Origin of the sequence: Tsukamurella sp. NPDC003166, assembly GCF_040611135.1 — a bacterium.
Taxonomy (GTDB): Bacteria; Actinomycetota; Actinomycetes; order Mycobacteriales; family Mycobacteriaceae; genus Tsukamurella.
Window position 1 is genome coordinate 1 of record NZ_JBEXNL010000004.1, and the last position, 228,306, is coordinate 228,306.

218 protein-coding genes, 2 tRNA genes, 1 other RNA gene and 1 pseudogene (1 of these 222 only partly in view) are annotated in these 228,306 nt (G+C 70.6%); 125 read left to right on the top strand and 97 right to left on the bottom strand.

What is annotated here, in order from left to right; genetic code table 11:
- A pseudogene (eno, locus tag ABZX10_RS05945) lies at positions 1–153 on the top strand (phosphopyruvate hydratase); the annotation flags it as partial.
- Positions 154–277: 124 nt separating this feature from the next.
- On the opposite strand, the gene ABZX10_RS05950 reads toward eno, so the two are convergent.
- Together ABZX10_RS05950 and glpK are read right to left on the bottom strand one after the other, a co-directional pair.
- Positions 278–1,435 carry a PLP-dependent aminotransferase family protein gene (locus ABZX10_RS05950; RefSeq protein WP_355535735.1) on the bottom strand — a complete coding sequence of 386 codons (1,158 nt, stop codon included), beginning with the start codon at positions 1,433–1,435 and terminating at the stop codon, positions 278–280.
- 66 nt (positions 1,436–1,501) lie between these two features.
- On the bottom strand, positions 1,502–3,070 hold the full coding sequence (gene glpK, locus ABZX10_RS05955) for a glycerol kinase GlpK (protein WP_355535738.1): 1,569 nt from the start codon (positions 3,068–3,070) through the stop codon (positions 1,502–1,504).
- A gap of 27 nt (positions 3,071–3,097) precedes the next feature.
- Here glpK and ABZX10_RS05960 point away from each other — a divergent pair, with 27 nt between their 5' ends.
- Positions 3,098–4,900, top strand: a complete 1,803-nt coding sequence (locus tag ABZX10_RS05960; protein WP_355535741.1) for a glycerol-3-phosphate dehydrogenase/oxidase — start codon at positions 3,098–3,100, stop codon at positions 4,898–4,900.
- A gap of 53 nt (positions 4,901–4,953) precedes the next feature.
- Here ABZX10_RS05960 and ABZX10_RS05965 read toward each other — a convergent pair whose 3' ends face one another.
- Both ABZX10_RS05965 and ABZX10_RS05970 read right to left on the bottom strand, forming a co-directional pair.
- A complete protein-coding gene (locus ABZX10_RS05965) occupies positions 4,954–5,484 on the bottom strand; it encodes an META domain-containing protein (RefSeq protein ID WP_355535744.1) in 531 nt (176 codons plus the stop codon).
- Between the two features lie 50 nt (positions 5,485–5,534).
- On the bottom strand, positions 5,535–7,160 hold the full coding sequence (locus ABZX10_RS05970) for an MDR family MFS transporter (RefSeq protein ID WP_355535747.1): 1,626 nt from the start codon (positions 7,158–7,160) through the stop codon (positions 5,535–5,537).
- Positions 7,161–7,288: 128 nt separating this feature from the next.
- Between ABZX10_RS05970 and ABZX10_RS05975 the strand changes: the two genes are divergently transcribed.
- Positions 7,289–7,732, top strand: coding sequence for an SRPBCC domain-containing protein (locus ABZX10_RS05975; protein WP_355535750.1), 444 nt, complete (start codon positions 7,289–7,291; stop codon positions 7,730–7,732).
- A gap of 18 nt (positions 7,733–7,750) precedes the next feature.
- On the opposite strand, the gene ABZX10_RS05980 is transcribed toward ABZX10_RS05975, so the two are convergent.
- The 5 genes from ABZX10_RS05980 to ABZX10_RS06000 are packed head-to-tail and all read right to left on the bottom strand — an operon-like array spanning position 7,751 to position 13,600.
- Positions 7,751–7,960 carry a dodecin gene (locus tag ABZX10_RS05980; RefSeq protein WP_355535753.1) on the bottom strand — a complete coding sequence of 70 codons (210 nt, stop codon included), beginning with the start codon at positions 7,958–7,960 and terminating at the stop codon, positions 7,751–7,753.
- A gap of 53 nt (positions 7,961–8,013) precedes the next feature.
- Positions 8,014–8,400, bottom strand: coding sequence for a hotdog fold thioesterase (locus ABZX10_RS05985; protein WP_355535756.1), 387 nt, complete (start codon positions 8,398–8,400; stop codon positions 8,014–8,016).
- The gene (locus ABZX10_RS05990) at positions 8,397–8,642 is read right to left on the bottom strand and encodes a hypothetical protein (protein WP_355535759.1); all 246 of its coding nucleotides are present in this window, start codon (positions 8,640–8,642) and stop codon (positions 8,397–8,399) included. Before ABZX10_RS05990 ends, ABZX10_RS05985 begins: the two co-directional genes overlap by 4 nt.
- On the bottom strand, positions 8,639–9,106 hold the full coding sequence (locus tag ABZX10_RS05995) for a hypothetical protein (protein WP_355535762.1): 468 nt from the start codon (positions 9,104–9,106) through the stop codon (positions 8,639–8,641). The genes ABZX10_RS05990 and ABZX10_RS05995 overlap by 4 nt, the downstream gene beginning before the upstream one ends.
- Positions 9,107–13,600 (bottom strand): ATP-dependent helicase, encoded by a 4,494-nt coding sequence (locus tag ABZX10_RS06000; protein ID WP_355535765.1) that lies wholly within the window; start codon positions 13,598–13,600, stop codon positions 9,107–9,109.
- 103 nt (positions 13,601–13,703) lie between these two features.
- Between ABZX10_RS06000 and ABZX10_RS06005 the strand changes: the two genes are divergently transcribed.
- A complete protein-coding gene (locus tag ABZX10_RS06005) occupies positions 13,704–14,324 on the top strand; it encodes a lysozyme (protein ID WP_355535768.1) in 621 nt (206 codons plus the stop codon).
- Positions 14,325–14,399: 75 nt separating this feature from the next.
- Here ABZX10_RS06005 and ABZX10_RS06010 read toward each other — a convergent pair whose 3' ends face one another.
- The gene (locus ABZX10_RS06010) at positions 14,400–14,963 is read right to left on the bottom strand and encodes an NAD(P)H-dependent oxidoreductase (protein ID WP_355535771.1); all 564 of its coding nucleotides are present in this window, start codon (positions 14,961–14,963) and stop codon (positions 14,400–14,402) included.
- A gap of 211 nt (positions 14,964–15,174) precedes the next feature.
- On the opposite strand from ABZX10_RS06010, the gene ABZX10_RS06015 reads away from it, so the two are divergent.
- Entirely contained in the window at positions 15,175–15,441 is a 267-nt protein-coding gene (locus ABZX10_RS06015; protein ID WP_355535774.1) for a type II toxin-antitoxin system Phd/YefM family antitoxin, read from the top strand.
- Entirely contained in the window at positions 15,438–15,848 is a 411-nt protein-coding gene (locus ABZX10_RS06020; RefSeq protein WP_355535777.1) for a type II toxin-antitoxin system VapC family toxin, read from the top strand. The genes ABZX10_RS06015 and ABZX10_RS06020 overlap by 4 nt, the downstream gene beginning before the upstream one ends.
- 113 nt (positions 15,849–15,961) lie before the next feature.
- Here ABZX10_RS06020 and ABZX10_RS06025 read toward each other — a convergent pair whose 3' ends face one another.
- The 18 genes from ABZX10_RS06025 to ABZX10_RS06110 all read right to left on the bottom strand — a co-directional run bounded on the left by ABZX10_RS06025 (position 15,962) and on the right by ABZX10_RS06110 (position 34,205).
- Positions 15,962–16,378 carry a hypothetical protein gene (locus ABZX10_RS06025; protein ID WP_355535780.1) on the bottom strand — a complete coding sequence of 139 codons (417 nt, stop codon included), beginning with the start codon at positions 16,376–16,378 and terminating at the stop codon, positions 15,962–15,964.
- Positions 16,379–16,421: 43 nt separating this feature from the next.
- The gene (locus ABZX10_RS06030; RefSeq protein ID WP_355535783.1) at positions 16,422–16,649 is read right to left on the bottom strand and encodes a hypothetical protein; all 228 of its coding nucleotides are present in this window, start codon (positions 16,647–16,649) and stop codon (positions 16,422–16,424) included.
- Positions 16,650–16,653: 4 nt separating this feature from the next.
- Positions 16,654–18,465, bottom strand: a complete 1,812-nt coding sequence (locus ABZX10_RS06035; protein WP_355535786.1) for an acetyl/propionyl/methylcrotonyl-CoA carboxylase subunit alpha — start codon at positions 18,463–18,465, stop codon at positions 16,654–16,656.
- A gap of 126 nt (positions 18,466–18,591) precedes the next feature.
- Positions 18,592–20,079: a condensation domain-containing protein gene (locus ABZX10_RS06040; protein ID WP_355535789.1), complete on the bottom strand. Its 1,488-nt coding sequence runs from the start codon at positions 20,077–20,079 to the stop codon at positions 18,592–18,594.
- Positions 20,080–20,097: 18 nt separating this feature from the next.
- Positions 20,098–20,514, bottom strand: coding sequence for a SufE family protein (locus ABZX10_RS06045; protein WP_355535792.1), 417 nt, complete (start codon positions 20,512–20,514; stop codon positions 20,098–20,100).
- Positions 20,511–21,410 carry a sulfurtransferase gene (locus ABZX10_RS06050; RefSeq protein ID WP_355535795.1) on the bottom strand — a complete coding sequence of 300 codons (900 nt, stop codon included), beginning with the start codon at positions 21,408–21,410 and terminating at the stop codon, positions 20,511–20,513. Before ABZX10_RS06050 ends, ABZX10_RS06045 begins: the two co-directional genes overlap by 4 nt.
- Positions 21,411–21,420: 10 nt before the next feature.
- On the bottom strand, positions 21,421–22,689 hold the full coding sequence (locus tag ABZX10_RS06055) for a hypothetical protein (protein WP_355535798.1): 1,269 nt from the start codon (positions 22,687–22,689) through the stop codon (positions 21,421–21,423).
- Positions 22,686–23,933, bottom strand: coding sequence for an acyltransferase (locus tag ABZX10_RS06060; protein ID WP_355535801.1), 1,248 nt, complete (start codon positions 23,931–23,933; stop codon positions 22,686–22,688). Before ABZX10_RS06060 ends, ABZX10_RS06055 begins: the two co-directional genes overlap by 4 nt.
- A 1-nt stretch (position 23,934) precedes the next feature.
- On the bottom strand, positions 23,935–25,317 hold the full coding sequence (locus tag ABZX10_RS06065) for a glycosyltransferase (RefSeq protein WP_355535804.1): 1,383 nt from the start codon (positions 25,315–25,317) through the stop codon (positions 23,935–23,937).
- Positions 25,314–26,021, bottom strand: coding sequence for a VC0807 family protein (locus tag ABZX10_RS06070; RefSeq protein WP_355535807.1), 708 nt, complete (start codon positions 26,019–26,021; stop codon positions 25,314–25,316). Before ABZX10_RS06070 ends, ABZX10_RS06065 begins: the two co-directional genes overlap by 4 nt.
- The gene (locus ABZX10_RS06075) at positions 26,018–27,304 is read right to left on the bottom strand and encodes an acyltransferase (RefSeq protein ID WP_355535810.1); all 1,287 of its coding nucleotides are present in this window, start codon (positions 27,302–27,304) and stop codon (positions 26,018–26,020) included. The genes ABZX10_RS06070 and ABZX10_RS06075 overlap by 4 nt, the downstream gene beginning before the upstream one ends.
- Before the next feature lie 45 nt (positions 27,305–27,349).
- Positions 27,350–28,588, bottom strand: coding sequence for a hypothetical protein (locus ABZX10_RS06080; RefSeq protein ID WP_355535813.1), 1,239 nt, complete (start codon positions 28,586–28,588; stop codon positions 27,350–27,352).
- A gap of 318 nt (positions 28,589–28,906) precedes the next feature.
- Positions 28,907–31,000 carry a serine/threonine-protein kinase gene (locus ABZX10_RS06085; protein WP_355535816.1) on the bottom strand — a complete coding sequence of 698 codons (2,094 nt, stop codon included), beginning with the start codon at positions 30,998–31,000 and terminating at the stop codon, positions 28,907–28,909.
- A 60-nt stretch (positions 31,001–31,060) separates the two neighbouring features.
- Positions 31,061–31,300, bottom strand: a complete 240-nt coding sequence (locus tag ABZX10_RS06090) for a hypothetical protein (protein WP_355535819.1) — start codon at positions 31,298–31,300, stop codon at positions 31,061–31,063.
- Positions 31,301–31,314: 14 nt separating this feature from the next.
- Positions 31,315–31,599, bottom strand: a complete 285-nt coding sequence (locus ABZX10_RS06095; protein ID WP_355535822.1) for a DUF6247 family protein — start codon at positions 31,597–31,599, stop codon at positions 31,315–31,317.
- A gap of 55 nt (positions 31,600–31,654) precedes the next feature.
- The gene (locus tag ABZX10_RS06100) at positions 31,655–32,293 is read right to left on the bottom strand and encodes a Maf family protein (protein ID WP_355535825.1); all 639 of its coding nucleotides are present in this window, start codon (positions 32,291–32,293) and stop codon (positions 31,655–31,657) included.
- Positions 32,290–32,562: an acyl-CoA carboxylase epsilon subunit gene (locus tag ABZX10_RS06105; RefSeq protein ID WP_355535828.1), complete on the bottom strand. Its 273-nt coding sequence runs from the start codon at positions 32,560–32,562 to the stop codon at positions 32,290–32,292. The genes ABZX10_RS06100 and ABZX10_RS06105 overlap by 4 nt, the downstream gene beginning before the upstream one ends.
- Positions 32,559–34,205, bottom strand: coding sequence for an acyl-CoA carboxylase subunit beta (locus ABZX10_RS06110; RefSeq protein ID WP_355535831.1), 1,647 nt, complete (start codon positions 34,203–34,205; stop codon positions 32,559–32,561). The genes ABZX10_RS06105 and ABZX10_RS06110 overlap by 4 nt, the downstream gene beginning before the upstream one ends.
- 73 nt (positions 34,206–34,278) lie before the next feature.
- On the opposite strand from ABZX10_RS06110, the gene ABZX10_RS06115 reads away from it, so the two are divergent.
- From ABZX10_RS06115 to ABZX10_RS06140, 6 genes are all read left to right on the top strand, one after another.
- Positions 34,279–35,097: a biotin--[acetyl-CoA-carboxylase] ligase gene (locus ABZX10_RS06115; RefSeq protein WP_355535834.1), complete on the top strand. Its 819-nt coding sequence runs from the start codon at positions 34,279–34,281 to the stop codon at positions 35,095–35,097.
- 2 nt (positions 35,098–35,099) lie between these two features.
- Positions 35,100–35,645 (top strand): PH domain-containing protein, encoded by a 546-nt coding sequence (locus ABZX10_RS06120; protein WP_355535837.1) that lies wholly within the window; start codon positions 35,100–35,102, stop codon positions 35,643–35,645.
- Positions 35,642–36,328, top strand: a complete 687-nt coding sequence (locus tag ABZX10_RS06125; protein WP_355535840.1) for a response regulator transcription factor — start codon at positions 35,642–35,644, stop codon at positions 36,326–36,328. The genes ABZX10_RS06120 and ABZX10_RS06125 overlap by 4 nt, the downstream gene beginning before the upstream one ends.
- A 425-nt stretch (positions 36,329–36,753) precedes the next feature.
- Positions 36,754–37,752 (top strand): AfsA-related hotdog domain-containing protein, encoded by a 999-nt coding sequence (locus ABZX10_RS06130; RefSeq protein WP_355535843.1) that lies wholly within the window; start codon positions 36,754–36,756, stop codon positions 37,750–37,752.
- The gene (locus tag ABZX10_RS06135) at positions 37,749–39,734 is read left to right on the top strand and encodes an HAD-IA family hydrolase (RefSeq protein ID WP_355535846.1); all 1,986 of its coding nucleotides are present in this window, start codon (positions 37,749–37,751) and stop codon (positions 39,732–39,734) included. The genes ABZX10_RS06130 and ABZX10_RS06135 overlap by 4 nt, the downstream gene beginning before the upstream one ends.
- A gap of 76 nt (positions 39,735–39,810) precedes the next feature.
- Complete coding sequence (locus ABZX10_RS06140) at positions 39,811–40,146, top strand: helix-turn-helix transcriptional regulator (protein WP_355535849.1); 336 nt, start codon at positions 39,811–39,813, stop codon at positions 40,144–40,146.
- Positions 40,147–40,155: 9 nt separating this feature from the next.
- On the opposite strand, the gene ABZX10_RS06145 is transcribed toward ABZX10_RS06140, so the two are convergent.
- Entirely contained in the window at positions 40,156–41,463 is a 1,308-nt protein-coding gene (locus ABZX10_RS06145; protein ID WP_355535852.1) for a HAMP domain-containing sensor histidine kinase, read from the bottom strand.
- A gap of 10 nt (positions 41,464–41,473) precedes the next feature.
- A complete protein-coding gene (locus ABZX10_RS06150) occupies positions 41,474–42,019 on the bottom strand; it encodes a GtrA family protein (RefSeq protein ID WP_355535855.1) in 546 nt (181 codons plus the stop codon).
- 96 nt (positions 42,020–42,115) lie between these two features.
- On the opposite strand from ABZX10_RS06150, the gene ABZX10_RS06155 reads away from it, so the two are divergent.
- The 6 genes from ABZX10_RS06155 (at position 42,116) to ABZX10_RS06180 (ending at position 48,590) form a co-directional block, all read left to right on the top strand.
- Complete coding sequence (locus tag ABZX10_RS06155) at positions 42,116–43,438, top strand: AAA family ATPase (protein ID WP_355535858.1); 1,323 nt, start codon at positions 42,116–42,118, stop codon at positions 43,436–43,438.
- A 470-nt stretch (positions 43,439–43,908) separates the two neighbouring features.
- Positions 43,909–44,133, top strand: a complete 225-nt coding sequence (locus tag ABZX10_RS06160) for a hypothetical protein (protein WP_355535861.1) — start codon at positions 43,909–43,911, stop codon at positions 44,131–44,133.
- Between the two features lie 19 nt (positions 44,134–44,152).
- The gene (locus ABZX10_RS06165) at positions 44,153–45,379 is read left to right on the top strand and encodes a 5-(carboxyamino)imidazole ribonucleotide synthase (RefSeq protein ID WP_355535864.1); all 1,227 of its coding nucleotides are present in this window, start codon (positions 44,153–44,155) and stop codon (positions 45,377–45,379) included.
- A complete protein-coding gene (gene purE / locus ABZX10_RS06170) occupies positions 45,372–45,884 on the top strand; it encodes a 5-(carboxyamino)imidazole ribonucleotide mutase (protein ID WP_355535867.1) in 513 nt (170 codons plus the stop codon). The genes ABZX10_RS06165 and purE overlap by 8 nt, the downstream gene beginning before the upstream one ends.
- A 261-nt stretch (positions 45,885–46,145) precedes the next feature.
- The gene (locus tag ABZX10_RS06175) at positions 46,146–47,066 is read left to right on the top strand and encodes a hypothetical protein (protein WP_355535870.1); all 921 of its coding nucleotides are present in this window, start codon (positions 46,146–46,148) and stop codon (positions 47,064–47,066) included.
- A gap of 363 nt (positions 47,067–47,429) precedes the next feature.
- A complete protein-coding gene (locus ABZX10_RS06180; protein WP_355535873.1) occupies positions 47,430–48,590 on the top strand; it encodes an acyl-CoA dehydrogenase in 1,161 nt (386 codons plus the stop codon).
- A 37-nt stretch (positions 48,591–48,627) separates the two neighbouring features.
- Here ABZX10_RS06180 and ABZX10_RS06185 read toward each other — a convergent pair whose 3' ends face one another.
- Positions 48,628–49,329 (bottom strand): TIGR03089 family protein, encoded by a 702-nt coding sequence (locus tag ABZX10_RS06185; RefSeq protein WP_355535876.1) that lies wholly within the window; start codon positions 49,327–49,329, stop codon positions 48,628–48,630.
- On the bottom strand, positions 49,317–50,999 hold the full coding sequence (locus ABZX10_RS06190; RefSeq protein WP_355535879.1) for an LCP family protein: 1,683 nt from the start codon (positions 50,997–50,999) through the stop codon (positions 49,317–49,319). Before ABZX10_RS06190 ends, ABZX10_RS06185 begins: the two co-directional genes overlap by 13 nt.
- A 130-nt stretch (positions 51,000–51,129) precedes the next feature.
- Between ABZX10_RS06190 and rfbD the strand changes: the two genes are divergently transcribed.
- The 7 genes from rfbD to ABZX10_RS06225 all read left to right on the top strand — a co-directional run bounded on the left by rfbD (position 51,130) and on the right by ABZX10_RS06225 (position 58,692).
- Positions 51,130–52,041, top strand: coding sequence for a dTDP-4-dehydrorhamnose reductase (rfbD, locus tag ABZX10_RS06195; RefSeq protein ID WP_355536659.1), 912 nt, complete (start codon positions 51,130–51,132; stop codon positions 52,039–52,041).
- Positions 52,042–52,050: 9 nt separating this feature from the next.
- Entirely contained in the window at positions 52,051–52,977 is a 927-nt protein-coding gene (locus ABZX10_RS06200) for a glycosyltransferase family 2 protein (protein ID WP_355535882.1), read from the top strand.
- Positions 52,977–54,080 (top strand): NDP-sugar synthase, encoded by a 1,104-nt coding sequence (locus tag ABZX10_RS06205; RefSeq protein WP_355535885.1) that lies wholly within the window; start codon positions 52,977–52,979, stop codon positions 54,078–54,080. The genes ABZX10_RS06200 and ABZX10_RS06205 overlap by 1 nt, the downstream gene beginning before the upstream one ends.
- 4 nt (positions 54,081–54,084) lie before the next feature.
- Positions 54,085–54,867 (top strand): SGNH/GDSL hydrolase family protein, encoded by a 783-nt coding sequence (locus tag ABZX10_RS06210; protein ID WP_355535888.1) that lies wholly within the window; start codon positions 54,085–54,087, stop codon positions 54,865–54,867.
- A 954-nt stretch (positions 54,868–55,821) separates the two neighbouring features.
- The gene (locus ABZX10_RS06215; RefSeq protein WP_355535892.1) at positions 55,822–56,229 is read left to right on the top strand and encodes a hypothetical protein; all 408 of its coding nucleotides are present in this window, start codon (positions 55,822–55,824) and stop codon (positions 56,227–56,229) included.
- 178 nt (positions 56,230–56,407) lie between these two features.
- The gene (locus tag ABZX10_RS06220; protein WP_355535895.1) at positions 56,408–57,319 is read left to right on the top strand and encodes an aminoglycoside phosphotransferase family protein; all 912 of its coding nucleotides are present in this window, start codon (positions 56,408–56,410) and stop codon (positions 57,317–57,319) included.
- Positions 57,320–57,492: 173 nt separating this feature from the next.
- Positions 57,493–58,692, top strand: coding sequence for an ATP-binding protein (locus ABZX10_RS06225; RefSeq protein ID WP_355535899.1), 1,200 nt, complete (start codon positions 57,493–57,495; stop codon positions 58,690–58,692).
- 121 nt (positions 58,693–58,813) lie between these two features.
- Here the strand turns inward: ABZX10_RS06225 and ABZX10_RS06230 are convergent, their stop codons facing one another.
- Positions 58,814–59,476 (bottom strand): O-methyltransferase, encoded by a 663-nt coding sequence (locus ABZX10_RS06230; RefSeq protein ID WP_355535902.1) that lies wholly within the window; start codon positions 59,474–59,476, stop codon positions 58,814–58,816.
- Positions 59,477–59,626: 150 nt separating this feature from the next.
- Between ABZX10_RS06230 and sigE the strand changes: the two genes are divergently transcribed.
- The 5 genes from sigE (at position 59,627) to ABZX10_RS06255 (ending at position 63,980) form a co-directional block, all read left to right on the top strand.
- Positions 59,627–60,367: an RNA polymerase sigma factor SigE gene (gene sigE / locus ABZX10_RS06235; RefSeq protein WP_355535906.1), complete on the top strand. Its 741-nt coding sequence runs from the start codon at positions 59,627–59,629 to the stop codon at positions 60,365–60,367.
- Between the two features lie 111 nt (positions 60,368–60,478).
- Positions 60,479–60,853, top strand: coding sequence for a hypothetical protein (locus ABZX10_RS06240; RefSeq protein ID WP_068743762.1), 375 nt, complete (start codon positions 60,479–60,481; stop codon positions 60,851–60,853).
- 9 nt (positions 60,854–60,862) lie between these two features.
- Positions 60,863–62,332 carry a trypsin-like peptidase domain-containing protein gene (locus tag ABZX10_RS06245; RefSeq protein ID WP_355535911.1) on the top strand — a complete coding sequence of 490 codons (1,470 nt, stop codon included), beginning with the start codon at positions 60,863–60,865 and terminating at the stop codon, positions 62,330–62,332.
- 48 nt (positions 62,333–62,380) lie between these two features.
- Entirely contained in the window at positions 62,381–62,851 is a 471-nt protein-coding gene (gene tatB, locus ABZX10_RS06250; RefSeq protein ID WP_355535913.1) for a Sec-independent protein translocase protein TatB, read from the top strand.
- A 208-nt stretch (positions 62,852–63,059) separates the two neighbouring features.
- On the top strand, positions 63,060–63,980 hold the full coding sequence (locus tag ABZX10_RS06255; protein ID WP_355535916.1) for a type IV toxin-antitoxin system AbiEi family antitoxin domain-containing protein: 921 nt from the start codon (positions 63,060–63,062) through the stop codon (positions 63,978–63,980).
- 116 nt (positions 63,981–64,096) lie between these two features.
- Here ABZX10_RS06255 and ABZX10_RS06260 read toward each other — a convergent pair whose 3' ends face one another.
- The 3 genes from ABZX10_RS06260 to ABZX10_RS06270 form a co-directional block, all read right to left on the bottom strand.
- On the bottom strand, positions 64,097–65,233 hold the full coding sequence (locus ABZX10_RS06260; RefSeq protein WP_355535919.1) for an Mrp/NBP35 family ATP-binding protein: 1,137 nt from the start codon (positions 65,231–65,233) through the stop codon (positions 64,097–64,099).
- A gap of 45 nt (positions 65,234–65,278) precedes the next feature.
- Positions 65,279–66,529: a hypothetical protein gene (locus ABZX10_RS06265; RefSeq protein ID WP_355535922.1), complete on the bottom strand. Its 1,251-nt coding sequence runs from the start codon at positions 66,527–66,529 to the stop codon at positions 65,279–65,281.
- Positions 66,530–66,629: 100 nt separating this feature from the next.
- Positions 66,630–67,268, bottom strand: coding sequence for a dTMP kinase (locus ABZX10_RS06270; RefSeq protein ID WP_355535925.1), 639 nt, complete (start codon positions 67,266–67,268; stop codon positions 66,630–66,632).
- Between the two features lie 73 nt (positions 67,269–67,341).
- On the opposite strand from ABZX10_RS06270, the gene mtrA reads away from it, so the two are divergent.
- The 6 genes from mtrA (at position 67,342) to secA (ending at position 76,387) form a co-directional block, all read left to right on the top strand.
- Positions 67,342–68,019 (top strand): MtrAB system response regulator MtrA, encoded by a 678-nt coding sequence (gene mtrA / locus ABZX10_RS06275; RefSeq protein ID WP_355535929.1) that lies wholly within the window; start codon positions 67,342–67,344, stop codon positions 68,017–68,019.
- 97 nt (positions 68,020–68,116) lie between these two features.
- Positions 68,117–69,730, top strand: a complete 1,614-nt coding sequence (gene mtrB, locus ABZX10_RS06280) for an MtrAB system histidine kinase MtrB (RefSeq protein ID WP_355536662.1) — start codon at positions 68,117–68,119, stop codon at positions 69,728–69,730.
- On the top strand, positions 69,720–71,504 hold the full coding sequence (gene lpqB, locus ABZX10_RS06285) for an MtrAB system accessory lipoprotein LpqB (protein ID WP_355535932.1): 1,785 nt from the start codon (positions 69,720–69,722) through the stop codon (positions 71,502–71,504). The genes mtrB and lpqB overlap by 11 nt, the downstream gene beginning before the upstream one ends.
- Positions 71,505–71,526: 22 nt before the next feature.
- Positions 71,527–72,207: a phosphoribosyltransferase family protein gene (locus tag ABZX10_RS06290; RefSeq protein ID WP_355535935.1), complete on the top strand. Its 681-nt coding sequence runs from the start codon at positions 71,527–71,529 to the stop codon at positions 72,205–72,207.
- Positions 72,208–72,818: 611 nt separating this feature from the next.
- Entirely contained in the window at positions 72,819–73,541 is a 723-nt protein-coding gene (raiA, locus tag ABZX10_RS06295) for a ribosome-associated translation inhibitor RaiA (protein ID WP_355535938.1), read from the top strand.
- Positions 73,542–73,636: 95 nt separating this feature from the next.
- Positions 73,637–76,387: a preprotein translocase subunit SecA gene (secA, locus tag ABZX10_RS06300; protein ID WP_355535941.1), complete on the top strand. Its 2,751-nt coding sequence runs from the start codon at positions 73,637–73,639 to the stop codon at positions 76,385–76,387.
- 68 nt (positions 76,388–76,455) lie between these two features.
- Here the strand turns inward: secA and ABZX10_RS06305 are convergent, their stop codons facing one another.
- Both ABZX10_RS06305 and ABZX10_RS06310 read right to left on the bottom strand, forming a co-directional pair.
- Entirely contained in the window at positions 76,456–77,136 is a 681-nt protein-coding gene (locus ABZX10_RS06305; protein ID WP_355535944.1) for a lysophospholipid acyltransferase family protein, read from the bottom strand.
- A 65-nt stretch (positions 77,137–77,201) separates the two neighbouring features.
- Positions 77,202–77,765, bottom strand: a complete 564-nt coding sequence (locus ABZX10_RS06310) for an Rv3235 family protein (RefSeq protein WP_355535947.1) — start codon at positions 77,763–77,765, stop codon at positions 77,202–77,204.
- A 105-nt stretch (positions 77,766–77,870) separates the two neighbouring features.
- Here ABZX10_RS06310 and ABZX10_RS06315 point away from each other — a divergent pair, with 105 nt between their 5' ends.
- The 8 genes from ABZX10_RS06315 to ABZX10_RS06350 all read left to right on the top strand — a co-directional run bounded on the left by ABZX10_RS06315 (position 77,871) and on the right by ABZX10_RS06350 (position 86,837).
- Positions 77,871–79,274: a wax ester/triacylglycerol synthase family O-acyltransferase gene (locus ABZX10_RS06315; RefSeq protein ID WP_355535950.1), complete on the top strand. Its 1,404-nt coding sequence runs from the start codon at positions 77,871–77,873 to the stop codon at positions 79,272–79,274.
- Positions 79,275–79,796, top strand: coding sequence for a hypothetical protein (locus tag ABZX10_RS06320; RefSeq protein WP_355535953.1), 522 nt, complete (start codon positions 79,275–79,277; stop codon positions 79,794–79,796).
- A 23-nt stretch (positions 79,797–79,819) separates the two neighbouring features.
- The gene (locus ABZX10_RS06325; protein WP_355535956.1) at positions 79,820–80,428 is read left to right on the top strand and encodes a Uma2 family endonuclease; all 609 of its coding nucleotides are present in this window, start codon (positions 79,820–79,822) and stop codon (positions 80,426–80,428) included.
- 22 nt (positions 80,429–80,450) lie between these two features.
- Positions 80,451–80,885 carry an META domain-containing protein gene (locus ABZX10_RS06330; RefSeq protein WP_355535959.1) on the top strand — a complete coding sequence of 145 codons (435 nt, stop codon included), beginning with the start codon at positions 80,451–80,453 and terminating at the stop codon, positions 80,883–80,885.
- 70 nt (positions 80,886–80,955) lie between these two features.
- A complete protein-coding gene (locus ABZX10_RS06335; protein WP_355535962.1) occupies positions 80,956–82,101 on the top strand; it encodes a ferredoxin reductase in 1,146 nt (381 codons plus the stop codon).
- Positions 82,102–82,220: 119 nt separating this feature from the next.
- The gene (locus tag ABZX10_RS06340) at positions 82,221–83,480 is read left to right on the top strand and encodes a fatty acid desaturase (protein WP_355535965.1); all 1,260 of its coding nucleotides are present in this window, start codon (positions 82,221–82,223) and stop codon (positions 83,478–83,480) included.
- 615 nt (positions 83,481–84,095) lie between these two features.
- Positions 84,096–85,382 (top strand): fatty acid desaturase, encoded by a 1,287-nt coding sequence (locus ABZX10_RS06345; protein WP_355535968.1) that lies wholly within the window; start codon positions 84,096–84,098, stop codon positions 85,380–85,382.
- Positions 85,383–85,415: 33 nt separating this feature from the next.
- On the top strand, positions 85,416–86,837 hold the full coding sequence (locus ABZX10_RS06350) for an acyl-CoA desaturase (protein WP_355535971.1): 1,422 nt from the start codon (positions 85,416–85,418) through the stop codon (positions 86,835–86,837).
- 19 nt (positions 86,838–86,856) lie between these two features.
- On the opposite strand, the gene ABZX10_RS06355 is transcribed toward ABZX10_RS06350, so the two are convergent.
- Both ABZX10_RS06355 and ABZX10_RS06360 read right to left on the bottom strand, forming a co-directional pair.
- Entirely contained in the window at positions 86,857–87,744 is an 888-nt protein-coding gene (locus ABZX10_RS06355; protein WP_355535974.1) for a universal stress protein, read from the bottom strand.
- Positions 87,741–89,567 (bottom strand): amino acid permease, encoded by a 1,827-nt coding sequence (locus ABZX10_RS06360; protein ID WP_355535977.1) that lies wholly within the window; start codon positions 89,565–89,567, stop codon positions 87,741–87,743. Before ABZX10_RS06360 ends, ABZX10_RS06355 begins: the two co-directional genes overlap by 4 nt.
- Positions 89,568–89,778: 211 nt before the next feature.
- Between ABZX10_RS06360 and ABZX10_RS06365 the strand changes: the two genes are divergently transcribed.
- Positions 89,779–90,528, top strand: a complete 750-nt coding sequence (locus tag ABZX10_RS06365; protein WP_355535980.1) for a gamma-glutamyl-gamma-aminobutyrate hydrolase family protein — start codon at positions 89,779–89,781, stop codon at positions 90,526–90,528.
- A gap of 132 nt (positions 90,529–90,660) precedes the next feature.
- Here the strand turns inward: ABZX10_RS06365 and ABZX10_RS06370 are convergent, their stop codons facing one another.
- Positions 90,661–92,043: an aspartate aminotransferase family protein gene (locus ABZX10_RS06370; protein WP_355535983.1), complete on the bottom strand. Its 1,383-nt coding sequence runs from the start codon at positions 92,041–92,043 to the stop codon at positions 90,661–90,663.
- Between the two features lie 37 nt (positions 92,044–92,080).
- Entirely contained in the window at positions 92,081–93,610 is a 1,530-nt protein-coding gene (locus tag ABZX10_RS06375; RefSeq protein WP_355535986.1) for a CoA-acylating methylmalonate-semialdehyde dehydrogenase, read from the bottom strand.
- Between the two features lie 81 nt (positions 93,611–93,691).
- Between ABZX10_RS06375 and ABZX10_RS06380 the strand changes: the two genes are divergently transcribed.
- Both ABZX10_RS06380 and ABZX10_RS06385 read left to right on the top strand, forming a co-directional pair.
- Positions 93,692–95,254 (top strand): PucR family transcriptional regulator, encoded by a 1,563-nt coding sequence (locus ABZX10_RS06380; RefSeq protein ID WP_355535989.1) that lies wholly within the window; start codon positions 93,692–93,694, stop codon positions 95,252–95,254.
- A 75-nt stretch (positions 95,255–95,329) separates the two neighbouring features.
- Positions 95,330–96,697: an FAD-dependent oxidoreductase gene (locus tag ABZX10_RS06385; RefSeq protein ID WP_355535991.1), complete on the top strand. Its 1,368-nt coding sequence runs from the start codon at positions 95,330–95,332 to the stop codon at positions 96,695–96,697.
- A gap of 8 nt (positions 96,698–96,705) precedes the next feature.
- Here ABZX10_RS06385 and ABZX10_RS06390 read toward each other — a convergent pair whose 3' ends face one another.
- Positions 96,706–98,199, bottom strand: a complete 1,494-nt coding sequence (locus tag ABZX10_RS06390) for a carboxylesterase family protein (protein WP_355535995.1) — start codon at positions 98,197–98,199, stop codon at positions 96,706–96,708.
- A gap of 113 nt (positions 98,200–98,312) precedes the next feature.
- Between ABZX10_RS06390 and ABZX10_RS06395 the strand changes: the two genes are divergently transcribed.
- Both ABZX10_RS06395 and msrA read left to right on the top strand, forming a co-directional pair.
- Positions 98,313–98,789 carry a GNAT family N-acetyltransferase gene (locus ABZX10_RS06395; RefSeq protein WP_355535998.1) on the top strand — a complete coding sequence of 159 codons (477 nt, stop codon included), beginning with the start codon at positions 98,313–98,315 and terminating at the stop codon, positions 98,787–98,789.
- A gap of 345 nt (positions 98,790–99,134) precedes the next feature.
- On the top strand, positions 99,135–99,671 hold the full coding sequence (gene msrA, locus ABZX10_RS06400; RefSeq protein ID WP_355536001.1) for a peptide-methionine (S)-S-oxide reductase MsrA: 537 nt from the start codon (positions 99,135–99,137) through the stop codon (positions 99,669–99,671).
- A 13-nt stretch (positions 99,672–99,684) separates the two neighbouring features.
- On the opposite strand, the gene ABZX10_RS06405 is transcribed toward msrA, so the two are convergent.
- From ABZX10_RS06405 to aroA, 3 genes are read right to left on the bottom strand one after another with little or no spacing between them, the layout of a single operon-like run.
- Positions 99,685–100,872: a glycosyltransferase gene (locus ABZX10_RS06405; protein WP_355536004.1), complete on the bottom strand. Its 1,188-nt coding sequence runs from the start codon at positions 100,870–100,872 to the stop codon at positions 99,685–99,687.
- Between the two features lie 34 nt (positions 100,873–100,906).
- The gene (gene rsgA / locus ABZX10_RS06410; protein ID WP_355536007.1) at positions 100,907–101,899 is read right to left on the bottom strand and encodes a ribosome small subunit-dependent GTPase A; all 993 of its coding nucleotides are present in this window, start codon (positions 101,897–101,899) and stop codon (positions 100,907–100,909) included.
- 9 nt (positions 101,900–101,908) lie between these two features.
- Positions 101,909–103,198, bottom strand: a complete 1,290-nt coding sequence (aroA, locus tag ABZX10_RS06415; RefSeq protein WP_355536010.1) for a 3-phosphoshikimate 1-carboxyvinyltransferase — start codon at positions 103,196–103,198, stop codon at positions 101,909–101,911.
- Positions 103,199–103,268: 70 nt separating this feature from the next.
- On the opposite strand from aroA, the gene ABZX10_RS06420 reads away from it, so the two are divergent.
- The 6 genes from ABZX10_RS06420 (at position 103,269) to ABZX10_RS06445 (ending at position 106,717) form a co-directional block, all read left to right on the top strand.
- On the top strand, positions 103,269–104,108 hold the full coding sequence (locus ABZX10_RS06420) for a hypothetical protein (protein WP_355536013.1): 840 nt from the start codon (positions 103,269–103,271) through the stop codon (positions 104,106–104,108).
- A gap of 33 nt (positions 104,109–104,141) precedes the next feature.
- Positions 104,142–104,594 (top strand): redox-sensitive transcriptional activator SoxR, encoded by a 453-nt coding sequence (soxR, locus tag ABZX10_RS06425; protein WP_355536016.1) that lies wholly within the window; start codon positions 104,142–104,144, stop codon positions 104,592–104,594.
- 148 nt (positions 104,595–104,742) lie between these two features.
- Entirely contained in the window at positions 104,743–105,333 is a 591-nt protein-coding gene (locus ABZX10_RS06430) for a hypothetical protein (RefSeq protein ID WP_355536019.1), read from the top strand.
- Between the two features lie 50 nt (positions 105,334–105,383).
- Positions 105,384–106,142 (top strand): SOS response-associated peptidase, encoded by a 759-nt coding sequence (locus ABZX10_RS06435; protein ID WP_355536022.1) that lies wholly within the window; start codon positions 105,384–105,386, stop codon positions 106,140–106,142.
- Positions 106,143–106,208: 66 nt separating this feature from the next.
- Entirely contained in the window at positions 106,209–106,532 is a 324-nt protein-coding gene (locus tag ABZX10_RS06440) for a hypothetical protein (protein ID WP_355536025.1), read from the top strand.
- A gap of 8 nt (positions 106,533–106,540) precedes the next feature.
- Complete coding sequence (locus ABZX10_RS06445) at positions 106,541–106,717, top strand: hypothetical protein (protein WP_355536028.1); 177 nt, start codon at positions 106,541–106,543, stop codon at positions 106,715–106,717.
- 26 nt (positions 106,718–106,743) lie between these two features.
- Here ABZX10_RS06445 and ABZX10_RS06450 read toward each other — a convergent pair whose 3' ends face one another.
- Positions 106,744–108,096, bottom strand: coding sequence for an NAD-dependent succinate-semialdehyde dehydrogenase (locus ABZX10_RS06450; protein ID WP_355536031.1), 1,353 nt, complete (start codon positions 108,094–108,096; stop codon positions 106,744–106,746).
- A gap of 82 nt (positions 108,097–108,178) precedes the next feature.
- On the bottom strand, positions 108,179–108,571 hold the full coding sequence (locus ABZX10_RS06455; protein WP_355536034.1) for a VOC family protein: 393 nt from the start codon (positions 108,569–108,571) through the stop codon (positions 108,179–108,181).
- Between the two features lie 60 nt (positions 108,572–108,631).
- On the opposite strand from ABZX10_RS06455, the gene ABZX10_RS06460 reads away from it, so the two are divergent.
- Positions 108,632–109,309: a helix-turn-helix transcriptional regulator gene (locus tag ABZX10_RS06460; RefSeq protein WP_355536037.1), complete on the top strand. Its 678-nt coding sequence runs from the start codon at positions 108,632–108,634 to the stop codon at positions 109,307–109,309.
- On the opposite strand, the gene ABZX10_RS06465 is transcribed toward ABZX10_RS06460, so the two are convergent.
- Together ABZX10_RS06465 and ybaK are read right to left on the bottom strand one after the other, a co-directional pair.
- Positions 109,299–111,407 carry an SDR family oxidoreductase gene (locus ABZX10_RS06465; protein WP_355536040.1) on the bottom strand — a complete coding sequence of 703 codons (2,109 nt, stop codon included), beginning with the start codon at positions 111,405–111,407 and terminating at the stop codon, positions 109,299–109,301. The genes ABZX10_RS06460 and ABZX10_RS06465 overlap by 11 nt on opposite strands.
- A gap of 80 nt (positions 111,408–111,487) precedes the next feature.
- Positions 111,488–111,976 carry a Cys-tRNA(Pro) deacylase gene (ybaK, locus tag ABZX10_RS06470; protein WP_355536043.1) on the bottom strand — a complete coding sequence of 163 codons (489 nt, stop codon included), beginning with the start codon at positions 111,974–111,976 and terminating at the stop codon, positions 111,488–111,490.
- 203 nt (positions 111,977–112,179) lie between these two features.
- Between ybaK and ABZX10_RS06475 the strand changes: the two genes are divergently transcribed.
- The 4 genes from ABZX10_RS06475 to ABZX10_RS06490 all read left to right on the top strand — a co-directional run bounded on the left by ABZX10_RS06475 (position 112,180) and on the right by ABZX10_RS06490 (position 115,435).
- Positions 112,180–112,650 (top strand): nitroreductase family deazaflavin-dependent oxidoreductase, encoded by a 471-nt coding sequence (locus ABZX10_RS06475; RefSeq protein WP_355536046.1) that lies wholly within the window; start codon positions 112,180–112,182, stop codon positions 112,648–112,650.
- Between the two features lie 102 nt (positions 112,651–112,752).
- Entirely contained in the window at positions 112,753–113,424 is a 672-nt protein-coding gene (locus ABZX10_RS06480) for a sigma-70 family RNA polymerase sigma factor (protein WP_355536049.1), read from the top strand.
- Entirely contained in the window at positions 113,421–113,702 is a 282-nt protein-coding gene (rsrA, locus tag ABZX10_RS06485) for a mycothiol system anti-sigma-R factor (RefSeq protein WP_082778044.1), read from the top strand. The genes ABZX10_RS06480 and rsrA overlap by 4 nt, the downstream gene beginning before the upstream one ends.
- 239 nt (positions 113,703–113,941) lie before the next feature.
- A complete protein-coding gene (locus ABZX10_RS06490) occupies positions 113,942–115,435 on the top strand; it encodes a histidine kinase N-terminal domain-containing protein (protein ID WP_355536053.1) in 1,494 nt (497 codons plus the stop codon).
- A gap of 56 nt (positions 115,436–115,491) precedes the next feature.
- Here the strand turns inward: ABZX10_RS06490 and ABZX10_RS06495 are convergent, their stop codons facing one another.
- Together ABZX10_RS06495 and ABZX10_RS06500 are read right to left on the bottom strand one after the other, a co-directional pair.
- Positions 115,492–115,746 carry a WhiB family transcriptional regulator gene (locus tag ABZX10_RS06495; RefSeq protein WP_013125780.1) on the bottom strand — a complete coding sequence of 85 codons (255 nt, stop codon included), beginning with the start codon at positions 115,744–115,746 and terminating at the stop codon, positions 115,492–115,494.
- Between the two features lie 385 nt (positions 115,747–116,131).
- On the bottom strand, positions 116,132–117,127 hold the full coding sequence (locus ABZX10_RS06500) for a diacylglycerol kinase family protein (protein WP_355536060.1): 996 nt from the start codon (positions 117,125–117,127) through the stop codon (positions 116,132–116,134).
- Between the two features lie 40 nt (positions 117,128–117,167).
- Between ABZX10_RS06500 and ABZX10_RS06505 the strand changes: the two genes are divergently transcribed.
- A complete protein-coding gene (locus tag ABZX10_RS06505) occupies positions 117,168–117,626 on the top strand; it encodes a hypothetical protein (protein WP_355536063.1) in 459 nt (152 codons plus the stop codon).
- A 6-nt stretch (positions 117,627–117,632) separates the two neighbouring features.
- Here the strand turns inward: ABZX10_RS06505 and ABZX10_RS06510 are convergent, their stop codons facing one another.
- Complete coding sequence (locus tag ABZX10_RS06510; protein WP_355536066.1) at positions 117,633–118,247, bottom strand: histidine phosphatase family protein; 615 nt, start codon at positions 118,245–118,247, stop codon at positions 117,633–117,635.
- A gap of 37 nt (positions 118,248–118,284) precedes the next feature.
- Here ABZX10_RS06510 and ABZX10_RS06515 point away from each other — a divergent pair, with 37 nt between their 5' ends.
- Complete coding sequence (locus tag ABZX10_RS06515) at positions 118,285–119,103, top strand: AAA family ATPase (protein WP_355536069.1); 819 nt, start codon at positions 118,285–118,287, stop codon at positions 119,101–119,103.
- Positions 119,104–119,108: 5 nt separating this feature from the next.
- Here ABZX10_RS06515 and ABZX10_RS06520 read toward each other — a convergent pair whose 3' ends face one another.
- The 3 genes from ABZX10_RS06520 to ABZX10_RS06530 form a co-directional block, all read right to left on the bottom strand.
- Complete coding sequence (locus ABZX10_RS06520) at positions 119,109–120,359, bottom strand: hypothetical protein (RefSeq protein ID WP_355536072.1); 1,251 nt, start codon at positions 120,357–120,359, stop codon at positions 119,109–119,111.
- Between the two features lie 36 nt (positions 120,360–120,395).
- Positions 120,396–120,623 carry a DUF3107 domain-containing protein gene (locus ABZX10_RS06525; RefSeq protein ID WP_068571814.1) on the bottom strand — a complete coding sequence of 76 codons (228 nt, stop codon included), beginning with the start codon at positions 120,621–120,623 and terminating at the stop codon, positions 120,396–120,398.
- Positions 120,624–120,698: 75 nt separating this feature from the next.
- The gene (locus ABZX10_RS06530; RefSeq protein WP_355536076.1) at positions 120,699–121,370 is read right to left on the bottom strand and encodes a ferritin-like fold-containing protein; all 672 of its coding nucleotides are present in this window, start codon (positions 121,368–121,370) and stop codon (positions 120,699–120,701) included.
- Between the two features lie 263 nt (positions 121,371–121,633).
- On the opposite strand from ABZX10_RS06530, the gene ABZX10_RS06535 reads away from it, so the two are divergent.
- From ABZX10_RS06535 to ABZX10_RS06550, 4 genes are all read left to right on the top strand, one after another.
- Positions 121,634–123,199 (top strand): DEAD/DEAH box helicase, encoded by a 1,566-nt coding sequence (locus tag ABZX10_RS06535; protein ID WP_355536079.1) that lies wholly within the window; start codon positions 121,634–121,636, stop codon positions 123,197–123,199.
- A gap of 148 nt (positions 123,200–123,347) precedes the next feature.
- Entirely contained in the window at positions 123,348–123,581 is a 234-nt protein-coding gene (locus ABZX10_RS06540; protein WP_355536082.1) for a type II toxin-antitoxin system Phd/YefM family antitoxin, read from the top strand.
- A complete protein-coding gene (locus ABZX10_RS06545) occupies positions 123,578–123,973 on the top strand; it encodes a type II toxin-antitoxin system VapC family toxin (RefSeq protein ID WP_355536085.1) in 396 nt (131 codons plus the stop codon). The genes ABZX10_RS06540 and ABZX10_RS06545 overlap by 4 nt, the downstream gene beginning before the upstream one ends.
- 91 nt (positions 123,974–124,064) lie before the next feature.
- Entirely contained in the window at positions 124,065–125,249 is a 1,185-nt protein-coding gene (locus tag ABZX10_RS06550; RefSeq protein ID WP_355536088.1) for a DUF418 domain-containing protein, read from the top strand.
- A 70-nt stretch (positions 125,250–125,319) separates the two neighbouring features.
- On the opposite strand, the gene ABZX10_RS06555 is transcribed toward ABZX10_RS06550, so the two are convergent.
- The 4 genes from ABZX10_RS06555 to ABZX10_RS06570 form a co-directional block, all read right to left on the bottom strand.
- Complete coding sequence (locus ABZX10_RS06555; protein WP_355536091.1) at positions 125,320–127,182, bottom strand: alkaline phosphatase family protein; 1,863 nt, start codon at positions 127,180–127,182, stop codon at positions 125,320–125,322.
- On the bottom strand, positions 127,179–128,321 hold the full coding sequence (locus ABZX10_RS06560; RefSeq protein WP_355536094.1) for a Dyp-type peroxidase: 1,143 nt from the start codon (positions 128,319–128,321) through the stop codon (positions 127,179–127,181). The genes ABZX10_RS06555 and ABZX10_RS06560 overlap by 4 nt, the downstream gene beginning before the upstream one ends.
- A complete protein-coding gene (locus ABZX10_RS06565) occupies positions 128,318–129,472 on the bottom strand; it encodes an EfeM/EfeO family lipoprotein (RefSeq protein WP_355536097.1) in 1,155 nt (384 codons plus the stop codon). The genes ABZX10_RS06560 and ABZX10_RS06565 overlap by 4 nt, the downstream gene beginning before the upstream one ends.
- Before the next feature lie 132 nt (positions 129,473–129,604).
- Entirely contained in the window at positions 129,605–130,276 is a 672-nt protein-coding gene (locus ABZX10_RS06570) for a TetR/AcrR family transcriptional regulator (protein ID WP_355536100.1), read from the bottom strand.
- Between the two features lie 129 nt (positions 130,277–130,405).
- On the opposite strand from ABZX10_RS06570, the gene ABZX10_RS06575 reads away from it, so the two are divergent.
- From ABZX10_RS06575 to ABZX10_RS06590, 4 genes are all read left to right on the top strand, one after another.
- Positions 130,406–131,374, top strand: coding sequence for an alpha/beta fold hydrolase (locus ABZX10_RS06575; RefSeq protein WP_355536103.1), 969 nt, complete (start codon positions 130,406–130,408; stop codon positions 131,372–131,374).
- A 51-nt stretch (positions 131,375–131,425) separates the two neighbouring features.
- Positions 131,426–132,427, top strand: a complete 1,002-nt coding sequence (locus tag ABZX10_RS06580) for a DUF3152 domain-containing protein (RefSeq protein WP_355536106.1) — start codon at positions 131,426–131,428, stop codon at positions 132,425–132,427.
- A gap of 97 nt (positions 132,428–132,524) precedes the next feature.
- On the top strand, positions 132,525–133,706 hold the full coding sequence (gene moeZ / locus ABZX10_RS06585; protein WP_355536665.1) for an adenylyltransferase/sulfurtransferase MoeZ: 1,182 nt from the start codon (positions 132,525–132,527) through the stop codon (positions 133,704–133,706).
- Positions 133,707–133,843: 137 nt separating this feature from the next.
- Positions 133,844–134,521: a response regulator transcription factor gene (locus ABZX10_RS06590; protein WP_355536109.1), complete on the top strand. Its 678-nt coding sequence runs from the start codon at positions 133,844–133,846 to the stop codon at positions 134,519–134,521.
- On the opposite strand, the gene ABZX10_RS06595 is transcribed toward ABZX10_RS06590, so the two are convergent.
- A complete protein-coding gene (locus tag ABZX10_RS06595; RefSeq protein WP_355536112.1) occupies positions 134,502–135,845 on the bottom strand; it encodes an ATP-binding protein in 1,344 nt (447 codons plus the stop codon). The two genes, ABZX10_RS06590 and ABZX10_RS06595, sit on opposite strands and share 20 nt — an antisense overlap.
- 62 nt (positions 135,846–135,907) lie before the next feature.
- Here ABZX10_RS06595 and ABZX10_RS06600 point away from each other — a divergent pair, with 62 nt between their 5' ends.
- Together ABZX10_RS06600 and ABZX10_RS06605 are read left to right on the top strand one after the other, a co-directional pair.
- A complete protein-coding gene (locus tag ABZX10_RS06600) occupies positions 135,908–136,651 on the top strand; it encodes a phosphatase PAP2 family protein (RefSeq protein ID WP_355536115.1) in 744 nt (247 codons plus the stop codon).
- Positions 136,652–136,713: 62 nt separating this feature from the next.
- Positions 136,714–137,328 carry a DedA family protein gene (locus ABZX10_RS06605; RefSeq protein WP_355536118.1) on the top strand — a complete coding sequence of 205 codons (615 nt, stop codon included), beginning with the start codon at positions 136,714–136,716 and terminating at the stop codon, positions 137,326–137,328.
- Between the two features lie 66 nt (positions 137,329–137,394).
- Here ABZX10_RS06605 and ABZX10_RS06610 read toward each other — a convergent pair whose 3' ends face one another.
- From ABZX10_RS06610 to ABZX10_RS06620, 3 genes are read right to left on the bottom strand one after another with little or no spacing between them, the layout of a single operon-like run.
- Complete coding sequence (locus ABZX10_RS06610; RefSeq protein ID WP_355536121.1) at positions 137,395–137,928, bottom strand: MFS transporter; 534 nt, start codon at positions 137,926–137,928, stop codon at positions 137,395–137,397.
- On the bottom strand, positions 137,898–138,668 hold the full coding sequence (locus ABZX10_RS06615) for an MFS transporter (RefSeq protein ID WP_355536124.1): 771 nt from the start codon (positions 138,666–138,668) through the stop codon (positions 137,898–137,900). Before ABZX10_RS06615 ends, ABZX10_RS06610 begins: the two co-directional genes overlap by 31 nt.
- 60 nt (positions 138,669–138,728) lie before the next feature.
- Positions 138,729–140,258: an acyl-CoA synthetase gene (locus ABZX10_RS06620; RefSeq protein WP_355536127.1), complete on the bottom strand. Its 1,530-nt coding sequence runs from the start codon at positions 140,256–140,258 to the stop codon at positions 138,729–138,731.
- 97 nt (positions 140,259–140,355) lie between these two features.
- Here ABZX10_RS06620 and ABZX10_RS06625 point away from each other — a divergent pair, with 97 nt between their 5' ends.
- Positions 140,356–141,087, top strand: coding sequence for an alpha/beta hydrolase (locus ABZX10_RS06625; protein WP_355536130.1), 732 nt, complete (start codon positions 140,356–140,358; stop codon positions 141,085–141,087).
- Here ABZX10_RS06625 and ABZX10_RS06630 read toward each other — a convergent pair.
- Entirely contained in the window at positions 141,051–141,617 is a 567-nt protein-coding gene (locus tag ABZX10_RS06630; RefSeq protein ID WP_355536133.1) for a hypothetical protein, read from the bottom strand. The genes ABZX10_RS06625 and ABZX10_RS06630 overlap by 37 nt on opposite strands.
- A 59-nt stretch (positions 141,618–141,676) precedes the next feature.
- Here ABZX10_RS06630 and ABZX10_RS06635 point away from each other — a divergent pair, with 59 nt between their 5' ends.
- Genes ABZX10_RS06635 through ABZX10_RS06645 form a run of 3 tightly spaced genes read left to right on the top strand, consistent with a single transcriptional unit; the run spans position 141,677 to position 143,703 of the window.
- Positions 141,677–142,117, top strand: coding sequence for a nitroreductase/quinone reductase family protein (locus tag ABZX10_RS06635; RefSeq protein WP_355536136.1), 441 nt, complete (start codon positions 141,677–141,679; stop codon positions 142,115–142,117).
- A gap of 36 nt (positions 142,118–142,153) precedes the next feature.
- Positions 142,154–143,008: a TIGR02569 family protein gene (locus tag ABZX10_RS06640; RefSeq protein ID WP_355536139.1), complete on the top strand. Its 855-nt coding sequence runs from the start codon at positions 142,154–142,156 to the stop codon at positions 143,006–143,008.
- Positions 142,996–143,703 carry a CbiX/SirB N-terminal domain-containing protein gene (locus tag ABZX10_RS06645; RefSeq protein ID WP_355536142.1) on the top strand — a complete coding sequence of 236 codons (708 nt, stop codon included), beginning with the start codon at positions 142,996–142,998 and terminating at the stop codon, positions 143,701–143,703. Before ABZX10_RS06640 ends, ABZX10_RS06645 begins: the two co-directional genes overlap by 13 nt.
- Here the strand turns inward: ABZX10_RS06645 and ABZX10_RS06650 are convergent.
- Positions 143,691–143,981: an MGMT family protein gene (locus ABZX10_RS06650; RefSeq protein WP_355536145.1), complete on the bottom strand. Its 291-nt coding sequence runs from the start codon at positions 143,979–143,981 to the stop codon at positions 143,691–143,693. The genes ABZX10_RS06645 and ABZX10_RS06650 overlap by 13 nt on opposite strands.
- A 4-nt stretch (positions 143,982–143,985) precedes the next feature.
- The gene (locus ABZX10_RS06655; protein ID WP_355536148.1) at positions 143,986–144,753 is read right to left on the bottom strand and encodes an alpha/beta hydrolase; all 768 of its coding nucleotides are present in this window, start codon (positions 144,751–144,753) and stop codon (positions 143,986–143,988) included.
- A 77-nt stretch (positions 144,754–144,830) separates the two neighbouring features.
- Between ABZX10_RS06655 and ABZX10_RS06660 the strand changes: the two genes are divergently transcribed.
- Together ABZX10_RS06660 and ABZX10_RS06665 are read left to right on the top strand one after the other, a co-directional pair.
- A complete protein-coding gene (locus tag ABZX10_RS06660; RefSeq protein ID WP_355536151.1) occupies positions 144,831–148,157 on the top strand; it encodes an ATP-dependent DNA helicase in 3,327 nt (1,108 codons plus the stop codon).
- The gene (locus tag ABZX10_RS06665; RefSeq protein WP_355536154.1) at positions 148,150–151,476 is read left to right on the top strand and encodes a UvrD-helicase domain-containing protein; all 3,327 of its coding nucleotides are present in this window, start codon (positions 148,150–148,152) and stop codon (positions 151,474–151,476) included. Before ABZX10_RS06660 ends, ABZX10_RS06665 begins: the two co-directional genes overlap by 8 nt.
- Positions 151,477–151,479: 3 nt before the next feature.
- On the opposite strand, the gene ABZX10_RS06670 is transcribed toward ABZX10_RS06665, so the two are convergent.
- On the bottom strand, positions 151,480–151,887 hold the full coding sequence (locus ABZX10_RS06670) for a hypothetical protein (protein WP_355536157.1): 408 nt from the start codon (positions 151,885–151,887) through the stop codon (positions 151,480–151,482).
- A gap of 95 nt (positions 151,888–151,982) precedes the next feature.
- On the opposite strand from ABZX10_RS06670, the gene ABZX10_RS06675 reads away from it, so the two are divergent.
- The gene (locus ABZX10_RS06675) at positions 151,983–153,083 is read left to right on the top strand and encodes a potassium channel family protein (RefSeq protein ID WP_355536160.1); all 1,101 of its coding nucleotides are present in this window, start codon (positions 151,983–151,985) and stop codon (positions 153,081–153,083) included.
- Between the two features lies 1 nt (position 153,084).
- On the opposite strand, the gene ABZX10_RS06680 is transcribed toward ABZX10_RS06675, so the two are convergent.
- Positions 153,085–153,879, bottom strand: a complete 795-nt coding sequence (locus ABZX10_RS06680; RefSeq protein WP_355536163.1) for a sulfurtransferase — start codon at positions 153,877–153,879, stop codon at positions 153,085–153,087.
- A gap of 14 nt (positions 153,880–153,893) precedes the next feature.
- Between ABZX10_RS06680 and nudC the strand changes: the two genes are divergently transcribed.
- The 4 genes from nudC (at position 153,894) to ABZX10_RS06700 (ending at position 156,274) form a co-directional block, all read left to right on the top strand.
- Positions 153,894–154,796 carry an NAD(+) diphosphatase gene (nudC, locus tag ABZX10_RS06685; RefSeq protein ID WP_355536166.1) on the top strand — a complete coding sequence of 301 codons (903 nt, stop codon included), beginning with the start codon at positions 153,894–153,896 and terminating at the stop codon, positions 154,794–154,796.
- A gap of 78 nt (positions 154,797–154,874) precedes the next feature.
- The gene (locus ABZX10_RS06690; protein ID WP_355536169.1) at positions 154,875–155,432 is read left to right on the top strand and encodes a hypothetical protein; all 558 of its coding nucleotides are present in this window, start codon (positions 154,875–154,877) and stop codon (positions 155,430–155,432) included.
- Between the two features lie 66 nt (positions 155,433–155,498).
- Positions 155,499–155,771, top strand: coding sequence for a DUF1778 domain-containing protein (locus ABZX10_RS06695; protein WP_355536172.1), 273 nt, complete (start codon positions 155,499–155,501; stop codon positions 155,769–155,771).
- Complete coding sequence (locus ABZX10_RS06700) at positions 155,771–156,274, top strand: GNAT family N-acetyltransferase (protein ID WP_355536175.1); 504 nt, start codon at positions 155,771–155,773, stop codon at positions 156,272–156,274. Before ABZX10_RS06695 ends, ABZX10_RS06700 begins: the two co-directional genes overlap by 1 nt.
- 77 nt (positions 156,275–156,351) lie before the next feature.
- Here the strand turns inward: ABZX10_RS06700 and ABZX10_RS06705 are convergent, their stop codons facing one another.
- Positions 156,352–156,591 (bottom strand): mycoredoxin, encoded by a 240-nt coding sequence (locus ABZX10_RS06705; protein ID WP_355536178.1) that lies wholly within the window; start codon positions 156,589–156,591, stop codon positions 156,352–156,354.
- A gap of 76 nt (positions 156,592–156,667) precedes the next feature.
- The gene (locus ABZX10_RS06710; protein ID WP_355536181.1) at positions 156,668–157,693 is read right to left on the bottom strand and encodes an MspA family porin; all 1,026 of its coding nucleotides are present in this window, start codon (positions 157,691–157,693) and stop codon (positions 156,668–156,670) included.
- A gap of 388 nt (positions 157,694–158,081) precedes the next feature.
- On the opposite strand from ABZX10_RS06710, the gene ABZX10_RS06715 reads away from it, so the two are divergent.
- The 4 genes from ABZX10_RS06715 (at position 158,082) to ABZX10_RS06730 (ending at position 165,329) form a co-directional block, all read left to right on the top strand.
- Complete coding sequence (locus ABZX10_RS06715; protein ID WP_355536184.1) at positions 158,082–159,176, top strand: hypothetical protein; 1,095 nt, start codon at positions 158,082–158,084, stop codon at positions 159,174–159,176.
- 1,381 nt (positions 159,177–160,557) lie between these two features.
- A complete protein-coding gene (locus ABZX10_RS06720; RefSeq protein WP_355536187.1) occupies positions 160,558–162,651 on the top strand; it encodes an ATP-dependent DNA helicase UvrD2 in 2,094 nt (697 codons plus the stop codon).
- Between the two features lie 956 nt (positions 162,652–163,607).
- On the top strand, positions 163,608–163,886 hold the full coding sequence (locus tag ABZX10_RS06725) for a WhiB family transcriptional regulator (RefSeq protein ID WP_068571886.1): 279 nt from the start codon (positions 163,608–163,610) through the stop codon (positions 163,884–163,886).
- 234 nt (positions 163,887–164,120) lie between these two features.
- Positions 164,121–165,329 carry an acyl-CoA dehydrogenase family protein gene (locus ABZX10_RS06730; RefSeq protein ID WP_355536190.1) on the top strand — a complete coding sequence of 403 codons (1,209 nt, stop codon included), beginning with the start codon at positions 164,121–164,123 and terminating at the stop codon, positions 165,327–165,329.
- Positions 165,330–165,338: 9 nt separating this feature from the next.
- Here the strand turns inward: ABZX10_RS06730 and ABZX10_RS06735 are convergent, their stop codons facing one another.
- From ABZX10_RS06735 to ABZX10_RS06750, 4 genes are all read right to left on the bottom strand, one after another.
- Positions 165,339–165,695: a VOC family protein gene (locus tag ABZX10_RS06735; protein ID WP_355536193.1), complete on the bottom strand. Its 357-nt coding sequence runs from the start codon at positions 165,693–165,695 to the stop codon at positions 165,339–165,341.
- 46 nt (positions 165,696–165,741) lie between these two features.
- The gene (locus ABZX10_RS06740; RefSeq protein ID WP_355536196.1) at positions 165,742–167,058 is read right to left on the bottom strand and encodes an AarF/UbiB family protein; all 1,317 of its coding nucleotides are present in this window, start codon (positions 167,056–167,058) and stop codon (positions 165,742–165,744) included.
- Between the two features lie 14 nt (positions 167,059–167,072).
- Positions 167,073–167,921, bottom strand: coding sequence for a hypothetical protein (locus ABZX10_RS06745; RefSeq protein WP_355536199.1), 849 nt, complete (start codon positions 167,919–167,921; stop codon positions 167,073–167,075).
- Positions 167,922–168,023: 102 nt separating this feature from the next.
- Positions 168,024–169,376 carry a zinc-dependent metalloprotease gene (locus tag ABZX10_RS06750; protein ID WP_355536202.1) on the bottom strand — a complete coding sequence of 451 codons (1,353 nt, stop codon included), beginning with the start codon at positions 169,374–169,376 and terminating at the stop codon, positions 168,024–168,026.
- A 95-nt stretch (positions 169,377–169,471) separates the two neighbouring features.
- Here ABZX10_RS06750 and ABZX10_RS06755 point away from each other — a divergent pair, with 95 nt between their 5' ends.
- The gene (locus tag ABZX10_RS06755) at positions 169,472–170,515 is read left to right on the top strand and encodes a S16 family serine protease (protein WP_355536205.1); all 1,044 of its coding nucleotides are present in this window, start codon (positions 169,472–169,474) and stop codon (positions 170,513–170,515) included.
- 36 nt (positions 170,516–170,551) lie between these two features.
- Here ABZX10_RS06755 and ABZX10_RS06760 read toward each other — a convergent pair whose 3' ends face one another.
- Positions 170,552–171,151 carry a PPA1309 family protein gene (locus tag ABZX10_RS06760; RefSeq protein WP_355536208.1) on the bottom strand — a complete coding sequence of 200 codons (600 nt, stop codon included), beginning with the start codon at positions 171,149–171,151 and terminating at the stop codon, positions 170,552–170,554.
- Between the two features lie 172 nt (positions 171,152–171,323).
- Between ABZX10_RS06760 and ABZX10_RS06765 the strand changes: the two genes are divergently transcribed.
- The 3 genes from ABZX10_RS06765 (at position 171,324) to ABZX10_RS06775 (ending at position 175,835) form a co-directional block, all read left to right on the top strand.
- Positions 171,324–174,287, top strand: coding sequence for a UPF0182 family protein (locus ABZX10_RS06765; protein ID WP_355536211.1), 2,964 nt, complete (start codon positions 171,324–171,326; stop codon positions 174,285–174,287).
- A gap of 111 nt (positions 174,288–174,398) precedes the next feature.
- Positions 174,399–174,472, top strand: a tRNA-Met gene (locus tag ABZX10_RS06770).
- 130 nt (positions 174,473–174,602) lie between these two features.
- Positions 174,603–175,835, top strand: a complete 1,233-nt coding sequence (locus tag ABZX10_RS06775) for an adenylate/guanylate cyclase domain-containing protein (protein ID WP_355536214.1) — start codon at positions 174,603–174,605, stop codon at positions 175,833–175,835.
- Positions 175,836–175,853: 18 nt separating this feature from the next.
- Here the strand turns inward: ABZX10_RS06775 and ABZX10_RS06780 are convergent, their stop codons facing one another.
- A complete protein-coding gene (locus tag ABZX10_RS06780; RefSeq protein ID WP_355536217.1) occupies positions 175,854–176,240 on the bottom strand; it encodes a DUF3060 domain-containing protein in 387 nt (128 codons plus the stop codon).
- Positions 176,241–176,450: 210 nt separating this feature from the next.
- Between ABZX10_RS06780 and ABZX10_RS06785 the strand changes: the two genes are divergently transcribed.
- Together ABZX10_RS06785 and ABZX10_RS06790 are read left to right on the top strand one after the other, a co-directional pair.
- Entirely contained in the window at positions 176,451–177,404 is a 954-nt protein-coding gene (locus tag ABZX10_RS06785) for a sulfite exporter TauE/SafE family protein (protein WP_355536220.1), read from the top strand.
- A gap of 86 nt (positions 177,405–177,490) precedes the next feature.
- A complete protein-coding gene (locus tag ABZX10_RS06790; protein ID WP_355536223.1) occupies positions 177,491–177,652 on the top strand; it encodes a hypothetical protein in 162 nt (53 codons plus the stop codon).
- A 130-nt stretch (positions 177,653–177,782) separates the two neighbouring features.
- Here the strand turns inward: ABZX10_RS06790 and ABZX10_RS06795 are convergent, their stop codons facing one another.
- The 5 genes from ABZX10_RS06795 to hisN form a co-directional block, all read right to left on the bottom strand.
- Positions 177,783–179,021, bottom strand: a complete 1,239-nt coding sequence (locus ABZX10_RS06795; RefSeq protein ID WP_355536226.1) for an MFS transporter — start codon at positions 179,019–179,021, stop codon at positions 177,783–177,785.
- Between the two features lie 122 nt (positions 179,022–179,143).
- Positions 179,144–179,467, bottom strand: coding sequence for a transglycosylase family protein (locus tag ABZX10_RS06800; protein ID WP_355536229.1), 324 nt, complete (start codon positions 179,465–179,467; stop codon positions 179,144–179,146).
- Between the two features lie 797 nt (positions 179,468–180,264).
- The gene (locus ABZX10_RS06805) at positions 180,265–181,500 is read right to left on the bottom strand and encodes an acyl-CoA dehydrogenase family protein (RefSeq protein ID WP_355536232.1); all 1,236 of its coding nucleotides are present in this window, start codon (positions 181,498–181,500) and stop codon (positions 180,265–180,267) included.
- Between the two features lie 31 nt (positions 181,501–181,531).
- Positions 181,532–182,899 carry an acyl-CoA dehydrogenase family protein gene (locus tag ABZX10_RS06810; protein WP_355536235.1) on the bottom strand — a complete coding sequence of 456 codons (1,368 nt, stop codon included), beginning with the start codon at positions 182,897–182,899 and terminating at the stop codon, positions 181,532–181,534.
- A gap of 143 nt (positions 182,900–183,042) precedes the next feature.
- Positions 183,043–183,843, bottom strand: a complete 801-nt coding sequence (gene hisN / locus ABZX10_RS06815; protein ID WP_355536238.1) for a histidinol-phosphatase — start codon at positions 183,841–183,843, stop codon at positions 183,043–183,045.
- 63 nt (positions 183,844–183,906) lie between these two features.
- Here hisN and ABZX10_RS06820 point away from each other — a divergent pair, with 63 nt between their 5' ends.
- From ABZX10_RS06820 to ssrA, 8 genes are all read left to right on the top strand, one after another.
- Positions 183,907–184,299 carry a hypothetical protein gene (locus tag ABZX10_RS06820; RefSeq protein WP_355536241.1) on the top strand — a complete coding sequence of 131 codons (393 nt, stop codon included), beginning with the start codon at positions 183,907–183,909 and terminating at the stop codon, positions 184,297–184,299.
- A 2-nt stretch (positions 184,300–184,301) separates the two neighbouring features.
- Positions 184,302–185,417, top strand: coding sequence for a peptide chain release factor 2 (gene prfB / locus ABZX10_RS06825; RefSeq protein ID WP_355536243.1), 1,116 nt, complete (start codon positions 184,302–184,304; stop codon positions 185,415–185,417).
- The gene (locus ABZX10_RS06830) at positions 185,407–186,312 is read left to right on the top strand and encodes a mechanosensitive ion channel family protein (RefSeq protein WP_355536246.1); all 906 of its coding nucleotides are present in this window, start codon (positions 185,407–185,409) and stop codon (positions 186,310–186,312) included. The genes prfB and ABZX10_RS06830 overlap by 11 nt, the downstream gene beginning before the upstream one ends.
- Positions 186,309–186,878 (top strand): hypothetical protein, encoded by a 570-nt coding sequence (locus ABZX10_RS06835; RefSeq protein WP_355536249.1) that lies wholly within the window; start codon positions 186,309–186,311, stop codon positions 186,876–186,878. Before ABZX10_RS06830 ends, ABZX10_RS06835 begins: the two co-directional genes overlap by 4 nt.
- Positions 186,879–186,905: 27 nt before the next feature.
- On the top strand, positions 186,906–187,595 hold the full coding sequence (gene ftsE / locus ABZX10_RS06840) for a cell division ATP-binding protein FtsE (protein WP_355536252.1): 690 nt from the start codon (positions 186,906–186,908) through the stop codon (positions 187,593–187,595).
- Positions 187,596–187,648: 53 nt separating this feature from the next.
- The gene (ftsX, locus tag ABZX10_RS06845) at positions 187,649–188,554 is read left to right on the top strand and encodes a permease-like cell division protein FtsX (RefSeq protein ID WP_355536256.1); all 906 of its coding nucleotides are present in this window, start codon (positions 187,649–187,651) and stop codon (positions 188,552–188,554) included.
- 108 nt (positions 188,555–188,662) lie between these two features.
- The gene (gene smpB / locus ABZX10_RS06850) at positions 188,663–189,142 is read left to right on the top strand and encodes an SsrA-binding protein SmpB (protein ID WP_068571721.1); all 480 of its coding nucleotides are present in this window, start codon (positions 188,663–188,665) and stop codon (positions 189,140–189,142) included.
- A 318-nt stretch (positions 189,143–189,460) separates the two neighbouring features.
- Positions 189,461–189,831, top strand: a transfer-messenger RNA (tmRNA) gene (ssrA, locus tag ABZX10_RS06855).
- Positions 189,832–189,878: 47 nt separating this feature from the next.
- Here ssrA and ABZX10_RS06860 read toward each other — a convergent pair.
- A complete protein-coding gene (locus ABZX10_RS06860) occupies positions 189,879–190,091 on the bottom strand; it encodes an excalibur calcium-binding domain-containing protein (RefSeq protein WP_355536261.1) in 213 nt (70 codons plus the stop codon).
- A gap of 215 nt (positions 190,092–190,306) precedes the next feature.
- Here ABZX10_RS06860 and ABZX10_RS06865 point away from each other — a divergent pair, with 215 nt between their 5' ends.
- Positions 190,307–191,254: an alpha/beta fold hydrolase gene (locus ABZX10_RS06865; protein WP_355536264.1), complete on the top strand. Its 948-nt coding sequence runs from the start codon at positions 190,307–190,309 to the stop codon at positions 191,252–191,254.
- Here the strand turns inward: ABZX10_RS06865 and ABZX10_RS06870 are convergent.
- The 4 genes from ABZX10_RS06870 to ABZX10_RS06885 form a co-directional block, all read right to left on the bottom strand.
- The gene (locus ABZX10_RS06870; RefSeq protein WP_355536267.1) at positions 191,224–192,255 is read right to left on the bottom strand and encodes a cation diffusion facilitator family transporter; all 1,032 of its coding nucleotides are present in this window, start codon (positions 192,253–192,255) and stop codon (positions 191,224–191,226) included. The two genes, ABZX10_RS06865 and ABZX10_RS06870, sit on opposite strands and share 31 nt — an antisense overlap.
- An 80-nt stretch (positions 192,256–192,335) precedes the next feature.
- Entirely contained in the window at positions 192,336–192,740 is a 405-nt protein-coding gene (locus ABZX10_RS06875) for a Rid family hydrolase (RefSeq protein ID WP_355536270.1), read from the bottom strand.
- Positions 192,741–192,806: 66 nt separating this feature from the next.
- On the bottom strand, positions 192,807–193,553 hold the full coding sequence (locus tag ABZX10_RS06880; RefSeq protein WP_355536273.1) for an IclR family transcriptional regulator: 747 nt from the start codon (positions 193,551–193,553) through the stop codon (positions 192,807–192,809).
- Entirely contained in the window at positions 193,550–194,581 is a 1,032-nt protein-coding gene (locus ABZX10_RS06885) for a sugar kinase (protein ID WP_355536276.1), read from the bottom strand. The genes ABZX10_RS06880 and ABZX10_RS06885 overlap by 4 nt, the downstream gene beginning before the upstream one ends.
- Positions 194,582–194,701: 120 nt before the next feature.
- Between ABZX10_RS06885 and ABZX10_RS06890 the strand changes: the two genes are divergently transcribed.
- The 12 genes from ABZX10_RS06890 to ABZX10_RS06945 all read left to right on the top strand — a co-directional run bounded on the left by ABZX10_RS06890 (position 194,702) and on the right by ABZX10_RS06945 (position 209,996).
- Positions 194,702–195,955: an amino acid deaminase gene (locus ABZX10_RS06890; RefSeq protein WP_355536279.1), complete on the top strand. Its 1,254-nt coding sequence runs from the start codon at positions 194,702–194,704 to the stop codon at positions 195,953–195,955.
- An 11-nt stretch (positions 195,956–195,966) separates the two neighbouring features.
- Positions 195,967–197,568: a D-aminoacylase gene (locus ABZX10_RS06895; RefSeq protein WP_355536282.1), complete on the top strand. Its 1,602-nt coding sequence runs from the start codon at positions 195,967–195,969 to the stop codon at positions 197,566–197,568.
- Positions 197,569–197,570: 2 nt separating this feature from the next.
- Positions 197,571–198,209: a bifunctional 4-hydroxy-2-oxoglutarate aldolase/2-dehydro-3-deoxy-phosphogluconate aldolase gene (locus tag ABZX10_RS06900; RefSeq protein ID WP_355536285.1), complete on the top strand. Its 639-nt coding sequence runs from the start codon at positions 197,571–197,573 to the stop codon at positions 198,207–198,209.
- A gap of 25 nt (positions 198,210–198,234) precedes the next feature.
- Positions 198,235–199,629 (top strand): gluconate:H+ symporter, encoded by a 1,395-nt coding sequence (locus ABZX10_RS06905; protein WP_355536288.1) that lies wholly within the window; start codon positions 198,235–198,237, stop codon positions 199,627–199,629.
- A gap of 132 nt (positions 199,630–199,761) precedes the next feature.
- Positions 199,762–201,402, top strand: a complete 1,641-nt coding sequence (gene pgm / locus ABZX10_RS06910) for a phosphoglucomutase (alpha-D-glucose-1,6-bisphosphate-dependent) (protein WP_355536291.1) — start codon at positions 199,762–199,764, stop codon at positions 201,400–201,402.
- Between the two features lie 44 nt (positions 201,403–201,446).
- Positions 201,447–202,205 carry a thioredoxin domain-containing protein gene (locus ABZX10_RS06915; protein ID WP_355536294.1) on the top strand — a complete coding sequence of 253 codons (759 nt, stop codon included), beginning with the start codon at positions 201,447–201,449 and terminating at the stop codon, positions 202,203–202,205.
- 88 nt (positions 202,206–202,293) lie between these two features.
- Positions 202,294–202,366: transfer RNA gene (locus ABZX10_RS06920), tRNA-Ala, on the top strand.
- Between the two features lie 218 nt (positions 202,367–202,584).
- On the top strand, positions 202,585–203,118 hold the full coding sequence (locus ABZX10_RS06925; RefSeq protein WP_355536297.1) for a VOC family protein: 534 nt from the start codon (positions 202,585–202,587) through the stop codon (positions 203,116–203,118).
- A gap of 1,526 nt (positions 203,119–204,644) precedes the next feature.
- Positions 204,645–205,877 (top strand): GGDEF domain-containing protein, encoded by a 1,233-nt coding sequence (locus ABZX10_RS06930; protein WP_355536300.1) that lies wholly within the window; start codon positions 204,645–204,647, stop codon positions 205,875–205,877.
- A gap of 308 nt (positions 205,878–206,185) precedes the next feature.
- Entirely contained in the window at positions 206,186–206,749 is a 564-nt protein-coding gene (ahpC, locus tag ABZX10_RS06935; protein ID WP_355536303.1) for an alkyl hydroperoxide reductase subunit C, read from the top strand.
- Between the two features lie 104 nt (positions 206,750–206,853).
- Positions 206,854–208,434: an alkyl hydroperoxide reductase subunit F gene (gene ahpF / locus ABZX10_RS06940; RefSeq protein WP_355536306.1), complete on the top strand. Its 1,581-nt coding sequence runs from the start codon at positions 206,854–206,856 to the stop codon at positions 208,432–208,434.
- Between the two features lie 197 nt (positions 208,435–208,631).
- Entirely contained in the window at positions 208,632–209,996 is a 1,365-nt protein-coding gene (locus ABZX10_RS06945) for a hypothetical protein (protein ID WP_355536309.1), read from the top strand.
- 72 nt (positions 209,997–210,068) lie between these two features.
- Here the strand turns inward: ABZX10_RS06945 and ABZX10_RS06950 are convergent, their stop codons facing one another.
- Positions 210,069–211,046 carry an Abi-alpha family protein gene (locus tag ABZX10_RS06950; RefSeq protein ID WP_355536312.1) on the bottom strand — a complete coding sequence of 326 codons (978 nt, stop codon included), beginning with the start codon at positions 211,044–211,046 and terminating at the stop codon, positions 210,069–210,071.
- Between the two features lie 231 nt (positions 211,047–211,277).
- Here ABZX10_RS06950 and ABZX10_RS06955 point away from each other — a divergent pair, with 231 nt between their 5' ends.
- The 4 genes from ABZX10_RS06955 (at position 211,278) to ABZX10_RS06970 (ending at position 213,981) form a co-directional block, all read left to right on the top strand.
- Entirely contained in the window at positions 211,278–212,675 is a 1,398-nt protein-coding gene (locus ABZX10_RS06955; RefSeq protein WP_355536315.1) for a DUF445 family protein, read from the top strand.
- Positions 212,676–212,776: 101 nt separating this feature from the next.
- The gene (locus tag ABZX10_RS06960) at positions 212,777–213,022 is read left to right on the top strand and encodes a hypothetical protein (protein WP_355536318.1); all 246 of its coding nucleotides are present in this window, start codon (positions 212,777–212,779) and stop codon (positions 213,020–213,022) included.
- A 128-nt stretch (positions 213,023–213,150) separates the two neighbouring features.
- Complete coding sequence (locus ABZX10_RS06965) at positions 213,151–213,708, top strand: polyhydroxyalkanoate synthesis regulator DNA-binding domain-containing protein (RefSeq protein ID WP_355536321.1); 558 nt, start codon at positions 213,151–213,153, stop codon at positions 213,706–213,708.
- Positions 213,709–213,735: 27 nt separating this feature from the next.
- The gene (locus tag ABZX10_RS06970; RefSeq protein ID WP_355536324.1) at positions 213,736–213,981 is read left to right on the top strand and encodes a DUF2630 family protein; all 246 of its coding nucleotides are present in this window, start codon (positions 213,736–213,738) and stop codon (positions 213,979–213,981) included.
- Positions 213,982–214,017: 36 nt separating this feature from the next.
- Here ABZX10_RS06970 and ABZX10_RS06975 read toward each other — a convergent pair whose 3' ends face one another.
- Together ABZX10_RS06975 and ABZX10_RS06980 are read right to left on the bottom strand one after the other, a co-directional pair.
- Positions 214,018–214,434, bottom strand: a complete 417-nt coding sequence (locus ABZX10_RS06975) for a hypothetical protein (RefSeq protein ID WP_355536327.1) — start codon at positions 214,432–214,434, stop codon at positions 214,018–214,020.
- 52 nt (positions 214,435–214,486) lie between these two features.
- The gene (locus ABZX10_RS06980) at positions 214,487–214,999 is read right to left on the bottom strand and encodes a helix-turn-helix domain-containing protein (RefSeq protein ID WP_355536330.1); all 513 of its coding nucleotides are present in this window, start codon (positions 214,997–214,999) and stop codon (positions 214,487–214,489) included.
- A gap of 61 nt (positions 215,000–215,060) precedes the next feature.
- Between ABZX10_RS06980 and ABZX10_RS06985 the strand changes: the two genes are divergently transcribed.
- On the top strand, positions 215,061–216,476 hold the full coding sequence (locus ABZX10_RS06985) for an MFS transporter (protein ID WP_355536333.1): 1,416 nt from the start codon (positions 215,061–215,063) through the stop codon (positions 216,474–216,476).
- Here ABZX10_RS06985 and ABZX10_RS06990 read toward each other — a convergent pair.
- On the bottom strand, positions 216,391–216,855 hold the full coding sequence (locus tag ABZX10_RS06990) for an NUDIX domain-containing protein (RefSeq protein WP_355536337.1): 465 nt from the start codon (positions 216,853–216,855) through the stop codon (positions 216,391–216,393). The two genes, ABZX10_RS06985 and ABZX10_RS06990, sit on opposite strands and share 86 nt — an antisense overlap.
- A gap of 72 nt (positions 216,856–216,927) precedes the next feature.
- Here ABZX10_RS06990 and ABZX10_RS06995 point away from each other — a divergent pair, with 72 nt between their 5' ends.
- Both ABZX10_RS06995 and ABZX10_RS07000 read left to right on the top strand, forming a co-directional pair.
- The gene (locus ABZX10_RS06995) at positions 216,928–217,629 is read left to right on the top strand and encodes a GntR family transcriptional regulator (protein WP_355536340.1); all 702 of its coding nucleotides are present in this window, start codon (positions 216,928–216,930) and stop codon (positions 217,627–217,629) included.
- A gap of 18 nt (positions 217,630–217,647) precedes the next feature.
- Positions 217,648–218,496 carry a sterol desaturase family protein gene (locus tag ABZX10_RS07000; RefSeq protein WP_355536343.1) on the top strand — a complete coding sequence of 283 codons (849 nt, stop codon included), beginning with the start codon at positions 217,648–217,650 and terminating at the stop codon, positions 218,494–218,496.
- Here ABZX10_RS07000 and ABZX10_RS07005 read toward each other — a convergent pair.
- Complete coding sequence (locus tag ABZX10_RS07005; protein WP_355536346.1) at positions 218,436–219,677, bottom strand: MFS transporter; 1,242 nt, start codon at positions 219,675–219,677, stop codon at positions 218,436–218,438. The genes ABZX10_RS07000 and ABZX10_RS07005 overlap by 61 nt on opposite strands.
- 310 nt (positions 219,678–219,987) lie before the next feature.
- Between ABZX10_RS07005 and ABZX10_RS07010 the strand changes: the two genes are divergently transcribed.
- Complete coding sequence (locus ABZX10_RS07010; RefSeq protein WP_355536349.1) at positions 219,988–221,115, top strand: CopD family protein; 1,128 nt, start codon at positions 219,988–219,990, stop codon at positions 221,113–221,115.
- Between the two features lie 33 nt (positions 221,116–221,148).
- Here ABZX10_RS07010 and ABZX10_RS07015 read toward each other — a convergent pair whose 3' ends face one another.
- The 4 genes from ABZX10_RS07015 to ABZX10_RS07030 form a co-directional block, all read right to left on the bottom strand.
- Positions 221,149–221,946, bottom strand: a complete 798-nt coding sequence (locus ABZX10_RS07015; protein ID WP_355536670.1) for a polysaccharide deacetylase family protein — start codon at positions 221,944–221,946, stop codon at positions 221,149–221,151.
- An 11-nt stretch (positions 221,947–221,957) separates the two neighbouring features.
- Positions 221,958–222,644, bottom strand: coding sequence for a GNAT family N-acetyltransferase (locus ABZX10_RS07020; protein WP_355536352.1), 687 nt, complete (start codon positions 222,642–222,644; stop codon positions 221,958–221,960).
- A gap of 111 nt (positions 222,645–222,755) precedes the next feature.
- Positions 222,756–223,199, bottom strand: coding sequence for a VOC family protein (locus ABZX10_RS07025; RefSeq protein ID WP_355536673.1), 444 nt, complete (start codon positions 223,197–223,199; stop codon positions 222,756–222,758).
- A gap of 13 nt (positions 223,200–223,212) precedes the next feature.
- Positions 223,213–223,659, bottom strand: a complete 447-nt coding sequence (locus ABZX10_RS07030; protein WP_355536355.1) for an AraC family transcriptional regulator — start codon at positions 223,657–223,659, stop codon at positions 223,213–223,215.
- A gap of 77 nt (positions 223,660–223,736) precedes the next feature.
- Here ABZX10_RS07030 and ABZX10_RS07035 point away from each other — a divergent pair, with 77 nt between their 5' ends.
- The 3 genes from ABZX10_RS07035 (at position 223,737) to ABZX10_RS07045 (ending at position 227,514) form a co-directional block, all read left to right on the top strand.
- Positions 223,737–224,723 carry a hypothetical protein gene (locus tag ABZX10_RS07035; RefSeq protein WP_355536358.1) on the top strand — a complete coding sequence of 329 codons (987 nt, stop codon included), beginning with the start codon at positions 223,737–223,739 and terminating at the stop codon, positions 224,721–224,723.
- 153 nt (positions 224,724–224,876) lie between these two features.
- Positions 224,877–226,181 (top strand): UDP-glucose/GDP-mannose dehydrogenase family protein, encoded by a 1,305-nt coding sequence (locus ABZX10_RS07040; RefSeq protein ID WP_355536361.1) that lies wholly within the window; start codon positions 224,877–224,879, stop codon positions 226,179–226,181.
- Positions 226,182–226,227: 46 nt separating this feature from the next.
- On the top strand, positions 226,228–227,514 hold the full coding sequence (locus tag ABZX10_RS07045; protein WP_355536364.1) for an alpha/beta hydrolase: 1,287 nt from the start codon (positions 226,228–226,230) through the stop codon (positions 227,512–227,514).
- Here ABZX10_RS07045 and ABZX10_RS07050 read toward each other — a convergent pair.
- Positions 227,478–228,306: the 3' portion of a TauD/TfdA family dioxygenase gene (locus tag ABZX10_RS07050; protein ID WP_355536367.1), read on the bottom strand. Its footprint extends 89 nt past the window's final position; only the last 829 of its 918 coding nucleotides appear in the window; its start codon lies beyond the right edge, outside the window; the stop codon is at positions 227,478–227,480. The genes ABZX10_RS07045 and ABZX10_RS07050 overlap by 37 nt on opposite strands.

The window sequence follows — 228,306 nt, forward strand, 5'->3', positions numbered from 1 at the left end:
GCGGTGGGCTCGGGTCAGATCAAGACGGGTGCTCCGGCTCGTAGTGAGCGGGTCGCGAAGTACAACCAGCTGTTGCGGATCGAGGAGGAGCTGGGTGACGCGGCGCGGTACGCCGGCGATACCGCGTTCCCGCGCTTCGAATTCAACAGCTGATCCCTACGGACACGGGATGATCTCCACGACCACAGGATGATTCGGTGGCCGCCGGGGTCACGGTGACGGGAGGGCCGACGGTAGGTCTCGATTCGACGAGGCCCTCCGGGCGGCCCTCCTTCGGTCACAGCACCGTCGACAACCTTCGGACCGCCTCGCGGAGCTCGTCCGGTGGGGACGTGGTGAAGCACAGGCGGAGGGCGTGGTCGAGGTTGCGCTGCACGGCGAAGGCGGAGCCGGGGACGTAGGCGACGCCGGCGTCCACGGCGTCACCGAGTGTTGCGGACGTCGCTGTGCCGTCGGTGAACTCGCCCCACAGGAACATGCCGCCCTCGGGTGCGGTGAGGCGCAGCCGGTCGCCGAAGGCGTCGGTGAGCGCCGCGTGGAGGGCGTGGGCGCGCTCGCCGTACACGGATCGGATCGCCTCGACGTGGCCGTCGAGCCATGCGGTGTCCGCGAGCAGCTCCGCGGTCACCGCCTGGGTGAGGCTCGAACCGCAGAGGTCGGCGCCCTGTTTGAGGCGCTCCACGAGAGCGAGAACGCCTGCGTCGCCGTGCATCCAGCCCACTCGCAGCCCGGGGGCGACGATCTTGGACGCGCTGGACAGGCGGATGACCCGATCGGAGAACGCGGCGACGGGCGGCACCGTCGGACCGGCGAACCGCAGCTCTCCGTACGGATCGTCCTCGACGATCCAGAAGCCGAATTCGTCGGCGAGCCGGGCCAGTTCGCGCCGCCGCTCCTCGGTCAGGGTGGCGCCGCCGGGGTTGTGGAAGTTCGAGACCGTGTGCACGATCCGGACCTGCTCGCGCCGCAGGATCGGCCGCAACTCGTCGACGCGCATACCGCCGGCATCCAGTCTCACCCCGGCGACCCGGGCGCGGGCGGTGTCGAACGCCTGCAGCGCGCCGATGTACCCCGGATCCTCGACGACCACCGTGTCGCCGGGATCGAGCAGCGCCTGCGCGAGCAGCGAGAGCGCCTGCTGCGAACCGTGCGTGATCACGACGGTGCCGGCGTCGCGGCCCAGCTTCGCGGACTCGCGGGCGTGCACCACCTCTCGTAGTGACGGCGCGCCCGCGGTCACGCCGTACTGCAGGGCGGCGGGCGAGGCGAGCGCTGCTTGCGCGGCGCGGGCCGTGCGTTCCGTCGGCAGGAGCTCCGGGGCGGGCAGCCCGCCGGCGAGCGAGAGGACGCCGGGCTGTTCGACGACGGAGAGCAGGTCGCGGATCGCCGAACCGCGGACAGCACGGACGGACAGGGAGCCTCGTTCCTCGGACATGGAGGAACCATCCCAGAGCTGATCCCAGCTGTCGAAACAATAATCCCAATTACTGGGATCGAACACTCAGGCCCAGTTCAGCGTGCGGTCCACCGCACGGTTCCACTCGCCGAAGAGGTGCTCGCGCTGCTCGGCGGGCATCGTCGGCAGCCACCGCCGATCCTCGGCCCAGTTGGTGCGGATCTCGTCGAGCGTCCAGACGCCGGTCGCGTAGCCGGCGGCGTACGCGGCGCCGAGAGCGGTGGTCTCGATGATGCGGGGCCGGATGACCGGCACGTTCAGCACATCCGCCTGGAACTGCATGAGCGTGTCGTTGACCACCATGCCGCCGTCCACCCGCAGCTCCGTGAGCGGGATGCCGCTGTCGGCGTTCATGGCGTCGATGACCTCGCGGGACTGATAGGCCGTGGCCTCCAACGCCGCCCGCGCGATGTGCCGCTTGTCGGAGAACCGCGTCAGGCCCACGATCACGCCGCGGGCGTCGGGCCGCCAGCGCGGCGCGAACAGCCCCGAGAACGCCGGCACCACGTAGACGCCGCCGTTGTCGGGGACGGCGGTCGCGAGTTCCTCCACCTCCGGCGCCGCCGAGATGATGCCGAGGTTGTCGCGCAGCCACTGCACGAGCGAGCCGCTCACCGCGACCGAGCCCTCCAGCGCGTACACCGGCGCACCGTCGCCCAGTCGATAACAGACGGTGGTCAACAGTCCGTGCTCGCTGAAGACGGGCCGCTCGCCCGTGTTGACCAGCAGGAAGTTTCCCGTGCCGTACGTGTTCTTGGCCGTGCCCGGATCGAGAGCGGCCTGGCCGAACATGGCGGCCTGCTGATCACCGAGGATGCCCGCGATCGGCACGCCGCCGAAGACGCCGCGCTCGCGGACGAGGCCGTAGACCTCCGCGCTCGAGCGGATCTCGGGGAGCATCGCCATCGGGATCCCCATGGCCGCGCAGGTCGCGGGGTCCCACTGCCCGGTCTCGAGGCTCATCAGCATCGTCCGGGAGGCGTTGGTGATGTCGGTGATGTGCAGCGGCCGGGCCGACGATGAAGCGGGGCCACCGGCGGCCGATCTGAAATCGTCGTCGGTGGTCAGGTGCCACACCAGCCACGAGTCGATCGTTCCCGCGCACAGTTCGCCGCGCTCGGCGCGTTCGCGGGCACCGTCGACGTTGTCGAGGATCCAGGCGATCTTCGGCCCGGAGAAGTACGTGGACAGCGGCAGGCCGCACGAGCGCTTGAACCGGTCCCGGTCCGGCTCGTCGAGGCCCACGGACGCGAGTTCCTCGCACAGCGCCTCGGTGCGCGTGTCCTGCCAGACGATGGCGTTGTGGATCGGCTCGCCGGTGGCGCGATCCCACACCACGACCGTCTCGCGTTGGTTGGTGATCCCGACGGCTGCGATGTCGGCGGCGGTGAGGTCGGCGGTCGCCAGCGCCTGCGAGCACACCAGGCGCGTGTTCACCCATATCTGCGTGGCGTCGTGCTCCACCCAGCCGCCGCGTGGGAAGATCTGGTCGTGTTCCCGTTGCTCGGAGGCCACGATGGTCCCGCGCCGGTCGAAGATGATGCACCGCGTCGAACTGGTGCCCTGGTCGATCGCGGCGACGAACTGCGGGTCGCGAGAAGATGAAACTGCCACGCCCGAATACTGACATGGTGATCGCTGATGAACGCTGCCAACCCTGAAACCGCCACTGCGGCGCCCACGCCCGCGGGGGTCTCGACCACCGCGCCGCTGCTGTCGCCGGAGTACCGGGCGCGGGCCTGGGACCGACTCGGGTCGGAGGAGTTCGACGTCGTCGTGATCGGCGGCGGCATCGTCGGGGTCGGGTCGGCGCTGGACGCGGCCACCCGCGGGCTCAAGGTGGCGCTCGTGGAGGCCCGCGACTTCGCGTCGGGCACCAGTTCGCGCAGCTCGAAGATGTTCCACGGTGGCCTGCGGTACCTCGAGCAGCTGGAGTTCGGGCTGGTCCGCGAGGCCCTGCACGAGCGTGAGCTGTCGCTCTCCACGCTCGCGCCGCACCTGGTCAAGCCGTTGCCCTTCCTCGCGCCGCTCACCAAGCGCGTGATCGAGCGGCCCTACATGGCCGCCGGCATGTTCCTCTACGACACCATGGGCGGCGCCAAGTCCGTGCCCGCGCAGAAGCACCTGACCCGGGCGGGCGCGCTCCGGCTGGCCCCCGGGCTCAAACGCGATGCGCTGATCGGCGGCATCCGCTATTTCGACACCGTCGTCGACGACGCCCGGCACACCATGACCGTCGCCCGGACGGCCGCGCACTACGGCGCCGTGGTGCGCACGTCGACACAGGTCGTGGACTTCCTCCGGGAGGCCGACCGGGTCTCCGGCGTGGTGGTCCGCGACAGCGAGACCGGAGCCGTCACCGAGGTCCGTTCCACCGTGGTCATCAACGCGACCGGCGTGTGGACCGACGAGCTGCAGGCCCTCTCGCATCAGAAGGGGCGCTTCCGCGTCCGGGCCAGCAAGGGCGTCCACATCCTCGTGCCGCGCGACCGGATCGTCAGCGACGTCGCGCTGATCCTGCGCACCGAGAAGAGCGTCCTGTTCGTCATCCCGTGGGGCATCCACTGGATCATCGGCACCACCGACACGGACTGGAACCTCGACCTCGCGCACCCCGCCGCTACCGCGACGGACATCGACTACATCCTCGATCACGTCAACAAGGTGCTCATCACCGAACTGACCCGCGAGGACATCACCGGCGTCTACGCGGGCCTGCGTCCGCTGCTGGCGGGGGAGTCGGACGAGACCAGCAAGCTCTCCCGCGAGCACGCCGTCGCCGCGATCGCGCCCGGCCTCGTGACCATCGCGGGCGGCAAATACACCACCTACCGGGTGATGGCTTCGGACGCCGTCGACGCCGCGGAGGCCTACCTGCCGCACAAGGTGCCCGCGTCCTGTACGGAGAAGGTGCCGCTCGTCGGCGCGGACGGCTACTACGCCCTCACCAACCAGACGACGTCGATCGCGCGCGAGCACGACGTGCACCCGCACCGGGTCACGCACCTGCTGGACCGGTACGGCTCGCTCATCGGCGACGTCCTGGCACTCGCCGACGCCGACCGCGGCCTGCTCGAGCCGCTGGCCGGCGCGCCGCAGTACCTGCGCGTCGAGGCCGTGTACGCGGCGAAGGCGGAGGGTGCGCTGCACCTCGAGGACGTCCTCGCCCGCCGCACCCGCATCTCCATCGAGTACCCCGACCGCGGGCTCGAGGCGGCCGCCGAGGTCGCCGAGCTCGTCGCACCGGTACTCGGCTGGTCCGCGGCAGACGTCGCGCGGGAGCTCGAGAACTACGGCGCGCGCGTTGCCGCGGAGATCGAGTCGCAGAACATGCCCGACGACGAGACCGCCGACGCCCTGCGCGCCGCGGCGCCCGAGGCGCGGGCCGAGATCCTCGAGCCGGTCCCCGTGCCCGGTGTCACGCCCAAGGTCGTGCGGCGCTGACGGTGTCCGACGGGCCTCGGCGCGAACCGTGGCCCGTGGGCGAGTCGATCGCCCTACCGGGCCGCGGCTGCAGCGGGGACGGAGGCCGTCGAGGAGGAGGTCGGCGCCGCTGATGCCGACGGTGAGCCCGCGGGGGTGAGGACGAAGGTCCACGAGCGGTTGTTGTCCGGATCGGTCAGCACGAGCTCGGCGCCGTTGCGCGACCAGATCCGCACGCCCTTGAGGGCCTCGCTGATCGCGGTCTGGGTGCCCTTCGGGTCGGGGCAGTACATCATGGTGGAGGCGACACCGTTACCGAAGTCCACGCGGTCCGCACTGGCCAGCGAGGCCGCACTGCCGTTGAGCGAGTTGCACGAGTCGTTGCCCGAGATGTTGGAGCCCTGGACCCGGAACCAGGCCTCGGGGTCGGACTTCAGGCGCCACTGCGAGCCCACGATCGAGGGCTTCGACGGCGCGGCGGCGGTCGGCTGCACGGAGCCGGACGGGTTCGCGGGATCGGCACCCGCGGATGCGGCGCACCCGGCCGTGAGGACGGCGGCACCCGCGAGCAGAGGAGGGACGAGGGAGGCGGACTTACGCATCATGTGTGCGATTATGCCGCCTCCCTCGTCACAGGGGAAACTTCAGTAACACCCTAGTTGTGCTTCGCGGCCGCCATCGGCGCACGATCCTCAGTCTGCGCCGAGGTCGGCGAACCCACGGTCGCGGGCTCGGCGGTCTGCCCGGCGGCCTGGTCGGAGGCGCCGGTCGTGGCCTCGGGGGCCATGTCGATCGTGGTGCGCAGCGGCTTGTTCGGCAAGAACGCGACGGCGATCAGCGTGACGATCGCGCAGGCGGTCGAGACCAGGAAGATCCGGCCGGTGGCGTCACCGAACGCCGCGTTGGTGATCTCCCGGATGAGCGGGCTGTGCGGGTCGCGGACACCGTTCGCCACGACGCCCTGCTTGACCAGGTCGGTGACGCGGGCGGTGAGCACCGCGCCGAGGGCCGAGACGCCGATCGCGCCGCCGAAGGTCCGGAAGAAGGCGACGGAGCTCGATGCCGCGCCGATGTTCTGCACGCTGACCGTGTTCTGGACCGCGAGCACCAGGTTCTGCATCAGTGCGCCGACGCCGAGGCCCATGACCGCGATGTAGAGCTGGACCTGCCAGATCGGGGTCAGGTGGTCGATCGTGCTGAGCAGGGCGAAGCCGACCACGAGCACGATCGCGCCGCCGACGACGAAGCGCTTCCAGTTTCCGGTGCGGGTGATCAACTGTCCCGACACGACGGACGAGAGCAGCATGCCGACCACCATCGGGATGGTGAGAACGCCGGCCATCGTCGGGCTGTAGCCGCGCGAGTTCTGGAAGTACAGGCCCAGGAAGGACATCGCGCCGAACATGCCGACGCCGACCGCGATGGACGCGATGATCGCCAGGCCCGTGGTGCGCTCGGCGATGATCTTCAGCGGGATGATCGGATCCTTGGCGCGCAGCTCCACGAGGACCGTCGCCACGAGCAGGACGATGCCGCTGGCCAGGTAGACGGCCGACGAGGTCGACACCCAGCCGTAGTTCTTGCCGGCGAACGAGACCCAGATGAGCAGCACGGACACGCCGGCGGTGAGCAGGGTGGCGCCGAGCCAGTCGATCGAGACCTCGTCCTTGCGGGTCGAGGAGAGGTGCAGCGTGCGCTGGATGAGGATCAATGCGCCGACCGCCAACGGGACGCTGACGTAGAAGCACCAGCGCCAGCCGATGTGGTCGGTGATGACGCCGCCGAGGATCGGGCCGCCGGCCATGGAGACGCCCATCACCGCACCCATGTAGCCCGAGTACCGACCGCGCTCGCGCGGCGGGACGATGCTGCCGATGATCGCGACCACGAGCGCCGTCAGGCCGCCCATGCCGATGCCCTGGATGACGCGGGCGACCAGCAGGACCTCGACATTCGGGGTGGCACCGGCCAGCACCGAGCCGATCACGAAGATGATGATGGCCGCCTGGACCAGCACCTTCTTGTTGAACAGGTCGGCCAGCTTGCCCCAGATGGGGGTGGACGCCGCGTTGGCCAGCAGGGCGGTGGTGATGACCCAGGAGAACGCGGTCGTCGAGGCGCCGAGATCGGCGATGATCTTCGGAAGGGCGGTCGACACGACCGTGGTGCTGAGCAGCGCCGTGAACAGCGCGGCGAGCAGGCCCGCCATGACCTCGAGGATCTCCCGGTGGGTCATGGGGGCTGTGGACTGGGGTGGCGTTTCCGCCGTGGTCTCGGACATCGGACCTTCCTTCAAAACTCTAAGCAATAACGTGCAGGGTGCAACTGTAACGCCGGTGAAGATATTCCGCTATGTCCTGAGTGTGTGATCCGGCTCGCACTCGGTGGAACATGTTCTAGATTGAGGGGATGGCCTTCGTCATCGACCACACCCGCGAGATCGCGGCACCGCCGGCACTCGTCTGGCAGGCGCTCACCGACTTCGACGCGTACCCGCAGTGGAACCCCTTCGCGGTCGCCGCCACCTGCGACCTGCGGCCCGGCGGCGCGATCGTCATGCGGGTGGCGCTGCGCCCGCCGAAGCTGATGACCCAGAAGGAGTTCATCGTCTCGGTCGACGAGGGCCGCGGCTTCTCGTACGCCATGAAGCCCGCGCCGGGCGGATTGCTGCGGAGTATTCGCGAGCAGGGCATCGTCGACCTCGGGGACGGGAGGTCGCGGTACACGTCGCACTTCCAGCTCGACGGTCCGCTGTCGCCCGTTGTGGGCGCCGTCCTGGGCGGGAATCTGCGACGGGGCTTCACGGGCAATGTCGACGGGCTGGTGCGGCGCGCGGAGGAACTCGCGCGCTGAGGGCCGACGGGCCCGGAGTCAGTCGTCCATCCGGAAGCCGATCTTGAGCGTCACCTGGGTGTGCGCCACGGCGCCGTTCTCGATGTGGCCGCGGGCGGAGACCACCTCGAACCACTCGAGGTTCCGCATCGTCTGCGCGGCACGACCGACCGCGTTGGCGACGGCCGCGTCGTACCCCTCGGTGGAGGTGCCGACGACTTCGATCACTCGGTACACGTTGTTCGTCATACCCGTCCATGCTCCGCCTCTCCGGCGGGCGCGGTGGCGGAACGGCGAAGTCGCTACCGTGCGCGGGCGCGGCGGGTGAACCGCGCGGAGGCGCGCGCGACCACCCGATCGCCGGCATCGGTGACCCGGATGACGAACAAGTCCTCCTTCGGCAGGCGCTCGCCGACGGTCGCCTCGGCCCGCAGGGCGTCGCCGAGCCGGGTGGGGCGGAGGTAGTCGATGTGGATCGCGCTGGCCACGCCGGTGTGCTCGTCGTCGTTGGCGGCCGCCGCGACCGCCGTGCCGACCAGCGCGAAGACGAACGCGCCGTGCGTCGTGTCGTGCGGATTGAGGTGGTCCTCGGTGACGGTCACCGTCGACACCGCCCGGCCGCCGCCGTGCCCGGTCACCTCGATCCCGAGGAACCGCGCGTAGCGATCGACGGGCTGGCTCGTGCTCATCGGTCCATCTTCGCCGACGCGCGTGCGTCAGCCGCGGCGAGGGTCGAGCGCAGTGCGGCGCGCTCGGCCTCCGGCCACAGTCCCGACGCGGCGAGTGGGATCTCGGTCATGAAGCGCCGCTCCGGTTCCGGAATGCGCGTCATGAACTCGTCCGGTCGCTCGGCGGCCGTGCGGTACAGGTTCGGGCCGTCGACGAAGAACGGGTCGATGAGTACCGGAGGGTTGTTCTCGCGGCGCATCACGTTCGACGGGTTGGTGTCCAGCGAGCCGCACCAGGGCAGCTCGTGCGCGGTGTCCGCGTGGATGCGGGCGAGGGCGGCTGCCGCTCGGGGCCGACTGCGACGTGCGCCTGCGGGGCGTCGAACAGCTGCTCCATCAGCTGCTCCATCAGCTGCAGGTCGCCGCCCACGAGCCGCCGCCGCAGGTACAGCGTTGGCGCCTGCCTGGTTTCTGCCGCTTCGCGGTACGGCCGCGCGGTGCACGGGCCGACGGGGTCGAATGGGCTGATCCGGGCGACCACGGCACCGTCGGGCGCGGCCAGGGCTATCGCCCAGTCCCTGGCGTCGCAGCGCGTCCGGCCCGCCGCGGGGAGCGCGGCCTCGACGGTGCGGTGCTCGGCGGCGGGCGGAAGATCGAGGGGGAGCCGATTGATAGTAGTGATACCTCTGGAAAGTTGAGTGGCTGATCCGCTAGCGAATTGATCCACTCAACTTCGCACGCGCAGGCCCTTCGGGGTGCGGGTGAAGCCCGCGGTGGCCAACGCCCCGGCGAGGGGCGAGGTGAGGGCGGGGGCACCGTCGACCTTCTCGACGGTGAGGCCCCCGAGCCCCGGCGCGGCCACGGCGAGCGCCGTGAAGGCGGCCTCGGGCGCATCGGTGAAGGTGAGCAGCGTGCGGCCGCCGCGCTCGACGAACAGGGCCAGGGCGCCGTCGACGAGGACCACGACGGCTCCGGCTTTGCGGCCCGGGCGCGCGCCCTCGTCGCCGCGCTCGGGCCAGGGGAGCGCCGCGCCGTAGGGGTTGGCGGGGTCGGTGGCGGCGAGCACCAGCGCGGAGCTCTCGCCGCGCTGCTGGGCCCGCTCGAGTGCGGACGCCGCATCGCGCAGGGCGTCGACGGTGCCGCCCCGCGCGAACTGCGCCGCGCCGAGCCGCTCGATGAAGTAGCCGCGCCGCGCCTTGCCCGACTCCTCGAACGCAGCGAGGGTGCGGTAGACGCGGGCGAAGCCGCCCTCGACGTGCTCGGCCATGACCGCTCCGCGGGTGACGACCCCGTACCGCTCCAGGAGCTGCTCGGCGATGGCCGCCGACTGCTCGGTGGCGCTCGCCTCCGCCGGTGCGGGCGGCAGCGACCACCGCCCGGCGACCATGGGCGGCGCCTGGTCGACCGCCACGCGGAACCGGGCGCGCGGCGCGCGGCGCGGGGTGCGGTGCGCGGTGGAGCGGCGACCGCCCGCGAGCCGGGCGCGGATCGGCGCGAAGGTGTCGCCCGTGAGGCGGCCCGCCCAGACCAGGTCCCACAGCGCCTCGGGTGTGGCGCCGGAGAACTGGCGGTAGAAGTAGGCGCCGCCGCCGCGCACCGCGTCCTCGATCGCCTCGTGCGCCGCGGTGGTCTCAAGGGCGTCGGGCGGGGGCAGCGTGAGGGGTGCCAGGTCGGCGGGGTGGAGGGCCACCCAGCCGTCCTGCGCGCCGATCGCGCCGTGCCCCGTCCACACCACCTCGCCGGTGGCGGTGAGCTCGTCGAGCATCGCGGGGGAGTAGTCGGTGACCCGCTGCGGCAGGACGAGCGACTCCCACGCGGAGGCGGGGATCGGCACGCCCGCGAGCTGGTCGATCACGGTGGCGACGCCGTCGATGCCGCGCAGTGGGGTCTTCAGGTGGTGCCAGCCCGCGAGGAACTCCGCGTACGCCCGCTCCGGCACCGGCTCCACGTCCTGCCGCAGCCGGGCCAGGCTGCGCTGGCGGATGCGGCGCAGCACCTCGGCGTCGCAGAACTGGGGGACGCCGTCGGAGTCGGCGACGCCATCGGCACCGTCGGACTCGGGGACGAACCGGCCCTCGATGATCCGGCGCGCGCCGACCAGCTCCGTGAGTGCGCGTTGCACGACCGCGACGCCCAGCCCGTAGCGCCGAGCGACCTCGCGCGCCGTGAAGGGACCGTGCCGCCGGGCGTACCGCGACACGAGATCGCCGATCGGGTCCGGCACCTCGGCGGTGAACGCCGACGCGATGCCCGGCTGCAGCGGCACGCCGAGCCCGTCGCGGAGCCGGGCCGCGTCCTCGACGGCGGCGATCCAGCCCTCGCCGTACGCGAAGACGCGTCCCGCGGATAGCAACTCGTCGACCGCGCCCGGCGCACCGTCGGACCGCTCGGCGATCTCCGCGCGCGTCAGCGGACCCAGCTCACGGATGAGATCGGCGATCTGCTCGACGGTGCGCGCGCGATAGCCGGGCGCGGTGCGTTGCAGCTGCGCGGCGATCTCCTGCAGGACGTCGGCGTCGAGGAGCTCGGTCAGCTCGACCCGGCCGAGCAGTTGGGAGAGCACGGCCGGGTCCAGGCTGAGCACGGCGGCGCGGCGCTCGGCCAGCGGCGCATCGCCCTCGTACATGAAGGCGCCGACGTAACTGAACAACAGCGAAGCCGCGAAGGGCGACGGTGCGACGGTCTCGACCTCCGCCAGCCGGACGGTGCGCGACGCGAGCGCCCGGTGCACGGCGATGAGTTCCGGCACGTCGTAGACGTCCTGCAGGCACTCGCGGACGGCTTCGAGGACGATCGGGAACTGCGGGAACCCGCGCGCGACCTCGAGCAGCTGGCTGGCCCGCTGCCGCTGCTGCCAGAGCGGCGCCCGTTTACCGGGGTCGCGGCGGGGCAGCAGTAGCGCCCGCGCGGCGCACTCGCGGAACCGCGACGCGAACAGCGCGCTCGAGCCCACGGCCTCGGTGACCAGGTCGTCGATCTCGTCCGGCTCGAAGCGGAACAGCTCGGCGCCGGGCGGGGCGTCGTCGGTGTCGGGCAGCCGGACGATGATGCCGTCGTCGGTCGCGGTGACGGCGCCGGAGAGGCCCAGCGAGGCGTTCAGGCGCGCGCCGATCGCGAGCGCCCACGGCGCGTGCACCTTCATCCCGAGCGGGGAGTGCAGCGCCACCCGCCAGTCGCCCAGCTCGTCGCGGAATCGTTCGACCACCAGTGTGCGGTCGGTGGGGAGGACGCCGGTGGCCCGCTGCTGTTCGTCGAGCAGGGCGATGAGGTTGTCGACGGCCCACTCGCCCAGGCCCACGTCCCGGGCCCGGGAGCGCTGCTCGTCGGGGCCGAGCGCGGTGAACTCGCGGGTGAACCGGCCGATCGCGCGGCCCAGCTCCGCGGGGCGGCCCACGGTGTCGCCGATCCAGAAGGGCAGCCGGCCGGGCTGGCCGAAGGCGGGCGAGACGAGGACCCGGTCGTGGGTGATCTCCTCGATCTTCCAGCTGGTGGCGCCGAGCGCGAAGACATCGCCCACGCGGGACTCGTAGACCATCTCCTCGTCGAGTTCGCCCACCCGCGATGCCTTCTCGCCCACCATGAACACGCCGAACAGGCCGCGGTCGGGGATGGCGCCGCCGGAGGTGACGGCGAGGCGGCCCGCGCCGGGGCGGCCGGTGAGCGTGCCCGCGTCCCGGTCCCACACCACGCGCGGGCGCAGCTCGCCGAAGTCCTCCGCGGGGTAGCGGCCCGAGATCAGGTCGAGCACCGCCTCGTACGCCGAGTCCGGCAGCGCCGTATAGGGATGCGCGCGCCGGACCAGTGCCAGCCAGTCGTGCACGTCGAGGACGTCCATGGCCGCGGCGGCGATGGTCTGCTGGGCCAGCACGTCGAGCGGGTTGCGCGGCACGACGAGCTTCTCGATGGCGCCCTCGCGCATGCGCTGCACGGTGACGGTGCTGTGCAGCAGGTCAGTCCGGTGTTTGGGGAAGAACACGCCGCGGCTGGGCTCGCCCACCTGGTGCCCGGCGCGGCCCACGCGCTGCAGCCCCGCGGCCACGGACGGTGGCGCCTCGACCTGGATCACCAGATCGACGGCGCCCATGTCGATCCCGAGCTCGAGGCTCGAGGTGGCGACCACGCAGCGCAGCCGGCCGGACTTCAGATCGTCCTCGATGATCGCGCGCTGCTCCTTGCTGACGGAGCCGTGGTGCGCCCGCGCGAGAACGGGTTCCGCCCCGTGGCTCTGCCCGCTGGCGAGCAGCTGGGCGGGGGCGCCGCCGGCGACGTGCGGGTTCGGCGGGCCCGCACGGACGTTCATGGCCAGCTCGTTGATCCGGGCGGTGAGCCGTTCCGCGAGGCGCCGGGAGTTGGCGAAGACGATGGTGGAGCGGTGCCGCTCGATCAGCTCCACGATGGACGATTCGACGTGCGGCCACAGCGACCCTTGCTGCGGCGCGTCGTCCTCGTCGGAGACCACGTCCAGCTCCGTCATGTCCGGCACGGGCACGGTGACGGTGAGGTCGAACTCCTTCTGCGACGGCGGGCGCACGACCGTCGCGGGGCGCGGCCCGCCGAGGAAGGCCGCCACCTCCTGCGCCGGCTCGACGGTGGCGGACAATCCGATCCGCTGCGCGGGGCGGTCGAGCAACGCGTCGAGCCGCTCCAGCGAGAGCGCCAGGTGGGTGCCGCGCTTGGTACCGGCGACGGCGTGCACCTCGTCGATGATCACCGTGTGCACGTGCGTCAGCGTCTCGCGGGCCTGCGAGGTGAGCATCAGGAACAGCGACTCGGGCGTGGTGATCAGGATGTCCGGGGGAGTCCGGACGAGCTGTCGCCGCTGCTGGGCGGGCGTGTCACCCGAGCGGACCCCGACGGTGACCGCCGGAGCCGGTTCGCCACGCCGCTCGCGCACCCGGGCGATGCCGGCCAGCGGGGCACGCAGGTTGCGCTCCACGTCGACGGCGAGGGCCTTCAGCGGGGAGATGTAGAGCACGGACGTGCCGGGCCGGGCGGCCGCGGCACCGTCGGGCTGCTCCGACGGTGCCCGGGCGGCGAGACGATCCAGGGCCCAGAGGAACGCGGACAGGGTTTTGCCGGAGCCGGTGGGCGCGACGACGAGCGTATTGCGGCCCTCCGCGATGGACCGCCACGCGCCGGCCTGCGCCGCGGTGGGGGCGGCGAAGGACTCGGTGAACCACTCGGCGGTGGCGGGCGCGAACGCCCGGAGGGCGTCCGGCATGCCTTCATCATGACGCAGCACACCGACACGCCCTGTTGCAGTCGTTGTCTGTGTTACTGATGTGGTTCATGATGAACGGGAGGTAAGAGCCGAAGGAGCAGGTATGGCTACGCACATCTTCTCGAACGATCACCGTCGCGCCTGGTTCCGGGGCGTCGTCGCCGCGGCGGCCATCGCGGTCGGCATCAGCGGCGGCGTGGCCGCCGTCGCGCGGGCCGATCAGCAGGTGGGGCGGTACCTCGTGAAGGGGCAGATCGAGGTCTCCTACTTCGCCACCGGTGGCACCCCGACCTGGGGTGTCCCGCTGATCCCCGAGACCAACGCCGGCCGCGGCGGCAAGTTCCAGACCTTCAAGAACCAGGCTTCGTTCTACTGGCACCCCGCGGCGGACGGCGGCAATGCGCACGAGATCGGCGGCGCGATCCGCGCCAAGTGGGGTGAGAATCGCTGGGAGAACGGCCCGCTCGGATACCCGATCACCGACGAGCTGCAGGCGCGCGGCCCGTTCAACGCCGTGACCGGCGCGATGAACGCCTTCCAGGGCGGCGTTATCTACTGGTCGCCGGCGAGCGGCGCCTGGCCGGTGTGGGGCGAGATCCTGGTGAAGTGGAGCTCCGCCAAGCGCGAGTCCGGCACGTACGGCTACCCGACGGGGCCGGAGATCCGCTCCGCGACCGGCACCTACTCGCAGACCTTCCAGCGCGGCGTCATCAGCTGGCCCTGAGACCGCGCGCGCTGAGCCCTGCGCGCACTGATCCCCCGGATCCGCCATCGCGGGCCGGGGGATCGGCGTCTCCGGTCAGCGCGCAGCGGCGGCCAGGTGACGCTCGGTGGCGGCGGTGAGCTCGTCCAGCAGGGCGGCGAGCTCGGCCGGGCGGCGGTCGATCGGCGCGAAGTTCCCCTCGCCGTCGAAGTCGGTGAACAGGCCAAGGCTGACCTGTGCGCGGGCGTCGACCATCGAGAAGTTCGCCGTGATCTGGCGCCAGTGCTCGACCGCGCGCACGCCGCCGTCGGCGCCGTAGGCCACGAAGCCCACGGTCTTGCCGGCCCACTCCGGGCCGATCGAATCGAAGGCGTTCTTGAAGGCGCCGGGGACGGAGTGGTTGTACTCCGGGGTGACGAAGACGAAGCCGTCCTGCGCGTCGATCGCCTCGCCCCAGGCCGTCACCGCGGCGCTGTCGTACTGACGGTTGGCGGCACCGGGCACGGTGGCCGAGGTCAGGAGCGGGACGTCGAACTCCTTGAGGTCGAGCACGGTGACCTCGACGCCCTCGCGTGCCCCCGCCGCGGCGGCGACCCACTGGCCGACCTGCTCCGCCTTGCGGCCGTCGCGGATGGAACCTTCGATGATGCCGATCTTCATGTGCGTCCTTTCGACGAGTGTCCGCCCCGTCCGGGCGTCGCTTTCCACGTTAGCGTAGCGGACCACGGTCCGCTATCTGAGGGTGTTCGCCACCGCCGGTCGTGTGAGGTTTCCGCGGGGAGTCGTCACGTAATCGGGGGTTGCAACCCGCGGTGGCGCCTGGTCGGGATTCAGTCTGGACTGTCTGGATAGAAATCGGTATTCTGCGCGCATGCGGGAGTGGCAGGTGCAGGAGGCCAAGCAGCGGCTCAGTGAGTTGCTGCGCGCGGTCGGGGAGGGGGAGCCGCAGGTGATCACCCGGCACGGGAATCCGATCGCGGTCGTCGTGGACATCGAGGAGTTCCGGGCTACGCACGGACGAGACCGGAAGCCGTCGTTCCGGGAGTTCCTGCTCGCTGCTCCCCGAGAGTTCGACGATCTTGAGATTCCGGAGCGAGTGGTGGAAGCGGATCGCACCGAGGGACTGTTCGACGAGTGACGCGATTCCTACTGGACACCAACGTGATCTCCGAACTGGTCAGGGCCAGGCCGAACGCCGCCCTGCTCGAGTGGATGGGTGGTTCCGCTGAGGCCGACTACATCAGCGTGCTGACGATCGGTGAAGTGCGGAAAGGTGAGCGGAAGCTGGCGATGCGCGACCCGGCGCGGGCGGATCGCTTCGCCGCGTGGATCGGCGAGGTCGAGATGCAGTACGGTGCCCGCATCCTCGACGTAGACGCCGCCGTCGCTCATCGGTGGGGAGAGCTCTCCGCGGCGGGGCGCACGCTGCCGATCGTGGACGCGCTCATCGCAGCGACGGCACTCGCCCACGACCTCACACTGGTCACCCGCAATGTCGCGGATTTCGACGGCACGGGCGTGAAGACCGTGAACCCGTTCGGGTAGCGGCACAGTGGCGGGCATGAGTGACGACGATCCGGTGCTCGCCCACGTCGGCCCCCGCCTGCGGGCCGTCCGCTCTCGCGGCTCGAGGGCGGCCTGCGCACCGTCAGCGGCCGCTATTCGCCGCCGAGCCCGGTGACCTTCTTGAGCTGATTGACGCCGGGCAACTTGCCGACGCCCCGCTCCACCCCGCGTTGCACGTCGCTGAGCTTGCCGGTGACCTCGACGAGCGGGGGGAGCACGGCGTCGAGGGTGTTGAGCGCGGGATCCGCGACGGCCGTGAGCCGCTCGACGCGGTCGATCACGTTGTTCGCCCGCTCGATCATGTCGGCCATCGCGAGCATCACCTTCGGCAGCTCGGCGATGAGCTCGATGGTGTCGGGTGGGATGGTGCTGAGCTTGCCGACGCTGGTGACGGTGCGGCCGGTGTTGTCCATCGCGCGACCGGCGGCGGACCGCACGGAGTCGACGAGGTCGTTGACCGATTCGCTGATGCTGGGTGGGGCCTTCGGGGGCTCCGGCTTTCTCGCCATGCGATGATCATCGCCCGTCGCGCCGCCGCGCACGGGGATTTGGCTACAGCGACGCGCCGAACCGCTCGACCGCGGCGCGCGCCGTCCGCAGGCCCTCGCTGTCCGGCCCGTCGACGGTGATCGCACCGGACGGGTGCAGGACGACCTCGCCGATCGAGTCGCCGGTGGTGTTGACGCGGACGGCCCAGGTGTAGGCCTCGTCGGCCAGCCAGGCGTCGGGGCGCAGTTCCGTGAGGTACCACGCCCCGACGTTCAGGCCGACGGGATCCACGCGATCAGGCCTCGTCGGACTTGATCTCGAGTAGGACGGTGCCCTGCGTGACCGCGGTGCCCGGCTCCACGGCCAGGCCGGTGACGACGCCGTCCTTGTGCGCGGCGACGGGGTTCTCCATCTTCATGGCCTCGAGGACCACGACCAGATCGCCCGCGCTGACCTGCTGACCGTCCTCGACGGCGACCTTGACGACGGTGCCCTGCATGGGCGCCGTGACCGAGTCGCCCGTCGCGGCCACGCCCGCGCCGCGGTCCCGCGTGCGGGGCTTGGGCTTGCGGCGGATGACGCCGGCGCCACCCGCGGCACCGCCGCCACCGCCGAGCGACAGCTCGCCCGGCAGGGAGACCTCGACGCGGCGACCGTCGACGACGACCACGACGTTCTGGCGCGGAAGGGCGTCGTCCTCCTCGATGGGCTGGCCACCGGTGTAGGGCTCGATCGGGTTCTCCCAATCGGTCTCGATCCACTTCGTGTAGACCTCGAAGCCGTTCTCATCCCCGATGAAGGCGGGGTTGGACACGATGTGGCGGTGGAACGGGAGGACCGTGGCGAGCCCCTCGACCTCGAACTCGGCCAGCGCCCGCCGCGAGCGCTCCAGCGCCTCCTCGCGGGTCGCGCCGGTCACGATGAGCTTGGCGAGCATCGAGTCGAACTGGCCGCCGATGACGTCGCCCTGGTCCACGCCGGAGTCGACGCGCACACCGGGGCCGGTGGGCTCGCGGTAGACGCTGATCGGGCCGGGGGCGGGGAGGAAGCCGCGGCCGGCGTCCTCGCCGTTGATGCGGAACTCGAAGCTGTGACCGCGGGGAGTGGGATCCTCCGTGATCGTCAGCTCCTTGCCCTCGGCGATGCGGAACTGCTGGCGCACGAGGTCGATGCCCGCGGTCTCCTCGGTGACCGGGTGCTCGACCTGGAGGCGGGTGTTGACCTCGAGGAAGCTGACCAGGCCGTCGGCGGCGACGAGGAACTCGACGGTGCCGGCGCCGTAGTAGCCCGCCTCGCGGCAGATGCGCTTGGCCGACTCGTGGATGGCGGTGCGCTGCTCGGTGGTGAGGAAGGGCGCGGGCGCCTCCTCGACCAGCTTCTGGAAGCGGCGCTGCAGCGAGCAGTCGCGCGTACCGGCGACCACGACGTTGCCGTGCTGGTCGGCGATGACCTGGGCCTCGACGTGCCGGGCCTTGTCGAGGTAGCGCTCGACGAAGCACTCGCCGCGGCCGAAGGCGGCGACGGCCTCGCGGGTGGCCGACTCGAACAGCTCGGGGATCTCCTCGATGGTGTACGCGACCTTCATGCCGCGGCCGCCGCCGCCGAACGCCGCCTTGATGGCGACGGGCACGCCGTACTCCTTCGCGAACGCGACGACCTCGTCGGCACCGGAGACCGGGTCCTTGGTGCCGGGCGCCATCGGCGCGTTCGCGCGCTCGGCGATGTGCCGGGCGGTCACCTTGTCGCCCAGGTCGCGGATGGAGGCCGGCGACGGGCCGATCCAGGTCAGCCCCGCGTCGATGACGGCCTGCGCGAAGTCGGCGTTCTCCGAGAGGAAGCCGTAGCCGGGGTGGATCGCGTCGGCGCCCGACTTCTTCGCGGCGTCGAGGATCTTGTCGAAGACCAGGTAGGACTCGGCCGAGGTCTGCCCGCCCAGAGCGAAGGCCTCGTCGGCCAGGCGCACGAACTTCGCCTGGGCGTCGGGCTCCGCGTACACGGCGACGCTGGTCAGGCCGGCGTCCCGGGCGGCGCGGATGACACGGACGGCGATCTCACCGCGGTTGGCGATGAGCACCTTCTCGATCTTCTTGTCAGCGTGGGCTGCCACTCAAGTCTCCTCGTTCCCTGGGCGAGCGCGGGCGCGTCGCCGTCGTTGTCCCGTCGGGGCTCAAACTCCTGACGAGTGTATGCCTACTCACTTGTTGCGAAGCCGACAGTCCCCGGTCGGTTTCGGTTACCCACGAGTAACGCCGGCGTCGCCGATCTCGGTCAGCATCGAACGTAGCGCCCCGAGGTACAGCGTCACACTCCGGCGCGCTGTTTCGAAGCCCGGGAACCGCGCAGCCACGTGCAGACCCGACGGCGTGCGCAGCATCCACAGGTAGACGTCCTCGATGGAGTAGTCGCGCGACCGCAGGGCCGCGGCGCCGCCGGCGTCGTTGAGCGCGGAGCCGGGGGCGGATCGGGTGTCCATGAAGGAGACGACGAACCGCGGCGGCGGTGCCGCCGGTCGTTGCTGTGGCGGAACCCGCGAGCCATCGGGCAGGTCGGCGAGGATCTCGGCGATGCGCAGATAGGGCAGGGTGCTGCCCGCCTTCGACAGCTTCCATTCGCTCTGCGCGCGTTGCGCCAGCTCGCCGAAGGTGCGTGCGCCGGTGGTGTCCAGCCGGAACGGGGCGATGCCGACGAACCAGCCGAGCGCGGCGATCCACTGCTCGGCATCGCGGGTGTGCCGGGTGACGGCGCAGCGGAACACCGGGCCGAAGCCGAGGTCGGTGTTGATCTTGGCCATGCCCGCGAGCACACCGGTGACCAGCGATGCGCCGGACTCGGAGCATACGCGGGCGAAGTTGTTGGCCCGCTCGTCGTCGAGCAGGTGGAAGTTCAGAGCGGCCTGCGGCAGCCGCGGCACGCCGTCGGGATCGCGACTGAGGGCTGCGCGGGTCTCGTCGGCCAGGACCTTCGCGCTGATCGGCAGCAGGGGCATGGGGAAGGGGTCCGGCCGGAACCCCGTCTCGCTGAGGTACTGGTTCCACATCCGCGCGGCGGGATGCCCGGCGTCCGCACGGTCGGCGACCTGCCGGTCCGTGTCCGAGTAGTTCACGTAGCTGCCGGTGGGGAGGAGTCGCGCGGGGTCCGCGCCGACCGCCTCCTGGTAGAGCTCGCGCAGCTCGTGGGGGGTCAGGATGAGCGAGTAGCCGTCCAGCAGCGAGTGGTCCGCGGCGAAGAACAGCGTGAACGAGTCGTCCCGCGACACCGTCGAGAACATGTACGCGGGCCAGGTCAGCGGGGCCGTGGAGCGGTCGAACTCGCCCAGCAGCTGTTCGACGAGCGGCCCGGTGGACCGGTACGTGCCCACCGTCCGTACGCGCAGGTCGACGGTGGCCGGCTGCGCGCTCCGGCGGAACGGCGCACCGTCGTCATCGAGGAAGACGTGGGTGCGCAGCACCTCGTGCCGGTCGATCCACGCCCGCAGCGCGGTGCGCAGCCCCGGGATGGACAGCGGCTCGTCGAACTCGATGCCGATGCCCAGCCAGGACTCGCGGCCCCCGTCGATGTGCCGGCGCCGCAGGATCGCCTGCGCGCCGCGCAGGTGCGCCTCGTGGACGTGCGAGGTGCCGCGCGGGTCGTCGCGCCAGCGCGCCGCGGGTCCCGTCGTCGGGGTCCAGTTACGGAGTTCCCCCGGGCGCAGCGGGTACGCGTCCAGCTCGGTGAATTGCATGGGGGACTTCCGGCAGGGCTAGGCGGCGAGGCGTCGTTTGATGCGCGCCAGCATCGCCGACATCCCGCGCAGGCGCAAGGGGCTGACCACGGAATCGAGGCCGAGAGCGTGGTAGAAGTCGTCGGGGACGGCGGCGATCGCCGCGGCGGACTGGCCGTCGAGTCCCTGCGCGAGGATCGACGCGAACCCGCGCGTGGTCGGCGCCTCGGGCGGCGCGCTGAAGTACAGCCGGACCGCCTCGCGGTCGGTGAGGTCGACGTCGAGGAACAGCGGCGACTGGCACTCCGGCACCGGCTCCATCGCCGCCGCCGTCAGGTGCGCCGGGAGCTCCGGCAGCTCGCGCGAGAACTCCAGAAGCAGCTCGAGCCGGTCCTGCTCGCCGACGCCGGCGAAGTCGTCGACGATGTCCGCGAGGGGCTGCGGGAGCCCGCTCATGAGCCTGCGGTCGGGGCCGTGCCCGGCTCCTCGCCGCGGACGATGGGCGCCCGCACCGTGTTGCCCCACTCGGTCCAGGAACCGTCGTAGTTGCGGACATCGGAGAACCCGAGGAGGTGCGTGAGGACGAACCAGGTGTGGCTCGAACGCTCGCCGATCCGGCAGTACGCCGTCACGGGTGCGTGCGGGTCCAGTCCGCCGTAGACCTCGAGGAGGTCGGCGTGCGGCAGGAACCGGCCGTCCTGCCGGGCCGCCTTCGCCCACGGGATCGACACCGCGGAGGGGATGTGCCCGCCGCGCAGGGCGCCCTCCTCCGGGTAGTCGGGCATGTGGGTGCGCTCACCGGTGTACTCCTGCGGAGAGCGCACGTCGACGAGGGCGCGGCGGCCGAGGTCGGCGCGGACCTCGTCCGCGAAGGCGCGGATCACCGAGTCGTCGCGCTCCACGACGGGGTAGTCGCTGCGCGGGTACTCCGGCTGCTCCAGCGAGACATCGCGCGCATCGCTGATCCACAGGTCCCGGCCGCCGTCGAGCAGGCGGACGTCCGGATGGCCGAACAGCGTGAACACCCACAGCGCGTAGGCGGCCCACCAGTTCGACTTGTCGCCGTAGATGACCACCGTGTCGTCGCGGCTGATGCCCTTGCTGCGCATCAGTTCCGCGAACTGCTCACCGGTGATGTAGTCGCGCGTCACGGGGTCGTTGAGGTGCAGATGCCAGTCGACTTTCTGCGCCGTCGGGATGTGCCCGATGTCGTAGAGGAGCACGTCCTCGTCGGACTCGATCACCTTGAGGCCGGGGACACCGAGGTGCCCGCTCAGCCAGTCCGCGGTGACGAGGCGCTCGGGGTGTGCGTAGTCCTGCAGTTCCGCGCTCGGATCGGTCTCGATAGCCACGCCCGTCAGCCTAGCCCCCGTGCGCGACCGCCCGCGCGACGACGCCGCGCAGGTCGGCGGCCGCGGCGAGGTTGGTCGCGGCGAACACGGTGGTCTCCTCGTCGGTGCCGGTCCACCCGACGTACAGGTGGGCGGGACGGTCCGCCGCGGCCCGGCCCGGCAGCGCGGACCACGCGAGCCGGAACCACGTGCGGTCCGCGGCGCTGCCGTCGGGCGCGCGGACGGGTGGGGGCAGGGCGCCGACGCCGGCGCAGGTGGTCACCGGTCGCGTCGGATCGGGCGCCGCGTCGACCAGCGCGGCCAGTGTGCGGCGGGGCAGGAGGGGGAGCAGCGGGCCGAAGGCGTCGTAGCGCCCGGCGTCCGGGAGTGCGCCGAGCACTCCCTTGACGTCGGCGCGGAGGGCGACCACGCCGTCGGGGCCCGCGGCGGGGTCGACGACGACCTCCGCGTCGACGATCGCGTTGCCGCGCAGGTCGCCCTCACCGCGCCGGTTCACGGACAGTCCGAGTACGGCCTGCCCGTCGGGGCGGACCCAGCCGAGTTCGGCGGCGATCCTCGCGGCGGCCCGGAACAGGAGGGTGGATTCGGTGCCGCCGAGCGCGGCCGCGCGGGCCGCGAGACCGGCGCGGTCGACGTGCGCCACGGCCCAGCGGTCGGGTCCGACGGGGTGCTCGCGTGCCGGCCCGTCGTGTTCGAGGCGCCCCCGGGCGAGCCGGGTCGCCGTCGCCGCGGCCCGCACCGCGGCGGGCAGCTCGCGGGCCGCCAGGGCGGCGTCCCGTCGGGCGGCGGTGAGCGGGGCGGCGGCCTCGCGCGGGTAGGGCAGGCCGCGCGCAGTGCCCAGCGCGGCCTCCGCGACCGCGGTCGCGGTGCCGACCCCGTCGGCGAGGACGTGCGAGACCACCAGCGTGACGGCGGACCCGCCGTCCGTGAGTGGCAGCACCGCGAGGTGCCAGCCCGGCCCGGACCACGGATCGATCGGGGCGGCGGCGCGCTCGTCGAGCCACGCGTCGATCGCCTCCCGCGGGCGCGCAGCCGCCTCGACCGCGATCCGCGGGGCGGCGGTGGTGGCCACCCAGCGGTCGCGCCCGAAGGGCAGCGGCGAGTAGGCGATCCGCCGGCCCAGCAACCCTGTGGTGAGCGCCGTCCGGAACCGCTCCAGGCCGGACAGGTCGACGCCGCGGTCGTAGGTCCACACCACCTGGATGAGCGAATTGCGGCCCGTGGCGCGGGTGGCCGAGGCCGCTCCCTGGTCGACGAGCGCGAGTAGGTCGGCCGTCATGCGGCGGCCCCGGCCCCGACCAGGCCGGCCGCGATCCGGTCCCGGATCCGCCGGGCGGCACCGGGGGCGAGCGTGCCGGGTGCGTGCCGCAGTTCGATCGACAGCCGTCCGTCGAAGGTCAGCGCGTGGTGGTGCAGCCCCACGAGTGGGGCCAGCGCCTCGGGCGGCGCGCCGTGCACGAGGGCGCGGACCCGCTCGATGTCGACCTCCGAGCTGGTGTGGAAGTCCAGCGCGACGACGTCGTCCGGGGTCGACGGTGCCGGGACCGCTCCGATGTTGCTCAGCCGCACGGGAACCCCGCCGGTCACCGTCACCGGCGCCGAGCCGGCGAGGGCGGCCGCGACGGTGCCGTCCGCGAGGTCGGCGTGCAGCCGCTCGAGGACGGCGCGGCCGATCTCCTCGGGCGCCGTGTCACCCCGCACCGCGACGGGCACCGTCGACGATCCCGCGAAGTTGGTGACCGCCGCTGCGGGGACGGCGGGCTCGGCGCGGGCCCGGAGGTCGACGGGGCTGAACACGGCGAGCGGGACGGCCTCGTCGGCCGGCCGGTCGAGCTCGGCGCGTTCCGCTGCGACGATGATCCCGGCGAGGAGGCCGTGGACGCTCAGGCCCGCCTCCTTTGCCCGACGCCGCAGTGCGCCGGTCGCCGCTGCGTCGAGGCGGATCCGGTCGAAGGCGAAGTCCCCGGCGTCGACATCGGCGGCGGCGGGCACGGCCGCGGTGGGGAGCACCTCGACGACGGAGGACGCCGGTGGTGCGCCCGCCGCGAGGCGATCCGCCAGATCCGTCGGGGCGGCGGGGAGGTCGGCCGGATCCGCGGGCTCGGCACCCGAGTACAGCTCCCACAGCCGCAGGTTCAGGTACAGCGCGTGCGCGCCGTCGGCGACGGCGTGGCTCACGCCCAGCGTGACCCGGTGCAGGTCGCCGTCCGAGACCAGCTGCACCGCCGCGACGGCGTGCTCGGCGTCGATCCCCAGGCGGACGTCGCCCGGCGTGAAGGGGCGCAGTTCCACCGTGATCGGTGCCGCCTCCGCAGTCGGAGGATCGTCGGGGGCGACCAGGTCGAAACCGAAGGCGTGGGCCTGGATGCGCCCCGCGAGCACCGGGAACTCCCGACGGAGCGAAGCGAAGGCGCCGGCCAGCCGGTCCGCCTCGATCGGGCCGCGGACGGTGAAGCTGCCGCTGGAAGTGGTGCCGGTGACGACGTACGGGATCTCGAGCGGGGTCAGTGAGCGCGAGGGCATCTCACACCTCCAGTCCGGCGAGGGAGGCGACCGTCGCGGTGTCGAAGTCGACGGTGACGGGTTCTGACAGCGCTGCCACGACGCGTACGTCCACCCCGTCGTCCTCGGCGATCGACTCGATGATCGTCGCGGCCCGGCGGGCGGGGATGTCGCCGAGGTCGATGAGCGACGAGATCCGCTGCGCCCGGCGGCGGGTGGCGGGATCGAGGAGCACGTCGAAGGCGGCGTGCAGCCGCTCCGGGGTCACGCTGCGCATCGGCAGGCACGCGCCGACGCCGAGGTCGGCGACCCGGGCGCCCCAGAAGGGCTGATCGGCGAGCACCGGGCAGATCAGCGTGGGCAGGCCCGCCCGCAGGGACGCCGCGGTGGTGCCCGCGCCGCCGTGGTGGACGGCGGCCGCGCAGTGCGGCAGCACCTCGGCGTGGACCACCTCGTCGACGACCCGGACGTGATCGCCGAGGTCGGCGCCCACCAGGTCGCTCCAGCCCGCCACGACGAGGCCCCGTCGACCGCGCTCGGCGCAGACCCGCGCGAAGGTCCGCGCCATGCCGTCCGGATCCGCGATCCGCATGCTGCCGAAGCCCCAGTAGATCGGGGCGTCGCCGTCGCGCAGCCACTGCATCAGGTCGGCGTCGGTGCGCTTGCGTTCACCCTGGCGCAGCCAGGCGTCGGCGGGGACCTCCGGGAAGCCCAGCATCGGCCGGGTGCGGCTGAACTCGGGCACCAGAGCGGGGGTCAGGGCGGCGTCGTAGAGCTGCAGGTCGACGATCTCGTGCGCATCGCGGTTCTTCGCGCGCCGCGACCGGTAGGGGGCCTCGCCCACCGACATCCGGTGGTAGTTCACCGCCGCCCGCACGTGGGTCCACGTGAAGGAGTCGCCGAGCGTCCAGGTCGCGCGTTTGACCATGCGGGGCGACCGGGACAGGACATCGCTGGTCAGGCCCGCCGGGGTGTACTGCGTCATCGGGTAGACGCTGTTGACGGTGCCCGGGAAGAACCGGTAGCTGATGATGCTCGCGCCGCTGCGCCGGGTGATCGGGAGCGCGAAATCGACGGCGTCCGAATGGGTCAGCACCACGTCGGCGTCCAGGCACACGGCCTCCGTCTCCCGGGAGATGGTGGCGATGTTGCGCACCAGCCACCGGCCGTAGGCCCGCATCCGCTCGACGGGGCGGTGGATCACCTCGCGGTAGTCGTCGTCGTAGTCGGGCACGCCGTCGTTGAGCCGGTGGGCGTCCAGACCCGCCGACCGGATCAGCGCGACCAGCGGGTCGCCCATGGCGGCGATGGTCACCTCGTGCCCGCGGGCGCGGAGCGCGAGACCGATCGCGATCGTCGGTTGGACGTCGCCACGGCTGCCCATGGCGAGGATGCAGACCTTCATGTCGGAGAAGTCCTTTCGGCGGTCGGCCGGAGCTCGGTTCGGGGGGCGACGGTGTCGTCGTCGATGGCGGCCAGCGACGCGCGCACCGGGCGCAGGAGCAGCAGCGTCAGCGGCAGGACCGGCACGGCGATCAGCAGCGGGATCAGCTGACACGCGACCACCGCGTAGTCGATCGGCAGGCTCAGGGCGGCGGTGACCGACGCTGTGGTGCTGAGGACGACCGCGAGCAGCCACAGCGGGTCCACGACGCGCATCGCGCGGACGCACCGGCGTTCCACCCGCACCCGGTGGTTCCACCGCTGCGCGCGGGCCGCATCGCCGCGGACCGTCAGCCGCATCATCAGCGTCGCGACCGCCGGCCGCCGCAGCACCAGACCCGCGCCGATCGCGGCGGCCATGAGGCCACCGATCCCCGTCTCCACTAGGAGGATCACCCGGGGACTGCCCGAGATCGCGGCGGCCGTGATGGACGAGGCGAGGAGCATGAGGGTGAACAGCTCCAGCGGATCGGCGGCGCGCCGCACCATCGAGCGGGCCAGGATCCGGACCGCCACCAGCGCGGTGCCGGTGACGAGGGCGATCAGTTGCCCCACGCCGAACAGGTAGCGCAGCGCCATGTACACGCCCAACTGCAGGCCGACGTCGACGAGCAGCGCCACCGGCGGTGCCGGAGGCGACTCGGTGTCGGCGAGGGGGATGGTCATGCGGCGGTGCCGATCTCGAGCAGCGCGTGCACACCGTCCTCGACCCGGTCCAGGAGCCGGAGGCGGACGGCACCGTCGAGCGTGTCGGGCAGGGCACGCAATTCGATCGACAGCCGGCCGCCGAAGGTGGAGACCAGGTACGAGGTGCCGATCGGCACGGCGGGAGTGCCGTCGCCGACGTGTCCCGCGGCGTATTCGCGGATGCCGGCGGCGCTCCGCACGATCTGCGCGTGGAAGTCGCGGACCTCGAGCCCGGCGGGCGTGAGGGGATCGGGCACCGCGCCGAGGTTGCTGATGAGCACGGGCGGGCCGTGCCGACGGGTCCGCGGGTCGGGCATCGGGCTCACGGCGGTCCGCAGGACGGTGCCGTCGCGCACGTCCGCGCGGATCCGGTCCGACACCGTCCGCGCGATGTCGGCAGCGGGGGCGTCGGCGACCGCGACATAGGAGAAGCCGCACAGCGCGGTCACCGACCGCAGCGGGATGGGCGGGTCGACGCGGCCGCGGAAGTCGACGGGGGTGAGCAGCGCCACCGTCGCGTCCTCCGCGCATTCGGCGAGCTCGGCGCGGGCGATGATGCCGCTGACGAGTGCGTGGGTGGAGACGCCGTGGGCGCGGGCGGCGGCGTCGAGCGCGGTGGTCTCGCCGGGCCCGAAGCGGGTCCGCAGCGCGTCGTCGACATCGGGCCCGGGCTCGTCGGGGAACTCTGCCGGAACGGCCCCGTGCCAGACGGTGCCCGCCAGGCGCTCCTCGTAGTCCAGTTCCGCGGGCAGGTGTCCCCGCTCCGCCATCACCCGGTGCGGCTCGGCGGGGAAGTCCCCGGCGCGCCGTACGATCGGCGTCGCGCCGCTCGCCAGCGCGGTGTACAGCTCGAACAACCGGGACGCGATCGCGACGATGCCGGAGCCGTCGGTCGCGGCGTGGCTGGCCCAGAGGGTCAGCCGGTAGTCGTCCCCGATCCCGGTCAGCGTCAGCGCCGCGAGCTGGTCGGCGCCGACGAACCAGGGCGGCGTCTGGGCGTAGCCGGTCCAGGGCGCCGCGCTGTCGCGGAAACCGATGGCGGCGGCCACCGTCGGGTCGCCCGGGGCGAAGTGCGGGCGGCCCTTGACATCCACGATCCGCGCCGCCAACACGGGGTACTCCTCCAGCAGCGCCGCGAACGCCGACCGGAGCGCCGTGACGTCGACGACGCCCCGCAGCGCATACGACGTACCGATCACCTCGCGCGAGGCGGGCCGGACGAAGGACGCCTCGGAGAAGGTGAGTGCGCGGTGGTTCTGCATGAGCGGCTCCTGTTCGTCGGCGGCGAGGCGGCGGGCGTGCGGGTGTCAGGCGGCGGAGGACCGGTGGGTCGCGGTCCGGACGAGGGTGTCGATGCGGTCGGCGACCGCGGCGCGCGCCGCGGGGGACGCGGTGCCGCCCAGGGTGATCGCGTCGATACCGAGGCGCCCGCGGAAGGTCGAGATCTGGTGGATGGTGGCCGACGGGGACGGCCGTCGCGGCCCGGCCGGGACGCGCAGGGCCGCGGAGTCCATCGAGACGATCGGCCGCAGGTCCTCCGCGACGAGCCCGTCGGGCAACTCCACGTCCAGCACGCCGAGATTGCTCACCACGACCGGCGGCTCGGCGGCGGCGGCCGTGGCGGTGGCCAGGGCCGCGAGCGCGCGGCCCGACGTGACGTCGTTGCGCGCCGCGGTGGCGACGGCCGACCCCAGGCCGGCGGGATCAGTGCCGCAGGTGATCTCGGGCGCGGCGTACGAGGCGCCGACGAAGTTGGTGACCTCGGTCGGGTCGAGGAAGGGACGCACTCGGTGGCGCAGGTCGACGAGCGTCATCGCGCCGATCCGGATCGGCGCGGCCGGATCCTCGTCGAGGAATCCCGCGCGTTCCGCGCAGAGCAGGACGCCGGAGAGCAGCGCGCTCACGCCGATGCCCTGCGCCGCCTCGCGGAACCGCGCGGTGGTCGCAGGGGAGAACCGGAGCGAGGCCGCCTCGGGGAGGTGCTCGTCCGCGCGGTCCGCTGAGCCGAGGACGGGCGCCGCGCCGTACCACCGCGCACCGTCGAGCCGGGCGCGGCCGGTGCTGACCTTGGGGACGTCGAGCCCGGCGAGGACGGCCTGTGCGGAGCGCGGGAACGGATGCGGTTCGGCGGTCGTCGTCGCACCGGTACGCACCAGCGCCGTGTAGTGCGACCAGAGCCGGGCGAAGAGGGCGAACAGGTGGGTGCCGTCGGCGAGGGCATGGCTGACTGCCAGCGCGACGCGATGCCGGTCGCCGAGCGGGGCGATGTGCAGGCGGGCGAGCGCCGAGGTGGGGTCGACGAGGAGGTCCCCGGGCTCGTCGGAGATGCCGGCGCCGACGCCGGGGGTGACGAAGGCGAAGCCGTCGCCGCTGGGCGCGACGGCCGCGTCGAGTGCGGGGTGCTCGGCGCGCAGCGCGGCGAGCGCATCGGACAGCGCATCGATGTCCAGCGGGCCGCGCACGGTCAGCTCGAAGGCGCACGTGGTGGGATGCGGGCCCACGAAGCCGATCTCGGAGGAGGCGAGGGGGCGGAGCGTCGTGGTCATGAGAAGACGCTAAGACGGGGTTCGTTCCTTTCGCGAGACGAACGAGTAGTGTCGCTCGTCACGCATCGTGACCCTTGACCAGGGTTGTGGATGATCGTGAAGGAAGGGTGTTCTGATGTTTGCGCAGTTCGGACGCTGTACGCGATCGAAGCTTCAACCGTGTGGCGGAGCTGTGGAAACGTACTGATCTCGCGGTGTTAACTGGATGCTTACGTGATATCGATTCGCGAACCTGTGAGGTCCGCCACGTCCGTGATGATAAAGATCGGCAGGTCGAGATTGAGGCCCTCGAGGTGTGGCGATCCAGCGGCGCAACAGCTATGTGAGGGCGATGGCCGAGACGGTGTTGTCTCTGGCGTTGGTGACGTACGCGGTGGTGCTGTTCGGGAACAGTGCCATGTCTTGAGGCTCCCGGCCGGTGGGGATTGTCGCGATGACCTTGTTAGCGGCCGTGTCGATGACCGAGATCGTCTTGTCGGCGCGGTTGGTCACGTACGCCGTGGCTCCGCTGGGGGTGATCGCGACTCTGTCGCCGCTGGGGACGGAGATGGTGGCCGAGATCTTGTTCGTTGTGGTGCTGACGACTGAAACGGTGCCGTCTCCGGTGGGCACGTACGCGTTCCTGCCATCGGGCGTTATCGCCATGTCGGACGCCGATGGGGACGTGCCAAAGGGGAACGACGTGGTGATTCGGTTGGATGTGAGGTCGACGACAACGACAGAATTGCTGCTGCCACTGGCGGTGAGGGCGTACACAGTGCGGCCGTCGGGAGTGACTGCAAGGCGGGTGCTCTGAACGAGCTCCGCGCCGGAGATCGCGGAGATGACCTTGTTCGTTGTTGTGTCGATGGCTGCGATCCCGCTAGCCGCGTTGATGACATAGGCGGTCTTGCCGTTCGGCGAGACCGCGATTCCCGTCAATCCGGCGTATCCCATCACGGGGACGGTCGCCATCACGGCGTTGGTGGCGGTCGAGATTGCCGCGACCTTGCCGGGGGAGGCGTCGGCGACGTAGACCGTGCCGCCGTCGGGCGTCATCGCCAGGTCGGATCCGTTCCGCTCGGTGGCGATCGTGGCGGTGACCTTGTTGGTGGCAGTGTCGATTACAGACACGCTGCCCTCACCATCGACACCGTTGAGGACGTAGGCCATCGCGCCGTTCGGCGTGATCGCGATGCGCGTCGGATACTTGCCGACGGGAATCGTCGCGATCACGTTCGCCGGACGTGAGTCGTGACCGCCGTTCGCCGCCGCGAGGACCCCGATCCCGCCCGCTGCGGCGACCGCGACCACGACGCCGCCGATGATCAGCTTGCGCCGTGTCAGAGCCGGTCTGGACTGCGGTGCCGCCGGCGCAGTGGTGGGCTCGGCAGGCGTGGGGTCCCACAGCGGCGGAGCAGGGCTCCATGCGCCCGGTGCGGGTACAGCAGTCCACGTGTCCTCGGCGCCGGAAGTAGCACCACCCGCGGACGCGGCCAGCGGGCCCGCCAGGGTCTCCGGCGCGCGGACCAGGGTGGGGGTGTCTTCTGGGGAAGCCGCCGGTGCGGTGGCTGGAGCGGGAACCGATGACACTCCCGATGCGCGCAATGCCTGGACGAACTCTCCGCACGACGAGTACCGATCGCCCGGGCGCTTCGCCAGAGCCTTCTCGAAGACCGCATCGAGCGCGGCCGCCAGCCGCGGATTCCGCTCCGAGATCCGCGGGACGGGGTGATGCAGGTGCGCGGTGATCAGCGAGGCGGTCGACGCGGACGTGTAGGGCGTACTGCCGGTGAGCAGCTGGAACGCGGTGCAGCCGAGGGAGTACACGTCGGCGCGGTTGTCCACGGGCTGCCCGTCCAACGCCTCCGGCGCGATGTAGGCCAGGGTCCCCACGGTCATCCCCGTCGACGTCAACGAGGTCGCCTCACTCGCCGCCTTGGCGATGCCGAAGTCCGCGACCTTCACGGTCTTGCACGAGCCGTCCGGACGGAATCCGACGAGGATGTTGGCGGGCTTGACGTCCCTGTGGGTGATCCGCTGGTCCTCCCACGCCGCGTCCAGGCCCGCTGCGGCGCCGGCGAGCACGTCGAACGCGAGGTCGGCAGGCAGTGGTCCCCGCTCGCGAAGCAGGTGCGCGGCGTCCGAGCCGTCGACGAGCTCCATCGTCAACCAGAGCCGGCCGTCGTGCTCGCCGCGGTCGTACAGGGTGACGATATTGGGGTGCGAGAGCGACGCGAGCACATCGGACTCGCGCTCGAAGCGCGCCCGGAAGTCGGAGTCGCGGCTCACACTCCTATCGAGGAGCTTCAGGGCGTCCCGCCGCGGCAGACGCGGGTGCTGCACGAGGTACACGTCGCCCATGCCGCCCGCACCGAGGCTGCGGATGATCCGGTATCCGGCGATCTCCTCGCCGTCGCGCTGTTCCCCCATGAACCCTGCATGCTACCTCGGCGGAATCGCCGAGCCCGCGAAGTCAGCGGCCCGCCGAAGTCATCCGGCCCACACGATGTTGAAGATGACGAGCATTTCGGCAGCGTCATCGAGGAGAAACGACAGCAGGCCGTCGCTGCCGAATTGTGCATCGCGATACTCGAGCTGCCCTTCGGAACGTGTCGGCCACGAGTCCCACGGAGCGTCCACCAGCTCAGCTACGCGAATGAGGAATGCATCGTGTGCGACATCGTTCGTGGTGAGCAGGTCGTGGTATTGCCGCACCGCAGGATCGATCATCCTCGGCTGGTAGGTCAACGGTGAGGTTCCCAGCCGGGAATCGGGTGCAGATCTTCTGACCGCGCCGTCCGCGCAGCTTCCGCAGCGGCCTCGAATCCGGGTGTCGAGTACGCGACGGCGCGGAGTCGCCATCGGTGGAGTGCGGCGCGTAGCTGCGGCCAATGTCCGATGTCACTGCGGGCGCCGTCGAGGGCCGTTCGGTACTCCGCAAGGAATTGGGAGTGCCACTGGCTCGGGAGGATCGACAGAATCTCCGAGGGGTCATCGGGTTCCGGGTCGATCCAACGTTCCGCAGTCATCGGCCCTCCTCGGATTTCGGAGACTCGTCCCGGTCCGAGTGTACTGGGCCTGCGTCTACCAGAGCTCGGTGACGCTGACGCCCAGCTGCCCCAGCAGCGCGCGGGTCAGGGGCAGGGAGATGCCGATGACGGAGCTGGGGTCACCGTCGATGCCCTCGACGAACCAGCCGCCGAGGCCGTCGAGCGTGAACGCCCCCGCCACCTGCAGCGGTTCGCCCGTCGCGACGTAGGCGTCGATCTCCGCGTCCGACGGTGCGCCGATGCGCAGCGTCGTCGCGCGGGTGCCCCCGGCCTCGCCGGCCACAGCACCGTCGTCCAGGAGGATCGCGCAGTGACCCGTGAGGAGGCGACCCTCGCGGCCGCGCATCGCGCGCCAGCGCGCCGCCGCGATCTCGGGGGTGTGGGGCTTACCGACCAGCTCACCGTCGATGGAGAGCATCGAATCGCAGCCGATCACCACGGCGCGGCCGGGCAGCGGTTCCTCGGCGAGGATCCGCTGCACCACGTCGGTGGCCTTGGCCCGCGCGAGCGCGGCGACGGCGTCCTCATGCGCGACATCGGGGCCCAGGTCGGCGAGGATCGCGTCCTCGTCGACCTGGGAGACCGAGACCAGTGGCGACGTGCCCGCCGCGCGGAGCACCGACAGCCGGGCCGGTGAGGCCGACGCGAGGACGAGACGAACGGGAGGGGTCAAGAGCCCTTCGTCCAGAACATCGGGGTCTGGCTGGTGAAGGCGTTGGGGCCGTTGAAGTACTGCGGCCGCATCCGCTCGCGGTTGTGGCCCCACAGCGACTTCGGGCCGTCCGGGCCGGTCTGCGGAGCGGAGCTCGTGGCCGCGGCGAGCACCGCGACCACGGCCGCCACATCCGCGGCCGAGGGGTTGCCCCGCTCGAACCGGATCGCGGCGCTGAGCTTCTCGACGTCGGCCGTGTTCGGCTGCACGGGCTTGTCGGCCGCGCTCACAGCGGGATGTTCCCGTGCTTCTTGGGCAGAGTGGCGACCACCTTGCGCTCGAGCATGTTGAGGGCCGTCACGATCTGGCCGCGGGTGTGCGAGGGCGGGATCACCGCGTCGACGTAGCCGCGCTCGGCCGCCACGTACGGGTTGACCAGCGTGTCCTCGTACTCCTGCTGCAGCGTCAGGCGCAGCGCGTCGACATCCTCGCCCTTGTTCGCCGCTTCGGCCAGCTCCTTGCGGTAGACGAAGCCGACGGCCCCGCCCGCGCCCATGACCGCGAACTGGGCGGTGGGCCACGCGAGGTTGATATCGGCGCCCATGTCCTTGCTGCCCATCACGCAGTACGCGCCGCCGTAGGCCTTGCGGGTCACGACGGTGATCTTCGGGACGGTGGCCTCGCCGTAGGCGTAGAGGAGCTTCGCGCCGCGGCGGATGATGCCGTCGTACTCCTGGCCGGTGCCGGGCAGGAAGCCGGGCACGTCCACCAGGGTGACGATCGGGATGTTGAAGGCGTCGCAGAAGCGCACGAAGCGGGCGGCCTTCTCCGAGGCGTCGATGTCGAGGCAGCCGGCCAGCTGGGTGGGCTGGTTCGCGACGATGCCGACGCTGCGGCCGTCGATGCGGCCGAAGCCGACGATGATGTTCATCGCGCGCTGCGGCTGGATCTCGAGGAACTCGTCGTCGTCGAGCAGGCGACGGATGACCTCGTGCATGTCGTAGGGCTGGTTCGGCGAATCCGGGATCAGCGTGTCCAGCTCCCGGTCCTCGTCGTTGACGGAGTCCTCGATGGAGCCGGTCAGCGGGTCCGTCGGCACGAACCGGGGCGCCTCGGCGCGGTTGTTCGACGGCAGGTACGTGAGCAACTCGCGGACGTAGTCCAGCGCGTCCTGCTCACCGGACGCGACGTAGTGCGCCGTGCCGGACTTGGTCATGTGGGTCTGGGCGCCGCCCAGCTCCTCCTTGGTGACCTCCTCGCCGGTCACGGACTTGATGACGTCCGGGCCGGTGATGAACATCTGGCTCTCGTGGTCGACCATCACCACGAAGTCGGTGAGCGCGGGGGAGTAGACGTGGCCGCCGGCCGCCGCGCCCATCACGACGGAGATCTGCGGGATGACGCCCGAGGCCTGCGTGTTGCGGAAGAAGATCTGCGAGTACAGGGCGAGCGAGACGACGCCCTCCTGGATGCGGGCACCGGCACCGTCGATGATGCCGACCAGGGGGCGGCCCGTCTTGGTGGCCAGGTCCATGACCTTGACGATCTTCTCGCCGTAGACCTCGCCGAGGGAGCCGCCGAAGACCGTCGAGTCCTGGCTGAAGACGCAGACCTCGCGGCCGTCGATGGTGCCGTAGCCGGCCACCACGCCGTCGCCGACCGGGCGGCGCGCGGCCATCCCGAAGTTGGTCGAGCGGTGCTGCGCCAGCTTGTCGAGCTCCACGAACGAGCCCTCGTCCAGCAGCGCGAGCACCCGCTCACGGGCGGTGAGCCGGCCCTTCTCGTGCACCTTGTCGATGGCGCCCTGGCCCATGGGGGCCATCGCCTCGGCGTCCTTCTTGCGGAAGGCGGCCAGCTTGCCGGCCGTGGTGTGGATGCTGGGCTCGCCGCCCTGGGCGGCGGCCGCGCCGTCGGTGGTGGAGGCACTCGTCATGGCACTGACTGTAACCAATAGAGTCGGGGAATAAGCGCACTGCCCGTCGGTGTGGGAGGGATGGAGGACACGGATGACCGAGACCGCAGGTCTCCCCGATCGAGCGGCGATCGCCGCGGCCGTACGGGGCACGCGCTGGCACGACGTGTCGGTGCTGCCCACCACGGGATCCACCAACGCCGACCTCGCCGACGGCGTGCGCGCCGGCGACGAGGCCGGCCGCGTCCTCATCGCCGACGTCCAGACCGCCGGGCGGGGCCGGCACCAGCGCTCCTGGTCGGCGCCGTCCGGCACGCAGCTGTCCATCTCGGTGACGGTGGCCGTGCCCGCCGCCGCAGCGCCGCGCGCCGGCTGGCTGTCGCTGGTCACCGGCGTCGCCGCCGTCCGTGCCGTGCGGGAGGTGACCGGCCTGACCGCGGGGCTGAAGTGGCCCAACGACGTCCTGCTCGAGGCCGCGGAGGGCAAGCGGGGCGGCAAGACGGCAGGCATCCTGTCCGAGCTGGCCACCGCGCCGGACGGCCGACTCGTCGCGGTAATCGGAACGGGCCTGAACACCGAGCTCGCCGCCGCGGACGTGCCGGTCCCGACCGCCACGTCGCTCCGGCTGGCCGGCGCCGACGATCCGGACCGGACGGCGCTCGCCGTCGCCTACCTCCAGCACCTCGACGCCGGTCTGACCGCATGGACCGACGATCCCGCCGCCGCGCGCGCCGCGTACCTGGACGCGTGCGTCACCGTCGGGCAGCGGGTCCGCGTGGAGCTCCCGGCCGACGAGGTCCTGCACGGCAGCGCGGTCGACGTGGACCTCGAGGGCCGCATCGTCGTGGCGGACGAGGCGGGCACCCGGCACGTACTGTCCGCGGGCGATGTGACGCACCTGCGACCGGCGTGACGATGGCGTTCCCCGAGAAGGCGCTCGTCGACGACGAGCGGGTGCTGCTGCACGTGCGCCCCCACGCCAAGCGGATGATCGTGCCCGTCCTTGTCCTGTTCGCGGCGTGCGCCGCCGCCGGGGTCGCGCTGGGCCTGATCGGCCGGGCCCACCTCGACGGTGCGTGGCCGGACTGGCTGCTCCTGGCGGTCGTCGTGGTGTGGCTCGGCGTCGTCGGGTGGTGGACGGTGCGCCCGTGGGCCTCCTGGCGCGCGACCCACCTCGTGGTCACCGACCTGCGGATCATGTTCCGCTCCGGCATCGTGCGGCGCCGCGGCATCGACATCCCGCTGCGCCGCATCAACTCGGTCCAGTACCACCAGCGGCTCGTCGATCGGATGCTGGGCTGCGGGGTGCTCACCGTCGAGTCCGCGGGTGAGGATCCGCTCGACTTCCCCGACGTGCCCCGGATCGCCGCCACGCACGCGCTCATCGTGGACGCGCTCGACGACGCGGACGACTACCGGGGCCGCGACGACGGCCCGGCGGAGTACTCTCGGCGGTCATGACCACGCGGGTGCTCCTGGCCGAGGACGACGAGGCGATCGCATCGCCGCTGGCCCGCGCGCTCTCGCGTGAGGGCTACGAGGTGACCGTCGCCGCCACCGGCACCGATGCGCTGCAGTGTGCGCTCGACGAGGACTACGCCCTGCTGATCCTCGACCTGGGTCTACCCGAGCTCGACGGCCTCGAGGTGTGCCGCGAGGTGCGCGCCGCCCGGCCGGAGATCGCTGTGCTCATGCTCACCGCGCGCACCGACGAGATGGACTTCGTCGTCGGCCTCGACGCCGGTGCCGACGACTACGTGGGCAAGCCCTTCCGCATGTTCGAGCTCATGGCCCGCACCCGCGCGCTGCTGCGGCGCAGCGCGCCCGCGCAGGACGCGCTCGAGGTCGTGGAAGCGGGCGGCATCCGGCTCGACGCTACCGCGCGGCGGGTCACCGTCGACGGTGCCGACGTCGCCCTGGCCAACAAGGAGTTCGAGCTGCTGCGCTTCCTGATGGAGCACGCCGGGCGGCTGCTCTCCCGGGAGGAGATCCTCACCGATGTCTGGGGCGATTCCGACTTGCGTGGATCGAAGACCCTCGACATGCACATCTCCTGGCTGCGGCGGAAGATCGGCGACGACACCGGGCCGCACCGCCGGATCGTCACGGTCCGGGGTGTGGGTTTCCGGTTCGACGCGCAGTAGCGCACCCCCGAGTGCTCGGGTCCGAGCGATCCTCGGGAGTCACGACAACGGCGATGTGCCACGGAGCCGTCGCAGTGCCGGCGCTCGGTGTTCCGCCGCGCGTCCGGCGCATGCGCGTTCGTCGGTGAACTGATATTGCGGGCTGGTCGAACAATTCACACGGGACGCATTCGCACAATGCATTGTGTCCATTCCTCCGGTGTGTCGCCGGATCTTCTGCGGCGGCCCGTATCAACAGGCCTTCCTCGTCGGTGCTGAACCCTTCTTCGTCGTTTCGGTCCGCATTCTTCATCGAATCGCGGCCGTGACGAACACTGAGGGGCTACCCTTGCAATAGGTATGAGATTTAACGTACCTTCTCCACGTCTTGAAGCTGATGCGGGCTGAGGCTCGTAACTCGGCAGAACTCACCCGGAGGGGAATCCGTGACCGCAACCGTTCGACCGCTGTCGTACGACCGAAACATCCCGCGGGACATCGTCCATCGAGAGTCGATTGCGGAGGTGTTTCTCACCGATGCAATGGCGAGCCCGAACGGTGCCGTGTTCGCGGCGCAGTTGCCGCGGAATCATTCGTACTTCAGCGATCATCGTGGTACGGCCGCGACGTACGACCCGCTTCTCCTGATCGAGGTGTTCCGGCAGGTGGCGATCTACTACGCGCACACGTTCGTCGGTGTGGAGCGGGCGCAGAAATTCGTCTTCGGATCCGCTGATTTCGAGATCCTCGACCGGGACACGTTCCGGATCGGCGCGTGTCCCGGGCACTGCACCATCGCCGCCGAGGTGGTGGCAGAGAAGCGGCGCGACGGCGCGATCGTCGGGCTCACACTGGAGATGACCGCGCGCATCGAAGGGGCCGTCGCCGCGCGGGAGACGATGAGCTACCTGTGGATGCCCGCGGCTGTCTGGGCGCGGATCCGGTGCCGCGCCAGGCGCGGCCTCGGACTGCCGGACGCGCACGCGGTTCCCGATGCGGCGCCGGTGGCGCGGATGCGACCTGCGGCCGTGGGGCGGCACAACCCACGCAACGCCATCCTGGCGAATCCGACCCTCGACGAGAACGGCGAGATCAGCGCACTCACTGTGATCGACACGAACCATCCGTCGCTCTTCGATCACGCACTCGATCACGTTCCGGGCATGCTGCAGTTCGAGGCGGCGCGTCAGATCGCGATGGCTGCTGCGAACTCGTCGCTGGGGCTCGATACGAACAGGATGGTGATGCACCGGCTGGAGATTACTTTCGAGAAGTTCGGCGAGTTCGAGCTCGACACGATCGCGCGCGCCGTCGCGGAACCCGATCCCGACGAGGACGGCTCCGTCCTCGCCACCATCCGGATCACGCAGGGTGATGACGCGATCGCGTCCGGCCGCGTTCACCTTCGGGTGACGCCCGTCGACGTGTGGACGATGGTCCAGTGAACGAACGCAGGCCGTTCGTCTGGTTCGATTTCGGCGGCGTTCTCTCGCCCCCGCTTCCCGTTCTTTTTCGTAGCTATGCAGATCGCACGGGCATCTCGCCCGACGTTCTCCGGGCGGCCATGGCTGCCGTGGGAGATGACTATTCGATGCCTGCGCTCGCGCCCCTGGAACTCGGCATCATCGACGAGCGGTCCTGGGTGCGTGAACTGCACGCCGCGATTTCTCGTGCGCACCCCGATATCGACCTGTCCCGCAGTGAACTCGATTTCGGGCGGCAATGGTTCGACGGGCACAGCGTCAACGAGCCGGTCCGCCGATTCGCGCTCGAGCTGATCGCGGACGGAATCGATGTGGGAGTGCTCAGCAACAACGTCATCGAGTGGGAACCGTACTGGCGGTCGATGATCGGCATCGATGACGTCGTCACGGATCTGATCGACTCGTGCAGGGTCGGAATGCGGAAGCCCGATCCGGCGATCTTCGAACTCGCCGCGCGGCGCAACGACGTCGATCCCGAGGACTGCATCCTCGTCGACGATCTCGAGGAGAACTGCGTCTCCGCTCGCCGATCGGGCTGGACCGCGGTGCGCTTCGTCGACGCCGACCAGGCGGTCGGCGACGTCGGAGCGGCGCTGCAGCGCGTTCGACACCACCGTCGCCGGAACGGTCGGCCTGCTCGTCGTTCTGCCCGTCGCGATTCTGCACGTCCGGCGTACGGGCTCCCGAGTCCCGGAGAAGTGCCGATGTCCACGCCGATCAATCCCGCGCCCGTCCGCTTCGACATCCGGGACATCGCGGGCATCGTCCCGGACGGGATGATCGTGGATCATCCGGCGGCATCACGAGGTGGACTGCCCCAGGTGGTACTTCCCAGCGGACATGTCGCGGTTCATGCGACCCGCTACGACGACGTGCACCGGGTTCTCACCGACGCCTCGTTCCTCCGCGGCCCGGCCAACGTCGCGGACGGGCCCAGCTTCCTCCCCACGATCATGCCGGAGGACATGCTGCTCAATCTCGACCATCCTCGTCACGGCCGGCTCAAGCGGTTCGTCGCCGCGGCGTACAGCGCCAACACCATCGGTGCGCTCGCGCCGGTGGTCCGTGGTCGCGTCGAGTCGGCGGTCGACGACCTGGCGCGGCCGCTCGACGCATCCGCCGATGTGGATCTCATGGCTGAACTGCTCGACCCGCTGACGATCAGTGTCAACGCCGGATACCTGGGAATTCCTGCGCGCGACATCCCGGTCTTCCGGCATCTGTCCCGGCGGATGCAGCTCGCGCACGACACCGACGTCCCGGGCCTGCTCGCTGACTTCGGCGAGCTCTACCGCTACATCGAGGACCTCATCGCCGGTCGGCGCGCCTTGGACGACGGCCTGGTGACGGGACTCCTGGCCGCGCGGGACACCGTCGCGCCGCCGGTCACCGACGCCGAGTACGCGGCGATCCTGCTCGGCTCCCTCGTCGGCGGCGACCAGAACGTCCTGTCCGTGCTCGCGAAGGTCGTGTACGTGGCGCTCGCCGAACGTGCGCTGTGGGAGCTCATGGTGGATAGTCCGGCGGTGATCCCCGATGTGGTCGAGGAACTGCTCCGTCTTCTCCCGCTCGGGCGGATCTCGACCTTCCCGCGCATCGCGTCCCAGCGCGTCGTACTGTCCGGCGGGGTTGTCCATGAGGGGGAGGTCGTCTACGCCGACGCGCACGAGGCCAACCGTGATCCCTCGGTGTTCCCCGATCCGTGGCTGATCGACACTGCGCGAGTGGGCCGGCGGCATCTCCAATTCGGATACGGCATGCATCACTGCATGGGGTCGGCGTTGGCGAGGACGGTGATCGTCGAGACGGTCACCGTGCTCACCGCGCGACTGCCGGGCCTGCGACTCGCTGCGCCGCCCGAGGCGATCGCGTGGGACACCGGCGTGCTCGTTCACCGTCCGCTCGGGCTGCCGGTGCGCGTCACGGACGAGTCCTATGAGTGAGTAACGAACTGGAACTCCGGTAGGTAGCATGAGTGAAGGAGGTTCCAGCCCACTCCGCGAAAGGACTCAGGTCGCCATGCCGGATCACGACGGACATCCGGATCTCGACGAGTACGACTTGTCGAAGATCCTCCACGCCCTGTCCGATGCGAACCGGCGCAGCGTCATCGTCCAACTCGCGGAGCAGCCGGACGGTACCGAACAGTTCTGCAGCGTCTTCGGCATGCCGTGGGCGCTGTCCACGCGCACCCACCACTTCAAGGTGCTCCGCACCGCCGGCCTCGTCTGGCAGCGTGATGTGGGGAACGGCCGGATGACGCGGCTGCGCCGTGATGACCTGGAGACGGTCTTCCCCGGCCTGCTCGAGCAGATCGTCGCCGCGGATCGACGGGGCCGCGCCGCGGGGGAGTAGGCGCGGCCGTCAGCGCGGTTCGGGTTCCCACGCGCCGGACGGCTCGGGCGGATCGTCGGGTGCGGAGGCCGGGAGGAAGATCGCGAACGTGGTCGGCCTTCGGCTCTGCAGTTGGAGGCGGCCACCGTCGCCCTCGATGAACGCGCGGGCGAGGGCGAGGCCGACCCCGGTCCCGTTCCCGGCGGAGTAGCCGCGCCGGAAGATGCGCTGGGCGTCACCGTCGGAGATGCCGGAGCCCTCGTCGGAGACGGTGACGAGCACGGTGTGCGCGCCCACGGAGCCGAGCGTGACGCGGACCTCGCCGCGCCCGTGGACCAGCGCGTTGTCGACGAGTACCGCGGCGGCCTCCCGGACGCGGGTCGCGGTGGCCCGGGCCGGCAGGGGCGCTCCCCGCCCGGGCACGACGGTGAGCCGCCGGCCCGCCTTCGCGAACGACGGCGCGAGGTCCGCCAGCAGTGGCGTGAGCTCGGCGCGGATGTCGACCACGCCCTGGGGCATGCGCTCGGTCCGGGCCATCTGGACCATGTCGCTGACCGACGAGGTCAGCCGGTCGACCTGGTCGAGGGCGGCGCGGGCCTCGGTGACGACCTCGGGGTCGGTGTGCAGGGTGAGTTCGTCGAGGCGGATGTGGATGGCCGTCAGGCGGCTGCGCAGCTGGTGCGACACGTCGCCCACGATCTGCCGCTCCCGCTGCAGGCGGTCGGCGATCTCGACGGTGGCGGCGTCGAGGACGTCGAGGACACGGTCGAGCTCCTCGATGCCGTGCCGGTTGGGGTCGGGCCGGAAGTCGCCGTCGGCGAGGCGCTGGGCGCGGTCCGCGACGTCCTGCACGGGGTCGGCGACCCGGCTGGCGGTGACCGCGGCGACCACGACGCCCGCGGTGACGGACAGGGCCATCACGATGAGCTCGATCGTCAGGGCGCGGTACTGCTCGCTGCGCACGCTGGAGTAGTCCTGCTCGAGCCGCAACACGCCGGCCTCGCCGAGCGAGGTGCCCTCGACCATGGGCTTCTCGAGTGGGGTGTCGGCGCCGACGGTGAGCTCGCGGGGCACGCCGTTGCGGTCGGTGTAGGTGAGCACGAGGCGCCCGCCGGACGGGACCAACAGGCGCAACGCGTCCACGGGGGGCTCGCCGCGATCGCCGGTGCGCTGGTCCTGGCCCAGGATCTCCGACGATGCCCGCGTCAGGCGGTGCTGCAGGTCGGTGCGGGCGGCGTCGTCGAGCCAGCGCCAGGTGTAGAACATCAGCGGCAGGCCGAGGAAGAGGCCGGTGACCGCCACGACCGCGATGGTCGAGCGGAGGATGCGGCTCCGCACGCTGCGATTGTCAGCGCTCAGCGGCGGGCGCCGAATCTCCGGCGGAGGGGATCGACTCCTGCGCGGGGGCGTCGCTCATGTCCTCCGGGAAGGCCCAGCGGCGCAGGGCCCAGAACCGGAAGGCCATCTGCAGCAGGTTACCGACGATGTAGTTGAGCACGAAGTCGACGATGATCAGCGTGGTCTTCGAGTCGACATTGCGCAGGTGGAAGAAGTTGTTCGCGATGAAGATGGGCGCGGCCATGATGAGCACGCCGATGCCCGAGATGGCGAAGAACAGCAGCGCCTCGTGGTGCTTCTCCCGGCCGCCGCGGTGCTTGAAGCTCCACTCACTGTTGAGGATGTACGAGAGGATCACGGCGCAGACGCCCGAGAACACCTTCGCGACGGTGGGCTTCTCGCTCATCACCGTGAGCACCAGGCCGTAGAAGATGGCGAGGTCGAAGACGGCCGTCGTGCTGCCCACGATCGCGAACTTGATCAGCTCGTGGTGCTGCATGACGAGCCCGCGAAGCGGTGCCGGGGTGCGATCCAGAATCGCCTCGATGAAAGCCACGTGCGCCACTGTAATGGAACCGTGAATAGTACCGCGGGGAGTGTGACGCGGTCGCTGGGGGCTCGGCACGCGGTGGGGCTCCCGTAATCTGGGTATATGACGCCCCCCGGAGACTGGCATGTGGATCGGCTGGTCGTCGAGAACTTCCGCTGTTTCGAGCGCCTGGAGGTCACTTTCGATCCCTCGTGCACAGTGCTGGTCGGGGTGAACGGCTCAGGCAAGACCGCAATTCTCGATGCGCTTGCGATCGTGCTGTCGACCATCGTGCGTGCGTTCGATGGAGACACCCGTGGCTTCGGTCGGGACGACGCGCGTGAGATCGTCGGTGATCTGACCTCCGAGTCGGCCGTCGCGCAGATGGAAGCCGTCTATCCCGTAGAGGCGCGGGCTGAGGGAATGATCGCCGGGTCGCCGTACCGATGGCGCCGGAGCCGGTCGAGTTCCCGAGGTCGGACCACCTGGTCTGACGACGGGGGCGTCGGCCTCGCGTCGTCCAGGATCTGGCGAGGATCGGCCAAGAACATCGAGTCGGCACCCATGTTGCCAGTTATCGCGTTGTACGGCGTGGAGCGGTTGGTTGGTGTCCGACGAGCGTCGGGGGAGATCGCGAGGTCGCGGTCCGGCGCATACGACTCGACCCTCGATGGCCGGTCGGACCTGTCTCGACTGTCCTCGTTCATCGAGGCACTCACTCTCTCGGTGTTTGTGGCGAACGAGCACGGTGCCGAAGCGACAGCGGGGCGCGCGCAGCTCGAGGCGATCCGCCTCGCCTGTAACGGCGTACTCGCCGATACCGGCTGGGGAGACCCACGATGGAATCCGGTGGTAAACGAGCTGACGCTCGCGCACCCCCGACATGGAACTCTGCCGATGTCGTTCTTGTCCAGTGGAATCCGGATCACGGCCGGTCTTGTGATTGACCTCGTCAGCCGCGCTGCCAGGGCGAACCCGAGGTTCGGTGCGGGGGAACTACTCAGCCGCACGCCCGGGATCGTGTTGGTCGACGAAGTCGACCTGCATCTACATCCGACCTGGCAGCAACGCATCCTTCCGCTACTCCGCGAGACCTTTCCCCGGGTCCAGTTCATCGTCACGACCCACAGCCCGCAGGTGCTCTCGACTGTGGAAGCCGAATCGATCAGGATTATCGACGGCAACACAGTGCACCACGCCGATTACGCGGCCGGTCTGCGAAGTGATGTGATCCTGCAGCGGATCCTGGCGACGGACCCGGAGCCGGACCTGCCCATCAACGAGGATCTCGAACGTTACGTCCGCCTGGTGGACCAGGGTGAAGGACGTTCGGACAGGGCGCGGCGCCTCCGGCGAATCGTCGATGAAGAACTCGGGGGTGTCACAAATGTGCCGCAATTGGCTGACGCGGACGCCAGTATCGCGTTCTACGACCTCGACGACTGATGCGACGCATCTTCCCAGCCCAGCCGCCTGTCTACGCCCAGCTCCGGTCTGCGCGCGCCGAGTTCCCTGAGTATTCCTCCAGCGGCGAGATCCGCCGCGCGCTGTGGGAGGAGCAGAGCGGTCGGTGCGCATACTGCGAGCGGCGCCTTCGTGATCCGGCCCGACCAGATCACGGGACACGAATCGAACACTTCCATCCGCAGTCTCTGTCGGAGTGGGGGAGCGACTGTACGTTGTGCACCCGAGCGGCCAGCGGTGATGACGCGCCTACTGTATGGACCAACCTCCTGCTCTGTTGCGACGGTGCAGAACGCGCCGGCTCTGCCTTCACCTGCGATAAGGCGAAAGCGGACCAGCACATCTGCGCTCGGTTCAGGAACCCCAAGACGTGGACTGCCGAGCGCCTCGTAGAGGTGGATCGCGCCGGCCGAGTATCCGCAGTTGCAGGCATGCCGGCGGGCGCCGCAGACGTGATCGACACCGTCTTGAACTTGAACGCCCCGCACGTGGTCGAAGCGAGAAGGCGGGTGATGATGGCACATCAGCGGAAGATCGTCGCGCTCAGAACGCGGCATCGTGGCCTGACTGCCGCGCGGCGTGCCGAGGTTGCAGCGGCGCTGCGGAACGAAGCCGAAACCGCTGAATACGCGACCGCGCTACTCGCTATCGCTGACCGGGTGGAGCGCGCGAAGTGACGCCTGAAAAAATGGCACCGTGAGTGATGTTCAATCGCGCCGGACGCGACCCGTCGTGGCCATGGTCGGCGGCGGTCAGTTGGCCCGCATGACCCATCAGGCGGCGATCGCGCTGGGGCAGGGCCTGCGGGTGCTCGCCGCCTCGCCCGACGAGCCCGCGCCGCAGGTCTGCCCCGATGTCGTCCTCGGCGACCACGACCGGCTCGACGACCTGCGTCGCGTCGCGACCGGCGCCCACGCGCTGACCTTCGACCACGAGGGCGTGCCCACGGAGCACCTGCTGCAGCTGCAGGCCGAGGGCGTCACCGTCAACCCGCCGCCGCAGGCGCTGCTCTACGCGCAGGACAAGCTGGCGATGCGGCACCGTCTGACCGAGCTCGGTGCGCCCGTGCCGGGCTTCGCCGATATCAGCTCGCCGGACGATGTCCGTGCCTTCTGGGAGCGGTTCGACGGTGCGGTGGTCCTCAAGGCCGTGCGCGGCGGCTACGACGGCCGCGGCGTGTGGCTGCCGGACACGCTCGACGAGGCCGTCGCGGTCGCGGAGGAGCAGCTCGCCGCGGGCGTGCAGGTGCTCGCGGAGCAGCGGGTGGAGCTCGCCCGGGAGTTGTCGGCGATGGTCGCGCGGTCGCAGTACGGTCAGGGCGCGGCGTGGCCGGTCGTCGAGACGGTGCAGCGGAACGGACAGTGCGCCGTGGTGCTCGCACCCGCGCCGGTGCTGTCCGACGAGGACGCGTCGTTCGCCGAGTCGCTCGCCCTGAGCCTGGCGAATGAACTGGGCGTGGTGGGCGTGATGGCCGTGGAGCTGTTCCAGACCCCGTCGGGCGAGATGCTCGTCAACGAGCTCGCGATGCGCCCGCACAACTCGGGCCACTGGTCCATGAACGGGTGCGTGACCAGCCAGTTCGAGCAGCACGTGCGCGCGGTGCTCGACTATCCGCTGGGTGATACCGCCGCGACCGCGCCGCTCACCGTCATGGCGAACGTGCTGGGCGCACCGTCGGAGCCCGAGATGAGCGTCGACGAGCGGCTGCACCACCTCATGGCCCGGATGCCGGAGGCGCACGTGCACATGTACGGCAAGGAGGGCCGGCCCGACCGCAAGATCGGGCATGTCAACGTCGTCGGGTCGCTCGACGGTGACCGTGGTGACGCGGCGTACGTCGCGGAGCTGCGGGAGCGGGCGGAACGTGCGGCGCACTGGATGGCGACCGCGGAGTGGACCGATGGATGGAGTGTGCATGGCTGAGAACACGGGACCGCGCGTCGGGCTGATCATGGGCAGCGACTCGGACTGGCCGACGATGGAGGCCGCCGCCGAGGCGCTCGCCGAGTTCGGGATCCGGTTCGAGGTGGGTGTCGTGTCGGCGCACCGCACCCCGCAGCGGATGCTGGACTACGCGAAGGGCGCCGCCGACCGGGGCGTCGAGGTGATCATCGCCGGCGCGGGCGGCGCGGCGCACCTGCCGGGCATGGTCGCCTCCGCGACCCCGCTGCCGGTGATCGGCGTGCCCGTCCCGCTCAAGCACCTCGACGGTATGGACTCGCTGCTGTCGATCGTGCAGATGCCCGCGGGGATCCCGGTGGCGACGGTGTCCGTCGGCGGCGCCCGCAACGCGGGGCTCTTGGCTGTGCGCATCCTCGGCGCCGCGGACCCGGCGCTGCGGGCGAAGATGACCGCTTTCCAGGCGGATCTCGAGCAGATGGTGCTGCGCAAGGACGAGGCGCTGCGGCGCAAGCTGCTGGAGGGTTAGGCAGCGGGGTCTCCCACCTCGTTTCGCGGGTATGAGCAGGTCTCAGCGGGTTCTCCCACCCGTTTCGCGGCGTCGGCGGGGCTTCCCACCCTTTTCGCGGCAGCCCACCTCGCGTGCGGGGTGTGCTGCCGCGCCGGGGGTGGGGCGATGACCAGGGCCCTGTGGATGGCTTCGTAGACCCTCGATCGAGGGTTCGCCCGGCCTGTGGATGAACCGAGTTCAGTGCCGCGTACCGCACGCCTTCGGGTGTTCACTGGACCCATGGGGGAGATTCGACCAAGGGCGGAGTTGATGGCCACGGGGTGGACCACCGACGCGCTGACCGCGGCCGTTCGGAGCGGCCGGTTGTATCGGCCGGGGCCGGGGAAGTACGCGCTGAACGTGCCGGAAGACCCGTCGGCGCGGTACCGCACGCGGTCCTTGGCCACCGCGTCGGGCCGGTCCGGTGTGGTCAGCCACGAGAGCGCGGCGGCCCTGCACAGGATCCCGTACCTGAGACCGGCGCGCGACAAGGTCCACTTCACCGTGAGCCGCAGTCACGGCGGAGGGGTGCGGGGCACGGTGCACCTGCACTCGCGGCCGTTGCGCGACGACGAGATCGTGGTCGTCGACGGCGTTCGCGTCACCAGCCGTGCCCGCACCGCCGTGGACATCGCGATGACCGGCGACCTCGAGCGCGCGGTGTGCGCCTTCGACGCTGTCCGTCTCGAGCCGCGGTATCCGAAACCGGAGGATCCGGATCCTGTCGCGCTCGACGAATTGCGGCTCTGCATCGATCGACTGGGTCGTCGTCGAGGGTCCGCGACCGCGCGCCTCGGCGTGGACCTGTCGGTGACCTGTAGTGAATCGCCCGGCGAGTCGTTGTCACGGATGCAGATGCGCGGCCGGGGGCTGCCGACGCCGCAGTTGCAGACCGAGCACCTGCTGGCGGGCTGCACGTTCTACACGGACTTCGAATGGGGCTCCCTGGTCGGCGAGTTCGACGGTCGCGACAAGTACGGCGCGACCGACGAGGAGCTCGAGGAGGCGCTCGCCGCGGAGAAGTCCCGCCAGGAACTGTTCGAGGCGGCCGGCTTCGAGGTGATCCGCTGGCGCTGGAGCGTGCTGAAGGCGCCCGGTCGGCTCGAGCAGTTGTTGCTGCCGGCGATGCGGCGTCACGGTCTGGTCCGCGCGGCGGGCTGAACGGGTCGTCGCACCCATCTCGCGGCTACCCATCCCGCGTGCGAGGTGGGTAGCCGCGAAATGGGTGGGAGGACCGCGGTGGGGCGCGAGATGGGTGGGAGGACCCGCGGTGGGGCGCGAGATGGGAGGACCCGCGGTGGGGCGCGAGATGGGAGGCCCCGCGGTGGGCGCGAGATGGGTGGGAGGTTGACAGGGGCGCGAGATGGGTGGCAGCGAAGTGGGCCGGGAGACCGGGTGCGGATGCCGACTGTGCCTGGGAACAAGCGGACCGTCGAATATTGGTTACGTGCGACTAACTGACTCGGGTCGGGGCATGGATAGAATCAGCGCGGACCAAACACGTAGACGCTGATGGAGGCCCCCATGGCTGGCAACCCCGACTTCGACCTGTTCCAGCTCCCCGAGGAGCACGAGGAACTGCGCGCCGCCATCCGGGCGCTCGCGGAGCGCGACATCGCGCCGCACGCCAAGGACGTCGACGAGAAGGAGCGGTTCCCCCAGGAGGCGCTCGACGCGCTGGTCGCGAGCGGCTTCAACGCCATCCACGTGCCGGAGGAGTACGAGGGCCAGGGCGCCGACTCCGTCGCCACCTGCATCGTCATCGAGGAGGTGGCCCGCGTCTGCGGCAGTTCCTCGCTGATCCCCGCCGTGAACAAGCTCGGCACCATGGGCCTGATCCTCAACGGCTCCGAGGAGCTCAAGCAGCACGTGCTGCCCTCGCTCGCCAGCGGCGAGGCCATGGCCTCCTACGCCCTCTCCGAGCGCGAGGCCGGCTCCGATGCCGCGTCGATGCGCACCCGCGCCCGCAAGGACGGCGACGAGTGGGTCCTCAACGGCTCCAAGTGCTGGATCACCAACGGCGGCAAGTCCACCTGGTACACCGTCATGGCCGTCACCGACCCCGAGAAGGGCGCCAACGGCATCAGCTCCTTCATCGTGCACAAGGACGACCCGGGCTTCTCGGTGACCGGCTACGAGCACAAGCTGGGCATCAAGGGCAGCCCGACCGCCGAGCTGGCCTTCGAGGAGTGCCGCATTCCCGCGATGCGCATGATCGGCGAGGAGGGCACCGGCTTCAAGACCGCGCTGCAGACCCTCGATCACACCCGCCCGACCATCGGCGCGCAGGCCGTCGGCATCGCGCAGGGCGCGCTCGACGTGGCGATCGAGTACATCAAGGACCGCAAGCAGTTCGGCAAGTCGATCTCCGAGTTCCAGGGCGTGCAGTTCATGGTCGCCGACATGGCGATGCGCCTCGAGGCCGCCCGTCTCATGGTTTACACGGCCGCCGCCCGCGCCGAGCGCGGCGAGAAGAACCTCGGCTTCATCAGCTCCGCGTCGAAGTGCTTCGCCTCCGACGTCGCGATGGACGTCACCACCGATGCCGTGCAGCTGCTCGGCGGCGCCGGCTACACCCGCGACTTCCCGGTCGAGCGCATGATGCGCGACGCCAAGATCACCCAGATCTACGAGGGCACCAACCAGGTGCAGCGCCTCGTCATGTCGCGCCAGCTGCTGCGCTGATCCAACTCCTGCCTCGGAAGGCCATCGCTGCGGGTCGTCACGCGACCCGGGCGGTGGCCTTCTCCGTGGCGAACTTGTCCATGAGTTTGTCGGCGTCGGGGTTCGACACGTGGATCACGGAGGCCGGGGCCGCGAACGGGGCGAGCAGGCCGTCGTAGAGGTCGTCGACGGTGCGCCACTGGCGCGTCGAGAGCACGCGGTCGCCGGCGGCGTAGCCGGCGGAGGCGGAGAGGGCGGTGGACCGCGCCACGACGATCTCGGGGGAGTCGCCGGCGAGCGCGGTGCCCGCGTCGCCGGGCGTGAACGCGTCGGGGTGGACGCGCACCTCGGTGGTGTAGTCGTCGATGCCGGGCGGAAGGTCGGGCACGGCCGTCCCGAAGGCGTCGAGGCCGACCGCGAGGATCTCGTCACCGTCGGCGTCGTCCAGCCGGTCCGGGGCCGCGAAGGTGACCGACCCGGACTCGCCGAAGCGGACCTCGCACCCGGCCCACCACGCGCCGAACAGGATTCCCGCCGTCTGCCAGTGCGCCGGCAGCAGGACGCCGACGGCGTCGCCGGGGCCGAGGCCGTACTGATCGCGGAGCAGGTTGCCGCACTTGGCCGCCCAGTTCCCGAGCGTGACGGCGGACAGGCCCATCCGGGCGCCGGAGGCATCGTCGTACCAGGTGAACCGGGGCGCGGCACCGTCGGACTGCACGATCGGGACGAGCAGGCGGTCGGTGACCGTCAATCCACGCACGGGACGCCTCCGTTCTGTTGGGCGGTGAAGCCCGGCTTGTTGAGGAGTGAGCTGATGCGCGCCGCCTCGCTCGGGTCGAGCGCCTCGGTCATGCCCGGCGCCAGGGACGTGGTGGTCGTGGCGGAGTCCGATCCCGAGTCGCCCGAGGAGCCCGGACCGGCGTACCCGTCCTGGATCAGGACCTTGACGTGGCCCGACGAGACCGAGGTGCTCGCGACGACCGGCAGCCCGCCGAGCAGTGCGGCGACGGCCTTCGCCCCCTGGTCCGACGAGGAGCTCGCGAGCACGGCGCTCCGCGAGCTCAGGCCGGATTCCGAGGTCGAGGCGTTGCCGGCCCGGCCCTGCGCGAAGCCCTTGCCCGCGAGGAAGTTCGACACCCCGCTGGCGAGGCCCGTGGTGGAGCCGCCGTTGACCACGTCCACCGTGTACGACGAGCGATTCACCGACGGGACGGCCGGCGCGCTCGACGTGGTGGTCGTTGTCTTCGTCTTCGGCGTTTCGCCTCCGAGGAGGCCGGTCACGTAGGCCTGGACCTGCTTCGGGTCGACGACGACCACGGACTGCTGGCCGTCGTCGCTCCAGCCGTCGTCGCGGACGACGGGGACCGTCGAGAACTTGATGTTGCCCGCCGAGAGGTTCGCGAGCTCCTTCGCGAAGCCCATGACGTCCCAGTCCTGGTCCAGCGTGACCGAGGTGGTCAGCGCGTTCTGGAGCTGGCTGAGCTTGCTGGGGCTGGTGAGCGTGCCGGTGGAGAGGATCTTGCTGGCCAGCGAGGCCATGAACACCTGCTGCCGGGTGACGCGGTCGAGGTCGCCGCGCGGTAGACCGTGCCGCTGGCGCACGAAACTCAGCGCCTGCGGGCCCTTGAGCGTCTGCTTGCCGGCGCGGAACCGGGCGCCCGAGTACGAGTCGTTGACGGGCTTCTTCAGGCACACGTCGACGCCGCCGACGGCGTCGGTGAGGCGGGAGAAGCCGACCAGGCCGATCTCGGCGTACCGGTCGACGGAGACGCCGGTCAGGTCCGCGACGGTCTCGATGAGCGCCTTGCGCCCCTCCTCGTTGCCCTTCTGCACAGCCGTCTTCTCGTCGTCGCCGTCCTTGATCGCCTTGTCCCGGGTGACATTCGCGGCGCCGGCGAAGGCCGAGTTGATCTTGCCCTTGCCCTGATCCGGGATCGCGACATAGGCGTCGCGGGGGATCGAGATCGCGGTGGCCGACTTCCCGTCGTTGGGGATGCGGATCAGGATGATCGTGTCGGTGTTGAGGGTGCCGTCGTCGACGCCCGCGTTCAGCCGAGCCAACTCCTGTTTGGAGAGCGGGTTGCCCTTCGCGTCGGTGCGGGAGTCGGTACCCACGAGCAGGATGTCGGTCGCGCCGTCGGGTTTGGCGGCGAGCGTCGGACCGCGCTCGATGTCGCCCGCGAACCGGGACCACCAGAACCAGGCGACCCCCGTCACGACCAGCACGATCGCCGTGATCAGCGCGATCAGGGCCTTGCCGCTGCGCTGCAGGCGCTCGCGGGTGTCGGCGGACAGGTCGGCGGCGCGGGGCACCTGCCGCGGGCTCCGCGCGCCGTCGGTGCCGCCCTCGTTCTCCGCGCGGACGCTGCGACGCTTCGCGTCGGCGCCGCGGGAATGGCGCGCGCCGCGTGGACTCGGGCTGTCGGACACCCACCACTCCTTGTCGCCGGAATCGGGCCTCCTGCTTCGGCCCGCTTGATCACATCCCCATAACGGTACCGACTGGACCTGGGAAGTTACGCATGCGCGGCCGTCACGTACGGTTTGCAGTGTGAACCTGGTGATCACCGGCGCGTCCGGCCAGTTGGGATCGGCGCTGGTCGGGGCAGCCGCGGACCGTGGGGTCGCGGTGCGCGCGCTCGGCCGCGACGCCCTCGATGTGACCTCGCCACAGTCGGTCGCGGGCCTCGATCTTGCGCCCGGCACGATCGTCATCAACTGCGCGGCTCACACCGCCGTCGACGCCGCGGAGTCCGAGCCCGACGCCGCCGGGGCGCTCAACGCGCTCGCGCCCGGTCTGCTGGCCCGACGGTGCGCCGCCGCCCGCGCCCGGCTCGTCCACCTCTCCACCGACTACGTCTTCGGGCCCGCGCCCGTGCCGCCCCGGGCCTGGGAGCCGGGCGACCCGACGGCACCGTCGAGCGTCTACGGCCGCACCAAGCTCGCCGGGGAGGAGGCGGCGCGGGCGGCGGACCCGCGCACCGTCGTGGTCCGGACGGCATGGGTGTACACCGGTCGCGATGCCGACGGTGCCTGGGCGCGGGACTTCGTCGGGACCATGGGGCGGCTGGCCGGCGACGGCGTGGATCCGAAGGTCGTCGACGACCAGACGGGCTCGCCCACGTACGCCCCCGACCTCGCCCTGGGCCTGCTGGACCTCGCCGCCCTGCTCGCCGCCGAGCCGGGCCGGGCCGGCGGCGTGCTGCACGCGGCGGGCGGCGGCGCCGCGACCTGGTTCGACCTGGCCCGGGGCGTGTTCGAGCGGGTCGGCGCCGACCCCGCGCGCGTCGCGCCGTGCACGTCGGCGGAGTTCCCGCGCCCCGCGCCCCGCCCGGCGTACTCGGTGCTCTCGTCCGCGGCGTGGGCGGCGTGGGGACTGGCGCCGCTCCCGGACTGGACGGACGCGCTGGACCGGGCGCTGGACGCGCCGCCGGGGCCCGGCCAATGGTTACCGTCCGCGACCGACCGGTAACCTGTGCGCGTGCCCGGAACCGCCGACGAGATCGCCCCACCCCCTGTGACGCTCGGGGTGGTCACCGTCACCTACTCCCCGGGTGAGCACCTCGAGAACTTCCTGACCAGCATCGACGGTGCCTTCTCGGGCGCCGCGCCGCGCGTGCTCATGGCCGACAACGGGTCGGTCGACGGTGCGCCCGAGGCCGCCGACGCCGCGCACGCGGAGGCCGAACTGCTGCGCACCGGCGCGAACCTGGGGTACGGCGGGGCCATCAACTTCGCGGTGGCCCGGCTGCGCGCCGACGCGGCGGCGGGCACCGCGCCGTTCCCGGACCTCCTGCTCATCAGCAACCCGGACGTCGCGTTCGGTCCCGGCTCGATCGACGAGCTGATCGCGGCCGCGGCGCGGCACCCCGAGGCGGGCGCGCTCGGCCCGCTCATCCGCGACCCCGACGGCACCGTCTACCCGTCGGCCCGCACCGTCCCGAGCATGCGGTACGGGATCGGCCACGCGCTGCTCGGCACGGTGTGGAAGTCGAACCCGTGGACGCGTGCGTACCAGCAGTCCGAGGCGGACCTGTCGGAGCGGGAGGCGGGCTGGCTCAGCGGCTCCTGCCTGCTGGTGCGCCCCGAGGCCTTCGCGGCGATCGGCGGCTTCGACGACCGCTACTTCATGTACATGGAGGACGTGGACTTCGGCGATCGCCTCGCGCGGGCCGGGTGGCGCAATGTCTACGTCCCGACCGCGGAGATCGTGCACGCCAAGGGGCACGCGGCCGGCAAGGTGCCGGAGCTCATGCTGCCCGCGCACCACGCCTCGGCGTACCGGTTCTTCGCCGACCGGCATCCCGGTCCGGCGGCCGCGCCCCTGCGCGCGGCGATGAAGGTGGGGCTGGCCGCGCGCTCGCGGATCAGTGTTCTCGCGGCGACGCGGAGACGAAAAGGGGAATGATGAGTTCGGTGGAACAGGACGCCGGGGTGGACCTCAGTGATGTCGAGGCCGTGATCCTGGTGGGCGGCAAGGGCACTCGCCTACGGCCGCTCACCCTGTCGGCGCCCAAGCCGATGCTGCCCACGGCGGGCAAGCCCTTCCTGACCCACCTGCTCTCACGGATCCGCGACGCCGGCATCCGCCGCGTCGTGCTGGGGACCTCGTTCAAGGCGGAGGTCTTCGAGGAGTACTTCGGCGACGGATCCGAACTGGGACTGGAGCTCTCGTACGTCGTCGAGACGGAGCCGCTGGGCACCGGCGGCGGCATCCGCAACGTGCTGCCCGCCCTGAAGGCGGAGAACGTGTTGGTGTTCAACGGGGATGTGTTGGGCGGATCGGACATTCGCGCGGTGGTGCGGACGCACCGCGAGAAGGACGCCGACGTCACCATGCACCTCGTGCGCGTCGCCGACCCCCGCGCGTTCGGTTGCGTGCCGACCGACGGCGACGGCCGCGTCACCGCGTTCCTGGAGAAGACGCAGGACCCGCCGACCGACCAGATCAACGCTGGCTGTTACGTGTTCAAGCGTTCGGTGATCGAGGAGATCCCCGCCGGTCGGCCGGTCTCCGTGGAGCGCGAGGTCTTCCCGGCGCTGCTCAACGGCGACCGCAAGCTCTACGGCCACGTGGACTACGGCTATTGGCGCGACATGGGCACCCCCGAGGACTTCGTCGCCGGCAGTTCGGATCTCGTGCGGGGCATCGCACCCTCGGCCGCCCTCGACGGCACCCGCGGGGAATGCCTCATCCACCCCGGCGCCTCCGTCGCGCCGGGCGCGCTGGTGATCGGCGGGTCCGTCATCGGTCGCGGAGCGGAGATCGGTGCGGGCGCACGGCTCGACGGTGCCGTGGTCTTCGACGGGGTGCGGATCGAGGCCGGCGCGATCGTGGAGCGGTCGATCATCGGGTTCGGCGCGCACATCGGGCCGCGGGCGCGGATCCGCGAGGCCGTGATCGGCGACGGTGCCTCCGTCGGCGCCCGGTGCGAGCTGCTGCACGGCGCGCGGGTGTGGCCGGGGGTCGAGCTGCCCGACGGTGGCGTGCGGTTCTCGACGGACGTCTAGGGCTATGACTGAGTACCTGCGGTACGTGGCGATCGGGGATTCGTTCACCGAGGGCGTCGGCGATCCGGACCCGACCGGCACGCACGAGTACCGGGGCTGGTCCGACCGGGTGGCCGAGGTACTGGCCGCGCGCTCACCGGATTTCGGCTACGCGAACCTCGCGATCCGCGGCAAGAAGATGGACCAGATCGTTGCCGAGCAGCTATCGCCCGCGCTGGATCTGCAGCCGGACCTCGTGACCGTGTACGCGGGTGCGAACGATCTCATCCGGCCGTCGGTGGACGTGGACGCGGTGGTCGCCGCGTACGACGACATGCTGGGGCGGCTGGCGGCGTCGGGCGCCACGGTGGTGGTCTGGACCGCGGCCGATACGCACGGCAGCGGGATCTTCGGAGCGCTGCGCGGGCGGTTCGCCGTCTACAACGAGCTGGTGCGCGAGATCGCGGCGGACCGTGGGCTGCTGCTGCTCGACTACTGGCGGATGAAGGAGTACCGCGACCTGCGGATGTGGGAGTTCGACCGGATCCACATGTCCGTGCCCGGGCATCTGCGGATGGCGATCGCGGTGCTGGACGTGCTGGGCGTGCCGCATTCGCTGGTGGCCGCGGATCTCGGGCCGGAGCCGGTGATCACGGCCGCCGAGGACCGCGAGATCAAGCGCCGCTGGCGTCGCGAGTTCGCCTACCCGTGGATCTCCCGCCGCGTGCGCGGCATCTCCACCGGCGACGGCCTGCCGCCGAAGTACCCGACGCTGATGCGACCCGTCGGCGTTCCTGCCGACCGATAGTCTTTCCTGGAACCCATGCGTGCGGCGCATGGGTGATAGATTTGCAGGTCAGTGACTGTTTTCCGGATCTTGCCATGCGTCCCGCGCATGGCTCGGTGGGTCTCGGCGCCGGCGCGCGATCCCTCTTGGCCGCTCATCGCTTCTTCATAGCGTGGTTCATTCTTCATAACGTTACAACGCTATGAAGACGCGAGACCGACCTGTGGACCGCGGTCCGGTTCGTGGATGATGCGGACACGACGCGGACTCCGTTGATTCGGGCGAGACGGACCTCGGCGTGAAGGTGGCGCGGTGTCCTCTGATCGGACGATTGTCGGAATCGATGCCGTCTGTGATTCTGAGGCGTCCGACTGTCACGATGCCTCGGGGAGGTGCGCCGTGCATCCACCGGTGCCGCGGGACCCGCGCAGGCCGATGCCGCCGCAGGGAAGGGCACCGTCGACGCCCGATCAGGTGACGGCCGTGGTGGGCGTCGACCCGCGCTACGGGTCGCGGTCGTTGGCGGGAGTGGCGAAGCCGACCGGGGAACTGCCGGCGCCGGGAAGTTCCGCAGCGCCGCCGACCACGATCACCACGCAGGGCCCGCCCACGGGCCGGGTGGCGCGGGAGGCACCGTCGGCGGGATCGTTCCCGGTCGTGAAGGACTCGCCGCGCCCCGCGCAGCGTCCCGTCGCGCCACGACCGGCGAATCCGGTTGTGCTGGCGAAGTCGGCGGCCCGGCCGATGCCGCGCCCCCAGCCCCAGTCGCGGCCGCAGCCCCAGCCCCAGGCCCGGCCACGCCCGGTGCCTGTGCCGCAGCCTCGGTTGTCGCGCCCGGTCCCGTCGCCGCGGATGCCGGTCCACGCGCCAGCGCCTGCGTATGCGCCACCGCCTGCGTATGCGCCGCCGTCCGCCTACTCGCCGCCGGCGCAGATTCCGGCGGGTCGCCCGGGAACAGTGGTCGCGGCGGGGGTCGTGCTGATCACGACCGCGGCGTTGTGCTCGCTGGTCACGGCGTGGATGATCGTGGCCATCGCATGGCTCGGTCAGGTGTACAGCGGTTTCGCCCGCGAGATCGACGACAGCGCCGCGAGCGATTTCGACACGACCTACTGGGGCACGATGACGCCGTGGATGGTCTTCCAGGTCGCGACGCTCGCGGTGTCCGTGCTCGCGCTGGCCTACGGCATCGCGCTGCTCCGTGGGAACCGGCGCAGCACGCAGATCATCGCAACCGTGATGGCGGTGCTGCTGATCCTGTCCTGGCTGCCCGGGATCGTCGCGGTGATCGCGGTGCCGATCCTGCTGTGGGCACCGGAGTCGTCGCGGGCCTGGTTCCGTCGTGGCCGAACCAGCGTTGCCGGTGGGGTCGGGATGCCGTGACATCGTGGGGCGTCGCCCACCTGCCGACCGAGGTGGAGCACCACCTCGCACCACTACCCGCGGGGCGTGGCCGCCCGCACCCCTCGATCACCGTCATTTCACCGTGGCCCGCCCGAAGCATGTGGCGGCGCTGACGCTCCTACCGTGAGTCGGCGGACCGTCGGATAGCGTGGCGGGAGTGGAGATCCCGGCAGAGCTCGAGGCGCAGCGGAAGCTGGGGCCGGACTGGGCGGCGTGGCTCGACCGGCTGCCCCGCCTGGCCGACGACCTGCTCGGCGAATGGCGGCTCACCCCTTCGGGGGAGGCGAAGTACGGGTTCACGTCGCTCGTGATCCCCGTCCGGGGCGCGGACGGGGAGGCGATGCTCAAGATCGCGTTCGACGGTGCGCCAGAGGTCGAGCAGGAGCACCTGGCCCTGCAGGCCTGGGGCGGCGACGGTGCGGTGCGCCTGTTCCGCGCCGACCCCGCGCGGCGCGCGCTGCTGCTCGAGAAGCTGGGGGAACGGGACCTGACCGGTGAGTGGGACCTCGCCGCGTGTGAGATCGTCGCCGGGTTCTACGGTCGGCTGCACAAGCCGGCCCCGGGGCGGCTGCGGCCGCTCACCGGTTTCCTGACCCGATGGCTCGACGCGCTGGAGGCGGACCGTCGGGATGTGCCTGTACCTCCCCGGCTGATCGACCTGGCCCTTGCCCGAGGCCGGGCGTTCGCCGCAGACCCGGAGTCCGTGGGGCGGATCGTCCACGGCGACCTGCACTACGAGAACGTGCTCACCGCCGCGCGTGAGCCGTGGCTCGTGATCGATCCGCAGCCGATGTCCGGCGACCCGCACTACGAGGTGGCGCCGCTGCTGTGGAACCGGTGGGAGGAGATGTCCGGCTACCTGCGCGAGTCCATCCAGCGGCGGTTCTACACGGTGGTCGAGGCGGCCGGGCTCGACGAGGACCGCGCCCGGGACTGGGTGATCGTGCGGATGGTGCTCAACGCGCACTGGGCTGTGGAGGACGCGCAGCGGATGCGGCGCGGGCTCGACGCCGAGGAGCGGGACTGGATCACCCGGTGCATCAGCGTGGCCAAAGCGGTGCAGCGATAGCGGCCAACCTAGCGTGAGTGGTGCGGCCGAACTAGCGCGCATATTGCGGCTAAACTGGCGCAAGGGGTGCGGCCAAACTAGCGCTGCAGTACGGTGGCGCTATGACTCCGGTGCCGCAGTCGCCGATTGGGCGTATCCTTCCGCGTCACGGATCGGCTCTGGTTGAGGAAGCGTTGACCGATACCCGCGTGGTACTCGTCGACGGCGCACGCCAATGCGGTAAGAGCACCCTCGTCGCGCGGGTCGGCGCAGAAAGAGACGCCGTGTGGAGGAGCCTGGACCGCGCCGCCACCCGAAACGCCGCCGAGTTCGACCCGACCGCGTTCGTCGATGTCGAACGGATGTTGATCGTCGACGAGGTGCAGCGGGTGCCGGACCTGCTCCTCGCGATCAAGGAGTCGGTGGATTCGGACCCGCGACCGGGGCGATACCTGCTGACGGGTTCGGCCCGGCTGCTCGGGCTCCGTGGACTACCTGATGCGCTGCCCGGCCGGATGGAGACGATCGAGCTCTGGCCGCTGTCACAGGGGGAGATCGACGAGCGGCCGGACGGATTCGTCGATGCGGTGTTCACCGTCGGGGCCGGCCTCCGTCACGAGAGTGGAGAGTCCCGCGGCGGGTACATCGATCGGATCGTGCGCGGCGGGTTCCCTGAGTCCGTCGCCCGCACGGGTCGCAGGCGGCAGGCCTTCTTGGACAACTACCTCGCAGATCTGGTGAACCGCGACGTGATGCAGCTGTCCGCGATCGAGCGCGGACCGCAGATGCGCGCACTGATCCGGCTGCTCGCGGCCCGGTCCGGCCAGCTGCTGGTCCCGGGCAACCTCGCTCGCTCTCTCGGGCTGCCGCAGAGCACCGTCGACCGATACCTCGGCCTCCTCGAGGAGGTCTTCCTCATCAAACGGATACCCGCGTGGTCACGCAATCTGTCTGCGCGCGCGGTATCGACTGCGAAGGGTGCGATGGTCGACTCGGGGATCGCCGCGAACGTGCTCGGACAGGACGAGGCGGCCCTCTCTCGACCGGACAGCCAGCTCGGTGGCCTCCTGGAGGGGTTTGTCGCGATGGAGATCGCGCGGCAGTTGACCTGGTCCGATACCCGGGCCGAGATGTTCCACTACCGGACCAAGGACCAGGTCGAGGTGGACATCGTGTTGGAGGACCGATCCGGTCGGGTCGTCGCCATCGATGTGAAGGAGTCCGCGACCGCTCGCTCCGACGACTTCCGCGGCATCGACCACCTCGCCCGCCGCCTCGGCGGCGACCTGATCGCCGGGTTGGTGCTCTACACCGGGACGGAGACGCTGTCGTTCGGTGAACGGAAACTCGCCGTCCCGGTCAGCGCGCTCTGGGAGCTCGGCGGCCAACCGTGACGGCCGTTTGCCCTGCTCGGGGTTGCTAGCGGGTTCGGTGAGAAACTCGCAGGTGAGCGTCGCCGGAACCACTAGCGACCCGGGCCGGGGCGCACCGTCGGGTACGGCAGAGGCGAGCCGACTACTCGTCCGGGACGAAGGCCTTCGCGGCAGCGACGAGGCCGCCGCCCAGCGGCAGGATGACGGGCAGGAGGTTCTCGTCGGCGGCGATGATGCGGGTGGCCTCGCGGGCGGCGAAGGCCTCGTCGTCGTGGGCGTCGGGATCGGGGACGCGGTAGCCGGCGTCCCCGAGGTTCACGACCACCACGCCGCCCGGGCGGAGCAGGCGCACGGCGTCGATGACGTAACGCGGGTGATCGACGGGGTCCCCGTCGATGAAGATGAGGTCGTAGGCGGCGTCGGCGAGGCGGGGGAGAACGTCCAGGGCGTGACCGTTGATGAGGCGGGTGCGGTTCGCGGCCACGCCGGCCTGCTGGAAGCCGATCTTCGCGGCGGCCTGGAACTCCTGCTCGGAGTCGATCGTGGTGAGCACCGAGTCGGGGCGCATCCCGGAGAGCAGCCACAGGCCGCTGATCCCGGCGCCGGTCCCGACCTCGACCACGGATTTGGCGCCGCCCGCGGCCGCGAACACCGACAGCAGCGCGCCGACGGACGGAGAGACAGCGTCGACGCCCAGGTCGGCTGCGCGTTCGCGGGCCGACGACATCGCGTCGTCCTCGACGATCGCGTTCTCGGCGTAGGTGACGAGGGCGGAAGCGGCGGAGAACGGAGCATTGGACACCACAGAATCCTAGCCGGTCGCGAACCGGTTACCCGGCCGTGACTCGATCGTTAGCTAAGGCGATGCATGCACAGCCAACGCTCAGGGAGGAATCAGCACCCCCACAAGGCGGCAGGGAAAGGTATCGGTCAGTGAAGAACTCCCGCCGCGAGATTGGCGATCGTGGGGAACAAAACGGTCGCCTCGGGAGTTCTGTCAGGTGAACAGCCCCGCGTTCGGCGGCGGCACGAGGAGGAGCGCATGGCCCTGGCCCGCAAGGCCGGACCCCGGCAGGAGTCGCAGCCCCAGGCTGCGTACGCCACGTTCGACGATGAGGGTGCCGCGCAGGCCGCGGGCACGGCCGCGTTCGACGCGTCCGGCGATCGCTCCGACATGCCCTCCTGGGACGAGCTCGTCCGCGAACACGCCGACCGGGTGTACCGCCTGGCCTACCGTCTCTCCGGCAACGCGCAGGACGCGGAGGATCTCACACAGGAGACCTTCATCCGGGTGTTCCGCAGCCTGCAGAACTACGAGGCGGGCACCTTCGAGGGCTGGCTCCACCGCATCACGACGAACCTCTTCCTCGACATGGTCCGCCGCCGCAACCGCATCCGCATGGAGGCGCTGCCGGAGGACTACGAGCGCGTGCCGTCGTCCGACCCGGACCCCGGGCAGATCTACGCGGACGCCAACCTCGGCCCGCAGCTGCAGACCGCGCTGGACGCTCTGGCGCCGGAGTTCCGCGCCGCCGTCGTGCTCGCGGACATCGAGGGCCTGAGCTACGAAGAGGTCGCGACCACCCTGGGTGTGAAGCTCGGCACGGTGCGCTCGCGCATCCATCGCGGCCGCAAGTCCATCCGCGAGGCACTGGCCAATCAGGGCCTGACCAGCAGCGCGGCGCTCGCGTACTGAGTGCCCGGCACGGCACCGTCGGGAACCGCCGAACGGACTCGATCCGGTGAACCCGTGAGTGCAGGTACTGTGGCGGTAGGCCGGTCGGCCGGAGTAGAGGAGGGGAGCGGCGTGGAGCACCTCAGTGGCAGTTTCAAGCGCGCGTTCGCCCGCCGCCCCGGCGAGTTCTCGTCCACGGAGCACCTGGCGTACGAGGCCGTCGTCGCCTACGTCGACGGTGAGCTCCGCATGAATGCGCACCTGCGTGCCGGAACGCACATCGCGGAGTGCCCCGTGTGCGCCTCGGAGGTGGACGCGCAGCGGCAGGTCCGTGCCGCGCTCCGCGAGTCCGGCGAGATCACCGTCCCGCACCGGTTGCTGGGCCAGCTCGCGCAGATCCCCACCGAGTGCCACGGTGCCCCGTTCGAGGGCTTCCCCACGTTCCAGCCCGAGTCATCGCGACGCGACGCGCGCAACAAGCGCGGTCGGCGGCGGAACGCTCGGTAGATTCGACTCGTGACGTCCGATTCCGACGCCCAGCGTCCCCGGCTGGAGCCGCGCCCCACGCACCGTCCCTCGGTCTCGGAGGGCGAACAGGTGGTCTTCGGTCGGCCCGACGGGGTTGCCGGTGCCTTCGCGCCCGACGCGGTGCGCCGCGCCGTCGACGGCCGCCCGCAGCCGCGGGCCGCGGCGCCCGACCCCGTGCTCACCGAGGCGTTCTCCCGCCCCGCCGGTAGCCCCGATGCCCTGCAGCGCGACCCGTACGCCGGCCCGCTCGCCGCGGAGCCCGAACCCGAGCCCGCCGACCCGTGGCGCGACACCGAGTCGCTCGCCGCGCTGGGCGAGCCGGGCGTCGAGGCCCCGCCGCAGGCGGTCCCGCAACCCGACCCGGAGCGCCTCGGCGTGCGCGACGTGCTCTTCGGTCGGCGCGTGTCCGTCCGAGCGCTCGTGGTACTCGGGGTGATCGCCCTGGTCATCGGCCTGCTGGGTGGTGCCATCGGCCGGATCACCGGCACCACGATCCAGAAGCTGACCGATTCCCGGGTCACGCTCCCCGTCGACGACACGAAGGTCACCGACCAGGGCGCCATCGCCGACATGGTCTCGAAGGTCGGACCCAGCGTCGTCACTATCGAGGTGCGCACCCGCACCACCGGCGAGACCGGGTCCGGCTCGGTGATCAACGCCGAGCGCGGCTACATCATGACCAACAACCACGTCATCGAGACGGCGGCCACGAACAAGGACGCCAAGATCGAGGTCGTGTTCTGGAACGGCACCCGCACGCCCGCGCAGCTCGTGGGCACCGACCCGAACACCGACGTCGCGGTGATCAAGGTCGCCGTCAACGGCCTGCAGCAGATCTCGCGCGGCGACTCGGGGCAGCTGCTGCCCGGCCAGCAGGTCGTGGCGATCGGTTCCCCGCTGGGGTTGCGGCGCACCGTCACCTCCGGCGTGGTGTCCGCGACGCATCGTCCGGTCCAGGGGCCCGCCGATGGGCCCAACCCGCCCGCGGCCTTCGATTCCGTGCAGACCGACGCGTCGATCAACCCCGGCAACTCCGGTGGTCCGCTGCTCGACCTCAAGGGCCGCGTGATCGGCGTCAACACCCTCGGGCTCGCGCCCGGCGGTGGGTCGATCGGCCTGAACTTCGCCATCGCCTCCAACGTGGCCTTCCCGATCGCCGAGGCGATCATCCGGGGCGACAAGGTGGTGCACGCGGACCTCGGCGTCAACGGCCGTGAGGTCAGCAACGACACCGCGACCGGTGTGCGCGTCGAGAACGTCAAGAAGGGCGGCGCCGCCGACAAGGCCGGCATCCGCGAGGGCGATGTCATCACCAAGGTCGGCGACACGGAGGTCGCCGAGTCCGCGGACCTCATCGTCGCGATCCGCGCCGTCGGCGTGGGCAAGGAGACGACGGTGACGGTGGCCCGGGACGGCCGTCAGGTCCCGATCAAGGTGACGCCCGAACCGCTGAGCTGAGTCGGCTGCGCCGTGCGCGTGGTCCTGAGCTTCCCGTAGCATGGCGGGGTGTTCAGCAATCTCGGCATGGGGGAGATCCTCATGCTGGTCGTCGTGGGTCTGGTGATCCTGGGGCCGGAGCGGCTTCCCGGGGCGGTCAACTGGTTCTTCACGGCCCTGCGGCAGGTGCGCGACTACGCCACCGGCGCCACGCAGCAGCTCAAGGACGAGATGGGCGGCGATTTCGACGCGATCCGCGAGCCCCTCCAGCAGATCCAGAACCTGCGTGGGATGACGCCCACCGCCATCGTCACCAAGCACCTCCTGAACGGCGACGACACCGTCATCCGCGAGATGACCGACCAGGTGCGCTCCACCGCCGACTCGCTCAACCTCCGCAAGGTGGTCGACGGTGCCGGCCCATCCGCCGCGGTGTCGGCACCGCTCGAGGTGCCCGCCGGGCCGGTCCCGACGATGCCGCGGATGCACAAGCCGTTGCCCCCGGAGGAGCGACCGCCGTTCGATCCCGACGCCACGTAGTAGAGGGTTCGGCAGCGTGCTGCCGAAGTTCTTCAGCGCCGCCAGTCCTCGGCAGCGTTGGCGAGGATCGGCAGCGCCAGTGAGGTTTTCGGCAGCGTGTTGATGCCACACCGCGAGGAATCATGGCTCGCCTGTGGAAAGCCGCGAACCTGTGGATGAACGCCCTCGCCGGCGTTCCCGGTCGCCGCGGGTGGGGTTCACTGAGCGCATGGGGGAGATGTGGACCAGACAGCAGCTCAGGGCGATGGGATGGAGCGACGCGCGGATAGCTCGTGCGAAGGACGAGGAGCTGACGCGGCTCGCACACGGCGTCTACGGTGTCCGGGACTCCGATGCACCCCGGTGGGTCAGGGATCGCGACCGGATTCTCGCGGCGGCGCTGACCTGCGACGCCGTCGTCAGCCACGAGAGCGCCGCGGTTCTGCACGGCATCCCGTTCCTACGCCCCGACCGCGAGTACGTGCACTTCACGATCGACCGCAAGAGCGGCGGTTGGAAGCGGCGCGCGCAGCACGTGCACGCCCGCCCACTGCCCGCCGGTCAGATCACGGTCCTCGACGGTGTGCGGGTCACCTCGCGGTGCCGCACAGCGGTGGATACGGCGATGTCGGGTGGACTCGAGCGCGGGGTGTGCGCGTTCGACGCGGTCCGCTTCGTGCCGCGGTACCCGACGCCGGATGATCCGGAACCGATTCCCCTCGCGGAGCTGGAGCAATGCCTCGGATACTTGGCCCACTGCAGGGGCGCGGCCATCGCTCGTGAATCGCTCGGGCTGTCGGTCACCTGCAGTGGATCCCCCGGCGAGTCCTTGTCCCGCATGCAGATCCTCAGCGCGCGACTGCCGACGCCCCGGCTGCAGACTCCGTTCGTCCTCGAAGAGGAACTCTTCTTCGCGGACTTCGACTGGGGCGCGGTGACCGGCGAGTTCGACGGCCGGTCGAAGTACGGGGACGAACCGGAGGAGATCGATGCCGCGCTCGCCGAGGAGAAGCGCCGGCACGAACTGTTCGCAGCCGCCGGGATCGAGGTGGTCCGGTGGCGCTGGCGCGTGCTGAACACGACCGGCGGACTTCGTCGACTCCTGCTGCCCGCTCTCACCCGCGGCGGCGTGATCGTCGCGAGCGCATGATCCGTTCCGCGGAGGTTTCGGCAGCGCGCGGCCGAAACCGGTGCACGCTGCCGATCGACGGCAGCGCTCGCGAACATCGGCAGCGCGCTGCCGAAACCGCGCCGCAGGTGGCGCGACTACAGGTGGCGGGTGGTGTCGATGCCCAGCGACATGCCGGCCAGGCCGCGCTTGCGGACGGCCAGCTTGTCGGCGATGCCGCGCAGCGCGGCGCCGGTGGGGGAGTCGGGCGCGGAGAGCACCACGGGCGTTCCCGCGTCGCCGGCCTCGCGCAGCTGCGGATCCAGCGGGATCTGACCGAGCAGCGGCACGTCGGCGCCCACGGCCCGGGTGAGCCGCGCGGCGACCTGCTCGCCGCCGCCGGATCCGAAGACGTCGAGCACCGAACCGTCGGGCAGCGTCAGCCCGGCCATGTTCTCGATGACGCCGGCCACGCGCTGGCGGGTCTGCAGTGCGATGGCGCCGGCCCGCTCGGCGACCTCGGCCGCCGCGGTCTGCGGGGTCGTGACCACCAGGATCTCGGCGCCGGGGATGAGCTGCGCGATGGAGATCGCGACGTCGCCGGTGCCGGGCGGCAGGTCGAGCAGCAGCACGTCGAGATCGCCCCAGAAGACGTCGGCGAGGAACTGCTGCAGCGCGCGGTGCAGCATCGGCCCGCGCCACACGACCGGAGTGTTGCCGGTGGTGAACATGGCCACCGAGATCACCTTCACGCCGTGCGCCTGCGGCGGCATGATCATCGAGTCGACCTGGGTGGGCCGCGCGTCCGTACCCATCATGCGCGGCACGGAGTGGCCGTAGATGTCGGCGTCGAGCACGCCCACGGACAGTCCGCGGGCGGCCAGCGACGCCGCGAGGTTCACCGTCACGGAGCTCTTGCCCACGCCGCCCTTGCCCGACGCGACCGCGTACACGCGGGTCAGCGAGCCGGGCTGGGCGAACGGGATCACGGGCTCGGCCTTGTCGCCGCGCACCGTCTTGCGCAGTTCCGCGCGCTGCTCGTCGTTCATCACGTCCAGCTCGACGCGCACGTCGCCGGTGCCGGGCACGTCCGCGACGGCCGTCCGCACGCGGTCCACGATCTGCGTCCGCATGGGGCAGGCGGAGGTGGTCAGGTACACCTCGACGTCCACCGACGAGTCGGCCTGCACCGCGACCGACTTCACCATCCCCAGATCGGTGATCGGCTTGCCGATCTCGGGGTCGTTCACGGTGGCCAGGGCCGACCGGATCTTCTCTTCGGTAACCGCACTCATAACGTCCTCCATCGTATCCGCAGGCCCGGGCCGCGGAAATCCGCCTCAGCGCGGGGGACGCGGCACCGTCGGCGAGGACGACGGTGCGGCCGGCCGGGATGACGGCGCGGGGCGCGCGGACGGCGCCGCCGGACGGACCGAGGAGGGAGCCGGTGCCGCCGTCGACGCGCCGGTCGCCGGTCCGCTCGGCGCGATCGCCAGCGCCCCGCCGGGGCCGATCGGGGCGGGCGTCGTGGGCATGGCCGGGCCCGACGACGGTGCGCCGGGCGGGCTCGGCACCGGGCCCGGGCAGTCGACGACGGTGGGGAGCGGCTTACCGCCGGCCCCGAGTGCCGCGGACGACGGTGCCGCCGGTCCCGAGGGCTTCGCGGAGCGCGTGACCGGCGGCGAGGGCGTGGGCTTGGCGGACGGGGTCGACGGGCGGGCGCCCGAGGGGCGCACGGCACCGTCGGGGGTACCGCACCCGACGATCACCACCTGGCCGGGTGGCAGTGGCTTGGGCAGTTCCTTGGGCGGGGCGACGGGCGCCGTCATGTCGGGGATGCCGCCCACGGGGATCGCGCGGTCCTTGTACGCCTTCGCCCAGGCCACGACGTTGTCGACATACGAGTTCGACTGGTTGTAGGCGAACACCGCGACCCGCTGCTGCGCCTGCGACTGCAGGCCGGACGCGCTGGAGCAGAGGTAGCGCGCGGCGCCGTACGCGGCGTCGCGCACGTTGTCGACGTCGGCCCTGCCGTCGCCGGAGTTGTCGCCGCCGAACAGTGCCCAGGTGGTCGAGAGGAACTGCATCGGGCCGAGCGCGCGGGCGTACCCGGCGCCGTCGCGCACCACCGCGTTGCCCGCGAGCGTGCCGTCGAGGACCGGGCCCTCGATGGGGGTGAGGGTGCGCCCGGCGGCGTCGACGTTGCCGCCGTCCGCGTGCCCCGATTCGATCCGGCCGATCGCCGCGACGAGGCTCCACTCGATGCCGCAAGCGGGCGCTTCGAGGGCCATCCGGTCGGCCGCGGCCTGGTAGGCCGCGTACGCGGCGCCGGGGATACCCAGCGGGCCGGGCGCGACCTTGACCGCCTCGGGACGCGGGGGGATGGGGACGTGCCGCGGCGCGGGCGCGGTCGGCGCGTCCGACGGTGCGGGCGGGCGCAGGTCCGCGATGCCGATCGCGGCCTGGGCGACGAGCTCGGGCCCGGTGGTGCGCGCCGGGGCTGGGGAGTGGATCGACGCCGCGTCCGCGCCGGCGACGCCCAGCAGCAGCGCTGCGGCGCCCGCAGCGGCGCCGGCCCCGAGGATCCGCACGGTTGCCCCTTCCGGTTACTGACGAGTCAGTTGCGTGTCGCACGGTACTGCGCCGTAGTACCGGTGCGGGTGGGACTTGCGTGAATAACAGACCTGTTCTTCAGGAAAGCGCCGCGATCGCGTCGGCGAGCAGCCCCGGGGCGTCGTGCGCGCCGTGGATCCGCCACGGCGATACCCACGCGGACTCGGCGAGGCCGGTGTAGACGGCGCCGGTGCGGGTCTGCAGGCCCGCGTCCGTCTCGTAGGCGTCCCGCGCGCGAGTGGCGTCGCTCTTCTCCCGCCACTCGGCCCGTTCCGCGGCGAGGGCCACCCCCACGTCCAGGTACACCTGCAGGTCCGGGACGGGCAGGCCGAACCGGCCGAACTCGGTCTCGCGGACCCACTCGGCCACGGCACCGTCGGCGCCCTCGTGCAGGCGGGCCGCGCTGTAGGCGGCCGAGGAGGCGGCGTACCGGTCGAGCAGCACCACGTCGTGCCGGTCGAGTGCGGCGCGGATGTCCGGCGCCGCGGCCTGCCGGTCGAAGGCGAAGAGGAGGCCCATGCCGTACACGGACTCGGCGACGTCGCCGTTGCCGCCGCGCAGCGCCTCCGCCGCGAGGTCGGCGAACTGCGTGCCGTAGCGGGGGAAGGCGAGCGCGGCCACTGTCAGGCCGCGCGCCGTGAGGCGCTCCGTGACCGCGCGGGTGAGCGTGTTCTTCCCGGCACCGTCGAGGCCCTCGATCGCAACGAGTCGTCCCATGGCCGCCGATCGTATTCACCGGTGGTCGGTGTCGCAGAACCGGACACGCCGCGCGAGGTGACAGTATGGATCCATGAAACCCCGCATCCTGGTGATCGACGACGATCCCGCGCTGGCGGAGATGCTCACCATCGTCCTGCGCAACGAGGGCTTCGACTCGACCGTGGTGGGCGACGGCACGCAGGCGCTCAGCGCGGCGCGCGAGTTCCGCCCGGACCTGGTCCTGCTCGACCTCATGCTGCCCGGCATGAACGGCATCGACGTGTGTCGCGTGCTGCGCGCCGACTCGAGCGTCCCGATCGTGATGCTCACGGCGAAGGCGGACACCGTCGACGTGGTGCTCGGCCTGGAGTCGGGCGCGGACGACTACGTGATCAAGCCCTTCAAGCCGAAGGAGCTCGTCGCGCGGGTGCGCGCGCGGCTGCGCCGCACGGACGACGAGCCGAGCGAGCTGCTGGCCATCGGCAATGTCATCATCGACGTCCCGGCCCACAAGGTCACCCGCGACGGCGAGGTGATCGCGCTGACGCCCACGGAGTTCGACCTGCTGGTCACGATGGCCCGCAAGCCGCGCCAGGTGTTCACCCGCGACGTGCTGCTCGAGCAGGTGTGGGGCTATCGCCACCCCGCGGACACGCGCCTGGTGAACGTCCACATCCAGCGCCTGCGGGCCAAGATCGAGAAGGACCCGGAGAACCCGGAGATCGTGCTCACGCTGCGCGGGGTCGGCTACAAGGCGGGTCCGGCGTGACGGGGCCCCGCCGATCGTGAACGCGCGGGCCGGAGCGGCCCGGCTGGCGGACTGGCTGCGAGAGGCGGTGCACGCGGTCCGTTCGGACCCCGCCGTCGTGCTGCGCGACGGTGCGCGGTACGCGGCCCTGGGCCTGTCTTACGCCGGTCGGGTGTGGCGGCGGTCGCTGCAGTTGCGCGTGGTGACGCAGACGCTGGTGCTCAGCCTGACCGTGCTGCTGCTGCTGGGTTTCGTGCTCACCTCGCAGATCGCCAAGCAGCTCATCGACGCCAAGCTGACCGCCGGCAAGGAGGAGACGGCCCGGGTCAAACAGACCCTGGAGGTCACGCTCGGAAGCAGCGGGCCGAGCACCGAGGGCGTGGAATCGCTACTGCGCAGCGTCCGGTCGACCCTGGTCAGCCAGGGCCTGGACGTGGGGCCGACGGCCGCGCGGTCCGGTAACTACGACCCGATCCTCATCGTGCCGCACGGCGCGGGCCGGCCGCCCACGGTGTCGGGGAACGAGGCCGAGGTCCCGCAGACCCTCCAGACCTTCGTCCGCAGCGGACAGACCGCCTACCAACACGCGACGGTGACCGACGCCACGGGCCGGTACGGCAAGGTGCTGGTGATCGGCACGCCGGTGCAGTCCGCGATCCAGGGGTTGGAGCTGTACCTGGTCTTCCCGCTGACGCAGGAGGAGACCACCCTCACGCTCATGCAGGGCACGCTGTACACGGGCGGCGGCGTGCTGCTGGTGCTGCTCGCCGCCGTCAGCCTGCTGGTCGCGCGGCAGGTGGTTCTGCCCGTCCGGTCGGCCGCGCGGATCGCGGTGCGGTTCGCGGAGGGGCGGCTCAAGGAACGCATGCCCGTGCGCGGCGAGGACGACATCGCCCGGCTCGCGATGAGCTTCAACGACATGGCCGAGTCGCTGTCCAAGCAGATCAACCAACTCGAGGAGTTCGGCAACCTCCAGCGCCAGTTCACCTCCGATGTCTCGCACGAGCTGCGGACGCCGCTGACCACGGTGCGCATGGCGGCCGACATGATCGCCGACTCCGCCGACGATCTGGATCCCGGCCTGCGCCGCACCACCGAGCTGATGCAGAAGGAGCTGGACCGCTTCGAGACCCTGCTCGCCGAGCTGCTCGAGATCTCCCGGCACGACGCCGGCGTCGCCGAGCTGCACGCCGAGCAGATCGACATCGAGGTGCCGATCGCCTCGGCCATGGCCACCGTCCGGCACCTCGCCGAGCAGTCGGACACCGAGCTGATCCTCGACATGCCGGACGATCCCGTCATCGTCGAGGCCGATACGCGCCGCGTCGAGCGGGTGCTGCGCAACCTGCTGGCCAATGCGATCGACCACAGCGAGGGCAAGCCCGTGATCCTCACCATGCGCGCCGACGACGATGCCGTGGCCGTCACCGTCCGCGATTACGGCGTGGGCCTGCGGCCCGGGGAGGAGAAGCTCGTGTTCAACCGGTTCTGGCGCTCGGACCCCTCGCGGGTGCGCCGCTCCGGCGGGACGGGCCTGGGCCTGGCGATCAGCATCGAGGACGCGCGCCTGCACAGCGGGCGGCTCGAGGCGTGGGGCGAACCCGGCAGCGGGTCCTGCTTCCGGCTGACCCTGCCCCGTGCGCGCGGCGGCAAGGTGACGGTGAGCCCGCTGCCGCTCAAGTCGACGATGCGGCGCGCCGGCGGTACGGAGGGGACCTCCGATGATGCGTAGGCTGCTCGCGGTCGCGCTCGCGGGGCTGCTGCTGCTCACCGGGTGCAGCAACATTCCGGACTCGACGAACCCCCGGGTGATCGGCGACCTGGGCGGCGGGACCACCGCCCCCGACCGCGACCTTGGGCCGCGGCGTGATGCGCAGCCCGAGACGATCGTCCGGGATTTCCTCAAGGCCAACGCGGTGGCCGACGGCAACTACGCCGCGTCGCGGAAGTTCCTGGTGCAGAACGGCGCGGGCAACTGGCAGGTGCCCAAGCAGGCCGTCGTGGTCAAGGACATCGACGTGCTGCCGGGCGAGCGGTCCGCGAATCTCATCAAGGCGACGATCCGGGCGCAGGCGACCGGTTTCTTCGGCGCCGACGGCACCCTGGAGCCGACCACGCAGTCCATCACGCAGAACGTCCAGCTGGTGCAGGTCGACGGGCAGTGGCGCATCCAGGGCCTCAGCTCCGTCGGGGAAACCCCGATGCTGGTCATCGACACGACGCAGTTCCGCTCGGTGTACCGGCGTCACCTGCTGTACTTCCCCGATCCGACGGGCCGGACCCTGGTGCCCGACGCGCGGTGGCTGGCCAGCCCGCGGCCCAAGCTCGCCGCGGACCTGCTCATGCTCCTGGTCCGGGGACCCCGCGCGAGTCTGAAGGACGCGGTGCTCAACCCGTTCGGCGCCACCGCGGCCGTGCGCGGCGCGGTCACCGACGCGCAGGGCGATCAACGCGACCCCGGCGTCGGCTTCGCCGGCGTCCACGTCGACTTCACGGGCCTGCCGCGCGTCGAGCCGGATGTCGCGAGGCTCGTCGCCGGCCAGGTCGTGTGGTCGCTCTCCGGCGCCGACGTGCAGGGCCCGTACGTGATCACCGTCGACGGCTCCGCCCTCGACGAGCGGCACCAGGCGGGCTGGAACCCCAACGACGTGGCGTCGCTCAGCCCGAACGCGTCCTCGGATCTCGCCGTCGGCCTGCACGGTGTGCTCGACGGACGGTTCGTCAAGGTGTCGGGTACGCAGGTGACGCCGGTCGCCGGGCCGCTGGGTGCGAGCACCTCCATCCGGTCGGTCGGCCTGTCGAGCTCGGGGCGGCAGGTGGCTGCTGTGCTGGACTCGGGCGCGCGCGGCGGGCCCGGTACCTCGCTGGTGCTGGGGCCCTACGGCGGGGTGCCGACCCAGGTGCTCACCGCTCAGGGCTCGATGACGCGGCCGTCCTGGACGCCGGACGACACCGGCGTGTGGACGGTCCTCGACGGCGCGCGGGTGGTCAAGCTCCGGCAGGACCAGACGACGGGCGAGGTGTCGACCTCCGACGTGGACTCCGCCGAGGTGGCGGCGGCCGCGCCGGGGCCGATCACGGAGCTGCGGCTCTCGCGCGACGGCGTCCGCGTGGCGCTCGTGGTCGGCGGTCGCGCGCTGGTCGGCGTCGTGCTGACGGCGCCGACCGGGCAGACGCGGATCACCCACCTGCAGTCGGTGATCACCGACCGGGAGCCGGCGGCCCTGTCGATCGACTGGCAGTCCGGCGATCAGTTCGTGGTCGGTCGCAACACCTCGGATTCGCCGGTGTTGGTCGTGCACTACGACATCGGCGACGCGACGCCGCTGCCGAGCCGCAACCTCTCGCCGCCGGTGACCAGTGTCGCCGCGTCCAGCTCCACGGTGTACGCCACGGACTCGTCCGGCGTGTGGGAGATCGGCGTCGCGCAGGGCACCGACGCGCAATACTGGAGCCAGGTGGACCGTCTGGCGGGGGGCCGGGCGAACCCGGTACTGCCGGGGTAGTCGCGCCGGGAGCGGGGGAGCGATGCGCGTCGGGCGGGCGGTGCGCGGCGTGCTCGGCGGCGTGGACGACCTGGTCGAGCTGGCGGTGCCCCGCACCTGCGGCGGCTGCGGCGCGCCCCGGGTGCGCTGGTGCGGCCGCTGCGAGGCGGCCTTGCACGACGTCCCGGCCCTGATCCGCACCACGGCGCCGGCCGGGGTGCCCGTCTGGACGCTGGGCCGGTACGACGGTGCGCGGCGCCGCGCGGTCCTGCAGCTCAAGGAGCGCGGCCGGGGTGATCTCGTCGTGCCGCTGGGCCGGGGGCTCGCGCACGCGCTGCTCCGCCTGGGGGCGTGGGGCGAGCTCGACGGTGCGCCGCTGGTCCTGGTCCCGGCACCGACGACGGCGTGGGCGGCGCGGCGCCGCGGCGGTGATGTGGTGACCGCGGTGTGCCGGGCCGCCGCCCGCACGGCCGCTCCCGTCCGGGCGATGACGGTGTCGCCCGTCCTGCGGTCCGTCGGGGCCGCGGAGTCCGTCGGCCTCGGCGCCGCCGCCCGTGCGGCGAACGTCCGCGGGACCGTGCGGGTGCGCGCGCTGCCGGCCGACGGCACCGTCGTCCTGGTCGACGACGTGGTGACCACCGGGGCCACCCTGGCCGAGTCCGTCGCCGTCCTGGCCCGACGGGGCGTCACCGTCGCCGCCGCGATCACCCTCGCCGCGGCGTGACCGTACTGCGCTGCTGTGTGAGAGGGGTCCGATCGACTGCGCGGCGGACCAGTTCGGCGAGCCCGAGCCCCGACGCCCGCGACTCCGCGAGGAGACGCTCGTACTGCGCGTTCTCCAGGGTGATCTGCGTGCGATGGCCCATGATGTACGGCTACATCACTTGGGGTGCCGGATCGTGCGCTCCGTCGTTCCCCGGGCATCCCGCTGTTCATCGAAAGGGGTGAGCCCGGCGACCACGTGATCCCCGCGCGGAGGTTTCGGCAGCGCGCTGCCGAAACCTGCGAGCGCTGCCAGTGGTCGGCAGCGTCCGCGAACAACGGCAGCGTGCTGCCGAACCTCCGCGGCGTCCGGCGGCGCGGTCGGGCGCACGCCGGCCGCAGGGTGACGCGCCAGTGAACTCACAGCGACCAAATCCTGGCGGGAAGGGAGAACGCGGGCTATCTTCGGGGGTACCTTTCCGGTCCGAGATCCAGGAGGTGATGTCGCACTTCCCAGGCGCCCGGCAGTCCGCCCGGCGTTCGAATCTGAGCCTGCAGTCACGCATCTGACCACGCGCCGGAGTAGTGATCCGGCCGAGCGTAGAGGCTGTGGGCCCGCATGAAAGGTTCCACATGACCCTTCTGTCCCCGCGCGACACGAATCGCGCCCACGCGACCCCCAACGTCGAGGTCGACCCCTTCCGCGAACCCGGCCACGTGGCCGACGAGCGCGACAAGGAGTTCCTCACGCCCAACGCCCCCGTGGCCATCGACGGCCGCAACGTGGAGGTGCCCGAGCACTTCCGCGTCTACCTGGAAGACAAGCTGGCCCGGCTCGAGAAGTTCCGCTCGACGATCACGATGTTCGAGGTGAACCTGTTCCACGAGCCGAATCCGCGGCAGTCCAAGGCCTGCCAGCGGTTGGAGCTCACCGTCCGCGGCAAGGGCGGCGTAGCCCGGGCCGAGGCGGCTGCCGAGAACTTCTACGGCGCGTTCGAGACGGCGCTGACCCGGCTGCAGAGCAGGCTGCGCAAGGCGTCGGACCGCAAGAAGGTGCATTACGGCAACCGGACCCCGCTGTCGGTCTCGGAGGCCACGGCACCGTCGGCCCTTCCCGACGCGCCGGTCGACGAGTCCGACGGCGACCCGTACGCCCATCTGGTCGAGGACCACCTGCCCGGTCAGGTGGTGCGCATCAAGGATCATCCGGGCACTCCGATGACGGTCGATGACGCGCTCTCGCAGATGGAACTGGTCGGTCACGACTTCTTCCTGTTCTTCGACAAGGAGACCGAGCGGCCGTCCGTGGTGTACCGCCGGAAGGCCTTCGACTACGGCCTCCTCCGCCTGACCTGACGTTTCGCCTACCATGGATCCCGGTCGCGGTGACGCGGCCGGGATTCGTGTGTGTGTGCGTCATTACGTGACAAGTAACGGATAGAGGTTGCTCAGTGGTTCTCTCCAAGGTGCTGCGGTTCGGCGAAGGCCGGATGGTCAAGCGGCTCGACGGCCTGGCCTCCTACGTGGAGAGCCTGAACGACGAGTACGAGGCGCTCTCCGACGAGAAGCTCCAGGCCAAGACCGAACTGTTCAAGAAGCGGCTGGAGAAGGGCGAGACCCTCGACGACATCCTCCCCGAGGCCTTCGCGACGGCCCGCGAGGCGGCCTGGCGCGTGCTCGGGCAGAAGCCCTACCACGTGCAGATCATGGGCGCGGGCGCGCTGCACCAGGGCGACATCGCCGAGATGAAGACCGGCGAGGGCAAGACCCTGACCTCGGTCATGGCGGCCTACGCCAACGCGCTCACCGGTGACGGCGTGCACCTGGTCACGACGAACGACTACCTCGCCAAGCGCGACGCGGACTGGATGGGCCGCGTGCACCGCTTCCTCGGGCTCGAGGTGGACTGCATCCTGGCCGGGCAGGACCCGGACCGCCGCCGCGTGGCGTACGCCGCGGACATCACCTACGGCACCAACAACGAGTTCGGCTTCGACTACCTGCGCGACAACATGGCGCACAGCGAGGAGGAGCTGGTCCAGCGCGGCCACCACTACGCCATCGTCGACGAGGTGGACTCGATCCTCATCGACGAGGCCCGCACGCCGCTCATCATCTCCGGCCCGGCCGACGGGTCGAGCAAGTGGTACACGGAGTTCTCGCGCATCGTGCCGCTGATGGAGAAGGACGTCCACTACGAGGTGGACATCCGGAAGAAGACGATCGGCGTGAACGAGGCCGGCGTCGAGCTGGTCGAGGACCAGCTGGGCATCGAGAACCTGTACGACTCGGCGAACTCGCTGCTCGTCAGCTACCTCAACAACGCGATCAAGGCCAAGGAACTGTACGAGCGCGACAAGGACTACATCGTCCGGTCGGGTGAGGTCCTCATCGTCGACGAGTTCACCGGCCGCGTGCTCGCGGGTCGCCGCTTCAACGAGGGCATGCACCAGGCCCTGGAGGCGAAGGAGAACGTCGAGATCCAGGCGGAGAACCAGACCCTGGCGACGATCACGCTGCAGAACTACTTCCGTCTCTACGACAAGCTCGCGGGCATGACCGGTACGGCCGAGACCGAGGCCGCCGAGCTGCACCAGATCTACAAGCTGGGCGTCATTCCGATCCCCACGAACAAGCCGATGATCCGCAAGGACCAGACGGACCTCATCTACAAGACGGAGGAGGCGAAGTTCGCCGCCATCGTCGAGGACATCGCCGAGCGGCACGAGGCCGGCCAGCCCGTGCTCATCGGCACCACCTCGGTCGAGCGGTCCGAGTACCTCTCGCGTCAGCTCGAGCGCCAGAAGATCCCGCACACGGTCCTCAACGCCAAGTTCCACGAGCAGGAGGCGGCGATCATCGCCAAGGCCGGCACGCCCGGCGCGGTGACGGTGGCCACCAACATGGCCGGACGCGGAACCGACGTCGTGCTCGGCGGCAACCCGGACATCCTCGCCGACCTCGCGCTGCGCGAGCGCGGCCTGGACCCGGTCGAGACCGCCGAGGAGTACGAGGCCGCCTGGGAGGAGACGATCGAGAAGATCAAGAAGGAGTCCAAGGCGGCGGCCGACGACGTGCGCGAGGCCGGCGGCCTCTACGTTCTCGGCACCGAGCGGCACGAGTCGCGGCGCATCGACAATCAGCTGCGCGGACGCTCCGGCCGCCAGGGCGACCCGGGCGAGTCCCGGTTCTACCTGTCGCTGGGTGACGAACTGATGCGGCGCTTCAACGGCGCGCAGATCGAGGCGTGGATGAACCGCGTCAACCTGCCCGACGACGTGCCGATCGACAACAAGTTCGTCTCCCGCGCGATCCGCAGCGCGCAGACGCAGGTCGAGCAGCAGAACTTCGAGATCCGCAAGAACGTGCTCAAGTACGACGACGTGCAGAACGAGCAGCGCAAGGTCATCTACGACGAGCGCCGCAAGATCCTCCGCGGCGAGGACCTGTTCGACCAGGTCAACCACATGACCGACGACGTCGTCTCCGCCTACGTCGACGGCGCCACCGCCACCGGCTACGTCGAGGACTGGGACCTCGAGGAACTGTGGACGGCGATGCGCACGCTGTACCCGATCGGCCTCGACTGGAAGCAGGTCGTCGGCGAGGACGAGAACGGCGACCGTGACGAGATCACCAGCGCCGAGCTCAAGAACATCCTGCTCAAGGACATTCACAGCGCCTACGACGCGCACCAGGAGAGCATCGAGAAGGCCGCCGGCGAGGGCACGATGCGACAGGTCGAGCGGTCCGTGCTGCTGACGGTGCTGGACCAGAAGTGGCGCGAGCACCTCTACGAGATGGACTACCTCAAGGAGGGCATCGGCCTGCGCCAGATCGCCCAGCGCGATCCGGTGGTCGAGTACCAGCGCGAGGGCTTCGACATGTTCAACGGCATGCTCGAGGGGCTCAAGGAGGAGTCGGTCTCGACCCTGTTCAAGGTGCAGGTCCAGCAGCCCGAGGAGGGCGCTGCCGCCCCGTCCGCGGACGACGACGCCGCGATCGCGCTGAGCAAGGCCCTCGCCGAGCCGGATCCGGAGAAGATCACGCTCTCCGGCCCCTCCGAGTCGGGCGACCTCACGGAGATCTCGCAGAGCGCCGACGAGCCGCAGGGCACGCGCTCCGAGCGTCGTGCCGCCAAGCGCGAGGCCGACAGGGCCGCGCAGAAGGCGTCGAGCGCTCGGGCGAAGCACCGCCGGTAACAGCGACGGACAGAGATCGGCCCCCGCATCCGGGATGCGGGGGCCGATCTCTGTCCTGCGGGAGACGGTTACGCCCCGCCCTTCTTCGCGTACTCGGGCACCCTGTCCTGGCCGGTGCGGGCGCCGATCGCGTCCATCATCCGATCGGTGGCGCGGCGGATCGACTCCTGATCGTCGACGCTCGCGTCGCTGAGGTCGAGCGGCGGCAGCACGTCGACGGTGACCCGGCTCTTCCAGAAGTTCTTCAGCGTGCGGTGATCCGTGCGGCCCAGCGCGATGGGCACGATCGGCGTGCCGGTGGCCAGCGCGACGCGCACGGCGCCGGTCTTGCCCTTGTACAGGCGTCCGTCGGGGGAGCGGGTGCCCTCGGGATGGATGCCCCACGCGCCGCCGCCCTCGACGATCCCGGTTGCCGCTTCGAGCGCGGGCGCGGACACGGAGCCGCCGCGCCGGTCGACGGGGATCTGCCCCATGCCGGAGAAGAAGACCTTCTTGAACTTCCCCTTGAGCCCGGGTTGGGTGAAGTAGTCGGCCTTGGCCAGGAACATCACCGGGCGCCGGGCGCTCTGGACCACGTAGAACGAGTCCGAGATCGCGAGGTGGTTGGCAGCCAGAATCACCGGCCCGGTACGCGGAATGTTCTCCAGCCCGGTGTATTCGGGGCGGCCCCAGGCCCAGAGGGCGGGGCCGATCAGGAGGTGGCGGGCGACTCGGTACCGGAACGCGGCGCGCAGGGAACTCAGCGACATGCCCCATTGTGTACCGCTCCGCGGGCCCGGGCGTCCGCGATTGGCGGAATCAACCCCGGCGGTGCTCACGCCGCGGTCGTGAACGCGACCCACCGCCACCGTCCGGCCGTTGCCTCGACCCTGCCCGCGGCCGCGAGGACGCGGTCCCCGCGGCTGTAGGTGAGGAAGATCTCGGCGCCCACATCGGCATCGCCGGCGCGCGAGCGGGTGCGCGGTGCGAGCGCCCGGGGCGTGCCGACGTGCACGTCGCCCCAGCCGGACACGACCCCCGCCGGACCGTGATCGGCGAGCGTGCGGAGCACGTCGACGACGGTGTTCGACGCGATCGCGGCCAGGTGCTTGGCGGGCCGCCGTCGGTCGAGCACCTCGAAGACGGGGCGCAGCGTCGACAGCACGAACCGGTGCGCGTCGGGGTGGACGGCGGCCACCGGGCCGGGCAGGGACGTCGGCGCGGGCGGTCCGGGCCTCGACGGTGCCGGGACCGGCGGTGCGGCCGGTGCGGCCCGCGTCCGCGTCAGCGGCTGCGCCGGCGGCTCGGCGGACGGCGCGCGCAGCACGACGAAACCCTGGTCCCTCGACGACGGCGCGCGGGACCCGGTCCCGTCGGCCGTGAGAATGTTCGCCCCCATACTCATTAGACGCATCAGGAAGCCGTTCGGATCCCTCGTACTCGAACGGGCTCGTCCCCGCCGATCCCGTATGCTGGCGCCGAAGATCGACCCTGGGGAGGTGCAGTGAAGGGCAGGCTCGGCCAGTCCGACGCGGAGTTCTATGCGTTGGAGAATTCCACGACCCCCACGCACGTCGGGTCGCTGGTGATCCTGCGGCGCCCGGAGGAGGGCCTGGACTACGAGCGGCTGCTCGACACCATCGAGGAGCGTCTCGCCGAGGTGCCGCGGTACCGGCAGAAGGTCCGGACGGTGCCGCTGGGCATCGCCCGGCCGGTGTGGATCGAGGACCGCGACTTCGACATCACCTACCACGTGCGGGTCTCCGCGCTGCCGCAGCCGGGCAGCGACGATCAGCTGCACGACCTCGTCGCCCGCCTGAACTCGCGCCCGCTCGACCGCGAGCGCCCGCTGTGGGAGGTCTACCTCATCGAGGGCGTCGCCGACGACCGGCTGGCGGTGTTCACCAAGACCCACCTGGCGCTGGTCGACGGCCGCGCCAATGTCGACCTGATGCAGTTGCTGCTGACCGACACTCCGCACACCCCGCAGCCGCCCGAGGACCTGTGGATGGGCCAGCACGAGCCGAGCGACGGCGAACTCGTGATGGGGGCCGTCATCGACATGCTCTCGCGGCCGAAGCGCACCGCGGCCATGATCCAGGGCGTCGTCGGCGAGGTCGCGGAGTCGATCACCGGTCTGCAGGAGGACGCGGCCAACGTGATCGAGCGCGCGTCGTCGCTGGTGCGTGCCCGCACCGCCGTGACACCGGTCCGCTCGCTCAACGTGCCGATCTCCCGGAGCCGGCGGTTCGCGGTCGCGCGGATGGACCTCGAGGAGTTCCGGCGGCTGCGCGCCGCGTACGGCTGCACGGTCAACGACCTGCTGCTGTCGGTGGTCGCGGGTGGCCTGCGCACGTGGCTGATCTCGCGGGGCGAGCCGATCAGCGCCGGCACCGAGGTGCGGGTACTCGAGCCGATCGCCGTCGACGACGTGGGCCTGGGCGTCGGGGAGCAGGTGCGGGCGTACATCGTCCGGCTGCCGGTCGCGGAGGGCAATGCGGTGGTCCGGATGCGCCAGATCGCGCACGGCGCGGCGGCCCAGGTCGACCGGAACCGGCAGGTGGCCGCCCGGGCGCTCGCCGCGAGCGGCGGCTTCACGCCGCCCACCTTGCACGCCCTCGGCGCGCGCACGGCGATGAGCGTCTCGCCGCGCTCGTTCAACATCCTGGTCACCAACGCGCCGGGGCCGCAGGCGCCGGTGTACCTGGCGGGCATCGAGGTGCAGCAGGTGTACCCGGTGCCGCCGCTCATCGCCAATCAGGTGGTGTCCATCGGCATCACGTCGTACAACGGCACGGTCTACATCGGCCTCAACGCCGACCGCGACGGCATGTGGGACGTGATCTCGATGACGGAATTCCTGTACGAGGCGCGCGACGAGCTCGCCGCATCCGCGAAGGGGGAGTAGATGTCGGTCCGCGTGTACGTGCCCAGCACCCTGGCCGGGCTGCAGGTCCTGCAGCGCGACGGTGAGCTGTTCCCGTTGGGCGGCACCGTCTTCGGGGTGACGCCGGCGTTGCGCGAGGCGTACACCTCCGGCGACGACGAGGAACTCGCCGAGGTCGCCATGCGGCACGCCGCGCGCGCCTCCCTCCGCTTGCTCGCGGTCGACGGTGCGCCGGAAACCGATGGCGCGGAACCGGACCCGGTCCGGCGCGTGGTGATCACCGCCGACGTCCCCGCCGCGAAGGAGCGCCCGGACCTCGACGACGCGGTGCTCAAGGTGACCGAGCCGATCCTCCTGAAACACGTGATCGCCGTGCACGTGGACGTCGCCGACGCCGAGGACGCCGTCACCCGCGCCGCGCAGGTCGTCGACGCAGCGGACCTGGGCGCCGAGGACGCCGAGCTCGCCGTCGGCGACGCCGAGGATCACGACCTCGCCTGGTACGCGACGCAGGAACTGCCCTTCCTCCTCGAACTGCTCTAGCCTGGAGCCGGGAGGTGATCGCGATGGCGGCGCCAGTGCACGACGAGGGGTTCGATCCGCTCATGGAGTTCGCCGGGGGGTGGACGACGGAGCTGGCGGAACGGTATCTGCCCATCGAGGGCGCACCCGCGGCGCGATACGAATGTCTCGGGGGGAGACTGGTTGTGAGTCCGGTGGAGGGGGCCGCGAACAGTTGGGGAGAACTCGAACTGGCGGCCGTGATGCGGTTGCCGGCCCGGGCGGCGGGGTATGTCGTGTACAACCCGCTGAACGTGCTCTTCGACGATCGAACCTGGATCGTGCCCGACCTCGTGGTGCTTCGCGAGCCCGCCGGCCAGGTCACGTGGGTGCCGGTGGAGCGGGTGCTCATGCCGGTGGACTTCGTGTCACCCGGTAGTGGCTACCGCGACCGATGCGAGAAGCCGGCGCTGTGTGCGGCCGCGCGGATCCCCTACTTCCTCCGGGTCGAGATCGACGGCAAGGACGTCGAGGTCGAGCTCGGCGAGCTGGCGGACGGCGAGTACCGGGTCGTGGCCCACGCCGTGAGCGGGCAGGAGTTCCGCACGGACGTGCCGTTCCCGATGTCCTTCGACCCGCTGGAGTTGCTGGAGCCGGGGGTGGCCCCGCGCTGACGTGCCGGGTTACCGTGGTGGTATGACGGTGCGCGGTGCCCGGTTCGCGGTGGCCCTCCTGGTGGGGGTCGGCGTCGCCGTTCCGGTGCCGGTGGCCTCTGCGGCGCCGGTGCCGCTGATCGGCACCCAGTGGCGGTTCGAGGCGAGCGGCTTCGCGCGGACCGCGCCGGTGAAGTACTCCGGCGCCCCGGCCTTCTTCAGCATCAAGGGCGCCGGCGGCGGCGGGAACGACGGCTGCAATGTCTTCGGCATGACGACCGCGGTCAGGGGTGAGTCGGTGACCTTCAGCGGCATGGTCTCGACGATGCGGGCCTGCATCCGGCCCGGCGCGAGCGCGCAGTTCCGCGCGGCCTTCGCCGGCGAGCGCACGGTCCGGATCACGGGGGACCGGCTCCGCGTGTCCGACGGTGCGCGCGGCTACTGGGACTTCGTCGCCGCAGCTCAGTCGAAGCGCTAGCGCGTCACACCTCGATGGGACAACCTGGAAGAAATTGTCCCAACTACCTACGGCACCGTAGGCTCAGGGCATGAGCAACCGTTTCCGCGCCCTCCGTGACTGGCTCGAATCCCCGGCCAAGGACGTTTCCGCCGAGCACCCCCGCACCAATCTGGTGCGCGGCGCCGTGGCGCGACTGACCACCCCGCTGCTCCCGGACGATTACCTGCACCTGATCAACCCGCTGTGGTCGGCGCGCGAGCTGCGCGGCAAGATCGTGCGGGTCGAGCAGGAGACGGACGAGTCGGTCACCCTCACGATCGAGACCGGCTGGGGCTTCAACACCAAGTACGAGGCCGGCCAGTACGTCGGTATCGGCGTGCTCGTCGACGGCAAGTGGACGTGGCGCTCGTACTCCCTGACCTCTGTGCCGGACATGGGGCAGGGCCGCGGGCCGCGCGAGGTGTCGATCACGGTCAAGGCGATGAACGAGGGCTTCCTGTCGAACCACCTCGTCTCGGGCGTCTCCGAGGGCACGATCGTGCGGCTGCAGGCACCGTCGGGCGACTTCACGCTCCCGAACCCCCTGCCGCCCAAGGTCCTGTTCCTCACCGCGGGCAGCGGCATCACGCCCGTGATGGCGATGCTCCGCACCCTGGAGCGGCGCGGCATCCCCGCGTCCACCGACATCGTGGCCGTGCACTCCGCCCCGACCGCCGACGCGACGCTGTTCCGCGACGAGCTCGAGGCCTTCGATGCGAACCACGACAACGTCTCCGTGCAGCTGCGCTACACCCGCGACGCCGGTCGCCTGACGCCCGCCAACCTCGGCGAGGTCGTGCCGGACTGGCAGGAGCGGCAGACCTGGATCTGCGGGCCCGGCGTCTTCCTGAACGACATGGAGAAGGCCTGGAAGGACCGCGGCATCGAGTCGCGGTTGCACCAGGAGCGGTTCACCGTCGAGCGTGCGGACGTCTCGGCGAGCGGCGGCGAGGTCACCTTCCTCAAGGCCGGCAGGACCACCGAGGTCGACGGTGCCACCACCCTTCTGGAGGCCGGTGAGGCCGCCGGTGTGCAGATGCCCTTCGGCTGCCGCATGGGCATCTGCCAGACCTGCGTGGTGCAGCTCGCCGACGGCCAGGTCCGTGACCTGCGCAGCGGCGACCTGCACACGGAGGGCGAGCGGATCCAGACGTGCATCTCGGTGGCGGTCGGGGACTGCACGCTCGACGTCTAGCCCTCGGCCGGGACGTCTGACCTGTGGTTCGGTCACATCCGTTGACAGCCTACGCGCCCGTAACTTACGGTTGCGTAGGTTAGAGACGACACCGACCGACCACTGAAGGGCGGGCCCGCATGGCGATCACCGACATCCCCGAGTACGCGCACCTCACGGAGGCCGACGTGGAGACTCTGGGGGCGGAGCTGGATGCGATCCGGCGTGACATCGAGGCCGTCCGCGGCGAGACGGACGTGCAGTACCTGCGGCGCACGATCGCGGCGCAGCGCGGGCTCGAGGTGGCGGGCCGGGCGATGCTGCTCGGTGCGCACAAGCGCGGCTTCTGGTGGGGTTCGGCGGTCTCGCTGGGTCTGGCGAAGATCATCGAGAACATGGAGCTCGGGCACAACATCATGCACGGGCAGTGGGATTGGATGAACGATCCGGAGATCCACTCGACGACGTGGGAGTGGGACAACGCGGGTACCTCGCGCTTGTGGAAGCACACCCACAACTACGTGCACCACAAGTACACCAACGTCCTCGACATGGACGACGACGTGGGCTACAAGACGCTGCGCGTCACGCGCGATCAGCCGTGGACCCCGTTCAACTCGGGGAACCTGGTCTACAACACCATCCTCATGCTGCTCTTCGAGTACGGCGTGGCCATCCAGCACCTCGAGCTGGGCCGCGCGGCCACCAAGTGGAAGAAGTCCTGGTTCGACCGCGAGGGCTTCAAGGCCGACGCCTCCGACGTGGGCCGCAAGATCGGCCGCCAGGTGCTCAAGGACTACGTCGCGGCTCCGCTGGTCGGCGTGCCCTTCGGCGGCGCGCGCGGCTGGCGCAAGGCGCTCACCGCCACGATCACCGCCAACGTGATCCGGAACGTCTGGACGAACGCCGTCATCTTCTGCGGCCACTTCCCCGACGGCGCCGAGAAGTTCACCAAGCAGGACGTCGACAACGAGACGCAGGCGCAGTGGTACCTGCGGCAGATGCTCGGCAGCGCCAACCTGTCCGGCGGCCCGGTCATCGACTTCCTCTCCGGCAACCTGAGCTATCAGATCGAGCACCACCTGTTCCCCGACCTGCCGTCCAACCGGCTCTCGGAGATCGGTGTCCGGGTGCGCGCGCTGTGCGAGAAGTACGACCTGCCGTACACGATCGGCCCGCTGCACGTGCAGTACTACAAGTCCTGGCGGACCATCGCCAAGCTGTCGCTGCCCGACAAGTACCTGCGCGACACCGCCGACGACGCCCCCGAGACCGCCTCGGAGGCGATGTTCGCGGGTACCGAGTTCGCCGAGCCGCGGGTCGATGCGGTCACCGGTCGCCGGTTCGGCCTCAAGGCCGCCCGTGCCGCCGTCCACGCCCGGCGTCGCCGCCGCGCCTGACCTCACGGTCTCGATGCCCGACGGTGCGCCGCGCACCGTCGGGCATCGGCGTCCGGTGGGGGAGTTGGTGTTTGGGTGGGGTGTGAATTTCTGGTGGGGGAGATCTGGCTCCCGGTGGGGGAGATCCGGCGTCTGGTGGGGGACTCGGCGCCGAGCGGGGGACGGTCGAGCCCATGCTGAACGCACCGCGTGTGGTGGGGGACCGAATGTGGGGCGCTCGTGCCGGCGCCGCGCGGGGGACGGCCGACCCCACACCACACGACCGGCTTCCGGTGGGGGATGAAACCATAGAGTCGCGGATCGGTGCCGCGGGGGACGACGCCGTGACATGAGTCGAGCAGTGGATCGGACGCGCGCACCGCCCGGCCGGCGGCGCTCCGGCCGCCGCTGCCACGCCGCCCGCCGCTGCCACGCCGCCCGCTGTGGCGCTCGGACCGCCCGTCGCCGACCCGGCCACGGCGCACCGTCGAACCCGATGACCTGCCGAACCACGGAGCGTGTGACGTGCGCCCCAGGTGGAACAAGATCGATGACTTTGTCCTACCCGGCTGCTACAGTGGAATCGTTCTGTTCTTGAGGCCGCTGCATGCGGTCGTACCGATTGGGGATCGCCTCGTGGCTATCACTGACGTCGCGGAGTACGCGCACCTGACCGACGCCGACATCGAGGCGCTCGGTGCTGAGCTGGACGCGCTGCGCCGCGAGATCGAGGAGAGCCGCGGCGAGGAGGATGCGAAGTACATCCGTCGCGTCATCAAGAGCCAGCGCATCGCCGAGACCGCCGGCCGCGTCTTCGGGCTGGGCGCCGGCATGAAGGGCTGGAAGGGCAAGGCCGCGTGGGCCGCCTCCGCCGCCTGCCTGAGTTACGCGAAGGTGATCGAGAACAACGAGCTCGGCCACAACATCATGCACGGCCAGTGGGACTGGATGAACGATCCGGAGATCCACTCCACCAGCTGGGAGTGGGACAGCGCCTCGGACGGCAAGTTCTGGCGCCACACCCACAACTACATGCACCACAAGTACACCAACGTCACCGACATGGACGACGATATCGGCTACGGCATCCTGCGCGTCACGCGCGATCAGCCGTGGGAGCCGTACATGCTGTTCAACCCGGTGTACAACTTCATCCTCATGACCGGCTTCCAGTACGGCAAGGCCGTGCAGCACCTCGAGCTGATGAACGCCATGAAGGCGGCGCTCAACGGCGGCGAGCAGTACGCCGAGTACGACTGGGAGGAGTTCCGCAGCCGGCTCAAGGTGGTCCTCACCAAGATCACCAAGCAGACCGCGAAGGACTACGTCCTGTTCCCCGCGATGGCTGTTCCGTTCACCGGCGCGCGCGGCTACAAGAAGGCCGCCTCGGCCAACCTCGTCGCGAACACCGTGCGCGACGTGTGGGATCACATGACCATCTTCTGCGGCCACTTCCCGGACGACGCGGAGAAGTTCACCATCGAGGACATCGAGAACGAGACCCTCCCCGAGTGGTACCTGCGCCAGATGCTCGGCACCGCGAACTTCGAGGGCAGCAACGCGCTGCACTTCATCACCGGGCACCTCGGTCGGCAGATCGAGCACCACCTGTACCCCGACCTGCCCTCGAACCGCTACAACTACATCAACGCGCGCCTGGTCGAGATCTGCGAGAAGTACGACCTGCCCTACAACAGCGGCCCGATGTGGAAGCAGTACGCCGAGTCGTGGCGCACCATCATCAAGCTCTCGCTGCCGGACCGGTTCCTCACGGCCACCGTCGACGACGCGCCCGAGACGCACTCGAACAAGCGCTTCTACGACGAGTCCGGCACGACCACCGTGGTCAAGGGTGACATCGACGCCGAGGGCAACCGTCGTGGCCTGCGCTCGCACGTCGAGGAGCTGGCGGCAGCGAAGTAACGGGGCGGGCCGGACGCGCGTAGCCTTAGACACGTGGCTATCACTGATGTCGGCGAATACGCACACCTCGATGACGCCGACATCGAGCAGCTCGCGCGGGAGCTGGACGCCATCCGCGCCGAGGTCGAGTCGTCGCGCGGCGAGCGGGACGCCCGGTACATCCGTGGCGTGATCCGGGCGCAGCGCGTCCTCGAGGCCGCGGGCCGGCTCACCATCCTCGGCTCGAAGAGTCGATGGTTCTGGGCCGCGGGCGCGAGCATGCTCGGGGTCGCCAAGATCATCGAGAACATGGAGCTCGGGCACAACGTCATGCACGGGCAGTGGGATTGGATGAACGATCCCGAGATCCACTCCACCACGTGGGAGTGGGACATGGCCTGTCCCGGTGCGCATTGGAAGCACTCGCACAACTTCCTGCACCACAAGTACACCAATGTCGTGGGCATGGATCTGGACGTCGGTTACGGCGTCCTCCGGGTCACCCGCGACGAGCAGTGGCAGGCCAAGCGGTCCGCCCAGTTCCTCAACAACCTGTTCCTCGGGCTCACCTTCGAGTGGGGCATCGCCCTGCACGACATCGAGCTGGCGGAGGCCATCGCCGGGAACAAGCCGTGGCCGCAGACCCGGAAGCAGCTGCGGGAGTTGGGCGTCAAGGCCGCGCGGCAGCTGGGCAAGGACTTCGTGCTGTACCCGGTGGTCAGCAAGGCCGTCGGCGGCTCGTTCGGGCGCACGCTGTCCGCGAACCTCACCGCGAACATCGTCCGCAACATCTGGACCTACGTCGTCATCTTCTGCGGCCACTTCCCCGACGGTGCCGAGAAGTTCACCACCGAGTCCATCGTCGACGAGACGCCGGGCGAGTGGTACCTGCGGCAGATGCTGGGCAGCGCGAACATCTCGGGCGGTCGCGCCATGGACTTCATGACGGGCAACCTGAGCTACCAGATCGAGCACCACATGTTCCCGGACCTGCCGTCGAACCGGCTCGCGGAGATCAGCGTGAAGGTGCGGGCGATCTGCGAGAAGTACGACATCCCGTACACCGAGGGGCCCCTGCTGCGTCAGTACTACCTCTCCCAGCGCACGATCGCGAAGCTCTCGCTGCCGGACCGCTGGCTGCGTGCCACCTCGGACGATGCGCCGGAGACGGCATCGGAGCTGCGGTTCGCCGCGATCCGCGAGCGTCTCGTGGTCGCCCAGGAGAACGCGCAGGACAGGTTCGCCCTGGCGCAGGAGAACGCGCACGACCGGCTCGTCCACGCCCAGGAGGCGGCGCAGGACCGCCTGGCGCACGCCCGTGAGGCCGCGCACGCCGCGCAGCTCGAGGTGGAGCGCGTCGGCCTGCGCACGGCGATCGCCGAGGCGGCGCGGCACAAGGTCGAGGAGAAGCGGGCCCGGTCGGAGGCCAAGCGCGCGGGTCGCCGCAGGCGCCGCCGGGGTGCGACCGCGATCTGAGTCGCACCCGGCGGGCCTTCTACCGGGGCGGCCGCGGCAGGATCATCACGGGCACCGGGGATGCGCGCAGGATGCGCGCGGCGGCGGACCCGAGCAGCACGTGCTGCAGCGGGGCCGCGGCGCCCGATCCCAGGAGGAGCAGGTCGCCGGGGCGCCACTCCACGCTCTCGACTGCGGCGCGCCAGTCCGGGCCACTCCCGAGCTCGAGGTCGACGCCGTCCTCGAGCGCCGGGCCCGGCACCGCCTCGATCTGTGCATCGATCGCCGCCCGGGTGCGCTCCCACCAGCTGCGGAGCACCAGTTTCTCGGCCTGCGCGGTGTCGATCATCGCCGAGTACGCGGCCACGTCCCGGGCCGCGAAGGACACCACCCGGAGCCGGACGCCCCAGGCCCTCGCCAGGCCCGCCGCGGCGGGCAGCAGCCCGTTCGCGTCGGCGTTGCCGCCGTACGCGACGGTCAGCCGGCGCACGGGGATCGGACCGGGCCGGTACGCGCGCGGCGCGATCGCGACGGGCACCGCGGCGGCGTGCACGAGGCGGTCCGTGACGCCGCCCAGGGCGACCCGTCCGAGCAGGCTCGACGAGGACGACCCGACCGTCACCACGCTCACCGAGTGCTCCGTCGCGAGCGCCATCAGGCCGTCGGGGACGGATCTCGCCTGCCGGACGTCGACGGTGACGCCGACGCCGGCCGGGAGCCCCTCGACGGTGCCGTGCAGCGCCCGCTCCGCCTGCACGGTCAGGTGCTGCGCGTACTCGTCCTCGAGGGGATCGGCCTGCGGGGGCAGTCGGCGCTCGACCACGGACGCCGCGATGATCGACTCGCCCGTGGTCCGCGCGATCTGCGCGGCGAGCTCCACCGGTGCCGCGCCGTGCCGGCTCGCGCTGAATCCGGCGACGATGGTCATGCCGGTGACTCCTCGGTGTCGGCCGCCGCGACCACGTGGGTGACGGGGAGTCCGTGCTCGAGTCGGGCCCGGTCGACCATGTCGAACCGCTGCCACACCGAGGTCTCCGGCGGGAGGGTCGAGATGACGATGTGGTCGGGGTGGAACGAGGTGACGCCGTCGGCGAGTGCGCGCAGCGGGCGGTAGTCGCCGAGCACGCCGTCGACCTCGACACCCTCGGCCCGCAGGGCGTCGACGGTGCGCTGCAGCCGGTCCGACGCGACCTGTTCGGTCACGGTCCACAGATCGAGGGGGCCGTGCGTCTCGCCCGCCCCGGCGTCGATGGGATTGAGGGGCACGACGACGTGGAACCGGGTGTCCGCGTCGGCGCCGATGCGGCGCAGTTCCGCGCCGAGCTCAGCCGACCCGAGCGTGCGGTTGGCCACGACGAGCACGCGGGCGGGCGGCGCACCGTCGGACTGCGGGGACGCGACCGTCGGGCGTGAGGCCACGAACCAGCGGTTCGCGAAGAACAGCGCGATGATGACGGCCCAGGCGCCGAGGCTGAGCAGCAGCTGGGACCGGGTCGACCCGTCGATGTACATCTGCGCGAGCACGGCGATCATCGCGACGATCGTCACCAGCGACAGCACGGGGAAGAGCCACATCTTGACGGTCAGGCCCTCGGAGCCGTTGCGGAAGCGGAGCACGGTCTGGGAGATCGCGATCAGCAGGTACACGAAGATGATCACCGCGCCGGAGGAGTTGAGCAGGAAGGTGAAGATCGTCGACTCCCAGAAGGCCGCGGCGATCACGCAGAAGAAGCCGATCACCGACGAGGCGAGGATCGCGCGCACGGGGACGCCGTTCGCGGAGACCTTCATCAGTTGCGGCGGCGCCTCTCGGCGTGCGGCGAGCACGAAGAGCATGCGCGAGGCGCTGTACATGCCGGAGTTGAGGCAGCTCAGCACGGCCGTGAGCACGACGGCGTTCATGATGTGCTGGGCGTAGGGGATGCCCATCGCCTGGAACGCGGAGACGAAGGGCGAGGCCGCGAGCTCGGCCCCGTTCCACGGCAGGATGCAGGTGAGCAGGAAGGCGGAGCCGACGAAGAACACGGCGATGCGGACGATCACCGAGTTCGCGGCCCGGGCCACGGCCTTCTGGGGGTTCTCCGACTCGGCGGCCGCGATCGTGGCGATCTCGGCGCCCATCATCGAGAAGATCACCGTGACCACGCCGACGGTCACCGCGCCCGCTCCGAGCGGGAAGAAGCCGCCGTGCGCGGTGAGGTTCGACAGGTCCATCGACTTGCCCGGCCACAGGCCGAAGACGAAGCAGCTGCCCAGCACGAGGAAGGCGATGATCGCCGCGACCTTGAGCCCGGCGAACCAGAATTCGAACTCGCCGAAGGACGACACCGAGAACAGGTTCGTCGCGGTCATGAGCGCGAGGAGCACCATCGAGGTGAGCCAGAGCGGCGCCCCGGGGATCCACAGCTGGATGATCTTGGCGCCGGCGATCGCCTCGAAGCCGACGACCACCACCCAGAAGTACCAGTACAGCCATCCCGTCGAGAAGCCCGCCCAGTCGCCGAGCGCGGCGCGCGAGTAGTCGGAGAAGGAGCCGGTCGAGGGGTTGGACACGGCCATCTCGGCGAGCATCCGCATGATCATGATCACGAGGATGCCGGCGAGCGCGTAGGTGATGAACGCACCGGGGCCGGTGGCCTTGATGACCACACCGGAGCCGACGAACAGGCCCGCCCCGATCACACCTCCGATCGCGATCATTCGTAGTTGTCGTTCGCTCAAGGCCTTCTTGAGTGCGGGGGACTCGCCCACGGCCTACCTCCGGTTCGGATGGACGCTCATCGCTGTCGCGCTCCATGAGTGATGGGGATCACATGATCCGCATCCAGCGTGACCGCGCCGGGGCGGGATGGGCGGCTGCAGAGTGTCAGGAATCATCAGCCATTCGCTACAGGTTGTAAGGCGTTCGTCGCGCCGGCTGCGCATAGCATCCAGTCGCAGCACGACGACGACAGGAGCTCGGATGCACGCATCGACGCAGGTGACGCCCGTGATCGGGGTGTGCGGGATCCGCACGCGCGCGCAGTACGGAGGCGTGTGGGACCGTCGGGTCACGATGCTGCCCGACACCTACGCCCGGGCGGTCTCGGAGGCCGGCGCCGTCGCTCTCGTCGTCGTGCCCGACGGTGCCCTCGCCGCGCGCCCGGGGCTGCTCCTGGACCGGGTCGACGGCCTGCTGCTCGCCGGCGGTGCCGACCTCGCACCGTCGAGCTACGGCGCCGCGGAGCACCCGCGGACCGGGCCCACCGACCCGCTGCGCGACCGGGTCGAGATCGCTCTGGTCCTGGCCGCGATCGAGCGGGGCACCCCGTTGCTGGGCGTCTGCCGGGGCATGGAGGTCCTCAACGTCGCGCTGGGCGGCGACCTCGTCCCGCACCTGCCCGACGCGCTGGGCGGCGATCGCACGCACCTGCGGACCGACGGCGTGTTCGAGAGCCATCCCGTCCGGATCGTCGCGGGCACGCTCACCGCCGGTCTGGTGGGCGCCGAGCGGGCGGTGGTGCACTCGCATCATCACCAGGCGGTGGGCCGGCTGGGCCGGGGCCTGACGGTGACCGCGGACGCGTCCGGCGGACGGGTCGTCGAGGCCGTCGAGCTCGACGGTGCGCCACTGGTGGCCGGGGTGCAGTGGCACCCCGAGGAGGACCCGTCGTCGACGGTGATCGCGGAGTTCGTGCGGCGCGTCGCCGGGCGGCTGTCCGACGGGGCCTGACGGTCCGCCGTCGCCCGCCCCCTGCGTGCCCGCCTGGGCCGCCCGCCTGGGCCGCCCGCCTGGGCCGCGAACGCCGAACGCGCCCACCCGGACTCGTGGATCCGGACGGGCGCGTTCGTGTTCCGCGGGGGTTTACGCGGTGTGCGCGTCGGCGAGGTTGAGGGCTTCGTCGAGGATGCGCAGGCCCGCGCGGGCCTCCTCGGCCGTCACCGTGCACGGCGGCACGACGTGGATGCGGTTGCCGTTGACGAAGGGGAGCAGGCCGCCCTTCTTGCACGCGGCGACCGTCTCGACCATCGCCGGCGAGGAGCCGCCGTACGGGGCGAGGGGCGCGCGGGTCGCGCGGTCCTCGACCAGCTCGATCGCCCAGAAGACGCCGGTGCCCCGCGTCTCGCCGATGGAGCGGTGCCTGGCGCGCATGCCCGCGAGCGCCGGGCCGATGACCTCGGCGCCGATCCGCGCGGCGTTGTCGATGATCTTCTCCTCCTCCATCGCCTCGATCGTCGCGACCACGGCGGCCGCCGCGAGGGGGTGGCCGGAGTACGTCAGGCCGCCCGGGTACGCGCGGTCGGCGAAGGTCGCGGCGATCTCGTCGCCGATCGCGACGCCGCCCATCGGGACGTAGCCCGAGTTGACGCCCTTGGCGAAGACCAGCAGGTCCGGCACGACGGGCCCCGCCGCGGTGGCGGCGTGCTCGATCGCGAACCAGGTTCCGGCGCGGCCGAACCCGGCCATCACCTCGTCGGCGATCATGACGATCCCGAACTCGGTGCACAGCTCCCGGACACCGGCGAGGTAGCCGGGCGGCGGGATCATGATGCCTGCGGTGCCGGGGATCGACTCGAGCACGATCGCCGCGATCGTGGACGGGCCCTCCAGCTCGATCACGCGACGCAGTTCCTCGAGGGCCCGCTCGCACTCCTGCCGCTCGGTCTCGGCGCGGAACACCGACCGGTACAGGAACGGGCCGTTGAAGTGCACCACGCCGTGCGCGCCGCGGTCGCTGGGGAAGCGCCGGGGGTCGCCGGTGAGGTTGATCGCGAGGTCGGTGCCGCCGTGGTAGCCGCGGTACCGCGCCAGCACCTTGTGCTTGCCGGTGTGCAGGCGCGCCATCCGGACCGCGTGCTCGATGCCGTCCGCGCCGCCGTTCGTGAAGAAGACCTTGTCCAGATCACCCGGGGTGCGCTCGGCGATCAGCCGCGCCGCCTCGCTGCGTGCCGCGTTGACGTGTTGCGGCGCGATCGTGCACAGCGCGGCCGCCTGATCGGCGATCGCCGCGACCACCTTCGGATGCTGGTGTCCCACATTGGTGTTCACCAGTTGTGAGGAGAAGTCCAGCAGCCGGTTGCCCTCGCCGTCCCACACGTACGAGCCCGCGGCGGCGATCACCGTCATCGGGTCGAGGTGCGCCTGCGCGGACCAGGAATGGAAGACGTGCGCGCGGTCGAGCGCGTGGGCGCGGGCGCCCGCGGCGACGGCGGCCTCGAGGTCGGCCCCACCGGGGAGTGCGGTCATCGTCGTTGCTCCTTGTCGTTTCGTCGAGTGCCGGCCGTCAGACGTTCTGCGGGAAGCCGAGATTGATGCCCCGGTTGGCGGGGTCCTGCCAGCGGGTGGTCACGACCTTGCCGCGGGTGAAGAAGTTCACGCCCTCGGTGCCGTAGGCGTGCGTGTCGCCGAACAGCGAGGCCTTCCAACCGCCGAAGGAGAAGAAGGCGGTGGGCACGGGGATCGGCACGTTGACGCCGACCATGCCCACCTCCACCTCGTTCTGGAAGCGTCGTGCCGCGCCGCCGTCGGCGGTGAAGATCGCGGTGCCGTTGCCGTACGGGCAGTCGGCGATGAGCTGCATGCCCTCCTCGTAGGTGTCCACGCGCACGACGGAGAGCACGGGGCCGAAGATCTCGTCGGTGTAGACGCTCATGTCGGTGGTGACGTGGTCCAGCAGAGTCGGGCCCACCCAGAAGCCGCCCGCGACGTCCTCGGCGTCGCCGCCCGCCGCCGGGGCGACGGCGCGGCCGTCCACGACGACGGTGGCCCCGGCCTGCTCGCCGGCGTCGATGTAGCCGGCCACCTTGTCGCGGTGCGCTCCGGTGATCAGCGGGCCCATGTCGGCGGTGCCGGTCCCGTCGCCGGTCACCAGGGTGCGGGTGCGCTCGGCGATCTTCGCGACCAGTTCGTCGGCGATGTCGCCGACGGCGACGAGCGCGGACACGGCCATGCACCGCTCGCCCGCGGAGCCGAAACCGGCGTTGACCATGGCGTCCGCGGCGATGTCGAGGTCGGCGTCGGGGAGCACGATGGCGTGGTTCTTCGCGCCGCCGAGCGCCTGGACGCGCTTGCCGTTGGCGGTGCCGGTCCGGTAGACGTACTCGGCGATCGGGGTGGACCCGACGAACGAGACGGCCTTGATCCCGGGGTTGGCGAGCAGCTCGTCGACGGCGGTCTTGTCGCCCTGGACGACGTTGAACACGCCGTCGGGCAGCCCGGCCTCGGCCAGCGTCCGCGCGATCCAGAGGGCCGCGGAGGGATCCTTCTCGCTGGGCTTGAGGACCACGGTGTTGCCCGCCATGATCGCGATGGGGAAGAACCACATGGGCACCATCGCGGGGAAGTTGAAGGGTGAGATCACGGCGACGGGGCCGAGCGGCTGGCGGATGGACGACACGTCGACCATGGTCGAGACGTTCTCGCTCATGGCGCCCTTGAGCAGGTGATTCATGCCGCAGGCGAACTCCACGACCTCCTGGCCACGGGTCACCTCGCCGAGCGCGTCGGAGTGCACCTTGCCGTGCTCGGCGGTGAGGATGGCGGCGAGCTCGTCCTTGCGGGCGTTGAGCAGCTCGCGGAAGGCGAACATGATGCTGGTGCGCTTGGCCAGGGAGGTGTCGCGCCACGCCGGGAACGCGGCGGCGGCGGCGTCGACGGCGGCGCGGGTGTCCGCGACGTCGGCGAGCGCGACGCGGCCGCTGACGGCGCCCGTGGCGGGGTTGGTCACGGGCGCGTGGTTGCCGGAGGCGCCGGCGAACGGCGCGCCGTTGATCCAGTGATCGATCGTGGTCGTGCTGATCTCGGTGATGGTCATGCACCCACTGTGGTGCCGCCCGCCCGGGGAAGGCGTCGACGTTCCGTCAGTATTCGGTGCCAGCGTTTTACACTTCGTTGCATGGGTGTGACAGTCGCCGAAGTACTCGCCCTCCCGGTGGTCCGGGCGGGGGAGCCCGAGGTCCACGTCGCTGCGGGCCTGGACCGGCAGGTGAGGTGGGTGCACGTGGGCGACGCCGCGGCGGTCGCCGACCTCCTGACGGGCGGGGAGCTGATCCTGACCACCGGGCCCGCCCTCGCCTCCGACCCCGGCGGCTACTGCACGGCGCTTGCCGACGCCGGGGCGGTCGGGCTCGTCGTCGAGCTCGGGCCGCGGCTGCCGGACCTGCCGGCGGCGGCGGTCGCCGCGGCCGAGCGCGCCGGGATGGCCCTGGTGGCGCTGCGCCGCGAGATCCGGTTCATCGCGCTGACCGAGCACGTCCATCGCGCCATCGTCGCGGCCCAGTTCGACGAGGTGGAGTTCGCGCGGCACGCCCACCAGGTCTTCACCGAGCTCTCCATGCGGCGCGCGGACGCCGACGCCATCGTGACCGCCGCCGCGGACCTGCTCGGCACGCCCGTGGCGCTCGAGGACACCGGCCGCCGGGTGCTGTCGCTGGCGGCGCACGGCCGCGCCACCGCCGATCTGCTCGAGGGCTGGCCGACCCGGTCGCGGGCCGACGGTGTCGCGGTGTCCGTGGGCGCCGACGGCAAGGTCTTCGCCCGGCTCGTGGCCCCGCTCGCGGAGCCGACGCCGCGCGTCGCGATGGTGCTGGAGCGGACGGCACAGGCGCTCGCCCTGCGCGAGATGGTCGAGCGGGACCGGACCGCCCTGGAACAGCAGGCGCAGCACGGCCTCCTCGACGACCTGCGGACCGGTCGGATCTCCGATGAGGCGGGTGCCTCGGCCCGGGCGCGGAATCTCGGTCTGGAGATGGCCCGCTACTACGTGCCGATCTGCGTACTCATCGACATGGACACGGGTCACGACGAGCTCAGCACGCGCCGGCGACAGGTGCAGGTCCACGACGCCCTGCGGCATGCGCTGGGGCTCGCCCGGCTCACGGCGATCAGCTCGGTGACCGGCTCCGCCGTGGACGTCGTGGTGGCGTGTCCGGCCCCGGATCCGGACGCGGCGGTGGACCGGGCGGGGCTGCTGATGATCGCGGAGGTCGGCCGGGTCCGCGGGGTCCGCGCCGTCACGATCGGGGCCGGGCCCGCGGTGGGGCGCATCGTGGACGCGGTCGCGGGCATCGCCGACGCCCATCACGTCGCGGCGGTCGTCGCGGCGATGCCGCGGGCCGAGGCGCGCGTCCACCGGTCCGCGGACACGCGGCTGCGTGGGCTGCTCGCGCTCCTCGCCGACGATCCGCGGGTCCGGGCCTTCGCCGCCGTCGAGCTGCGCCGGATCACCGACGGTCCGGAGCCCGAGGCGAACCTCGAGCTGCTGCGGGCGTTCCTCGAGACCGCCGGGAACAAGACCGAGCTCGCCCGCCGCCTGCACGTCTCGCGACCCACCCTCTACGCCCGCTTGGCGACGCTGCAGGAGCGGCTGGCCGTCGATCTGGACGACGGGACCTCGCGGACCTCGCTCCACGCGGCGCTGCTCGTCCGGGACGCCATCGGTCCGCTGCCGCCGCGGTGACCGCTGGGTGGCGTAGAATTCCTACTTTGGGCAGCCTAAGACGACTGCCGAGTCCTTTCGTCGGGAGAGTTGTTGATGAAGCCCTTGCGTGTCGCGATCGTGGGTTCCGGGCCGTCGGGGTTCTTCGCCGCCGGGAACCTGTTGGAGCAGGACGACATCGAGGTGCAGGTCGACGTGTTCGACCGGTTGCCCACGCCGTTCGGCCTGGTCCGCTACGGTGTGGCCCCCGATCACCCGGCGATCAAGTCGGTCACCAAGATCTTCGACCGCACCGCGCAGCACGAGAACTTCCGCTACTTCGGCAACGTCGAGATCGCGACCGACATCCAGGCCTCCGAACTCGCGCAGTGGTACGACGCGGTGATCTACGCGATCGGCGCATCGGGCGGCCGGCGCCTGGAGGTCGACGGTGCCTGGCTCCCCGGCAACCATCCGTCCAGCGACTTCGTGGGCTGGTACAACGGCCATCCCGATCGCCGTGACCTCGACGTCGATCTGAGCGTCGAGCGCGCCGTCGTCATCGGCAACGGCAATGTCGCGCTGGACGCGGCCCGGATCCTGGTCACCGATACCGACAAGCTCTCCGGCACCGACATGGCCGAGCATGCCCTCGAGGCGCTGCACGGATCGTCGGTGCGCGAGGTGGTGGTGCTGGGGCGCCGCGGTGCCGAGCACGCGGCGTTCACGCCGTCCGAGGTCGCTGAGCTGGGCAAGCTGCCCGGCGTCGACGTGATCGTCGACCCCGCGGACGTGCCGGCCGAGGACAAGGAGCGCGACAAGGCCCGCCCACCGGTCCAGCGCAACAACCTCAAGCAGCTGCGCAAGCTCGCCGCGCTCGAGCCGACCGGGGCGGACCGTCGGATCGTGCTGAAGTTCCTGCGCTCGGTCGTCGGGATCGGTGGGGAGGGTGCCGTGCGCACCGTCTCGGTCGCGACCAACGAGCTCGCCCTCGGCGAGGACGGCACCGTCGAGGCGCAGCCCACGGGCGCGGTCGCCGAGCACGACGCGGGCCTGGTCATCCACGCCGTCGGCTACCACGGCACCCCGATCCCCGGCATCCCGTTCGACACGGAGCGGGGCGTCTTCCGCAACGCCGACTCGCGGATCGTCGGCTACGACGGTGCGCCCCTGCCGGGCCACTACGTGGTCGGCTGGATCAAGCGCGGACCGTCGGGCGTCATCCCCACGAACCGGGACTGCGCGCGCGATACGGTCTCCGTCCTCCTCGCCGACGTCGCGGAGGGCAGGCTCGCGCGCAGCGACTTCGACGGTGCGCAGGTCGAGAAGCTCATCGTCGAGCGGGTTCCGAACCTGGTCGAGTACGACGGCTGGATGGCGATCGATGCGCACGAGACCGCCCTCGCGGAGGAGGACGATCGACCGCGCGTGAAGCTCACCAGTGTCGACGCGATGATCGACGCGGCGCAGGCCGCCGCCGACTGAGGCGGCCCTCAGCCCAGTAGGGGCCGCACCGAGGCGTAGGCGTCGGGCCGGTCCGAGCTCGGCAGGTCGAAGACGCGGCTGACCGGTTCGCCGGCGGTGCTCCGGGGCCAGCCGGGATCCTGTGCGGTGACGAAGGCGACCGCCGCGGAATGGATCTCGTCGGCGAGAGACTGCGGCGGGTGGGCTCCCGCGAGGGGCTCCACCGCCGGGCCGTCGAGGCAGTCGAAGAAGAAGGGGACGTCCAGGCAGTGCCCGGCGAGCCCGAATCGCCCTGAGGGCCAGGAGAACCGGTAGGTCCAGGTCGGCGCGTCGCCGCGGTAGCCGGCGATCCGGGGAACGCTCACCCGGAACATCTTGTCGCTCAACGCCCGCCCGGCGAGGCGCGCTTTCCCGAGCGCCCCTATCTCGCGGTTCGCCGCGAGGTAGGGGGCGCGCCGCGGTTTCGGGACGGCGAGCGCGGCGAGCACCGCGCGGGCGGGGATCAGTGGCGTGATCCGGCCCATCGGTCCCTCGGTGAAGGCCATCGCGAATTCGTCGTCGACGGTGCCGATCACCAGCGGTTCGTCGGCGCCGGCGCCACCGCGCAGAGCCTCGGAGGTGGGGCGGGGAAGCAGATCGTCGTCGACGGTCGGCCCCAGCTGCAGGCCGTGGGCGAACGCGGTGCGCAGCCCGCGGATGCCGATCGACGTGGCCTTCTTCTGCAGGTCGAGAATGCGCTCCTCGGGCACCGTCGACAGGCCGGCCCGGGTCGGCGCGACGCCGGCCCGCGCCGCGAGGTCTCGGCCGAAGGCCTCGGCGCGCGCGGCCGATGCGTCGGCGAGCACGCCGGAGAGGACGATCGCGCCGTGGAACAGGTGCCGCGCCGCGGGCATGCCGAGGAGTGTCAGGACCGCGCCGCCGCCCGCGGACTGCCCGGCGATCGTGACGCGGTCGGGGTCGCCGCCGAACGCGGCGATGTCGCGCTGCACCCACTCCAGCGCTGCGAGCCAGTCCCGGACCCCACGATTCGACGGTGCGTCCTCGATCCACCCGAAGCCGTCGAAGCCGAGGCGGTAGGAGATCGTCACCGTGATCACGCCGTCGCGGTTGAAGTTCCGTCCGTCGTACCAGGGGCTGGCGGGGGAGCCGGCGAAGTAGCCGCCGCCGTGGATCCACACCAGGACGGGCAGGCCGGCACCGTCGGGACGTGCGGCCTTCGGCGAGGGTGTGAACACGTTGACGTTCAGCGTCGAGTCCCCGGGGATCGACGGCTCCGGGATGAGCACGACGCCGGGGTCGCCGCGCTGCGCGGTGGCCCCGTAGGAGCCGGCGTCGAGCACGCCCTCCCAGGGCGCCTTCGGGACCGGGGCGGCGAAGCGCAGCGCACCCACCGGCGGCTCCGCGAAGGGGATGCCCAGGAACGCCGCGGACCGCGGTGCGCCCCGCCCGCCCGTCGTCGGCCGCCAGCGGCCGCGGACCACGCCCGCGTCGGTCGCGACCTCAGGGTGATCGTCGGCGGTCATGCGTGTCATCCTCCAGTGCTCGGGCGGCGCGCGACCGCACACCGTCGGAGTGATCCCTCCACACGGGAGTCTTCCACCCGCCGCGGTCTCGGCCGGTCTAGCCTCGATCGGACATGGACATCTCGATCACGCGCGCGGACCTCGACGACCCGGCCCTCGCGGACTTCCTCGTCGCCCACCTGCGCGACATGGAACCGACCGCACCGCCGGGGAGCCGCCACGCCCTGGACCTCGCCGCTCTCCGCGCCCCGGGGGTACGCCTGTGGACACTGCACCGGGACGGCGAGCTCGTGGGCACCGTCGCACTCTCGGCGGTCGAGCCCGATCACGAGGAGGTCAAGAGCATGCGCGTCGCACCCGCCGCCCGCGGTCTCGGCATCGGGCGCGTGCTGCTCCGGCACGTCCTCGACGATGCGCTCGCGCGAGGTGTCGAGCGGGTGTCGCTCGAGACCGGCAGCCAGGAGTTCTTCGCGCCGGCCCGTGCCCTCTACAGCGCGCACGGCTTCGTCCCGTGTGCCCCGTTCGGCGGGTACCGCGATGACCCGAACAGCGTCTACCTGTCGTGGATCCCCGCACGAATGTCGCCCTGAGCGGCGCGGCCGCCGCAGACGCCCTGGTCACCGCCGGCGTCTCGCCGCTGGGGCTGGCGTTCGTGCGGTCACCCCGAGTAGTCGGTGCGCTGCGCGTGCGGCAGCGGGGTAAGTCTCCGGCGCCCGGGCACTTCGGGTGCGGCCACGGTCCCGCACCCGTTTCACCCGGCCACACCCGGCACGCCGGGTGCGCTCGCGCAGTTCGGGTGCGGATGGCTTCCCGCACCCGATCCGCCCGCTCGGGCCGGCGGAGGCAGCGGCCGCGGGAGGAATGGTCCGCGTACCGTCTGTGTTGAGACCGGTGGCGCCCCGACGCCATCGGGGAGAGCCGGACTAGGAGCTGATATGACTGACAACGGCACCATCACCACCGTCCCCGGCCGCGAGACCGCGGTGCTGGCGGGCGGCTGCTTCTGGGGCATGCAGGACCTGCTTCGCAAGCAGCCGGGCATCGAGGCCACGCGCGTGGGCTACACCGGTGGCAGCAACGAATACGCCACCTACCGCAACCATCCCGGGCACGCCGAGGCGGTCGAGATCGTGTTCGACCCTTCGAAGACGAGTTACCGCGACGTGCTGGAGTTCTTCTTCCAGATCCACGACCCGTCCACCAAGGACCGGCAGGGCAACGACCGGGGCTCGAGCTACCGCTCGGCGATCTTCCCGCTCAGCGAGGAGCAGGAGAAGGTGGCGCGCGACACCATCGCCGACGTGGACGCATCGGGCCTGTGGCCCGGCAGGGCGGTCACCACCATCGAGACCCCGGCGCCGTTCTGGCAGGCCGAGCCGGAGCACCAGGACTACCTCGAGAAGTACCCGGACGGCTACACCTGCCACTTCCCGCGGCCCGGCTGGAAGCTGCCCAAGCGCGCCTCCGCCTGATCCGCGGGCGTGCTCACCCGAGCTCTCGGGCGAGCACGTCCGGAAAGGCGGACAACTCCGGGAGCGCGTGTGTGCGCCGCGCGAACCGCAGCGCGCGCAGGCGGTGGCCCGGGTCCGTCAGAATCTTCCGGGTCGCGTCGGCGATCGTCTCGACCGACGCGGTGGCCGGATCGAGGGCGATCCCGGCTCCGAGGCGTTCGACCTGCACCGCGTTGGCGGAGTGGTCGCCGAACAGGGGGAGCAGCACCGTCGGGACGCCCGCCTGCAATGACTCCCGGACGCCGTTGAACCCGCCGTGCGAGACGAAGGCGTCGCAGGTGGACAGCACGGTCTGCTGGTCCACGAAGTCCGTGATCACCACGTTGGCCGGCGGGTCCGGCACCGGGTGCGAGCCGACCGCCACCACCGCGCGTACGTCGAGGGTGCCGAGGGCGGCGATGATGCGGTCGAGCAGGAGCGTGCCGATGCCGATCCGCGGCGCCACGGATCCGAGGCTCGCCAGCACGAGTGGGCGGTCCGCGGGGAGGTCCGCGATCGCCGCATCGAGCGGCGAATGGGTCCGGGGCCCGGGCCGGAAGCAGTGCAGGTCGGCGACGGACCGGCCCGGCGGGTAGAAGTCGAGTGGCGTCTGGGCGATCCGTGGGCACCGGGGAACGGCGTCCACGGCGGGCAGGCCGTGTTCCCTCCGCACCTCGTTGAGCACCGCCACCAGGTGGGGCGAGTCCTCCTCCAGCATCGGTGCCACGTCGAGCACCGCTTCTCGACAGCCGACCGTTCCGGCCACCAGGTGCCCGCCGAACTCGGTGTTGTCCCGGATGATCAGGTCGGGAACCTCGCCGTCGAGCGCCTCGAGGAGGCCGGTCGCCGCGCGGTGCGCGATCACGCCGATGAAGGCACGCGCCGTCACCAGCGGACTCGCGGCGGGCAGCGTGTCGCCGATCGGGGGCGGCGAGCTCGGCGCCGTGTATCCCGCCACCGTGAAGTCGTCGGACCGGATCGCGGGATCGGCAGCGATGTCCGGCATCTGCGGAACGCCGGGTAGTGGCAGGACCTCGAAACCGTGTTCCGACACCAGTTCCCGGGCACCGTCGGGGACGGCGACCCTCACCTCGTGCCCTGCGGCGCGCAGCGCGGCCGCGGCCGGGAGGACGAACGGGACCAGGTGTGAGTATCCGGCGAGGCCGGTCATCAAGATCTTCACATGGCTAACGATATACGGGTTCGGCGCGACGCGCTCAGGCCCAATCGGGGGTGGCGGTCAGGTCGGTCAGCAGGCCGCGGACCGCCATCGCCCGACGGTGCGCCGTCCCCTCCAGTGCGTCGAGTGCGCACTCCGGATCGGCCGGCGGACCGAGATGCGTACACCCGCGAGGACAATCGAGAACGGCCTCGGCGAGGTCGGGGAAGGCCGCGACGACGTCGTCGGTGGAGATGTGCGCGAGCCCGAAGCTGCGGATGCCGGGGGTGTCGACGACCCAGCCACCGTCGGGCAGCCACAGCGCCACGGACTGCGTGGACGTGTGCCGTCCCTTGCCCACCCCGGAGACGACGCCGGTGGCGCGGTTGGCATCAGGCACGAGCCGATTGACCAGAGTCGACTTCCCGACGCCGCTGTGCCCGATGAGTGCGGTCACGTGCCCGGTCAGTAGGTCGTGCGCCTCGTCGAGCGGGTCGCCGCGGCCCGCGACGATCACCTGCAGGTCCAGGTCGGCGAACGCGGCGGCGAACTCGGCGGGATCGGCCAGGTCGCTCTTGGTCAGGCACAGCACGGGCGTGAGTCCGCCCGCGTAGGCGGCGATCAGGGTGCGCTCGACGAAGCCCGTGCGGGGCGGCGGGTCGGCGAGCGCGGTCACGATGAGCAGCTGCTGCGCGTTGGCGACGACGATCCGCTCGTACGGGTCGGTGTCGTCGGCGGTCCTGCGCAGCACCGTCTTCCGCTCGTCGACGCGGATGATCCGGGCGAGTGTGTCCTTGCGGCCGGACAGGTCGCCGACGACGCCCACCGAGTCTCCGACGACGATGGGGGAGCGGCCCAGTTCGCGGGCCCGCATCGCGGTGATCACCCGTTCGGGATCGCCGCCGAGGGCGCAACCCCAGCGGCCGCGGTCCACGGAGACGACCATCGCCGTCTCGGCGTCGCTGTGGTCGGGCCGGGTCTTGGTGCGCGGACGACTGCTCTTGCCCGGGCGCACCCGGACATCGGTCTCGTCGTACTCGCGCTTACCCAACGAGCCGGCTCACGACCGGTCGCCCAGCAGCGTGTTCCACATGGCGGGGAAGTCGGGCATGGTCTTGCCCGTCGTCGCGATGTCCTCGACCTGCACGCCCTCGGTGACCAGCCCCAGGATCGCGCCCGCGGTGGCCATGCGGTGGTCGGCGTAGCTGTGCCAGACCCCGCCGTGCAGCGTCGCCGGTTCGATGCGCAGGCCGTCCTCGGTCTCGGTGCAGCGTCCGCCGAGCGCGGTGATCTCGGCGGCGAGCGCGGCGAGCCGGTCGGTCTCGTGGCCGCGCAGGTGTGCGATGCCCCGCAGGTGCGACGGCGAATCCGCCAGGGCCGCAAGCGCGGCGACGGTCGGCGTGAGCTCGCCGATGTCGCGCAGGTCCCAGTCGACCCCGTGCAGGGCGCCGGTCCCGCGGGCGACAATCGCACCGTCGGCGTACGAGACTCCGGCCCCCATCGCCGTGAGGATGTCGGCGAACTGGACGCCCGGCTGCGTCGACGCCGGGTTCCAGTGCGGGACGGTCACGGCCCCGCCGGTGACCGCGGCCGCCGCGAGGAAGACGGTGGCGTTGGACAGGTCCGGTTCGACCGTCCAGTCGTGCGCGCGGATCCCGCCCGGCGCGACCCGCCAGGTGTTCGCCTCGGAGGTGTCCACCTCGGCGCCCGCGGCGCGGAGCATGTCGACGGTCATGTCGATGTGCGGCATGGACGGTACCGGCTTGCCGTCGTGATGCACCACGACGCCCTCGACGAAGCTCGGCGCGCTGAGCAACAGGCCCGAGACGAACTGGGAGCTCGCCGACGCGTCGATGGTGACGGTGCCACCGCGGATCGGTCCGTCGCCGTGGACGGTGAAGGGCAGCCCGTCACCGTCGATCCGGGCGCCGAGCCCGCGCAGCGCGTCGAGCACCGTGCCCAGGGGTCGGGCCCGGGCCTGCGGGTCACCGTCGAAGTCGACGGTGCCGCGCGCCCCGGCCGCCAGGGAGGGGAGGAAACGCATGACGGTGCCGGCGAGTCCGCAGTCGACGGCGCCGCCGTGCAGCGACCCGCCGGTGACGGTGACCGTGGTCCCGCCCGCGAACGCGACCTCGGCTCCGAGGGCCTGCAGCGCTGCGGCCATGAGGTCGGTGTCGCGGCTGCGGAGGGCGTTCGTCAGAGTCGACGCCGACGGTGCCTGAGCTGCCAGGATGTACGCCCGATTGGTGATCGACTTCGAGCCCGGGAGGGCGATCGTGCCCGTCACCGGTCCGACGGCGAAGGGCGCAGGCCACAGCTCCAACAGGTCCACCGGCCCATCCTCGCACATGAGGGCGGCCTCACCGCGTGCTACCTTGCTGGGCAGAACAGGTCAGGTCATCACCGCCGGGAGATCCTCGATGAAGCGCAATCGTACGTCCGTGGGCAGGGCTGTCTCGACGGCCGCCACCTTCGCCGCCGTGGCGACCGTCGCGGGGCTCCTCGCGCCCGTCGCGTCGGCCGATCCGAAGCCGGCGGAGCCGCCGAAGAACAAGGCCGGGGAGCTGGTCATCGGCTCCGGCAACCTCCCCGATTCGATGGACTTCGGCGGCGCCGTGCTCTCCGGAGCGGCCGCGGGCTGGAACGGCGCCTGGGCGTCGCTCAACAAGGCCAAGGTCGATCCGGCCGACTGCAAGGTGCTGTACGCGGGCCTGCCCATTCCCAAGGGCACCGACACCGCGCAGACCAACGGAACCTCGCGCGGCACCACCTGGTCGATGGTGGTCTCCAAGTTCCAGATCGACGTCGCGCCGCTGCGTGCCGCGCTCCCCAAGTGCGCGACCTTCAAGGCCGTCAAGGACGGTGTCACCAGCGAGGTCAGTGTGCGGGAGATCGCCGCGACCGGCATCCCCGGCGGCCTGGGCCTCGAGTTCACGCAGAAGAGCAAGCGCGGCAACCAGGTCGAGTACCTGCAGTCGCGGCAGTACACCGGCGTGGTCAACGGCGTCACGATGTCGCTGCGCGGCGGCCGCCAGTCCCGCGAGCCCGCACCGTTCGTCGGCGCGGACGACCAGCTGGCCGTCGATCTGCTCCGCGTGCAGAGCACCATCCTGAAGAGCCCGCCGGAGCCGCAGCAGGCGGCGCCCGCTCCCGCTGCGAGCGGATCGGCGAAGCCCGCGGCTCCCGCGTCGGCCAAGCCGGGCGCGCCCGCCTCGGCCAAGCCGGCTGCGTCGTCGTCGGCGGCCCCGAAGGCGCGCTGATCTCTGAACTAATGTTCAGGTAGAATCCGGGGCGTGGAGACGACCCGGGAGTTCAGCGTCGGTCAGCTCGCCGCCCGCAGCGGCGTGGCCGTGTCGGCGCTGCACTTCTACGAGCGCGAGGGACTGATCAGCGCACGCCGGACCTCCGGCAACCAGCGGAGGTACCCGCGGGAGATGCTGCGCCGGGTCGCGTTCATCCGGATCAGCCACCGCGTGGGCATCCCCCTGTCCACGATCCGCGAGGCGCTCGACACGCTGCCGAACGGCCGCACCCCGACGCGGACCGACTGGGAGCGCCTCTCGCGCTCCTGGCACGACGATCTGTCCCACCGGATCGACGAACTGACCCGCCTGCGCGACAACCTCACCGACTGCATCGGTTGCGGCTGTCTGTCCATGGCGTCCTGCTCACTCGCGAACCCGCACGACGCCCTGGCCACCACCGGCGTCGGGCCGCGGCGCGTGTTCGACAGCTTCGAAGAGTAGTCGACGCCACGGTCTTCTTGACGAAGTCATCGGTGTCATCCGAATGGATGATTGTCGACCCGGCACGGGACTGCGATCATGGTTTCCGATGAACCCCTCGCCGAAAGAATCGGTTCTGCGGATTCTTCGACGGAGTGCAGGAGTATTCGTGGGACGTGGCTCGGATATCGGTGTGATGGCGGATGGTGTGCAGGTGTTGCGGACTGCGAGATCGTTGGGGTTCTCACGGCGGGCCGTTCTCAAACTTGCCGTGGCATCGGCGTCGTCGGCGCTGGTAGCAGCATGTACCGGCGAGGATGTTGCGGTCGCGCCGCTCAAACGATTCGCGGCCGGGCAATGGAACGTTGAGGTCAAGAATTCGAATTCGATAACGACCTTCCGGGTGCATGTCAAAGAGGACGGAACATTCGTCTCCGACGGCTATGATGAGGTTCCGAGCAATCCGTATCGGGGTCAGCCTTTTCCGTCCGGAAAATGGGAGTGGTCGGGGTCCCGCGTGCGGATCTACCAGGTTCGAGGCGAGTCGGGTGAGTTCGAGAGCATCGATGTCCCCGTGGCGGGCGATTCCGGTGAATTCGACTGGATCATGTCGAGTGTGCTGTCCGACTCCGACCCATCGAAGGCTTCGTCGCCGAACGCATCGATGTCCATCGCGGTGACGTGGAGCGAGGCCACGAGCACCCTCGTCCTCCGCCGGAAAGACGACTCCGGCATCACGATCACCGCCCGAAGGCAGTGAGGTCCGGACTGCGCACGCGATGTGTCACACCCACGCGATAGCGTGATCCCATGTGCGGACGGTACGCGGTGACCACGGACCCGGCGCTGCTGGCGGGCGAGATCGACGCGGTGGACGAGACGGCGGGCACTGAGCTCGACGTGCCGGGCTACAACGTCGCGCCCACGACGACCATCGTCACCGTCGTCGCGCGGCACTCGCGCGAACAACCCGACGATGCCCCGACCCGGCGGCTGCGCGCGATGCGCTGGGGGCTGCTGCCGCACTGGCAGAAGACGCTGAGCGGCCCGCCGTTGTTCAACGCGCGTGCGGAGTCCGTCGCCGAGAAGCCGGCGTTCCGCACCGCGATCAAGAACAAGCGCTGCCTGATCCCGATGGACGGCTGGTACGAGTGGCAGGTGCTCGACCCGGACGCCACGAAGCCGCGCAAGCAGCCGATGTACCTGACGCCGCAGGACGGGACCCGGATGTACATCGCGGGGCTGTGGTCGGTGTGGCGCCCCGCCGACGCCGGGCTCGACGTGCCTCCCGTGCTCTCGGCGACGGTGCTGACCACCGACTCCGTCGGCCCGCTGCGCGAGGTGCACGACCGGATGCCGCTCGTGCTCACCCCCGATCTGTTCGACCAGTGGCTCGATCCCGACGGTCCCGTCGACCCCGCGCTGCTGCTGCCGCCGGCCCTCGACGTGGCCGAGCGGATCGAGATCCGGCCCGTGTCCGCCCTGGTCAACACTGTCAAGAACGACGGTCCCGCGCTGATCGAGCGCGTCGAGCCGGGTGACGAGCCCGGCCAGCTCAGCCTCCTCTGACGGAACCTGTCGGACCCGGGTCGTACGCTGCGGGAACGAAACGAATCGGACCTTGGGGGAGGAACGATGGCAGCGCAGTACTGGGTCATGCTGACTGTGGCGGTTCTGACAGCATTCGGGGTGCTCGGCACGTTGTGGCAGAAGCAACGGTCCGAACACGCCGACCGCGCGCTAAAGGCCGAGCACGAAGCCAGAGTCGAGTGGTGGCGGCGATTTCAGTGGGCAGCAGAGCACACCGCTGGGCTCGGCAATCCTGAGAGCCGGGTGACTGGTCGCATCGTCATGACCAAGCTGATTCGATCGCCTCTGATCACAGCGAGTGAACGCGACATCGCTCGGGCTGTGGCGGCCGGCCCGCAGCTGGGCGATAATCGGAAGAAGCGAAAGTGAGGCGCGACATGACGGACCTCGAGCAGAGCGCGCGCGAGCGCGACGAGGCGGACTTCTTCCTGCGGGGGCAGTCCGACGAAGAGCGCATGTACAGCGCTCGGATCATCGTCGAACTCGACCGCCAGGAGGGGAAGAAGACGCCGCAGTGGGTGATCGACGTCGCGGAGGGGCGGCTCCTGGCCTGACTGGGCCAGGAACCACCGCCCTCGACCTACTTCACCGTGCGGATCAGCTTCTTGTTGAGGAACTCCTCGATGCCCAGCGGGCCCATCTCGCGGCCGAACCCGGAGCGCTTCACGCCGCCGAAGGGCAGTTCGGCTCCCTCGGCGAGCACGCCGTTGACGAACACCATGCCCGCCTGGATCCGGTCGGCGACGCGGGCGGCCTGCTCGGGGTCGGTGGTGAACACGTAGGACCCGAGGCCGAACGGGGTGTCGTTGGCGAGTGCCAGCGCCTCGCCCTCGCCTTCCACGCGGTAGACGGTTGCGACGGGTCCGAACAACTCCTGCCGGAAAGCGGGGTTGTCCTCCGTGACGTTCGTGAGCACGGCGGGCGGGAAGAAGGCACCGTCGCGCTGCCCCTCGATGGCCAGGTGCGCGCCCGCCTCCACGGCACTGTTGACCTGCTGTTCGAGCCCGATCGCGGCGCGCTCCGAGGACAGCGGCGCGATGCCCTCGCCCGCGGCGAGGATCTTCGCGGTGAACTTCGCGACGAAGTCGTCGTACAGGTCGGCGGCCACGATGAACCGCTTGGCCGCGTTGCAGGACTGACCGGTGTTGTCGAGACGGCCCGCGACGGCGGCGTCGACCGTCGCGTCCAGATCGTCGGTGGAGAGCACGATGAACGGGTCCGAACCGCCCAGCTCGAGGACGCACTTCTTGAGGTTCCGGCCGGCGACCTCCGCGACCGCGGCCCCGGCTCGCTCCGAGCCGGTCAGCGAGATCGCGGCGACGCGGGGGTCCGCGATGATGTCGGCGGCCTGTTCATTGGTCGCCCGGATGTTCACGTATGCGCCCGACGGCAGGCGCGCCTCGGTGAAGATCAGCTGCATCGCCTCCGCCGATTCGGGGCACTGCGGCGCGTGCTTGAGCAGGATCGTGTTGCCCGCGGCCAGGTTCGGCCCCGCGAACCGCGCCACCTGGTAGTAGGGGAAGTTCCACGGCATGATCCCGAACAGCACGCCGATCGGGGAGCGGCGGATCAGCGCCGATCCCTCGCCCTCCAGCAACTCCAGCGGCTGATCGGCGAGGAAGCGTTCCGAGTTGTCGGCGTAGTAGGTGTAGATCGCGGCCGAGAAGTCGACCTCGCCCAAGGCGTCCTCGAGGGGCTTTCCCATCTCCCGCTGGATGATTCCCGCGAGCATCTCCCGGCGCTCGGTGTGCAGCTCGGCCACGCGCCGAACGAGCGCCGCGCGCTCGGCGACCGTGGATTCCTGCGGCCACGTGCGCGCGGCGCGCGAGGCCGCGTCGATCGCGGCCTCGATCTCGGCGGGCTCGGCGGTCGGGTAGGTCTGCAACACCTCGCCGGTCGCCGGGTTCGTGACGGCGTACTGGACGTCGACCATGTCGGATCTCCTCGTGGGGGACGGAACGGGGTTCGTCCCCCACGATAGGCGCCCCAACACATTCCGTGTGTGGTCTCGGACGCTACTGCCACGCGAACAGCTGCACCTGGTACCCGTCCGGGTCGAGCACGCCCGCGTAGCGCTGTCCCCACGGCGCGTCGAAGGGTGGCATGGCGCCGGGATGCCCGGCGGCGAGCAGCTCGGCGTACACCTCGTCGACCACGGCGGGCGAGGCGCAGAGCACGCACAGCGTGGCGCTCTGGCCCGTCGGCTTCACCCAGTCCGGCTCCATCGTCCGGATCACCGCGGCGGTGTCCCACATAAGCCGCATCCCGCCGGGCAGCTGCGCCTCCACGTGCGGCTCGTGCTCGGCACCGTCGGGAATGTCCAGGCCGAGCAGGCGGTAGAAGGCGAGGGTGGCGGCGAGGTCGTCCGCGACCATGCCGATGGCGTCGAAGCGCAGGCGTTCAGTCATGGCGCCACCGTATGCGTCGGGTCGACGCGGGTCTTGAACGTTTCGGACATACTCGAATGCGTGTACCGCGAACGCCCGTCGAGGATCCCCGGCGCGGTCCGGTGGTCCTCGACGGGGAGCGCCGGGACCGCGCTGATCCTGCCCGACGGTTGCATGGACGTCATCGTGATCGACGGTGCGCCCATCGTCGCCGGTCCGGACGCCGTCGCGGCGCACGTCACCGGGTCCGACGGTGCGCGCATCGACGGCCTGCGCTTCCCGCCCGGTGTTCTCCCGCAGCTGCTGGGTGTCGCCGCAGATGAGCTCACCGGCGTGCGCGTCCCCTTGGCCGAGGTCCTCCCGTGCCGCCGGCTGACGGCCTCGCGTGACCCCGAGGACATCGCGGCGGGGCTCCTCGGCGACGTGGTCCTCGACCGACGGATCGCCGGGATCGCGGCCCGGCTCGGGGCGGGGCGCCCCGTCGCCGGGATCGCGGCGGAGTCCGGGCTCGGCGAGCGGGCACTGCACCGGCTGGCCCGGCGATCGTTCGGCTACGGCCCGAAGACCCTCGCGCGGATCCTCCGCTTCCAGCGCGCGGTGACCCTGATCCGCGCGGGCGATGCGCTCGGCGTCGCGGCGGCATCGTCGGGCTACGCGGACCAGGCTCACCTGACCCGCGAGGTGCGCGCGCTGACCGGCGTCACGCCGCGGGCACTGCTCGCGCCTGCGCAGACGATGGAGTCCGTCGCTACCAGTTGATGCCGGGGAGGCGGTTGAGGGTCTTGCGGGCGAGGCGGCGCAGGCCCTGATCGCCGGAGATGCCGAACAGCGGGCTGACCGCTGCAGTGGAGATGTCCTTCGACAGGTCCTTCGTGGCGGCGAGCCGGCCGCGCGGCGTATCCACTTCGGCCACATCGACTTCCACGACCTTCGCGGCCCCGGCCCCGTCGTCGTCCGGCCCGCCGGACTCGGGGAACAACAGATAGCCCTGGTGCTGCGCGGCGGCCGCGATCCGCGGTGAGAGGAACTGGCCGAACTGCGCGAGCGTGCCGAGCGGCGTATCGATGCGGCGTGGCCGCTCGACGATGGCGCGCACGACGATCTGGCCGGCCTTCTCCACCGAGAGCGCCATCGCGTTGTCGTAGGCATCGGTCGGTTCGATCATCCGGGTGCGGGTGAGCGGCATGTGGATGTTGGTGAAGGTCACGTGGTCCGACATCGTCTCGGCCGCGGTGATATCGCTGAACGCCTCCAGCGCCGACTTCGAGGCGATGTACGCCGCGAACCGCGGCCCGCGCACCTGAACCCCGATCGACGACACGTTGACCACGTGCCCGGACTTCCGGGCCACCATGTGCGGCAACAGTTCCAGGATCAGGTACACCGCGCCGAAGTAGTTCACGGCCATCGTGCGCTGGTAGTCGTGGGCGCGGTCGACGGAGTCGACGGTCGCACGCCGGATCGATCGCCCGGCACTGTTGACCAGGACGTCGACGTGGCCGTGCTCCGCGAGGATCTGAGCGACGGTGGTGCGCACGGCTTCCGGGTCGGTCACGTCGCACTGGTAGGGCCGGACGATGCCCTTCGGGACGCCCGGAAGCCCGGGCTCCGCCTCGATGCGCAGCACCGCGTCGGCGAGGTCCTCGGGCTTGCGGGCGACGATGAACACGTTCGCACCCTTGAGCACGGCCTGCTTGGCCGCCTCACGACCGATGCCTGAGGATCCGCCGGTGAGCAGGATGTGCTTTCCCACGAGCGGGCCGCGGGGGTCGTCGCGGCGGTTCCGCGCGGGATCGAGGTGCTCGGCCCAGTAGCGGAACAGGCGGGGGCCGTAGGACTTCAGGCGCGGCAGCGCCACCCCGAGCCGACTGAGCGTCCGGTAGCTGGCCTCCGAGTCGAAGCGGGTGTTGTAGAACGGGTGATCCAGGATCGACGGGGGGATCCCGATCTGGCGGGCGATCGTGTCCCGGAACGCGCGCACCTCGTTGCGACGCCCGATGCGCGCGGCGAACTCGCCCAGCGGCGCGCTCGGCAGCGGCAGCGTCTTGGGGCCGGAGAACGCGGGCGCGATCGCCTCGTAGATCGCGGCCATGCTCTGGCCCTTGGGGTCCGCCAGGTGGTAGACGGTGCCCGGCGCCGGCGGAGCGGTCACCAGTGCGACCAGGGCGGCGGCGACGAAGTCGACCGGCACGATGTTCGTGTACCCGAGGTTGGCGAACGGGACGTGCAGGTGGTGCGGGATCGTGCCCATCAGGCGCAGGAAGGGGAAGAAGTAGTAGGGGCCGTCGATCTTGTCGATCGCGCCCGTCATCGAGTCGCCCACCACGATGGACGGGCGGTACACCTGCCAGGGCGCGGACGAGCCGCGGACGAGCCGCTCCGCCTCGTACTTGGTGCGGTGGTACGGGGTGGGGAAGTCCTGCGCGACGTCGAAGTCGGACTCGGCGAACCACCCCTCGTGGTTGCCGGCCACCGCGAGCGAGGACACGTGGTGCATCGTCGCGCCGAGCCGCTCCGCCAGTTCGAGGGTGTTGCGGGTGCCGCCGACGTTGGTGAGCTGTTGGATCTCCTCCGACGCCTCCATGTCGTAGACGGCGGCGAGGTGGATCACGTGGTCGACGTGCTCGGGCAGGTCTCCGGGGGTGATGCCGAGGCCCGGCTCCGTGACATCGCCGGCCACCGGCACGACCTGCGGTGCCAGCTCGTGGCCGAGGTCGGCGATCAGCCGCTCGAATCTCGGCAGGGACGCGTCGCGTACCAGCAGGTAGATCGTGCTGTCGTGCTCCGCGGCGGCGAGCCGCGCCACGACGGCACGGCCGATGAAGCCCGTCCCGCCCGTGACGAAGTAGCTGGCCATACCACGAACCTACTTTCCGGCGCGGCCACCGCCAAACCCGTGTTGCCCGCCCGCACTCATCTCTTGACTACCATGCACGGTCACGGGGCCGCGAGGGGCGCGAGCACGGCGGACGTCGCGGCCACCAGGTCCGACGGTGCCAGCTCCACCTCCAGGCCCCGCCTTCCGGCGGAACAGAAGACGGTCTCGAAGCCCAGCGCGGACTCGTCGACGGCCGTCGGCAGCTGCTTGCGCTGCCCGAGCGGGGACACCCCGCCGAGCACGTAGCCGGTGACCCGGCGCACGTCAGCGGGGTCGGCCATGGTCGGCCGGTGCAGGCCCAGCGCAGCGCCCGCGGCCTTGAGGCTGAGCTTGCCGGAGGTCGGCACGATCGCCACGGCGAGCTGCTTGCCGTCGGTGATGACCAGCGTCTTGAACACTCGCGCCGGGTCGTTCCCCAGTGCCTGCGCGGCCTCGCCACCGAAGGACTCGGCCCGCGGGTCGTGCTGGTACTCGTGCACCTGGAACTCGATCCCCGCCGTCTGCAGCGCCGCGATCGCCGGCGTCGCCGCCGCGTTCTTCTTGCCCATGCCGCCCAGTCAATCAGGTGGGACGCTTCCCCCCGAATCGTTCCCTCCCCACCGAAACGCAGGTCGTTTCGAGGGGGAAGGAACGGATCGGGGGGAGTGGGCGGTGAATCGGTGAGGAGGGGACGGAGCGGTGGGGAGGGGACGGACCGAGGGGGAGGCCGACGGTACCCGGCGGCCCCGGATCGCGGCGTACCGTCGGATGCGTGGGATGGATCGACGAGAACCTGAGCCCCTCCGCGCTGGCGGCGCGGGCGCTACGGACCCGTCGGCTGGTGCGCGCACCGATCTGGTTGTTCCAGCACGGTCTGGGGCCGCTGCTGGGCCCGCGGATGGTGATGATCGAACACATCGGCCGGAAGTCCGGCGAGCCGCGGTACGTGGTGCTCGAGGTGGTCGACCGGCCGGACGCCGACACCGTGGTGGTGTGCAGTGGCTTCGGCGAGACCGCGCAGTGGTACCGCAACCTGCGCGCCCACCCGGACTGTCGGGTCACCGTCGGGAACCGGGACCGCGCGGCGCGCGCCGAACTGCTGGACCGCACGGCTTCCGACGAGGTGCTCGAGCGGTACCGCACCGCGCACCCGGTGGCGTGGGAGCGGCTGCGCGGCGCGATCGAGAACGCGGTGCAGCACCCCGTCGACGGTCTGCCCATGGTCCGGCTCCGGCTGCGTTGATCCGGACGGCACGGGAACAAGCGGGCGGGCGGCGCTGTTGCAGAGGTCGTGAGTGCAGGTAGCGGAGCAGCGGTCCTCGAGCGACCGGTAGCCTTCGTCGGTATGACCGACCGGGAGATCGCGGACGTAGCGGAACTGGACTCGGCGCCCGACGAGACGACCGAGACGCCCGAGCAGCTGACGGCGCGTTTCGAGGCCGAGGCGCTGCCGCTGCTCGACCAGCTGTACGGCGCCGCGTTGCGCATGACCCGTAACCCGGCGGATGCGGAGGACCTGGTCCAGGAGACCTACGTGAAGGCCTACAGCGCCTTCCGCAGCTTCAAGAAGGGCACCAACCTCAAGGCGTGGCTGTACCGCATCCTCACCAACACGTACATCAACGGTTACCGCAAGAAGCAGCGGCAGCCGGCGCAGTACCCCACGGACGAGATCACCGACTGGCAGCTCGCGGCCACGGCGGAGCACAGCTCCACCGGCCTGCGCTCCGCGGAGATCGAGGCCCTGGACGCGCTGCCCGATGACGAGATCAAGGAAGCGCTCGCGAAGCTCCCGGAGGACTTCCGCATGGCGGTGTACTACGCCGATGTGGAGGGCTTTCCCTACAAGGAGATCGCGGACATCATGGGAACCCCCATCGGCACGGTGATGTCGCGGCTGCACCGCGGGCGGCGTCAGCTGCGTGCCGAGTTGGAGGGGGTCGCGCGGGAGCGAGGGTTCCTGCGGGGCGCCGCCGACGACGAGGTCGACGCCGCCGATCAGGAGGTGGAGAAGTGACCTATTCCTCGGACGGGAACCCGGACCTCGAGCTCGACTGTTCCGCCGTGATGGCGGACGTCTGGCTGCTGCTGGACAACGAGTGCGACTCGGCCGCGAAGGAGCGGCTCAAGGCGCACATCGACGGCTGCTCGCAGTGCCTGTCGCACTACGGCATCGAGCAGCAGATCAAGTCGCTCGTGAACCGCAAGTGCGGGGGCGAGCGCGCCCCCGAGGGGCTGCGCGAGCGACTGACGATCAGCATCCGGCACACCGAGGTGCGCTTCCGCCCGGAGTGACCTATCCGCACACATGACGAGGGCCCGCCGACATCGCGTCGGCGGGCCCTCGTGCGCAAGTGCGGTGAATCCCTGATGGCTCAGGAGTTCGGACGCTTGCCGTGGTTGGCGGCGTTCTTCTTGCGCCCGCGCTTCTTACGTCCACGCTTTCCCATGGCGGTCTCCTTCCTGTCCCGAGCTCATTCGCAGTACCGGCTATTGTTTCACGACGGCACCGACGACGACAAAAAGGCGGTCCCATGGCCTCCCTCGCCGACCTCCTGGCGATCCACACAGACCTCCCCGGTCGCGCCGCGCGCCACCTGCAGCGCATCGCCGGGGAGTGGCAGCTGCTCGCCGATCTGTCGTTCGCGGACCTGCGGCTCTGGGTGCGCAACGACCCGGAGGGCGACCGGACCGACCCGTCGTACATCTGCATCGCGCAGTGCCGCCCCAACACGACCTCGACCGTCTACGACTCCGACGGTGTCGGCGTCGTCGTCCCGCCCTGGGAGGCGCCCACGCTGCACGCGGCGTTCGAGGGCGCGGTGGTGGTCCGCGGCGTGACCCCGGCCTGGACGGGTCCCTCCCGGGTGCGGCGCGAGGCGGTCCCGGTGTCCTCGGACGGTGAGGTCGTCGCCGTCCTCACCCGCGACTTCAACGTCACCCACCCGCGCACCCCCAGCCCGCTCGAGGTCGCGTACACGGAGTGCGCCGACGACCTGTGCACGATGGTCGCCGAGGGCACCTTCCCCGAGCGGGAGGAGCTGCCCACCGGCGAGGCGGAGCCCCGGGCCGGCGACGGTTTCGTCCGGGTCGATGCGCAGGGCAAGGTCGTGTTCGCGAGCCCGAACGCGCAATCGGCCTACCGTCGGATGGGCGCGCCCAGCGACCTCGAGGGCAGTGGTCTGGTGGAGGTCACCGCGGAGCTGGTGGGGGACTCCTTCGAATCGGAGGACCTGGCCGTCGCGCTCGACGGTGCGCTGCAGCGCGGGGAGGGCTCGCGGATCGAGCTGACGAAGGGCGGCGTGACCGTCGTGCTGCGCGTGCTCGGCCTGCATCCGAACGGCCGGCCGGCCGGCGCCGCCGTGCTGCTCCGCGATGTCACGGAGCTCAAGCGCCGCGACCGCGCCCTGATCTCCAAGGACGCGACCATCCGAGAGATCCATCACCGGGTGAAGAACAATCTCCAGTCGGTCTCGGCCCTGCTCCGGCTGCAGGCCCGCCGCACGCGCAACGACGAGGCCAAGCGCGCGCTCCAGGAATCCGTGCGCCGGGTCGCGTCGATCGCGCTCGTGCACGAGACCCTGTCGATGAGCGTGGACGAACACGTCGACATCGATGAGGTGATCGACCGGCTCATCCCGATCATGGGCGATGTCGCGCCGGCCGAGGGTGCTGGGACGGTCACGGTCGTACGGCGCGGTGACGTGGGCCTGCTCGACGCCGACCGCGCGATGCCGCTCGTCATGGTCGTCACCGAGCTCATCCAGAACGCGATCGAGCACGCCTACGGGCCGGGGGAGTCGGGCACCGTCGCACTGCTCGCGCACCGGTCCACCAGGATGCTCGAGGTCACCGTCCGGGACGACGGTGCCGGCCTTCCGTCCGGCTTCACCCTCGACGGTTCCGACCGCCTGGGCCTGCAGATCGTGCAGACACTCGTGACGTCCGAGCTGGGCGGGGAGCTGCGCCTGTCGACCTGGGACGGCGGAACGGACGCGGTGGTCCAGGTGCCGCTCCAGCCCGTCTGACCGGAGCACGACGAGGGCCCGGTGGAGATCCACCGGGCCCTCGTCGAATGATGCTCCTACACAGCGGTGCGCGTGCGGGTGCGGGCGTTGCGGCGCTTGAGCGCGCGACGCTCGTCCTCGCTCATGCCGCCCCACACACCGGCGTCCTGACCGGACTCCAGCGCCCAGGACAGGCACTCGGCGGTCACGGGGCAGCGGTTGCAGACCAGCTTGGCGTCCGCGATCTGCGCGATGGCCGGACCACTGTTACCCACGGGGAAGAACAGCTCGGGATCCTCGTCGCGACAGATGGCCTTGTGGCGCCAATCCATGTCAGTACACTCCTTCAGGCGCGCGGGCGCGCCACTCATCGCAGGTGCCGATCCGGCACCGAATTTCCAGGCTGTTAACGCGGGGGGAACCGAACTGTTTCCGCGTTGTTACGTCATGAATGTTTCCACGTTCCCGGCAGGAGTCAAGAGATTCCGACTCAGAGGTGGGTTATCTCACAGCGGGGGCGGTGAGGGCCCTCTTCCGAGGCGTGTACTACACTGCTGCCGGTTCAGCGGCGTGCCCGCAAATATATCCTCACACGCTGCAGGTTTGCAATAGGTTTCTGCAGGGTCGTGACGAATCGCTCACTTCGCCCCTCCGATCCGGTCACGCCGAGTCCGCGGGAATCGGCGCCGGTCGACGGGTCCGCCGCGAGCGAGGCCGTCAGCGCACGCGCGGTAGCGGAGGCAGGTCCGCCACGACCCGGATCCGCTCGGGCGAGTACCAGAACCGCACCTCGGTGCGCTCGCCGAGGTGGTCACCGTCGACCTGCGCCGCGACCGGGACGTCGCTGGTCACGCGCAGCTCGGGCAGGTCGTCGTGCCGGACGAGGTGACGCACCGTCGGGCCCTTGGTACGGCGGGCCGAGAGCATCTGCCGGACCAGCATCAGGTTCGGGATCGTGCGCATCGAGCGCGACGCGAACACGCCCAGCCCGGTGCCGTAATCGGTCGCCGGGTTGGTGAACACCGCGCGATTGCCCAGGAAGGTCCACGGGCTCGCGTTCGAGACGAACGCGAAATGCACCCCGTCGATGTCCTGCCAGGTGCCCGGCTGCTCGCCCGGCAGGTGGACGGTGAGTTGCGGCTCACGTCGCGCCGCGGCGAAGAAGGTGCGGATGGAGGTGCGCACGTACCGCCCGGAGGTCGCGGCCTTGCCCTTGGCGCGCAGCGCCTCCATGTTCGCGATGACCTCGGCGTCGACGCCCATGCCCGCGTTGAACAGGAAGTAGCGCTCGTCGGCGCAGCCCAGGCCGATGGTCCGGAAGCTGCGACGCGCCAGCAGGTCGGTGAGGTGGACGGTGGCCTCCTCCGGATCGCGCGGCACCGCCAGCGATCGGGCGAAGACGTTCGCGCTGCCGCCGGGGATCACCGCGACGGCCGGCAGGGTTTCGGGGGCGGCCGGTGCGGCCTCCCCGGGCAGGCCCTCCCGCCCGAGGATTCCGCACACCACCTCGTTGACCGTGCCGTCGCCGCCGTGCACGATCACCAGATCGGTGCCGTCCGCGCGGGCCGCGGCGGCGAGTTCGGCCGCGTGACCCCGGTGCTGCGTCTGCGCCAGGGTCACGTCCAGAGTGGACGCCAACGCCATGGCGACGAGGTCTCGTCCCGCTGCGGTGATGGACGTGGCGTTGGGGTTGGAGATCAACAGGGCGCGCACACCGAGCAGCCTACCCACGCCGCCCCGATACCCTGGTGTCGTGACGACCAACGACGGTGACCGGCCCCGCGCGACGCGCTCGACGGTGAAGCGCTCGGGTGCCACCCGCACCGCTGCGCCCGGTACGGTCCTCGTGGCCGGCGGCCTCGTGGCGCTCGAGGGCGCGATCGCGCTGTTGGTGGGCATCGTCGAGCTGGTGCGCGGGCTGACCGGCAGCGCCGCCACCACGACGGGCGCCTACGGCCTGGCGTTCTGGATGATCCCGATGGGCGCCGCGGTGCTCGCCGGCGGCGTCGCGCTGCTGCGCGGCAAGCGCTGGGGCCGCACCGTGGGCGTGCTCACCAACCTGCTGCTCGGATTCACCGGCATCAGTGGCGCCTTCGCCCAGAGCTCCCCGCTGCTCGGCTATCCCCTCCTCGCCCCCGCGATCGTCGTGCTCGTCCTGCTGTTCAGCCCGCCGACGGTGGCGTGGCTCGAGGGGGAGTACCGCCGGGACTGACGGGTCCTATCGCCCGCTGTAATGCGCTGCCGCGTATCCGGTGAGACCGAACCGGGTCACCTGCGGTACGTCGTCGCGATCCAGCTCGAACACCGCGGCGGAGGCGGGCAGAATCATCACGTGCCGGCCGAAGTCCGCGGGCTGGCCGAGGAACCGCGCCGTCAGTACCCGTCCGAGGTGTCCGTGCGCGACGAGGACCACGTCACCGTCGGCCATCGCGACCCGCGCCCGGTCGAGTACCCGGTCCACCCTGGCGGAGACCTGCGCCATCGACTCCCCGCCGGGCGCGCCGGAGCGCCACACTGTCCACCCCGGATCGTCGACGCGGATCTCGGCGCTGGTGAGCCCCTCGTAGTCGCCGTAGTCCCACTCGGCGAGGTCGGGATCGACCCCGGTCACCGTCAGGCCCGCGAGCTCGGCGGTGCGGGCGGCGCGGTGGCGCGGGCTCACCCACACGGTCGGGTTCCGTAGCGCCAGCGAGTCCAGCACGGGCGCCAGCGCGGCGGCCTGCTCCCCCCCGGTCTCGGTGAGGTCGATGTCGGTCGCCCCGGTGTGGCGGCCGGACCGCGACCATTCCGTCTCGCCGTGGCGGATGTACACGAGGCGTGCTGCGGTGCTCATCCGCTCATCGTCGCGCATCGGTGGGTACCCTCGCAGCATGACCGGTGCCACGCCGCCCCACGGCGCCCCCTTCGTCCTCGCCGTCGCCAACCAGAAGGGCGGCGTCGCGAAGACCACGACCGTCGCCAGCCTCGGTGCGGCGCTCGTCGAGCTGGGCGCCCGCGTGCTCGTCGTCGACCTCGACCCGCAGGGCTGTCTGACCTTCTCCCTCGGCCACAACCCCGACCGCATCGAGCACAGCGTGCACGACGTCCTGTTGGGCGACAAGACGATCGACGAGGTGCTGCTCGAGACCGAGGACGGCGTCACGGTGCTGCCCGCGACGCTGGACCTCGCCGGCGCGGAGGCGCTGCTGCTCATGCGCGCGGGCCGGGAGTACGCGCTCAAGCGGGCCCTCGCGGACGTCGCCGACCGCTTCGATGTCGTGATCATCGACTGCCCGCCCAGCCTGGGCGTGCTCACGCTCAACGGCCTCACCGCCGCCGACGCGGTCGCCATTCCGCTGCAGTGCGAGACCCTCGCCCACCGCGGCGTGGGGCAGTTGCTCAAGACGGTGCGCGACGTGCAGGCGATCACCAACCCCGGGCTGGGCATGCTCGGCGCGATCGCCACGCTCTACGACGCGCGCACCACGCACAGCCGCGACATCCTCTCCGATGTCGCCGACCGCTACGGCCTCGCGGTGCTCTCCCCGCCGATCCCGCGCACCGTCCGGTTCGCCGAGGCGAACGCCGCCGGCCGGACGGTGCTCGCCGGCCGGAAGAACAAGGGTGCCACCGCCTATCGCGAACTGGCGCAGAGCATCCGAGCCCACGTCGCCGACGGTGCGCCCCTGGTCACCTGGGCGGCCGAGTAACGCGATCAGGCCGATCGGTACGCCTGTACCGTGCCGCCCCATTGGCTCACCAGCGCGTCGCTCGCCAGCGTGAGCAGGACCGGCCCCGTCGAATAGCCGGGCCGGGCGACGGGCGTCGACCGGACCAGCGTCCGGGAGTTGAGATCGTAGGCGGTGAGCGACGTCGGGCCGGGCACCACTATCTGGCCGCCCACGACCGCGCCGGGCCCGAGCGTTCCCGGGATCACCATCTCGGCCACGAGCGACGGGGCGTCGACGACGACGGTCGAGGTCCCCGTGAAGAACGACGCGATCCCGGCCTCGGTCACCACGGGCACGTCCCGCGGCGCGCCGCCGGCCGGCGTCGTCACGTCCACGGAGCGCAGCTCGCGGCCCTGCAGGTCCACGGTGACCACTCGCGCGGACCGGCCGCCCTGTGCGGGCAGGTAGGCCACGGCGCCGGCGGCGGTGGCGGTGATGAGGCGGGGACGGTCACCGGCCTCGGCGTCGTCGGGGTCCGACGAGCCGAGGGCGGCCGCGACCACGGACGAGGTCTCCTGCGGCTCGCTCGCCTCCTTCGGGGACGCCCCGATGACGGTGAGCCGCGGGTAGGGCTCCGTCGGGCAGGTCTCGAGGACGGTGATCGACGCGCCGGAGGGGAGGGCGGAGCCGATGGTGCAGCCCGAGCGGGGCTGCACGCCGGGATTCACGGGGACATCGGGCTTGCCGTACTCGACGGTGCGCACCAGGTCCGAACGGAACACGTCGACGCGCGTGGGCCCCTGCGCGATCGCGTAGTTGCCGTCGCCGGTCAGGGTGACCTCGTGGTCCTCGCGCCCCGACCGGCTGGCGCGGCGCTGCCCGGTGACGGGGTCCAGGGCCATGACCTCGCCGCAGCCGCGGACGTCGCGGTAGAACGCGAGGACCAGGCCGGCGTTGGCGGTCAATCCGCACACCTGCGTGTCGCCGCGCGCGTACCGCCAGGTCCGCTTGCCCGTCGCCGGGTCGTGCCCGGCGACCTCGCCGCCGCGGGCGGTCACGACGGTGCCACCCAAGGCCAGGACGGGGCGGTCCGCCTCCGCGGTCCAGGCCTCGCGGAGCGCCACCGGGAGCTCGATGAGCGAGCCGCTCACCGTCGACGGGGCCGGGGCCGTCTCGCTGACGGCCTTGCCCGCCGAGCCGGTGATCCACGCCACGAAGCCCGCCACGATCACCACGATCGCGATCACGGCCGACACCGCGAGATCGACACCGGTCCTGCGTTCGGGTTTCACCACGGCCCCGAGCCTACTGGCGGGCGGTCGTAGGACCCGTCAGCTGGCGTTGAAGCCGACGGAGCGGCTCTCGTTCGCGCCGAGCTCGACGTAGGACACGCGGGCGGCGGGCACCAGGTAGCGCTTGCCCTTCTCGTCCGTGAGCTCCAGCAGCTCGGTGCGGCCGGCGAGCGCATCGCCCACGGCCTTCTTGACGTCCTCGGACGAGTCCTTGCTCTGCAGCACGAGTTCGCGGTTCGACTCCGCGATACCGATCTTGATCTCCATGGCACGAGGCTATCGGTCTCGGTGCGGTCCGTGCGCCGCCGGACCGAGGATTCCGCTGAGGGCAGCGCCGGCGGCTCAGCCGAGGCCGAGGGTCGCCATCCGCTCGGCGTGCCGGGTCTGCAGAGACTCGAAGAACTGCGCCACGCCGGGCAGGTCGGCGGAGTGCTCGAAGAGCAGCGCGGCGAGCTCGTCACGCGTGGCGAGCACCTCCTGCGCCTGGATGATGGCCTCGGAGAGCAGCCGCCGGCCCCACAGCGTGAGCGGCGACCGCAGCGCGGGGTTCGCGGCGGTGGCGGCGCGTACCCGGGAGACGGCGAACTCGGACTCGCGCGTGTCGGACAGCACGGCGGCGACCACCGACGCGGGCTCGCCCGGCAGGGCCCGCGCGACCTCGGAGTAGAAGTCGGCGGCCAGGCCGTCGCCGATGTACGCCTTGACCAGCGCCTCGTTCCAGTTCCGGGGCGTCGTCCGCTCGTGGTAGCGGGTGATCACCGGGACGAACGGCGCGGTCGCGACGGTCACGTCCTGACCGCGGCGGTCCAGTTCGGTGTCGAGCAGCTCGAAGTTGCGCATCTGCGCCGCCGCCATCGACGCCACGGCGATTCGGCCGCGCAAGTCCGGCGCCATCTCGGACTCCCTCGAGAGGCGCTGGAAGGCGGCGAGTTCGCCGTACGCGAGCACGGCGAACAGTGCCGCCACGCCCGGGTGTTCGGCGCTGGTTCCCCGGTCCTGCGAGTGTTCGCTCATAGTGCACATGCTAGTGCGAGCCGCGACGCGGGGTACCATGGTGAAGGTGCGATCCAGCGAGGTCGCCGGTAGTTGTGCGCGCACTCCGCTCCGAACCGGGGCGTTGAAGTCGAGGACGCGGCGCGGATCGTGACGATCCGGGCCCGGATTCATGGCCGGAAACAGTGCGCGCGGGAAACACGCGACGCATACGCCGCCCATGAAAGGCAGACATCATCACCACAGGTAACGACATCCACACCGAGCCCGCCACCGAAGAGGGCATGCCCGACGTCCACGTCATCGGCGACGACCACGTCTCGCCGAGCTTCGCCGAACTCGGCGTCGACCAGGGCATCGTCGACGCCCTCGGCAAGCGCGGCATCGAGCGCACCTTCGCGATCCAGGAGCTGACCCTCCCGCTCGCGCTCGCCGGCAACGACCTGATCGGCCAGGCCCGCACGGGCATGGGCAAGACCTACGGCTTCGGCGTCCCGCTGCTCAACCGCCTCATCACGCAGGCCCGCGCGGACGTCGGCGAGGACGGGCTGCGGGCGCTCGACGGTACTCCGCGCGCCCTGATCATCGTCCCCACCCGCGAGCTGTGCGTGCAGGTCACCGAGGACCTCGAGCGGGCCGCCGACGGCGTCCGCGTGCAGACCACCAAGGGCGAGCGGGACCTGAAGATCACCTCGATCTACGGCGGCCGCCCCTACGAGGCGCAGATCGAGGCGTTGCAGAAGGGCGTCGACGTGGTCGTCGGCACGCCCGGCCGCCTCCTCGACCTCGCCAACCAGGGCCACCTCGTGCTCGGCAAGATCCAGATCCTCGTGCTCGACGAGGCCGACGAGATGCTCGACCTCGGCTTCCTGCCGGACATCGAGAAGGTCCTCGGCATGGTCCCCACGGACCGGCAGACGATGCTGTTCTCGGCCACCATGCCCGGCCCGATCATCACGCTGGCCCGTACCTTCCTGCGGCAGCCCACGCACGTGCGCGCCGAGCACCACGACGACTCCGCCGTGCACGAGCGCACCACGCAGTTCGTCTACCGAGCTCACGCCCTCGACAAGGTCGAGATGGTCGCGAAGATCCTGCAGGCCGAGGGCCGCGGCGCCACGATGATCTTCACCCGCACCAAGCGCACCGCTCAGAAGGTGGCCGACGAGCTCGCCGAGCGCGGCTTCAAGGTCGGCGCCGTCCACGGCGATCTGGGCCAGGTCGCGCGCGAGAAGGCGCTCGGCAAGTTCCGCGACGGCGGGATCGACGTGCTGGTCGCGACCGATGTCGCCGCCCGCGGTATCGACATCGACGACGTCACCCACGTCATCAACTTCCAGTGCCCCGAGGACGACAAGACCTACGTGCACCGCATCGGCCGCACCGGCCGCGCGGGCAAGACCGGCACCGCGGTCACCTTCGTCGACTGGGACGAGCTGCATCGCTGGGAGCTCATCGACAAGGCCCTCGGCCTCGGCAAGCCCGAGCCGGCGGAGACCTACAGCTCCAGCGAGCACCTGTTCACCGACCTCGGCATCGACCCGAAGGTCAAGGGCAGCCTGCCCGGCGTGCGCAAGCGCGCCGAGGGCGAGGTGGTCGAGCGCAAGCCGCGCGAGAAGCGTGAGCGCACCCGGACCCGCACGCGCACGCGCGGCGGTCAGAAGGTCGACGGTGCCGCCCCCGCCGAGGCCGCCACGGAGGCTCTCACGTCCGACGGTGCGCCGTCGGAGGCCGTGGTCGAGGGCTCCGGAGACGGGGCGGACGCCCCGGCTCGCAAGCGCCGCCGTCGGCGCCGCTCCGGCGCGAAGAAGACCGAGGGCGCCGCGCCCGCCGAAGCCGCGGCCGAGTAGGTCCCCCGAACCACGGACCCCGTCATCACCTTCCGGTGATCGCGGGGTCCGAGTCGTTGTGGATCCCTGCGCCGTTATCGACCGGGGACAGCGAGCCGAGCCACCTAACGGACTAGTGTGACTAGTCCGTTAAGTATACGATGAGCTCATGCGCACCATCACCAGCACTGAAGCGAAGGCCACATTGAACGCCGTCCTCGCCGAGGTGGAGAAGACCGGCAGGCCGATCACTGTCACCTCGCGCGGTCGCGCGGTGGCGGTGATCTCGCCGGCGACACCGAGGATGCGCACGTTCGGGCAGTTTCCAGGACTGGTCATCGCCGAGGACTTCGATGCACCGCTCCCCGACGAGGAGCTGGCCGCGTGGGATTCCGTCTCATGACCGCGGTGCTCCTGGACACCAACGCGCTTCTGTGGCTCGTGAAGTCGCCCGATCTGGTGGCTGAGCAGGCGCTGGCGGTGATCGAGGATCCTGCCAACGACCTGTTCGTCTCGGCGGCGTCGGCGTGGGAGATCGCGATCAAGACCCGGCTGGGCCGCCTGGACGGCGCAGGGATCCTGTCGAGCTGGAAGGACACGCTCGAGGCGATGACCGCGCAGGAGCTCGTGATGGATTCAGCAGACGCCACGCTCGCGGGGCAGCTGAACTGGGATCACCGGGACCCGTTCGACCGCATGATCGTGGCTCAGGCCACCCGGCGCGGGCTGGCGATCGCGACCAGCGATCGGGTGATTCGAACCGGCGCTATGACACCTGTCATCGCTACCGGCTGATCGCACGGCGTAAGCGCATCAGCCGAACGACGGACCCCGCTCCCGCCGGATGGCGGTCGCGGGTCGTCGTGTCGTCGGGGACCGTGAGGGCATGACCTCGACCTCGGCCCCCACGGACACGCAGGCGTCCACGACGCGGCGCATCGCCTCGCTCGACGTCGCTCGCGGTATCGCGATCCTCGGCACCTTCGGCACCAACGTGTGGATCTTCACCGAGCCACGGGGGATGGTCGGGTACCTGAAGACGGTGGGCGGCGAGTCGCTCCCTATCCGGGTGCTGCAGACCCTCGCACAGGGCAAGTTCCTGGGCCTGCTCAGCCTCATGTTCGGGGTGGGCCTGGCGATCCAGCAGGCGTCGGCCGTGCGGCACGCCGCCGCCGACGATCGGGCCCGCTCGCTTCGCTCCCGGCGCCCCTGGCCGGGGCGGTACTGGCGGCGTGCCCTGGTCCTGTTCCTCGACGGTCTGTTGCACTTCCTGCTCGTCGCCGAGTTCGACGTGCTGATGGGCTACGCGCTGGTGTCGTTCCTGGTGTCCGCGCTGTTGATCCTGCGCCCGGTCGCGCGCACGCGGTGGGTGATCGGCGCGGTCGCCGTGCACCTGTCGGTCGTGGCGCTCGCGGTGCTGGCCATGATGCTGTCCGGCGACGGCGCGGCGTCGCAGCGGTCGACCTCGAATCCCTATGCGGACGGCTCGTTCCTCGACCTCGTGCTCTTCCGTATCGACCACGCGCTGCTGTTCCGCGCGGAGATGATCTTCATGATCCCGCTGACGATCGCCATGTTCCTCACGGGCGCACGCCTGTTCCAAGCGGGGATCTTCGGGCCGGACGGTGCCGGCCTCCGGCGCCGCCTGATGACGATCGGCGCGGTCGCCGCCGTCGTGGACCTTGCGGTGGGTGTCGTCGGTGCGCCCCTGGGACTGTCGGGCCCCGCGGTGTTCGTGGGGCGGTACGCGATCGCCCCGCTCGTGGCTCTGGGGGTGCTCGCGCTGATCGCGGAGTTCTACCAGCGGCGGGCGGTGGGGAGGGTCGGCGGCGCACTGCGCAATGTCGGCCGGACCGCCCTGAGCTGCTACGTGCTGCAGAACCTCGTGGCCTCGGCACTCTGCTACGGCTGGGGCTTGGGGCTGGCGGCGCGGTACGGCGCAGAGCACCGCCTGGTCTTCACGCTGGCCGTCTACGTCGCGGTGATGGGCTTCCTGCTCGCCGCGTCGGCGCTGTGGACCCGGCGTTTCTCCCGCGGCCCGATCGAGATGCTCATGCACCGCGCCGCGTGAGTCGCGAGTGCGGTCGTTCTCCTACGGATACCGCAGGTGAACGACCGCACTCGGCGGCAAGTCGAGCCGCTTACGACTCCGACCGGCGGCTGCGCAGCGCCCAGACGCCCACGCCGACGAGGACGACGACCACGACGGGGATGCCCACCCACAGCCACGTGTTCGACGAGGAGTCCTTCGACTCGCCCGCGGCCTGCGTGGTGGACGGCGCGGCTGCGGCGCTGGACGGTGCGCCCTTCACTGCGGCGGCCTGCGAGCCCTGATCGGCCGGCGGTGGGGAATCGACCACGGCGCCCGTGACCTGGTTCAGCCATACCTTGTCGGTGCGTGCGGATCCGAAGTCGAAGAGTCCGTCGAGCTTGCCCGCCCGCTCGTCGGCGGAGTCGGTGATCCGGCCCGTGCGCCAGTTGTCCTCGAGGAACTTGGTGATCGAGGCCTGCTCGATGGCGTCGTGGTTCACCGTGTTCTTCCGGGCGAACGGCGAGATCAGCAGGAAGGGCTGGCGGGTGCCGGGGCCGCAGCGCACGGACTGTCCCGCGAGTGCGGGCGCCGCGGCGTTCGCGCAGATCGCCTTGTCCAGCTTGGGATCCTTGCTGCCCGAGAGGATCACCGGAGCCTGGTGGTCGTACCAACCGTCGGAGTCGTCGTACGCGAGGATCACCGCGGTCGAGGCCCAGTCCTTGGACTGCTGCAGCCGGTTGACGTAGGTGGTGACGAAGGTCTGCTCGTCGAGCGGGTCCGAGTAGGCGGCGTGGCCGTCCTGGTACTCGCCGGCCTTGAGGAAGCTCACCGCGGGCAGGCTCCCGGCGTTCAGCGCGGCGTCGAAGTCGGTGAGGTCGTAGTTGTGGTTCGCCGGTCCGGCGTGCCCGACCTCGGCTACGTTCGCGGGTGCGACGTGGTGCTCGTTCGCCGTGGACTTGTAGTAGGCGAAGGGGTTGTGGTGCGGGCTGTAGTCGATCGACGCGTTCCCGGCCACGTTCTTGTGCGTCGTGTTGCACAGTGCGCGGGCGTCGCCCGCGGCGGCGGTCGACGGGCGGAATCCACCCTGGAACCAGCCCCAGGACACCGACTTGTCGTTCAGCAGGTCGCCGATGTTCTTGCCCTGCATGGCCGCCAGCGCGTCCTTGCCGGTGCGGTTCTTGTTCGAGCAGTCGTCGTAGAGCGGGTCCGGGTCCTCGTACAGGGTGCCCACGCCCGCGGCGTTCGGGGCCCCGACGGTGTACTTGTCCGGCGCGGTGGTCTTCTTCCCGGTCGCGGCGTCGTAGGACTCGACGCCGAAGGTCTGGCCGGAGATCAGGTTGATCGCGCCCGGCGTCGACGGGCCGAACTGGGTGGACCAGAAGTTGTCGTTGAGGGTGTAGTTCTGCGCGTAGTTCCACAGGCCCGCAACGGTGTTGCCGTCGTAGTAGCCCATCACCGAGCCGGGGTGCTCGAACATGCCGGGGCCGGACGAGGCGCATTTGTCCTTCGTGGTGAACTCCACGAACTTGTCCATCGCGCCGCCGTTCGCGGCCTCCTGTTCGGCCGTGTACTCGTGGTTCTGGTCGCAGGTCACCGCCTGGCCCGGCGTGAAGCGGAAGGGCTTGTACTTGTTGGGGTTCGCGTCGCCCGCGAGCCCGGCGTGGGTGAAAGTGTTGACGTCCGTGGGGGTTCCGGGCGCGGCGGTGAACCGGGGGGCGTCCAGGCCCGAGCCCTGCAGCTTCTCGCCGGGGGTGTTGGCGGCCACGGGGTAGGTGCCGAAGTAGTGGTCGAAGGAGATGTTCTCGTTGAAGATCACCACCACGTGCTTGATCGGGGTGGCGGTGTCGCCGGGATCGGCGAGCACCGACGGTGCGCCGATCGCGCCGGCCGCCAGCGTGATCGCCGCGGCACCGGCGAGCGCTGCGGCCCGGGCGGTGCGGGAACGAGTTCCCCGGTAGCGGAAGGGGTTCACAGTATGCCTCCTGTCGTGGAGCAGTCCGTTCCCGCGTCGCGGGGCGGAAGATAGAAGTAGCCGCCGCCGAACGGGGCGATGTAGTCGGTGAGCGGCTCGCCGCTCAGCCGTTCCTGGACCGCCTCGAACTGGCCCACGAGGTCCCGCTGCAGGGAGGTGAACACCAGACCCAGATCGAGGTTGCCGTTGACGTCGAGTCCGCCGGCGTAGTTGTAGGCCCGGCGGAAGATCCGCGAGCCGTCGGTCTCCGCCGTCCGCGGATTCGCGAGCCGGATGTGGCTGGTCAGTGGGATCACGTCGCCGCCCGGATCGTCGGCGTACTGCGGTGCGTCGAGTTCGGTGCTGCCGTCGAGCGGGGCGCCGCTCGCGCGGTCGCGGCCGAAGATGTTCTCCTGCTCGGCCAGGGAGATCCGGTCCCAGAACTCGGTGAGCATGCGGATCAGGCGCACCACGAGGAAGGTGCCGCCGCGGGTCCAGGGCTGGGCGGCACCGTCGAGCCACACGAGCCGGTCGAACTCCTCGGGGCGCACGTTGGACGTCCCGTCCTTGAAGCCGAAGTGGTTGCGGGGCGCACCGTCGGGCCTGGGGGACGGTTGCGAGCCCTCTTGCCGCCACCGCGGCGCGAGCCCGCCCCGCCCGGCGCGGCTGAGGTCGCGCAGCGCGTGCAGCACGGTGTCCTGATCCGCGGCGCGGATCTCCAGGAGCAGGTCGCCGTGGCAGCGTGCCGGATCGAGCCGGTCGTCGTCGAACTCGCGCATCGGGCGGATGCCGGTGGGCCGCTTGTCGGGGTGCCAGCGGTCGAAGAAGCTCGCGCCGTAGCCGATGTTCACGGTGAGGTCGGGTGCACCGCCGAGGTCCGGGCCGAGGGTGCCGGAGTCGGTGGGCGGCGCCGTGATCGCGGTGGCGACGGGCGTGTGCGGCTGCTTGAGTGCGCCGATCCGCTCGCGCAGCGCGCGCAGGAGTGCATCCGTCTCGGCGACCGAGCCGCACGTGACGTCGAAGGCGGCGTAGGTGGCATGCCGCTGCTCGCTCACCGGCGCGGGTGTCGGAGCCGACCCGTCCCGAGCGCACGCCGCGAGGCCGACGGCCCCTGCGGCCGCGGCGGTCCCGCCGAGGAAGCCGCGCCGCGACGCCCTCACTTCGTGCGCCGGACGTCGGCGATCGCGGCGATCGGGGCGAGCAGTTCGACGAGGCCGCCGAACGCGGTGTTGAGCCGTTGCCGGCCGGCGAGAGGGAGCTCGCCGACCGGGCGGGCCGGGAACCGGTCGGCGAGGTCCGCGCACACCGCGTCGGCGCGGTCGAGCGCGGCGCGGGTCTCGGCCAGCCGGGGATAGCGCGTCGTCAGCACGGGGTTGAGCGCGTCGAGCACGCGGCGGGTGCCCTCGAGGTTCGCGCGGGCGGTGTCGAGTCCGGTGTACGAGCCGGCGTCGTCGGCGCCGGTGAGCGTGAATTCGATGGTGTTCTCGGTGATCTCGTGCGCGCGCAGGCCGATCTGCAGCGGGTTCACCGCGAGCGAGGGGTAGTCGGCGAGCAGTCCTGCGACATCGGTCACGAGGGTCCGCTCGAGCTCCGCGGGCACCGTCGGGGAGGGGGCCCAGAGCGCCGCCTCGATCGCGTGGAAGCCGGTCGCGTCGCCGGTGGTGCGGCGGCCGTTGATCTTCCCGTCCCAGTCGCCGAAGGCGTCGTACGCCGCGCCGAGCGTCTCGTACAGCCGGTGCGCCGCGCGCCACGCGGTGCGCTGGGTCTCGACGTCCCGGGCGGCGGCGAGTGCGGCGACGGCATCACGCAGGGCGGGCAGCCGCCCGCCGACCCAGGTCTGGTAGTCCAGCGTCGCGGGGGTGAGGTCCTGCGTCGAGGTCGGGATCACGGCGGGCCCGCGCGGCGCGGCGCCCGGGACCCGGAAGGACGCGCCGGTGACGGCGTCGGTCTCCGCGAAGTAGCACTCGAACCGGTACTCGCCGGAGCCGAGCGCGACGCGCAGCAGGCGGGTGGCCTGCGGAGCGAGCGCGTCGAGCTCGGCGTACACGGCACCGTCGGGCCCGGCGAGCGCGAGTTCGAGCGACCGCGTGGACGTGTTGGTGACCGCGAAGGTCCGGTTCCCGGCGTCGACGGTGCCGGACGGCGCCGCGCACCCGTCCAGCTTCGCGGTCAACCCGACGGTGCCCGCGGGTGCGGACCGGCTCGTCGACGGCGCGGCGGGGGCGGTCAGCAGATACGCGCCGCCGGACACGGCGACGACCGCGGCGAGACTGAACGCGGTGGGCGCGACCCACCGCCGGGGAACCGGCACCCGTCGACGCTAGCGACTACGAATCGGGCAAACCCGGACATGATACTGCGGCGTCCAAAGGACTTCACGGAGCGTTCACGGCACCCTGACGAATCGTTGGCAGGGACTTGACCGAATCTTGAGGCTGGCGCGTCAGGGCGTGCGGCGCTGCGCCTGCAGTGGCACGTGACTCAGTCCGCCCCACAGCAGTTGGACGGTGGTGGCCACCGCCTCGTCCTTGGGGATCGGACGGTCGGCGTACAGCCAGTAGCGCGCGCTCACCTGGCTCGCGCCGACGAGGCCGACGGCCAGCATCCGCGCGCGGTACGGGTCGAGGCCCGAGTCCTGCGAGACCAGGTCGTACACCGCGTCGATGCACAGATCCACGGCGCCCTCGACGCGCTCCTGGACGACGGGTTCGAGCACGTCCGACTCGAAGATGAGCTTGTAGCCCTGGCTGTCCCGGTCGACGAAGTCGAAGAAGGACCGGACGGCACCGATCACGCGTTCGTGGTTGTCGGTCGAACTGCTCAACGCCTCGCGCACGCCGGTGACCAGTGCCTCGCCGTGCGCCTTGAGCACGGCCACGTACAGCTCGAGCTTGCCCGGGAAGTGCTGGTAGAGCACGGGCTTGCTGACGCCGGCGCGGACGGCGATCTCGTCCATGCCCGCCGAGTGGTAGCCGAGGTCGACGAACACGCTGCTCGCGGCCTCGAGCAGCTGGATGCGCCGCGCGCTGCGCGGCAGGCGGGCTGTGCGGCGGGGTGCTGGATTCGCTCCGCCGCGGGAATCGCCCGCCGCGGTCGTCGCGCCCAGATCCGCCATGTGCTCCACCTCACCGTCCTCGGGGCTCGCGTACTGCCCCGCATCGCCCGGGACTCGTCACGGCCCGGCCCGTCGACAATACTCCCGCCGCGCTCGCCGACCTCGGCTTGCTCTGGCAAGCTGCCCGGTGTGTCGGCTCTCGCGCAGGTGAACCGGACCAGCGATGTCTGGCCCGGACAGTTCGTCACTCTCCGCGGTCGGCGGGTGTTCGTGCGACACGTCGACGCCGCCGCGGCGACGACGGCACCGTCGGACCCGCGACCGACGGCCGTGATGATCCACGGCCTGGGCGGCTCGTCGATCAACTGGACCGACCTCGGTCAGGTACTCGCGCCGGCAGCCGCGTCCTATGCCCTGGACCTGCCGGGATTCGGGCTGTCGGACCCACCGGCCGACGGTGACTACGCGATCGAGGAGTTCGCGGGAACCGTCATCGCGTACCTCGAGACCCTCGTCGCGGCGCGCGGCCCCGGCGTGCACCTGATCGGCAACTCGCTCGGGGGCGCGATCGCGGTGCGCGTCGCGATGCTGCGGCCCGACCTGCTGCGCTCGCTGACGTTGATCTCCCCGGCCTTCCCGGACCTGCGTCCGCGCGTGCGACGGCTGCAGTTCCTGCCGCTGTCGCTGGTGCGGATCCCGGGCCTGGGGCCGGCGGGATTCCGCCTCGTCGCCAGCGCCTATCCCGAGCGGCAGGTGGATCGGACCTTCGGCGAGATCCTGGTCGATCCGCGGGTCATGGGGCCGGTCCGGCGGCGGCAGGCCGTCGACCAGGCCGCGGCGCGTGCATCCATGCCCTGGGCGCCCGACGCGCTCGCGGCGAGCTTCAACGCGCTGGTACGGAGCTGGCTGGTGGACCTCGGTGCGTCGCACTGGGCCGCGGCCCGCGCGGTGTCCGTGCCGACCGCGGTGGTCTGGGGCGCGCGTGACCTGCTGGTGAGCGTCGGCGTGGCGCCCAAGGTGGTGCGACACATCAAGGGCAGCACGCTGACGGTGTTCGAGGACGTGGGCCATGTGGCGCAGATGGAGCGGCCGGAGGAGACGGCGCGGATCGTTCGCGATCTCGTCGTCGCGACGGAGCAGGCCGTCGGGGAGACGTGAGGCGCGTGTCGGTTCCACTCGGGAGGCGCCGGTCGTGGAATTGTTGACGACGTGAGCAGTCCTTCGAACCCGAGGCGTCCCCGGCCGGACGGGCGTGCGCCGCTTCGGGCGGAGTGGGACCCGATCAACTCGACCGCCGCGACCTCGGGCGATCAGCGCAACCGGCCGCCGCGCGAGCGCCGCTACGCGAAGCAGGGTCGGCTCGGCCGGATCCTGCGGACCTACGGCTGGCGTGCGTACGCCGTGCCCGTGCTCGCGGTGCTGACGGTCGTGGCGCTGGTCGTCACCTTCTGGGGCAATCCGTTCGCGCAGGAACGCAGGGTCGACGGCGCCACCGAGAACCTCTCGCGCAACCCCACGCCGGAGAAGACGATCGTCGGCGCACCGTCGAAGGTGGTCCCGGGACCCGTGCCGCCCGCGGGGATGCTGCCGGTGGGCGGCGCGTTCACGGAGAAGGGCCAGGGGATCTGGCACGTGGTGCCCGGCGCGACCGGAAAGGTCGGCGAAGGCAAACAGCAGACCTTCACGTACATGATCGCCGTCGAGGACGGCGTGGACATGAGCGCGTTGAGCGGCGACCAGGCCTTCGCCGCGATGATCGACAAGACGCTGTCCGATCCGCGCAGCTGGATCCACGACCCCGCCGTCGCCTTCCAGCGCATCGACAAGGGCACCCCGAGCTTCACCATCTCGCTGACCTCACCGATGACCACCCGCTCGGCCTGCGGCTACACGATCCAGCTCGAGTCGTCCTGCTACAACGGCGAGCTGGGCCGCGTCGTGATCAACCTGGCGCGCTGGGTGCGGGGCGCGACCGCGTTCGAGGGCGATCTCACCGGTTATCGGCAGTACGCGATCAACCACGAGGTCGGGCACGCCATCGGGTACGCGCAGCACGTGCCCTGCCCCGCGCAGGGCGCGCTGGCGCCGATCATGATGCAGCAGTCCTTCGGCGTGAAGAACCGCGACATCTTCGACCTGGACAAGTCCGAGGGCTACGACAACGACCTCACCTGCCGGCCGAACGCCTGGGTAGCGCCCACCGTCAAGTAGCCGTTCGGTGGGCCGACGGTGCCCGGTACCCGGCCCGGGACGTGAGCTCTCCGGGAATGGTGGCGGGCGCACCGTCGTTGAGCAGGAGGTGACCGTACTGCCCCCGCTCGTCGAGCCCGCCGCCGACCTGACCCGCGACGAGGTCGCGCGGTACTCCCGGCACCTGATCATCCCCGAGATGGGCGTCGAGGGGCAGAAGCGCCTCAAGAACGCCAAGGTGCTGTTCATCGGTGCCGGCGGCCTCGGCAGCCCCGCCCTGCTGTACCTCGCGGCGGCGGGGGTCGGGACCATCGGCATCGTCGAGTTCGACGAAGTGGACGCGTCGAACCTGCAGCGCCAGGTGATCCACGGCGTCTCCGACCTGGGGCGCCCGAAGGGGGAGAGCGCCCGCGACTCGATCGCCGAGATCAACCCGCTCGTGCAGGTGAACCTGCATCCGGTGCGCCTCGAGCCGGAGAACGCGGTCGAGCTGTTCGAGCAGTACGACCTGATCCTCGACGGCACCGACAACTTCGCCACCCGCTACCTCGTCAACGATGCCGCGGTGCTGGCGCACAAACCCTACGTGTGGGGCTCGATCTTCCGCTTCGAGGGCCAGGTGTCGGTCTTCTGGGAGGACGCGCCCGACGGCCCGAACGGCGAGAAGCAGGGCCTGAACTACCGCGACCTGTACCCGGTGGCGCCGCCGCCCGGGATGGTTCCCTCGTGCGCCGAGGGTGGGGTGCTGGGAATTCTGTGCGCGTCCATCGGGTCGATCATGGGCACCGAGGCGGTCAAGCTGATCACCGGGATCGGTGAATCGCTGCTGGGGCGGCTGATGGTCTACGACGCGCTGGAGATGAGCTACCGCACGATTCGCATCCGCAAGGACCCGGCTTCGCCGACCATCACCGAGCTCATCGACTACGAGGAGTTCTGCGGCGTCGTCTCCGACGAGGCCGAGCGTGCCGCGGCCGGCAGCACGGTGACCCCCGCCGAACTGGCCGGGATGGGCACCGCCGGCGTCGATTTCGAGCTCATCGACGTGCGCGAGCCCGTCGAGTGGGACATCGTCCACCTCGACGGTGCCAAGCTGGTTCCCAAGGGCGCGTTCGAGTCCGGTGAGGGCCTCGCGCAGGTCTCGGCCGACAAGAGGCTGGTGCTGTACTGCAAGACCGGCGTCCGCTCCGCCGAGGTCCTGGCGACCGTCAAGGGCGCCGGCTACCGCGACGCGGTTCACCTGCAGGGCGGCATCAACGCCTATGCCCGCACCGTGGATCCGTCGCTGCCCGTCTACTGATGCCGGTGACCGTGAGGTTCTGACCTGCGCTAACGGTCGCGCGGGAGGCTACGTTCCGGCCCGCGTTCCGGCCGCTCAGCCTGAGCTGATCGGAGACCGTGTTCACGCCGGTCGCGCGAGTGGACGATGATGGCGGCGTGAGAGTTCTCGTCGTCGACGACGATCCCGCGATCGCGGAGACCGTGCGCCGCACGCTCGTCGCCCAGGGGTGGGCCGTCGCCGTGTCCCACGACGGCGAGCAGGGCTTCGAGTCCGCACTGGCGGGTGACTTCGACCTGATCGTGCTGGACATCATGATGCCCGGACGCAACGGCTTCGAGGTGGTGCGGGACCTGCGGCGTGCCGAGGTCTGGACGCCGGTGTTGATGCTGACCGCGAAGGACGGCGACGTCGATCAGGTGGAGGCGCTCGACTTCGGCGCCGACGACTACCTGATGAAGCCGTTCTCGGTCGCCGTGCTGGTCGCGCGCCTGCGCGCGCTGGCCAGGCGCGGGGCCCCGCCACGGCCCGCTGTGTTGATGGTGGGCGACCTTCGGCTCGACCCGGCGGCGCACACGGTCCATCGCGGCGACACCCGGATCGACCTCGCTCCGCGCGAGTTCGCGCTGCTGGCCTTCCTGATGCGGAACGCGGGCACCGCGGTGTCGAAGGTGCGGATCCTGGACTCGGTGTGGGATGTGAACTACGACGGCGACGAGAACGTCGTCGAGGTCTACATCCATCACCTGCGCAAGCGGGTCGATGCGGCGTTCGGCGTCCGGTCGATCGAGACCGTTCGCGGGGTCGGCTATCGGATCACGTCGTCGGGAGCGTGAACCAGAACCTGGTGCGGCCCTGCCCGTCCACGCCGACTCCGTAGGCGCCGTCGTGGGCCCGGACGATCTCCGCGACGATCGCGAGCCCGAGACCCGAGCCGCCGCTCGACCGCGAGCGAGCGGCGTCGAGTCGGACGAATCGCTCGAAGATCCTGTGCCGCTCCGCCTCCGGTATCCCGGCCCCGTCGTCGACGATCGCGACGGTGACGGTCCCGGCATGCGTCGACATGGTGATCGAGAGGAAGCTCCTCGCGTACCGCGCCGCATTGTCCGTCAGGTTGCGCACGACCCGCGCCACCTGGCCGGGATCCCCGCGCACGACGGCGGGGACGACGGTGGCGTCGACGGTGAGCCGTCCGAGTGCCCGGAGCAGCTCCACGTCATCGGCGACGGTGCGCGCGAGATCGACGTCTACGCGCTGCACGGGGGCGCCGCTCTCGTCGGCGCGGGCGAGCAGCCCCAGGTCCGCGATGAGGCGGCGCATTCTGTCCGCCTCGGGCAGGAGGAGCGTCCGCACGGTGTCGACGTCGATCGGCTCGCCGGTCTGGTCCGCGAGGTCGAGCAGTCCGAAGATCGACGTGAGGGGGCTGTTGAGCTCGTGGGAGGCGTCGGCCACGAACCTCCGCTGTGTGGTCTGTGCGGTTTCGAGGCGTCCGAGCATCGCGTTCATCGTGCGCGCGAGGGTCTCGAGCTCGTCGCCGGTCGCGGGAACCGGTACGCGCTCGGCGAGATCCGCGTCGCTGATCTCGGCCACCTGGGATCTGATCCGCTCGACGGGGGAGAGGGCACGGCCGACGAAGACATGGGTCAACCACGCCATCGCGGCCACGACGACCGGGAACACCGCCGCGCACAGTCCCGCGACGAGGAGCACGAGCCGGTTCAGCGCGGATTCGGCGGTGCCCACTTCGACCGTGAAGTCGCCTGCGGCGGTGCGCACTCCGACGCGTGTCGCCCGGTACTCGGCGTCGGAGGGGGCGGCGGTGGCACCGTCGAGCACCGTCCGCGCTCCTGCCGGCACGACGCCCCCGAGCGCGCCGCCGGGGTGCGATCTGCTCGACCGGACGACGCGGCCGCGACTGTCGAGGATCTGGATGAGGTCGATGTTCTGGCCCGGGCTGAGCAGGCCGTCGTCGACGCCGTCGGGGCCGGACTCGGCGAGCGCCGATGCGATGTCGTTGGCGCGTGCGGTGTTCGTGTTGTCGGCGGAGTCGAGCAGTACTCGGTGCAGGACGAGGACCATCACTGCGCCGGCGATGAGCAGGGCGACGATCACGAGTGCGGTGGCCGTCAGGGTCAGCCGGCTGCGAACGGGACGCAGCACCCGGATCACGCGCTGCCGCAGGTTTAAGGTTCCGCTAAGCGGGTGCGGTTCACCCTGGTGGCATGAATCGGAATCTGCGGGCATGGGTACTGGTCTACTCCGTGCTGATCGCCGTTGTCCTGGTGGCCGGACTGATCGTGGCGTCGGGGCCGACGCGCGTCGACTCCGCCGTGCTGAACGCCATCGAACCGTCCCGCTCCGCCGGCGTCACGTCGGTGGTCTCGGTGTCGACCGAACTCTTCAGCCCGGTCCTGGTCCCGGTGTGGGCGCTGTGCGTCGCCGGATTCCTCCTGTATCGCGACCGCCGGGTCCAGCGCGCCGCGATGGTGCTCGCGGCGGTCGCCGGGGCAGCGGCGGTGGCGGAGGTGATCAAGCTGATCGTCGGCCGCCCCCGGCCGCCGGCCGCGGATCAGCTCAGTGCCTACGAGGCGACCCTGTCGTACCCGTCCGGCCACGTCACCGGGACGGCCGCGCTGCTGCTCGCGATAGCACTGGTCGGCACCGTCGGGCGGCCTGCGGCACGGTCGGCGGCGGTCGCCGCGGCGCTCGTCGTCACCGTCTTCGTCGCGTGGACGCGGCTCTACCTCGGCGTGCACTGGCTGACCGATGTCAGCGCGGGCCTGCTCGTCGGTGCGGCGACGGCGGCCCTCGTCGTCGCGCTCGCGCCGACCCTGATCGCGTTCGTCACCGAGCGAGTGGCCGGACGCCTGCCCGACCGCGCGGCAGGCTGGCTCGCTCCCGCACCCTCGGTCGAGGCCCGCCGGGTGGGCGGGGCGCACCGTCGCACGGTGGGGACGCACCGATGAGCACCGCGCCGACCGAGCGACCGGCCGACGTCGCATCCCGTTCGTAGAGGAAGGATCACTCGATGCAACAGTTCATCGTCAGCTTCGGCCTGCTCGCGGTCTTCGCGCTCATGTTCGCCGAATCGGCCTGCATCCCCGTCCCGTCCGAGGTGACGATGCTGCTGGCGGGCGCGCTCGCCGCCGGCGCCGTGCCCGGCGCCCACCTCGATCTCGTCGCCATCATCGCGGCGGGCACGCTCGGCAACGTCGCCGGGAGCTACCTCGCCTGGTGGATCGGACGAGAAGGCGGACGCCCCGCCGTGCGGCGCTGGGGTCGCTACGTGCGCCTGCACGAGTCGGACCTGGACCGGGCGCAGGCGTGGTTCCAGCGTCGAGGTGCGGTGTCGGTCTTCGTCGGCCGGCTGCTACCGGTCATCCGGACCTTCATCTCCCTCCCCGCCGGCATCGCGGGCATGCCGCCGGCGCGGTTCGGGCTCCTGACCTTCGCCGGATGCCTCCCGTGGACCGCCGCGCTGGCCATCGCCGGTTACGCAGTCGGCAGCCGCTGGGAGTCCATCGCGAACGCCTTCCACGGTCCGACCTATGTCATCGCGGCGGTGGTCGGTGTGGCCTGCTGCTGTGCGGCCTGGGTCTTCTACCGCCGACGTGGTGGGCGACAGGTCATCGACGAGGCGTGAGTTCCTCGTCGGCGGGCTGGTCAGCGGACGGCATCGGGTGGCGTGCAGCGTCGGCCGTCGGCCGCGTCAGCGAAACCGTGTTTCCAGCTCGTCGTCGGTCCGGATCGGCGTGCGTATGAGGAAGGCCCCGCCTGCGGCGACGATCGCCGCCACGGCGCCGACCCACAGTGCGCCGCGCGGGCCCCAGCCCTGCGTGATCCACCCCATCACGACGCTGCCGATCGGGGTGGTCCCGATGAACACGAACACCCACAGCGCCATCACCCGGCCGCGGAACTCGGGCGCGGCGTGCAACTGGAGCGCCACCGACGCGAGCGTGACGAAGGAGAATCCCGCCGCGCCGGCCGCGACGAGCAGAACGCAGGCGATCGGCACCGTCGGGGCGAGGGCCGTGGCGCCGAGCGCGATCCCGAACGCGAGGGAGGTGACCACGAGGTATTGGCGCCGCGGATGCGGAACCTTCCCGACGGCGAGCGACCCGAGTACGGAGCCCGCGCTCAAGACCGCGGACATGAGGCTGTAGGTGCCACCCGTGCCGTGGAAGGTCTTCTCCGCGAACACCGGCAGGATCACCGGGAAGTTGAACGAGAGGAGCCCCACCAGGCCATCATCGCCAAGGGCAGCCACAGCTGCTGGTGCCGGCCGACGTAGACCAGGCCCTCGCGGAGGCCGCCGGCGCCCGCCGACCGGGCGACGACGGCGTTCGGCCGGATCACCACCAGGGCGACGAGGACAGCCAGGTAGGAGACGGTGTTGACCGCGAAGCACGCGGTGGTACCCACCGTCGCGATGAGCACTCCCGCGAGGGCTGGGCCGATCACCCGGGCGGTGTTCATCACGACACCGTTCACACCGGCGGCGCTGGCCAGGTCCTGCGGGGGGACGAGCTGCGCGACGAAGGCCTGGCGTGCCGGCGAGTCGACGATCTGCACGACGCCGCCGGCCACGCTGATCGCGACGACCGCTGCGACGGTGACCGATCCGGTGGCGCCCAGCAGCCACAGTGCGGCCGCGAGCACCAGCTGCACCGCCTGTGTACAGATCAACAGGCGACGCAGATCGAACCGGTCGGCGATCACGCCGCCCCACGGCCCGAACAGCAGCGCGGGCACCCCGCCGACGGCCAGGACGAGGCCGAGCGCCGCCGCCGACCCGGTGAGCTGCAGGACCAGCCACGCGACGGCCGTGGTCTGCACGAAGGTGCCGCTCGCGGAGGCGATCTGCCCCCCGAAGTAGATTCGGAAGTCCCGGTTGCGCAAGGCGCCGAACCCCGATGAGCGCTTCCGCCGCACCGGACCCGGCGCGGCCTCCGGAACCACCGCGACGCCTTCTCGGTCCATGACGCCGCAATCTATGCCCGATCCCGCCGCGGCGCACCGCTTCCATCGGCGGTTCGGGGGTCAATCGAGCGAGATCAACCTTTTGACCAGTTTGCCGGTCGGGGTGCGGGGGAGCGAATCGACGAAGCGCACGGCGCGAGGCAGCTTGTAGCGGGCGACGTCGTGCCCCGCGTACGCGATCAGTTCGTGCGCCAGCTCGTCCGACGGTGCCGCGCCCGGCGCGAGCTCCACGCACGCCAGGGCCGTCTCGCCGAGCTCGGGGTCCGGCACACCGATCACCGCGACGTCGGCGACGGCGGGGTGCATGATCAGGGCGCTCTCCGACTCCTGCGGGTAGATGTTCACCCCGCCGGTGATGATCATGAAGTCCTTGCGGTCGGTGAGGTACAGGTACCCGTCCTCGTCGAGGTAGCCGATGTCGCCGGTGGTGGCCCAGTTGTCGTGGTCGGGATGCTGTGCGGCGCGGGTTTTCTCGGGGGCGTTGTGGTACTGGAACGGCATCGACTCGCGCTCGAAGTAGATCGTCCCGATCTCCCCGGCGGGGAGCACGGCACCGTCGTCCCCGCAGATCCGGGCGATGCCCAGCCCGGCCTTCCCGACCGAACCCGGGCGCTCCAGCGCCTCCTGCGGGCCGATGAAGGTGGCGCCAGCGGCCTCGGTGGACGCGTAGTACTCGTGGATCACGGGGCCCCACCACTGAATCATCGCTCGCTTCACCTCCGCCGGACACGGTGCGGCGGCATGGATCGCGACCTGGAGGCTGCTCACGTCGTACCGCGCGCGCGTCTCATCGGGCAGCTTGAGCATCCGCACGAACATGGTCGGCACCCACTGGCTGTGCGTGACGCGGTACTTCTCGATGAGCGCGAGGGCCTCCTCGGGGGCGAACCGGTGCATCATGATCACCGTGCCGCCGACCGACATCGTCACACCGCAGAACCGTAGCGGCGCAGCGTGGTACAGCGGCGCCGGCGAGAGGTAGACGGTGTCGGCGTCCATGCCGTACGCGGGCGCGAAGATTGCGGTGTAAGCGTCGGGGATCTCGTCCACCCGCCCCTCCGGAAGTGGAATGCGGATCCCCTTCGGGCGCCCGGTGGTGCCCGACGAGTAGAGCATGTCGGTGCCGCGCGGCTGATCGGTCAGCGGTGTCGCGTCCGCCGCGGCGAGGACCGCGTCGTAGTCGGCGAAGCCGGCGATATCGCCGCCCCACGCGATCGCGTGCCCCGCGCCGGCGAGCGCGGGCAGCTCGTGCGCCAGTGAGATCGCTTCCGCCACATCCGCTCCGGCGAACAGAGCCTGCGCCTCGCAGTCCTCGAGGATGTAGTTCACCTCACCGGGCGTGAGGTGGAAGTTCACCGCCGCCACGTACAGGCCGCTGCGGATCGCCGCCACGTAGGCGCAGAAGATCCGCAGGTCGTTGCCCGCCACGATCGCGATCGTGTCACCGCGCCGCAGCCCGAGTGCGCGGAGGTGGTGCGCCAGCCGGGTGGACTCGTCGTTGAGCCGGGCGTAGGTCAGGATGTCGCCGGTGGCGGCATCGATCGCCGCGGGCTTGCCGGGGGTGAGCTCTGCGAACGCTCCGGGATACATGAGAACCACCTCTAACTTGTCGGTGGCTCCACGGTAGCGCCGGGCCGCATCGGCGGAAGGCGTTCACGGGAAGTCGCAGGGCTGGGAGGATGGTGGCATGGACGTCTTCCTCATTCCGGGCCTGTGGTTGGATGCGGCGAGCTGGGACGCGGTCCTCCCGCCGATCGTCGCCGCGGGGCATCGTCCGGTCCCGCTCCGCCCGCCCGGGCTCGGCGCACCGTCGGACCGCGCGGCGGAGGTGGGGCTCGCCGATTGGATCGCCTCGGTGACGGCGGCCGTCGACGCAGCCGACGGGCCCGTCGTCCTGGTAGGGCACTCCGGCGGTGGCAACGCCGCGTGGGGCGCCGCCGACGCGCGCCCGGACCGCGTGGCGCGCGTCGTGCTCGTCGACACCGTCCCGCCGCCCGACGGTGCGCCGATCAACGAGTTCGAGGTCGTCGACGGCGTCGTGCCGTTCCCCGGCTGGGACTTCTTCGACGACGAGGACGTCCACGACCTCGATCCCGCCGTTCGGGCGCGGACCGCGGCGCTGACCGGTGCAGTGCCCGAGCGCATCCCGCACGATCCGATCGCCCTCCGTGATGACCGGCGCCACGGGATCCCGGTCACGCTGCTGATGGGCGGCCTGGATCAGGACGCGCTCGAGGCGCAGCTCGCGCAGTGGAGTGGGCATTTCCGGGAGTACACCGCGATCACCGACCGCGAGGTGGTGCGGATCGGCTCCGGGCACTGGCCCCAGTTCTCGATCCCCGAGCGGCTGGGCGCGTTGATCGTGGCCGCGATCGACATGACTCACCCCGCCGGATTCGCGGACAGCCACCCGGCGTAGTCGTTGAGGAGCGCGAGCAGCGGCAGCGCGTCGACGATGCCGACCTGCTCGCCTCGCAGCGCAGCGCGGATCCCGGGGACGCGGGCGGCGATCCGGTCGCGCTCGGAGAGCTCGTGGTGGCTGAGTCCGCGCTGCTCACCGAGCACGATCCGCCGCGGATGGTCCGCGCGCAGTGCCCGCGCGAGCGCGCCGAACTCATCGTGGTCCAGCGCGGGCAGGTGCACGGAGAAGCTCATGATCGGCCCGGCATCGGCGTCGTCGACCTCCGCCGACTCCTCCAGCCAGTCGGCGTACTCCTGGCTCAGGTCGTCGAGCGCCTCCTCGTCGTCGAAAGACAGCCTGCGCCCCTCGACCGCCGCACGCAGCGCCGAGACCAGTCCCCGTACGGTGTCGGGGTCCGACGATGCCGCGTACCACCGGTGCGCCTCGTGCGGCACCACGAGCCGATCCGGTCGGTCGGCCGTGAGGCGGGCACGGACACCGTCGAACTCACCGGCCGTGAGATCGGGGAACTGGACGGAGACGGTCACGACAGGACGGGAGTCTGGCACGCCCTCCATTGTCCCGAAGATCGTTCTAGGGTGGAGACATGGCCCTCGAAGGTGATTACGCAACGGAGAAGGCCGGCTGGGTTGCTGACCAGCTGGCGAAGATCGACGAGACCGGGACCACCGCCTCGGTGGCGGTCGCGGGGATGGCGGTGGTGGTCTTCACCTATCGCGGCCCCAAATCCGGCAAGCTCTACCGCCGCCCGCTGATGCGGGTCGAGCACGACGGCGTCTACGCCGCGTTCGCGTCGAAGGGCGGCGCCCCCGACAACCCCGTCTGGTACTCGGCGTTGCTCGCGAACGACGAGGTCGAGGTCCAGGACGGCAGTACGGTGGTGTCCGGTCCGGTGCGTGAGATCCACGGGGCCGAGCGCGACGAGTGGTGGGCGCGGGGCGTCGCCGCGTACCCGCCGTACGCCGAGTACCAGGAGAAGACCGACCGCCTGATCCCGATCCTGCTGGTCGAACCGGGCCGCGCCTAGCGCCGTCGCCGCGGCCGCACGGGTAGATTCGCAGGTGTGAGCCCTGTCGAACCACCCGCGCACGTCCTCTCCACCTTCGGGCTGGACGAGACCGAACCCATCGCCCTGGGGGCGGAGTGGGACGGCGGCTGGCGCTGCGGCGAGGTCGTGCTCTCGCTGATCGCCGATCACGCCCGCGCCGCGTGGTCGGCCAAGGTCCGCGAGGACATCTACGTCGACGGCATGCGCCTGGCGCGTCCGTTCCGCGCCACCGACGGCCGGTACGTCGTGTCGTCGTGGCGCGCCGACACGTTCATCGCGGGATCGCCCGAGCCTCGGTACGACGAGATCATCTCGATGGCGAACCGGCTGCACGAGGTGACGGAGAAGCTCGAGCGGCCGCGGTTCCTCTCCGCCCCCGCGGTAGCGCCGTACACCGACGTCGACTACTTCGGTTTCGCCGACCGCGCCGCATGGGACGACAAGCCGCTGTCGATGGCGCGCAAGCTCGGCGCACTCGACGAGACCGTGGAGCACCGCGCCCGCGCCGTCGAACTCGTCGGCGAGCTCGCCGCGCTGCGCACCCCCACCTCGTCGAAGCCCCAACTGGTGCACGGCGCCCTCGCGAGCTCGGTCCTGTTCGCCGGCGCCGCGGCGCCCGGCATCACCGATTTCACGCCCTACTGGCGCCCCGCCGCCTGGGCGTCCGCGGTCGTCGCCGTCGACGGGCTCTCCTGGGGCGGCGCCGACGATGGCCTGCTCATGCGCTGGAACGACCTGCCCGAGTGGCCGCAGATGGTGTTGCGGGCCCTCATCTTCCGGCTCGCGGTGCACGCCCTGCACCCGCGCTCGGAGGCCGCGGCGCTGCCGGGCCTGGAGCACATCGCCGAGATCGCCCGGTGGCTCCTCTGAGCGAGCCGGGCTCCGTCCGACGGATCCTCGTCGCCCACGGCACGCGCTCGGCACACGGCGTCGCGATGGTCCGCGAGCTCGCGGCCGCCGTCGCCGGCCGGACCGGCCCGCTCGACGTCGCCTTCGTCGACGTGCTGGGCCCGTCACCGTCGGACCTGCTGCGTGAGTCCGACATCCCGACGGTGCTCGTGCCCGCCTTCCTCGCCGCCGGCTACCACGTGCACACCGACGTGCCCGGGCACGTCGCGCGCAGCGGCCACGCCCGTGCCGTCGTCACCGCGCCGCTCGGTCCGGATCCGGCTCTCGTGGGCGCGCTGGTCCGCAGGCTCGACGGTGCCGGGCTGCGGCCGGACGATCGGGTGGTGTTGGGCGCCACCGGATCCTCCGACGCGCGCGCCCGCGGCGACGTCCGGATCATGGCCGGCCACCTCGGCGCGCGACTGGGCCGGGACGTGCCCGTCGGCTTCCTCGCGGCGGGCGAGCCGACGGTGGCGGAGACCGTCGCGCGGATCCGCACCTCCGGGGCCCGCGTCGTGATCGCCGCCTACCAGCTGGCGGACGGCCTGTTCCACGCCCGGTTGATGGAGACGGGTGCCGACGCGGTCGCGGCGCCGCTGGGACTCGCGCCCGAGGTGATCGACCTGCTGGTGGCGCGGTTCGCGGCCGGGGCCGCCGAGCTCGCTCAGACGCGATAGCGGCGCAACGGGATCCGGTCGCCGTCTGCGAGGACGCCCTCCGCGCGGAGGTTCTCCAGTTGACGGGAGCGGATGTGCTCGGCGGGGCGCCCGCTTGCGGGGACGACGCGGTGCCACGGCAGGTCGGACGCGTCGGTCCGCATCACCCAGCCCACGATCCGCGGCGAGCTCAGCTCCAGCTCGTCGGCGATGTCGCCGTACGTGCGCACCCTGCCCGGCGGGATCGCCACGATCAGCGCCCGCACGGCCTCCACCTGCTCCTCGGTCACCTTCGCCATCACGTCAGCCGATCAACCGTCGGGCGTACTCGCCGGCCAGGTGCGGGACCTCCTGCGCCACCATGTGATCGGACGGCACCGTCACGACCTCCGCGTGCGGCAGCGCCGCGAGCTGCGCGTCGTTGACGTACTGGGCGCGCTCGGCGCGCAGCAGCACCGTCGGGACGTCCGACGGTGCGCCGACCGCGGGCCGCGCCAACTCGCCCCACAGCGCCACCAGCGCCGGCAGCCCGATGTTCCACTCCCAGCGGCCCGAATCGCGGCGCACCAGGTGCTCGGCGATCTCGTCGTCCAAGACCGCCGCCGGTACCCGCTCCCAGGCGCCGGACACCTTGTCCTGCCTCGCCTCCTCGGGCGAGGTGAAGTCGAAGAATTCGATGCTCTGCCCGGCGATCGTCTCGCACATCCGCGGCTCCAGTTGCTGCGCCGGATCGAGCAGCAGCAGTGCGCGCACCAGGTCAGGCCGCGCCGTCGCGAGCCGGCAGGCCAGAGCGCCGCCCAGCGAGTGCCCGATCACCACGGCGGGGCTCGCGGCCGTGACGGCGTGGCGCTCCAGCACGGCGACGAGGTCGGCGACGTGCTGTTCGAAATGCCACGGCGGGGCCCAGGTGGACCGGGCGTGGCCGCGGAGGTCGGGGGCGAGTACCCGCGCCCCGGGCAGCTCGTCGTCGGCGAACCGCCGCCACCGGGCGCCGTGGCCCGTGACACCGTGGATCGCGAGCACCGTCGTGGCGTCGGGGGAGTCGGGGCCGTAGACGTGGGTGTTGAGCATGCCCCGATTCTGCCCTGCCGCGGACATGTCGGTGGGCTGTGATGTGATCGACGGACGTCAGCGGAAGGGGGTGCGCGATGGTCGGCGGTGGAGCGGGAGGTTCCCGCGGGGACGGTTCCCGGGCTGACGGTGCGGGCAGGCACCGTCGGCCGCGCCTGCGGCTGCAGTACACGGCTCCCGAGCCGCCCCCGGTCCGCGAATGGGAGGGGCCGATCGCCGAGCTCGCCGCGCCGGCGTCGGGCGCGCTGCCGCTGGACATGGGCGGGTGGGCGCCGTACCGGATCCGCGGGGGCCCGGGGACGGGCAAGACCGCCGCGTTGATCGACATCGCCGTCGCCAAGCTCACTGACCCGTTCGTCGATCCCGAGTCCGTACTTGTGCTCGCCGGGAACAAGCGCTCCGCCGGGGCGCTGCGCAGCGAGCTCTCCGCGCGCGTGCTCGCGGGGAGCGAGGGCGTGCACGCCTCCGGCGAGCCGCTGGTGCGCACCGTGCACTCGCTGGCCTTCGCGGTGCTGCGGCTGCAGGCCTCCACTACGGGTGGCCCGCCGCCGCGGCTCATCACCGGCTCGGAGCAGGACGCCGTGGTCCGGGAGCTGTTGCGCGGCAACCTCGCCGACGGTGGCGCGTTCTGGCCGGAGCGGCTGCGGCCCGCGCTCGTCACGAACGGCTTCGCGGGCGCGTTGCGCGACCTGTTCGCGCAGGCGGCCCAGCGCGGTGCGGGGCCGGACGAGATCGAGGCGCTCGCCCGGCGGTTCAACCGCGGTGAGTGGCTCGCGGCGGCGAACGCGCTGCGTGAGTACCAGGAGACCACGCTGTTGCGCGGCTCCGTAGGGCTCGCCGGGCCGCAGGCGGTGGCCCCGGCGGTGGATGCGGCGGAGCTCATCGATGCCGCGGTCACGGCCCTGGCCACCGACGATGCGCTGCTCGCACAGCAGCGCGCGCGCATCCGGTTCCTCCTGGTCGACGACGCGCAGAACCTCGATCCGCTGGCGTCGGCGCTGATCCGGCTGTTGGGCACGGGAACGGAGCTCACGGTGATCGCGGGCGATCCGGACCAGGCGGTGAATTCCTTCCGGGGCGCCAGCACGCGGTTCCTGCAGAGCATGGAGGTCCCGCCGGAGCGGGATGTGCTGCTCGAACGCAGCTTCCGGTTCGGGGAGGAGGTGGCTAACGCGGTGAACCGGGTCTCGGCCCGGCTGCCGCACCGGTTCGGGGCTGTCGCGCCCGAGCGGCCGCGGCCCGGATCGGCGGCGGTGCGGCTGTTCTCCACTCCGGCGAAGGAGGCCGACGCCGTCGCCGCGATGCTGCGCCGCGAGCACGTTCTCGGCGGCGTCCCGTGGGAGGCCATGGCGATCGTCGTGCGCTCGGTGTCGGCGTCGGTCGCGCCGCTGCGGCGCGCGCTCGCGTACGCCGGCGTTCCTGTCACCGTCCCGGCCGACGATGTGCCGCTGGCGCGGCAGCGCGCCGTGCACGCGCTCCTGCTCGTGCTGCGCGCGGCGGTCGCCCCCGAGGGGATCGACCCGGCCGAGGCGGTCACCCTGCTCGCGGGCCCCGTGGGCGGTGGTGATCCGCTCACGTTGCGGCGGGTGCGCCGAGCGGTGCGCCGGGCGGATCCGGCGGAGGAACGCGGCTCGGCCGAGATCCTGACCGCGGTGCTCACCGAGTCGTCCGAGTTCGCTCCCTACCGCACGGTGCTGACAGAACTGGAGGCCGAGCCGGTCGAGCGGGTGCTCGCCGCGGTCCGTGCCGCTCGCGCTGCCGCCGAGCACGGCACCGTCGAGGAGGTGCTGTGGGCCGCGTGGGCCGCGACCGGTCTGGCGGCCCGGTGGGGCGCGCTCGCTCTCCGTGGCGGAACCCTCGGCGACCAGGCCGACCGCGATCTCGACGCGGTGATGGGCTTGTTCGACTCGGCGGCGGACTTCACCGACACGCTGCCCACCGCGTCGGTCGCCGCCTTCGTGGAGTACCTGGAGCAACTGCAGATCCCGCGGTCCGACCGCGCGCGGGGCCGCAGCGGGCAGGCCACGGTCCCGGGGGTGACGCTGCTGTCCGCGCACAGCGCCGTGGGCCGCGAGTGGGACGTGGTGGCCGTGGCCGGGGTGCAGGAGGGGCGCTGGCCCAACCTGCGCCGCCGCGGCGGGCTGCTCGGTACTGACGACCTCCTGGACGCGCTCGACGGCATGGAACCGTCGGCGCTGCCCACGGTGTCGAGATCGCTGCCGATGCTCGCGGAGGAGCGTCGCCTGCTGCTGGTGGCGTGCTCGCGGGCGCGGCGCGTCCTGCTCATCACGGCGGTCGACACCGCGGACGGCGAGGGTGATCTGGTGCCCTCGCGGTTCCTGCAGGGCATCGCGCCGTCGGGCGACGAGGACCCGGAGACGTACACCCCGGCGGTGGAGAGCGCACCGTCGGCCTCTCTGGACCTGCGGACCCTGGTCGCGGTCCTGCGCACCGCGGTCTGCGACCCCGAGCGCGGCGAGGCCGAGCGGGAGCACGCCGCCCGGCAGCTGGCGCGCCTTGCGGCGGACAGGGTGCCCGGAGCCCACCCCGACAGTTGGTACGGCCTCGCCGGCGCGAGCACCGACGATCCGCTCTGGCAGCCCGCCGACGGGCCGGTGGCGCTGTCCCCGTCGAACGTGGAGGCACTGTCGGCGTGCGCGCTGCGCTGGATGCTCGAGCGGTTCGGCGGGAGCGATGGGGACTCGGCCAAGCAGGCGACGGGCAACCTGGTGCACACCCTGGTGCAGGCGGTCGCCGGGCGGATCCCGAAGGACGAGGTCACCCGTTCACTGGAGAAGGTCTGGGACCGGGTGGATCTCGAGGCCGACTGGTTCGCGCAGCGGGAGCTGGCGCGCACCGAGGAGATGCTGGAGTCCTTCCGCGCGTGGTTGGCCGGGAGCCGCGGTGAGCTCACCGAGGCGGGGGTGGAGATCGGCGTCGACGCGGTGATTCCCGGAGACGCCGCCGCGGGCGGGGACGACCCCGATGTCCGCATCCGCGGTCGGATCGACCGGCTGGAGCGCGACGCCCTCGGGCGGGCCGTGGTAGTCGACGTGAAGACCGGCCGCACCCTGCCGACGCAGGCCGAGGGGCAGGCGCAGGCCCAGCTGCGCACCTATCAGGTGGCGCTCGCGCACGGCGGCATCGGCGGCGTCCCGGAGACCCCGGGCGGCGGCAGGCTGGTGTACGTGGCGAAGTCGCACAACAAGACGGGGGCCACCGTCCGCGAGCAGGACGCGCTGGCACCCGAGGACGTGGACGAGTGGCTCGGCGTGATCCGGGAGGCCGCGCGCCGCACCCGGGGCCCCGTGTTCCCGGCCACGCTGAACGCCTCGTGCCAGTACTGCGCGGTGGCGTCGTGCTGCCCGGTGGTGGACAAGGGAAGGGCGGTCACCGATGACTAGTGAGAACGCTGCGTTCCCCCATTCGCCATTCATCTGCGCGGTCGACCTGGCGCACGAGCTGGGCCAGGCGTTCGCGCCTACCGAGGAGCAGCGCGCGGTCATCGAGGCGCCACTCGGCCCGTGCCTGGTGGTCGCGGGCGCCGGGGCGGGCAAAACGGAGACGATGGCCGGCCGGGTGGTGTGGCTGATCGCCAACCGCTATGTCACGCCCGACCAGGTGCTGGGGCTGACGTTCACGCGGAAGGCCGCGCAGCAGTTGATGATCCGGGTGCGCAAGCGGCTCGCCCGGCTCGCGGGGGCGGGCGTGGTCGACCGGATCGACCCGTCGGGCGAGCTCCGGGCGTCGCTGCGCACCGTCGAACCCGAGATCAGCACGTACCACGCCTACGCGGGCCGGCTGCTCGGCGACTACGGCATGCTGCTCCCGGTCGAGCCGTCGGTGCGGCTCGTCTCGGAGACCGAGCGGTGGCAGATCGCGTACGACGTGGTCACCGGGTGGGACGGCGCGCTCGAGGTCGACAAGAATCCGACGAACCTCACCGAGGCGGTGCTGGGCCTGTCCGGGGCGCTGGCCGATCACCTCGTCACGCCCGATCAGCTGGAGGCCGACGACGACGAGCTGGAGCGGCTCATCGGGCTGTTGCCGCCCGGCCCGCGGCAGAAGGCCGCGCCGAACGCCGCGCTGCTCAAGGCGGCGGAGATCCAGGAGCAGCGGCGGCGACTGATCCCGCTCGTGCGGGGCGTCGCGGCCGAGATGCGGGCACGGGAGGTGCTGGACTTCGGCAGCCAGATGGGGCTCGCGGCGCAGCTCGCACTGGCGAATCCCGATGTCGCGGGGTTGGAGCGCGCCCGGTTCGGGGCCGTACTGCTCGACGAGTACCAGGACACGGGGCACGCGCAGCGCATGCTGCTCGCGTCGCTGTTCGGCGGCGCAGCGGGGGCCGCCGCGGTCACGGCGGTGGGCGACCCGATCCAGTCGATCTACGGCTGGCGCGGTGCCTCGGCCGCCAACCTGCCCCGGTTCGCGACGGATTTTCCGCAGAGCGATGGTGAGCCCGCGCCGCGCCGCGAGTTGCTCACCAGCTGGCGCAACCCGACGAGTGCGTTGAGCCTCGCGAACGCGGTCTCCGAGGATCTGCGCAGCCGCGGCGTCCCCGTTTCCGAGCTCAAGGCCCGGCCCGACGCGCCGCCCGGTGACCTGCGGATCGCCCTGCACCCCACGGTGATCGACGAGCGGGACTGGGTCGCCGACGCGATCGCGGCGCAGTGGCGCGGCCGCATCGAGGCGGGAGAGGAGCCGCCGACGGTGGCCGTGCTCGTCCGCCGCAACGCCGACTCCGCCGGGCTCGCCGCCGCACTCGGCGAGCGCGGTGTGCCGGTCGAGGTGGTGGGTCTCGGTGGTCTGCTGCACACTCCGGAGGTGCAGGACGTGGTGGCGCTGCTGCGGCTCGCGGTCGAGCCGCTGGCCGGCACGGCCGCCATGCGGTTGCTCACGGGGCCGCGCTGGCAACTCGGCGCCGCCGACCTGCGCGCGCTGTGGGACCGCGCGCGCCGCATCGCGCACACCACGGGCCGCGCCGCCACGGGCGCGGTGTCCAGTCCTGAGCAGCTCGACGCCGCGCTGGATGCGACGCTGCCGTCCGAATCCCTCGACGCCGCCGGCCTCGGCGACGCGATCGCCGACCCCGGCCCCGACGCGAACTACTCGCCGGCGGGGCTGGCGAAGATCCGCTCGTTGGACCGGGAGGTCCGGCACGTCCGCGAGCGGCTGGGTCACCCGCTGCCGGAGGTCGTCGCCGAGGCCGAGCGGGTGCTGGGCGTGAGCATCGAGACCCGGATCCGCGCCGCGCGTCAGCTCGGTGGCCGCGCCACCGGCCGCGAGCACCTCGACGCCTTCGCCGACGTGGTCGTCTCCTACGCCGAGCGCCCCACCGCGACGCTGCCCGGACTGCTCGGCTTCCTCGCCGCCGCGGAACGGGTCGAGGGCGGCCTGACGCCGGGCGATGTGGAGGTGGCCACCGACCGCGTCCAGGTGCTCACCGTGCACTCGGCGAAGGGCCTGGAGTGGGACGTCGTCGCAGTGCCGCACCTGTCGGAGGGAATCTTCCCGTCGGGCCGCGCGATGCCCACGTGGCTCTCCAGCGCCGCCGAGCTGCAGCCGACGCTGCGCGGCGACGTCGCCGAACCGGGTGAGGCAGACGGTGTGCCGCGCCTGGACCTCGCCGACTGCAACAACCGCAAGGATCTCGAGGACGCGCTCGACGCGCATCGCAAGGCGCTCAAGGGCATGAACATGCACGAGGACGAGCGGCTGTTCTACGTCGCCGTCACGCGCACCCAGTCCGTGCTCCTGCTGTCCGGCCACTACTGGAGTGAGGACGTCAAGACGCCGAAGGCGCCGTCGCGGTTCCTCGTCGCGGCCCGCGATCACGCCCCGGATGCGGTGCGGGAGTGGGCCGGCGAGCCGCTCGAGGACGCGCCCAACCCGCTCGAGGCGGAACCCGTGCAGGCGCCGTGGCCGCGCGACTTCCTCGCGGCGCACCGTCCGGCGATCGATGCCGGGGCCGAGCGCGTCCTGGCGGCGCTCACGCAGGCGCCCGCAGAACCCGAGCCCGACGGTTCCGGACCCGACGAGGACGACCCGTACGGCTGGGCCGCCGAGGTCACCGCGCTCCTGGCCGAGCGGACGCGACAAGCGGAGGCGGAGCTCAAGGTCGCGGTGCCGCGGGAGGTGTCGGTGAGCCAGCTCGTCGAGCTGCGGCGCAGCCCGGCCACGTTCGCGAGCCGGCTGCGGCGCCCGGTGCCCTTCAAGCCGAATCCGTACGCGCGCCGCGGCACCGCGTTCCACGCGTGGCTCGAGCGGCGGTACGGTGCGTCGCGGCTGCTCGACCTCGACGAGCTGCCCGGCGCCGCCGACGGCGACGCGGGCGCGGACGAGAACCTCGCCCTGCTGCAGCGGCGGTTCGAGGAGAGCGAGTGGGCGGCGCGCACCCCCGTCGACATCGAGGTGCCGTTCGAGATCGCCGCGGCCGGCACCGTCGTCCGCGGCCGGATGGACGCGGTCTTCCGCGACCCGGGGGGCGGGTTCACCGTCGTTGACTGGAAGACGGGCGTCCGGCCCACCGAGCCCGGCGACGAGCGGGCGGCCGCCGTGCAGCTGGCGGCGTACCGTCTGGCCTGGGCACGGCTGCGGGACGTGCCCGTCGACGACGTGCGGGCGGCGTTCTTCTACGTGCGCTCCGGCGAGACGGTGGCACCGTCGGACCTGCTGGACCATGCCGGCCTCGCGGACCTGATCACGAGCGCGGGGGAGCGCTGACGATCAGGCGGACTCGCCGGTGTCCCGCGCGATCCGGACGGCGGTGACGACCATCGGAAGCTGGAGGGGGAGCCGGGCGTAGGCGCCCAGCTTGAGCGGCAGCGGCTTATCGGACCACTGCTGTGCCATGTACACGTTCGCCGGGAACACCGCGGCGAACAGGGCGGTGGCCGCCACACCGCCGAGCCGGCGCGTCTTCGGCGCCGCGAGCAGCGCCGCCGTGGTCAGCTCCGCGACGCCGGAGAGCCTAGTGGCCCGGCGGGGCGTGAGCCGGAAGGGCAGGTTGGGCGGAACGATCGAATCGAAGGGCTTCGGCGCGACGAAATGCGCGACACCCATCCCGGCCAGGGAGAGGGCCATGCCCTTCGCGGCCTTGTCGGTGCGGCGGGCGGGACGGTCTGTGGACACCATCTCAAGATTGTGGCAGATTGCACGTCGGCTCCGGGGACGTGCTAGACCGGACAGGTAGTGACCAGCGTTCGTGCGAAGGATCGTCCAGGACAGGTATGACTGCACGCAGTAAGTTCCGGCGCCGGAGCAAATCCGAGCTGACGGATCTGCCCGACCACGCGCTCGTCAGCGTCCTGCGCATCCCCGCCGGTGATGCCAGCCCGTGGCGCGCGATCGGCGCCCGCATGCTGGTGGCCCTGGCCGCGCTGTTCCTCGCCGTGCTGATCGTCTACATCGAGCGCGACGGGTACCGCGACTCGGCCATCGAGGCCGGCATCGACGGCCGCACCCGAATGACCTTCCTCGACTGCCTGTACTACGCGACGGTGTCGCTCTCGACCACGGGCTACGGCGACATCACCCCGATCACCCAATCCGCGCGCCTGATCAACGTCCTGCTGATCACCCCACTGCGCATCCTCTTCCTCATCGTCTTGGTCGGCACCACGCTCCAGGTCCTCACGGAGCGGTCCCGCCAGGCGTTCAAAATCCAACGCTGGAGGGCTGCTGTGCACAACCACACGATCGTCGTGGGCTACGGCACGAAGGGCCGGACCGCGGTGAGCGCGATGATCAACGACGGCATGGAGCCGGGCAAGATCGTCGTCGTCGACACCGATCAGGCCGCCCTCGAGGTCGCCGAGATCGACGGGCTCGTGACGGTCCGTGGCGACGCCACCAAGGCCGACGTGCTGCGGCTTGCGGGCGCGCCCCGCGCCGCGTCGATCATCATCGGCGCCAACCGCGACGACGCCGCGGTGATGGTCACGCTGACCGCCCGCGAGCTCGCGCCGCGCGCCAAGATCGTCGCGTCGATCCGCGAGTCCGAGAACACGCACCTGCTGCGCCAGTCCGGTGCCGACTCGGTGGTCGTCTCCTCGGAGACCGCCGGTCGCCTGCTGGGCATGGCGACCACCACCCCGTCGGTGGTGGAGATGATCGAGGACCTCCTCTCGCCCGGCGACGGCTTCAACATCGCCGAGCGCGAGGTCACGCGCGTCGAGGTGGGCCGCTCGCCGCGGCACCTGCCGAACATCGTGTTGGGCGTGGTCCGCAAGGGGCACCTCTACCGCGTCGACTCGCCCGCCGTCGCCGTGGTCGAGGCGGGCGATCGCCTGTTGTTCGTCCGGAACGCGGACGCGAAGGTACCGAACTGAGCTACGCGCCCGTCGCGGCCGGACGGTCGGTGCCCGCGTACTGCGACCAGCTACCGGGGTAGAGGCGGCCGCCGTCGAAGCCGGCGTGTTCGGCGGTGAGCAGGTTGTGGCACGCGGTCACGCCGGAGCCGCAGTAGGCGACGAAGTCCTCCCCGGCGCGCAGGCCCGCGGCCTCGAACCGGGCCCGGAGCTCCGGGACGGGGAGCAGCGCGCCGTCGGACACGTTGTCCCGGCACGGCACGCTGACGGCCCCGGGGATGTGCCCGGCGCGCGGGTCGACGGTCTCGTTCTCGCCGCGGAACCGGTCCGCGGGGCGCGCGTCGATGACGGGGACGGCGCCCGCGGAGGTCTCGTCGATCGTCGCCAGACGGTCCGTCGGCCAGGGCCGGGGCGTGAAGGTCGCGGGGGCGGGCACGACGGTGCCGGTGTCGTCGAGGGGGCCGAGCGGACCGTCGAGCAGGGCGGCGTCCTCGCCGAGCGACCGGAGCAACCAGACGAGTCGCGCCGCCATGACGCCACCGTCGTCGTCGTAGGCCACGACGGTCGCGCCGTCGCCGATGCCGGCTGCGGAGAGCCCGGCGGCGAAGGCCTCCGGTGTCGGGAGCGGGTGCCGGCCTGCCTCCGGGGACGCGGGCGCGGCGAGGTATCCGTCGAGGTCGACGTAGACCGCGCCCGGGAGGTGTCCGGCGTCGTACGCCTCGCGGGTGGAGCGCCCGTCGAGGTAGCACCGGGTGTCGGCCAGGATCACGCCGGGGTTGGCCCGCACCCAGGCGGCGTCCACGAACGGTTCGATCATGCCGTCAGCCTACGATGATGAGTGTGGCGAAGCTCAGTCTGACCGTGCCCCCGCTCCTGTCGCGTTTCCACGTCGACCGCGCCGACGACCTGCGCGCCGACGAATCCGCGCTCGACGCCGTCTGGGCGACCGCGAAGGTGCTGCGCATCGACCCGCGCGGCCGCTTCGACCTCGACGGCACCGCCCTCGTCTTCGCCCGCGGCCACGAGGTCGCGTCGTCGCGCCCGGCGGACGCGGTGCTGCTGGGCCGGGTCGACGGTGCGCCCGTCTTCGCGCTGCGCGTCGACGTCTTCGACGGTGCCGACCTCCGGATGCGCGGCCACCTGCTGTCCCCGGTCGATTCCGCGCTGCTCGGCGAGGCCCTCGGCATCCTCAATTGGCATGCTACCGCCGGGTTCTCGCCGGTCGACGGTGCGCCGACCGTCCCCGGGAAGGCGGGCTGGGTGCGCACCACCGCCGACGGGCGCGAGGAGTTCCCGCGCACCGACGGCGCGATGATCACGCTGGTCCACGACGGCGGCGACCACGTGCTGCTGGGCCGGCAGCACCAGTGGCCCGAGCGGTTGTTCTCGTTGTTCGCGGGGTTCGTGGAGCCGGGGGAGTCGCTGGAGCAGTGCGTCGCGCGCGAGCTGCACGAGGAGGCGGGGATCGCGGTGGACGAGATCACCTACGTCGCGAGCCAGCCCTGGCCCTTCCCGCGGTCGCTGATGCTGGGCTTCACGGCCCGTGCCTCGCGGGATGCGGAGCTCGACTTCCGTGACGGCGAGATCGCCGAGGCGCGGTGGTTCAGCCGGCTCGAGGTCCGGGAGGCGCTGGCAGCGGGGGACTGGAGCACCGACGCCCCCGATGCGCCGCTCCTGCTGCCCAACTCCATCTCCATCGCCCGGGCGATCACCGAGGCGTGGGCGGCGCAGTAGGTCTCCACCCGGATCTCCACCCATCCCTCCACCGACAGGCCGAGGGCTTCCGCGCGGAATGCTCATAGCGTTCTTCCCATGAGCTACGTACGAGGTTTCCTTCCCTGGATCGTCCTGGCGATCGCGTCGTCGACCATCGGCTGGCAGTGGGGCGCGCTGGGCGCGCTGGCCGCGACCGCGGTGGTGCTGCATCTCGATCGGCGCGCGGGTATCCGGGCCGGCGCGCTCGAGTTCGGTGGTGCCGTGTACTTCGTGGCGCTGGCGGTGCTCGCCTTCGCGGCGCCGCACTCGCCCCTCGAGGCCTACGACGGTGCCCTCTCCTCCGGGTGGCTCGCGGTGATCGCGGGTGTGGGGCTGGCGACGGGGCGACCGTTCACGCTGGCCATCGCTCGTCGTTCCGTCGATGAGGAGACCGCCCGGCATCCGATGTTCCTGCACGTCAATATGGTGATCACCGCGGTGTGGACGGTGTCCTTCGCGGCGGCGGCGCTGCTCGGCGCGGCGTGCGTCGCGACGGGTGAGTCGGAGCTGGTGCGCATCGCGGTGCAGGTCGCGGCGTTCGCCGTCCCGGCGCTGTTCACGAAGACCTACGTCGCTCGGATCGGGGAGCGGCGGGCCGCGCTCGCGGCAGCGTGAGATCTGCAAATCTTCTGGTCGGTGTACGGACAGTGTCCGTACACTGGTCGTTGGAGGTGGCCGACCATGACTGCTGCGAAGACCCGCAGGTTGGAAATGCGAGTCGACGAGGAGACCGTTGCGCGGATCAACCGCGCGGCGAGCATCGTTGCTGAGCCCGCGTCCGAGTTCCTGCGCAAGGCCGCGTTGTCCCGCGCGGAGGAGGTTCTCCGAGATGCTCTGACCACGTCGATGCCCGCGGATCAATTCGACGAGCTGCTCAGTGGCCTCGATCGTGCGGACGAGGCGCCGGCGCTGGCGGAGTTGGCGCGGCGGCCCCGGGTCTACCGCCGGTCCTGATGTTCGATTCGGAGCGCCTGAACCAGACGCACGAGGTGGAGGAGTTCGACTCGGGCAACACCTGGTTGGATTCCTGGCTCCGCACCTTCGCGCGACGGGCGGATTCCACGGGAATCGCGCGGACGTACGTGTGGACCGCGCCAGCCGACAGGCGAGTGGTGGCCTACTACGCGCTCTGCCCGACCGAGGTGGACCGCGCCGCGGACGGTGTGCCGTCGTCGGTCGCCGGTGGTGTGACCCGGATCCCGGGATACCTGCTCGCGCGGCTCGCGGTGAGCCGGGATCACCAGGGGCGTGGCCTTGGCGGACAGTTGCTCCTGGACGCGCTGGAGAAGGCCGTGCAGGCCTCGGAGATCAGTGGCGGACGCGTGATCGTCGTGGACGCGATCGACGATGCCGCGCAGGAGTTCTACCGGCGGTACGGATTCGTCCCGGTTCGCGGGCGGCACAGGCGGCTGGTGATGAAGACGGCCACCGCAGCGCGGGCGGTGCGCGGTGGATGAGCCTGAGCGACAAAAAGTGCGGTCATTCGTCTCAAGGATCCTTGAGACGAATGACCGCACACTCCTAGGGAAGGACCTTAGGCGCCGAGCTTGCGCTTGACGTCGGCCAGCGACGGGTTGGTCGCGGTGCTGCCGTCCTCGTACTTCACGGTGGGCACGGTCTGGTTGCCGCCGTTGACACCCTCGACGAAGGCCGCCGCGGTGGGATCCTCCTCGATGTTGATCTCGGTCCAGGAGATCCCGTTGGCCTTGAGGCCCGTCTTGAGGCGGTTGCAGTAACCGCACCACGTGGTCGTGTACATCGTCAGCTGGCTCATGTCACAACTCAACCACGCCACGGAGGCTGTTCTTCCCGCGGTTCGCAGCGCGTGACGAACTCCTGGAGGTCGTCGGTCAGCGTCCTGTCGGGGTCGGCTTCGCGGCTGCAGGCTTCGTCGGTGCCGGAGGTGCGACGACGGCTGCGGTTTCGGGCTTGGCAGCGGGCTGCCCGGGGACCGGTGCAGGATGCTGATCCTCGGTGACCTTGACCGTCGGGGGCTTGCGGGCGGGGCCGGGGTTGTCGCGTTCGATGAAGATCGGCTTGCTGTAGGTCGTCGTGGTCGAGTCGCCGAGTTGGGTGGAGATGCTGGCGGTGGCGTACATGCGGACCTGGACGCCGCCCATCGCTCCGTCGACGGCGGCACGGGTTTCGCGGGTCGTGACGTAGCCGCTCGTGCCCTCAAGGGACTTCTTAGCGATCGGAAAGTCCTTAGAAGTACCGGGCGCGAGTGTGCCGCTGAGCGTGCCGCTGGTGGTGACGGTGTCGCCGAGTGTTGCGCTGATGCTGGGGGTGATGGATGCGGTGACCGAGCCGCCGCCGTTGCCGCCGTTGGAGCCACCGGATCCTTGGCCGGTACCGGAGAGGGTGCCGGAGACACTGGGGGTGACGGATCCGTTGACGGCGTTGCTGAGGGTGCCGGAGATCTGCATGTTCTGCGGATTCACCGGCGAAGCGAGGGTGAGTCCGACCGAGATCGTCGCGGCTTTGACCTTGACCTTGGGTGGGTGTTTCGGGTCGACGGGGTCGATCGTGGCCTTGCCGGAGATGCTGACGAAGCTCTCGTAGCTGTTGAGGCCGCGGCCGAGGGGGATCACGCTGCGCAGGTCCATGGCGTAGATGTAGGCGCGGATGATCCAGCCGTCGGGGGTGACGACGGCGCGGGTGGTGTCGGCGAGCAGGCCGGTCTTGGTCTGCCCGAACTGCTTCGGGACATCCGGAGCGGGCAGCGGAGCCGCGGCGACGACACCGCCGGCGAGCACGACGCCTGCTGCGACGATCCCGGCGCCGGCACGGCGCAGCCCCTTGCGCGTGGTGCGGTCGCGGTGCTTCTGCTCGAGGAACCCCCGCCGTTGGCGGGGTCCGGTCGGTCGTCTGGTCATGCGGAGTTCCTCCAGGGCTACGAGAGCACCCCATCATGGGGCACGTGTGACTGATGTGGCTGGTGTGACGATCGTGAGCATTGCATGAGAGTTCACGATCCGCAAGGTATCGACCGAACCGCTCAGGGGTCGCTGGGGTGCCTGGAGGTCTGTGTGGTGGCGGCCCGGACGGGCGTGTGGTTCGTACGAGCGAACCAGTTTTGCGAGGTCAATAGGTCGAAGTGTCCAGCTGAAACGCTGTTATTCAAGATAGGCTAGTGCAGATACAGTGGATGCGTTACGATCCAAATAGATCGTTAGAGGCGGGCACGACTGGCACGGCACGGAGGAGCGCGTTGTGAGGATTAAGCATAGACTGTCGTCAATAGCACCCCTACGTTGGGTATACGTGCTGTTCGCGATTGCAGCCGCGTTCGTGCTGGTCGTGGCGGGTGCGGTGGCCGGGACTGGCGTGCTGCCGGCCGCGTCGGCGCTGCCCTGTCCGGATGGGAGCCAGACCTGCGGGCCGACGCCTACCACGGATCCTGGGCCAACGCAGGGTAACCAGGTGCCGACAACGGCGCCGCAGGCTCCGCAGACGACCATTCCGCCGAACATCGACACCGGAGCCCCGTCGGCGCCCACTCAAGGCAACGGGACCTTCCAGGGCACCGTGCAGTCGGCACCCACCGCTGACAATCCGAACGGGTGCATCGTTAATTGCAATCCCACGCAGCCACCGACGCCGAATTCAACTTCTGGCCAGGATCCAACAACTGCGGCGGCACCATCGGGATCCGAGACCAGTCCACAGTCACGCGAAGTTGTCTATCGAAAGTGCATCCAAGCCGCGATGGAGACCGGTCGACTGTCGGCCGCAGTTATCAGCGCAGGGGCTGGTCGGGATCCTGTGGGTCTCCACGGAATCTGCGAAGACTGCATCGCTAAGACCGCGGATAAAAAGCTCGCCGACATCGACGAGTCGACTGGTTTGAAAGATTGCAGACGGACAGGTATGAGTCCAATGGGACCGCCTGCGGTCGATGCGAGTCCCGCAAGAGTCATCAAATCCTACGGCCCGTCGGGACCGAATCCGCGAACTATTGGTGTCACCGACCAAGAGACGAGCATCCCTGGTCAGCTCAAGGTTGATGGCGGCCTGAACTTGGGTCCGTTCAAGGGCGGAGTATCGTATGACCTGCCGGCGAAAACTTTCGGGAAACTAACGCCGATTTCCATCACAGTCTCGCAAGGCGAAGGCAAGGGTCAGGCGCCCGAAGGAAGCATCTTGCAGGCGGTCCCGTATTATGCCGATTACATCATCAGTATTGAGTGCCGAACCTGGATTGGGAAGAATGGTCAGAAGTGGAGTCCGATTGCGGTAGACCAAGGTCAGGGTTCTTGGGGCCCCTATGTGAGCGTTCCGCCAATCCATATTGGAGCACCCGTTGGCTATGCCTTCATCGCAATCGATCCGATTAGTGGCAAGTATGTTATCCTGTAGTCGGGCTTCAAGGTCATTGCGGCGAGTTGCGGGTAGCGTGGTTGCTCTAAACATCATACTCGTCGGGTGCAGTTCTGGAGATGCTGGCGGAGGAGCCGAATCTAGTTCGACGCACGCCGCAATTCCTTCGTCACTGCAATCACTCATTCCGCCTGCGAGCGAGATTCAGTCTGCGATCGCAAGAACGCGATTTGTCAAGAGCAGCGAGGCGGTTGGGCTGTCAGTGCGCAAGGCTCGCGAACTTCTCGGTCTCGGCGGTAGTGATGCCGGCAAGGCCTCGATCGGGATTTCTGCGGAGCCAACCCTATTCGCATTGCCGGAAAAGCAGGATCCAGCCATCGACTTATTCGATGATACTACCCTTGTCGTGACTGCCGCAATTGTGACGTGCGGGAATACGCAAAGTCCAGGCAAGGTATTCTTTGGTGTTGCGTCTGAAGAATACCTCAAGACAAATCCAAAGCTCCGGGCGAACGTTGCCGAACATTCGGACGCATATTCGCTACAGCTATACGACGTTGCCAGAATTGATCCGAAGTCAAGGTGCTATGGTGTCTTATTTTATGAATAGGCGAGTGGGCGGCGTTTGGGGACTTGCCGGGGCTCGGTTCGTCGGTGCATTTACGCTAGCTGCAGTTGGCATCGTTAGCTGCTCGGGGAATGTCGACTCAAGGGAAGATGCTAGTCGGTCCCCGCGTCCGACGCCTGAGTCCGGCAAAGCGAGCGTACCGATCGACAAGGAGTCGATTGAGGCGCTGCCTGCGTGGACAACCTTGAGTGCCATTGTCGGACTCGATGCCGCATCTGCAAGCGCGGCTCCTAAAGCGGGTAGTTGCGGGGATCTAGTTCGGAAGAATGGCGGTGATACTTTCGGGTTCTCTGTTGCTTCCTGTGGCGTCAAAAATGCCTATCGCGTCACGCAAGTTGTCGAATCGCCGCGTCAATGTCCTGCTGATTCGGACCAATTGGCGTACAGAGGTGAAGCGTCGACCGGCACTTTCTATGTTCTGTGTTTGGATATTGACTGGCGTGTTGGTAAATGTATAGATAATTCTGGCGAAGTGGCTGTTGTTGCTCATTGCGGGGACGCCGGAACTGAGGCGTTTATGCCAACTCGAGTGCTATACAACCGGCTTGGAGTGACGCCGGAAGCATGCGGCGGTGCGGGATCGAAATGGATCGAACATGCGGTGCGAAAATTTTCGGTGTGTCTGCGATGAAAGTAGACTAAGCTGCCGCCAGGCGGCGGGGGCCGGGGTGCTCGGAGGGCTTCACTGTCGGCGAGCGGCGCACCGTCGCTCCCGCGTGACAGCACCCGCATGACCGGGCCCGGGCACCGTCGACCCCGGACCTGTCAGCCCGGACTGGAATACTCGACTCTGTGATCGAAGCACTGGACCCGGAGCAGCAGGAGGCGGTTCTCGCACCGCGCGGACCGGTGTGCGTGCTGGCGGGCGCGGGCACGGGCAAGACCCGCACCATCACCCACCGCATCGCGCACCAGGTGTCCACAGGGCACGTCGCCGCGGGCCAGGTCCTGGCCGTCACGTTCACCTCGCGCGCGGCGGGGGAGATGCGGGCGCGGCTGCGCGGGCTCGGGATCGGCGGGGGAGACGGGCAGCCCGGCGTGCAGGCCGTCACCTTCCACGCCGCCGCGATGCGGCAGCTGCGCTACTTCTGGCCGCGGGCGATCGGCGACACCCGCTGGGAGCTGCTCGACAACAAGTTCCCCGTGATCGGCCGCGCCGCCCGGGATTGCGACCTGCGCCCGGAGACGGACACGATCCGCGACTTGCTCAGCGAGATCGACTGGGCCAAGGCCTCACTCGTCACCCCGGAGACCTACGCCGTGGCGGTCGAGGCGGCGGGACGCACCGCCCCGATGGCGCCGGGCACCGTCGCCGATGTGTACGCGGCGTACGAGAGGCGCAAGACCGATCAGGACGGCAACCGCCTGCTCGACTTCGACGACCTGATCCTGGTCACGGCCGCGATCCTCGAGGACAACCACATGATCGCGGAGGAGTTCCGCGATCGGTACCGCAGCTTCGTCGTCGACGAGTACCAGGACGTCACGCCGCTGCAGCAGCAACTCCTCAACGCCTGGCTGGGCGAGCGCGACGACCTCACGGTGGTCGGCGACGCGAACCAGACCATCTACTCCTTCACCGGAGCCACCCCGAACTACCTGCTGGACTTCACCCGCCGCTTCGAGGACGCGACGATCGTCCGGCTGCAGCGCGACTACCGCTCCACGCCGCAGGTCGTGGCGCTGGCCAACAAGGTGATCGGTGCGGCGCAGGGCCGCGTCGCGGGCACGCGTCTCGAGCTCATCGGGCAGCGTCCCGAGGGGCCCGCACCGATCTACGCCGAGGTCGACGACGAGCCGGCCGAGGCCAAGCTCGTCGCCAAGCGGATCCGCGAGCTGCTGGCCAGGGGTGTCCCGGCCAGCGAGATCGCGATTCTCTACCGGATCAACGCGCAATCGGCCGCGCACGAAGCCGCGCTCACCGAGGCGGGCATCCCGTACCAGGTGCGCGGTGGCAGCGCCTTCTTCGAGCGTCCCGAGATCGGCCAGGCCGTGCGCGCGCTGATGGATCGCGCCGGCCAGTTCGGCGGCGTCGCGGGGGAGGAGCTGCTCTCCCTGGTGCGGGGCGCGCTCGAGCCCCTGGGCCTCACGGAAACGCAGCCCGACGGTGCCCGTGCCCTCGAACGGTGGCAGGCCCTCGACGCGCTGGTCGACCTCACGAAGAACCTGTCCACGGAGCGTCCGGGTCTGACCCTGGCCGAGCTGATCGGCGAGCTTCGGGCCCGCGCCGAGGCCAAGCACCCGCCCACCATGCAGGGCGTCACGCTCTCGTCGCTGCACGCCGCGAAGGGCCTGGAGTGGGACGCGGTGTTCCTCGTCGGGCTCACCGAGGGCTCGGTGCCGATCTCGCAGGCCATCGCGAAGGGCGATCCGGAGCCGATCGAGGAGGAGCGGCGCCTCCTGTACGTGGGCGTCACCCGTGCGCGGGAGCACCTGCACTTGTCGTGGGCGCTGGCCCGCAACGAGGGCGGCCGCAAGACGCGCAAGCGCACCCGCTTCCTCGACGTCGTGGCCGGCCAGGCCGATGCGGGCAGGCCCCGCGCGATGGAGAGCGGACCGTCGAAGGGCAAGCGCCGCAGCTCCGACATCTGCCGTGTGTGCGGCGGCATCCTCGACACGCGAGAGGAGAAGCTGCGATCGCGCTGCGAGGACTGCCCGTCCGACCTCAACGACGCCCTGGTCGAGGCACTGAAGATCTGGCGCACCGGGCAGGCGCGCGACCAGCAGATCCCGCCCTACACGATCTTCTCCAACGCGACGCTGTTCGCGATCGCGGAGCACGAACCTCGCACGCGGGCTCAGCTGGTGCGCATCAACGGCATCGGCTCGACGAAGATCGACAAGTACGGCGACCAGGTGCTCGCCATCGTCGCCGAGCACGCCTGACCGGCGGCGAGCGGGTCGTCCGTCTCATACGGAGTGGGGGGATTCGGCTCCTAGCGTGGGAGACGGCGCCGCGCGGGGGACGACCGAAGGCGCATGGCGTTTCGTTGGGGAGCCGGCTTCTAGCGTGGGGGAGTCGGCGTGCACTGGGGGACGCGGCGCCGCGCGGGGGACGGTCGAGCGCGTGCCAGGAGCACGGCTTCTGACGGGGGATCGACCGCGGGAGTCGCCTTTCGGTGCGGCGCGGGGGACGAACGGCGGCGACGACACCCGGCGCTCTCCGTCCGAGCCTGCGGGCACGGCTGCGTGCCCGCACCGTCGGAGGTTCGTGGAACCGCAGGTCAAGAATTCCCTCGGGGCCTCCGCACCCGAGTACTTCCGAGATCGCATAACCGCAGGTCAAAAATAACTTGTGCGAATAGTTTCGCCCGCATACTGTGGATCTCGACCGCACGGGATGACGCGCGAGGTACGCCCTCGCCCGACGGAACGTGATTGACCAGCACGCGAAAGGAGGCATACGAAATGAACAACGCAATGATCTACGCAGCCAAGCAGTTCACCGCAGCAGAGGGTGGAGTGTTCGCAGCAGTAGCGGTTCGTGACGGTGTCTCCCCCGGCCTGCACGGCATGTCGCCCAGCCTATGGCGCCACCGTACGCAGACGCCGATTCGCGACGTCGATCACGAACCGCTCACGCGCCCCGTGTGTTCCGTGCAACGAGGTTAGGTCTCACGACCCACCTCGTCACACTCACCACGGGACCCGCAGCCGCGCGGAACCCGTGGATTCACGGTCTCTCGTCCACCCCGCACCGTCGGGGATCGAGGACCGCCACACGGTTCGCGCACCCACCCGGAAGAAACATCCCGTGCGCCTACCCGGCGCCGCTACCGAGGCCACCTGAACCGCAGGTGGAAAGGTGATCAGAAGTGCCGACCATCCTGGACGAACGCCCCGTGGAGGGGAACGTCCGCAGCATCGATTCCGTCAGTATCAGCATCGAGAGCCGCGTGCCCTGTCGCGCCGGCGATCCCGACCTGTGGTTCGCCGAGGCCCCGTCGGACCTCGAACGGGCCAAGACCCTGTGCGAGACCTGCCCCCTGCAGCGCGCCTGCCTGGCCGCCGCGCTCGACCGCGCCGAGCCCTGGGGCGTGTGGGGCGGGCAGATCTTCGACCAGGGCGTCGTGATCGCCCGCAAGCGCCCGCGCGGCCGGCCGCGGAAGAATGCGGCCTGAGCGCAGTGAGCCCCGATCCGAGAGGATCGGGGCTCACTCGTTTCCGGGGAGCTTTCCGGGGCGGTGTCCGGGCCCGATGTTCCCGTGCACTCCCACGGCGCCGCCGCGTTGTCCCCGGTGACATTGCTGCGGCAACGCTCGTGACGCACGCTGGATGAGTCAGAGAAAGTGGTCGGAGTCACAGGGGGCAGGCGCCCCGGCCGGCCGCGACAGGCTTGCGGGAGAGGAAGACTCATGAGCGATCGATTGACTGCGGATCTCGCGGAGGGCATCGCCCGCGCCCGTGACACCGACTACCTGAACATGAACGCCCTCCTCACGGAGGGGGAGCGGGCGCTGCTCGCGAAGGTGCGGGTGTTCGGCGACCGCGAGCTGCTGCCCATCGTGAACGACTACTGGGAGCGGGGTGAGTTCCCGCACGAGATCCTCCCGAAGCTGGCGGCGCTCAACATCGTCGGTGACACGATGTCCGGCTACGGCACCACGCCGATGTCGGCGGTCGGTCAGGGCCTCGTCTCGTACGAACTGGGCCGCCTCGACGGCAGCATCGGCACGTTCCTGGGCGTGCACGTGGGCCTGGCGATGCAGTCGATCTACCAGCTCGGCTCGGAGGAGCAGAAGCAGCGGTGGCTGCCGCCCATGGCCGCGCTCGAGAAGGTCGGCGCGTTCGCCCTCTCCGAACCCGACCACGGCTCCGATTCGGTGGCGCTCGAGTCCACCGCCACCCGCGACGGCGACACGTGGATCCTCAACGGCCGCAAGCGCTGGCCGGGTAATGCGACGTGGTGCGACGTGATCGTCGTCTTCGCGCGCGACACCGCGGACGGCACGGTGAAGGGGTTCGTCGTCGAGAAGGACGATCCGGGCTACAGCGCCACCAAGATCGACGGCAAGGTGTCGCTGCGGATGGTGCAGAACGCCGACATCGTGCTCGACGAGGTCCGCGTCCCCGATGATCGCAGGCTGGTGCACTGCAACGGCTTCCCCGACGTGGCGAAGGTGCTCATGGGTACCCGCAACATGGTCGCGTGGTCGTCGGCGGGGCACGCGGTCGCGGCGTACGAGATCGCGCTGACCTACGCGCAGCGGCGCATCCAGTTCGGGCAGCCGATCGCGCAGCGCCAGCTCATCCAGTCGCAGCTCGTGCAGATGCTCGCCGATGTCACGGCCATGCAGCTCTACTGCATCCGCCTCGGCCGGCTCCTCGACGAGGGCGAGGTCACCGACACCATGGCGGCGCTCGCGAAGTACTACTGCAGCGTCAAGGCCCGCGACGTGTGCCGCCAGGCCCGCGACATCCTGGGCGGCAACGGCATCACGCTGGAGTTCCACGTCATGCGCCATCTGTGCGACATGGAGGCACTCGTCACCTACGAGGGCACCGCCGAGATCCAGTCGTTGATCGTGGGCCGCGAGGTCACCGGCAGCGGCGCGTTCGTCTGAGGCGCGGGCTCACGCCGGTGCGGCCTGCGACAGGCACACCAGGTGCCCGTCGGGGTCGCGCACGACGGCCATCCGCTCGCCCCACGGCCGCTCCTCGGGCGGGTCCACAAGGGCTCCGCCGCGCGCGGTCCACGCGTCGACGGTGCCGTCCAGGTCCGGCACGAGGAAGCCGAGGGCGACCGCGGTGTCGCTGGGCAGGGCCGCGCGTTCGTGGAGCATGACCTCCACGCCGTCGCCGGTGGTCAGCCACGCCAGTTCGTCGGCGGCGCGCGCGAGGCGCAGCCCGAGCAGGCCCTCGTAGAAGGTGAGCGCCGGCTTCAGCGCGGAGACGGAGACGACGAGGCGGGAGATCGACGCTGCGGCCATGATCCGACGCTACGCCCTCGACGTGCTCACGCTTCCGCGCGGACGATCACTCGTCGCCGTCGAGCAGCGGGATCCAATGCTCGACGATCGACCGGTACGGCGCCTCCGCCTCCATCTGCGAGCAGATGCCGACCATCCCGAGCAGCACTCGGAAGAGCATCACGTACTCGGCGGGGAGCGACAGCTTACGGCCGGTCTGGAACTGCTCGCCGCGCACGTCGGTGGCGGTGTAGGCCGCCTTCATCAGCCATTTGCGGGTGAAGTGGAAGCTCTCCGACCGCAGCGGGTCGACGTACGGGGCGAGGTAGCTGCGGATGTCCTCCGGCGTGATCTCCAGGCGGGGAGGGATGAAGCCCTGGCTGCGCAGCAGCGGGAACAGGGCTTCGTAGTCCTCGTCGCGGGCGAGCCGCAGGATCTTCCCGACGGCGGGCGGGATGCCGCCCGGGTACTCGGCCACGGCGCCGAAGTCGAGCGCGATGAGCTTCCCGTCGGGGGCGATCATGAAGTTGCCCGGGTGCGGGTCGCCGTGCAGGAGGCCCGTGCGCGCGGGCGCGGACACCTCGAACTCGGTGAGCTTGGACGCGGCGTCGTTCCGCTCCTCCTGCGTACCACCGCTGATCACCTCGCGCAGCGGGCGCCCGCTCACCCATTCGCTGATGATCACGGTGGGTGCGCTCGCGAACACCTTGGGCACCTTGACGTTCGGGTCACCGTCGAAGGCCTTCGCGAACTTGCGCTGGTTGGTGGCCTCGTACCGGTAGTCCAGCTCCGCCTCGGTGCGGTCGGTGAGCTCCTGCACCAGCGACTTCACGTCGGCGCCGGGCGTCAGCGGCTTCAGCACGGAGCTGAGCCGCCCGAGGGCCTTGAGGTCGGCGCGCAGGGCCTCGTCCGCGCCCGGGTACTGCACCTTGACGGCCACCTCCCGGCCGTCCGCCCACACACCGTGGTGCACCTGCCCGATCGACGCGGACGCCGCGGCGTCGTCGTCGAAGGAGCTGAACCGGTCGCGCCAGCCCGTGCCGAGCTGCTGGTCGAGGACCTTGTGCACGGTGGCGGCGGGCATCGGCGGCGCCTCGTTCTGCAGCTTCGCGAGCGCGTCCCGGTACGGCGCGGCGTACTCGGGCGGGACGGCCGCTTCCATCACGCTCATCGCCTGGCCGAGCTTCATGGCGCCGCCCTTGAGCTGGCCCAGTACCTCGAACAACTGCTCCGCGGCCCTGGCCTGCAGTTCGGCGTTGACCTCGTCCTTGTCCGCGCCCGCGAGCCGCTTGCCCCAGCCCACCGCGGTGCGGCCGGCCATGCCCAGCGGCAGGCCCGCCAGCTTCGCGGTGCGCTTCGCGCCACCGCGGGTGATCTCGGACATCGGGCCCCCTGGAGTCAACCGGCAGCCTCGGCGGCGGAGGGAGTGGAGACCCCGCATCCGCACCCGGGGTGCATGAACCATCGTCGGACGGCGATAGCGCTGCCCTCGATCTCCAAAGTACAGCCGAGGACGTCCGGCGGTGGAGCGCAGTCCCATCGTCCGGCGGCCACCGCGTCCACCTGCTGGGCGGCGACGGCGGCCGTCATCCGCAGTACCTGCGCCGACGCGCGCCCCGACCTGCCGAAGAGCTGGCAGGCCAGCGTGGGCCAGCCGGGATCGGCATCGGAGCGGCTGCGGTCCAGGCAGCGCAGGCAGGGCCCCGCGCCGGGTAGGACCAGCGGGCCGATCACCCCGGCACCGTCGCGCAGCACGACCGGAAGATGCGGCACCCGCTCCCGCATGAGACGCGCCACCAGCGCCGGGTCGGGGGAGAGGTGGTCCGTGAGCAGCACCAGATCGATCTCGCGGCCCGTGGGCGACCATCCGCGCGCCGTGCCCGCGCTCACCCGGACCGCGTCCAGCGCGGCGAGCTCACCGAGAACCGCGTCGGCGACCGGCCCGCGGCCCTGCAGGTGGACACGGAGCGGCGAGCGCGGCGGTTCGGTCTCCAGCAGACCGTGATCGCGCAGCGCGTCGAGCAACTCGGCGACATCGGCCGGGGTCATGCCGAGGTCCGCGGCGCGGCGCTCCAGCTCGCGCCCGCTGCGGAAGGTCTGCAGCCAGCGCAGCAGGTCGGCGGTCGCGTCCGGCGCGAGCCACGGCGGCGGCTGCAGGACGGGCGCGCCGGTCGCGCCGGCGCCCAGCTGGACGAGCGTGGGCGGACGCACCACGACGGTGAGGAACGGGCTCAGACGGTGCCGCATGCGCTCAGTCGATCACGCCGCGGCGAGTGCGGACCGCCTCAGGAGCCGGTTATCCACAGGGCGAAAACAGCGTTGACCAGCGACGAAGCACCGCCGCGAGGATCAGTTCTCGTCGGTGCCCGAGTCCTTGCGCATCTCCCGCTCGATGGCCGCGATCGGATCGTCCAGATCGGACAGGTCCGTGCCGGTCGCGTCGCCGAGGAAGCGGTCGATGAAGCCCGCGGGATTGTCGAGGTCGGAGGCGTCGGGGATGAGGTCCGGGTGGGCCCACACGCCGTCGCGCTGCTCCATCGAGGTGGCGGTCAGCAGGCGCTCCCACAGGTCGGCGGCCTCGCGGACCTTGCGCGGGCGCAGCTCGAGGCCGACCAGCGTGGCGAAGGTCTGCTCGGCCGGGCCGCCCGACGCGCGCCGGCGGCGCATGGTCTCGCGCAGCGCCGCCGCACTGGGCAGCCGCTCCGAGATCGCCGCGTGCACCACCGTCTCCACCCAGCCCTCGATCAGGGCGAGCAGCGTCTCGAGCCGCTCGAGCGCGGCCTTCTGCTCGGGCGTGGCCTTGGGCTGCAGGGCGGCGCCCTGCGCGGCCATCAGCTCCTCCAGCTTGGCCGGGTCGCCGAGAGCCGACGGGTCCAGTCCCTGGGCGAGCTCCTCGATGCCGGACATGTCGATCGTGATGCCGCGCGCGTACTGCTCGACGGTGTCCAGCAGCCGCGATCGCAGCCACGGCACGTGCGAGAACAGTCGCTGGTGCGCGGCCTCGCGGGCGGCGAGGAAGACGAGGATCTCCTGGTCCTTCTGCTCGAGGTCCTTGCTGAAGGCTTCGACGGCCGCGGGCAGCAGCGCCGCCGTGTCGTCCGGGCCCAGTGGGATCCCGATGTCGGTGCTGGTGAGCACCTCCTTGGACAGGGAGCCGAGCGCCTGGCCGAGCTGGGTCCCGAAGGACATCGACCCGAGCTGGGTGAACATGCCCATCATCGGCGCCGCCATCTCGCGCGCCTCCTCCGGCATGTTCTGCAGCCACGACCCGGAGATCTTCTCCGCGACCGGGTTCACCAGCCGCTTCCAGGTGGGCAGCGTCTTCTCCTGCCAGTCCACGGGCGTCCACGCGGCGATCTTCTGCGGGCCCGCCGGGAGCACGGTGGCACCGTCGAGCCACAGCTGCGCGAGGTGCGTCGACTCCTCGACCGCCGTGCGCTGGCCCTCGGTAACGGGCTCGTGCTTGCCGAGGGTCTGCCGGGCGACCTGCCCCGCGATCGTGTAGTTGACCGGGTCGGCCGAAGCTCCGCCGGGCGCCGACATGCCCGTGCCCATGCCGGAGATCATCTGGCCGAGCTGGCTGAGCATGTCGCCCAGCTGGGACATGTCGAAGGGCTGGCCGCCGGACGGCTCGCCGCCGCGGCGCCCGCGGTCGTCACCGTCGTCGTTGGACGCGGAGAATCCGAAGGGCATGTCGTTCATGCCTCCACGGTACTGCCCAGGCGGGGGCGGGGTCGCCGCGTCCGTCACGCTCTGGGCGAACAGCCGTGCGTCGGGCGACGACTACGCTGTGGCCCGTGACGGAACGCAGGATCACGACCGTACTCGCCGCGCTGCTGCCCCTGGTGGTGCTGGTGCTGCTCGGGATGTTCGTGACGGTGCCCTACGTGGCCGTCGGCCCGGGCGACACGGCCGATACCCTGACCACGTACACCGAGAAGGGCAAGGACGGCAAGCCGCAGGCCCGCAGGGTCATCACGATCGAGGGTCTGCCGGTGCATCAGCCGTCCGGTCAGCTGCGGTTCACGACCATCTCGGTGACCGACGGCCTCAATCTCTACGGGGCCCTCGCGAAGTGGATCTCCGGCGATCAGATCGCGCCCCGCGATGCCTACTACCAGCCGGGCGCCACGCGCGAGCAGATCGAGGAGGGCAACCGCGAGCAGTTCACCGGTTCCGAGTCGGCGGCCACGATCGCTGCGCTGCACTACCTCAAGATCCCCACGGCGATCGGCATCGTCGGGCTGAGCACGGGCGGACCGTCGGAGGGCAAGCTGCGCGAGGGCGACGTCCTGGAGTCCGTCGACGGTGCGCCCGTCACCGCTGCGGACCAGGTGGCCAAGGCCATCGCGGGTAAGAAGCAGGGCGACACCGTGACCGTGGCCGTGCGCCGCGCCGACGGGACCACGCAGGTCCCCGTCGAGCTGCGGGACTCGGACGGGAAGCCGCGGTTGGGCATCTCCGTCGGGCAGGTGCCCGCCGATCCGAAGATCCGCGTCGGGTTCGGGGTGCAGCAGGTCGGCGGTCCCTCGGCGGGCCTCTTGCTCACACTCGGGATCATCGACCTCGTCGAGCCCGGCGACCTCACGGGCGGCAGGAACGTCGCGGGGACCGGCGAGATCACCGCGGACGGCGAGGTCGGGCCGATCGGCGGCATCGCGCACAAGCTCCAGGGCGCCAAGCGCGACGGCGCCTCCGTGTTCCTGGTGCCCGCGCGCAACTGCTCCGAGGCCAAGAACGACCCGCCGAAGGGGCTGCAGCTGGTGAAGGTCGAGAATCTCGACGGTGCTGTCAAGGCGCTCGCCGACGTCCGCGAGGGGCGCCCCGCACCGTCGTGCTGACGGGCGCCGGCCCGGCGTGCCCGACGGTGCCGCGTCCTACTCCTCGTCGAAAGTGGCGAGTAGGCCCTGGACGAGTCCCGGCGCGAGCTGATCCGCGCGGAGCAACTCGGCATCGGCGAAGGGATCGTCCGCGTCCTCGGGCTGCAGGGACAGCAGAGTGATGCGGTGGCCGTCGCGCAGGACGGCCGCCACCATCCGCGCGACCTTGCGCTCCGGGTGGTTCTCCGCAGCCTCGCGGCCGGCCCGGTCCGCGGCATCGACGTCGGCGAGGTGCGGCTCGAGGGCGCCGTCGAGGTCGGCCTCCGCGTTCGGCGGGAGCACGATGATCTCCTGCACGAGCGCGCAGCCGACGATCTCGTCGGGCCACGTGGTGGTCGCGAGGACGTGGTTCAGCTCGGTGCTGCCGCCCCGCGGATCGCCGGGGAGGGGCTCCTGCTCGATCACGGTGAGCGTGGCACCGTCGTCGAGGATGTCGGCCCAGTCCGGCTGACTGGTGGCCAGCAGCGAGGTGGGGACGAGACCGAACAGCTGGGGCGGCTGGCCCCAGCCCTGGGGCTCCACGAATTCGATCGCCTCGCGGGCGGCGCGGCCCAGGGCCGCCTCGTCGAAGACCTGCTCGGGCTCGTCGTAGCTCACGGGCCCATGATCGCATCCCCTCGGGGGGCTCCGCCCCCGAGCACCCCCCGAACTCCTGTCCCTCGGGGCTCCGCCGCCGAGTCCCCCGGTACCCACGCTTCCGCGCCTCGTCGCTGCGCACGTCGGTGAGCACGGGCGAGTCCTATCTCGGGCAATCCGTACAGTGGTCGTCGTGACGACACCTCGTGCCGGGGGCATCCCCTCGCTGTCCCGCCGGGCAAAGATCCTCATCGCAGTCGCCGTGGGCCTCCTGGCTCTGCTCCTCGTCGGGCCGCGCGTGGTGGACGTGTACACCGCGTTCCTGTGGTTCGGCTCGCTGGGACACGCGGGGGTGCTGCGCACCGTCCTGCTCTCGCGGCTCGGACTGTTCGTGGTGACGGGCCTGATCCTGGCCCTGTTCACGTTCGCCGGGATGTGGCTGGCGTACCGGGTGCGGCCGGCGTTCCTGCCCTCGCCCACCGACGATCCGGTGGTTCGCTACCGTGCCGTCGTCACGAGCAGGCTGAAGACCTTCGCGATCGTTCCGGCGGTGCTCATCGGCCTGATCGCGGGTATCTTCGGGCAGGCGTCGTGGCAGCAGGTGCTTCTCTTCCTCAACCGGCAGTCCTTCGGCAGCACCGACGCCGAGTTCGGCATGGACATCGGCTTCTACGCGTTCACGCTGCCCTTCGTCGAATTCGTGCTGGGCTTCCTGTTCGCGGGCCTGATCCTGATGTTCTTGGCGAACCTCGTCTCGCACTACGTGTTCGGCGGGATCCGGCTCGCCGGCCGCGACGGCTCGCTCTCGCGCGGCGCTCGGATCCAGCTCGCCGCGATCGCGGGGGTGTTCCTGGTCGCCAAGGCCGTCGCCTACTGGTTCGACCGGTACGCGCTCGTGTACTCGAACCGCTCGCCGATGTTCACCGGCGCCAGCTACACCGATATCCACGCGATGCTCCCGGCGAAGGCGATCCTCACGGGCATCGCGATCATCTGCGCCGCGGCGTTCTTCTTCGGCATCGTCCTGCGCGACCTGCGGGTGCCCGCGATCGCGACGGTTCTCATGCTGTTCTCGTCCCTGGTCGTCGGCGTCGGGTGGCCCACCGCGATCCAGACCTTCTCCGTGGGCCCCAACGCGGAGAAGGAGCTGCCCTACATCGCACGGAACATCGCGGCCACCCGGGATGCGTACGGCCTGGCGAACGCGAAGTACGAGACCGCCGATGCGAAGGTCACCCCCGAGTCGCTGCAGACCCTCACGGCCAAAGACGCGCCGTCGTTGCAGAACGTGCGTCTCCTCGACCCGAACGTGGTCTCGCCGGCGTTCTCCAACTTCGGCAAGCTCAAGGATTACTACAAGCTCACCGACAAGCTGTCCGTGGACCGCTACGACGTGGGCGGCAGCCTCACCAATGTTCTGCTCGCGCCGATCGAGCTCAATCCCGACAAGACACCGACCGACTGGACGTCGCGACACATGGTCTACACGCACGGCAACGGGCTGATCACCGCGCCCGCCGGCCAGGTCGATCAGGTCGTCAGCGAGAGCGGCCGCGACGCGGTCGCGAACGCCGGCGGACAGCCCGTGTTCACTCGGAACGGGATCGCGGGTAAGGCCACCGTGTCGCAGCCGCGCATCTACTTCGGCGAGATCATCGGTTCGGATCCGGACTTCTACTCCGTGGTCGGCAGTACGGGCGACGCGCGCGAGCTGGACAGCGATTCCGAGCGTTCGCGGTACGAGGGCTCGGGCGGCGTGCGGATCGGCAACTGGTTCACCCGCCTGGCCTACGCCATCAAGTTCACCGAGCGGAACATCCTGCTCAACGGCAACATCGGGCCGGACTCGAAGATCATCTATCAGCGCGATCCGCGCGACCGCGTCAAGCAGCTCGCGCCCTTCCTCACCGTCGACACCAAGACCTACCCGGTGGTCGACTCGCGCACCGGCCGCATCCTGTGGATGGTGGACGGGTACACCACCCTGCCCAAGTACCCGTACGCGCAGCAGACCTCGCTGTCGGACGCCACCGGCAGCCGCCAGCAGGTCGCGCCGGGCCAGCAGACGCAGCGGCGCCAGGTCGACGAGAAGGTGGGCTACATCCGCAACTCGGTCAAGGCCACCGTCGACGCGTACGACGGCACCGTGCACCTGTACCAGGTCGACGACAAGGACCCGGTGCTCAACGCGTGGAAGAGCGTCTTCCCCGGGGTGATCGAGCCGAAGAGCGCGGTGCCGACCGAGGTGGCCCAGCAGTTCCGGTACCCCCAGGACCTGTTCGAGGTCCAGCGGTTCCTGCTGCAGAAGTACCACACGACCGACGCGAACACCTTCCGCCAGCAGAACGACCTGTGGCAGATCGCCGCGGCGCCGAAGGAGACGCCCGACAAGGACGACCTGCAGTCGCCCTACTACTCGGTGGCCGCGGCGCCGGGCGGCGGGGCGGCACGGTTCCAGTTGTCGTCGATCCTGCAGCAGAAGGACCAGGCGTACATGGCGGCCCACGTCTCCGTGGCGTCGGACGGCGAGGATGCCGGCCGGCTCGTGGTGCGCGACGTCCGCGGGCTGCCCGGCAAGCAGACGCCCGGTCCGGTGTGGGCGGTCGACCTCATCAAGGGCTCGCCCCCGTACACCGCCGACAACGCCAACATCCAGGCGCTCAGCCCCAAGTTCGGCAACCTGCAGGCGATCAGTCTCGCCAACGGCGGCCTGACCTACGTCTGGCCGATGTACGCCCAGGCGCAGGGCGGGAACACGGCGCCGAAGCTGATCAAGGTGCTCAGCCTGAACCCGGTCACGGGCGGCGCGGGCTATCGGACGACGGTCGCGGCGTCGCTGTCCGACGCCGGCTACCGGGGCGTCGATGCGGCGCTCGCCACCGCCGCGACGGGCGTCTCGGGGCCGACGCAGGGACAGACGGTGCCCACGCCCACGCAACCCGGCGGCGGCGCCCAGCCGCCCGCCACGGCGACGACGCCCGGCGGCGACACCCCGGAGGTCCAGGCCGCGGTGAAGGCCGTCGGCGACGCCTGGGGCGCGGTGCTGTCCGCGCAGCGTTCCGGCGATCAGGTCGCCGTGGGCACGGCGATGAAGCAACTCGGTGACGCCATCACCAAGCTGCAGGACGCCGAGTCGAAGGCGCGGGGCGGCAAGTGATCTGCGCTCCCTGGCCGGGTTCGACGGTGCCGCCCGGCCGGGGAGATGCACGTCACGTTCAACCGATTTGCATATCGTGACAGCCTTCCAGTAACGTTGTGTTCACACCGACGCGGGGTGGAGCAGCTCGGTAGCTCGCTGGGCTCATAACCCAGAGGTCGCAGGTTCAAATCCTGTCCCCGCTACAAAGGTCGAAGGCCCCCGGAGAAATCCGGGGGCCTTTCGCATTCCGCGGTGTGCCCGCTCATCCTCACCCCCGACCGCGGGGTGAGCCGATCGGCATCGTCGGGCGGGGAACCTGCGTACGCTCGGCGTGTGCCGACCAGCGCTGACTTCCGGGCATGGTGCGCCGCGAGCGGGTACGCCGAGGGAACGATCTCGGAGGCCGATCGACGCGGTCTGCGGCTGCTCTCGCTCGCCGCGTACGCGTCGGCCGTCGTGAGCCTGGCCTTCGCCGTGACCGGCCTGGGGTTCGGTGGGCCACGCGGGATCGTTGTGATCAATCTCGTGTTCGCCGGAGCGTTCGTGGCGGTGCCGGCGTTGCGCCGGTTCGGTGTGCTCGCGGTGGCGGCCGGGTTCCTGGTCGTCGCGGCGACCACGTTGTGGACCATGTGCTCGTTGCTCGGCCAGGGAGTGGGGCTGCTGTTCTACTACCTGGTGATGGCGACCGCCGTGCCGATGATCGTCGGGGTTCGCAGGATCCTCCTGACGGTGGCCGTGGTCGTGGCCTGCGTGGCAGCGGTGATCTACCTGCACTTCACCGTGCCCGATGACACCGGCGTGCTCCCCGGCTGGTTCGCCACCGTGGCGTTCGTCATCAACGCGAGCGCCGCGGCCCTCCTCGCGGTGTCGATCGTCGGCGCCGGGTTGGTGCAGATCCAGCGCGCGGAGGCGGCACTCGAGGAGCAGTACCAGCGCTCGGAGGCGCTCCTCGACAACATTCTTCCGCGCAGCGTCGCCGAGCGACTCAAGCAGCCGGGCCACCCCGAGATCGCCGACGCCTACGCCGATGCGTCGGTCCTGTTCGCTGACATCGCGGGCTTCACGACGATGTCCAGTCACACCGCGCCGGCGGACGTCGTGCGGTACCTCGACCGGCTGTACACGGCCCTGGACGCACTGGTCGAGCTGCACGGGCTGGAGAAGATCAAGACCACTGGCGATTCCTACATGGTGGTCAGCGGCGTCCCGCAGCCGCGGGGCGAGCACCTCACAGCGCTCGCCCGATTCGCGCTGGCGATGCGGGCCACCGCGGCAGCGGTCCTCGACGCCGACGGTCGCGCCACGCCCCTGCGCGTCGGGCTGGCGGACGGTCCCGTCGTGGCCGGTGTCATCGGGTCGAAGAAGTTCTTCTTCGATGTCTGGGGCGACGCGGTCAACGTGGCCTCCCGGATGGAGTCGACGGGCGTCGTGGGCCGCATCCAGGTGACGGAATCCGTCCACGCGCGGCTCGCCGAAACCTTCGCGTTCGAAGAACGTGGCGTCATCGCGGTCAAGGGCAAGCCCGACCAGCCGACGTGGTTCCTCCTCGGCGAGCGGCCCGGCTGACCGGCAGCGCCGAGGGCCTCAGCAGCGGTACGAGTTGTCCGCGCCGATCGACTTCACGGTGGGCTTGTGAGCGCCGGTGCAGGTGATCGTGTTGTCGTGACCGCTCACCTCGACGGACGAGGCCGATCCCAGCGTGATCGAGTTGTCGCTGCCGATCAGCTTCAGGCTCGTCACGTCGCGGAAGGTGAGGGTGTTGTCGTGGCCGCTGACCTCGACCCGCGTGCAGTTCGACGTGAACACGATCGAGTTGTCCGAGCCGATGAGCCTCACATCGTCGTTGCACGCCAGGGTGCGTACCTGGTCGTGTCCGTTGAGCTCGATCGCGGCGGAGGCCATCGGGGCGGCGGTGACGGTGGCGGCGGCGAGCGCAGTGGTGGCGAGGGCGATTCGGGTCAGGGCGCGCATGTTCGGTCGACTTTCTGCAACGGTGTAAAGGAACGAATCGGACGATATCAGGCACAGCCGGCCGCGGATTCGTGTTCAGGTCCCGTTCACCGCCCGGTCGCCATTGTGATCATCGTGAGCGGGACCGTTCCGCAGAATGCCCGGCGGAGGCAGACTGATCCGTCATACCCGGACGAGTAAGCCCGTCCGCCAGGCCCCAGGAGAGTCCGCATGCCCACCCTCGTCATCGTCGCCTTCGTCGGGCTGCTCGGTCAGCTCGTCGACGGGAGTCTCGGCATGGCCTTCGGTGTCACCGCGACGACCTTCCTCGTCGCTCTCACGACGCTCTCGCCCGCCGCGATCAGCGCGACGATCCACCTCGCCGAGATCGGCACCAGCGCGGTGTCCGGCGCCTCGCACTGGCGGTTCGGCAACGTCGACTGGAAGGTGGTGCGGCGCATCGGTGTTCCGGGCGCGATCGGTGCGTTCGTCGGGGCGACGGTGCTGTCCAACCTGTCGACGGAGATCGCCAAGCCGCTGATGGCCGTGATCCTGCTCGTGCTCGGCCTGTACGTGCTGCTGCGCTTCACCTTCCGCGGCATCGACACCAAGAACCTCGGCAAGCCCCTCAGGTCGCGGTTCCTCGCGCCGCTGGGCCTGTTCGGCGGCTTCGTCGACGCCACCGGGGGCGGCGGATGGGGCCCCGTCGGGACACCGGCGCTGCTGGCATCGGGCCGGATGGAGCCCCGCAAGGTGGTCGGCACGATCGACACCAGCGAGTTCCTCGTCGCGCTCGCAGCCTCGCTCGGATTCCTCGCCAACCTCGGTGGCGAGGGCGTGAACTTCGGCTATGCGGGCGCGATCCTGCTGGGCGGCGTGATCGCAGCTCCGATCGCGGCGTGGCTGGTGCGGCACTTCCCGCCGCGGCTGCTCGGCGCCTCAGTGGGCGGTCTCATCGTGCTCACCAATGCCCGGACCCTGGTGGGCAAGAGCGCACTGGCCCTGGACCCCGGCGTGCAGCGTGCGGTGTACATCGTCATCGTGGCGGGTTGGATCGCGGCCTTCGCGTACTCCTTCGTCCAGTACCGGCGCGACTCCGTGCTCGAGTCCGCTGATTCCATCGGCGAGCTCGCCGCTCGGAATGCGAGTGCCGGCGACGATGCGAAGGCGACCGTGCCGGCCTGATCGTCGATCTTCGTGTGGCGGACCGTTTCCGCTCAGCGGGAACAATCCGCCACACGTGCGTCCCGACATGTCCGTACGGTGGGCGCATGGACGTGTGGGTCGCCGACCCGGCCCGCGACGCACCGCACGTGGCCGCGCTGCGGACGGCGTGGACGGCCACGCCGGGCGAGGAGTCGACGGCGTGGGGCTACGTCGGGCACGTGTTCGTGTTCCGATGGCGCGCCGGGAGGGGTTCGGCCACGCGCTGATCGAGGCGGTGCAGGACGAGGCGCGGCGCCGCGGCTACCGCCGCCTCGTGCTCGCTCCGAGCGAGATGGGGGAGGGACCGTTCCGCCGCACCGGTTTCCGCGCGGCGCACGAGCTCCGCGGCGCACGAGCTCATGGTGTGGGAACCCGGCGCCGCGACCAGGTCGTGAGGGATCGCGGCCCGGCGCCCCGATCCAGGGCCCGCACGAACATCCAGCAGCCGACGCCGGACAGGACCATCGCGATCCCGAAGGTCGGCGCGTAACCCAGGAGATCGCCCGACGCGCCGCCCGCGAATCCCGCGGCTCCCTGCGCGGCCACCACGGCGCACGCGAGCAGGGTGTAGTCGGCGCCCGCGTGCTCCCGCTCGCTGGCGTCCATCATCAGAGTGAACAGCGCGACCGTCGCGGCGCCGCCGAAGACGTGCTCGGTGAGGTTCGCCGCCACCACCATCGGGAAGCCGCCCACGCCGAGCGCCGCCGCGACGTACAGCCCGATCGTGACGGTCTGCGCGAGACCGCCGGCGAGCAACGCGGTGCGGCGTCCGTAGCGGAACGCCCACCACGCCCCGAGTGCCGAGCCCACCAGTGCGCCCGTCGAGCTCAGCGCGCCGCCGACCAGTGCGATCTCCTTGAGGTCGAGACCCGCGTCGTGCAGGAAGGGCCCCGCGATCGCGGAGACCATCGCGTTGCCGAACTTGTAGGCGGCGAGGAGGGCGATCAGGGCGATCACCCCGGGACGCCGCAGCCGGTGCCACCACGCGGTACCCAGGCCCGCTGCGGCCGGTGGCCCGACGGTGGGCGGCGCACCGTCGGGCGGCACGTCCCGTGCCAGGAACACGACGGGGACCGTGCACAGGAGGATGAGCCCGCCCAGGGTGAGCAGGAGGACGCGCCAGCCGCCGTCCGCGTAGATCCAGAGCAGCCCGCCGCCGCCGGCGATCATGCCGAGGCGGTACGCGCCGGTCTGGATGCCGTTGCCGAGGCCACGTTCGCGGGGGCCGAGCAGGCGCACCGTGAGGCCGTCGGTCGCGATGTCCTGCGTCGCGGAGAGCAGGTTGATCGCCGCGATCGCGACGTACAGCCAGCGCAGGGATCCGGCGAGATCGGTGGCGGCGAGGGCGAAGGCGACGCCGGCGGAGCCGAGCTGGGTCGTGAGCAGCCACTGCCGTCGGGTCCCGATCCGGTCGACGGCCGGTGCCCAGAGGAACTTGATGCCCCAGGGCAGGTAGAGGAAGGACGTGAGGCTGATCGCGGTCAGCGACAGGCCGGCGTCCCGGAGTAGGACGGGGATCGCCTGCGTGAAGAAGCCGAAGGGCAGGCCCTGGGCGAAGTACAGGCCCGTCAGGAGGACGAGTACGCGCACCGACACCCCGTGATTCTCGCAGACTGCGCGGCGTGCGGCGGCGGTGGCCGGACCCGCGAACGCCTGTGGCGGTCGATCCACGAGGGATCGACCGCCACAGGCGTTCGTAGCAAAGCGGGGGTGCGACCTCAGCCGCGGCCGCCGCAGCTCGGCCATGCGCCGATGCCCTGCGAGGCGAGAACGTTCTCGGCCACGCGGATCTGCTCGGCACGCGACGCGTTGTGCGGGCTGCCGCTGCCGCCGTTGGCGTTCCAGGTGGACTGGCTGAACTGCAGCCCGCCGTAGTAGCCGTTGCCGGTGTTGGTGCTCCAGTTGCCACCCGACTCGCAGGCGGCGATGGCGTCCCAGTTGACGCTGCTGGCGTTCGCAGCACCGGTGCCGAAGGCAACGGGAGCGGCGACGATCGCGCCGGTGACGGCCATCATGCCCAGGGTCTTACGGATGTTCTTCAAGGGGTTCCTTTCGCCGTTGCGCATGCCAGGACACGGCCCGATTGGGGCGGAGGTGTCGGGGAAGGACATGGACCGTGCCTTCTCTGTCGGGCACGGCAGTGGGCTGAGGAAGATCTCTCAACCGGCTTCGGCGACGTGGTGCGTCACTCTGGAAGCCGTCCGGCGCCCGAGGAAGAGTCTCTCGTTTCGGCGGCGGGCCCACACATACGCGGTGGTTCGCGGATTCAGTTTTGTTCCCGGTGACCGGGTCGAGATGAACACTAGGGCGCTATCGGGCCGGTGTCATCCCCGCTTCGGGACGGTCGCGGTTTGATAACGCTTCGGTCACGACAGGCTGTGAGGAAGGTAAGTCCAGGTCATGCCGGAAAACGCTAGCAATAGCTTGCATGGGCAATGACCTGCGGAAAGTGACGGTTATCACAGTCTAAATGTGGTGTCGGTCACGCAGTTCTCAGGTCACGGAATCGTGAACAAGCCGGTTGTCAGGCACGCTGCGCGCCTCCTTCAGTACGTCCGCAGCGGCGACGCGGGCCCTCCCGAGCCGCACCGCCGCCGCGCTGTTGCACCCTCTCGAGTGCGTCCTGCGACGTCGTCCCCATCACGTCCTCGATCGGACGCACCGGCTCGGCGATCGGTTCCGCTGCTCATCGGCCGTCTCACAGACGTGCGCTTGCGCGCGGCAGAGCAGGCGCTCTCAGGCGCTCTCGCGCGCGGACGCGGCCCTCTGGGGCAGGGATAGGCGAACGGGGCGCCGCCGCGGCAGTGCCGCGACGACGCCCCGTCGAACCTCCCCTGGTCTACTTGAGCTGCGAGCTCGTGAGATCCAGGTGACGACGCGCGATGATCAGCTGCTGGATCTGCTGCGTTCCCTCGAAGATGTCCAGGATCTTCGAGTCGCGGGCCCACTTCTCGAGTAGCGTCCGCTCCGAGTAGCCCAGAGCGCCGGCCAGTTCCACCGCCTTCAGCGTCACGTCCGAGCCGACGCGGCCGGCCTTGGCCTTCGCCATCGAGGCGTTCATCGAGTTCGGCAGCTTGTTGTCCGCCATCCAGCCGGACTTCAGGGTGAGCTGGTACGCGGCCTCCCAGTCGGACTCGAGCCGGATGAACTCGGCGGCCGCGTGCGGCAGCGTGTTCACGGGGGCGTCGTAGTCGATGACGATCCCCGCGTCCTCCAGGACGGTGCGCAGCTCCTCGAGTGAGGCCCGCGCGCAGCCGATGGCCATGGCGGCCACCAGCGGGCGGGTGTTGTCGAAGGTCTGCATGACCCCGGCGAAGCCCTTCTCCACGTTCACTTCCGGGCTGCCCAGGATGTTCTCGAACGGGACACGGCAGTCCTCGAAGCGGATCTCCGCGGTATCGGAGGCACGGATGCCGAGCTTGTGCTCGAGGCGGGCGACGGTGACGCCCGGGTGCTCGCGCGGCACGACGAAGGACTTGATCGCGGCGCGGCCGGCGCTGCGGTCCACGCTCGCCCACACCACGATGTGGTCGGCGCGCGAGCCGGACGTCACGAAGATCTTGGTGCCGTTGATGACCCACTCGTCGCCGTCGCGCACGGCGGTGGCGGTGACCGCCGCCGAGTCCGAACCGAAGGAGGGCTCGGTGATGGCCATCGACGCCCAGACCTTGCCGAACCGCTCGAGCTGCTCGTCGGTCGCCACCGCCGCGATGGCGGCGTTACCGAGCCCCTGGTACGGGAACGCGAGCATCAGACCCGTATCGCCCCAGCACATCTCGATCGCGTTGATGATGGACTCCATGGTGCCGCCGTTGCGGCTGCCGGCGGTCACGTCGACCGGCTTGGGCTTGTCCTCGCCCTCGCCCTTCTTGCGATCGCCCGAGGCGGCCGACGGTGCCTGGCCCGCGTCGGCGAGCCCGTCGTAGAGCGCCGCGATGGTGTCGAGCTCCTTGGGGTACTCGTGCTCGGCGAGGTCGTACTTGCGCGAGATGGGGCGGAAGATCTCGGCCGCGCCCTGGTGCGACATCTCGGCCGACGCCTTGAGCTTGCGGGGAAGTTCCAGATTGATTGCCATGATGGTTCTTTCAGTCTCGGGAGATGTCGGTCTAGAGGACGACGACGCCCTCGGCAATGCCCACGGCGCGCAGATCGCGGTACCACCGCTCCACCGGGTGCTCCTTGGTGAAGCCGTGTCCGCCGAGCAGCTGAACGCCGTCGAGCCCGATCCGCATGCCCTTGTCGGTGGCGAACTTCCGCGCCAGCGCGGCCTCGCGGGCGAAGGACAGGCCCTGCTCGGCGCGCGCGGCGCCGCGCCACACCAGCAGCTCGAGGCCCTCGATCTCGGTCGCCATGTCGGCGACGGCGAAGGCCACGGCCTGACGGTGCGCGATCGGCTCGCCGAAGGCCTCTCGCTCCTTGACGTACGGGGTCACGTAGTCGAGGACGGCGCGCGAGGTGCCCAGTGCCAGTGCGGACCAGCCGAGCCGGGCCAGTCGCACCACGTCGGTGTAGTTCTGCGCGGCGGTATCGAGATCGACCTCGCCGAGTAGTGCGGTCGACGGCACCTTGACGTTGTTGAGGTTCAGCCGGCCCAGCGACGCGGCGCGCAGGCCCATGCTCGGGTCGCCCTCGACGATGACCCCGTCGGAGCCGGACTCCACGATGAAGAGCGCGGGCTTACCGTCGAGCTCCGCGCCGACGACGAACAGCTCGGCCGTACCGGCCTGCGGGACCATCGACTTCACGCCGCTCAGAACGTATCCGCCCGAGGTGCGGGTGGCCTTGGTGCCCAGCGCGAACGGGTTGAACAGTGCTCCCGGCTCGGCGATGACCACCGAGGACTGCGGCACGGACTCGCCCGCGTACTCCCTGAGATAGGTCTGCTGTTGGCCGTCCGAGCCGAACTGCGCGAGCGCAACGGCCACGCCGCTCGGGGCGAGGATCGGCAGTGCCAGGCCCATGTCGCCGTGCGCGAGGGCTTCCGCCACCAGGGCGTTGGTCACCACACCGCGCTCGGAGCCGGCACCGTCGAGCTCCTCCGGCACGTTGATCATCGTGATGCCGAGCTCGGTCGCGCGCTCGAGGAGCGACTCGGGGGCCTCGGTGGCGGCGTCGGCGTCGAAGGCCGCGGGCCGGATGATCTCCGCGGCGAAGTCCCTCACCGTGTCGGCGATCATCTGCTGCTCGTCGTCCGGCGTCAGGTCGTAGTTCGACCGGGTGCTCGAGGACAGGCGCTTGGGCTTGCCGGTGCCGGTGACCACCTTGAAGGTGCGGTTCGCGGCGCCCAGCGCCTTGAACCCGGTCTTCGTGCCCTCGTAGGCGACGCGGTTCACGAGGCCCTGGAGGCCGCGGTTCTGCACGAAGGGCGTCTGGACCACGGCCATCAGGGCGCGGATCAGCTGCCCGGTGGGGTTCCGCCGGATCGGGTTCTTCCCGATGGCGCTGGTGTCCCGGGGGTCGGTTGACGTGCTCATCTCCACCATCTCGTCTTCGCGGCGAGGCCGATCGCGGGAGGATTCCCGGCCGACGCGATCGCCAACTTACTCTTGAGTCAGGAGTGACCTTACTCTGCGGTAAGTTGCGTGCCAAGAGGTGGGACGAAAGCCGTGTCGCTGTGTCAGTCGGTCAGACGGCGGAGAACCTGCGGATGCAGCACCGGGTTCGCCGCGACGGCCGATCCGGCGTGGGGTCCGGGCGTACCGTCGGTGCCCGTGAACAGGCCCCCGGCCTCCCGGACCACGATCTCGACGGCGGCCAGATCCCACAGGGAGACCTCGGGTTCCACCGCGATGTCCACCGAGCCCTCGGCCACCATGCAGTAGCTCCAGAAGTCGCCGTAGCCGCGCAGCCGCCACGCGTCGTCGGCGAGCGCGAGGAAGCGGTCCCGGCTCGCCCGGTCCGCGAAGTAGGACAGGTCCGAGAAGGAGATGCTCGCGTCCGCGATCTCGCGGACGCCCGAGACGGAGATCCGGCGGGGCGCGGCACCGTCGAAGGAGACGAACGCGCCGGCGCCCGCCGCGGCGAACCACCGGCGCCGGAGCGCGGGGGCGGAGACGACACCGACCACGGGCACGCCGTCCTCGAGGAGCGCGATGAGGGTGGACCACACCGGGACCGAGCGCACGTAGTTCTTGGTGCCGTCGATCGGGTCGACCACCCATTGCCGGCCCGCGAACACGGGCTCGCCGCCGAACTCCTCGCCGAGCACCGCATCGTCGGGCCGCTCGGCCGCGAGCCGGTCCCGGATCAGTGTCTCGGTGGCGAGGTCGGCGTCGGAGACGGGCGTGAGGTCGGGCTTGGCGTCGACCTTCAGGTCCAGGGCGCCGAACCTGGCCATGGTCAGCTCGTCGGCGGCGTCCGCGAGGGCGAGGGCCAGTGCCAGATCGGGATTCGGGGAGTTCGACGGTGCGCTCGACATGCGAGACAAGGTATCGGAGCGCGGTCGCGGGCGTGCAGCGGACACCGTCGGTAATCTGGGCATATGGTCTGGATCTGGATTCTGATGCTCGCCGCGATGCTGGGCGCGTTCGTCGTCATGTGGCAGCGCTCCCAGCGCGGCACGTTGGGCACCGCGCCCGCCGGTCCGGGCATGGAGGACGGGACGCTCACGCTCAGCGGGGTCAGCCCGCGGCCGCTGGAGGCCGATCAGAAGGGGCAGGCCTTCGTCACCGTGTCCGGCTCGATCGTCGGCCCGACCACGGCGCCCACGCCGGTGTACCGGCGGCTCGTCGTCGACTTCGCGGAGCGCTGGCCGGAGGTGGGGGACAGACTGCCCGTCTACTACAAGGTGGGGAAGATCGACAGCTCGTGGCAGCTGGGCAGCCTTACGCCGCCACCGGACTCCTACGGCGCGCCGGGCCAGTATCCTGAGTGACTGTGCATCCTGACGTAGCCGCAGACATCGAGAGCCTCGACACCACCCTGCAGACGGTGGAGAAGGTGATCGACCTCGACGAACTGCGCCGGCGCGTCGACGAGCTCGAACACAAGGCGTCGGACCCCGAGCTGTGGAACGACCAGGCCAACGCGCAGCAGGTCACCAGCCAGCTCTCCCACGCGCAGACCGAGCTGCGTCGTGTCACCGATCTCCGGCAGCGGCTCGACGATCTGCCGGTGCTGTACGAGCTCGCCGAGGCCGAGGAGGGCGAGGACCTCGCCGCAGCGCTCGAGGACGCCGACGGCGACCGCGCCAAGCTGCGCGCCGAGATCGAGGCCATGGAGGTCAAGACCATGCTCTCGGGCGAGTACGACTCGCGCGACGCGCTGATCAACATCCGGGCCGGCGCGGGCGGCGTCGACGCCGCGGACTGGGCCGAGATGCTCATGCGCATGTACATCCGCTGGGCCGAGAAGCACGGCTACGGCGTGGAGGTCTACGACACCAGCTACGCCGAGGAGGCGGGCCTGAAGTCCGCCACGTTCACCGTCAAGACCGACTACGCGTACGGCACGTTGTCGGTGGAGATGGGCACGCACCGGCTCGTCCGGATCAGCCCCTTCGACAATCAGGGGCGGCGGCAGACCTCGTTCGCCGAGGTCGAGGTCCTGCCGGTGGTCGAGACCACCGACCACATCGACGTCAATGAGAACGACGTCCGGGTGGACGTCTACCGTTCCTCCGGTCCCGGTGGCCAGTCCGTCAACACGACCGACTCCGCGGTGCGGCTCACGCACATCCCCACCGGCATCGTCGTGACCTGCCAGAACGAGAAGAGCCAGCTGCAGAACAAGGTCGCGGCCATGAAGGTGCTCTCCGCGAAGCTGCTCGAGCGCAAGCGGCAGGAGGAGCGCGCCGCGATGGACGCGCTCAGCACGACCGAGGGCGCGTCCTGGGGCAACCAGATGCGCTCCTACGTGCTGCACCCGTACCAGATGGTCAAGGATCTGCGCACGAACTACGAGGTGAACAACCCGTCGGCGGTGCTCGACGGCGACCTGGACGGCTTCATCGAGGCCGGCATCCGCTGGCGGATGCGCGGCGATGACGAGTAGCGCCCTGTACGCGGTCTCGTTCCTGCCGGGATCGGCCGGCTGGCGCTTCTTCCTGTTCGAGCGCGTGCTCCCGATCGCGCTGTGGATCATCGCCGCGATCCTGGCCAACCGGTTCGTCAACTGGTCCTCCGCGCGGGTGACCGTGCGGATCGATTCGCAGTTCCGCAACAGTGACTCGCTCGTGCGATCGGAGTCCGCGAAGCACCAGCACGCCCTGATCCAGGTGGTGAGCTGGGTGGCGATCGCGGCCATCTACCTGTTCGCCGCGTACCAGGTGGTCAAGGCCCTCGGCGTGCCCATCAACGCTCTCGTCGCCCCGGCCACAGTCATCGGCGCGGCGCTGGGCTTCGGCGCCCAGCGCGTGGTCCAGGACCTGCTGGCGGGCTTCTTCCTCATCACCGAGCGGCAGTACGGCTTCGGCGACGTGGTCAACCTCTCGCTCACGGGCGGTTCCACGGCGGAGGGCACCGTCTCCGACGTGACCCTGCGCGTCACCAAGCTGCGCAACACCGACGGCGAGGTGATCACGGTGCCGAACGGGCAGATCATCAAGGCCACCAACCTCTCGAAGGACTGGGCGCGTGCCGTGGTCGACGTGCCGCTCCCGAAGAACGTGGACATGGGCAAGGTCAACGCCCTGCTGCACCGGGTGGGGGAGCGGGCCTACCACGACCCGGTGATGTCGGCGCTGCTGCTCGACGAGCCCTCGCTGATGGGGGTCGAGTCCATCGATCTCGATCAGGTGAACGTCCGCATGGTCGCGCGCACGCTGCCGGGCAAGCAGTTCGAGGTGGGTCGCAACCTCCGCGAGCGGATCGTCCGCAGCCTGGCGACCGCGGGGATCGCCGTCGATCCGGTCGCGGACGCCGTCGAGGACGACAAGGAGCCGACGTGACCGACCAGACCCCGACGGAGCCCAGGCCCGACGAGCCCGCCGGTCCCGCGCCGCAGCCGGCCACCAAGATCATCGCGCCGCCCTTCTGGGACCGCCTGCCGAAGACGATCCCGCACACCCGCGCCCGCACCAGCACCGTGATCTTCTCGGTGCTGTTCATCGGCCTGTTGTGGTGGTATCTCACGTTGTACGACGAGTTCGTGCCGAAGGACGTCCAGCAGGGGCGCCAGCCCGTCGCGACGACGACCGCGCCCGCCTACACCGAACCCGCCTACACGCCGCCGCTCACCTCGGAGCGGCGGGAGTCGCCATCGGCCGCACCGTCGTCCGTTCCGGAGAGCGGTTCCGGGCACCCCTCGGCCTCCGGCGCACCGTCGTCGACGGTGCCGGGCGGCTCCGTCGAGCCCAGGACGGCACCGTCGGGCGGTCCGACGGTGAGCCAGACGCCGTCCGGCGGGATCGTCCTGCCCGGGGGCGCGACGATTCCGCTCCCGGTGCCGGGCGGGCAGAACACCGAGGTCCCGACCAGCGGCGGCGCACCGACGACCACGGTTCCCCCGAGCTGAGGCCGCGCGTCAGTACACTGGGCGACCGTGATCACGCTCCAGAACGTCACGATGAAGTACAAGGCGTCCGCCAGGCCGGCGCTCGACGACCTGTCGGTCGAGATCGGCAAGGGCGAGTTCGCCTTCCTGATCGGGCCGTCGGGGTCCGGCAAGTCGACGTTCTTCCGGCTGCTCCTCAAGGAGGACAAGCCGACGAGCGGCGATGTGTACGTGGGCGACTACCACGTGAACAAGCTGTCGGCGCGGCGCGTGCCGCAGCTGCGGCAGTCGCTCGGGTGCGTCTTCCAGGACTTCCGGCTCCTGCAGCAGAAGACGGTCGCCGAGAACGTGGCCTTCGCGCTCGAGGTGATCGGCAAGCCGCGCACTGTCATCGACCGGACGGTGCCGCAGGTGCTGGACTACGTGGGCCTCGGCGGCAAGGCGGGCCGCATGCCGAGCGAGCTGTCCGGTGGCGAGAAGCAGCGCGTGGCCATCGCCCGTGCGATCGCGAACCGCCCGCTGCTGCTGCTCGCCGACGAGCCGACCGGCAACCTCGACCCCGACACCTCGGCGGAGATCGTGGACGTGCTCGACCGGATCAACCGGGCCGGTACGACCGTGGTGATGGCCACGCACGACCGCCACATCGTCGATTCGATGCGCCGCCGGGTCATCGAGTTCCGGATGGGCGAGATGGTGCGCGACGACGCGACCGGCGTGTACGGGCTGGGCCGCTGACGGCGCCCGCCGCGCCCGCCCACCGACGAACGAAACCGAAGGACTGAATCCACGTGCGTGCCAGTTTCATCACCAGCGAGGTCGTCACCGGCCTGCGCCGGAACGTGAGCATGACGATCGCCATGATCCTCACCACCGCGATCTCGCTCGGCCTGTTCGGCGGCGGCCTGCTCGTGGTGCGGATGGCCGACAAGAGCCAGGACATCTTCCTGCAGCGCGTCGAGATCCAGGTGTTCGTCGACGACAAGGTCGCCGCCGACGATCCGGACTGCCAGAAGGCGGTGTGCCAGGCGATCGAGTCGAAGATCAAGGCGCAGCCGGGCGTGGACTCGCTCGACTACATCTCGCAGGACAAGGCGCTCGAGACCGCGAAGACCAAGACCTTCGCCGGACAGCCCGAGCTCGCCGAGCTGGTGCGCCCGGGCGTGCTGCCCGCCTCCTTCAAGGTGCGGGTCGGCGACGACAAGAAGTTCTCCGCGGTGATCGACGCGGTCAAGGGCCAGCCCGGCGTGTCCGGCGTGCAGGACCAGCGCGAGCTGGTGGAGCGCGTGTTCTCGGTGCTGAACGGCGCGCGCAACGCCGCCTTCTTCGTGGCGCTGATCCAGGCCGTGGCCGCGATCCTCCTGATCGCGAACATGGTCCAGGTGGCCGCGTACACCAGGCGGACGGAGGTGTCGATCATGCGACTGGTCGGCGCCACCCGCTGGTACACCCAGCTGCCCTTCCTGCTCGAGGCGGTGCTCGCCGCGCTGATCGGTGCGGTGCTCGCGATCGGCGGCCTGTTCGCCGGCAAGACCCTGTTCTTCGACCGTGCCCTGCGGGAGATGTACGGCGTGAACATCCTGGCCAGGATCACCGGTACCGACGTGCTGTTGGTCTCGCCCTGGCTGCTCCTCGTGGGCGCCGGATTCGCCGCCGTCACCGCGTACGTCACGCTGCGGTTCTACGTGCGGGAGTAGCGCCGCCGAGGATAACTCGCTTTCCGCGTACCGTCGTGCCCCCGTACGATGGAGTGGTTGTCCAGCGTGACCGGCACTCGGTCGCGGCGTAGGGGAAGGGGTCGGACGATGGCGAAGGAGAAGGGGCGCTCGGTCATCGCGAGCAACCGCAAGGCGCGCCACAATTACGCCATCCTCGACACCTTCGAGGCGGGCGTGGTGCTCGTGGGTACCGAGGTGAAGGCGCTCCGCGAGGGCAAGGCATCCCTCGTGGACGCGTACGCGACCATCGACGACGGTGAGGTCTGGCTGCGCGGCCTGCACATCCCCGAGTACGGCAGCGGATCATGGACGAATCACACGCCGCGCCGCACCCGCAAGCTGCTCATGCACCGGCGCGAGATCGATTCGCTGACCGGGAAGATCCGCGAGGGCAACCAGACGCTGGTGCCCCTGTCGATGTACTTCAACGACGGTCGCGTCAAGGTCGAGCTGGCGCTGGCCAAGGGCAAGCAGGACTACGACAAGCGGCAGGACATCGCCCGGCGCACCGCCGAGCGCGAGCTGGTCCGGGAGCTGGGCCGGCGCGTCAAGGGCATGCGCGGCTAGTTTCGTTTTCGACGGTGCGCGGCGTGTCGCGCCCGGTTCGTCGGGTTGCGGGCGTTCACTGGACATACGAGTTGCTGATGTGACTTGTGGGACTCAAGTGAAGGAGCGGATCCATGAGTGTCGAGAACCGGGCCAAGGTCGTATCGCTGGCGCATCGTGTGGGCGCGGTGCTGCTCACCGTGCTGGTCAACATGAACGCCTCCGCCGCGGGCGTGCGCCTGCGCACCGTCTGAATAATCGTTGGACACCCGCCGTTGGCGGTGGGGTAGTATGGAGCTTCCACTCCGGAAGGGGTGGGCACCGCGGAAGCGGCGATGAGGGGCCGATCGGTTTCGACTTCGTTTGTTGACGCGGGGGAAGCGTGCCGGTGCAGGCTGGAGACCACCGTAAGCGTCGCGGCAACCAATTAAGCGCCGATTCCAATCAGCGCGACTTCGCTCTCGCTGCCTAAGCAGCCAGGCGAGTCTGTCAGTCCGGGTTCGCCCTCGGCCCGGGTACTGGCATCAGCTAGAGGGATTCACCTCGCGGTGCGGTCGCGGCATCGCGGGGGACATCCAACAGCGACTGGGATCGTCATCCTCGCTCGTCCGTGAGACGGGGAGATCCGAGTAGAGGCACAGCGGACTGCGCACGGAGAAGCCCCGTAGAAATAGCGGAGGACCCGGGTTCAATTCCCGGCGGCTCCACAGGACAGCGCCCCCTGACTGGCTGGTCAGGGGGCGCTGTCGTGTCCGTGCTACTTCTTCTTCGTCTCGCAGGCGATGCCGTCGCCGTCCCGGTCGAGGTGGCTGCTGTAGCCCGGCTGGCCCTTGAGGATGGGGGCCTTGCCGGCCTTACGCACCTCGGTGCAGTTCTTGTACGACGGGTCGGCGTGCGACACGGCGGCCGGCGCGGCGAGCGCGGCGATCGAGAACGCGGCGACGACGACGCGGGTGGCGGTGAGGGACATGGGGACTCCTGCAGACCGGGGGAAGCGACGACCGCAGGACGGTCCTCTCCTGCGGTTCTTACGGTGTACGCCTTTGCGGTGGCAAGGAGATCGCCGGATATGGGTAATTAGTCGGGAAACTGACTATTAGTCACGATTCACGTGAGCTCGATGACCTGAAACAAGTTCTAGAAATGTTCCACGCGAGGTTCGGGCCTCGGCTACCTTCTGTGATCATGAACCTGCGTTCCGTCTGGCGACGGGCGGCCGCGGCGGCCGTCGCCGCGGCATTCCTGGTCGCGGCACCGTCGTACGCCGAGCCGTTGCCCGAGAACTTCAGCTTCTTCGGCGGCATACCGTCGGAGCTGACGAACCCGAACGGGGCGCTGCCCGGGACTAATGACTATTCCTGCAGGCCGACGGCGCGCCACCCCGACCCGGTCGTGCTGGTGCACGGCACCGGCGGTGGGGCGCAGACCAACTGGGGCGCCTACGCGCCGCTGCTCAAGAACAACGGCTACTGCGTGTTCTCCTTCACCTACGGCGCGCTGCCGGGCGCGCCGTGGCCGGCCAATCAGATCGGTGGCACCCGGCCGCTCGCCGTGAGTGCTCAGCAGCTGAAGGCTGTGGTGGAACGAGTTCTGTCTGCGACGGGCGCGAAGAAGGTCGACCTCATCGGCCACTCGCAGGGGACGCTCATGCCGTCGTATTACCTCAAGCGGCTCGGCGGTGCCGAGAAGGTGGGCAGGTACGTCTCGCTCGCGTCGCTGTGGCGGGGGACCGGCGGCGATCTCGGGCGGGCGGCCTCGGTGTTCGTCCACGGGCTCGGTGTGCGCGACCCGTACTTCCCGGTGTTCGAGTCCATCGGCGACATGCTGCCGGGCTCGCACTTCCTCGACGACCTGTGGTCCGGCGGCTCGCCCTATGTGAAGGGCGTCGAGTACACGAACATCTCGACGCGCTACGACGAACTCGTCCTCCCGTACACGAGTGGCCAGCTCGACGGCCCCGCGGGCACGACGGTGCACAACATCGTTGTGCAGGACACGTGCGCGCAGGACCTGTCGGACCATCTCGCGATCGCGGGATCGCGCCGGGCGGCGTACATGGTGCTCAACGCCCTCGATCCCCAGCATCCGCGGGCGGTGCCCTGCTACCTGGTGCCGCCGTTCTCGGGCGCGTGACGGGCGGTGTGGACCGGGCCGCACCCGACGGCACCGTCGGCGCTCCGACCCGGTGACGGCGCCGGACCGGCGGAGTAGGCCTCGCCGTGCGGGTCGCCGCAATGATCCTCGGCGCCCGCGTGATCGACCTGCAGCGTCGCGTGCTCGATGCGGTGCTCGTCGTGCAGCATGCTGCTGATGCTCGACCGGACGGCGTGGCAGTCCGCGCCGGGTGCCACGAGGACGTGCGCGGACATGGCCGACTGTCCCGAGGTGATCTCCCAGATGTGCAGGTCGTGGACTTCGACGACCGAGGCGACCCCGGCCACGTCGCGACCCACGTCCGCCGGATCGACGCCCTCGGGCGCCGCCTCGAGGAAGATCCGGCCCGACGCCTTGACCAGGCCCCAGCCCGCCTTGAGCATGAGCGCCGCGACGACGAGCGCGGCGATCGCGTCCGCGCGGCCCCACCCCGCTGCCCAGATGACGGCGCCCGCGATGGCCGTGGCGATGAACGCGTACAGGTCGTTGAGGATGTGCTGGTACGCGCCCTCGACGTTGAGACTGCTGCGGTTCGCGCGCCGGATGCACCAGGTGGCGGCGAGGTTCACCACGCAGCCGGCGAGGGCGGTGAAGAACACCAACCGCCCGTCCACGTCGGGTGGGGCGACCAGCCGGGAGATGCCCTCATAGACGAAGAACGCCGCGAGCAGCAGCAGTGTGATCCCGTTGGCCTGCGCCGAGAGGATCTCCACCCGCTTGAGGCCCCAGGTGTAGCCGCCGCGCGCCGGCCTTGCGGCGATCCGGATCGCGACGAGCGCGAGCACGATCGCGGCGGCGTCCGTGAGCATGTGCGCCGCGTCGGTGATCAACGCGAGCGAACTCGCGAGGATGCCGATCGTCACCTCGATGGCCATGAAGCCCACCAGCAGCGCGAGCGCGATGCTCAGCCACCGCTTGTCTGCGTCCGCGCTCACGCCGTGGTCGTGCCCGCCGTGCCCGCCGTGTGCGTGCCCGCTCATCTGCGCCCCGATCGTCGTCCGACTCGTCGCCGTCGACAATACATTGCGATATGCGCATATATCAACCGGGGCGGTGGCGATCAGTCGAGAACGGCCAGCGCATCGATCTCGACCAGCATCACCTCGTGCGGCAGGTCGACGAACACCGTGGTGCGGCACGGCAGCGCGGCGCCCTCGGGGACGTTCTCGGCGATGAACGCGCCGTAGACCTCGTTCATCGGGCCGAAGTCGTCGCGCGTGGTGAGGTACACGCGGAACATCAGCACATCGGCGACCGAAGCGCCGCCGGCCTCGAGGATGGCCTTCACGTTCTCGAGCGTGCGCCGCGTCTGCTCCTTCACATCGCCCTCGGCGATGTACTGGTTGGTGGCGGGGTCCATCGGGCCCTGGCCCGAGACCTGCAGCATGTTACCGCGGCGCACGCCCTGGCTGAAGAAGTGCGCGGGAGCGGGGGCGTCGGTGGTCGAGACGGCGGTCGAGGTCATGGTGATTTCCTTTGTTCTCGTGGGTGTTCCGGTGTTCCGGTGTTCCCCGGGGTCGCCGGGGAGGCTTCAGCGCGGGCGGTAGCCGCAGTCGGCGGAGATCGCCGCGCACGTCGTGCGCAGCGGCTCCAGCAGGTCCAGTAGTCGGTCGAAGGGCAGCACGACGTCCGGCACGGACACCGACACGGCGGCGACGACGGCCCCGGACGCGTCGCGCACGGGCGCGGCGATGCAGTTGATCGACGGTTCGTTCTCCTCGCGATCGGCGGCCCAGTCCTGCTCGCGGACCGTCTCGATCTCGTGCAGGTACACGCTGGGGTCGACGATGGTGTTCGGGGTGCGCCACGCGAAGTCGATGCCCGCGACGAGCGGACGCAGCTCGGCATCGGGCAGCGCCGCGAGGATCACCTTCCCGACGGCGCTCGAGTTCAGGTTCGCCTCCATCCCGATCCGGGAGTACATCCGGATCAGGTCGCGCGACTCGAGCTTGTCGATGTAGACCACCGCGTCACCCTCGCGGGCGGCGAGGTGGGTGGTGCGGCCGTACTCACGGTTGAACGCCACCAGGTGGGGCGCCGCGATCTCCCGGATGCCCCGCTGCTCGGACGCGCGCGCGGCGAGGTCGAAGACGCGCGATCCGAGATGGTAGCGGTGCGCGTCGTCGTGATAGGCGAAGCGCGCGTCGGTGAGCGGGCGGAGCAGGCGCAGCACCGTGGTCTTGTGCACGCCCAGCTCGTCGGCCAGTTCGTCGAGGGTCGCGGGGCCCTCGCCCAGCAGGCGAAGGATCTCCAGTGCGCGGGTCAGGCTCTGGCTCATGCGCCCCCGCTCTCCCGGGGCGGCGGGAAATCGTTGCCGCCCACGTTGATTCCGCCGGGGCCGATGTGCGCGTCCGCCCACTCCTGCTCGTCGCACGCGAGGAGCGCGGCCATCGCCTCAGGAGGGAGGACGGCGAAATCGGCGCGCACCGTCAGTGTGGCGGCCGCGCCGGCGTGGCCCCGCCGCAAGCAGGTGCGCATGTCCTCGTCGTGCGCCAGGCCGTGCAGGAAGCCGGCGGCGAAGGAATCGCCCGCACCCACCGGTTCCACGACCTCGACCGACAGGGCGGGAACAGCGACCTGCGAGCCGTCGCGCGCCACCGCGATCGCCCGCACGGCACCGTCTTTGACGATGACCGTGCGCGGCTCGGGGAGCAGTGCCCGGACCTCCGCCGGTTCGCCGGTCCCGAGCACCCGCTCGGCCTCGTCCGAGCCGACGAGCACCACGTCCGCGAAGCGGGCCAGCCGGATCACGAGGGACGGGTCCCCGCTGGGCCAGAGCTGTTCGCGCCAGTTGACGTCGAAGGTGACGGTGCCCGGCACGCCGGTGCGGTCGCGCAGGAGCGCGAGGGTCAGTTCGGCACATGACGCGGACAGCGCCGGCGTGATGCCGCTGGTGTGCACGATGTGCGCCCGGCCCAGCGCCTCCGCGACCGCCGGGCGGGCGAGATACGCCGTGTCCATGCCCGCGGCGGCGCTGCCTGCGCGCCGGTAGGTGCTCGCAGTCGTCGGTTCACCCGATGCGTCGACCCCCTCGGTCTTCGCGTACCGGCCGGTGAAGCCCGTGGGATCGACGTCCACTGCGGCCGTGTCGACGCCGTGCGCGCGCAGGTGCGCGACGATCCGCCGGCCCTCCGCGTCTCCGCCCACCCGGCTGACGAAGGCGGTGTGCGTCCCGAGCGTGGCGACGCCCGCGGCGACGTTCGCCTCCGCGCCGCCGGCGTGCATGGCGGGCTCGGGTGCGTCGAGCTCGGCGGCCGACACCAGTGCCAGCGGCTCGCCGAGGCAGGCGATCCAGGGTTCCGTCACCGTCTCGCGCCTTTCGGAAATCAGGTGGTTGTGCAGGGCCTTGGAGCGATGCTACCGTCTGTGACACACATCACGCAACGATGATTGCAACATGTGCAACGTAGCAGATGAGGGAGTGAAATGGCCAACGGGATCGACGCGCGACCGGATGTGCTCAGTGTGGTCGACAAGGCAGTCCCCGCGTGGGCGAACGGCATGAACACCGCTGATTTCCTCGGTCGCGCGCCGCACCTGGCCGATCTCTCCACGCCCGTCCTCGTGCTGGATCGGGCCGCCATGGCCGGCAATGTCGCCGAGTTCGCCCGCTGGACCGCGGCGCACGGTTTCGACCTCGAGCCACACGGCAAGACCACGATGGCCCCGGCCCTGTGGCAGGACCAGCTCGACGCGGGGTCCACCGCCATCACCATCGCCAACCTCCCGCAGCTGCAGGTCGCCGTCGCCGCCGGGTTCCGGAACCTGCACGTGGCCAACGCCATCGCCGATCCGGCGGGCCTGCGCTGGCTGGGCGAGGCGCTGGACGCGGACGCGGCGCTCGAGGTCGTGCTGTGGGCCGACGGGGTCGGCACCGTCGACGCGCTCGAGCGAGGCCTGGCGGGCGCGACGCGGCAGCCGACCGTGCTCGTCGAGCTCGGCGGGCAGGGCGGCCGGACGGGCGCGCGGAGCGTGGACGAGGGGTTCGAGATCGGACGGCGCATCGCGGCGTCGGACCGCCTCCGCCTCGGCGGCGTCACGGGGTACGAGGGCGCGTTCGCGCACGACACGAGCGCCGAGGCGCTCACCACGGTCGACGACTACCTCCGCGGGCTGCTCGAACTGCATGCCCGGCTGCGTCCGCTCTACCCCGAGGGCCGGATCGTCGTGTCCGCCGGCGGCAGCGCGTACTTCGACCGGGTCGCCGCGATCCTCGGCGGGATCGACGACGCCCGCGTCGTCGTCCGATCGGGGGCGTACATCATCCACGACGACGGCTTCTACCGCGGCATCACGCCGTCCGGCCGTGCGGCTGACGCGCCGCGGCTGCGGTCGGCCATGCACGTGTGGGCCCGGGTCATCTCCCGGCCCGAGCCCGGGCTCGCTCTGCTCGACGTGGGCCGCCGCGACGTCTCCTTCGACGAGGGCCTGCCCGAACCGCAGGTGGCGGCCGCGGGGCTCGGCGCCGAGACCCGCCCGATCGACGCGGTGATCACGGCCGTCAACGACCAGCACGCCTTCCTCCGGCTCGCCGCCGAGGACCCGCTGGTCGTGGGCGACGTCGTGCGGCTCGGGCTGAGCCACCCCTGCACCGTCTTCGACAAGTGGCGGGTGATCCCGGTCGTCGCGGACGACGGCCAGGACCCCCAGGTCGTCGACGTCATCTCCACGTACTTCTAGGGCGGGAACGCATGCACGACATCCTGATCCGCGGCGCGGCCGTGGTCGACGGCACGGAGACGCCGCGCTACACCGCGGACGTCGCGATCGCCGGCGGCGTGATCGCCGCGATCGGCCGCGACCTCGGCGCGGCGCACCGCGTGATCGACGCGGGAGGCCTGGTGCTCAGCCCCGGCTTCATCGACATGCACGCCCACTCCGACCTGCAGGTGCTCCTCAACCCGGCGCACCCGTCGCGGATCACCCAGGGCGTCACCTGCGAGGTCATCGGGCAGGACGGTCTGAGCTACGCACCCGTCTCCGACGAGACCCTCGCGGTGGTGCGTCGGCAGATCGCGGGCTGGAACACCGACCCCGCGGACTTCGACTTCTCGTGGCGCACCGTCGGCGAGTACCTGGACCGGTTGGATGCGGCCGGCACCGCCACCAACCTCGCCTACCTCGTGCCGCACGGGCTGCTCCGCGCGCTCGCGCACGGCTTCGACGACGGTGTCGCCGCACCGGCCGAGGTGGAGCGGATGCAGGAGATCCTCGCGCGGGGCCTGCGCGAGGGCGCCGTCGGCCTCTCGACGGGCCTCACCTACACCCCGGCCATGTACGCGGACGACGCTGAGCTGGCCGCGCTCCTGCGCACCACGGGCGAACTCGGCGGCTACTTCTCGCCGCACCACCGCAGCTACGGCGCGGGCGCCATGGAGGCCTACGCCGAGATGATCGACCTGTCGCGGCGCACCGGCTGCCCGCTGCACCTCGCGCACGCCACGCTGAACTTCGGCCCGAACAAGGGGCGTGCGCCGGAACTGCTCGCGCTGCTCGACGAGGCGGTCGCCGCGGGCGCGGACATCTCGCTCGACACCTACCCCTATCTGCCCGGTGCCACCACGTTGGCCGCGATCCTGCCCAGTTGGGCGGCGTCCGGCGGGGCCGATGCTACCCTCGAACGCCTCCGCGACCCCCAACCGCTGGCCCGGATCCGGGAACACCTCGAGCACACCGGCTCCGACGGCTGCCACGGCGTGATCGCCGAGTGGGAGACCATCGAGATCAGCGGTGTCGGCAACGAGGCGCTCTCGCACTACGTGGGCCGGACCATCGCGCAGATCGCCGCCGACGAGGCTCGCGACCCGTTCGAGGTCTGCGTCGGCATCCTCCTCGAGGACCGCTTGGCCACGGGGATCCTGCAGCACGTGGGCCACGAGGAGAACGTGCGCGCCATCATGGGGCACCCCACGCACACCGGCGGCAGTGACGGTCTGCTCGTCGGCGGTAAGCCACACCCTCGCGCATGGGGCACCTTCGCCCGGTACCTCGGGCACTACAGCCGTGACCTGGGGCTGATGAGCCTCGAGGAGTGCGTCGGCCACCTCACGGGCCGTCCCGCCCGGCGCCTGAAGCTGGTCCGACGGGGCCTCGTCCGCGAGGGCTACGCCGCCGACCTGGCGCTGTTCGACCCCGACGCGGTGATCGACCGCGCCACCTACGACGCCCCGCGCACGCCCGCCGCGGGGTTCACACACGTCCTCGTGCGCGGCGTCCCCGCGCTCGACGACGGCGAACCCACCGGCGCGCTCGCGGGCGGCGCGCTGCGACTGACCGACGAAGGGGTCCTGTGACCGTGTCCGAATCCACCGCCGGGGCGCCCGGCCTGCTCCACGACCTCGCCACCGACCGGGCGCTCACCGTGGTGCGCGCGCCCGCGCTGCCCGACGCCGCGGCCCTGTGCCGTGCCCTCGCCGAGGGCGGCATCCGCACCGTCGAGCTCACCTTCACCACTCCCGGCGTGCTCGGCCACCTGGAGCGCGCGGCCACCGTCGAGGGCACGAACCTCGGCGTCGGCACCGTCCGCACCGCCGCGCAGGCCCGCGACGCCGTGAACGCCGGCGCCCGGTTCCTCGTGACGCCCGACGTGAACGAGGAGGTCGCCGAGGCGGCCCGCGATCTCGGCACCCCGATCTTCCTCGGCGCCCTCACCCCGACCGAGGTCGCCCGCGCCGCGGCGCTGGGCTCGGTCGCGGTGAAGATCTTCCCCGCCAAGGCCTTCGGCCCCGGCTATCTCAAGGACCTCCACGGCCCGTTCCCCGGCCTCCCGCTGCTGCCCTCGGGCGGCGTCAGTGAGGGCAATGCCCGCGAGTTCCTGGGCGCAGGCGCCGTCGCCGTCTGCGCCGGCACCTCCGTCGTACCCCCCGACGCCGTCGCCGCCGGCGACTGGGCCGACATCACCACCCGCGCCGCGCGCTTCGTCGCCGCGCTCTGACCCTTCCAGAACGGGAGAACCACCCATGTCCTCGGTCATGCACTGGCTGCAGCACGAGACCGGGGGTCTATTGACCCTCGCCGCGGTATCGATCGCGGTCCTGCTGCTCCTCATCATCAAGGTCAAGCTCGAGCCGTTCATCGCGCTGATCATCGTCTCGGTGGGGCTCGCGCTCGTCGCGGGCGTGTCCGTCGAGAAGCTCGTCGGGTCACCGCAGAAGGGGGCCGCGCAATCGATCCTGGAAACGGGCTTCGGCGGCATCCTCGGACACATCGCACCCATCATCGGCCTCGGAACCGTGCTCGGCGCGATCCTCGAACGCTCCGGCGGCGCCGACGTACTCACGAGCTGGCTGCTCAAGCTGTTCGGACCGAAGGGCGCACCGCTCGCGATGGGTGTCACCGGCCTGATTCTGGGCATCCCGGTGTTCTTCGACATCGGCATCTTCATCCTCGCGCCGCTCGTCTACGTGGCCGCCAAGCGCGGTGGCAAGTCGCTGGTGATGTACGCGCTGCCCATGCTGGCCGGCCTGTCGATGACGCACGCCTTCCTGCCGCCCCATCCCGGTCCGGTGGCGGCCGCGGGCCTGCTGCACACCTCGCTCGGCTGGATCATCGTCATGGGTCTCGTCTGCGGCGTTCCCGCCTGGTTCGCCTCCGGCGTCGTGTGGGGTACCTGGATCGGCAAACGCGTCATCGTCGACGTCCCGGAGGAGCTGGTACCCGAGGAGAAGCACGCCTCCGCGAACCCGCCCGGCCTGGGCCTGATCGCCTTCGTGATCCTGGTCCCGATGCTGCTGATCCTCGGCGCCACGTTCGGTAGCGTCACCCTGCAGCAGGGCTCGATGCCCTACTCGATCTTCGTCTTCCTGGGAACGCCGGCGATCGCGCTCACGATCGCCGTCGTGCTGGCCTTCTACCTGCTCGGGATCCGGCGCGGCATCACGGCGGTGCAGCTCGCCGAGATGACCGGCAACGCACTGCGGCCCATCGGCATGATCCTGCTCGTCGTCGGCGCCGGCGCGCTGTTCGGTGCCGTGCTCAAGGCGACCGGCGTCGGCACCGCGCTCACGCAGTCGATGAGCAACCTCGGCCTGCCGCTCATCGTGTCGGCTTACCTCGTCAGCTGCGCGCTGCGCATCGCCCAGGGTTCGGCGACGGTGGCGATCACCGCTACGGCAGGCATCATCGGCGAGACGGTGGCCGCGGGCAACTACTCGCAGGCGCAGATCGCGCTCATCGTGATCGCCATCTCGGCGGGCTCGATCATCCTCAGCCACGTCAACGACGGCGGCTTCTGGATCGTCGCGAAGTACTTCAACATGACGGTCAAGCAGACCCTCATGACGTGGTCCGTTCTCGAGACGGTCCTGTCCGTGGTCGGCTTCGCGATGGTGCTCATCGTCTGGGCGATCGTCTAGCGCCGGGGCACCGCGGTGACCGGTATCGGCCGTCGCCGCGGTTCCCGCGCGCGGACGCGCTCGCGGCGATACGTTTGAGCTCCGGCCCGCGCGATCCGCGGCGCCGCTCCGGACAGATGAGGTGAACTGAAGATGGCCCATTCGCGTGCCGGCCTACCGGCGCTCCCCGAGGACCTGATCGACGTCGAAGCCGTTCGCGCGGCATATTATTCGATCGTTCCAGATCCGGGGAACCCGGACCAGCGCGTCGCGTTCGGTACCTCGGGCCACCGCGGCACGTCGTTGAACGGCAGCTTCAACGAGAACCACATCGCAGCCACCACGCAGGCCATCGCCGAGTACCGCGCCGCGCAGGGCGTCCGAGGCCCGCTGTACCTGGCCAAGGACACCCATCTGCTGTCGGTGCCCGCCTGGGAGACCGCCGTCGAGGTGCTCGCCGCGAACGGCGTCACCACGCTCATCGACCACGACGACCGCTACACGCCCACGCCGGCGCTGAGCCACGCGATCCTCACCTTCAACCGGTCCCATTCCGGCGTGGAGGCCGACGGGATCGTGGTCACCCCGTCGCACAACCCGCCCGCGGACGGCGGCTTCAAGTACAACCCCCCCAACGGCGGTCCCGCCGACACCGACGCGACCGGGGCGATCGCGGCGCGCGCCAACGAGATCCTCGAGGGCGGCCTGCGCGATGTCCGGCGGATCCCGCTGGCGCAGGCGCTGGCGTCGGACTCGGTGCAGCGCTTCGACTTCCTGGACTCCTACGTGGGTGACCTGCCGTCGGTGCTGCACCTGGACAGGATCCGCGACGCGGGCGTGCGGATCGGCGCCGACCCGCTGGGCGGTGCCGCGGTGGGTTACTGGGGCGCGATCGGCGATCGCTACAACCTCGACCTGACGGTCGTGAACCCCACGGTCGACCCGCAGTTCGCGTTCATGACGCTGGACACCGACGGCAAGATCCGGATGGACTGCAGCTCCCCGAACGCGATGGCCTCGCTGATCGCGAACAAGGACCAATACGACATCGCGACCGGGAACGACGCGGATTCGGACCGGCACGGCATCGTCACTCCCGACGGCGGGTTGATGAACCCGAACCACTACCTCGCGGTCGCCATCGACTACCTCTTCGCCTCCCGCAACGGCTGGCGCGACGATGCGGCCGTCGGCAAGACGCTCGTCAGCTCCTCGATGATCGACCGGGTGGTCGCCGAGCAGCAGCGCACGCTCCTCGAAGTCCCCGTCGGGTTCAAGTGGTTCGTGCCCGGCCTGCTCGACGGCAGCGTCGGGTTCGGCGGCGAGGAGTCCGCGGGAGCCTCCTTCCTCCGGCACGACGGCTCGGTCTGGACCACCGACAAGGACGGCATCATCATGGCGCTGCTGGCCTCGGAGATCCTCGCGGTCACGGGCAAGAGCCCGTCGCAGCACTTCGCGGTCCTGGGGGAGCAGTACGGCGTGCCCGCCTACGCGCGCACCGACGCCCCCGCCGGCCGCGAGCAGAAGGCGGTCCTGGCGAAGCTGTCGCCCGAGCAGGTGACGGCCGACGAACTCGCGGGCGAGCCGATCACGGCGAAGCTGACCCGCGCCCCGGGCAACGGCGCGCCCATCGGTGGGCTCAAGGTGACCACGGAGAACGCGTGGTTCGCGGCCCGGCCGTCCGGCACCGAGGACGTCTACAAGATCTACGCGGAGTCCTTCAAGGGGCCGGAGCACCTCGCGCAGGTCCAAGCGGAGGCGAAGGCGCTCGTCGACGGGGTGCTCGGCGCGTAGGCTTCTGACCTGGGAACTCGCCGACTGCCGCTATTGTGGTCGGCGTGAGCAAGCCTAAGAACGCCAAGTACGTTCCTGTCAAGCAGTCCAATACCATGACCTACGTGCTGGGCGGCATCGCCGTCCTGGTCGTGATCGTGGTGGTCATCGGCGGCGTGCTGCTGGTCAGTAAGAACTCGGACAAGCCCTCGGACCAGGTCGCGAGCAAGCTCAACGCCGCGACCCCGACCTTCGTGCTCGGCAAGGACGACGCCAAGGTGACGCTGGACCTCTTCGAGGACCCGCTCTGCCCCGCGTGCGGCCAGATGGAGCAGGCGTACGGCGAGCAGATCGTCCAGGGCATCGAGGCGGGCACGATCAAGGCGCGGTACCGCATGGTCTCGTTCCTCAACCAGTCCAGCGCGTCGGGCGACTACTCGGACCGTGCCAACGCATCCTTCATCGCGATGGACAAGTCGTCGATGCCCGCCGACCAGAAGCAGAAGGCGATGCTCGCCGCGCACAAGGCACTGTTCAACAACCAGCCGCACGAGAAGGGCTCGCCGCAGTACGACGGCAAGGACCACTCGAACGCCGAGATCGCGACCATCGTCGGTGACGCTGCCAAGGCCGCCGGCGCCGAGCTGCCCGCCGACGTGCTCGCGGCGATCCGCGATGGTAAGTACGTCGGCGATTCGGCGACGGCCGCCAGCGCCAACAGCAAGCTGATGCAGGACATCGGCAGCTCCGGCACCCCCACCGTCGTGCACAACGGTGAGCTGATCACCGTGCAGGGCGACTGGCTGACCAAGCTGCTCAGCTGAAACAACCGCTGACCAGCCGATTTGGTGCACGCGAGCTGGCTCCTGTAATGTTCTCCGGGCGGGAAACCGCAGGTGAACAACGCAATACGGGGCTATGGCGCAGCTGGTAGCGCACCACACTGGCAGTGTGGGGGTCAGGGGTTCGAGTCCCCTTAGCTCCACTAACGAAATCCCCTCCGGGTGAACCCTGGAGGGGATTTCGCGTTTTCTGGAGTGAGGCAGGCCGTTTCCAGGGTCGACGTCAACGGTTGCAGGTCCGATCAACGCTCGTGAAAACCGTTGTCGCCGAGCGGATGGCGAAGAAGTCCGGGGCGTCCTCTAGTGACCCGGACGTACGCAGGATTCAATATTTTACTTTCTGAAACCTCCACGGTGGAACGTGACCGCTGTCACAGTAGTGAAGGCAGTTGAACGTTCTATCGAGGAGCGCACCATGAAAGTGTCGTTTCAGACAGCCAGGTTCGTCGTCGGAGACATGGCCCGATCCCTCGCCTTCTATGAGGGTGCGTTGGGAATGACCGTGGTCGGGAGGTCGCATTACAGCGATCCCGACATCGTCGAGGTGACCCTCGCTGACGGCGACGGTCGTCCGAGTCTCATCTTGCTCGCGGGGGAGGAGGCGCCGGTGCACTCGGGGATGTCGACGCACGGTCCGGTGGTCTTCTTCGTCGACGATGCGAACGCTGCGAACGACGAGCTCAAGGCGGGCGGCTACGAGCTCGCGTTCGATCCCCCCGTCGGCATCGGGCCCGCAGTCGCCGCCATGGCGGTCGACCCGGACGGCTATCAGATCGAGCTCGTGTCCATCTCCTCCGACATCGACCTCATCGCCGCGCAGGCGGAGGCGCATCCGGATGCCGAAGTGCACATGCCGCACCCGGTTCCCTGGATTCACCAGGCCGTGCTCCGCTGACGTCGCGGCCGTCACGGCACGGGGCGAACTCCGCGGACACGCCGCCCCGCATCGTCGGTGCGATCTCGTTGAGCCGAGCCAGTACTTGAGCCTTCGAGGCGCCGCGGTAGGGCGTGGGATCCAGGAGGGTTCGACAGGTGTTCAGTTAGATCCGCGAATGAAATCCCTCCGGGTGAAGCTCGGAGGGATTTCGTGCGTCTGGAGTCGGGCGGACCGTGGTGAACTTCACCGGTTCGCTGATCCACCACTTCGAGCACACGCCTGAGTGTGGACGGCAAGAGTTCGAATCCGCTCACCACATGGTTCGTGCGGTCTGACGTCCTCGAGCCGCCGGCGCTCACGACCATCGACCCCAATCTCGCTCACTGCGGCGAGATCCTCGAGAACACCGCGCCGGGGTGCTCCAGTTGGCATGCGTCCGCTGGACCTGCCTACTAAGAGACACTCCCCAGCTAGTGGCGAGCGTGCCACTGATGGCATGCGGGGCCGGTCCTCAACGTCGCCCATGTGCGGCGGGGCCGATGGCAGTCATCGGAGTCAACGGGTTGCCCGGTGCGATGTGTCCGCAGCTGGTCGGTGGGGGCTTGGAGGCGAAGCGGTCCTCGATGAATCCGATGCTCTCGGCCGCTGCGGGTAGCGCGGCGACAGTATGACTCGGGGCGGGGTACTCGATGTATTGCACCGATGTGTTGCCTGAGGCGCAGTACTGCCGCAGCAGGGCGCGGACATCCGCCCCGATCGTCACACCGTCGCCGGCGCCGATGCCCGGTTGGTCGCCTGCCGTGTCCTCCAACCAGCCTCCGAGGCCCTGGGCGACCTGCAGTGGAATGGTGGGGGTCGGTTGCGAGCCGAGGTTGATTCGGTTCGCCGCGTCGACGAACGGCGTGACGCTGCGGGGGCCGCGAACTGCGGCTTGACCAGGTCTCTCCACTGCAATCCGAGGTACGGGTAGAGGACGTCCGCTATGGATGCTCGGTCGATTGCTGCGACGAGCGCTCGTCCGCGTTCGCTCAGGTAGGGGCTGAAATCGATGTTGTACGAGCGCGCGACGCCCGCAATAGCCATCGCGGCGACACCGGAGTACCCGTAGAGTGCGACCTTCGTGCTGGACGAGAGCCCGGTGCCGCGACCTTCCCCGCCGCTCTGATCCCGTCGAGTGTGTTGTGGGCGTATTCCGGGCCGCCGCGAAGTGCGCCCGCTGGCCCTCGGTATCGGTGACGATCACCGGTAGGAACTCATGCGAGACGCGTCGAGAAGGCGGATCCGGCCCCGTCGGCGTGTAGTCCGAACGGATGAATCTCTTCCGGCGCCCGAGGTGTGGTCGCGCGCAGTCCGGGGCGTTGACCTGCTTGAAGATTCAACCGCCTCTCGCCCTCCAGGCTGTGTTTGCGATATCACTACATATATTTGGTAACGCCCATGTGTTTCACTACGAAGGGCCAGGTGTCCGATGGTGCGAACAGTGAGGGGGCGTTGGTGGAGAACTCGCCGATGCTGACCGTGGTCGTCGATGCCCGAGTGTCGTCGTGAGATCGGCGTTCATCGGACTGTTCCTCCAGATCGGGCACATCGTGAAGACCTGGTGGCGCGGCGGGCCCGACTATCAGCAGCGCATCGCGTACTTCGACAGCCGCGGACTGCTCCGCGGCTTCCAACTCGTCGTCAGCGCCTGCGCGCTCGTTCTCGGCGGGTTGGCGGCGAACCTGCTCCTCGTCGATCAGGGTGACGCGCCGCACTTCTACGTCGTCGTACAGGTGATCGGCGCCGTGACCGGCCTGTTCTGGGCGATGCGGTGGCAGGTGCGGCCGGTGCCGTCCGAATCCGGCGCCATGTTCTTCGTGGTGACCTCCGACATCCTGATCGTCGCGGTCTCGGCGACGGACGTCGACGTGATGGCCGACGCCTTCGGGCTGTCGGCGCTCACCCTCGTCGCGATCTTCGTGGCGTTCGTGCTGTCACCGGCGCAGTTCATGGCGAACGCCGGGATCTGCGCGGTCGCGATCGCGGCGTTCGCGGTGGGTATGTACCAGTCGTACGGCTGGCCCGAGACCGTGCTGAAGGTGACGCTGCTCGGGATCACCACGATCGCGGTGCCCGCCTCCGTGCAGATCGGCCTCGCCTTCCTGTCGCAGGACGCCACCGAGTCCGACACCGATCCGCTGACGCGGACGCTGAACCGCCGCGGGTTCCACCGCGCGACCGGGATCCGGATCACCGATCTCGCCGCAGGGCGCCCGCAGGTGTCGGTCGCGCTGCTGCTGGTGGACGTCGACGACTTCAAGGCCATCAACGACGTGCACGGACACGAGACCGGCGACGCTGTTCTCACGCGCGTCGCCGACGTCCTCCGCGACGTGACGCAGGGCGGGCTCGTGGCACGTCTCGGTGGCGATGAGTTCGCGGTCCTCATGGTCGGTCGAGCCCGATCGCGCTATGTGCGGATCGCCAACCGGATCCACTGGTCGATCGAATCCGAAGCAGGTCTCGCCGGCGTGCCGGTCACCGCCAGTATCGGGGTGGCGATCGGCGATATCGCGGTCGCAGACGAGGAGGCCGCCGTCAGTCTCTTGCTGAACCGCGCGGATGAGGCGATGTACGAGGCGAAGCGGGGCGAGCAGCCCGTCGTGATCTCGACGGTGCTCGACTATCCCGCGCTGGGGGTGGTCCCGGTCGACGTCGAGCGCGTCGCTCCGCTCATGGGCCGGACCGGCCGTCAGTGCCGGCGCAAGCGGACGTCCACCGCGGGGCGGGCGAGCTGATCCGGCCGCGGTCCGCGCGGTGTGGCGGAGGTGACGTCGCGTCCCGATGACCGCGCGGCACCGTCGACGGATGACGACGATGACCGCGTCGACCTGCGGTAACGGTGACTACCGTCCATGCGCGGGACGTCAAGCGGACGCGGTCGTGATGAGAATCACCAGCGTGTGATTGTCTCGGCGCGAGCTCTCTAGCTGGGTTGATAGGCATTCGTGATGACTGTCCCAGGACGAATCGACTTGTCCGATAAATTCATCCGACCTACTGTCGATCGCGAACCCACCGGTACCGAACGAAACGAGGACGCACCGTGTCGTTGATCAACAAGCAGATCAAGCCCTTCACCGCCGAGGCATTCAAGAACGGCGACTTCATCACCGTCTCCGACCAGGACATCGCGGGCAAGTGGGCCGTCTTCTACTTCTACCCGGCGGACTTCACCTTCGTGTGCCCGACCGAGCTCGGCGACCTCGCCGATCACTACGCGGAGCTGCAGGGCCTGGGCGTCGAGGTGTTCTCGGTCTCGACCGACACGCACTTCACCCACAAGGCGTGGCACGCCTCCTCGGACACCATCGCCAAGATCGAGTACGCGATGATCGGTGATCCGAGCCTGCAGATCAGCACCGACTTCGAGGTGCTCCGCGAGGGCCAGGGTCTGGCCGACCGCGGCACCTTCCTCGTCGATCCCGACGGTGTCGTCCAGTTCACCGAGGTCACCGCGGAGGGTATCGGCCGCAACGCCGCCGAGCTGGTCCGCAAGGTGAAGGCCGCGCAGTACGTGCGCTCGCACCCGGGCGAGGTCTGCCCCGCGAAGTGGGAAGAGGGCGCCGAGACCCTCGCGCCGTCGCTGGAGCTCGTCGGCAAGATCTAGCGCCCGCACGACTGCGGGGTCGGACCCCTCCCGCCAGGGAGCCGCCTCCGCCTCGCGGTCGCACGCCACTCGCACTCGTATCTGAAGAAGAGGATCGGATCACCATGCTCGAAGCCGCACTCGCCACGCAACTCAAGGGCCTGCTCGCCAACGTCACGATGCCCGTCGAGCTCGTCTCGACGCCGGGCGACGGCCCGAAGGCGGCCGAACTCGTGGAGCTCCTCGACGAGATCGCGGGCATGTCCGATCACATTCGGCACGACCGGACCGGCGACGACCCGCGGACCCCGTCGTTCCTCATCCGTCGCGCCGGCACCGATATCGCGGTGCAGTTCGCCGGAATCCCACTGGGCCACGAGTTCTCGTCCCTGGTGCTGGCGCTGCTCCAGGTGGGCGGCCACCCGTCGAAGGAGGCGGCGGACCTGCTCGAGCAGGTGCGCGACCTCGAGGGGGAGTACCACTTCGAGACCTACTTCTCGCTGTCCTGCCAGAACTGCCCCGACGTGGTGCAGGCGCTCAACCTGATGGCGGTCCTCAACGCGCGGATCACCCATACCGCGATCGACGGTTCGCTGTTCCAGGACGAGGTCGACAGCCGCCGGGTGATGGCCGTCCCGACGGTGTTCGTCAACGGCGAGCTCTTCGACTCCGGCCGGATGAACCTCGAGCAGATCGTCGGCAAGCTCGACTCCGGCGCCGCCGAGCGCACCGCCGCGTCGCTGGGTGAGAAGGATCCGTTCGACGTGCTCGTCGTCGGCGGCGGACCGTCGGGCGCGACCGCCGCGGTCTACGCCGCCCGCAAGGGGATCCGCACCGGCGTCGTCGCCGAGCGGTTCGGCGGCCAGGTCCTCGACACCATGGCGATCGAGAACTTCACCTCGGTCAGTTACACCGAGGGCCCGCGGTTCGCGGCCGAGCTCGAGAGCCAGGTCCGCCAGTACGACGTGGACATCATGAACACCCAGCGCGGCGCGACGCTGGGCCGCGACGAGGAGTCGGGGCTGATCTCCGTCGGCCTGGCCAGCGGGGCCGAGCTGCGTTCGCGCACCGTCGTGATCTCGACGGGCGCCCGGTGGCGCTCGATGGACGTGCCCGGCGAGGCGGAGTACCGCAACAAGGGCGTCACCTACTGCCCGCATTGCGACGGTCCGCTGTTCAAGGGCAAGCGCGTCGCCGTCATCGGCGGCGGCAACTCGGGCGTCGAGGCCGCGATCGACCTCGCGGGCATCGTCTCCCACGTCACCCTCATCGAGTTCGACGCGGAGCTGCGAGCGGACCAGGTCCTGCAGCGCAAGCTGCGCAGCCTGCCCAACGTCGACGTTCTCGTCAGCTCGATGACCACCGAGGTCGTCGGCGACGGCGGCGCGGTGACGGGCCTGGCGTACAAGGACCGCACGACCGGCGAGCAGCGTTCGCTGGATCTCGACGGTGTCTTCGTCCAGATCGGTCTCCTGCCGAACACGGAGTGGCTCGAGGGCGTGCTCGAGCTGAGCCCGCGCGGCGAGATCGTCGTCGACGGGGCGGGGCGCACCTCGCTGCCGGGCGTCTTCGCGGCCGGGGACTGCACGACGGTGCCGTTCAAGCAGATCGTCGTCGCCGCCGGGTCCGGCGCGACGGCGGCGCTCAGCGCGTTCGATCACATCATCCGGACGGACGTCCCGGCGGAGTCCGCCACCGTCGGCTGACCCACTGATCGCCACGAGGGGCCGGGCCGTGCGCCCGGCCCCTCGTTCGCTTCAGTGAAAGCCCGGACACGGGTACCGTCGGACCGCTAATTTCTGAGTTGGCAGACATTGGCTCCAACGATCCCTGGGACAGCCCGGTGGGTCGACTAGCACGGGCTTCACCCTCCGTGCCAGTGATCAGGCGGGAGTTGGCACTGATGCACACAGACGTGATGGCGGTTTCGGGGATCGTCGACTGGGAGAGTCTCACCGGGCAGTCGAAGTTCGTCATCGACATCGTGAGCATCCCGATCTTCAGCGCGATCGCCGGCCTGATCACCAACTGGACCGGCGTCATCATGCTGTTCTCGCCCAGCAACTTCACCGGGTTCTACGTGCCCGGCCTCGCGGCCCTCTTCCGGCTGCTGCCGCGGAAGGTCCAGATCCTGCCGATCTTCGCGCCGGGCGGGATCCTCGGCTTCCAGGGTTTCATCCCCTGTCGCGCGGAGAAGATGGCCAGCCTCCTCGTGGACATGTCCATCTCGCGGATCGGCAGCGTCGGCACGTTCTACCAGGAACTCGAACCCGACAAGATGGCGGAGTTCATGGCCCGCGAGGCCAGGCCGCACGTGCGGCGCATCGCCGTCGACGCCATCGAGACGCAGTACAAGTGGCTGTGGGACACGATGCCGGCGCCCCTGCAGGACAACGTGATCGCGACCATCGACAAGCGTGTCCCGCAGATCTCGCAGCGCGCATTCCGGCGGGTGGGCGAGCACATCGACGAGCTGCTCGACGTCAAGCTGATGACCGTCAACCATCTGCGCCGCAACCCGGCGGTGCTCAGTGAGATCTTCCAGGGCATGGGCAAGCCGGAACTGCGGTTCATGGTGAAGATCGGCGCCCTCGGGTTCTTCTTCGGCATCCCGCTGGCGCTGTACCTGTCCTGGGTGCACATGGCGCACCCGCCCGTGCTCAGCGCGATCCCGTCGTGGCTGGTGGTGCTGTGCGGCGCCGCGCTGATCGGCGTGATCGTGAACATCCTCGCGATCAAGATCGTCTTCGAGCCCGGCGATCCGCAGCCCCGCTACAAGTACCTGTGGAAGCAGGGGATCTTCCCCAAGCGCCAGCACGAGGCCGCGGCGCAGGTCGCGGACATGATGTCGGAGAAGGTGCTCACCGTCAGCAATTTCTCGCACGAGCTGCTGTTCGGCGCCAGCGGCGACAAGACCGCCGCTTACCTCGCCGAGGTCATCTCGGAGGAGCTCGACGCGATCTTCACGCCGGTCGCCACCACGGTGGGCCGCACGACGGGCATCGTCGACCTCGACCTGCTCGAGCGCAAGGTCAGCCAGGAGATCGTGGACCTGACGCCCGAGCTGTTCTACGACAAGGAGTTCAACGAGGAGAAGGCGAAGAAGATCGCCGCGTTCTCCACGAAGAAGTTCCGCGAGCTCAAGCCCTCCGAGTTCAGCGAGATGCTGTACGCGGCCATCGAGCAGGACGCCTGGCTGCTGTACGCGCACGGGGGGCTGCTCGGCATCTTCGTCGGCGGCGCGCACATCTTCCTGTTCGGGGCCTGAGCGGGTCGGCCCTGAGCGGGTCGGCTGCGCCCGTCGGGCCCGACGGTGCCCCCTCCGCCGGTCGGGCCGGGGTCAGCCGGCGTCGGCGAGCTCCTGCGAGCGCTTCCCACGCCCGGACCCCGTCAGCTTCTTGCCGTGGGGGCCGCGCTTGCCGAGGTACTTGTCCCGGCGACCGTCGTCGGCCCATCCGCCGGCGTTGTACTCGTCGAGGTCGAACGCCATCCCGATGAACTGCGAACCGAACGCCGTGATCCGGATGCTCCGGAAGATCGTGTGCGCTTTCGACACGCTCTCGATCGCGTGCACAGCGGCCGGCTGCACCTCGAGGAGCGCGTACCGGCGGTAGTCGTCCACGGGCTCGTCGGACATCTCGAGCAGTCCGAGCCGGTGCAGGTTCGCGAAGTAGCTCCGGTCCTGTTCCGGCCGTTCGCAACCGGCCATCTCGGCGACCATCGACAGGTCGCCGAGGAGGAGCTCCGAGCCGATCATGAAGAGCGTCTTGGTGCGGACGTCGATGAGCGGCTGGGTGCCGGCCTTGCCCATGAATCGGAGGATGCGGGCCTCGTCGGGGAGCAACTGGTCGACGATGTGGCCGAAGGACGGGTGGTGGTCCTCGAGTCCCTTGTTCGGACGCTGCGAGAGCCGGATGAGAGCGTTGCCCCGCTTGCGCAGGCCCGCGGGCGACGATCGCCGCGCCGATCCGAGGCCGCCGAGGAGACCGCCGTCGACCAACCCGGTGATGTCGCCCAGGCCGAGCGCGTCCGCGCCCTGCTGGAGTGGGGCGACCGCGGCGGCGGCCATCGTCGTGGCCGGCTCGAGGACGGGCTCGACGATCGGCAGTGCGGTGTCGCTCAGCTTGCCGACGGCGTCCGACAGTGTGCCACCGGTGATCTGCTCGAGCGGCGCAGTGAGCCCCTCGGCGAGGTGGCCGAAGAGGGGGATCCCGCCCAGGCCGCCGCGAGCCCGGGGGGAGTCGCCACGTGCGGCGTCGTCCTGCGACGGCGACCCGCCGGTCTGCGACTTCTTGTGCTTCTTACCTTTGTCCGACATCCGATTCCCGCCCGTCGATGGCCCGGCCCGTTCATGCTAGCCAGGCCGCCGCCCGCCCGGATCCTTTCCGCGGAGAACCTGTAGCGAAGATACCGCTTTGCAATGGTGCGAGGTTCATCGACGGACGGCCACGACATGCGCAGTCAGGGCTGGTGCGAACTCCGCCGAACCGCCACGGGCGCTGCCTTCGCACGCACACAATACGAGGCACTGCGCAACCCGGAGGTGTCCATGCAGTCCTGGTCAGAGATCGTCTCCGACTTCGGCCGGAACTGGCCGGTGTACGCGTCCATGCCGATCATCGCGGCCCTCATCGGCTACGGCACCAAGCTGGTCGCGATCAAGATGATGTTCCGGCCCCAGCGGTTCAAGGGCATCGGGAAGGTCGGCTGGCAGGGTATCATCCCCCGGCGCTCGCAGCAGATGGTCGACGTCCTCTGCGACACCCTCACGGGGCGCCTCATCTCCGCCCGCGAGATCGCCGAGAAGGTCGACGGTGCCGAGGTCGCGGCGCTGATCGAGCGGCCGCTCCGCGCAGAGGTGGCGCGGATCGCGCGCGGCATTCTCCCCGAGTACCAGCCCGCGCTGTGGCACGTCCTGCCCCCGGTCGCCCAGGACCTCGTCATCGAGCGGGTGCAGGACGCAGCACCCGATGTGGTCGTCCGGATCACCGAGGCGATCACCGACGACGTCGACGAGCTCTTCGACCTCAAGGCCATGGTCACCGAGGAGTTCCTCGCCGATCCGGACACCCTGGAGTCGATGTTCCTCGACGTGGGCCGCCGTGAGTTCGCGTTCATCCGGCGCAGCGGCCTGGTGTTCGGCTTCTGCATCGGCCTGGTGCAGTTGCTGGTGTGGGCGCTGTTCCACAACCCGTACGTGATGCCCCTGTTCGGCCTGTTCACCGGCTGGTTCACCGACTGGGCTGCGTTGCGACTGATCTTCAACCCGAAGGAGCCCACGAAGTACCTGGGCGTGATCACCTGGCAGGGACTGTTCCTCAAGCACCGCATTCCGGTCTCGCAGGAGTACGGCACCCTCATCGCCACGCGCGTCCTGACCTCCGACCGTCTGATGCGTGCGGTGTTCACCGGGAAGAACTCGCCGAAGGTGGTCCTGGTGATCGCCGACGTGATCGAGGACGCTCTCCGCGACGGTCTCGGCGACCTGCAGCAGCTCGCCGGGATCGATGCGGTGTCGATGCCGGTTCTCAAGGACCTGGGCCTCGAGGCGCTGCCCGGGTTCGGCGCGCTCGGTGGTGACGAGGGCGAGCTCCCGGTCGGGGCGCTGCTGGGACTGGTCTCGGGAGTGCTGAGCAGTCCTGTCCGCGGCGCGACGGGGTTCGGTCTCGACCTGGTGCACGTGCAGTCGATGTGCCAGGCCGCCGCGTCCGACATGGCCGCCGTGCTGCCGAAGGTCCTGCACGGGGCGGAGGAATACCTCACCCGCGCCATGGAGATCCAGCCGATCATGGCCGAGAAGATGGCGGCGATGACGCCGGAGGAGTTCGAGGGGGTGTTGCGGCCGGCGTTCCAGGCCGACGAGCGGACGCTGATCGTGGTCGGCGCGATCCTCGGCTTCTTGGTCGGTGAGCTGCAGGTCGTGCTGGTGGAGCACCTGACCCACTGATGAAATGTGATGTGTGTCACAACGCGTTGCGTCATGTTTACGCGGCGCGTAATTTCTTCATTACGCAAACGCGTAACAAACGATCACAGCAGGAGGACATCATGGGTAACAGCACGAAGTCGAAGAAGGCCGCCACCGAGCCGTCGATCAGCAACTTCCTCTCGGGCGTCGTCGGCAACACCAAGGACCTCGTCGACAACCTCATCGAGAACGTCGAGAGCGCCGAGAAGAGCGCCCGTAAGGGTGTCAGCAAGATCGCCAAGCAGGACATCAAGAACCTGCGCAAGCAGACGGAGAACCTGAACGACCAGGTCAAGAAGCTCTCCAAGGTCACCAAGGCCAAGTGACTCGGGAGCTCGATTCCCACGATCTTCGAGGATCACCCGGAGTGCCCGCCGTGCGGGTCCCGGGTGATTCTGCGTTCGGGCCCCCGGCGGTAGGCTCGGGACCGGGCGACGCCCGACGAGGAGGGGTCATGAGCGACGACGAACCGTACCTGATCAAGCGGTACTCGAATCGCAAGCTGTACGACTCGGTCCGGCGCAGATTCACCACGCTCGACGAGATCGCGTCACTGCTCGACTCCGGCGTCCGCATCGTCGTGCGCGATCACGACATCGGCACCGATCGCACCGACGAGGTGCTCGCGCAACTCCTGCGGCGCCAGGCGCAGAGTCGTCCGCGCGCCGCCGGATCCGGCGCATCCAGTCTGCTTGCCGAGCTGCTCCGCGCGCCGGCAGGGGTGGCTCAGTCCGTCGTCGACGGGCTGTCCGCGCAGGCTCAGGGGTCCGACGGTGCGCCCGCCCCCGGTCCGGAGCCCGACGGGGCGGAGGCGCCGGTGGAGAAATCCGAACCGAAGAAGTCCAAGACCGGCGGGAAGTCGAAGTCGAAGTCCGCCACAGCGAAATCCGATGCGGAGGCGGGCGGCGGCGACCAGCGCGACGAGGAGATCCGCGAGCTCCGGGAGCAGGTGAGCGCGCTGACCGAGGCGGTCACGCTCCTGCTCAAGGAGAAGACCGACCGCGCGGAGTAGGAGACCGGGGCGTGGCAGGATCGAGTCATGACTGACGACGCCATTCACACCCGGATCGATTCGCTCATCGCGGAGGAGCACGACCTGCGCACGCGGCTCGGGGCCGGCGAGATCACCGAGAGCGAGGAGCACGCGCGCCTGCAGGTGCTCGAGACCCAGCTCGATCAGGCCTGGGACCTCCTGCGGCAGCGCCGGGCGCGGCGCGAGTTCGGCGAGAACCCGGACGGCGCGGAGGCGCGGTCGGCGAACACCGTGGAGAACTACCGCAACTGACGGTCCCCGGGCCGCGTGCTCCGACGGAGGCGCGATCTACCGCAGGCAGACCCGCCAGCCGTCCTCCTTGACGTACTCGAACGTGCCGGTCTTCTTCTGCTGCGGCTTGCCGGCGAAGGTCGCGGTCATGGTGACCTTCGCAGTGGCTTTGTCGCCGTCTACCTTCACCTCGGCGATGTCGTCGAGGCTGACCGACTGCGGGTTGCCCTCGTCGTTCATCGTCGAGATCTCCTGATCGATCATTTCCTTGCATGAGGAGGCGCGCAGTTTGTCGGCGTCCTTACCGCTCTGCCCCTGCACGTAGGTGGCGGTGACCTGCTTGATCTGCTCCTCGGGACCGGTGGCGGGGGCGTCGCTCGTCGCGTTCCCGCAAGCGGCGAGTGCGATCAGGGCGATCGCGCCGAGGGTGCCGAGGGTGCCGGCGGCTCCGGTGCGCAAGGGTGTCCGATTCATGCCGGAACTGTAGCCCGGCCCCACCCTCCGCGGCGTCGTCGCCCCCGGGGCTTCAGGGCAGCGGCGACAGCATCCGGTGCCGCTCCCGCAGTGCGATGGCCACCGGGTCGTCGCGCCGTCGCGGGTTGATACCGGGGCGCGGGCGCGCGTCGAGGTCGCGCACCGTCGGGACGACGCCGCACCGCGGGCACAGGCCGGACTCCTCGATGTCGGTGCCGCACGTCGCGTGGGCGAACACCCGGCCGGGGAAGTCCGCCTCCAGGTGGCGTTCGGCCCACCGGATGAGGCTGTAGACGGTGGGCCACAGGTCCTCTCCCGCGGCGGTCAGCTCGTACTCGACGGTGCGCCCCTCCTTCCGGCGCACCACGACGCCGGCGTCGACCAGGGTCTCCAACCGGTCGGTGAGCACGGCGCGGGACACGTCCAGGTGGGCGAGCAGGTCGCTGAAATGCCGTACACCGAAGAAGAAGTCGCGCAGGATCAGCAGGGTCCACCGCTCGCCCACGACCTCCAGTGCGCGGGCGAGGTAGCAGCCCTGCGCCTCGTATCCGATTCCCAGCGCCATGGCCTCATCGTACGCGCCTCGAGTCTTGTGAACAGACTGAAAGTGGGTCATGATGAGTCTTGTGAACAGACTGGATTCGCCGTACGGCCGCGTGCTGGCGACCGTCGCCGCCAGCACTCTCGTGGCGATGCTCGCCTACTCGGGCCCGCTGGGCAATGCGGTCACGCTGAACGGCGCGCTGCGCGCCGGCTCGGCGAGCGCCACCTGGATCCTCGCGTCGATGAGCGTCGGGCTCGCAGCGGCGCTGGTCACGGCGGGCGTGGTCGCCGACCGGATCGGCCACCGCCGGGTCTTCCTCGCCGGTGCCGTGGTTTTCGTCGCCGCGAACCTGGCGTGCGCGGTGATCGCGACCGCGCCGCTGTTCGTCGCCGCCCGCATCGTGGCGGGTATCGGCGCAGCGGGCATGATCGCGACGGGTCTCGGACTGGTCGCCGCGGTCAGTGAGCACGACGGCCACCGCGCTCGCACCGCCGTCTGGTGGAGTTCGTCGATGGGCGCGGGCATCGCGCTCGGTCCGATCCTCACCGGTGCGCTCGATCTCGCAGGCGCCTGGCGCCTGTTCTACCTAGTTCTGGCTGCTGCTGGTGCGGCGCTGTGGTTCTCGGCGCGGCGGATCCCGGCGCAGCCGCCGCACAACCCCGATCGCGCGCAGAGCGTGCTCGGCTTCGTGCTGCTCACGGCCGCGCTGAGTGCGGCGGTCGCGGCGCTCGTCGAGGTCCGCGCGCGGGACGCTCGCCTGGCGATCGCTCTCGCCGTCGCCGCAGTCGTCCTCACCGTGGCGCTCGTCGCGAGCCAGCGCTACGGCTCCGCGCGCCTGGTCGACCCCGCGCTGTTCCGTCGCCGGCGCTTCCTCTCGGCGACCGTCGCCGGTTTGGGCACGGGCATCGGCATCATCTCCGCGATGTCGTACTCCGGCACCTTCGTGGTGCACGGTCTGGGGTTGAGCACCTTGCAGGCCGGCGCTCTGCTCACGTTGTGGGCGGGTACGAGCGCCGTGGCCGCCCTGGGCTTCTCGCGCCTCGCCGGCGTTCTGTCCGACCGTGTGCACCTGGTCGGCGGACTGGCCGGGGTCGCGCTGGGCCTGCTCCTCATGTCCGGCCTGTCCGGCGGAGCCTCGCCCGCGCGCTTGATCCCCGGGCTCGTGGTCGCCGGCATCGCATCCGGACTGCTGAACACGGGCCTTGCCCGCGAGGCGATCGCTAGCGTCCCGGCGGGCGACGCCGCGATGGGCAGCGGCGTCAACAACACCGCCCGCTACGTCGGCTCGGCGCTGGGCATCACGATCGCGGGTGTGCTCGCCGCAGGTACCCCCGACGCGATCGCCGGCTGGAACCGCATTGCGCTCGCGGCGGCGGCGGCCTCGCTCGTGTGCGCCGCCGGTGCCGGCCTGCTCACGCTCCGGACAGGTGCTCCCGCAATCGGTTCAGGAACGCCGATTGCGCCTGCACCAGCTTCTCGGCGGCCTCGTCGAGGCTGAACCAGTCGGCGCGGGCGATCTCCGGGAAGGTCTGCATCCGTCCCGATCCGCGTGGCCATTCCAGCTCGAACTCGTTCGAGGTGATCGTGGCGGCGTCGAAGTCGCCCTCGCGGGCGAACACCGTCACCGTCTTGCCGCCGGACTGCCGGACCGAGCCGAGCGGCACCGTCGGCCCCGCCGGCGCCGGGGAGCCCAGTTCCTCGGCGAACTCGCGCTCCGCGGCAGCGAGGGGCTCCTCATCGGTGTAGAGGCCCTTGGGGATCGACCACCCGTGCGCGTCCTTGCGCGCCCAGAACGGGCCGCCCATGTGCCCGATGAGCACCTCGACGGTGCCGCCGTCCCGGCGGAAGAGGAGCAGTCCGGCACTGGTCGTGGTCATAGCGGCAGCCTAGATCACACAACTGGTCCAACCAGTTGACCAGATGTGGCTCGCGGTGCCATGCTGTCCGGCATGGATGTCACCCCGATCGCCAGGACAGCGGTCTCGGACGAGTTGCTCGCGCGCCTCGTCGACGAGATCCTCTCCGGCCGCCTCGTCCCGGGCGACACGCTGCCGGGGGAGCGCGACCTCGCCGAGAGGTTCGGCGTGAACCGGCACGCCGTCCGCGAGGCGCTCAAGGGCGTGCGGCAGGCGGGGCTGGTCCAGATCGCGCAGGGCGGCAAGACCCGTGTCCTGGACTGGCGGGAGAGCGCCGGACTGGACGTGCTCAGCGCCGTCGCCGCAGCCGGCGTCGTGCCGCCGCTGCGCGTGCTGCGCGATGTCACCGAGATGCGCCGCGCGGTCGCCGCCGACGCGTCGCGGCTGTGTGCCGAGCGGGCGAGCACACAGCAGCGGGCCGCGATCGTCGAACTCGCGCAGGGCTATCCGGACGGCGGGTACGCCGCGGACGCCGCCTTCTGGACCGCCGTCATCGACGGCTCCGGCAACCTCGCCTACCGGCTCGCGCTCAACACGCTGCTCGCGGGCATGCGGGGCGTGGGGGAGCGGATCTTCGGCGCGCTCGGGCTCGACGGTGAGCTGCTGGACCGGCAGGCGCACCTCGATCTGGCCCGGCACATCGCCGACGGTGACGGCGCCGCCGCGCACCGCACCACCTCCGACCTCCTGGCCGGCGTCGTCGCCGCCCTCGACGCCGCTGCGGCGAACTCCTAGAAAGTCACAGGTACCACCGTGTTCGACCTCGTCCGCGCCGCCATCCCGGTGTTCGTCCTCTGCCTCGTTCTCGAGTACCTCTCGTTCCGGTTCCTGCCGGACGACGACGAACTCGGGTACGACCTGCGGGACTCGCGCACCAGCCTGACGATGGGCATCGGGAACGTGGTCATCAACCTGGGCTGGAAGCTCGTGGTGCTCGCGGCGCTGGCCGGCGCGTACCTCCTGGCGCCGGTGCACCTCCCGGCCACGAACCCGCTGACCTGGGTGCTGCTGTTCCTGGCCGACGACCTGGCCTACTACTGGTACCACCGCACCCATCACACGGTGCGGGTGCTGTGGGCGAGCCACGTGGTGCACCATTCGAGCCGCTTCTACAACCTGTCCACGGCGCTGCGCCAGACCTGGACGCCGTTCACCGCGCTGCCCTACTGGATCCCGCTGGCGCTCATCGGCATTCCGCCGTGGATGATTCTGCTGCAGCAATCGGTGAGTCTGCTCTACCAGTTCTTCATCCACACCGAACGGGTCGGGAAGCTGTGGCGCCCGATCGAATTCGTGATGAACACCCCGTCGCACCACCGCGTGCACCACGGCTCGAACGAGGCGTACCTCGACCGGAACTACGGCGGAATCCTCATCGCGTGGGACCGGCTGTTCCGGACCTTCGAGCCGGAGGGGGAGCGGGTGCGTTTCGGCCTGACGAAGAACATCGACACCCACAACCCGCTGCGGGTCGCGACGCACGAGTACACGTCCATCTGGCGGGACCTGCGCGCGGCGGGCTCGTGGCGCGAGCGGTGGGGCTACGTGGCGAAGGGGCCCGGCTGGTCGCCCTCGCCCGCGCGCGTCGCCGCCTCTGACTGACGCCGCATCAGGCCCGCGTTGACGAGGCCCGCGCTCAGCACGATGAGGGTGGCGACGAGCGGCATGCACTGCGCCACGCCGGTACCGAATCGTTCCGCGAGTTCGCCGTTGACGGCGGAGGCCAGCGACTGACCGAGGATGATCGCCGACCCGAGGATCGTCATCACCGTGGCCGAGCGGCCGCGCGGACTGCGGGCGGCGCCCAGGCTGAACTCCGTGACGAGGGTGGGGCCCACGCCGATCCCGGCGACGGCGAGCCCCACGACGAGCCAGAGCAGCGACGGTGCGGCGGCGATGAGCGACGCACCGGCGACCATGGCGAGGGAGAAGGTGATCCACCGCCGACCGAGGGTGAACGCGTCGGGCAGGAGCGCGGATCCGAGCGCGAGGGCGGCCGATCCGACGCCCATCACCCCGTAGAACAGGCCGGCCGACTCGGCATCGCCCGCGTCCCGCATGAACGCGGTGAGGCCGGTCAGGGTGAAGCCGAAGAACAGCCCCACGCCGAAGACGCCGGCCACGACGGTGATCAGGGCGGGGGCGCGCAATTCGCGTGCCGGGGCCTGTTCGACGGTGCCGGCGGTGTGCTGCTCGGTCGCGCGGCCGGTGGGGTGGAGGGCGAACGCGCCCACGAACAGGATCGTCAGTACTGCCGCGCCGACCATCGGTGCGGCGGGCGACATGGTGGTGGCGAGCAGCCCCACGATCACGGGGCCGAAGACGAAGATCACCTCGTCGGCGGCGGACTCGTACGCCATCATCGAGAGCAGGGTGCGCCCGCGGCGACCTTCGGGCAGCTCCGTGGTGATCATGGCGACCACCCGGCTGCGCGACATGGGGCCGACCTGGGGCGCGCTCGCGCCCACGAGCGCGGCGGAGGCGAGCACCGTCCAGCCCGGCAGCGGGCTGAACACGACCCACGCCATGAGGAGCAGGGCGAGGCTGTTGACGATCCCTGCTGTGAGGACCGCGCGGCGTTGCCCGAACCGGTCCGCCGCGGCGCCCACGAGTGGTCCGACGGCGGCGGAACCGATGCCGACCATCGCCGAGCTCAGTCCGCCGAAGGCGAGCGAGTCCCGGCCCGCGACGACGAGGGTGAGAACGCCGACCACCATCATCGCGAAGGGCAGCCGGGCGACCAGCGCGATCGGGAAGTAGGTGGGTCCCGCGATCGACAGCATCGATGGATCCTTCGATCCGGCTGCCTGGGGGGAGGTTTCGTGGGGCATGATGGCGGTCACCGGAGGGGCCCTTTCCGCGGCGCCCGGCCGCATCTCTCGACGTGCCGCCTTGGGTGCCCGCAGGCCGTGCCAGGTAGATACACGGGTTCTCGCTGCGGCGTGGGCCGCAGCGGAAACATCCTATCAATTCTCCGAGCGTCGCGCCGATCGCGACGAAGTGGACACGTTGTCAAAACTAATGAAACCCCAGGTAGGGAGGTGTTTTGCCCGAATGGTCACAGCGGATGAATAAGGCTAGTCTCACATGACTATGACTAGCCTTACCTTGCATTTCGCGGCGGCCGCCCCCGCCGCTCCACCGCTGTGGCGCATCCTCACGCAGATGGGCTACTTCGGCGCGCTCGCGCTGTCGGGCGGGCTGTTCCTGGCGTTGGCGTTCCTGTTGCCCGCGGGCGCGCGCGGCGGGGCGGCCGATCGCAGTCTGCGGGGCCTCGCGCCGGCCGTCGCGGTGTTCGTCGTGATCGCGGGGTACGCCCAGTACGCGGGGCGCATCGCACGCACCAAGCTCGGCTTCTCCTTCACCGAGTCGCTCTCGCCGAGCCGGTTCGGCGCCTATCTGGACCTCCCGCTCGAGAAGGGCGCCTGGATCTCGGCGTCGGTGATGGCCACGGTGCAGCTCGGCCTCTTCGCGCTCGCCGCCGTCCTGCTGCTCGCGGTCCGGCGCCTGCACGGACGGGCCATGGCGACCGTCGCGACGGTGGGCTTCGCCGTCGTCGTGCTGACGGCATCGGCACCCAGCCTGACCACGGCGGTCGTGGGCATGGACGCGACGGCCAACCGCGTGCTCAAGCTCGCGCACATCCTGGCCTGTGTGGTCTGGCTCGGCGGGGTGTTCGTGCTCGCCGCGGCGGGTCTGAGGGCCCGGCGTTCCGGGGGCGACGGTGCCGGCGCCTTCGAACGCATGTGGGTGCGGTTCAGTGCGTGGGCCATGGGTGCGGTGATCACCGTCGGCGTGAGCGGCCTGTGGCTGACCTGGGTGCACCTCGGATCCTTCGCGCAGTTCGTGACCACCCCGTACGGGCGTTACCTGCTGATCAAGCTGGTGCTGGTGGCGGCGATGGTCGGCGCCGGCGTCTACAACGTGCGTGTCCTCATCCCCGCGATCGCGCGGGCCAGGCTCGCGGGGGAGGACGACACCATCGTCCGGCTCGCCCTGCACCACTTCCCCAAGGTCGTCGCCGCCGAGGCGGTCGCCGGCATCGGCGTGCTGCTCATCGTGCCCTTCCTGTCGGGCTCGGCTCGTAAGCAGGCCGACGGTGCCGCGGCCGGCCCGTTCGACTGGGAGACCTTCGGCATCGGCGCGGTCCTCGTCGCGCTGCTGATCGGCGCGTGTGTCGTGGCGGTGCGGACCGTCCCGGAGTCGCGGGTCGCAGCCTGATGGATCCGGCCCGCCGGGCGACCGGCGGGCGTGTCAGCGCGGAGGCGCCTGCAGCACGTCGTTCAACGTGACCAGCTGCAGGTTCCGCGAGCGGATGATCTCCGTGAGCTGACCGTAGACGTGGGTGACGGTCGCGTGATTGGCGTGGCCGATCACGATCGCCTGCTCCCGCAGGTACTTCCGTGCGCACTCCAGCAGGTACTGCTCGGTGACGAGTCCCGAGTCCGAGAGGGAGCCGTACCAGAGCGTGGGCACCGTGTAGCCGAGGTCAGCGGCGACGGCGTCGACGGCGGCGTTGTGGTACCCGAAGGGCGGCCGGTAGTAGGGCGTACCGTCGGTCCCGAAGTTCTGGCGGAGGAAGTCCTTGGTGCGCTGGAGCTCTCGTGCCACCCCCTGTGGACCGAGCGAGACGAGCGAGGGGTGGCTCCAGGTGTGGTTGCCCAGCTGTACCTGGCCGGAATCCACCAGAGGCCGCAGCGCGTCCCGGTGCGCCGTCCACCCCTCGAAGCTCCCGGTCACGAAGAAGGTCAGGCGCGCACCGGTGTCGCGCGCGAACCGGGCGTAGGCGCCCACGACCTCGGCGCTCGCACCGTCGTCGACCGTGAGCGCGAGGTTGCGGCCCTCGCCCGGCAAGCGCGTGATGGGGCGCGCTGGAATCCGTGCGCGGGTCGTGCCGGCGGGCGGCGGGCCGAAGGGCTTCGACGGTGCCGCGGGCGCGACACTCGTCGACGAACGGTCGTCGTCGTCGGGCAGCGCGGAGACGGGGGCGCATCCGGCCAGCGCCCCGACGGTCCCGGCCGCGAGCAGTGCCAGCAGTCCGCGCCGGTCCAAGTCCCTGCGGTTCACGCGCCGTCGACCCGGAAGACCTCGAGCGGGACCACGCTGGTCAGGGTGAAACCCATGTCCTCGTAGAGCTTCTGCGCGGGGTTGTCGTCGGAGGTGTGCAGGAAGGGCTTCTCGCCCCGCTCGCGGATGCCGTGGGCCACCGCGCGGATCAGCCGTGATGCCAGGCCGCGGCCGCGGGCCTCGGGCGCCGTGCAGACGGCGCTGATCTCCGTCCACCCGGTCGGGTGCATGCGCTCGCCCGCCATCGCGATGAGGGCGCCGTCGGTGTCCCGGATCCCGATGTACGCGCCGAGTTCGATCGTGCGCGGCAGGAAGGGGCCGGGCTTCGTGCGCTCGACGAGGGCCGTCATCTCGGGAACGTCCGCGGCCGTGAGCAGCACGGCGGCCGGCTCCGGTGCGGATTCGATCGCGCTGCCGTCGTATTGGAGCAGCCCGATCTTCTCGATCCGGGCCCACCCGGAGGGCACGTCCGTGGCCCGGTCGCGGAGGAGCACGACGCCGTCGTCCCCGGCGAGCCGGGCGGTATCGGCGTAGTCGTCGGCGGTGAGCTCACGGGGGTGCCCGAAGAACACGGACACCGCGGGATCATACCGCCGAATTCGGCCACTGATCTGGGCGAATCGGGCGTGCGGACCCGACAGTGCGGCGTTCACGGGGTCCGCGAGGACACTCTTCTCGGTCACGCCACGATCATCCCAGACGTGGTGATGTGGCTCAGCTCTCGGCGGCCACCTGGTCGAGGCGGGGCGGCACCGCATCGCGCCGGCCCGGTCCCATCCGCGCGGTCGGGCGGCTCAGTCGAAGGAGACTCCCTCGAAGTCCTCCGGGGTGTACTCCCGCGCCTCGACGAGCACCATCCAGTTGCCCGAGTTGTCGCGCATCAGCGCCTCGACGCCGTAGGGGCGTTCCTCGGGCGGCTGGATGAACTCGACACCCTTGGCGGACAACGCCTCGTAGGTCGCCCGGCAGTCGTCGACGGCGAGGCCGAGGCCGGGGAGTCCGCCATCGGCCTGCGCGCGCTGCATCGCGGCGATCAGGTCGTCGGAGAGCGGCTTCGACGGGGTGGTCAGGTGGATCTGCAGCTCGGGCTGCGCGGGATGGGCGACGGTGACCCAGCGGAAGTCGGGCCCCATGGTGATGTCGTCCTTGGGGTCGAAGCCGAGGATCTCCGTGTAGAAGCGGAGCGATTCGTCGAGGTCCTGGACCCACACCGACACGAGCGAGATGTTCTTGATGATCATGGCCCCGAGCCTAGGAGCCGCTCGGCCCCGGGCGCTTCTCCTCGCTTGCGGAGGTGTGGCGCTCGGCGAGGCCCGCCATGAACACGAAACAACTGGGGATGCGCGGCGCACCGTCGGACCACCGGGCCCGGAACCGACTGGGCGACTCGCCCACGAGCTCGCGGAACCGGCTGCTGAACGACCCGAGGCTCGAGAAGCCGACCGCGGCGCAGATCTCGGTCACCGTGAGGTTGGTGGTCCGGAGCAGGTCCTGGGCGCGTTCGATGCGCCGGCGCGAGAGGTGCTCCGCGGGTGACACGCCGTAGGTGGCGGTGAACAACCGCTGGAAGTGGAACTTGCTGATCCCCGAGACCGCGGCCAGCGCGGCGAGGTCGAGCGGCTCGGAGTAGTTGCGGTCCGCGTGATCCCGGGCTCGCCGCAGGTGCGGGAGGAGGTCGTCGGACGCGCGCGTGGTCACCTCGAGCCGCCTCCGCCGTCGTGCAATGAGTGAATTCGATCTTGATCCTCTCACTCCGCCCCCTACGATGGGCGGCTATGGACCTCAAGGGCATCGTCACCACACCGCTGCGCGTCGTGTTCTCGACCGCCGACGCCGCGATGTCGGCGATCGAGGGCGGCGTCGCCGTCACCCGCTTCGCCGTGCAGAACGTCGACTCGGAGGTGAGCAACGCCCTGCACGTGGAGGCGGGGATGTCCTCGGCCACGCCGATGCAGCTCCTGCAGCGCCTCGCCTCGCTGCTCGAGCCCGACCGCCCCGTCGGGATCATCCTGTCCCGCGGTGGACCGCTGGACCGTGTGCTCAAGCAGGGCGGCGTCGTCGACCGGCTGACCGAGCCCGGCGGCATGCTGGAGAAGCTCACCGAATCGGGCGGTCTCCTCGACCAGGTGACCAAGGACGACAGCCCGATCACCCGCCTCACCTCGGAGGGAGGCCCGCTGGACCGGCTCACGCGCCCCGGCGGCGTCGTCGACCAGATCACCGAGTCGGAGGGCGTTCTCGAGCGGCTCACCTCCGAGGGCGGCGTCATCGACAAGCTCACCGCACCCGACGGCGTGCTCGAGAAGCTCATGACCAAGGACGGTGTGCTGGACAAGCTCACCGAGAAGGGCGGCGTGCTCGACAAGCTCGCCGCGAAGGACGGAGTCCTCGACAAGCTCACAGGCCAGGACGGCCTCATCGACAAGCTCACGGAGCCCGGCGGCATCATCGACCGCGCGATCGCGGACGGCGGCATCGTCGACCAGCTCCTCGGTCAGGAGGGCGCCATCGAGCGCGCCATCGCCCCCGGCGGCACCCTCGACGCCGTCTCCCAGCTCCCCGACGTGGTAGCCGAACTCAACGAGGCGGTGGCCCTCATGACCGCCGCCGTCAACCCCATGAGCGACCTGGTCAATCGCCTGCCCAAGCGCATCCTCAAGGGCCGCGAGGGCCGGGAGCCGCGGCGCGGCTCGTCCTCCTACGACGGTGCCGGCCCCGCCGGCGGGAACGGCGCGCCGTCGGACGGTCCCGAAGTGCTCTGACCCGGCCGGGTGACCGGGTGGCGAAGCTCGGGCGAACGCCCGGCGAACGCGACGGTGCCGTCGCCGCCCTGCGTGTGAATCCCCGTGTAACCCTTGCCGAACTCCGGCCCGGCGCCCTTCCGTGGCGTGCCGTGCCGCGCTTACCTTCGGCGCATGAAGATCACAGTGCTGGGTACGGGGTACCTGGGAGCCACGCACGCGGCGTGCATGGCGGAGCTGGGCCACGAGGTGCTCGGCGTCGACGTCAACCTCAGCAAGATCGCCGCGCTCTCGGAGGGCAAGGTGCCCTTCCACGAGCCCGGCCTGCCCGCGGTGCTCAAGCGGAACATCGAGGCCGGACGCTTGCGCTTCACGGACTCCTACGAGGAGGCCGGCGCGTTCGGCGACGTGCACTTCATCGCGGTCGGCACCCCGCAGCGCAAGGGCGAGTTCGCGGCCGACCTGACCTATGTGAACTCCGTGATCGACTCGCTCGTGCCGCACCTGCGCCGCGACGCGGTGATCCTCGGCAAGTCGACGGTCCCCGTCGGCACCACCGACCTGCTCCGGGCCCGCGCGGCCGAGCTGGTGCCGGCGGCGGTCAGCGTCGAATTCGCCTGGAACCCCGAGTTCCTCCGCGAGGGACACGCCGTCAAGGACACGCTCGAGCCCGATCGCCTCGTGCTCGGCGTCGAGCCCGGCGGCCGCGCCGAGGAGGTCGCCCGCGAGGTCTACGCGGAGATCCTCGCCCGCGACACCCCGTTCTTCATCACCGACACCGCGACCGCGGAGCTGGTGAAGATCTCCGCGAACGCCTTCCTGGCCACCAAGATCTCGTTCATCAACGCCGTCGCCGAGGTCTGCGAGGCGGCGGGCGCCGACGTGGTGGCCCTGGCCGACGCGATCGGCGTCGACTCCCGCATCGGCCGCAAGTTCCTCGGCGCCGGAATCGGTTTCGGCGGCGGCTGCCTGCCGAAGGACATCCGCGCCTTCATGGCCCGTTCGGGCGAGCTCGGCGCCGGCCACATGCACGGCCTGCTCCGCGAGGTCGACGCGATCAACATGAGCCGCCGCACCCGTATGGTGGACCTGGCGCGGGAGGCCTGCGGCGGCTCGCTGCTCGGCGCGAAGGTCGCCGTGCTCGGCGCCGCCTTCAAGCCGGACTCCGACGACGTGCGCGACTCGCCCGCGCTCAACATCGCGGGCCAGATCCAGCTGCAGGGCGCGGCCGTCTCGGTGTACGACCCCGAGGCCATGGACAACTCGCGCCGCGTCTTCCCGACGCTGGACTACGCCACCACCGCACTCGAGGCCTGCGAGGGCGCCGACGTGGTGCTGGTGCTCACCGAGTGGACCCAGTTCCGCGAGCTGGACCCGGCCGTGGTCGGCGCGGTCGTGCGCAACCCCGTGCTGCTCGACGGCCGCAACTGCATGCCGTCCGCCGAGTGGGTCGCCGCCGGCTGGGAGTACCGCGCCTGACGTCGCCGCTGGACAGTTCGAGTGCACACTCGTACACTCGATCTTCGTGAGTGTTGTCGAAGATCGCCGTCGCGCCGAGGTGCGTGCTCTCGCTGAGCTGGGCTGCAGCGAGATCGCGGGCGCCGCTGACGGCGTGCACGGCGTGCACCGGGCGATCTCCGACCGGGTCTTCCGCTACGTCCGCCTGGGCGTCGGCCCTGCGGTCGCGCCGGTGCGCGCCCTGCACGACGGCATCACCGACGGCGTCTACGCGACCATCAGCACCGTCGCGCGGACCGTCGGGCGGGTCGCCGCCGTGGGTGCGGACTGGCCGGGGGACCGGCCACCGTCGGAGACGGTGCGCGGGGCGACGGTGATCGGCGCCGTGCTCGGGCTCATCGGCGACGACCTCGCGGCCCAGGGCTCGCCGCTGGCCGCGGACCCCGTCACGGTCCGGGTCGACGGCGCCGTCGTCCACCTGGGCGAGGGGCCCGTCCCGCCCGGCCGGCTCGATCCGGCGGAGGTCTTCGACGGCGCGACGGGCCGCGTGGTGGTGCTCCTGCACGGGCTCACCGAGACCGAGCACGCGTGGGGCGTGGGCGGCCTGGAGGCCGACGACTACGGCGTGCGGCTGGCGGTCGACCTCGGCGCCACCCCGGTGTACGTGCGCTACAACAGCGGGCGACACATCAGCGACAACGGGCGCGATCTGGCGGAGCTGCTGGAGCGGCTCGTCGCGGCCTGGCCGGTCCCCGTCACGGACCTCGTGCTCATCGGTCACTCCATGGGCGGCCTCGTCGCCCGCAGCGCGACGCATCGCGCCGACGAGGCGGTGATGGCGTGGCCCGCAGCGGTATCGGCCACCGTCAGCCTGGGGACGCCGCACCTGGGCGCCCCGCTGGAGCAGGCCGCGCACTACGGCAGCGCGGCACTGACCGCGATCCCGGAGACGGCGCCCTTCGGGCGACTCCTGCGCCGACGCAGCGCGGGGATCCGTGACCTGCGCGGGGGTTCGATCGTCGACGAGGACTGGCGGGGCCGCGAGGCCGACGCGCTCGGCGCCGCCGCCGCGGCGGAGATCCCGCTCCTGGAGGGTGCGGAGCACTACTTCGTCGCCGCCACCTTCACCCGCGACGCGCGGCACCCGGTGGGGCGCCTCCTGGGCGACGGCCTCGTGCTCGCGCCGAGTGCGGCGGGCCGGAACGCAGCCCGCCGCATCGGGTTCGCCGCCGAGGCGGGGATGCACCTCGGCGGAGCCCATCACTTCACCCTGCTCCGCTCGGACGCCGTCTACGAGCAGATCCTGAGCTGGCTGGATCAGCCCCGCGAGCGCGCGGGGGTCACCGGCGCGTAGTCCGAGGCATCGCCCTTGAGCGCCACGCCCTCCCGCCCGTCGACGCCCACGGGCAGGTCGCCGGCGAGCGTCACGCGGCGCAGCAGGCGCTGGTGGTCGCCGTAGTCGTTGATGCCGAAGTGCTGCGTGGAGCGGTTGTCCCAGATCGCCACGTCGCCCGGCTGCCACGCCCAGCGGACGGTGTTGTCCGGGTTCTCGATCCGCCGCTGCAGCAGCGCGAGGATCGGCGCCGAGTCGTGGCTGCTCAGGCCGGCGAAGGACTTGACGAAGTGGCCCAGAAGAAGGGAGCGGCGGCCCGTCTCCGGGTGCACGCGCACCACGGGGTGCTCGGCCTCGAAGATGTTCCGGATGAACTCGCGGTGGTACTCGGCGCGCTGGTAGGTGGCGTTGTGGCCGGCGTAGTCGTAGTCGTTGGTGTGGATCGCCCGCAGGTTCTCCGCGAGCGCCTTGAGCGGCGCGGGCAGCCGGTCGTAGGCGCGCGTGGTGGACGCCCACGTCGTGTTCCCGCCGTGCGGCGGCAGCACCACGGGCCGCAGGATCGACGCCTTCGGCACGCGATCGACGAAAGAGACGTCCGTATGCCAGCTGTTCGCCGCGCCCTCGATGGGCAGCAGGTCCGAGTCCGAGCGGACCGTCGGGTGCGGGGTGGTGGGTACGCCGAGGCGCGCGGCGAAGGCGTGCTGGCCGGCGTCGTCGAGGTGGTCCTGGCCGCGGAAGAAGATCACCTCGTGCTCGGCGAGCAGGTCGAGGATCGTCTCCGCGGTCGCGTCGTCGATGTCGCCGCCGACCCGG

Coding starts and splice junctions, on each gene's coding strand:
- ABZX10_RS06090 (WP_355535819.1), bottom strand. CDS start 31,300: ATGATCGATCCTGCGGTGCGGCAATACCACGACCTGCTCACCACGAAC.
- ABZX10_RS06635 (WP_355536136.1), top strand. CDS start 141,677: ATGGCCCTCGAAGGTGATTACGCAACGGAGAAGGCCGGCTGGGTTGCT.
- ABZX10_RS06830 (WP_355536246.1), top strand. CDS start 185,407: ATGACGAGTAGCGCCCTGTACGCGGTCTCGTTCCTGCCGGGATCGGCC.
- lpqB (WP_355535932.1), top strand. CDS start 69,720: ATGATGCGTAGGCTGCTCGCGGTCGCGCTCGCGGGGCTGCTGCTGCTC.
- ABZX10_RS06995 (WP_355536340.1), top strand. CDS start 216,928: ATGGATGTCACCCCGATCGCCAGGACAGCGGTCTCGGACGAGTTGCTC.
- ABZX10_RS06395 (WP_355535998.1), top strand. CDS start 98,313: ATGGACATCTCGATCACGCGCGCGGACCTCGACGACCCGGCCCTCGCG.
- ABZX10_RS06375 (WP_355535986.1), bottom strand. CDS start 93,610: ATGACCATCACCGAGATCAGCACGACCACGATCGATCACTGGATCAAC.
- ABZX10_RS06905 (WP_355536288.1), top strand. CDS start 198,235: ATGTCCTCGGTCATGCACTGGCTGCAGCACGAGACCGGGGGTCTATTG.
- ABZX10_RS06175 (WP_355535870.1), top strand. CDS start 46,146: ATGGGGGAGATTCGACCAAGGGCGGAGTTGATGGCCACGGGGTGGACC.
- ABZX10_RS06455 (WP_355536034.1), bottom strand. CDS start 108,571: ATGACTGAACGCCTGCGCTTCGACGCCATCGGCATGGTCGCGGACGAC.
- ABZX10_RS06465 (WP_355536040.1), bottom strand. CDS start 111,407: ATGGCCAGCTACTTCGTCACGGGCGGGACGGGCTTCATCGGCCGTGCC.
- ABZX10_RS06690 (WP_355536169.1), top strand. CDS start 154,875: ATGAGCTACGTACGAGGTTTCCTTCCCTGGATCGTCCTGGCGATCGCG.
- ABZX10_RS06730 (WP_355536190.1), top strand. CDS start 164,121: ATGAGCGATCGATTGACTGCGGATCTCGCGGAGGGCATCGCCCGCGCC.
- ABZX10_RS06045 (WP_355535792.1), bottom strand. CDS start 20,514: ATGAGCGGGCTCCCGCAGCCCCTCGCGGACATCGTCGACGACTTCGCC.
- msrA (WP_355536001.1), top strand. CDS start 99,135: ATGACTGACAACGGCACCATCACCACCGTCCCCGGCCGCGAGACCGCG.
- ABZX10_RS06385 (WP_355535991.1), top strand. CDS start 95,330: ATGAAGCCCTTGCGTGTCGCGATCGTGGGTTCCGGGCCGTCGGGGTTC.
- ABZX10_RS06970 (WP_355536324.1), top strand. CDS start 213,736: ATGACTGACGACGCCATTCACACCCGGATCGATTCGCTCATCGCGGAG.
- ABZX10_RS06210 (WP_355535888.1), top strand. CDS start 54,085: ATGACTGAGTACCTGCGGTACGTGGCGATCGGGGATTCGTTCACCGAG.
- ABZX10_RS06085 (WP_355535816.1), bottom strand. CDS start 31,000: ATGGGGGAACAGCGCGACGGCGAGGAGATCGCCGGATACCGGATCATC.
- ABZX10_RS06545 (WP_355536085.1), top strand. CDS start 123,578: ATGACCGCGGTGCTCCTGGACACCAACGCGCTTCTGTGGCTCGTGAAG.
- ABZX10_RS06880 (WP_355536273.1), bottom strand. CDS start 193,553: ATGAGCCAGAGCCTGACCCGCGCACTGGAGATCCTTCGCCTGCTGGGC.
- ABZX10_RS07035 (WP_355536358.1), top strand. CDS start 223,737: ATGGACCTCAAGGGCATCGTCACCACACCGCTGCGCGTCGTGTTCTCG.
- ABZX10_RS06860 (WP_355536261.1), bottom strand. CDS start 190,091: ATGTCCCTCACCGCCACCCGCGTCGTCGTCGCCGCGTTCTCGATCGCC.
- ABZX10_RS06325 (WP_355535956.1), top strand. CDS start 79,820: ATGGCGGCGCCAGTGCACGACGAGGGGTTCGATCCGCTCATGGAGTTC.
- ybaK (WP_355536043.1), bottom strand. CDS start 111,976: ATGGGCAAGAAGAACGCGGCGGCGACGCCGGCGATCGCGGCGCTGCAG.
- ABZX10_RS06015 (WP_355535774.1), top strand. CDS start 15,175: ATGCGGGAGTGGCAGGTGCAGGAGGCCAAGCAGCGGCTCAGTGAGTTG.
- ABZX10_RS06705 (WP_355536178.1), bottom strand. CDS start 156,591: ATGAGCCAGCTGACGATGTACACGACCACGTGGTGCGGTTACTGCAAC.
- ABZX10_RS06510 (WP_355536066.1), bottom strand. CDS start 118,247: ATGAGCACCGCAGCACGCCTCGTGTACATCCGCCACGGCGAGACGGAA.
- ABZX10_RS06600 (WP_355536115.1), top strand. CDS start 135,908: ATGAATCGGAATCTGCGGGCATGGGTACTGGTCTACTCCGTGCTGATC.
- ABZX10_RS06695 (WP_355536172.1), top strand. CDS start 155,499: ATGACTGCTGCGAAGACCCGCAGGTTGGAAATGCGAGTCGACGAGGAG.
- ABZX10_RS06665 (WP_355536154.1), top strand. CDS start 148,150: ATGACTAGTGAGAACGCTGCGTTCCCCCATTCGCCATTCATCTGCGCG.
- ABZX10_RS06065 (WP_355535804.1), bottom strand. CDS start 25,317: ATGAAGGTCTGCATCCTCGCCATGGGCAGCCGTGGCGACGTCCAACCG.
- ahpF (WP_355536306.1), top strand. CDS start 206,854: ATGCTCGAAGCCGCACTCGCCACGCAACTCAAGGGCCTGCTCGCCAAC.
- ABZX10_RS06270 (WP_355535925.1), bottom strand. CDS start 67,268: ATGGGACGACTCGTTGCGATCGAGGGCCTCGACGGTGCCGGGAAGAAC.
- ABZX10_RS06870 (WP_355536267.1), bottom strand. CDS start 192,255: ATGAGCGGGCACGCACACGGCGGGCACGGCGGGCACGACCACGGCGTG.
- ABZX10_RS06570 (WP_355536100.1), bottom strand. CDS start 130,276: ATGGCGGATCTGGGCGCGACGACCGCGGCGGGCGATTCCCGCGGCGGA.
- ABZX10_RS06370 (WP_355535983.1), bottom strand. CDS start 92,043: ATGACCGCACTCCCCGGTGGGGCCGACCTCGAGGCCGCCGTCGCCGCG.
- ABZX10_RS06670 (WP_355536157.1), bottom strand. CDS start 151,887: ATGGTGTCCACAGACCGTCCCGCCCGCCGCACCGACAAGGCCGCGAAG.
- ABZX10_RS06975 (WP_355536327.1), bottom strand. CDS start 214,434: ATGAATCGGACACCCTTGCGCACCGGAGCCGCCGGCACCCTCGGCACC.
- ABZX10_RS06740 (WP_355536196.1), bottom strand. CDS start 167,058: ATGTCCGAGATCACCCGCGGTGGCGCGAAGCGCACCGCGAAGCTGGCG.
- ABZX10_RS06310 (WP_355535947.1), bottom strand. CDS start 77,765: ATGGGGGCGAACATTCTCACGGCCGACGGGACCGGGTCCCGCGCGCCG.
- ABZX10_RS06895 (WP_355536282.1), top strand. CDS start 195,967: ATGCACGACATCCTGATCCGCGGCGCGGCCGTGGTCGACGGCACGGAG.
- pgm (WP_355536291.1), top strand. CDS start 199,762: ATGGCCCATTCGCGTGCCGGCCTACCGGCGCTCCCCGAGGACCTGATC.
- ABZX10_RS06480 (WP_355536049.1), top strand. CDS start 112,753: ATGACCGACCGGGAGATCGCGGACGTAGCGGAACTGGACTCGGCGCCC.
- ABZX10_RS06495 (WP_013125780.1), bottom strand. CDS start 115,746: ATGGATTGGCGCCACAAGGCCATCTGTCGCGACGAGGATCCCGAGCTG.
- ABZX10_RS06780 (WP_355536217.1), bottom strand. CDS start 176,240: ATGCGCGCCCTGACCCGAATCGCCCTCGCCACCACTGCGCTCGCCGCC.
- ABZX10_RS06205 (WP_355535885.1), top strand. CDS start 52,977: ATGAGTTCGGTGGAACAGGACGCCGGGGTGGACCTCAGTGATGTCGAG.
- ABZX10_RS06750 (WP_355536202.1), bottom strand. CDS start 169,376: ATGAACGACATGCCCTTCGGATTCTCCGCGTCCAACGACGACGGTGAC.
- ABZX10_RS06955 (WP_355536315.1), top strand. CDS start 211,278: ATGCAGTCCTGGTCAGAGATCGTCTCCGACTTCGGCCGGAACTGGCCG.
- ABZX10_RS06055 (WP_355535798.1), bottom strand. CDS start 22,689: ATGACGGCCGACCTACTCGCGCTCGTCGACCAGGGAGCGGCCTCGGCC.
- ABZX10_RS06515 (WP_355536069.1), top strand. CDS start 118,285: ATGACCGGTGCCACGCCGCCCCACGGCGCCCCCTTCGTCCTCGCCGTC.
- ABZX10_RS06525 (WP_068571814.1), bottom strand. CDS start 120,623: ATGGAGATCAAGATCGGTATCGCGGAGTCGAACCGCGAACTCGTGCTG.
- ABZX10_RS06680 (WP_355536163.1), bottom strand. CDS start 153,879: ATGATCGAACCGTTCGTGGACGCCGCCTGGGTGCGGGCCAACCCCGGC.
- ABZX10_RS06965 (WP_355536321.1), top strand. CDS start 213,151: ATGAGCGACGACGAACCGTACCTGATCAAGCGGTACTCGAATCGCAAG.
- ABZX10_RS07040 (WP_355536361.1), top strand. CDS start 224,877: ATGAAGATCACAGTGCTGGGTACGGGGTACCTGGGAGCCACGCACGCG.
- ABZX10_RS06980 (WP_355536330.1), bottom strand. CDS start 214,999: ATGGCGCTGGGAATCGGATACGAGGCGCAGGGCTGCTACCTCGCCCGC.
- ABZX10_RS06875 (WP_355536270.1), bottom strand. CDS start 192,740: ATGACCTCGACCGCCGTCTCGACCACCGACGCCCCCGCTCCCGCGCAC.
- ABZX10_RS06180 (WP_355535873.1), top strand. CDS start 47,430: ATGGCTGGCAACCCCGACTTCGACCTGTTCCAGCTCCCCGAGGAGCAC.
- ABZX10_RS05960 (WP_355535741.1), top strand. CDS start 3,098: ATGAACGCTGCCAACCCTGAAACCGCCACTGCGGCGCCCACGCCCGCG.
- ABZX10_RS06540 (WP_355536082.1), top strand. CDS start 123,348: ATGCGCACCATCACCAGCACTGAAGCGAAGGCCACATTGAACGCCGTC.
- ABZX10_RS06125 (WP_355535840.1), top strand. CDS start 35,642: ATGACCACGCGGGTGCTCCTGGCCGAGGACGACGAGGCGATCGCATCG.
- ABZX10_RS06450 (WP_355536031.1), bottom strand. CDS start 108,096: ATGGTCGACGTCCAGTACGCCGTCACGAACCCGGCGACCGGCGAGGTG.
- ABZX10_RS05980 (WP_355535753.1), bottom strand. CDS start 7,960: ATGACGAACAACGTGTACCGAGTGATCGAAGTCGTCGGCACCTCCACC.
- ABZX10_RS06445 (WP_355536028.1), top strand. CDS start 106,541: ATGACGGACCTCGAGCAGAGCGCGCGCGAGCGCGACGAGGCGGACTTC.
- ABZX10_RS05965 (WP_355535744.1), bottom strand. CDS start 5,484: ATGATGCGTAAGTCCGCCTCCCTCGTCCCTCCTCTGCTCGCGGGTGCC.
- ABZX10_RS06950 (WP_355536312.1), bottom strand. CDS start 211,046: ATGTCGGACAAAGGTAAGAAGCACAAGAAGTCGCAGACCGGCGGGTCG.
- ABZX10_RS06675 (WP_355536160.1), top strand. CDS start 151,983: ATGACTGCACGCAGTAAGTTCCGGCGCCGGAGCAAATCCGAGCTGACG.
- ABZX10_RS06890 (WP_355536279.1), top strand. CDS start 194,702: ATGGCCAACGGGATCGACGCGCGACCGGATGTGCTCAGTGTGGTCGAC.
- ABZX10_RS06115 (WP_355535834.1), top strand. CDS start 34,279: ATGACCGAGACCGCAGGTCTCCCCGATCGAGCGGCGATCGCCGCGGCC.
- ABZX10_RS06070 (WP_355535807.1), bottom strand. CDS start 26,021: ATGACCATCCCCCTCGCCGACACCGAGTCGCCTCCGGCACCGCCGGTG.
- ABZX10_RS06700 (WP_355536175.1), top strand. CDS start 155,771: ATGTTCGATTCGGAGCGCCTGAACCAGACGCACGAGGTGGAGGAGTTC.
- ABZX10_RS06120 (WP_355535837.1), top strand. CDS start 35,100: ATGGCGTTCCCCGAGAAGGCGCTCGTCGACGACGAGCGGGTGCTGCTG.
- ABZX10_RS06110 (WP_355535831.1), bottom strand. CDS start 34,205: ATGACGAGTGCCTCCACCACCGACGGCGCGGCCGCCGCCCAGGGCGGC.
- ABZX10_RS06805 (WP_355536232.1), bottom strand. CDS start 181,500: ATGGCAATCAATCTGGAACTTCCCCGCAAGCTCAAGGCGTCGGCCGAG.
- ABZX10_RS06355 (WP_355535974.1), bottom strand. CDS start 87,744: ATGACCATCGTCGCCGGATTCAGCGCGAGCCGGCACGGCGCGGCACCG.
- ABZX10_RS06535 (WP_355536079.1), top strand. CDS start 121,634: ATGCCCGACGTCCACGTCATCGGCGACGACCACGTCTCGCCGAGCTTC.
- mtrA (WP_355535929.1), top strand. CDS start 67,342: ATGAAACCCCGCATCCTGGTGATCGACGACGATCCCGCGCTGGCGGAG.
- ABZX10_RS06005 (WP_355535768.1), top strand. CDS start 13,704: ATGGCTACGCACATCTTCTCGAACGATCACCGTCGCGCCTGGTTCCGG.
- ABZX10_RS06655 (WP_355536148.1), bottom strand. CDS start 144,753: ATGCTCAACACCCACGTCTACGGCCCCGACTCCCCCGACGCCACGACG.
- ABZX10_RS06605 (WP_355536118.1), top strand. CDS start 136,714: ATGCAACAGTTCATCGTCAGCTTCGGCCTGCTCGCGGTCTTCGCGCTC.
- ABZX10_RS06810 (WP_355536235.1), bottom strand. CDS start 182,899: ATGAGCACGTCAACCGACCCCCGGGACACCAGCGCCATCGGGAAGAAC.
- ABZX10_RS06010 (WP_355535771.1), bottom strand. CDS start 14,963: ATGAAGATCGGCATCATCGAAGGTTCCATCCGCGACGGCCGCAAGGCG.
- ABZX10_RS07010 (WP_355536349.1), top strand. CDS start 219,988: ATGACTAGCCTTACCTTGCATTTCGCGGCGGCCGCCCCCGCCGCTCCA.
- ABZX10_RS06530 (WP_355536076.1), bottom strand. CDS start 121,370: ATGAGCGAACACTCGCAGGACCGGGGAACCAGCGCCGAACACCCGGGC.
- hisN (WP_355536238.1), bottom strand. CDS start 183,843: ATGTCGAGCGCACCGTCGAACTCCCCGAATCCCGATCTGGCACTGGCC.
- ABZX10_RS05970 (WP_355535747.1), bottom strand. CDS start 7,160: ATGTCCGAGACCACGGCGGAAACGCCACCCCAGTCCACAGCCCCCATG.
- ABZX10_RS06650 (WP_355536145.1), bottom strand. CDS start 143,981: ATGGCGAAGGTGACCGAGGAGCAGGTGGAGGCCGTGCGGGCGCTGATC.
- ABZX10_RS06040 (WP_355535789.1), bottom strand. CDS start 20,079: ATGCAATTCACCGAGCTGGACGCGTACCCGCTGCGCCCGGGGGAACTC.
- ABZX10_RS06820 (WP_355536241.1), top strand. CDS start 183,907: ATGGTCTGGATCTGGATTCTGATGCTCGCCGCGATGCTGGGCGCGTTC.
- ABZX10_RS06615 (WP_355536124.1), bottom strand. CDS start 138,668: ATGGACCGAGAAGGCGTCGCGGTGGTTCCGGAGGCCGCGCCGGGTCCG.
- ABZX10_RS06710 (WP_355536181.1), bottom strand. CDS start 157,693: ATGACCAGACGACCGACCGGACCCCGCCAACGGCGGGGGTTCCTCGAG.
- ABZX10_RS06075 (WP_355535810.1), bottom strand. CDS start 27,304: ATGCAGAACCACCGCGCACTCACCTTCTCCGAGGCGTCCTTCGTCCGG.
- ABZX10_RS06140 (WP_355535849.1), top strand. CDS start 39,811: ATGCCGGATCACGACGGACATCCGGATCTCGACGAGTACGACTTGTCG.
- ABZX10_RS06060 (WP_355535801.1), bottom strand. CDS start 23,933: ATGCCCTCGCGCTCACTGACCCCGCTCGAGATCCCGTACGTCGTCACC.
- ABZX10_RS06330 (WP_355535959.1), top strand. CDS start 80,451: ATGACGGTGCGCGGTGCCCGGTTCGCGGTGGCCCTCCTGGTGGGGGTC.
- ABZX10_RS06990 (WP_355536337.1), bottom strand. CDS start 216,855: ATGACCACGACCAGTGCCGGACTGCTCCTCTTCCGCCGGGACGGCGGC.
- ABZX10_RS06380 (WP_355535989.1), top strand. CDS start 93,692: ATGGGTGTGACAGTCGCCGAAGTACTCGCCCTCCCGGTGGTCCGGGCG.
- ABZX10_RS06095 (WP_355535822.1), bottom strand. CDS start 31,599: ATGACTGCGGAACGTTGGATCGACCCGGAACCCGATGACCCCTCGGAG.
- ABZX10_RS06260 (WP_355535919.1), bottom strand. CDS start 65,233: ATGAGTGCGGTTACCGAAGAGAAGATCCGGTCGGCCCTGGCCACCGTG.
- ABZX10_RS06335 (WP_355535962.1), top strand. CDS start 80,956: ATGAGCAACCGTTTCCGCGCCCTCCGTGACTGGCTCGAATCCCCGGCC.
- ABZX10_RS05950 (WP_355535735.1), bottom strand. CDS start 1,435: ATGTCCGAGGAACGAGGCTCCCTGTCCGTCCGTGCTGTCCGCGGTTCG.
- ABZX10_RS06960 (WP_355536318.1), top strand. CDS start 212,777: ATGGGTAACAGCACGAAGTCGAAGAAGGCCGCCACCGAGCCGTCGATC.
- nudC (WP_355536166.1), top strand. CDS start 153,894: ATGATGAGTGTGGCGAAGCTCAGTCTGACCGTGCCCCCGCTCCTGTCG.
- ABZX10_RS07005 (WP_355536346.1), bottom strand. CDS start 219,677: ATGCTGTCGATCGCGGGACCCACCTACTTCCCGATCGCGCTGGTCGCC.
- ABZX10_RS06620 (WP_355536127.1), bottom strand. CDS start 140,258: ATGTATCCCGGAGCGTTCGCAGAGCTCACCCCCGGCAAGCCCGCGGCG.
- ABZX10_RS06320 (WP_355535953.1), top strand. CDS start 79,275: ATGTCGGTCCGCGTGTACGTGCCCAGCACCCTGGCCGGGCTGCAGGTC.
- ABZX10_RS05975 (WP_355535750.1), top strand. CDS start 7,289: ATGGCCTTCGTCATCGACCACACCCGCGAGATCGCGGCACCGCCGGCA.
- ABZX10_RS06155 (WP_355535858.1), top strand. CDS start 42,116: ATGACGCCCCCCGGAGACTGGCATGTGGATCGGCTGGTCGTCGAGAAC.
- ABZX10_RS06305 (WP_355535944.1), bottom strand. CDS start 77,136: ATGTCGCTGAGTTCCCTGCGCGCCGCGTTCCGGTACCGAGTCGCCCGC.
- ABZX10_RS06735 (WP_355536193.1), bottom strand. CDS start 165,695: ATGGCCGCAGCGTCGATCTCCCGCCTCGTCGTCTCCGTCTCCGCGCTG.
- ABZX10_RS06420 (WP_355536013.1), top strand. CDS start 103,269: ATGAAGCGCAATCGTACGTCCGTGGGCAGGGCTGTCTCGACGGCCGCC.
- ABZX10_RS06440 (WP_355536025.1), top strand. CDS start 106,209: ATGGCAGCGCAGTACTGGGTCATGCTGACTGTGGCGGTTCTGACAGCA.
- aroA (WP_355536010.1), bottom strand. CDS start 103,198: ATGTGCGAGGATGGGCCGGTGGACCTGTTGGAGCTGTGGCCTGCGCCC.
- ABZX10_RS06000 (WP_355535765.1), bottom strand. CDS start 13,600: ATGCCGGACGCCCTCCGGGCGTTCGCGCCCGCCACCGCCGAGTGGTTC.
- ABZX10_RS05985 (WP_355535756.1), bottom strand. CDS start 8,400: ATGAGCACGAGCCAGCCCGTCGATCGCTACGCGCGGTTCCTCGGGATC.
- ABZX10_RS06490 (WP_355536053.1), top strand. CDS start 113,942: ATGGCCTCCCTCGCCGACCTCCTGGCGATCCACACAGACCTCCCCGGT.
- purE (WP_355535867.1), top strand. CDS start 45,372: ATGGCTGAGAACACGGGACCGCGCGTCGGGCTGATCATGGGCAGCGAC.
- ABZX10_RS06785 (WP_355536220.1), top strand. CDS start 176,451: ATGCCCACCCTCGTCATCGTCGCCTTCGTCGGGCTGCTCGGTCAGCTC.
- ABZX10_RS06025 (WP_355535780.1), bottom strand. CDS start 16,378: ATGGCGAGAAAGCCGGAGCCCCCGAAGGCCCCACCCAGCATCAGCGAA.
- ABZX10_RS06660 (WP_355536151.1), top strand. CDS start 144,831: ATGGTCGGCGGTGGAGCGGGAGGTTCCCGCGGGGACGGTTCCCGGGCT.
- ABZX10_RS06550 (WP_355536088.1), top strand. CDS start 124,065: ATGACCTCGACCTCGGCCCCCACGGACACGCAGGCGTCCACGACGCGG.
- ABZX10_RS06255 (WP_355535916.1), top strand. CDS start 63,060: ATGGGGGAGATGTGGACCAGACAGCAGCTCAGGGCGATGGGATGGAGC.
- ABZX10_RS06745 (WP_355536199.1), bottom strand. CDS start 167,921: ATGCGGCACCGTCTGAGCCCGTTCCTCACCGTCGTGGTGCGTCCGCCC.
- ABZX10_RS06080 (WP_355535813.1), bottom strand. CDS start 28,588: ATGACCACGACGCTCCGCCCCCTCGCCTCCTCCGAGATCGGCTTCGTG.
- ABZX10_RS06340 (WP_355535965.1), top strand. CDS start 82,221: ATGGCGATCACCGACATCCCCGAGTACGCGCACCTCACGGAGGCCGAC.
- ABZX10_RS06435 (WP_355536022.1), top strand. CDS start 105,384: ATGTGCGGACGGTACGCGGTGACCACGGACCCGGCGCTGCTGGCGGGC.
- ABZX10_RS06945 (WP_355536309.1), top strand. CDS start 208,632: ATGCACACAGACGTGATGGCGGTTTCGGGGATCGTCGACTGGGAGAGT.
- ABZX10_RS06790 (WP_355536223.1), top strand. CDS start 177,491: ATGGACGTGTGGGTCGCCGACCCGGCCCGCGACGCACCGCACGTGGCC.
- ABZX10_RS06390 (WP_355535995.1), bottom strand. CDS start 98,199: ATGACCGCCGACGATCACCCTGAGGTCGCGACCGACGCGGGCGTGGTC.
- ABZX10_RS06365 (WP_355535980.1), top strand. CDS start 89,779: ATGCACGCATCGACGCAGGTGACGCCCGTGATCGGGGTGTGCGGGATC.
- ABZX10_RS06865 (WP_355536264.1), top strand. CDS start 190,307: ATGAACCTGCGTTCCGTCTGGCGACGGGCGGCCGCGGCGGCCGTCGCC.
- smpB (WP_068571721.1), top strand. CDS start 188,663: ATGGCGAAGGAGAAGGGGCGCTCGGTCATCGCGAGCAACCGCAAGGCG.
- raiA (WP_355535938.1), top strand. CDS start 72,819: ATGACCCTTCTGTCCCCGCGCGACACGAATCGCGCCCACGCGACCCCC.
- ABZX10_RS06625 (WP_355536130.1), top strand. CDS start 140,356: ATGGACGTCTTCCTCATTCCGGGCCTGTGGTTGGATGCGGCGAGCTGG.
- ABZX10_RS06290 (WP_355535935.1), top strand. CDS start 71,527: ATGCGCGTCGGGCGGGCGGTGCGCGGCGTGCTCGGCGGCGTGGACGAC.